This window comes from Pseudomonadales bacterium, assembly GCA_041395665.1.
GTDB lineage: Bacteria > Pseudomonadota > Gammaproteobacteria > Pseudomonadales > UBA7239 > UBA7239.
Genome location: JAWLAB010000005.1, coordinates 1 through 193,282 on the forward strand (window position 1 = coordinate 1; position 193,282 = coordinate 193,282).

At 49.9% G+C, this 193,282-nt stretch carries 162 protein-coding genes, 6 tRNA genes, 2 rRNA genes and 8 pseudogenes; 85 read left to right on the top strand and 93 right to left on the bottom strand.

Features of this window, described 5'->3' with window-relative positions; genetic code table 11:
* From R3E63_07870 to R3E63_07905, 8 genes and pseudogenes are all read right to left on the bottom strand, one after another.
* Nucleotides 1–2,365 (bottom strand): 23S ribosomal RNA (locus R3E63_07870); the annotation flags it as partial.
* Between the two features lie 224 nt (nucleotides 2,366–2,589).
* Nucleotides 2,590–2,665 (bottom strand) — tRNA-Ala (locus tag R3E63_07875).
* Nucleotides 2,666–2,683: 18 nt separating this feature from the next.
* Nucleotides 2,684–2,760, bottom strand: a tRNA-Ile gene (locus tag R3E63_07880).
* Nucleotides 2,761–2,875: 115 nt separating this feature from the next.
* A 16S ribosomal RNA gene (locus tag R3E63_07885) occupies nucleotides 2,876–4,410 on the bottom strand.
* Nucleotides 4,411–4,667: 257 nt separating this feature from the next.
* Nucleotides 4,668–5,489 (bottom strand): CDP-diacylglycerol--serine O-phosphatidyltransferase, encoded by an 822-nt coding sequence (pssA, locus tag R3E63_07890; GenBank protein ID MEZ5539852.1) that lies wholly within the window; start codon nucleotides 5,487–5,489, stop codon nucleotides 4,668–4,670.
* A gap of 85 nt (nucleotides 5,490–5,574) precedes the next feature.
* Nucleotides 5,575–6,585 (bottom strand): ketol-acid reductoisomerase, encoded by a 1,011-nt coding sequence (ilvC, locus tag R3E63_07895; protein MEZ5539853.1) that lies wholly within the window; start codon nucleotides 6,583–6,585, stop codon nucleotides 5,575–5,577.
* A gap of 41 nt (nucleotides 6,586–6,626) precedes the next feature.
* Nucleotides 6,627–7,118, bottom strand: coding sequence for an acetolactate synthase small subunit (ilvN, locus tag R3E63_07900; protein MEZ5539854.1), 492 nt, complete (start codon nucleotides 7,116–7,118; stop codon nucleotides 6,627–6,629).
* A pseudogene (locus R3E63_07905) lies at nucleotides 7,118–8,871 on the bottom strand (acetolactate synthase 3 large subunit). The gene ilvN and the pseudogene R3E63_07905 overlap by 1 nt, the downstream one beginning before the upstream one ends.
* Nucleotides 8,872–9,428: 557 nt before the next feature.
* On the opposite strand from R3E63_07905, the gene R3E63_07910 reads away from it, so the two are divergent.
* From R3E63_07910 to R3E63_07940, 7 genes are all read left to right on the top strand, one after another.
* Nucleotides 9,429–12,272, top strand: coding sequence for a ribonucleoside-diphosphate reductase subunit alpha (locus R3E63_07910; GenBank protein ID MEZ5539855.1), 2,844 nt, complete (start codon nucleotides 9,429–9,431; stop codon nucleotides 12,270–12,272).
* A gap of 163 nt (nucleotides 12,273–12,435) precedes the next feature.
* Nucleotides 12,436–13,713 carry a ribonucleotide-diphosphate reductase subunit beta gene (locus R3E63_07915; protein ID MEZ5539856.1) on the top strand — a complete coding sequence of 426 codons (1,278 nt, stop codon included), beginning with the start codon at nucleotides 12,436–12,438 and terminating at the stop codon, nucleotides 13,711–13,713.
* A gap of 8 nt (nucleotides 13,714–13,721) precedes the next feature.
* Entirely contained in the window at nucleotides 13,722–13,979 is a 258-nt protein-coding gene (locus R3E63_07920) for an accessory factor UbiK family protein (GenBank protein MEZ5539857.1), read from the top strand.
* Nucleotides 13,980–14,032: 53 nt separating this feature from the next.
* Entirely contained in the window at nucleotides 14,033–15,535 is a 1,503-nt protein-coding gene (locus tag R3E63_07925; protein ID MEZ5539858.1) for a YifB family Mg chelatase-like AAA ATPase, read from the top strand.
* A gap of 78 nt (nucleotides 15,536–15,613) precedes the next feature.
* Nucleotides 15,614–17,152 carry a radical SAM protein gene (locus R3E63_07930; protein MEZ5539859.1) on the top strand — a complete coding sequence of 513 codons (1,539 nt, stop codon included), beginning with the start codon at nucleotides 15,614–15,616 and terminating at the stop codon, nucleotides 17,150–17,152.
* A gap of 54 nt (nucleotides 17,153–17,206) precedes the next feature.
* Nucleotides 17,207–18,463, top strand: coding sequence for a glutamate-5-semialdehyde dehydrogenase (locus R3E63_07935; protein ID MEZ5539860.1), 1,257 nt, complete (start codon nucleotides 17,207–17,209; stop codon nucleotides 18,461–18,463).
* 55 nt (nucleotides 18,464–18,518) lie between these two features.
* A complete protein-coding gene (locus tag R3E63_07940; GenBank protein ID MEZ5539861.1) occupies nucleotides 18,519–19,487 on the top strand; it encodes a VOC family protein in 969 nt (322 codons plus the stop codon).
* Nucleotides 19,488–19,576: 89 nt separating this feature from the next.
* Here R3E63_07940 and R3E63_07945 read toward each other — a convergent pair whose 3' ends face one another.
* Nucleotides 19,577–20,200 carry an L-threonylcarbamoyladenylate synthase gene (locus R3E63_07945; protein ID MEZ5539862.1) on the bottom strand — a complete coding sequence of 208 codons (624 nt, stop codon included), beginning with the start codon at nucleotides 20,198–20,200 and terminating at the stop codon, nucleotides 19,577–19,579.
* A gap of 82 nt (nucleotides 20,201–20,282) precedes the next feature.
* On the opposite strand from R3E63_07945, the gene R3E63_07950 reads away from it, so the two are divergent.
* From R3E63_07950 to R3E63_07970, 5 genes are read left to right on the top strand one after another with little or no spacing between them, the layout of a single operon-like run.
* Nucleotides 20,283–20,879, top strand: a complete 597-nt coding sequence (locus R3E63_07950) for an inner membrane-spanning protein YciB (protein MEZ5539863.1) — start codon at nucleotides 20,283–20,285, stop codon at nucleotides 20,877–20,879.
* A complete protein-coding gene (locus R3E63_07955; protein MEZ5539864.1) occupies nucleotides 20,876–21,463 on the top strand; it encodes a TIGR04211 family SH3 domain-containing protein in 588 nt (195 codons plus the stop codon). Before R3E63_07950 ends, R3E63_07955 begins: the two co-directional genes overlap by 4 nt.
* Nucleotides 21,454–22,023 carry a peptidylprolyl isomerase gene (locus R3E63_07960; protein MEZ5539865.1) on the top strand — a complete coding sequence of 190 codons (570 nt, stop codon included), beginning with the start codon at nucleotides 21,454–21,456 and terminating at the stop codon, nucleotides 22,021–22,023. Before R3E63_07955 ends, R3E63_07960 begins: the two co-directional genes overlap by 10 nt.
* A gap of 15 nt (nucleotides 22,024–22,038) precedes the next feature.
* A complete protein-coding gene (locus tag R3E63_07965; protein MEZ5539866.1) occupies nucleotides 22,039–22,806 on the top strand; it encodes a pyridoxine 5'-phosphate synthase in 768 nt (255 codons plus the stop codon).
* A gap of 25 nt (nucleotides 22,807–22,831) precedes the next feature.
* Complete coding sequence (locus R3E63_07970) at nucleotides 22,832–23,317, top strand: peptidylprolyl isomerase (protein MEZ5539867.1); 486 nt, start codon at nucleotides 22,832–22,834, stop codon at nucleotides 23,315–23,317.
* A gap of 33 nt (nucleotides 23,318–23,350) precedes the next feature.
* Here R3E63_07970 and R3E63_07975 read toward each other — a convergent pair whose 3' ends face one another.
* The gene (locus R3E63_07975) at nucleotides 23,351–23,992 is read right to left on the bottom strand and encodes an MBL fold metallo-hydrolase (protein MEZ5539868.1); all 642 of its coding nucleotides are present in this window, start codon (nucleotides 23,990–23,992) and stop codon (nucleotides 23,351–23,353) included.
* A 109-nt stretch (nucleotides 23,993–24,101) separates the two neighbouring features.
* On the opposite strand from R3E63_07975, the gene R3E63_07980 reads away from it, so the two are divergent.
* Together R3E63_07980 and R3E63_07985 are read left to right on the top strand one after the other, a co-directional pair.
* Nucleotides 24,102–24,866: a glycerophosphodiester phosphodiesterase family protein gene (locus tag R3E63_07980; protein ID MEZ5539869.1), complete on the top strand. Its 765-nt coding sequence runs from the start codon at nucleotides 24,102–24,104 to the stop codon at nucleotides 24,864–24,866.
* Nucleotides 24,853–26,037 carry an FAD-dependent oxidoreductase gene (locus R3E63_07985; GenBank protein ID MEZ5539870.1) on the top strand — a complete coding sequence of 395 codons (1,185 nt, stop codon included), beginning with the start codon at nucleotides 24,853–24,855 and terminating at the stop codon, nucleotides 26,035–26,037. Before R3E63_07980 ends, R3E63_07985 begins: the two co-directional genes overlap by 14 nt.
* Here R3E63_07985 and R3E63_07990 read toward each other — a convergent pair.
* The 6 genes from R3E63_07990 to R3E63_08015 all read right to left on the bottom strand — a co-directional run bounded on the left by R3E63_07990 (nucleotide 26,016) and on the right by R3E63_08015 (nucleotide 34,715).
* Nucleotides 26,016–27,455 carry an FGGY family carbohydrate kinase gene (locus tag R3E63_07990; protein ID MEZ5539871.1) on the bottom strand — a complete coding sequence of 480 codons (1,440 nt, stop codon included), beginning with the start codon at nucleotides 27,453–27,455 and terminating at the stop codon, nucleotides 26,016–26,018. The genes R3E63_07985 and R3E63_07990 overlap by 22 nt on opposite strands.
* Nucleotides 27,456–27,464: 9 nt before the next feature.
* Nucleotides 27,465–28,937, bottom strand: coding sequence for a trypsin-like peptidase domain-containing protein (locus R3E63_07995; protein ID MEZ5539872.1), 1,473 nt, complete (start codon nucleotides 28,935–28,937; stop codon nucleotides 27,465–27,467).
* Nucleotides 28,938–28,947: 10 nt separating this feature from the next.
* Entirely contained in the window at nucleotides 28,948–32,451 is a 3,504-nt protein-coding gene (gene smc, locus R3E63_08000) for a chromosome segregation protein SMC (GenBank protein MEZ5539873.1), read from the bottom strand.
* A gap of 171 nt (nucleotides 32,452–32,622) precedes the next feature.
* Entirely contained in the window at nucleotides 32,623–33,792 is a 1,170-nt protein-coding gene (locus R3E63_08005; protein ID MEZ5539874.1) for a phosphoglycerate dehydrogenase, read from the bottom strand.
* Nucleotides 33,793–34,069: 277 nt separating this feature from the next.
* Complete coding sequence (locus R3E63_08010; protein MEZ5539875.1) at nucleotides 34,070–34,537, bottom strand: CreA family protein; 468 nt, start codon at nucleotides 34,535–34,537, stop codon at nucleotides 34,070–34,072.
* A 93-nt stretch (nucleotides 34,538–34,630) separates the two neighbouring features.
* Nucleotides 34,631–34,715, bottom strand: a tRNA-Leu gene (locus R3E63_08015).
* Nucleotides 34,716–34,835: 120 nt separating this feature from the next.
* On the opposite strand from R3E63_08015, the gene rnr reads away from it, so the two are divergent.
* The 3 genes from rnr to R3E63_08030 are packed head-to-tail and all read left to right on the top strand — an operon-like array spanning nucleotide 34,836 to nucleotide 38,951.
* The gene (gene rnr, locus R3E63_08020) at nucleotides 34,836–37,151 is read left to right on the top strand and encodes a ribonuclease R (protein ID MEZ5539876.1); all 2,316 of its coding nucleotides are present in this window, start codon (nucleotides 34,836–34,838) and stop codon (nucleotides 37,149–37,151) included.
* Entirely contained in the window at nucleotides 37,148–37,888 is a 741-nt protein-coding gene (rlmB, locus tag R3E63_08025) for a 23S rRNA (guanosine(2251)-2'-O)-methyltransferase RlmB (GenBank protein MEZ5539877.1), read from the top strand. Before rnr ends, rlmB begins: the two co-directional genes overlap by 4 nt.
* A 1-nt stretch (nucleotide 37,889) precedes the next feature.
* Nucleotides 37,890–38,951 (top strand): hypothetical protein, encoded by a 1,062-nt coding sequence (locus R3E63_08030; GenBank protein MEZ5539878.1) that lies wholly within the window; start codon nucleotides 37,890–37,892, stop codon nucleotides 38,949–38,951.
* Nucleotides 38,952–38,981: 30 nt separating this feature from the next.
* Here the strand turns inward: R3E63_08030 and R3E63_08035 are convergent, their stop codons facing one another.
* Complete coding sequence (locus R3E63_08035; protein MEZ5539879.1) at nucleotides 38,982–39,701, bottom strand: lytic transglycosylase domain-containing protein; 720 nt, start codon at nucleotides 39,699–39,701, stop codon at nucleotides 38,982–38,984.
* A 75-nt stretch (nucleotides 39,702–39,776) separates the two neighbouring features.
* Between R3E63_08035 and aceK the strand changes: the two are divergent.
* Nucleotides 39,777–41,527 (top strand): annotated as a pseudogene (gene aceK / locus R3E63_08040) (bifunctional isocitrate dehydrogenase kinase/phosphatase).
* Complete coding sequence (locus tag R3E63_08045) at nucleotides 41,524–42,120, top strand: Maf family nucleotide pyrophosphatase (GenBank protein MEZ5539880.1); 597 nt, start codon at nucleotides 41,524–41,526, stop codon at nucleotides 42,118–42,120. The pseudogene aceK and the gene R3E63_08045 overlap by 4 nt, the downstream one beginning before the upstream one ends.
* On the opposite strand, the gene R3E63_08050 is transcribed toward R3E63_08045, so the two are convergent.
* Together R3E63_08050 and R3E63_08055 are read right to left on the bottom strand one after the other, a co-directional pair.
* Nucleotides 42,117–42,776, bottom strand: coding sequence for a TIGR00730 family Rossman fold protein (locus tag R3E63_08050; GenBank protein ID MEZ5539881.1), 660 nt, complete (start codon nucleotides 42,774–42,776; stop codon nucleotides 42,117–42,119). The two genes, R3E63_08045 and R3E63_08050, sit on opposite strands and share 4 nt — an antisense overlap.
* A 48-nt stretch (nucleotides 42,777–42,824) precedes the next feature.
* Nucleotides 42,825–44,477 carry a carboxylesterase/lipase family protein gene (locus R3E63_08055; GenBank protein ID MEZ5539882.1) on the bottom strand — a complete coding sequence of 551 codons (1,653 nt, stop codon included), beginning with the start codon at nucleotides 44,475–44,477 and terminating at the stop codon, nucleotides 42,825–42,827.
* A 101-nt stretch (nucleotides 44,478–44,578) separates the two neighbouring features.
* Between R3E63_08055 and lexA the strand changes: the two genes are divergently transcribed.
* Nucleotides 44,579–45,181 (top strand): transcriptional repressor LexA, encoded by a 603-nt coding sequence (gene lexA / locus R3E63_08060; protein MEZ5539883.1) that lies wholly within the window; start codon nucleotides 44,579–44,581, stop codon nucleotides 45,179–45,181.
* Nucleotides 45,182–45,217: 36 nt separating this feature from the next.
* Here the strand turns inward: lexA and R3E63_08065 are convergent, their stop codons facing one another.
* Nucleotides 45,218–46,210, bottom strand: coding sequence for a S49 family peptidase (locus R3E63_08065; protein MEZ5539884.1), 993 nt, complete (start codon nucleotides 46,208–46,210; stop codon nucleotides 45,218–45,220).
* A gap of 175 nt (nucleotides 46,211–46,385) precedes the next feature.
* On the opposite strand from R3E63_08065, the gene R3E63_08070 reads away from it, so the two are divergent.
* Nucleotides 46,386–48,698 (top strand): arylsulfatase, encoded by a 2,313-nt coding sequence (locus R3E63_08070; GenBank protein ID MEZ5539885.1) that lies wholly within the window; start codon nucleotides 46,386–46,388, stop codon nucleotides 48,696–48,698.
* Between the two features lie 70 nt (nucleotides 48,699–48,768).
* Complete coding sequence (locus tag R3E63_08075) at nucleotides 48,769–51,093, top strand: FdhF/YdeP family oxidoreductase (protein ID MEZ5539886.1); 2,325 nt, start codon at nucleotides 48,769–48,771, stop codon at nucleotides 51,091–51,093.
* Between the two features lie 15 nt (nucleotides 51,094–51,108).
* Here R3E63_08075 and R3E63_08080 read toward each other — a convergent pair whose 3' ends face one another.
* The 3 genes from R3E63_08080 to R3E63_08090 form a co-directional block, all read right to left on the bottom strand.
* Entirely contained in the window at nucleotides 51,109–51,501 is a 393-nt protein-coding gene (locus tag R3E63_08080) for a type II toxin-antitoxin system VapC family toxin (GenBank protein MEZ5539887.1), read from the bottom strand.
* Nucleotides 51,501–51,731 carry a hypothetical protein gene (locus tag R3E63_08085; GenBank protein ID MEZ5539888.1) on the bottom strand — a complete coding sequence of 77 codons (231 nt, stop codon included), beginning with the start codon at nucleotides 51,729–51,731 and terminating at the stop codon, nucleotides 51,501–51,503. The genes R3E63_08080 and R3E63_08085 overlap by 1 nt, the downstream gene beginning before the upstream one ends.
* A gap of 72 nt (nucleotides 51,732–51,803) precedes the next feature.
* Complete coding sequence (locus R3E63_08090) at nucleotides 51,804–53,510, bottom strand: hypothetical protein (protein MEZ5539889.1); 1,707 nt, start codon at nucleotides 53,508–53,510, stop codon at nucleotides 51,804–51,806.
* A gap of 374 nt (nucleotides 53,511–53,884) precedes the next feature.
* On the opposite strand from R3E63_08090, the gene R3E63_08095 reads away from it, so the two are divergent.
* From R3E63_08095 to R3E63_08115, 5 genes are all read left to right on the top strand, one after another.
* Entirely contained in the window at nucleotides 53,885–63,694 is a 9,810-nt protein-coding gene (locus tag R3E63_08095; protein MEZ5539890.1) for a DUF4347 domain-containing protein, read from the top strand.
* A 52-nt stretch (nucleotides 63,695–63,746) separates the two neighbouring features.
* On the top strand, nucleotides 63,747–65,273 hold the full coding sequence (locus tag R3E63_08100) for a TolC family protein (GenBank protein MEZ5539891.1): 1,527 nt from the start codon (nucleotides 63,747–63,749) through the stop codon (nucleotides 65,271–65,273).
* A gap of 187 nt (nucleotides 65,274–65,460) precedes the next feature.
* On the top strand, nucleotides 65,461–66,261 hold the full coding sequence (locus R3E63_08105; GenBank protein ID MEZ5539892.1) for an efflux RND transporter periplasmic adaptor subunit: 801 nt from the start codon (nucleotides 65,461–65,463) through the stop codon (nucleotides 66,259–66,261).
* Between the two features lie 35 nt (nucleotides 66,262–66,296).
* Nucleotides 66,297–67,628 carry an HlyD family efflux transporter periplasmic adaptor subunit gene (locus R3E63_08110; protein MEZ5539893.1) on the top strand — a complete coding sequence of 444 codons (1,332 nt, stop codon included), beginning with the start codon at nucleotides 66,297–66,299 and terminating at the stop codon, nucleotides 67,626–67,628.
* Nucleotides 67,629–67,640: 12 nt separating this feature from the next.
* Nucleotides 67,641–69,740, top strand: coding sequence for a site-2 protease family protein (locus tag R3E63_08115; protein MEZ5539894.1), 2,100 nt, complete (start codon nucleotides 67,641–67,643; stop codon nucleotides 69,738–69,740).
* A 189-nt stretch (nucleotides 69,741–69,929) separates the two neighbouring features.
* Here R3E63_08115 and R3E63_08120 read toward each other — a convergent pair whose 3' ends face one another.
* The 10 genes from R3E63_08120 to acnB form a co-directional block, all read right to left on the bottom strand.
* Nucleotides 69,930–70,112, bottom strand: coding sequence for a hypothetical protein (locus R3E63_08120; protein MEZ5539895.1), 183 nt, complete (start codon nucleotides 70,110–70,112; stop codon nucleotides 69,930–69,932).
* A gap of 159 nt (nucleotides 70,113–70,271) precedes the next feature.
* Nucleotides 70,272–70,628, bottom strand: coding sequence for a hypothetical protein (locus R3E63_08125; protein ID MEZ5539896.1), 357 nt, complete (start codon nucleotides 70,626–70,628; stop codon nucleotides 70,272–70,274).
* Between the two features lie 620 nt (nucleotides 70,629–71,248).
* The gene (locus R3E63_08130; protein ID MEZ5539897.1) at nucleotides 71,249–71,566 is read right to left on the bottom strand and encodes a hypothetical protein; all 318 of its coding nucleotides are present in this window, start codon (nucleotides 71,564–71,566) and stop codon (nucleotides 71,249–71,251) included.
* 49 nt (nucleotides 71,567–71,615) lie between these two features.
* Entirely contained in the window at nucleotides 71,616–71,756 is a 141-nt protein-coding gene (locus tag R3E63_08135) for a hypothetical protein (protein ID MEZ5539898.1), read from the bottom strand.
* Nucleotides 71,757–71,777: 21 nt separating this feature from the next.
* Complete coding sequence (locus R3E63_08140; protein MEZ5539899.1) at nucleotides 71,778–72,068, bottom strand: hypothetical protein; 291 nt, start codon at nucleotides 72,066–72,068, stop codon at nucleotides 71,778–71,780.
* 84 nt (nucleotides 72,069–72,152) lie between these two features.
* Nucleotides 72,153–72,275 carry a hypothetical protein gene (locus tag R3E63_08145; GenBank protein MEZ5539900.1) on the bottom strand — a complete coding sequence of 41 codons (123 nt, stop codon included), beginning with the start codon at nucleotides 72,273–72,275 and terminating at the stop codon, nucleotides 72,153–72,155.
* Nucleotides 72,276–72,336: 61 nt separating this feature from the next.
* Nucleotides 72,337–72,657: a lysozyme inhibitor LprI family protein gene (locus tag R3E63_08150; protein MEZ5539901.1), complete on the bottom strand. Its 321-nt coding sequence runs from the start codon at nucleotides 72,655–72,657 to the stop codon at nucleotides 72,337–72,339.
* The gene (locus R3E63_08155; protein MEZ5539902.1) at nucleotides 72,654–73,007 is read right to left on the bottom strand and encodes a hypothetical protein; all 354 of its coding nucleotides are present in this window, start codon (nucleotides 73,005–73,007) and stop codon (nucleotides 72,654–72,656) included. Before R3E63_08155 ends, R3E63_08150 begins: the two co-directional genes overlap by 4 nt.
* 30 nt (nucleotides 73,008–73,037) lie before the next feature.
* Nucleotides 73,038–73,916 carry an ATP-binding protein gene (locus tag R3E63_08160; protein ID MEZ5539903.1) on the bottom strand — a complete coding sequence of 293 codons (879 nt, stop codon included), beginning with the start codon at nucleotides 73,914–73,916 and terminating at the stop codon, nucleotides 73,038–73,040.
* Between the two features lie 84 nt (nucleotides 73,917–74,000).
* On the bottom strand, nucleotides 74,001–76,598 hold the full coding sequence (acnB, locus tag R3E63_08165) for a bifunctional aconitate hydratase 2/2-methylisocitrate dehydratase (GenBank protein ID MEZ5539904.1): 2,598 nt from the start codon (nucleotides 76,596–76,598) through the stop codon (nucleotides 74,001–74,003).
* A gap of 260 nt (nucleotides 76,599–76,858) precedes the next feature.
* Between acnB and R3E63_08170 the strand changes: the two genes are divergently transcribed.
* Nucleotides 76,859–78,490, top strand: a complete 1,632-nt coding sequence (locus R3E63_08170; protein MEZ5539905.1) for an acyl-CoA synthetase — start codon at nucleotides 76,859–76,861, stop codon at nucleotides 78,488–78,490.
* Here the strand turns inward: R3E63_08170 and truA are convergent.
* From truA to R3E63_08225, 11 genes are all read right to left on the bottom strand, one after another.
* Nucleotides 78,487–79,308: a tRNA pseudouridine(38-40) synthase TruA gene (truA, locus tag R3E63_08175; protein ID MEZ5539906.1), complete on the bottom strand. Its 822-nt coding sequence runs from the start codon at nucleotides 79,306–79,308 to the stop codon at nucleotides 78,487–78,489. The two genes, R3E63_08170 and truA, sit on opposite strands and share 4 nt — an antisense overlap.
* A gap of 22 nt (nucleotides 79,309–79,330) precedes the next feature.
* Entirely contained in the window at nucleotides 79,331–79,786 is a 456-nt protein-coding gene (locus R3E63_08180; GenBank protein MEZ5539907.1) for a FimV/HubP family polar landmark protein, read from the bottom strand.
* Complete coding sequence (locus R3E63_08185) at nucleotides 79,765–82,167, bottom strand: FimV/HubP family polar landmark protein (GenBank protein ID MEZ5539908.1); 2,403 nt, start codon at nucleotides 82,165–82,167, stop codon at nucleotides 79,765–79,767. The genes R3E63_08180 and R3E63_08185 overlap by 22 nt, the downstream gene beginning before the upstream one ends.
* Before the next feature lie 249 nt (nucleotides 82,168–82,416).
* Nucleotides 82,417–83,532 carry an aspartate-semialdehyde dehydrogenase gene (gene asd, locus R3E63_08190; protein ID MEZ5539909.1) on the bottom strand — a complete coding sequence of 372 codons (1,116 nt, stop codon included), beginning with the start codon at nucleotides 83,530–83,532 and terminating at the stop codon, nucleotides 82,417–82,419.
* A gap of 44 nt (nucleotides 83,533–83,576) precedes the next feature.
* Nucleotides 83,577–84,653 carry a 3-isopropylmalate dehydrogenase gene (leuB, locus tag R3E63_08195; protein ID MEZ5539910.1) on the bottom strand — a complete coding sequence of 359 codons (1,077 nt, stop codon included), beginning with the start codon at nucleotides 84,651–84,653 and terminating at the stop codon, nucleotides 83,577–83,579.
* 42 nt (nucleotides 84,654–84,695) lie between these two features.
* Nucleotides 84,696–85,340 (bottom strand): 3-isopropylmalate dehydratase small subunit, encoded by a 645-nt coding sequence (leuD, locus tag R3E63_08200; protein MEZ5539911.1) that lies wholly within the window; start codon nucleotides 85,338–85,340, stop codon nucleotides 84,696–84,698.
* Nucleotides 85,337–86,734: a 3-isopropylmalate dehydratase large subunit gene (gene leuC / locus R3E63_08205; GenBank protein ID MEZ5539912.1), complete on the bottom strand. Its 1,398-nt coding sequence runs from the start codon at nucleotides 86,732–86,734 to the stop codon at nucleotides 85,337–85,339. Before leuC ends, leuD begins: the two co-directional genes overlap by 4 nt.
* Before the next feature lie 84 nt (nucleotides 86,735–86,818).
* Complete coding sequence (locus R3E63_08210; GenBank protein MEZ5539913.1) at nucleotides 86,819–88,288, bottom strand: SGNH/GDSL hydrolase family protein; 1,470 nt, start codon at nucleotides 88,286–88,288, stop codon at nucleotides 86,819–86,821.
* 18 nt (nucleotides 88,289–88,306) lie between these two features.
* Nucleotides 88,307–90,349 (bottom strand): excinuclease ABC subunit UvrB, encoded by a 2,043-nt coding sequence (gene uvrB / locus R3E63_08215; protein MEZ5539914.1) that lies wholly within the window; start codon nucleotides 90,347–90,349, stop codon nucleotides 88,307–88,309.
* 31 nt (nucleotides 90,350–90,380) lie between these two features.
* A tRNA-Met gene (locus R3E63_08220) sits at nucleotides 90,381–90,457 on the bottom strand.
* A gap of 79 nt (nucleotides 90,458–90,536) precedes the next feature.
* Nucleotides 90,537–90,611, bottom strand: a tRNA-Asn gene (locus tag R3E63_08225).
* Between the two features lie 142 nt (nucleotides 90,612–90,753).
* Here R3E63_08225 and R3E63_08230 point away from each other — a divergent pair.
* Entirely contained in the window at nucleotides 90,754–92,367 is a 1,614-nt protein-coding gene (locus R3E63_08230) for a hypothetical protein (GenBank protein ID MEZ5539915.1), read from the top strand.
* Nucleotides 92,368–92,372: 5 nt separating this feature from the next.
* Here R3E63_08230 and mtnC read toward each other — a convergent pair whose 3' ends face one another.
* From mtnC to rluD, 7 genes are all read right to left on the bottom strand, one after another.
* Nucleotides 92,373–93,080, bottom strand: coding sequence for an acireductone synthase (gene mtnC / locus R3E63_08235; GenBank protein ID MEZ5539916.1), 708 nt, complete (start codon nucleotides 93,078–93,080; stop codon nucleotides 92,373–92,375).
* Between the two features lie 3 nt (nucleotides 93,081–93,083).
* Nucleotides 93,084–93,623 (bottom strand): acireductone dioxygenase, encoded by a 540-nt coding sequence (locus tag R3E63_08240; GenBank protein MEZ5539917.1) that lies wholly within the window; start codon nucleotides 93,621–93,623, stop codon nucleotides 93,084–93,086.
* Between the two features lie 8 nt (nucleotides 93,624–93,631).
* A complete protein-coding gene (locus R3E63_08245; protein ID MEZ5539918.1) occupies nucleotides 93,632–94,258 on the bottom strand; it encodes a methylthioribulose 1-phosphate dehydratase in 627 nt (208 codons plus the stop codon).
* Nucleotides 94,259–94,315: 57 nt separating this feature from the next.
* The gene (clpB, locus tag R3E63_08250; GenBank protein MEZ5539919.1) at nucleotides 94,316–96,964 is read right to left on the bottom strand and encodes an ATP-dependent chaperone ClpB; all 2,649 of its coding nucleotides are present in this window, start codon (nucleotides 96,962–96,964) and stop codon (nucleotides 94,316–94,318) included.
* A gap of 88 nt (nucleotides 96,965–97,052) precedes the next feature.
* On the bottom strand, nucleotides 97,053–99,023 hold the full coding sequence (locus tag R3E63_08255) for a sensor histidine kinase (GenBank protein ID MEZ5539920.1): 1,971 nt from the start codon (nucleotides 99,021–99,023) through the stop codon (nucleotides 97,053–97,055).
* Between the two features lie 72 nt (nucleotides 99,024–99,095).
* The gene (pgeF, locus tag R3E63_08260) at nucleotides 99,096–99,851 is read right to left on the bottom strand and encodes a peptidoglycan editing factor PgeF (protein ID MEZ5539921.1); all 756 of its coding nucleotides are present in this window, start codon (nucleotides 99,849–99,851) and stop codon (nucleotides 99,096–99,098) included.
* Nucleotides 99,845–100,804, bottom strand: coding sequence for a 23S rRNA pseudouridine(1911/1915/1917) synthase RluD (gene rluD / locus R3E63_08265; GenBank protein MEZ5539922.1), 960 nt, complete (start codon nucleotides 100,802–100,804; stop codon nucleotides 99,845–99,847). The genes pgeF and rluD overlap by 7 nt, the downstream gene beginning before the upstream one ends.
* 72 nt (nucleotides 100,805–100,876) lie before the next feature.
* Here rluD and R3E63_08270 point away from each other — a divergent pair, with 72 nt between their 5' ends.
* Nucleotides 100,877–102,688: a hypothetical protein gene (locus R3E63_08270; GenBank protein ID MEZ5539923.1), complete on the top strand. Its 1,812-nt coding sequence runs from the start codon at nucleotides 100,877–100,879 to the stop codon at nucleotides 102,686–102,688.
* Nucleotides 102,689–102,738: 50 nt separating this feature from the next.
* Nucleotides 102,739–103,635 (top strand): outer membrane protein assembly factor BamD, encoded by an 897-nt coding sequence (locus R3E63_08275; protein ID MEZ5539924.1) that lies wholly within the window; start codon nucleotides 102,739–102,741, stop codon nucleotides 103,633–103,635.
* On the opposite strand, the gene R3E63_08280 is transcribed toward R3E63_08275, so the two are convergent.
* On the bottom strand, nucleotides 103,636–105,273 hold the full coding sequence (locus R3E63_08280; protein MEZ5539925.1) for an NAD+ synthase: 1,638 nt from the start codon (nucleotides 105,271–105,273) through the stop codon (nucleotides 103,636–103,638).
* Nucleotides 105,274–105,362: 89 nt separating this feature from the next.
* On the opposite strand from R3E63_08280, the pseudogene ttcA reads away from it, so the two are divergent.
* Nucleotides 105,363–106,203: pseudogene (gene ttcA / locus R3E63_08285) on the top strand (tRNA 2-thiocytidine(32) synthetase TtcA).
* Nucleotides 106,204–106,241: 38 nt separating this feature from the next.
* Here ttcA and R3E63_08290 read toward each other — a convergent pair.
* Both R3E63_08290 and R3E63_08295 read right to left on the bottom strand, forming a co-directional pair.
* Nucleotides 106,242–107,966 carry a proline--tRNA ligase gene (locus tag R3E63_08290; protein ID MEZ5539926.1) on the bottom strand — a complete coding sequence of 575 codons (1,725 nt, stop codon included), beginning with the start codon at nucleotides 107,964–107,966 and terminating at the stop codon, nucleotides 106,242–106,244.
* 92 nt (nucleotides 107,967–108,058) lie between these two features.
* Nucleotides 108,059–108,553 carry an HU family DNA-binding protein gene (locus R3E63_08295; GenBank protein MEZ5539927.1) on the bottom strand — a complete coding sequence of 165 codons (495 nt, stop codon included), beginning with the start codon at nucleotides 108,551–108,553 and terminating at the stop codon, nucleotides 108,059–108,061.
* Between the two features lie 374 nt (nucleotides 108,554–108,927).
* Between R3E63_08295 and aspS the strand changes: the two genes are divergently transcribed.
* The 18 genes from aspS to R3E63_08385 all read left to right on the top strand — a co-directional run bounded on the left by aspS (nucleotide 108,928) and on the right by R3E63_08385 (nucleotide 124,385).
* Nucleotides 108,928–110,721: an aspartate--tRNA ligase gene (gene aspS / locus R3E63_08300; protein ID MEZ5539928.1), complete on the top strand. Its 1,794-nt coding sequence runs from the start codon at nucleotides 108,928–108,930 to the stop codon at nucleotides 110,719–110,721.
* An 11-nt stretch (nucleotides 110,722–110,732) separates the two neighbouring features.
* Nucleotides 110,733–111,248 (top strand): crossover junction endodeoxyribonuclease RuvC, encoded by a 516-nt coding sequence (gene ruvC, locus R3E63_08305; GenBank protein MEZ5539929.1) that lies wholly within the window; start codon nucleotides 110,733–110,735, stop codon nucleotides 111,246–111,248.
* Between the two features lie 15 nt (nucleotides 111,249–111,263).
* Nucleotides 111,264–111,896: a Holliday junction branch migration protein RuvA gene (ruvA, locus tag R3E63_08310; GenBank protein MEZ5539930.1), complete on the top strand. Its 633-nt coding sequence runs from the start codon at nucleotides 111,264–111,266 to the stop codon at nucleotides 111,894–111,896.
* An 81-nt stretch (nucleotides 111,897–111,977) separates the two neighbouring features.
* Nucleotides 111,978–112,424, top strand: coding sequence for a DUF4124 domain-containing protein (locus tag R3E63_08315; GenBank protein MEZ5539931.1), 447 nt, complete (start codon nucleotides 111,978–111,980; stop codon nucleotides 112,422–112,424).
* Nucleotides 112,425–112,554: 130 nt separating this feature from the next.
* Nucleotides 112,555–113,322, top strand: coding sequence for a molybdate ABC transporter substrate-binding protein (gene modA, locus R3E63_08320; GenBank protein MEZ5539932.1), 768 nt, complete (start codon nucleotides 112,555–112,557; stop codon nucleotides 113,320–113,322).
* A 9-nt stretch (nucleotides 113,323–113,331) separates the two neighbouring features.
* A complete protein-coding gene (gene modB, locus R3E63_08325) occupies nucleotides 113,332–114,015 on the top strand; it encodes a molybdate ABC transporter permease subunit (protein ID MEZ5539933.1) in 684 nt (227 codons plus the stop codon).
* A complete protein-coding gene (gene modC, locus R3E63_08330; protein MEZ5539934.1) occupies nucleotides 114,008–115,087 on the top strand; it encodes a molybdenum ABC transporter ATP-binding protein in 1,080 nt (359 codons plus the stop codon). The genes modB and modC overlap by 8 nt, the downstream gene beginning before the upstream one ends.
* A gap of 34 nt (nucleotides 115,088–115,121) precedes the next feature.
* Nucleotides 115,122–115,412, top strand: a complete 291-nt coding sequence (locus R3E63_08335) for a zf-TFIIB domain-containing protein (GenBank protein ID MEZ5539935.1) — start codon at nucleotides 115,122–115,124, stop codon at nucleotides 115,410–115,412.
* Nucleotides 115,413–115,564: 152 nt separating this feature from the next.
* Nucleotides 115,565–116,167 (top strand): Yip1 family protein, encoded by a 603-nt coding sequence (locus tag R3E63_08340; protein ID MEZ5539936.1) that lies wholly within the window; start codon nucleotides 115,565–115,567, stop codon nucleotides 116,165–116,167.
* Between the two features lie 48 nt (nucleotides 116,168–116,215).
* A complete protein-coding gene (gene ccoN / locus R3E63_08345) occupies nucleotides 116,216–117,640 on the top strand; it encodes a cytochrome-c oxidase, cbb3-type subunit I (protein ID MEZ5539937.1) in 1,425 nt (474 codons plus the stop codon).
* Nucleotides 117,637–118,296 (top strand): cytochrome-c oxidase, cbb3-type subunit II, encoded by a 660-nt coding sequence (ccoO, locus tag R3E63_08350; protein MEZ5539938.1) that lies wholly within the window; start codon nucleotides 117,637–117,639, stop codon nucleotides 118,294–118,296. Before ccoN ends, ccoO begins: the two co-directional genes overlap by 4 nt.
* A gap of 2 nt (nucleotides 118,297–118,298) precedes the next feature.
* The gene (locus R3E63_08355) at nucleotides 118,299–118,505 is read left to right on the top strand and encodes a cbb3-type cytochrome c oxidase subunit 3 (GenBank protein ID MEZ5539939.1); all 207 of its coding nucleotides are present in this window, start codon (nucleotides 118,299–118,301) and stop codon (nucleotides 118,503–118,505) included.
* Entirely contained in the window at nucleotides 118,502–119,407 is a 906-nt protein-coding gene (gene ccoP, locus R3E63_08360) for a cytochrome-c oxidase, cbb3-type subunit III (GenBank protein MEZ5539940.1), read from the top strand. The genes R3E63_08355 and ccoP overlap by 4 nt, the downstream gene beginning before the upstream one ends.
* A gap of 30 nt (nucleotides 119,408–119,437) precedes the next feature.
* Nucleotides 119,438–120,874 carry a cytochrome c oxidase accessory protein CcoG gene (ccoG, locus tag R3E63_08365; protein ID MEZ5539941.1) on the top strand — a complete coding sequence of 479 codons (1,437 nt, stop codon included), beginning with the start codon at nucleotides 119,438–119,440 and terminating at the stop codon, nucleotides 120,872–120,874.
* Nucleotides 120,871–121,086, top strand: a complete 216-nt coding sequence (locus tag R3E63_08370) for a FixH family protein (protein MEZ5539942.1) — start codon at nucleotides 120,871–120,873, stop codon at nucleotides 121,084–121,086. Before ccoG ends, R3E63_08370 begins: the two co-directional genes overlap by 4 nt.
* Before the next feature lie 20 nt (nucleotides 121,087–121,106).
* Complete coding sequence (locus R3E63_08375; protein MEZ5539943.1) at nucleotides 121,107–123,545, top strand: heavy metal translocating P-type ATPase; 2,439 nt, start codon at nucleotides 121,107–121,109, stop codon at nucleotides 123,543–123,545.
* Nucleotides 123,542–123,709, top strand: coding sequence for a cbb3-type cytochrome oxidase assembly protein CcoS (gene ccoS, locus R3E63_08380; GenBank protein ID MEZ5539944.1), 168 nt, complete (start codon nucleotides 123,542–123,544; stop codon nucleotides 123,707–123,709). The genes R3E63_08375 and ccoS overlap by 4 nt, the downstream gene beginning before the upstream one ends.
* Nucleotides 123,678–124,385, top strand: coding sequence for a sulfite exporter TauE/SafE family protein (locus tag R3E63_08385; GenBank protein ID MEZ5539945.1), 708 nt, complete (start codon nucleotides 123,678–123,680; stop codon nucleotides 124,383–124,385). Before ccoS ends, R3E63_08385 begins: the two co-directional genes overlap by 32 nt.
* 17 nt (nucleotides 124,386–124,402) lie before the next feature.
* Here R3E63_08385 and R3E63_08390 read toward each other — a convergent pair whose 3' ends face one another.
* The 4 genes from R3E63_08390 to R3E63_08405 are packed head-to-tail and all read right to left on the bottom strand — an operon-like array spanning nucleotide 124,403 to nucleotide 127,802.
* The gene (locus tag R3E63_08390) at nucleotides 124,403–125,176 is read right to left on the bottom strand and encodes a heme ABC transporter ATP-binding protein (protein MEZ5539946.1); all 774 of its coding nucleotides are present in this window, start codon (nucleotides 125,174–125,176) and stop codon (nucleotides 124,403–124,405) included.
* Nucleotide 125,177: 1 nt separating this feature from the next.
* Nucleotides 125,178–126,209: an iron ABC transporter permease gene (locus R3E63_08395; protein ID MEZ5539947.1), complete on the bottom strand. Its 1,032-nt coding sequence runs from the start codon at nucleotides 126,207–126,209 to the stop codon at nucleotides 125,178–125,180.
* Nucleotides 126,210–126,229: 20 nt separating this feature from the next.
* Nucleotides 126,230–127,111 carry an ABC transporter substrate-binding protein gene (locus R3E63_08400; GenBank protein MEZ5539948.1) on the bottom strand — a complete coding sequence of 294 codons (882 nt, stop codon included), beginning with the start codon at nucleotides 127,109–127,111 and terminating at the stop codon, nucleotides 126,230–126,232.
* Nucleotides 127,112–127,148: 37 nt separating this feature from the next.
* Nucleotides 127,149–127,802, bottom strand: coding sequence for a TonB family protein (locus R3E63_08405; protein MEZ5539949.1), 654 nt, complete (start codon nucleotides 127,800–127,802; stop codon nucleotides 127,149–127,151).
* 154 nt (nucleotides 127,803–127,956) lie between these two features.
* Here R3E63_08405 and R3E63_08410 point away from each other — a divergent pair, with 154 nt between their 5' ends.
* From R3E63_08410 to lnt, 15 genes and pseudogenes are all read left to right on the top strand, one after another.
* Nucleotides 127,957–130,041: a TonB-dependent hemoglobin/transferrin/lactoferrin family receptor gene (locus R3E63_08410; GenBank protein MEZ5539950.1), complete on the top strand. Its 2,085-nt coding sequence runs from the start codon at nucleotides 127,957–127,959 to the stop codon at nucleotides 130,039–130,041.
* A 24-nt stretch (nucleotides 130,042–130,065) separates the two neighbouring features.
* Nucleotides 130,066–130,455 (top strand): heme utilization cystosolic carrier protein HutX, encoded by a 390-nt coding sequence (gene hutX / locus R3E63_08415; GenBank protein ID MEZ5539951.1) that lies wholly within the window; start codon nucleotides 130,066–130,068, stop codon nucleotides 130,453–130,455.
* 29 nt (nucleotides 130,456–130,484) lie between these two features.
* Nucleotides 130,485–131,024: a pyridoxamine 5'-phosphate oxidase family protein gene (locus R3E63_08420; GenBank protein MEZ5539952.1), complete on the top strand. Its 540-nt coding sequence runs from the start codon at nucleotides 130,485–130,487 to the stop codon at nucleotides 131,022–131,024.
* A gap of 141 nt (nucleotides 131,025–131,165) precedes the next feature.
* Nucleotides 131,166–131,615: a PPOX class F420-dependent oxidoreductase gene (locus R3E63_08425; GenBank protein ID MEZ5539953.1), complete on the top strand. Its 450-nt coding sequence runs from the start codon at nucleotides 131,166–131,168 to the stop codon at nucleotides 131,613–131,615.
* A gap of 15 nt (nucleotides 131,616–131,630) precedes the next feature.
* Complete coding sequence (locus R3E63_08430) at nucleotides 131,631–132,740, top strand: efflux RND transporter periplasmic adaptor subunit (GenBank protein MEZ5539954.1); 1,110 nt, start codon at nucleotides 131,631–131,633, stop codon at nucleotides 132,738–132,740.
* Nucleotides 132,737–133,576, top strand: coding sequence for an efflux RND transporter permease subunit (locus tag R3E63_08435; GenBank protein MEZ5539955.1), 840 nt, complete (start codon nucleotides 132,737–132,739; stop codon nucleotides 133,574–133,576). The genes R3E63_08430 and R3E63_08435 overlap by 4 nt, the downstream gene beginning before the upstream one ends.
* A 7-nt stretch (nucleotides 133,577–133,583) precedes the next feature.
* Nucleotides 133,584–134,281 (top strand): annotated as a pseudogene (locus tag R3E63_08440) (efflux RND transporter permease subunit).
* Between the two features lie 43 nt (nucleotides 134,282–134,324).
* Nucleotides 134,325–135,836: pseudogene (locus tag R3E63_08445) on the top strand (efflux RND transporter permease subunit).
* Between the two features lie 45 nt (nucleotides 135,837–135,881).
* Nucleotides 135,882–136,199 carry a Grx4 family monothiol glutaredoxin gene (gene grxD / locus R3E63_08450; GenBank protein MEZ5539956.1) on the top strand — a complete coding sequence of 106 codons (318 nt, stop codon included), beginning with the start codon at nucleotides 135,882–135,884 and terminating at the stop codon, nucleotides 136,197–136,199.
* A gap of 26 nt (nucleotides 136,200–136,225) precedes the next feature.
* Nucleotides 136,226–136,828 carry a peroxiredoxin gene (locus R3E63_08455; GenBank protein ID MEZ5539957.1) on the top strand — a complete coding sequence of 201 codons (603 nt, stop codon included), beginning with the start codon at nucleotides 136,226–136,228 and terminating at the stop codon, nucleotides 136,826–136,828.
* Between the two features lie 68 nt (nucleotides 136,829–136,896).
* Complete coding sequence (locus R3E63_08460) at nucleotides 136,897–137,643, top strand: HAMP domain-containing sensor histidine kinase (GenBank protein MEZ5539958.1); 747 nt, start codon at nucleotides 136,897–136,899, stop codon at nucleotides 137,641–137,643.
* Between the two features lie 72 nt (nucleotides 137,644–137,715).
* Nucleotides 137,716–138,681 (top strand): PhoH family protein, encoded by a 966-nt coding sequence (locus R3E63_08465; GenBank protein ID MEZ5539959.1) that lies wholly within the window; start codon nucleotides 137,716–137,718, stop codon nucleotides 138,679–138,681.
* A gap of 7 nt (nucleotides 138,682–138,688) precedes the next feature.
* A complete protein-coding gene (gene ybeY / locus R3E63_08470; GenBank protein ID MEZ5539960.1) occupies nucleotides 138,689–139,165 on the top strand; it encodes an rRNA maturation RNase YbeY in 477 nt (158 codons plus the stop codon).
* 32 nt (nucleotides 139,166–139,197) lie between these two features.
* The gene (locus R3E63_08475; protein MEZ5539961.1) at nucleotides 139,198–140,052 is read left to right on the top strand and encodes a transporter associated domain-containing protein; all 855 of its coding nucleotides are present in this window, start codon (nucleotides 139,198–139,200) and stop codon (nucleotides 140,050–140,052) included.
* 6 nt (nucleotides 140,053–140,058) lie between these two features.
* A complete protein-coding gene (lnt, locus tag R3E63_08480; GenBank protein ID MEZ5539962.1) occupies nucleotides 140,059–141,561 on the top strand; it encodes an apolipoprotein N-acyltransferase in 1,503 nt (500 codons plus the stop codon).
* Here lnt and pepN read toward each other — a convergent pair.
* From pepN to R3E63_08495, 3 genes and pseudogenes are all read right to left on the bottom strand, one after another.
* On the bottom strand, nucleotides 141,536–144,229 hold the full coding sequence (gene pepN / locus R3E63_08485; GenBank protein MEZ5539963.1) for an aminopeptidase N: 2,694 nt from the start codon (nucleotides 144,227–144,229) through the stop codon (nucleotides 141,536–141,538). The two genes, lnt and pepN, sit on opposite strands and share 26 nt — an antisense overlap.
* A pseudogene (locus R3E63_08490) lies at nucleotides 144,226–145,073 on the bottom strand (DUF2797 domain-containing protein). The gene pepN and the pseudogene R3E63_08490 overlap by 4 nt, the downstream one beginning before the upstream one ends.
* Nucleotide 145,074: 1 nt before the next feature.
* Nucleotides 145,075–145,413: a DUF1315 family protein gene (locus R3E63_08495; protein ID MEZ5539964.1), complete on the bottom strand. Its 339-nt coding sequence runs from the start codon at nucleotides 145,411–145,413 to the stop codon at nucleotides 145,075–145,077.
* Nucleotides 145,414–145,524: 111 nt separating this feature from the next.
* Here R3E63_08495 and R3E63_08500 point away from each other — a divergent pair, with 111 nt between their 5' ends.
* Complete coding sequence (locus tag R3E63_08500) at nucleotides 145,525–145,929, top strand: hypothetical protein (protein MEZ5539965.1); 405 nt, start codon at nucleotides 145,525–145,527, stop codon at nucleotides 145,927–145,929.
* On the opposite strand, the gene R3E63_08505 is transcribed toward R3E63_08500, so the two are convergent.
* On the bottom strand, nucleotides 145,926–146,708 hold the full coding sequence (locus R3E63_08505) for a methyltransferase domain-containing protein (GenBank protein MEZ5539966.1): 783 nt from the start codon (nucleotides 146,706–146,708) through the stop codon (nucleotides 145,926–145,928). The two genes, R3E63_08500 and R3E63_08505, sit on opposite strands and share 4 nt — an antisense overlap.
* Before the next feature lie 113 nt (nucleotides 146,709–146,821).
* Here R3E63_08505 and R3E63_08510 point away from each other — a divergent pair, with 113 nt between their 5' ends.
* On the top strand, nucleotides 146,822–147,784 hold the full coding sequence (locus R3E63_08510) for an NAD(P)-dependent oxidoreductase (GenBank protein MEZ5539967.1): 963 nt from the start codon (nucleotides 146,822–146,824) through the stop codon (nucleotides 147,782–147,784).
* A 3-nt stretch (nucleotides 147,785–147,787) separates the two neighbouring features.
* Here the strand turns inward: R3E63_08510 and R3E63_08515 are convergent, their stop codons facing one another.
* Together R3E63_08515 and cobC are read right to left on the bottom strand one after the other, a co-directional pair.
* Nucleotides 147,788–148,021, bottom strand: coding sequence for a SlyX family protein (locus R3E63_08515; protein ID MEZ5539968.1), 234 nt, complete (start codon nucleotides 148,019–148,021; stop codon nucleotides 147,788–147,790).
* 9 nt (nucleotides 148,022–148,030) lie between these two features.
* Nucleotides 148,031–148,636, bottom strand: a complete 606-nt coding sequence (gene cobC, locus R3E63_08520) for an alpha-ribazole phosphatase family protein (GenBank protein ID MEZ5539969.1) — start codon at nucleotides 148,634–148,636, stop codon at nucleotides 148,031–148,033.
* Between the two features lie 49 nt (nucleotides 148,637–148,685).
* Here cobC and R3E63_08525 point away from each other — a divergent pair, with 49 nt between their 5' ends.
* Nucleotides 148,686–149,249 (top strand): cob(I)yrinic acid a,c-diamide adenosyltransferase, encoded by a 564-nt coding sequence (locus tag R3E63_08525; protein ID MEZ5539970.1) that lies wholly within the window; start codon nucleotides 148,686–148,688, stop codon nucleotides 149,247–149,249.
* Nucleotides 149,250–149,269: 20 nt separating this feature from the next.
* Here the strand turns inward: R3E63_08525 and R3E63_08530 are convergent, their stop codons facing one another.
* Both R3E63_08530 and ampE read right to left on the bottom strand, forming a co-directional pair.
* Complete coding sequence (locus tag R3E63_08530; protein MEZ5539971.1) at nucleotides 149,270–150,184, bottom strand: ROK family protein; 915 nt, start codon at nucleotides 150,182–150,184, stop codon at nucleotides 149,270–149,272.
* Between the two features lie 6 nt (nucleotides 150,185–150,190).
* A complete protein-coding gene (gene ampE, locus R3E63_08535) occupies nucleotides 150,191–150,778 on the bottom strand; it encodes a regulatory signaling modulator protein AmpE (protein ID MEZ5539972.1) in 588 nt (195 codons plus the stop codon).
* Between the two features lie 335 nt (nucleotides 150,779–151,113).
* Here ampE and nhaA point away from each other — a divergent pair, with 335 nt between their 5' ends.
* Nucleotides 151,114–152,499: a Na+/H+ antiporter NhaA gene (nhaA, locus tag R3E63_08540; GenBank protein MEZ5539973.1), complete on the top strand. Its 1,386-nt coding sequence runs from the start codon at nucleotides 151,114–151,116 to the stop codon at nucleotides 152,497–152,499.
* A complete protein-coding gene (hda, locus tag R3E63_08545) occupies nucleotides 152,496–153,218 on the top strand; it encodes a DnaA regulatory inactivator Hda (protein ID MEZ5539974.1) in 723 nt (240 codons plus the stop codon). The genes nhaA and hda overlap by 4 nt, the downstream gene beginning before the upstream one ends.
* Before the next feature lie 12 nt (nucleotides 153,219–153,230).
* On the opposite strand, the gene R3E63_08550 is transcribed toward hda, so the two are convergent.
* The 13 genes and pseudogenes from R3E63_08550 to R3E63_08610 all read right to left on the bottom strand — a co-directional run bounded on the left by R3E63_08550 (nucleotide 153,231) and on the right by R3E63_08610 (nucleotide 167,186).
* A complete protein-coding gene (locus R3E63_08550) occupies nucleotides 153,231–154,133 on the bottom strand; it encodes an NAD(+) kinase (protein MEZ5539975.1) in 903 nt (300 codons plus the stop codon).
* Between the two features lie 5 nt (nucleotides 154,134–154,138).
* Nucleotides 154,139–155,239: a cyclic nucleotide-binding domain-containing protein gene (locus R3E63_08555; protein ID MEZ5539976.1), complete on the bottom strand. Its 1,101-nt coding sequence runs from the start codon at nucleotides 155,237–155,239 to the stop codon at nucleotides 154,139–154,141.
* Nucleotides 155,240–155,358: 119 nt separating this feature from the next.
* Nucleotides 155,359–155,982 carry a hypothetical protein gene (locus R3E63_08560; protein MEZ5539977.1) on the bottom strand — a complete coding sequence of 208 codons (624 nt, stop codon included), beginning with the start codon at nucleotides 155,980–155,982 and terminating at the stop codon, nucleotides 155,359–155,361.
* Nucleotides 155,983–156,048: 66 nt separating this feature from the next.
* Entirely contained in the window at nucleotides 156,049–156,657 is a 609-nt protein-coding gene (locus R3E63_08565; protein ID MEZ5539978.1) for a hypothetical protein, read from the bottom strand.
* 93 nt (nucleotides 156,658–156,750) lie between these two features.
* A complete protein-coding gene (gene pnp / locus R3E63_08570) occupies nucleotides 156,751–158,880 on the bottom strand; it encodes a polyribonucleotide nucleotidyltransferase (protein ID MEZ5539979.1) in 2,130 nt (709 codons plus the stop codon).
* 157 nt (nucleotides 158,881–159,037) lie between these two features.
* Nucleotides 159,038–159,307: a 30S ribosomal protein S15 gene (gene rpsO / locus R3E63_08575; GenBank protein MEZ5539980.1), complete on the bottom strand. Its 270-nt coding sequence runs from the start codon at nucleotides 159,305–159,307 to the stop codon at nucleotides 159,038–159,040.
* 78 nt (nucleotides 159,308–159,385) lie between these two features.
* A complete protein-coding gene (gene truB, locus R3E63_08580; protein ID MEZ5539981.1) occupies nucleotides 159,386–160,333 on the bottom strand; it encodes a tRNA pseudouridine(55) synthase TruB in 948 nt (315 codons plus the stop codon).
* Nucleotides 160,334–160,342: 9 nt separating this feature from the next.
* Entirely contained in the window at nucleotides 160,343–160,729 is a 387-nt protein-coding gene (rbfA, locus tag R3E63_08585; GenBank protein ID MEZ5539982.1) for a 30S ribosome-binding factor RbfA, read from the bottom strand.
* A gap of 27 nt (nucleotides 160,730–160,756) precedes the next feature.
* On the bottom strand, nucleotides 160,757–163,519 hold the full coding sequence (gene infB, locus R3E63_08590) for a translation initiation factor IF-2 (protein MEZ5539983.1): 2,763 nt from the start codon (nucleotides 163,517–163,519) through the stop codon (nucleotides 160,757–160,759).
* A 54-nt stretch (nucleotides 163,520–163,573) separates the two neighbouring features.
* Complete coding sequence (gene nusA / locus R3E63_08595) at nucleotides 163,574–165,055, bottom strand: transcription termination factor NusA (protein ID MEZ5539984.1); 1,482 nt, start codon at nucleotides 165,053–165,055, stop codon at nucleotides 163,574–163,576.
* A gap of 154 nt (nucleotides 165,056–165,209) precedes the next feature.
* Nucleotides 165,210–165,662: pseudogene (gene rimP, locus R3E63_08600) on the bottom strand (ribosome maturation factor RimP).
* A 160-nt stretch (nucleotides 165,663–165,822) separates the two neighbouring features.
* Nucleotides 165,823–165,899 (bottom strand) — tRNA-Met (locus R3E63_08605).
* 102 nt (nucleotides 165,900–166,001) lie between these two features.
* Nucleotides 166,002–167,186, bottom strand: a complete 1,185-nt coding sequence (locus tag R3E63_08610; protein ID MEZ5539985.1) for a cytochrome P450 — start codon at nucleotides 167,184–167,186, stop codon at nucleotides 166,002–166,004.
* Nucleotides 167,187–167,453: 267 nt separating this feature from the next.
* Here R3E63_08610 and R3E63_08615 point away from each other — a divergent pair, with 267 nt between their 5' ends.
* Together R3E63_08615 and R3E63_08620 are read left to right on the top strand one after the other, a co-directional pair.
* A complete protein-coding gene (locus tag R3E63_08615; protein ID MEZ5539986.1) occupies nucleotides 167,454–167,750 on the top strand; it encodes a BrnT family toxin in 297 nt (98 codons plus the stop codon).
* On the top strand, nucleotides 167,737–168,018 hold the full coding sequence (locus R3E63_08620) for a hypothetical protein (protein MEZ5539987.1): 282 nt from the start codon (nucleotides 167,737–167,739) through the stop codon (nucleotides 168,016–168,018). Before R3E63_08615 ends, R3E63_08620 begins: the two co-directional genes overlap by 14 nt.
* 133 nt (nucleotides 168,019–168,151) lie before the next feature.
* On the opposite strand, the gene R3E63_08625 is transcribed toward R3E63_08620, so the two are convergent.
* From R3E63_08625 to R3E63_08655, 7 genes are all read right to left on the bottom strand, one after another.
* Nucleotides 168,152–168,532: a transcriptional regulator gene (locus tag R3E63_08625; GenBank protein MEZ5539988.1), complete on the bottom strand. Its 381-nt coding sequence runs from the start codon at nucleotides 168,530–168,532 to the stop codon at nucleotides 168,152–168,154.
* 8 nt (nucleotides 168,533–168,540) lie between these two features.
* Complete coding sequence (locus R3E63_08630; protein MEZ5539989.1) at nucleotides 168,541–168,843, bottom strand: type II toxin-antitoxin system HigB family toxin; 303 nt, start codon at nucleotides 168,841–168,843, stop codon at nucleotides 168,541–168,543.
* 80 nt (nucleotides 168,844–168,923) lie between these two features.
* Nucleotides 168,924–170,429, bottom strand: a complete 1,506-nt coding sequence (locus tag R3E63_08635) for an RNA polymerase factor sigma-54 (GenBank protein MEZ5539990.1) — start codon at nucleotides 170,427–170,429, stop codon at nucleotides 168,924–168,926.
* Entirely contained in the window at nucleotides 170,426–170,959 is a 534-nt protein-coding gene (yjgA, locus tag R3E63_08640) for a ribosome biogenesis factor YjgA (GenBank protein ID MEZ5539991.1), read from the bottom strand. The genes R3E63_08635 and yjgA overlap by 4 nt, the downstream gene beginning before the upstream one ends.
* Entirely contained in the window at nucleotides 170,956–172,314 is a 1,359-nt protein-coding gene (gene mgtE, locus R3E63_08645; GenBank protein ID MEZ5539992.1) for a magnesium transporter, read from the bottom strand. Before mgtE ends, yjgA begins: the two co-directional genes overlap by 4 nt.
* Before the next feature lie 95 nt (nucleotides 172,315–172,409).
* The gene (gene cysK / locus R3E63_08650; protein ID MEZ5539993.1) at nucleotides 172,410–173,375 is read right to left on the bottom strand and encodes a cysteine synthase A; all 966 of its coding nucleotides are present in this window, start codon (nucleotides 173,373–173,375) and stop codon (nucleotides 172,410–172,412) included.
* 29 nt (nucleotides 173,376–173,404) lie between these two features.
* Nucleotides 173,405–174,463, bottom strand: coding sequence for a DUF2066 domain-containing protein (locus R3E63_08655; protein ID MEZ5539994.1), 1,059 nt, complete (start codon nucleotides 174,461–174,463; stop codon nucleotides 173,405–173,407).
* A 79-nt stretch (nucleotides 174,464–174,542) separates the two neighbouring features.
* Between R3E63_08655 and R3E63_08660 the strand changes: the two genes are divergently transcribed.
* The 3 genes from R3E63_08660 to R3E63_08670 are packed head-to-tail and all read left to right on the top strand — an operon-like array spanning nucleotide 174,543 to nucleotide 177,731.
* On the top strand, nucleotides 174,543–176,369 hold the full coding sequence (locus R3E63_08660) for an adenylate/guanylate cyclase domain-containing protein (GenBank protein ID MEZ5539995.1): 1,827 nt from the start codon (nucleotides 174,543–174,545) through the stop codon (nucleotides 176,367–176,369).
* Nucleotides 176,366–176,851, top strand: a complete 486-nt coding sequence (locus R3E63_08665; GenBank protein MEZ5539996.1) for an SH3 domain-containing protein — start codon at nucleotides 176,366–176,368, stop codon at nucleotides 176,849–176,851. The genes R3E63_08660 and R3E63_08665 overlap by 4 nt, the downstream gene beginning before the upstream one ends.
* A 4-nt stretch (nucleotides 176,852–176,855) precedes the next feature.
* Nucleotides 176,856–177,731, top strand: a complete 876-nt coding sequence (locus R3E63_08670) for a M48 family metalloprotease (GenBank protein ID MEZ5539997.1) — start codon at nucleotides 176,856–176,858, stop codon at nucleotides 177,729–177,731.
* Nucleotides 177,732–177,790: 59 nt separating this feature from the next.
* Here R3E63_08670 and R3E63_08675 read toward each other — a convergent pair whose 3' ends face one another.
* From R3E63_08675 to R3E63_08685, 3 genes are all read right to left on the bottom strand, one after another.
* Nucleotides 177,791–178,798, bottom strand: a complete 1,008-nt coding sequence (locus tag R3E63_08675; GenBank protein MEZ5539998.1) for an aspartate carbamoyltransferase — start codon at nucleotides 178,796–178,798, stop codon at nucleotides 177,791–177,793.
* Nucleotides 178,798–180,228 carry an exodeoxyribonuclease I gene (gene sbcB, locus R3E63_08680; GenBank protein MEZ5539999.1) on the bottom strand — a complete coding sequence of 477 codons (1,431 nt, stop codon included), beginning with the start codon at nucleotides 180,226–180,228 and terminating at the stop codon, nucleotides 178,798–178,800. Before sbcB ends, R3E63_08675 begins: the two co-directional genes overlap by 1 nt.
* A 105-nt stretch (nucleotides 180,229–180,333) precedes the next feature.
* Nucleotides 180,334–181,203: an OmpA family protein gene (locus R3E63_08685; protein MEZ5540000.1), complete on the bottom strand. Its 870-nt coding sequence runs from the start codon at nucleotides 181,201–181,203 to the stop codon at nucleotides 180,334–180,336.
* 204 nt (nucleotides 181,204–181,407) lie between these two features.
* Between R3E63_08685 and R3E63_08690 the strand changes: the two genes are divergently transcribed.
* From R3E63_08690 to greB, 7 genes are read left to right on the top strand one after another with little or no spacing between them, the layout of a single operon-like run.
* Nucleotides 181,408–181,818 (top strand): hypothetical protein, encoded by a 411-nt coding sequence (locus R3E63_08690; protein ID MEZ5540001.1) that lies wholly within the window; start codon nucleotides 181,408–181,410, stop codon nucleotides 181,816–181,818.
* A 3-nt stretch (nucleotides 181,819–181,821) separates the two neighbouring features.
* On the top strand, nucleotides 181,822–182,571 hold the full coding sequence (locus R3E63_08695) for a sulfotransferase domain-containing protein (protein MEZ5540002.1): 750 nt from the start codon (nucleotides 181,822–181,824) through the stop codon (nucleotides 182,569–182,571).
* 28 nt (nucleotides 182,572–182,599) lie between these two features.
* Nucleotides 182,600–183,193 (top strand): LemA family protein, encoded by a 594-nt coding sequence (locus R3E63_08700; GenBank protein MEZ5540003.1) that lies wholly within the window; start codon nucleotides 182,600–182,602, stop codon nucleotides 183,191–183,193.
* Nucleotides 183,194–183,214: 21 nt separating this feature from the next.
* Complete coding sequence (locus R3E63_08705; GenBank protein MEZ5540004.1) at nucleotides 183,215–185,176, top strand: M48 family metallopeptidase; 1,962 nt, start codon at nucleotides 183,215–183,217, stop codon at nucleotides 185,174–185,176.
* Nucleotides 185,173–186,159, top strand: coding sequence for an NAD(P)H-quinone oxidoreductase (locus R3E63_08710; GenBank protein MEZ5540005.1), 987 nt, complete (start codon nucleotides 185,173–185,175; stop codon nucleotides 186,157–186,159). The genes R3E63_08705 and R3E63_08710 overlap by 4 nt, the downstream gene beginning before the upstream one ends.
* The gene (gene yciH / locus R3E63_08715) at nucleotides 186,156–186,485 is read left to right on the top strand and encodes a stress response translation initiation inhibitor YciH (protein MEZ5540006.1); all 330 of its coding nucleotides are present in this window, start codon (nucleotides 186,156–186,158) and stop codon (nucleotides 186,483–186,485) included. Before R3E63_08710 ends, yciH begins: the two co-directional genes overlap by 4 nt.
* A 15-nt stretch (nucleotides 186,486–186,500) precedes the next feature.
* The gene (gene greB, locus R3E63_08720; GenBank protein ID MEZ5540007.1) at nucleotides 186,501–187,007 is read left to right on the top strand and encodes a transcription elongation factor GreB; all 507 of its coding nucleotides are present in this window, start codon (nucleotides 186,501–186,503) and stop codon (nucleotides 187,005–187,007) included.
* Here greB and R3E63_08725 read toward each other — a convergent pair.
* Genes R3E63_08725 through tusA form a run of 3 tightly spaced genes read right to left on the bottom strand, consistent with a single transcriptional unit; the run spans nucleotide 186,976 to nucleotide 188,349 of the window.
* Nucleotides 186,976–187,686: a hypothetical protein gene (locus R3E63_08725; GenBank protein ID MEZ5540008.1), complete on the bottom strand. Its 711-nt coding sequence runs from the start codon at nucleotides 187,684–187,686 to the stop codon at nucleotides 186,976–186,978. The two genes, greB and R3E63_08725, sit on opposite strands and share 32 nt — an antisense overlap.
* A 26-nt stretch (nucleotides 187,687–187,712) precedes the next feature.
* Entirely contained in the window at nucleotides 187,713–188,096 is a 384-nt protein-coding gene (gene gloA / locus R3E63_08730) for a lactoylglutathione lyase (GenBank protein ID MEZ5540009.1), read from the bottom strand.
* 1 nt (nucleotide 188,097) lies between these two features.
* Nucleotides 188,098–188,349, bottom strand: a complete 252-nt coding sequence (gene tusA / locus R3E63_08735) for a sulfurtransferase TusA (GenBank protein ID MEZ5540010.1) — start codon at nucleotides 188,347–188,349, stop codon at nucleotides 188,098–188,100.
* 101 nt (nucleotides 188,350–188,450) lie between these two features.
* Between tusA and glyA the strand changes: the two are divergent.
* Nucleotides 188,451–189,709, top strand: a pseudogene (gene glyA / locus R3E63_08740) (serine hydroxymethyltransferase).
* A 1,733-nt stretch (nucleotides 189,710–191,442) separates the two neighbouring features.
* On the top strand, nucleotides 191,443–192,459 hold the full coding sequence (locus R3E63_08745) for a radical SAM protein (protein ID MEZ5540011.1): 1,017 nt from the start codon (nucleotides 191,443–191,445) through the stop codon (nucleotides 192,457–192,459).
* Here R3E63_08745 and yfbR read toward each other — a convergent pair whose 3' ends face one another.
* Nucleotides 192,460–193,059, bottom strand: coding sequence for a 5'-deoxynucleotidase (gene yfbR, locus R3E63_08750; protein ID MEZ5540012.1), 600 nt, complete (start codon nucleotides 193,057–193,059; stop codon nucleotides 192,460–192,462). It lies immediately after the preceding gene.
* Between the two features lie 54 nt (nucleotides 193,060–193,113).
* Here yfbR and R3E63_08755 point away from each other — a divergent pair.
* Nucleotides 193,114–193,282 (top strand): transcriptional regulator NrdR (locus tag R3E63_08755; protein ID MEZ5540013.1); only part of this gene is annotated, 169 nt, incomplete at its 3' end.

Below are 193,282 nucleotides of genomic sequence, written 5' to 3' on the forward strand. Positions count from 1 at the left end.
ACCTACTTTCGTACCTGCTTGATCCGTCGATCTCGCAGTCAAGCGCGCTTATGCCTTTACACACACTGCACGATGTCCGACCGTGCTGAGCGCACCTTCGTGCTCCTCCGTTACTCTTTGGGAGGAGACCGCCCCAGTCAAACTACCCACCACACACTGTCCCCGATCCGGATTACGGACCTAGGTTAGAACGTCAAGCACATCAGGGTGGTATTTCAAGGTTGGCTCCACCAGAACTGGCGTCCTGGTTTCATAGCCTCCCACCTATCCTACACAGATGAACTCAACGTTCAGTGTGAAGCTGTAGTAAAGGTTCACGGGGTCTTTCCGTCTTGCCGCGGGAACGCTGCATCTTCACAGCGATTTCAATTTCACTGAGTCTCGGGTGGAGACAGTGCCGCCATCGTTACGCCATTCGTGCAGGTCGGAACTTACCCGACAAGGAATTTCGCTACCTTAGGACCGTTATAGTTACGGCCGCCGTTTACCGGGGCTTCGATCAAGAGCTTCGCTTGCGCTAACCCCATCAATTAACCTTCCGGCACCGGGCAGGCGTCACACCCTATACGTCCACTTTCGTGTTTGCAGAGTGCTGTGTTTTTGATAAACAGTCGCAGCGGCCTGGTCACTTCGACTCCCCAGTGCTTACGGAGCAAGTCCTTCACACTAAGGAGCGCACCTTCTCCCGAAGTTACGGTGCTATTTTGCCTAGTTCCTTCACCCGAGTTCTCTCAAGCGCCTTGGTATTCTCTACCTGACCACCTGTGTCGGTTTCGAGTACGGTTCCTTGATACCTGAAGCTTAGAGGCTTTTCCTGGAAGCATGGCATCAACCACTTCGCGTCACATGGACACTCGTCATCAGTTCTCGGCCTTAAGATCCCGGATTTGCCTAAGATCTCAGCCTACCACCTTAAACGCGGACAACCAACGCCGCGCTGGCCTAGCCTTCTCCGTCCCCTCATCGCAGTACCAAAAAGTACAGGAATATTAACCTGTTTCCCATCGACTACGGCTTTCGCCCTCGCCTTAGGGGCCGACTAACCCTGTCCCGATTAGCGTTGGACAGGAACCCTTGGTCTTCCGGCGGGGGAGTTTTTCACTCCCCTTGTCGTTACTTATGTCAGCATTCGCACTTCTGATACCTCCACCCGACTTCTCAATCGAGCTTCACAGGCGTACAGAACGCTCCTCTACCACGCATCATAAGATGCATCCGCAGCTTCGGTTCATGGCTTGAGCCCCGTTGGATCTTCCGCGCAGGCCGACTCGACTAGTGAGCTATTACGCTTTCTTTAAAGGATGGCTGCTTCTAAGCCAACCTCCTAGCTGTCTATGCCTTCCCACATCGTTTCCCACTTAGCCATGATTGGGGACCTTAGCTGGCGGTCTGGGTTGTTTCCCTTTTCACGACGGACGTTAGCACCCGCCGTGTGCCTCCCGGATAGTACTCACTGGTATTCGGAGTTTGCAAAGGGTTGGTAAGTCGCGATGACCCCCTAGCCTTAACAGTGCTCTACCCCCAGTGGTATTCGTCCGAGGCGCTACCTAAATAGCTTTCGAGGAGAACCAGCTATCTCCGAGCTTGATTAGCCTTTCACTCCTATCCACAAGTCATCCGAATCTTTTTCAACAGATCCCGGTTCGGGCCTCCAGTCAGTGTTACCTAACCTTCACCCTGCCCATGGCTAGATCGCCCGGTTTCGGGTCTACTCCCAGCGACTAAAACGCCCTATTAAGACTCGCTTTCGCTACGCCTCCCCTATACGGTTAAGCTTGCCACTGACAGTAAGTCGCTGACCCATTATACAAAAGGTACGCAGTCACCCCGAAGGGCTCCTACTGCTTGTACGCATACGGTTTCAGGATCTATTTCACTCCGCTCACCGCGGTTCTTTTCGCCTTTCCCTCACGGTACTGGTTCACTATCGGTCAACGAGGAGTATTTAGCCTTGGAGGATGGTCCCCCCATATTCAGACAGGATAACACGTGTCCCGTCCTACTCGATTTCACACAATGAGCCCTTTCGTGTACGAGGCTATCACTCTCTATGGCTGCACTTTCCAGAGCATTCCACTAGAACTCACTGTGCTTAAGGGCTGGTCCCCGTTCGCTCGCCGCTACTAAGGGAATCTCGGTTGATTTCTTTTCCTCAGGGTACTTAGATGTTTCAGTTCCCCTGGTTCGCCTCCTTGACCTATGGATTCAGTCAAGGATACCTGCCTTATGACAGGTGGGTTTCCCCATTCAGAGATCTCCGGATCAAAGGTCGGTTGCCACCTCCCCGAAGCTTATCGCAGGCTCCAACGTCTTTCTTCGCCTCTCATTGCCAAGGCATCCACCGTATGCGCTTAGTCGCTTGACCATATAAGACAAACGACTGGACAAAAATGCATCGACTGTCGCATTTCTGTTTATTTCGCCGGATTGCTGTCATTGCGTCTAGGCGACACAACAACATGCGCTTGATTCAGCATACTTATTACTACAGTTTCTATCTTTTTAAAGAACATCTGGCGTAAAAACCAGAAAACAGTGATGACAACCATCACTCCGTTCTGATTTCTCTCAGACAACACAGCCAACAAATGGTGGAGCTAAGCGGGATCGAACCGCTGACCTCCTGCGTGCAAAGCAGGCGCTCTCCCAGCTGAGCTATAGCCCCGTTTCTCCTCACAAAGAGTGGTAGGCCAGGGCAGACTCGAACTGCCGACCTCACCCTTATCAGGGGTGCGCTCTAACCAACTGAGCTACAGGCCTAAAAAATGCCCGCAACCAAGCGGCATATTCTGCCGACTCTTCACCCGCAGGCATGTTCGCTGTGTTTCTTGCTATCAGACAATGTGTGTGGGCACTTGATCGTGCAGCTTTCGTTTAAGGAGGTGATCCAGCCGCAGGTTCCCCTACGGCTACCTTGTTACGACTTCACCCCAGTCATCGACCACACCGTGGACGGCGCCCCCCTTGCGGTTAAGCTACCGGCTTCTGGTGCAGTAAACTCCCATGGTGTGACGGGCGGTGTGTACAAGGCCCGGGAACGTATTCACCGCGACATGCTGATTCGCGATTACTAGCGATTCCGACTTCACGGAGTCGAGTTGCAGACTCCGATCCGGACTACGAAACGTTTTGTGGGATTAGCTCCACCTCGCGGTATTGCAACCCTCTGTGCGTCCCATTGTAGTACGTGTGTAGCCCCGGTCGTAAGGGCCATGATGACTTGACGTCGTCCCCACCTTCCTCCGGTTTGTCACCGGCAGTCTCCTTAGAGTGCCCAACTGAATGCTGGCAACTAAGGACAAGGGTTGCGCTCGTTGCGGGACTTAACCCAACATCTCACGACACGAGCTGACGACAGCCATGCAGCACCTGTCTCTAGGCTCCTTGCGGCACCCCTCTATCTCTAAAGGGTTCCTAGGATGTCAAGACCGGGTAAGGTTTTTCGCGTTGCGTCGAATTAAACCACATACTCCACCGCTTGTGCGGGCCCCCGTCAATTCATTTGAGTTTTAACCTTGCGGCCGTACTCCCCAGGCGGTCTGCTTATCGCGTTAGCTCCGCCACTGAAGGGACAAGCCCCCCAACGGCTAGCAGACATCGTTTACGGCGTGGACTACCAGGGTATCTAATCCTGTTCGCTACCCACGCTTTCGCGCCTCAGTGTCAGTATCGGTCCAGGGTGTCGCCTTCGCCACTGATGTTCCTTCCTATATCTACGCATTTCACCGCTACACAGGAAATTCCACACCCCTCTACCATACTCTAGCCGAGCAGTTCGACCTGCAGTTCCCAGGTTAAGCCCGGGGCTTTCACAGATCGCTTACTCAACCACCTACGCGCGCTTTACGCCCAGTAATTCCGATTAACGCTCGCACCCTTCGTATTACCGCGGCTGCTGGCACGAAGTTTGCCGGTGCTTATTCTGCGGGTAACGTCAATGCTCAAGGATATTAGCCTCAAGCCCTTCCTCCCCGCTTAAAGTGCTTTACAACCCGAAGGCCTTCTTCACACACGCGGCATGGCTGGATCAGGGTTGCCCCCATTGTCCAATATTCCCCACTGCTGCCTCCCGTAGGAGTCTGGACCGTGTCTCAGTTCCAGTGTGACTGATCATCCTCTCAGACCAGTTACCGATCGTCGCCTTGGTAGGCCTTTACCCCACCAACTAGCTAATCGGACGCAAGCTCATCTCATAGCGCAAGGCCCGAAGGTCCCCTGCTTTCTTCCTCAGAACGTATGCGGTATTAGCGCCCCTTTCGAGACGTTATCCCCCACTACGAGGTAGATTCCTGCGCATTACTCACCCGTCCGCCGCTGAATCCAGGAGCAAGCCCCTTTCATCCGCTCGACTTGCATGTGTTAGGCCTGCCGCCAGCGTTCAATCTGAGCCATGATCAAACTCTTCAGTTCAATCTTTTAACTCTGCCCAATGGGCAAGAGCGGATGCTTTAGCAGTAACCCGCCAAACACCCAAAACTCGGCTCAATACACAACTTTCACAAAATGAATTGTCAGGTAATGTATTGATTCTACTGCTATCAATACAAGTACCCACACGCATTGTCTGATATCTTGTTAACCAACCCGCCTGAGGCACTGCTCAGTGCGGACGCGCATTATAGGCAACTAAAAAACCGTTGCAACATTTCTTTTTACTTTTTACATGTTTATTTACTATCGACTTGCACACTGTGACGAGTCTTCCAATGTAAAACAGGTCCAGACAATGCATAAATAACAGCCAGGCTCAACACCATTAATTCGATGTGCCATGCCAACACCATGATGATGAGAGGAACGGCTAACAGATAAGCTAACGGGACGCGACCCTTGAAGTCTAACCCCTTAAAGCTGTAGTAGCGCAAATTGGTGACCATCAACAAACCGGTAACAGCAGTCAACACCGTCAACAAAATAGGCGCCAACCCAGGCTCAATTTGCGTGCCACTTCCCAACCAAACAGCTCCTGCAATGACTGCCGCCGCAGCCGGGCTCGCCAAGCCGGTAAAATAACGCTTATCCGCTGTTTCAACTTGCGTATTAAAACGCGCAAGCCGCAGCGCAGCGCAAGCGCAATACAAGAACGCAGCAGACCAACCAAACTTCCCAACATTCACCAACGCCCAATTGAACATCACCAAGCCTGGCGCAACACCGAATGACACCATGTCAGACAAACTATCGTACTGAACACCAAACGCGCTTTGCGTATTGGTTAATCGCGCAACTCGACCGTCCAAACCGTCAAAAATCATCGCCACAAAAATGGCGATCGCTGCGTTTTCAAAACGGTGCTGCATGCCCGCAATCACCGCGTAGTAGCCACAAAATAAGGCCATTGTTGTAAACAAATTGGGCAGTAAATAGATGCCTTTATGTCGCACTTTTTTGCCATCGGCTTCTGCTACTTCCTCGATATGCTCACCAATAGGAAGAACGCTACTGTCTTCCTTTTCATTCTCTGCTGAACTTTGCTGATCAACTGACATAACAGCCACCTATTCGATTTTTTTCAAAACTCTATTCTACAAAAACAAAACGCGGCCTGAGCCGCGCTTTATCTTACTCGACCAATCAATTTTTGCTCTTATCAACGATCTTGTTAATCCAAGGCATCATGGCGCGCAGCTTAGCGCCTACCACTTCGATGGGATGCGCTGCGTTGTTGCGACGATACGCAGTCATGGACGGATAATTGCTTGCGCCTTCCAAAATAAATTTCTTGGCGTATTCCCCATCCTGAATATCTTTCAAAGCCTGACGCATAGCTTTACGAGATTCTTCGTTAATGACACGAGGACCTGTTACATACTCGCCGTACTCCGCATTGTTTGAAATGGAGTAGTTCATGTTGGCGATGCCACCTTCGTACATCAAATCAACAATCAACTTCAGCTCATGCAGACACTCAAAATAAGCCATTTCTGGCGCGTAACCTGCTTCAGTCAAAGTTTCAAAACCCATTTTGACCAGCTCTACCGCGCCGCCACACAGAACAGCTTGCTCACCGAACAAATCAGTTTCTGTTTCATCTTTGAATGTAGTTTCGATGATGCCTGTACGACCACCGCCAATTGCTGAAGCGTAAGACAGCGCAACATCTTTCGCTTTACCAGAAGCATTTTGGAATACAGCGATGAGATCAGGAATGCCGCCGCCTTTGACGAATTCGTTACGCACAGTGTGACCTGGTGCTTTCGGCGCAACCATGATGACATCCAAATCCGCACGAGGAACAACTTGGTTGTAATGAATCGCAAAGCCGTGTGCAAACGCCAAAGTCGCGCCTTGCTTTAAGTTTGGCTCAATTTCGTTTTTGTACAACTGAGATTGGAACTCATCCGGCGTTAACACCATGATCAAATCAGCCCACTTCACTGCATCAGTTACAGACTTCACCGCCAAGCCAGCTGCTTCGGCTTTTTTAGCAGTAGGCGAATTAGGGCGCAATGCCACCACAACATCAACACCAGAGTCTTTCAAGTTGCCAGCGTGCGCGTGGCCTTGTGAACCAAAGCCAATAATCGCTACTTTCTTACCGCGAATGATAGAAAGATCTGCGTCTTTGTCGTAATAGATTTGCATGGTTTACCTCGTGAGTTTTGGCTGATGCCAGTTAAATAAAATTAAAGACTTAATACTTTTTCACCGCGCGCGATGCCAGACACACCACTGCGCACCACTTCCAAAATTGCCGCGTCACCCACTGCTTCCAGAAACGCATCCAATTTTGCACTCGAACCCACCAATTGAATGGTGTAAATCGCACTGGTGACATCCACAATTTGTCCGCGAAAAATATCAACGCAGCGTTTGATTTCTGCGCGCTGCGCGCCATTAGCACGCACTTTGATCAACATAATTTCGCGCTCGATGTGAGCGCCTTCCGTCAAATCCACCAACTTCACTACATCAACCAATTTATTGAGATGCTTAGTGATTTGCTCGATGACATTTTCCTCACCGATAGTAGTCAGCGTCAGGCGAGACAGCGTTGGATCTTCCGTCGGCGCAACAGTCAGCGTTTCAATGTTGTAACCGCGCTGCGAGAACAAGCCGACAACGCGCGACAAAGAACCGGGCTCATTTTCTAACAATACCGAAATAATGCGTCTCATCAGGTGCGCTCCGTCTTGCTCAACAACATATCGCGCATCGAACCGTTCGGTGCAATTTGCATCGGATAAACATGTTCTGTGCTATCGACATAGATATCCATAAACACTACGCGATCTTTCATTGCGAAGCACTGCTCCATCGCGGCTTCCAAATCTTCATAGCGCGTTACTTTGATACCAACATGGCCGTACGCATCCATTAACTTCATGAAATCCGGCAATGAATCTTCGTACAAACTTTGCGAGTGGCGACCTTCGTATTGCATATCCTGCCACTGCTTCACCATGCCCAACGCTTGGTTGTTCAAGTTGATAATTTTTACCGGCAAGTGATATTGCGTGCAGGTAGACAATTCCTGAATACACATTTGAATACTGCCTTCGCCTGTCACGCACGCAACCGTGGCATCAGGAAATGCCATTTGCACGCCCATCGCTGCAGGCAAGCCAAAACCCATCGTGCCTAAACCACCGGAGTTGACCCAACGACGCGGTTTATCGAACAAATAATATTGCGCTGCAAACATTTGATGCTGACCGACATCTGAAGTGACATAGGCATCACCTTTCGTCACTTTGTGCAGCATTTTAATAACATCTTGCGGCTTGATTAATGTGCCGCCAGACGGCGCATAACGCGGCTGCGTATACAAACCGTATTCTTCGCGCCATTCTTCAATGCGTTTCCACCAATCTTTTAGCGCAACAGCATCCGGTTTTTCTTTGCTGTCTTTGATGATATCGAGCATATCGCGCAAAACAGAATCTGCCATGCCAACGATAGGAATATCCGCGTGCACTGTTTTAGAAATTGCCGCCGGATCAACATCAATATGAATGATTTTTGCATCAGGACAAAACTTTGACGGCGTGTTAGTCACGCGATCATCAAAGCGCGCGCCCACCGCCAAAATCACATCGGCGTGATGCATCGCCATGTTGGCTTCGTAGTTGCCGTGCATGCCAAGCATGCCGAGATACTGCTTGTCGCTGGCCGGATAACCACCCAAACCCATCAGTGTATTCGTAACGGGATAACCGAGTTGCTGCGCCAACTGTGTTAACAACTGCGCGCTATCACCCTGCACAACACCGCCTCCGGCATAAATAACTGGACGGCGCGCTTCCAACAAAACTTGTACCGCTTTTTGATCTGTCCTGCGTGCCCACGACCTGGCGGTTGATACGCACGCAGCTTCACTTTTTCTGGAAATTTGTATTCAAATTTCAGATGCGGATGCGTTTTATCTTTTGGAACATCCACAACCACAGGGCCAGGGCGACCCGTGCTAGCGATATAAAACGCTTTGCGAATAATCTCAGGAATTTCCGCCGGATCTTTCACCATAAAACTGTGTTTTACGATAGGGCGAGAAACGCCGATCATGTCAGTTTCTTGAAACGCATCGCCGCCGATCAAATGACTTTGCACTTGACCGGAAATCACCACCATCGGAATGGAATCCATGTACGCAGTGGCAATACCGGTGATGGCATTCGTTGCGCCAGGGCCAGAAGTTACTAACACCACGCCTACTTTGCCGGTAGCACGCGCGTAGCCATCAGCTGCATGCGTAGCCGCTTGTTCATGGCGCACCAAAACATGTTGCACATCTTTTTGCTTAAAAATGGCATCGTAAATGTGTAGCGCTGCGCCGCCAGGATAACCAAAGACATACTCAACACCTTCATCGCGCAAAGCACGAATCAGCATATCGCCACCAGACAGCAGTTCTGTTTTTTGCTCAGTCATATCATTTCCATCATTGCTTACTACGGCACCCACAGCAGAAATTAGGGCGCACAGAGTGATCACAGGCTTCAATCATGATGCAGAGTACCAAGGCACTCTGCCCCAAGCCCCGTGGCATTCGCTGGATAAGCGCTTACGGATACGGGAAGTCGTGAGCTGGATGGGCGCACAAAGGCCGGGAAACAGACGATTGATCTTGCGGGCAGCCATCAGAATGAGGTCTTCGATGGCCGCTCCCCGGCGCGAGGCTGACGATTTTGCCAGCAAGGACGGCAAAGTCAATCAGAACAAAAAAGATACCTTCATCACAAACCCTCGGCTCTGTTGATGAAACACAACTTATCCACAGATTTCTCTCTCAGATATCCCTTGCCTTACCCAGCAAAGCGCATTATCTTGTAGCTCGCCAGCTCAAAACCCCAATATATAGGGGTTACCCCCTGAGTAGGCCCTCATAACGGAAGCAGGTGCCACAAAGGCACCTTACACATAATAAGAGAGATCACGAGGCTGCCATGCACACTGAAACCGCCCACATACAAGCCCCTACACAGACCATGCCCACCGCACCTACTCAGCAAGATGACCTCAACAGCATCGCCGCCACAGCTCCTGGCCAGCTCCGCGTCATCAAACGCAACGGCACCGTTGTGCCTTACGACAGCAGCAAGATCGCCGTGGCGCTGACCAAAGCCTTTCTGGCCGTTGAAGGCGGCACTGCTGCCGCGTCATCGCGCATCCACGAAACCGTCTCTAACCTGACGCAGCAAATCGACCAAACCTTCCGCCGTCGCATGCCCTCTGGCGGCACGGTGCACATCGAAGACATTCAAGACCAAGCCGAACTGGCTTTGATGCGCAACGGTGAACAAAAAGTCGCGCGCGATTATGTGCTGTATCGCGAAGAACACGCGCGTTTGCGCGCTGCCAAACAACAAACCGAACGCAAATCGCATCCGTCGATCAATGTGACGCTCGCGGATGGCTCAAAGCAACCACTAGATGTTGGTCGTTTAGAAACCGTGGTGCGCGAAGCCTGCGTTGAATTGGAAGGCGTAGAAGCTGACGCGATTATCGAAGAAGCGATGCGCAATCTTTATGACGGTGTATCACAAGATGATGTCAACACATCACTGGTGATCACTGCGCGCGCACTCGTCGAAAAAGAACCCAATTATTCTTACGCCACTGCGCGTTTATTGATGGATCAACTGCGCGCCGAAGCACTGTCTTTTCTCGGTATCGCTAAACAAGCGACGCAAAGCGAAATGGCGGCGTTGTATCCTCGCGCACTCGTTGCTTACATTCACAAAGCGATTGAACTGGAATTGTTAGCACCGGAATTAGCACAGTACGACATGGAAAAATTGGGTCGCGCTTTGAATGCTAAACGCGATATGCAATTTAACTATCTCGGTTTGCAAACGCTGTACGATCGTTATTTTATTCACACAGAAGACGACATTCGTTTTGAATTGCCACAAGTTTTCTTTATGCGTGTTGCGATGGGTTTAGCCGCTGCAGAAGCCAACAAAGAAGCACGCGCGATTGAGTTTTATGAATTGCTGTCGTCGTTTGATTACATGGCATCAACGCCAACATTATTCAACGCTGGCACGCTGCGCCCACAATTATCTTCTTGCTACTTAACAACCGTACCCGATGATTTGCACGGCATTTACGGCGCAATTCGCGACAACGCAATGCTGTCCAAATGGGCTGGCGGTCTCGGCAATGACTGGACACCAGTGCGCGCACTCGGCTCCTACATCAAAGGCACCAACGGTAAATCGCAAGGTGTGGTGCCTTTCTTGAAAGTCGCCAATGACACCGCTGTGGCCGTCAACCAAGGCGGCAAACGCAAAGGCGCTGTCTGCGCTTATTTAGAAACTTGGCACATTGATGTAGAAGAGTTTATCGAACTGCGTAAAAACACCGGCGATGATCGCCGCCGCACGCACGACATGAACACCGCTAACTGGGTGCCCGATTTATTTATGAAGCGCGTGTTTACTGATGGCGATTGGACACTGTTCACGCCCAGCGAGACACCGGATTTGCACGATTTGTTCGGCACCGCTTTCGAACAGCGTTATGAACAATACGAACAGCTCGCACGCGAAGGAAAAATGCGTTTGTACAAACGCGTTCGCGCACAAGATTTGTGGCGCAAAATGCTCGGCATGTTGTTTGAAACGGGTCACCCTTGGATCACTTTCAAAGATGCGTGCAACTTGCGCAGCCCGCAACAACATGTCGGTGTGGTACACAGCTCTAACTTGTGCACTGAAATCACTTTGAACACCAAAGCGGATGAAGAAATCGCCGTATGCAACTTGGGCTCCATCAACTTGTTGCAACACATCGAAAACGGAAAACTCAACACAGAAAAATTGGCGAAGACGATCAAAACTGCGGTGCGTATGCTCGACAATGTCATCGACATCAACTACTACTCCGTACCGGCTGCACGCACTTCCAACTTGCGCCACCGCCCTGTGGGCTTAGGCATCATGGGCTTTCAAGATGCGCTGTACAAAATGCGTATTCCTTACAGCTCGGATGAAGCGGTTGAGTTTGCCGATCGCTCAATGGAAGCGGTCAGCTATTTTGCGATTGAAGCCTCCAGCAATCTCGCATTAGAGCGCGGTCGCTACTCTACTTTTGAAGGTTCACTGTGGTCGCAAGGTATTCTGCCGATCGATTCCATCGAATCACTGGTGCAGGCGCGCGGTGCAGAATTTATTGAAGTGGATCGCAGCCAAACTCTGGATTGGAACGGCTTGCGCAATAAAGTGCGTTCGCAAGGCATGCGCAATTCCAATGTGATGGCGATTGCACCAACTGCAACTATTTCTAATATCTGTGGTGTATCGCAATCCATAGAGCCGACTTATCAAAACTTGTATGTCAAATCGAATTTGTCGGGCGAGTTTACGGTCGTTAATCCATTCTTAGTACATGATCTGAAAGCACGCGGTTTGTGGGACAGCGTGATGGTGAATGATCTGAAATACTACGAAGGCAGCGTACAAAAAATTGATCGCATTCCTACCGATCTCAAAGCGTTGTACTCCACTTCGTTTGAAGTAGAACCGCGCTGGTTAGTGGATGCAGCGAGCCGTCGTCAAAAATGGATTGATCAAGCGCAATCACTCAATCTGTATATCTCTGGCGCGTCCGGCAAAAAACTGGATGTCACCTATCGCATGGCTTGGTATCGCGGTTTGAAAACCACTTACTACTTGCGCGCGTTAGCTGCGACCACGACTGAAAAATCCACCATTAACACTGGCGCACTGAACGCGGTGTCAGCCAACAGCGTACCGGATATGACACAAGCAGCACCGGTGCCAAAAGCGTGTTCTATTGATAATCCCGATTGCGAGGCTTGTCAGTAACCGTTTCTCTCTGGGGGGAGAAATCGTTGGCGGTGCGGTGACTTGTGCACGGCCGCCAACGATATTTTTTACAAACTTAATCGAGCGCAAAGTTTTTCATTACAAGAACGCTTAAGTTGATAAACTGAATAGTTTTTTACAGAACAACACAGGAATGAAGACGATGCTAAGTTGGGATGATTACAGTGAAGAAATGAATAACACTGCACCTGTTGCTGCTGCAAAAATTGCAGAGCCGGTGCCAGCCCCTGTTGTGCAAGCCGCCATTCAAGCTGCTGCCACAGAGCAACCTGCTGCTAAAAATACTGCCCCCGTGCGATTGGAAAATGATCCTGCCAATATGACGGCAGCTATCGCACAAGCACAACACGCGGTAGATACGATGGACTCCGCAACCGGTTTAGAAGAATTGGAAATGGGCGCTGCGCGTATTTCTGTCGATGAAAAGCGCATGATCAACTGTCGCGCCGATCTCAATCAATTAGTGCCGTTCAAATACGATTGGGCATGGCAAAAATATCTCGACGGCTGCGCCAACCACTGGATGCCACAAGAAATCAACATGGCAAAAGATGTTCAGACTTGGAAAACACCAGACGCACTGTCTGATGACGAGCGCCGTATTGTGATGCGCAGCCTCGGTTATTTCTCTACAGCGGATTCTTTGGTTGCCAACAACTTGGTGCTGGGTATTTATCGTCACATCACCAACCCAGAATGCCGCCAGTATTTGTTGCGCCAAGCATTTGAAGAAGCGATTCATACGCACGCCTACCAATACTGCATCGAATCACTGGGCATGGATGAAGGCGAAGTGTTCAATATGTATCGCGAACTGCCTTCTATCGCCAAAAAAGCGACTTGGAGCCTCTCGCATACACAAGGTTTGGCGGATCGCAATTTCCACACCGGCACACCGGAACTGGATCAAAAACTGCTGCGCAATTTGATCGGTTTTTATGTCGTCACGGAAGGCATTTTCTTCTACTGCGGCTTTACACAAATTTTGTCGATGGGTCGCCGCAACAAAATGACCGGCGTTGCCGAACAGTTCCAATACATTTTGCGCGATGAATCCATGCACTTGAATTTTGGCGTGGATGTTATCAACCAGATCAAATTGGAAAACCAGCATTTGTGGACAGCAGAGTTCCAACAAGAAGTTATCCAAATGATTTTGGAAGGCACGCAGCTGGAAGTGGAATACGCGCGCGATTCTATGCCGCGCGGCGTACTCGGCATGAATGCGGCGATGATGGAAGAATATTTGCACTTCATCGCCAACCGCCGTTTAGCACAGCTGGGCTTGCCAGAAGCATTCCCAGGCGTGAAAAACCCCTTCCCTTGGATGAGCGAAATCATGGATTTACGCAAAGAGAAAAACTTCTTTGAAACGCGCGTGATTGAATATCAAACGGGTGGTGCGCTGAGCTGGGAGTAGCTTTACCTATGGCTATCAATATTCCTGCGGATTTGTTGAATAAATTAGCGGCACAACTGAATGAGCAGTTGACGGGCGGCGCATTGCCGCCCATAGAGGAAATGGAAAAAATTCTGCGCGCACTGCTGCAATCCGCTGTTTCACGATTGGATTTAGTCAATCGCAGCGAGTTCGATGCTCAGTGCAAAGTGTTGGCGCGTACGCGTGAACGATTGGAGCAAGCAGAGCAACAACTGGCGACGCTTGGACAAACCCCGCGCCATTAAGGACAATGGTGCACAGGACGCACTACCCACATCACCAAGGAAGGAGATTAGCGATGTCACTCGCTGTTGTTTATTCGCGCGCCCAAATGGGCATCCACGCACCTTTAGTTACTGTCGAAACCCATCTCTCTAACGGAATGCCACAGTTATCGATTGTTGGTTTACCGGAAGCAGCAGTGAAAGAAAGCAAAGATCGCGTGCGCAGTGCGCTGCTCAATGCCGGTTTTGATTTTCCACCGAAACGCATCACCATCAATCTCGCGCCGGCGGATTTGCCGAAAGAAGGTGGTCGCTACGATTTGGCGATTGCGCTCGGCATTCTCGCGGCTTCTGGGCAAGTACCTGCCGAAGCGTTAGAAAAGTTGGAATGCATTGGCGAGTTAGCGTTATCGGGTGAATTGCGCGGCGTGAGCGGTGCGTTAACAGCGGCGATGGCGTGTGCAAAAGACAATCGCGCATTGTTGTTGCCGCAAGTGAATGGCGAAGAAGCTGCGCAATACACAGGGTGCAATGTTCATGCCGCAAAACATTTGTTGGATGTCTGCGCGCATTTGCATGAACAAGAAAAATTGCCGGTGTTATCGCGACAAAAGAAAAATCAAAACACAAAACAAACGCAGTGGGATTTAGCCGATGTGCGCGGGCAGTTAGCAGCAAAACGCGCTTTAGAAATTGCAGCAGCGGGCGGACACAATTTATTGTTTTGTGGACCTCCGGGAACCGGAAAAACCATGTTGGCGCAGCGTTTACCGAGTTTGCTGCCGCCCTTACGCGACGAAGAAATGTTGGAAATTGCAGCAGTTTATTCAGTGGCAGGGCGCGGGCAGGCGGTGATTTGTGAGCGACCCTTCAGGCAACCGCACCACACTGCTTCTGCTGTGGCACTCGTCGGTGGTGGCAGCCAGCCGCGTCCGGGTGAAATTTCTTTGGCGCATCACGGCGTTTTGTTTTTGGATGAGTTGCCAGAGTTTTCGCGCACGGTGTTGGAAGTGTTGCGTGAGCCGTTGGAGTACGGCGAAATTTTGATTGCGCGCGCCAACGCGCAAGTACAGTTTCCGGCGCGTTTTCAGTTGGTGGCGGCGATGAACCCTTGCCCTTGTGGGCATGCGGGTGATACACGCACCGCCTGTCGCTGCAAGCCGGAACAAATTCGCCGTTATCGCGATCGTTTATCGGGGCCATTGCTGGATCGCATCGACATGCATGTCACGGTTCCCGCTCTGCCACAAGGTGAAGTGATGGCGCCTGCTGCGGCAACCGATACCTCACAGCAAGTGCGCGAACGCGTGTGTGCGGCGCGCGAGCGGCAGCTGTCGCGTGCAGGCAAAAGCAATGCGGCCTTAGGTACGCGAGAAATCGAACAGTATTGCGTGCTGGATGATGAACAGCGCGATCTGATGGCGCGTGCGATGGACAAATTGGGGCTGTCTGCCCGCGCCTACCATCGTGTGTTGAAAGTCGCACGCACCATTGCGGATTTGGCAAGCAGTGAGCAAATCACTGCCGCGCATCTGCGTGAGGCGCTGAGCTATCGCAATTTGGATCGCGGCATGTAGCTGGATTCACTTGTTCAGCATGGACTGCTCTGGCATAGTAATTCGACAAAATAAAATTGAAAAAGCCGCTAGAAAATCATGGTTATCACTTCCGATGCAGCCTCTGCGTCGTTGTTTTCTGCAACGAATCCAGCCGAAGATTCTCTGTTGCAAACAGCGACCGCAAACCCGCTGAAAGTTTTGTTACTAAAGCCGTATCAACCGGTAGTCGCTGCAATTCAATCGCCGCCTTTGGGTTTGCTTTATTTGTTGTCGTCTATGCGTCAACGCTTGGGCGCTGCTATTGATGTCAAATTGATTGATATGAAAGTTGCCGCAATGTCTGCAGAAGAACTACTGCCGACTTTGCAGAACTTTCAACCTGATGTGATTGGTTTTTCTGCACTCAATTTTGAAGCGCAAGCCAGCTATCAAGTGGCGCGCTTTGCAAAAAAAATCAATCCTGCCGTTATCACTGTGATGGGCGGACCGTTCGCGCTCAATAATTCGAAAGCCGTGTTAGAAGAATCTGCAATGGATTGGGTTTTTGAAGGGCCTGCCGATCGCGCATTTCCAGAAGTGCTGTATCGCGTTATCACCAATCAAGCATTAGGTGAAGACATCCCTGGATTTTCTCGTCGCTTACCCAATGGGTCGCTGCAACTCAGTAAAAAACAGGACTTCATTGCTGATTTGGATGCGCTGCCTATGCCCGCTTGGGATGTGGTGGACTTTGAGCTTTATGCGGGCAAGCCCAATCATGCCGCAAACTTAAAAGGTAAACGCTACGCGCCGTTGTTTACTTCGCGCGGCTGCCCGTATTTGTGCAATTACTGCCACGATATTTTTAGTAAAAAATTTGTCTATCACAGCGTAGAGCGCGTTATTGCGGATATTGAACACCTGTATACACAATACGGCGTCGATGAATTTCATATCGAAGACGATATTTTTAATTTGCACAAACCGCGTGTGCGTCAGTTGATGCAAGAAGTGCAGCGGCGTTGGCCTGGAAAAATGAAGTTCGCATTTCCTAACGGTTTGCGCGCGGATATTTTGGATAAAGAAACGGTCGATGCTATGTGCGATGGCGGCACTTATGCCGTTTGCATTGCTATTGAAACTGTTACGCCGCGCTTACAAACGCTGATTGAAAAACATCTGGATATTGATAAAGCCAAGCATGCCTTGGAGTTATTTAATGCAAGGGGCATACAAGTCACTTGCTTTTTTATGCTGGGTTTTCCCACAGAAACAGCACAAGAATTGGAAGCGACTATTAATTTTGCGCTGACCACGCCGATGACACTGGCGTATTTCTTTACTGTTATCCCACAACCGAATACCCCCTTATTTCAATTAGCGCTGGAAGCTAATGAAGCTATCACGCTGGATGCGGCGAAAGTGGACAGCGGTAGTTACCGCGATTACACCTCATGGTACGAACGCGTTTATGGTTACCCGCTAGGTAAAGCAATTCGTCGCGCTAATCTACGGTTTTATTTCACCCCACATCGTGTGATTCAGGCTCTAAAGCACTGGAATCTGCGCTCACTGTGGGTCACTTTCCGCGTATTTTTGCAGGTGGTGTTTAACCGCAGCACTGTATCGCAGCCCGCACCGCCAGCTGAAGGCTAAGCATTGCTTTCCGCTACAATACCAAGTCCCTTTTTCTCGGTGAGTCCAGCAATCATGGATATCCAGCAGTACATGAACGATGTAGGTCAACGGGCGCGCGCAGCGGCGCGTGCCGTGGCGCGTGCATCGACGCAAGAAAAAAATGCCGCACTGTTAGCGATTGCCGCAGCCTTGCAAGCCAATCGTGAACAGATTTTGCAAGCAAATGCTGAAGATGTCGTAGCAGGTCGTGCAAACGGTTTAGATGCCGCGTTGTTAGATCGCCTGATCATCAACGAAAAAACTTTTGCCGGCATGATAGAAGGGCTGCAACAAGTTGCTGCACTGCCTGATCCTATCGGCACTATCACGGATATGAGTTATCGCCCCTCCGGTATTCAAGTGGGAAAAATGCGCGCACCTTTGGGTGTGGTGGGCATCATTTATGAATCGCGTCCAAATGTGACGGTCGAAGCGGCGAGCCTGTGTTTGAAAAGTGGCAACGCCTGTATTTTGCGTGGCGGCTCGGAAGCAATCCGCGCCAATCGTGCGATTGCTTTGTGTGTGCGCGAAGGTTTGCAACGAGCGGGTTTGCCCGAAGACATCGTGCAGGTGATCGACACCACCGATCGCGCAGCCGTGGGTTTGTTGGTGGCGATGCCAGCGTTTGTCGATGTCATTATTCCACGCGGCGGCAAGGGTCTAATTGAACGCGTGTCGGCTGAAGCGCGCGTGCCTGTGATCAAACACCTCGACGGTATTTGTCATGTCTATGTTGATGAGGAAGCGGATTTACACAAAGCCTCTGATATTGCTTTCAATGCAAAATGTCATCGCTACGGCGTGTGCAATGCGATGGAAACTTTGCTGGTGCATGAAAAAGTGGCAGCTACTTTTTTGCCACTTGTAAAAAAACGCTATGACGAAAAACAAGTGGAATTGCGCGGCTGTGAAAAAACGCGTCGGATTCTTGCGGACATCAGTGCGGCAACTGCTGAAGATTGGTCGACCGAATATTTGGCACCCATTTTGGCGATAAAAATTGTTGCAAATCTTGATGAAGCCATGACGCATATCAATGACTTCGGTTCGCATCACACCGACAGTATCATCACAGAAAACTACAGCAAGTCGCGCCGCTTTCTCAACGAAGTGGATTCCAGCAGTGTGATGGTGAACGCTTCGACGCGTTTTGCCGATTGCTTTGAATACGGTTTAGGTGCGGAAATTGGCATCTCGACCGACAAATTCCACGCGCGCGGCCCTGTCGGTTTGGAAGGGCTGACATCACAGAAATATGTCGTATTGGGCGATGGTCAAATACGGCAGTAAGGTTGCACGGTTTCAAAAAAATTTACAAGCAAGATCAACAACAGGAGCGTACAGCATGAGCATTAAAAGTTTGGGATATCTAGGTTTTGGCGCACCGGATCCATCGCAGTGGATGAAATACGGCACGGAAATTATCGGTGCCATGCCAGCTCGCGCGCTGCCGGGTGAATCATTTGGTGTGCCGATGGATCCCACTTCTGGCCCCGCCAGTAAAGGTTGCGGAATCGGCCCTGACGGCTCCGTGTATTTGAAATTGGATCATCGCCAATGGCGCATTGCGGTGCATCCGCATCAAACTAATGCAGGTATTTTGTATATCGGTTTGGAAGTTGCCAGCCAAAAAGATTTGGAAGCAGTTGTTGCCAAATTGAAAACAGAAGGCATCGAAGCGCGTATGGGTACAGCCGAAGAAGCGCGTACGCGTTCTGTTTCCGGTATCGCGCATAGCAAAGATCCAGCGGGCAATGCCATCGAGTTTTTCTGGGGTGCAGTGGAAGATTTCAAATTTGTATCACCACAAGGTATGCAATTTAAAACAGGCCAGTTGGGTATGGGACACATGAATTTGTTTGTGTCGGACTTGCAAGCCTCGATTGATTTTTACTCGCGCGTGTTGGAATTCCGCATGAGTGATTACATCGAGTTTGGCCCTGAAATGTCCGCCAATTTTTTCTATTGCAACCCACGCCACCACACGATTGGCTTGACACGCGTTGGCCCTATCAATGGCTTGCATCATTTAATGTTGGAATGCGAAACGATTGACGATGTGTTGAAGTGCTACGACCGTGTTAACGATGCCGGTATTCGTGTCACTTCAACACTCGGTCGTCACACTAACGACAACATGCTGTCGTTCTACATGAGCAGCCCTTTCGGTTTTGAAATTGAAATCGGTTGGGATGGTTTGTGTGTTGGTGATGATTGGTTGCCGCGCCAATTCTGCGAAGGCGATTTCTGGGGTCACCGCGGTTTGGATCCAGAAACCATCACGCAATCCGCTGAGCAGATCAAACAAAAATAATTTTTTTGTTATGTAGAAAAAATAAAAGCCTCTCAAGAGGCTTTTATTTTTTTAACCACACGGCAGTTAAACCGCTGTTTCATGCACACTTACAAACCTAGCGCTGCTGTATTTCCTGCCCCTTCCCGCAAAATCACCGGTGTCCCTTCGCGCAAATCCACCACAGTAGTCGGTTCTAATCCGCAGTAACCACCATCAATTACCAAATCGACATGCTGTTCTAGACGATCACGAATGTCGTAAGGGTCATTTAATGGTTCACTTTCGCCTGCCAAAATCAATGTACTCGTCAATAAAGGCTCGCCGAGTTCTTCCAATAACGCGAGAGCAATTCGGTTATCTGGAATACGCAAGCCGATACTTTTGCGTTTTTCATGCAGCAATCGTTTTGGCACTTCGCTCGTCCCTGGCAACACAAAAGTGTAAGCGCCAGGGGTATTGGCTTTCAGCAACCGAAAAGTCGCGTTATCGACTTTCGCGTAAGTACCCAGTTCGGAAAGGTCGCGACACATCAAGGTGAAGTTGTGATGCTTATCCACTGCGCGCAGCGCCATGATGCGGTCCAGCGCCTGCCTATCCCCCAAATGGCAGCCCAAGGCATAGGCAGAGTCAGTGGGGTACACCACCACAGCGCCATCACGAATCAATTCAGCGGCACGCTTAATCAAGCGCACCTGCGGATTTTCTGGGTGAATCTGGAAAAACTGGCTCATACACACTCCACACAATTGGGCGGTGATTATCAGGAGACTCGGTTAGAATGTCGAACCCCTCCACTCCCACCAAAAAATTTGCATGCTAGCCCTGCTCGAAATATTGCCAGTCATCATTTTCGGTGTTGTGTATTTCTTAAACGGAAAGACACTGGATTTCGCGGGCATACATTACCAATTTAATGGAATTTACAGCGCTACTGCTGCTTTGATGGCTGCAACTGTATTGGTATTTGTAGCCATTTGGTTTTGGAAACGCACACTCACCAAAGGGCAATTGGGCATGCTCGCCATGGTACTTGTATTGGGTGGCGCAACGCTGTTTTGGCACAACCCATTATTTCTCAAATGGAAACCAACTGCGCTAAGTTGGGCGTTTGCACTGGCCTTTGCTTCCACGCAACTATTTTCAAAACAGGGTTTAGTGGAGCGCGCACTCGGCGAGCAAATGGCATTACCAAAAAATATTTATGCGCGATTGAGTTTTATTTGGGCCGGATATTTTTTATTGATGGGCGCATTGAACTTATTCGTTGCTTTTAATTTTCCAGAAGACATATGGGTTCGATATAAATTATGGAGTTTGGCTTCCTCACCGCTTCTGGCTGTTATTTCGGCAATCATTATTTCTCCTCACATGAAAAATTCACACGAATCTTCTTCAGATCAAACATTATGAAAAAAAATTTTTTAGCCGTGTTGGCATTGGCTAGCAGTCAACTTCTGTATGCAGAAGAGCCTGCGCACTACATCACAGATAAAGTTTTTGCCCCCGTGCGTGCAGATAAAAGTGAAAAAAGCAAGCTGATTCACGAAGGCTTGCCCAGCGGTGAATTAGTTACTGTATTAGAAACCAACAATAATGCAGGCTATGTACGCATTCGCACAGCCAATAACATTGAAGGTTGGGTCAGAGCACAGTATCTCAGCACAGAGGCACCGACCAGCATTCAACTAGAGCAAGCCAATGCAATGATTGCTCAATTACAAGCCGAGAAAAAACAAGTGGAAGAGCAACTGATTGCGCTCAAACAAATTTCCACATCGCAGATTGATACGCATCAACGCAACACCGAATTGGTTAATCAAAACAGTTTACTCACCGCTGAAAAAGAGCTGCTCACCACAGACAATGAACGCCTGAAAGATCGCAAGAATCAGACTTGGTTTTTGTATGGTGGATTGCTGGTGGCCTTGAGCTGCGTGGTCAGTATCTTGCTCTCTAAATTACTCACTAAACGCCGCAACGATGGATGGTACTAATGAAAAAGTTACTCCTCACTTTCCTGTTTACCTTGGTTAGCTTCAGCTGTTTGGCCAACACACCGAGTGAGACACAAGTTCTCCTAAAAACCAGCATGGGCGACATCACACTAGCATTAAATGAAAAAGCAGCACCCAAAACTGTCGCCAATTTTTTACGCTATGTTGATAGTGGCTTCTACAACAACACGCTCTTTCACCGCGTCATTCCTGATTTTATGATCCAAGGTGGCGGTTTTGAAAAGGAAATGGCCGAAAAAACCACGCAAGCGCCCATTGCCAATGAATCCATGAATGGCCTGAAAAACCTAAAAGGTACGATAGCCATGGCGCGTACCAGTGACCCAGACAGTGCCACTGCGCAATTTTTTATTAACCTCGTTGATAACACTTTTTTAAATAGCAATGTTGGCAAACCCGGCTACGCTGTTTTTGGCAAAGTGATTAAAGGCATGGAAGTAGTTGAGCGTATCGCACAAGTGAACACCGGCGAGCGAGGCATGCACCAAGATGTGCCTGCACAAGATGTAATTATTCTCAGCGCCAAACGCCTACCATAAGGCCTGCAACTTCCCGTGATCGCCCTCAGCATTAACATCAACAAAATTGCTCTGCTGCGCAATTCGCGCGAGGGCAACTTTCCTGATCTTTTGCAGTACGCTAAACAGTGCATCGCGCTCGGCGCCGATGGCATCACGGTACACCCGCGTCCGGATCAACGCCATATTCGCGCCAGCGACATACCTGCATTAAAAAAATTATTGGCAGATTTTCCCAATCTTGAATTCAATATCGAAGGAAACCCTTTTGCTAATGCGCGTGGCACCTATCCAGGCTTCATAGAACTGGTGCGACAATCTTCGCCACATCAATGCACTTTAGTGCCGGATACCGACAGCCAACTCACTTCCGATCACGGTTTTGATTTACAAAAAGATGGCGAGCGTTTGCAACCACTGATTCAACAACTGCATGCCATCGGTTGTCGCGTCAGTTTGTTTATGGATCCCAACTGCGAACAAATCAGTTTGGCGAAAGCGATAGGCGCTGATCGTATCGAACTTTATACCGGCCCTTATGCCGAAGCGTTTGCCAATCAAACAAACAATCCAACCGCATGGCAGACACTATTACAACAATACGCATCAGCAACAGCACACGCGCACAATATCGGGCTGGGTATAAATGCTGGGCATGATTTAAATTTGCAAAATCTTCCTCCGTTTGTACAAGCACTGCCCGCACTGGATGAAGTATCAATTGGTCATGCACTGACAGTCGATGCACTGTATAACGGCCTTCCCTCCACCGTTGCCGCTTACAAAAAAGCATTGCAACGATAACTCTCAACCTCCACGAGTACACAACATGCAAATTGCACCCAATAGCGTTGTTTCTATGCACTACACACTGACTGGCGATAACGGCGAAGTGATCGACAGCTCTGCCGGTGGTGAGCCGCTTACTTATTTGCAAGGTGCGGGCAATATCATTCCTGGTTTAGAAAATGCATTAGTGGGCAAAAAAACGGGCGATACCGCACAGGTGCGTGTTATTCCATCAGAAGGTTATGGCGAAACCGATTTGGAATTGATTCAACAAATTCCGCGCGAAATGTTTCAAGGCACAGACAGCATTGCGCCAGGCATGACTTTTCAAGCACAAAACCACGACGGTTATGTGCAACGCGTGACGGTGACTGCAGTGAATGACACAACAGTGACTGTCGATGCCAACCATCCGTTAGCGGGTCAACACCTCAATTTTGATGTCACGATTGTTGATGTGCGTGCTGCGACACAAGAAGAACTGGATCACGGTCATGTGCACCGTCCAGGCGGTCATCACCACTAAGTTTTATCAGAAATAAAACAGTGGCGTTTATCACTAACGGTAAACGCCACTCATAAAAGGATTGCTGCGTTTTTCTTCACCGAAAGTAGAAACAGGCCCGTGACCTGGCACAAAAGTCACATCGTCACCCAACGGAAAAAGTTTTTCGCGGATGGATTGAATCAGCGTATCAAAATCGCCGCGCGGAAAATCAGTGCGCCCTATCGACCCGTGAAAAATTACATCACCGACAAACGCTAATTTTTCTTTTGCATTGAAAAAAACCACATGCCCCGGTGTATGTCCTGGCGTATGCAAAACTTGCAGTGTGATGTTGCCAAAAGAAACTGTATCGCCATGTTTCAACCAACGATCTGGTTCAAAAGCATCAGCATGGGGAAAACCGACGCGTTTACAGGTCTCTGGCAACATCTCAATCCAAAAGCAATCTTCTTCATGCGGGCCAATCACTTGCACGCCATGGCGGTCAGCAAAAACGCGCGCCTGTGAACAGTGATCCATGTGTCCGTGGGTCAACAAAACCACATCCAATTTTCCACCCATCGCAGCAATTTGCGCTTCCAACTGATCAAGATCGCCACCGGGGTCTACAGCAGCAATTTTTCCTGTCTCCTCGCAGAGAATCAGCGAACAATTTTGTTGATAGGAAGTAACGGGAACCACAGCAACTTTCATAAGATTTTTTTCTGTCACCAGCGAGTCTTCAGTCTAACAAACCCAGCACACGCTCACAAAACACTATCCCTCTCGCTATACTGGCACAAAGCCAATCGGGTCACGCACCATGCCCACACACACCCAACATTCACTCAATGGCATTCCTGCCGAACAACTCATCGCGCACCGTGGTTATCAGCAGCATTTTCCAGAAAATTCGCCGCGTGCGATCAATGAAGCCATCGCCTGCGGCGCACACTACATCGAAATTGATGTGCAATTTTCTAGCGATGGTATTCCACTGATCTGTCACGATGATGATTTACTGCGTATTGCGGGCATCAACAAAAAACTCAGTGCATACACCTTCAAAGAATTAGCAAGCATTACTGCCAACGAACCCACGCGCTTTGGCACACAATTTCAAGAGATTAAACTTGCACCACTGCAAGCGCTTGTTGACATCATGCAAGCCAATCCAAAAGTACAAGTTTTAGTAGAGCTCAAAGAAGAAGCCACCAGAGATTACGGCGCAGCATTTTGTTTATCAGGCATCTTTGAAGTTTTATCACCCGTGATTGATCGCTGCATACTGATCAGTTTTGATATCGATGCATTGCGCATAGCAAAAAATTATCATTTCAAACGCCTTGGCGCTGTGCTTAGGCAATGGCATCTTCGCCATAGCATTGCACAAGAGTTGAATGCTGAAATGATTATCTGCAACTACAAACGCATCCCAGAGCAAGATTCTCTCCATATGGATGAATGCCTTGTGGCTGTCTATGAAGTGGATCACATCGCTCTTGGCAATCATTTGTTATCACGCGGAGCAAACTTTATAGAAACTTTTTCCATTGGTGAAATGTTAGGCAGTTATGGAAAGCAATAACACACAAACCAGTTATGACATCATCATTATTGGCGGCGGCATCCACGGCGCCGGCATCGCACAAGCTTGCGCTGCGGCCGGCTACCAGTGTTTACTCTTAGAAAAAAACACTTGGGCATCTGCTACTTCCAGTAAATCCAGCAAACTTCTGCACGGTGGCTTGCGCTATTTGCAAACAGGGCAATTCAAATTAGTGCGTGAATGCTTACAGGAACGCGAGTTACTGTTAAAAAATGCACCTCAACTGGCACATATTAGGCCATTCATTCTTCCCGTATACCAGCATTCAAAATTTCCTGCGTGGAAATTATGGATAGGCCTTTCACTGTACCGTCTCTTAACTGGCTTTACTCAAGCACACAGCCGCTTTCAGATGATTCCGCGCGAACAATGGCCAACAACGCTGAATGGCTTATCAACAGAAAACCTTACTACGGTTTTTTGCTACCAAGATGCACAAACAGACGATCGCCTACTGACAATTGCCGTTAAAAATAGCGCAGAATCTTTGGGGTGCGAAGCGTGGGAACAGGCAGAACTGCTCTCTGCTATTAAAGATAAGCACAGCTGGAAAATAGATGTTCATCATCAAAATACCGTATTCACACTACAAAGCTCGCTGGTCATCAACGCTAGCGGCCCTTGGGTAAATGACATCATTGACCGTTGTGGACGCAAAGAAAAACTGAGCATTGATTTAGTACAAGGCGCACACATTGTGCTCGACAAGAAAATCAGTGATACCTGTTTTTATTTAGAAGCGAGTGACAGCCGCGCCGTGTTTGTTTTGCCTTGGTACGACAAAACCTTGGTCGGCACAACAGAAACGCTCCATCAAGACAAACCAGAAAACACCGCACCGACAGAAAAAGAAACACAGTATTTATTGGACACTGTAAAAAATCATTTCCCAACCGCTGATCTCACTATCACCCAGAAATTCAGTGGTTTGCGTGTTTTACCGCAATCCGAACAACGCGCCTTTTTTCGGCAACGCGATACGCGTTTTTTAGATGATGATGGTTTGATCAGTGTGTATGGTGGAAAATTAACGGCGTATCGCGCTACAGCAGAAAAGCTCATGTCTACGATTACAAAACACTTAGGCAAACGCACCCAAAAAGCCGATACGCGCACGCTGCATTTATATCACCCAGAAATAGATAATTGACTCATCAAAGCCGTCCACTGCTGATAGCGCTTCTGTAATGCACTTACAGGCTGCGGCTCAAACTGATCGTAATATTGTTTTCCAATCACACTGGGCAGCAACTGGGCAGCAGCTCCGCGTGCGCAGGCTTCCACATCGTTACTGCGATAAACTCTCACGCCCGATATATCGGCTATACGCTGACAAAAAATAGGTAGGTTTGATAAACCACCGCTCAACACTATTGCGCTGTATGGTTTGACTGTGCGCAAACGATCGATATTTCTCTGCAAAGCAAACACAATAGATTCCAAAACCGCTATCGCTTGCAATGCAAAAGAAGACTCCTCTGAAAAATAAGAGTCTCCTGCAGGCAACCAATCTGGAGATCCTGTTGCCGTTATTCGATTGATAAAAATAGGAGTTTTCTCAGCGAAAAGATTGCTTTCTTTATCTGCCGCCTGCCAATCGTTGCTAGAAAATACCGCACCTTGTTGTTGCCACAACCACTCCAATGCCGTCGCTGCTGCATTGACAGTGCCTTCAGCCACGACAATGGACTGATTTTTCTCTGTAGCAATACACAAAGGTGATACCAATAAATTTCTTGGCACATCCAACGCAGCCATTTTTTGCTGGATAAAAGCACCTGTTCCAGCATTGATAAATATTGTGCTTTCATCAAACTGCAACGCATGAGAGAGCATAAAAAAGCTTTGATCACCGCCCAATAGCGTCAATGGAACAGTGTGTTTTCCCACAGATATAACCCCATAGGGATATAGACTGGGATAAATTTTTGGCAAAAAATTAGAGGAAATCGCAAAAAAATCCAGCAACTCTGGCGACCACTGCGACTCCCCCATCTTTGTCAACAGCGTTCGAGATGCAATTACCGCATCAACCATCACTGTTTCAGCCTGCGTTAACTGCCAACACAAAAAACCCGCTAACGGTGTAATGCACAGCGTATTGTTGCGTTCAGATTCTTTTACAGCTTCATTGCTATCCAGCAACCACCGTATTTTGCTGGCACCGTAATGCGCGTTGGCATACAAACCTGTATTTTTGCGCAACCACTGTGAAGCAGTTTTAATTTTTTGACTCAGCCATTCCGCGTTACGCGTATCCTGCCAACTTAAAACAGACGACAATGTTTTGCGTGAAATAACATCCACAGCAACAAGACTAGAACGCTGAACAATCAATGCAGCTTGCGTTATATTGCTGCATTGCTCTCCTAATTGCTCAGCAACATCCGCAATCACTTGATACAAAGACTGAAGAATTTCTTGGGGACTCTGTTCAACGAAACTCTGTGCAGGATAATTTGTGGTAACAGGAACCCTCGCCTGCGCTACCACTACACCGCTCGCATCAAAAACAATAGCGCGGCTACTTTGACCACCCTGATCCAACACCAAGACATAGGGCGTCATAAAGCAAAGTTATTGCGCGGCGACTGGCGCTAAAACCGGCTCCTCCTTTTGAGGTTTGATGCCATAGCGCTCTGCAATAATTGGCGTCCTTTTAGCCAAATCTTCCCGCGAAAATGACAGCTGATTTTCAATGATTGAAAACTTCAATGTAACAAAATCACCTTGTATATTCTTTAACTGCTCTCGCATTTGTTTTAAGTTTAAAACTTCAACATCATTGATTTTACTGAGAACGCTATACCGCATCGACTCATAACCAAGGTTAATCTCATCAGGCAATACATTGATCACCATCAGCATACGATCATCATTTGCTAATGGCGTTTTACGGTATTGATAACGCTGAATACTGATTTCTGGAGGAACATATTTTGTCCATGTACGAATCAAATCCTCATTCACCTCAATGATGACTAGACCTCCCAGCACTTCATAATCAGGAACAAAATTTGACTGATGCCCAACAATAATGCGCGAATCTTTTAATGTGTATGTCAGCAAATAATTGATATCTACTTTTTTGCCATCGCGAATCACTGTGATAGGAATACTGTCACCTATTTGGCGTCTAGCAATCAATATATTGCTATCAATACGATCCGCTGTTGAAAAACGCACAGTGCCGTCATTACCGATAGATTGGCCGTCCATCGCTACAATAACATCACCCACTTTCAATAATTCTTTTTCTTTTTCCAGACCGGATAAGTTGATAATCAACGCGCCGCCATCTTGCTCTTTCAAACCATAACGCTGACGCAACTGTGGGTTTTCTGTTGGCTGGGTTACAACAGCAATTTCTGGCACGCCATTCACTTTGCCGTCTTCAATATCTTTTAAAAAAGACTCAACCACTGGCGGCGGAATGATGTAACCCACATTGGATGCTGTTGCACTCGGCAATCCTTGAAAGTTCAATCCAGCGAGATGCCCGTTCACAATTGCAGGGCCACCACTAGCACCAGGATTGATTGCAGCATCAATTTGGCACACTAAATTAGGGTAACCCGAATGTGCGTAAATTGCGTAATCAATACGCGAAACCACGCCGCGTGTAATCGCTAATTGTGTCCCGCCGACGGGGAAGCCATAGGTAGTTACTTCATCGCCTAATAATGGCAATGCACCTAAAGGCAATGCCTCCGTACCGTGAAAAAACTCTGCATCTTTTACCGTGACTAATGCCAAATCACGCTCGTCAGAAATAAAAGCCACTTCTGCGGCGTATTTTTTATCAGAACCTACTTTACGCACTTGTAACTGCAAACTGCTATCGACGACATGCGCATTCGTCAAAATACGATTGCCCGCAATGATGACGCCAGTGCCAGAACCGGAATCGATATTGCCGTTTTGCCATGGATACTGAAAATCAACATTGCGACCCTGATTGAAAATCTGCACCACAGAATGACGCACATCGGCAGCCACTGCTGCGCAACTCAACATCAATCCTGACAATAAAATTATTAAGCGACGCATAGATTTCTCCTTAAACAGCGGCTAGTTCCACTGCTTCATTCACATCCACCGATACCAAGCGCGACGCCCCTGGCTCATGCATGGTGACACCCATCAATTGATTGGCGGCTTCCATCGTGACTTTATTGTGCGTGATAAAAATGAACTGCACTTTCTCGCTCATCTCCACCACCATTTTTGAATAACGCCCCACATTCGCATCATCCAAAGGCGCATCCACCTCGTCCAAAATACAGAACGGTGCGGGATTCAAACGGAAGATGGAGAAAACCAATGCAATTGCTGTCATTGCTTTTTCACCGCCCGACAACAAATGGATGGTGCTGTTTCGTTTACCCGGTGGTCGCGCCATGATGGAAACGCCCGTATCGAGTAAATCTTCGCCCGTCATTTCCAAATAAGCATGACCTCCGCCAAACACGCGCGGGAACAACTCTTGGAAACCACTGTTGATGTTGTCAAAAGTTTCTTTGAAGCGTGTTCGCGTTTCGCGATCAATTTTGCGAATCGCGTTTTCCAAAGTCTGCAGGGCTTCTTGCAGATCATCGTTTTGCGTATCGAGATAAGTTTTTCTTTCCGATTGCGCTTTGTATTCATCAATCGCCGCCAAGTTGAGCGGCCCTAAACGCGCAATGCGCACCGAGATCTGTTCTAAATCAGCCACCCAGCGCTCTTCGTTGATGTCTTCTGGCAACTGACTCAGCAGTGTTTCGCGCTCGAACTCGGTTTCACTGAGCTGTTCATCCAGTGTTTTACGGCGAATTTGCGCTTCTTGCGCCGCGATACGCTCTTGCTCCAAACGCGAACGAGCGCCCTGCGTATTGCGATCTGCCACCGAGCGATTTTGTTCTGCTTCACGCAAATCGTGTGACACTTCATCCAACACAATGCGCGCTTGTTTTAATTGATCTTCAATCACTAATCGCTGTTGCAGTTTTTCTTCTAACTGTAATTTCAGTTCTTCGTTCGGATCGTCGTTGTGTTCCAAGCTTTCGCTCAGTTGTGCGCGGCGTTCATTCAAAGCGGTGACTTGCTGACGCAATCGTTCGATAGATTGCATCATGGCATCGGACTGCGTGCGCAAAGATTGCTCGCGCATCGCCAATTCATGCGTGCGGTTGCGTTGATGCTGCGTACGCTGACGCACATCATCCAAAGTTTGACGATTTTTATCGCGTACATCCAACAGCGCTTCGCGGCGCTGCGTATCGCGCTCCATTTTTTCAATCGCCGTTTCAAGAATCGCGCGCGCTTCCGCCTGCGTTTCTTTTTCAACGGCTAACTGCTCGTGCACTTCACCAATTTCTTGCGCCAGAGCATCGCGACGCGACAAAATTTGTTCAACGCGCGCTTCTCGTGCTGATAACTGCGCGCGCGTTTCTCCATGCTTGCGCGTCAAAGAAGCCAAAGCTTGGCGACTTTCTTCCAACTGCATTTCTTTTTCTGCCAAGGAAGCACGAACGGCCTGCAAAGCGCCATCACCTTGATCAACCGTGTCTTGTACTTGCTCTAACTCGGCGAGAATTTTTTCCAATTCTGCTTTGCGCGCCAACACGCCGCTGTGCACATCGGTATCGCGCGCCACGCGCAACCAATTACTGCCCAGCCAAATACCTTCACGCGTGACAACGGACTCACCCGCGCCCAACTGTTTGCGCAGCGCCAGCGCATCCGTCAAAGATTCCGCACAGCGCACACCAAACAGCAGCGCACTCGCCTGCTCTGCGCCGTCGATTTTCTTGATCAGCCAATCACTGCCTGCGGTTGAGCTAGTCGCTGTGCCGTTATCTAACAACACCAACGCGCCTTTTTCCATTGCAGCCGCTTGTGTTGCTAAAGCATCAACGCTATCGACACACACAGCCTGCAAATAATTGCCCAACACGGTTTCAACAGCGATTTCCCAGCCACTGTTAACACGCAAACGCTCAACCAATCGCTGATTTTTTTCAAGCTGCTGCGATGCCAACCACGCGTTGACGCTGTCGTCGGTACTACCCATCGCCGCTTGCTGCAGAGCCTGTAAAGAGGCTTGTTTGCCCGTCAAAGTTTGGAATTGCAAACGCGCCGCATCCAACGCTTGCGCGCGCTGTGTATTTTCATCGCGCAACGCGCCGATCACAGAAACGGCTTGATCCATCGCAGATTGATGCGTCTCAGTCTGCGCATCCAACTCCGCCAACTGCTCACGCAGCATCAAAATTTCTTGCTCTTCCGAATCTTGAATCAAGCTGCGCTTTTCTTGCTCCAAGCGCTCAATGCGTTCACCCATGCGCGCGAGTGATTTTTCAAAATGCAGTAAACGCGATTGCTGCACTTCCACTTCTTGGCGCGGCGCGTTGGCTGCTTGGTTGAATTCATCCCACTCGTGCTGCCACTGCTGCATGGCTTGTTCAGCTTGCAGTAATTGATCGGACAGCGTCAGCTCGGTTTCGCGTCCCATTTCCAATTCTGGCGACAATTCATCCAATTCCTCACTCCACATCGCCATTTTTTCTTCATCTTGTTGCAATAAGCGCTGCGACTCGACGAGGTTGTTATCCGTCTGCGACAAATCATCGCGCAGGCTGCGCTGTCGTTCTTGGTTGAAACGAATCGTCTGTTCGATGCGTTCCACTTCTGAGCCACTGGCGTAATAACTGGCTTGCACTTGATTGAGGCGATCGGTCTGCTCGGTGAAATCGGTGCGCAATTTTTCGATACGCGTGTCGATCGACACCTGCGCCGTCACCAAAGCCTCAACTTGCACTTCCAGTTCACGAATCAAATGATCGCGCTGGCTCACTTCGCCATCCAACTTCTGCCAACGGAAAGCTGCCAACTGCGCTTTCAGCAAACGCTCTTCTTCTTTATAGACACCGTATTTTTCTGCCGCCGCCGCTTGGCGTTGCAAGTGCATCAACTGGCGTTCCAATTCTTCGCGAATATCGGTCAAGCGCTCTAAGTTTTCGCGCGTGCGCTTCATTCGGCTTTCTGTATCTTTACGGCGCTCTTTGTATTTGGAAATCCCCGCCGCCTCTTCAATAAACACGCGCAATTCTTCAGGCTTGGCTTCGATCAAACGCGAAATCATCCCCTGTTCGATGATGGAATAACTGCGCGGTCCTAAACCGGTGCCAAGAAAAATATCAGTGATGTCACGACGGCGGCATTTGGTGCCGTTCAAAAAATATTGCGATTGCCCATCGCGCGTCACCAAACGGCGAATCGAAATCTCGCTGTACGCAGCGTACTCGCCCAACAAGGTGTGGTCCGAGTTATCAAAAATCAGTTCAACGCTGGCTTGCCCTGCCGGTTTGCGATTGTTTGAGCCGTTGAAAATAACATCCGTCATCGCCTCGCCACGCAAGTTACGCGCAGAAGACTCGCCCATCACCCAGCGCACGGCATCAATGATGTTGGATTTGCCGCAACCGTTCGGACCGACGACCGCCGTGAGGTTGCTGGGGAAGGTGGCTGTGGTCGGATCGACGAACGATTTGAATCCAGCCAGCTTGACATGTTTGAGCCGCATAACGAAAAAATCCTTGATGCTATTCCTTAGAAAATCAACGCAATTTATTGATAAATAAAGATTTTTGCGATGAATCTATCGGGTTATTTTCTTAAAGTAATTCATGAGGAATGCAGCATTCTACACGCTAGCCGCCGAGCAGATAACTCCCAGCGGCATACCGTGAAAAACTTAAATCAAACGCACATTGATGATGCCTTCGATGGCGCGAATGCGCGCCAAAGTCGCCTCATCGGGTTGCACAGCAATGTCGATCAAGTTGTAGGCGATGTCGTTGCGGCTCTTGTTGATCATGTCCGCGACATTGTTGTCGGTCTCCGCAATCACTGAGAGCACCTGCCCCAGCATTTTGGGGATGTTGCGATTAGCGATCGCCAAGCGATAGCTCGCAGTGCGCTCCAGCGACACGGTCGGGAAATTGACCGAATTGCGGATGTTGCCGTTCTCCAGAAAATCCATCAGCTGATTGGCGGCCATCACCGCACAGTTTTCCTCAGCCTCCTCGGTGCTGGCGCCGATGTGCGGCATAGGAATGACTTTGGGGTGCTTGAGCAAGGCCAGCGTCGGGAAATCGGTAATAAAGCGACCGAGTTTCCCCTGCTCCAGAGCTTGCAGCACGGCGGCGTTATCGACGATCTCCTCGCGCGCGAAGTTGAGCAGACAGGCTTCGGGGCGCACCACCTTCAGTAGCTCGGCATTGATTAAGCCGCGTGTAGCGTCCAATACCGGTAGATGCAGCGTGATGAAGTCCGAGCGCATCATCAGGCTTTGTAAGTTCTCTGCGCGCTGTACGCGGTGCGATAGGCGCCATGCTGCATCTACCGAGATGGCTGGGTCGTAACCCAGCACCTGCATGTCCAATTCCAGCGCCATATTGGCGACCAGTGAGCCAATCGAGCCCAGCCCCACCACGCCCAGCGTCTTGCCCGCCAGCTCGTTACCCGCAAAGCGCTTCTTCTCGGCTTCCAGCAGGCGAGAGAGCGCTGCGTCGTCCGTCTCCTGCTGCTCCTCACGCACAAACCGCACGCCGCCGAGGATGTCACGGGAAGCCAGCAGCATCGCCGCCAGCACCAGCTCCTTCACGGCATTGGCATTGGCGCCTGGCGTGTTAAACACCACAATGCCGCGCTCCGTCATCTCCGCTACTGGGATGTTATTAACCCCTGCACCGGCGCGAGCAATGGCGCAGACGCTCGCCCCGACATCCGCCGCAGACAGTTTATGGCTGCGCAGCAAGAGCGCGTCTGGGTGACCCAGCTCACTCGCCACTTCATAGCGCTCTCTGGTGAATTGGTTGAGGCCTTTGACGGCAATCTTATTGAAAGTCTGAACCTTAAACATGAGAAAAGACCTATAACCTGTTGATAAATAACAAAATAATAGATTGCCATTTGAGACAGCAACAACAAATTCTACTCTAAATAAAAATAGGGCTTGGCTTTCTGAGCCACTTGGTCGATACTGAACTTGCCCTTTTGACACCCCCCCCCCACAAGTCAGAAGGGTTGGGTAGCGCAAGTTATCCATAGGGTTCAGTTCCTTAAATGTTTCACTCCTTAATGGTCTTTGCCCGATTTCCTCCCCCCAGAGAGTCGGGCTTTTTTTTATCCTTAAAAAATTATTTCAACGGAATTTTTTGACCGCGAATCGCAAATGCGGTGATGGAATTTTCTGGGCTGCCTTCGATCACGCGATCGGAGTAAGTGAGATACACCAGCGTGTTGCGTTTCTCATCCACCATGCGCACCACTTGCACATGTTTGAACACCAAAGATGCGCCTTCCTTAAAAACCGACTGCTTGTTGGGCAACGGCGAGACAAAACTGATATCTCCCACTTGCTGGCAAGTGACAGAAAAATTCGATGGGTCTTCTGCCAAACCAAACGCACCTTTAATACCACCCGTTTTTGCACGCGACACATAACAAGAAATACCGCGCACCAACGGGTCATCAAATGCTTCAACCACAATTTTGTGATCGGGTCCTATCCATTTGAATACGGTATCCACATGACCAATTTCTTCTGCGACGGCACCAAACGAAGTGCAGACCAGCAGGAACAGTAAAGCGATGCGTGATTTCATAAAAGCGCTCCAACACATTTTGTCACTAACAATGGTGGCATCATAAACGACAGGCAACAAAAAACCCGCCGAAGCGGGTTTTCAATTTTTAATTGGTGCCCAGAAGAGGACTTGAACCTCCACGACCATAAGTCACTAACACCTGAAGCTAGCGCGTCTACCATTCCGCCATCTGGGCTCAGGGCGCGAACTGTACTGGCAGGCTTCCACACTGTCAATGTTCTATCGCTATGCACACGGCGGTCTGCAATAATCAAAACCGCGCTCAACCTCTCTCCCTCTTGCGACATATATATAGATGAAAAAAACCAAGAAACCATCGAGTAAGCCTTCGCCTCGCCAACGCACGGTTAGCACCGATCCGCACTTTCGACGCGAAGCAAAAAAATACGACAACCCCATCCCCAGTCGCGAGTTTATTCTTTCTTTATTAGAGAACAGCAAAGGGCCGATGGATCACGCGGCGCTGTGCATTGCGTTGAAGCTACGCGATGAAGAACAAGTTGAAGCACTGCGCCGTCGATTGGGTGCCATGTGTCGCGATGGGCAACTGCTACAAAACCGCCGCAATGGTTTTGTGCCTGCCAAAAAAGCAGATCTCATTAAAGGATTGGTTTTAGCGCACCGCGACGGTTTTGGTTTTTTGCGCCCTGAAGACGGCGGCAAAGACATGTTTCTCAGCGCGCGCGAAATGCAAAAAGTATTTGATGGCGACACCGTGTTGGCCAGCCCGTGTAGCATCGACAAACGCGGTCGTGTTGAAGTGGCAATAGTCGAAATTTTACAACGCGCACATCATCAATTAGCGGGAAAATTAACCGAAGAAAATGGGCTGTTGTTTGTGAAGCCCGACAGCGCTCGCATCGCTATGCAAATTATCATTCCGCCACAACATCGCAACGGTGCAAAAAACGGGCAGATGGTGGTGGTCGAAATTGAAAACTACCCTGACCATCATCACATGGCGACGGGGCGCATTACGGAAATTTTGGGCGATCATCTCGACCCCGGCATGGAAATTCGTATCGCCGTACACAACCACGGTATTCCTTGGCAGTGGCCAGACGATGTAGAACAAGCCGCCGATGCGTTAGCGGATGTTGTATTAGCCAAAGACAAAAAGCATCGTGTGGATTTACGCCATTTGCCGCTCGTTACCATCGACGGCGAAGACGCGCGCGATTTTGATGACGCAGTTTTCTGCGAAAAACGCAAAGGTGGCGGCTGGACGCTGTATGTCGCCATCGCCGATGTCTCGCACTATGTTTTACCCAGCAGCCCGCTCGATCGCGAAGCCATCCATCGCGCTACTTCTGTGTATTTTCCAGGCTCGGTTGTACCGATGCTGCCGGAAAAATTATCCAACGGTTTGTGTTCGCTGAACCCGCATGTTGATCGCCTGTGCATGGTGTGTGAAATGAACATCAGCGCCAGCGGCCGTACCAGCAGCTACCGTTTTTACGAAGGCCTGATGAACTCGCAAGCGCGATTCACTTACACCACGGTTGCTCAAATCATCGACGAAAAAGATAAAAGTCACAGCGCGATACGCGAACAACACGCGGCGCTAGTACCTCACCTTGATCAACTCTATCTTCTTTATAAAGCTTTGCGTGGCGCGCGTGACATTCGCGGTGCGATTGATTTTGAAACACAAGAAACCCGTATTCTTTTTAGCGATGATAAAAAAATCGACAGCATCATCCCTGTTGTGCGCAACGAAGCACACAAGTTAATTGAAGAATGTATGCTGGCAGCAAACACTTGCGCGGCATCATTTTTAGACAAACAAAAAGTCCCTGCACTGTTCCGCGTGCACGAAGGGCCTAGCGAAGAAAAGCTCAAAGGTCTGCGCGCTTTTCTCAGTGGTTTAGGGCTTTCACTCGGTGGTGGCGACAAACCCAAGCCCGCTGATTACCAAGCACTGCTCGGCGCAGTGGCTGAGCGCAACGACGCGCATTTGATTCAAACCATGCTGCTGCGCTCCATGAGCCAAGCGGTGTATCAGCCGGATAATGTTGGGCATTTTGGCTTGGGTTACGACAGCTACACACACTTCACTTCCCCGATTCGTCGCTACCCTGATTTATTGGTGCATCGCGCGATTCGTTATCTCATTCGCAACCGCCGCGAATTAAAAACCGTGCATTGCGTAGAAACTGCGCCCGCGCTGCCACAGAAAAAAATCTATCCGTACGACGATGCCGCTATGGATGCACTCGGCATGCAATGTTCTGCTTATGAACGGCGTGCCGATGAAGCATCGCGTGATGTCGTGGCTTGGCTCAAATGTGAATATCTGCTTGAGCATGTGGGCGATAGTTTTGAAGGTGTTATCAATGCTGTCACTAGCTTTGGCTTATTCGTCGAGCTGAAAGATATTTATATCGAAGGTCTTGTGCATGTCACCATGCTCAAACGCGATTACTACCGCTACGATGCCGACAACCAACGCTTAGTTGGCGAACGCAGTGGCGAAATTTATCGTTTGGGTGATAGCGTCAATGTGCGCGTAGTACGCGTCAATTTAGACGACAGAAAAATCGACCTCGAATTGCTGGACATCATTAGCAGCACCGCAAAAAAACGCAAAAAAGGCAGCAAGAAAGTATGAGTCAGCATGAGTGGATACACGGCATACACAGCGTCGCTGCCGTTCTAAAATCGCAGCCACAGCGTTTGCTGCGCATCTATGTGCAACAAGGTCGGCAAGATGATCGCATTCAAAAGCTGATCGATGCGGCACAGCGCAACGCCATCGAAATTATTCGTGAGTCGCGTAAAGAGTTGGATAAACGCGCTGACGGCAATCATCAAGGCATCATTGCTGAATGCCAGCCAGGGGAGCAGTACGACGAAGATTTTTTGCCGACACTCATCGCACAACACGGCAAACAATTATTGCTGCTGGTGTTGGATGGCGTCACCGACCCCCACAACCTCGGTGCCTGCATTCGTACCGCCGAAGCCGCTGGCGTGCATGCGGTGATTGTGCCGCGCGATAACTCTGCCGGTATGAACAGCACCGTGCGTAAGGTTGCCGCAGGAGCCGCTGATTTGCTGCCACTCGTTGTTGTTACTAACTTGGCGAGAACACTCAAACAACTACAGCAAGACGGGCTGTGGATTATCGGTGCAGCAGGCGAGGCCACTGCATCACTTTATAAAACCAAGCTATCGCTACCACTTGCTTTTGTGATGGGTGCAGAAGGCAACGGTATGCGTCGTTTAACCAAAGAACACTGCGACGAATTGATCGCTATTCCTATGCAAGGCGAAACCAGCAGCTTGAATGTTTCTGTGGCAACTGGCGTGTGTTTGTTTGAAGTGCTGCGACAGAATAAAAAATAATATGCTGCGATTGATTCGATATTTTAGAGCGAAACCTACTCGTATTATCCATGCCACTATTTTATTAGGCATTGTAGTCTTTTTAGCCATCAACGCTAAAAATTTTATTTTTGGCATGGAGATGTTTGCCAAAATTGTTAACGATCCCGATCACAGAATGCAGTTGGGTGACAAACATTTTAACGGGCTAAACAGCGATGCCATTCGCTCTATCCATGAAGCCCGTGATATTAAAGACAGCGACTTCAACATCATTTTTCTTGGCGACTCCTTTATATACGGCTTCTTGCTCAACCGAGAACAATCACCCCCCTCTCAATTAGAAAATATTTTACGCAAGCACTACAACCGTGATGACATCAATGTCATCAACTTTGGCTGGACATCCAGCTCACCCTATTTAGATCTTCGGCTACTGAAAGAAATGGGAGAAAAATACAAGCCTGATTTAGTGCTACTCGCCGTCGATATGAGCGACTACAGAGACGAATGGTTCTATAAATCAATATTAGAGCGGCGCGGGGTTTATCAATTTATTGCGCGCTTTCCAAGAATCAGTTTCTTCATAAAAAAATCACTGGAAACACTAGAGCCATGGATCAACTGGCATGCCAAAATTTTCGGATACTCTGGGCAAGGCGGCTACTTTGTTGCCAAGCAACCCATGGAAGCATCACTCAATTTATTCGATGATATTTTTGATACGCTTTTACAAATTAATGACTACAGCACCAATACTTTGCACGCACCATTGATTGTTTTTATGCCGCCGCGACACTGGCAGTACACAGACAACGAGTCTCCAGATTCTTGGGAAAATGGCAGTTTTGATGCTCTTGGCCCTTACGCACTAGAAAACTATCGCTACTTTGCCATGCGCCAAAAAGAAACACCATACCCGCTGTTTACTTTACTCGATGAGTTCCGCTCCACCACTCAGCGCCCACTCACTTTTCGTGTGGATTCACATTGGAATAAGCACGGCGCTAAGTTTTTTGCTGAAAATGTGAGCGAAAAAATCTATCCAATTTTGGATAAAAGTCTACTGAATCAACAAGAATAAGCGACTGCCACTAAAGAAGCAGGCAGCACCTTAGAAGAAGGTGCGCTTAAAAATATTGTGCGAATGCGCAATTTTTTTCACATAGTCCTGCGTTTCAGGGAATGGCGGGATACCGTTGTACTTCACCACATTGTTTTCGCCTGCGTTATAGGCAGCAACAACAAACGGTAAGTTGCCTGGAAACAGTGTTTTGAGATAAGCCAAGTGGCGCACGCCTGCATCAATATTTCGCTGCGGATTATAAATTTGCTGCATACCTAAAGAGTACTGCCCTGCTGTGCTTGGCATTAACTGCATCAAGCCACGAGCGCCTGCGTGCGACACCGCTTCAGGATCGAAATTAGATTCCACTTGTATAACGGCTTTGACTAACGCGGCTTCAACACCGTATTTTGCTGCCGAAGTACGAATGTAATCATCGTACAGCGATGAATTTACCCATTTTCTTTTATAGCTGGAGCTACTCGCCCACATAGGCCAATCAGCGGCCGTGCGCCCTTTGCGCCCCATAAATTTACTGACGCCTTCTACATTTTTATCCTGACCAATCAGCTTGTAGGCGTAATCGTAACGAGGAACATTCGTCACCAATTTTTCGCCATTAGGCCCGCGATACACATAGTAATTGGCATCAGCCAACGGCGCGGCTAACAAAGTCGTTAGCGCAATTACGGAGCGAAACAACACGCGCTTGGGCTGTGATTTTGGTTGTGAAATAGCAATATTCTGAGTTGTATTTATTGTTTGCATAGCTCGTCTTTTCTACATGGCATTTATTATCTGCGTGATAGGATAATCAGCTCATCCATCACACCAAGTCATCAAATGTCAAACCTTGAACAGGCCACCGGCCTTATTCTTACCGGCTTTAGTCGCTATTTTCAATGCTTTCAGTTGATGACGCAGGGCGCTCGCGGGCTATTTGAGAAGGCTCGCTGGGCCGACGCACAGGATATATCCAAGCAACGCATTGATTTATATAAGGAAATTATTGAAGAAATCTCTCGCGAGCTACAGGAGCTCCTTAAAGAGCAATGTGCGGATATTTCTTTTTGGCAGGCACTAAAACCAGTTTTTCGCCAGCAAATTAGCTCGCTCGACAACCAAGAGCTATTGGAAACCTTTTACAACTCTGTCTGTTGCTACTTGTTTGGGCACGCACATGTCGATGAACACATGATGTTTGTTGCTGGCGACCCCAATCGTTCGCTAGGCCAAACCGATGATAGCTTGCTCAATCGCTATTCCATCGGCAGCAGCATTCGTGCACTGATTTATCGCATCCTGTCCGATTACCAACTCAATATCAGCATGGAAAACACTGAGCGCGATGTGCGCAATATCGTGTTAGCTATCAAAGAACGCGTTTTACCGAACATGAAAACAGAGCGCAGCAACATTACGGTTGAGGTGCTTAAATCCGTGTTTTATCGCAATAAAGGCGCCTATTTAGTCGGGCGTATTTACAGCAGCGACCGCCAGCAAATGCCATTTGTTATTCCTTTGATTAATAACGAACGCGGCGCAATGTTTGTTGATACCGCTATTTTTGATACTGACGATGTCAGCATCATTTTCTCTTTTACGCGCTCTTACTTTATGGTGGACACTCCGATCCCAGGGCAAATTGTCGCTTTCTTAAAACAATTAATGCCTAACAAAGAAATTGCCGAGCTTTACAACGCTATCGGGCAAAACAAACATGGAAAAACAGAATTTTATCGTAGCTTCCTTAAACACTTACAAAGCTCCGATGACCAATTTGTCATTGCCCCTGGCATTAAAGGCATGGTGATGTCTGTATTTACACTGCCTTCTTACGGCATTGTTTTCAAAATCATTAAAGATAAATTTGATCCACCCAAAGAAATGAGCCACGAAACTGTGCGTGAAAAATACCGCTTAGTATCTCGGCACGACCGCGTTGGCCGCATGGCAGACACGCAAGAATTCAGCCACTTTCGTTTCCCACTGAATCGCTTTTCCGATGAGCTGCTCGCAGAACTCAACAAAGTAGTTCCTCGCAAATCACCCTAGAAAACGACGAGATTGTTATCAACCATCTATACACTGAAAGAAAAATGATACCGCTCAATCTGTATTTACACGATGCGACAGATGAGCAAATTGAAGAAGCAATGGATGAATACGGCAATGCCATCAAACAAATCGCCGCTGCCAATATATTTCCGGGCGACATGCTGCTTAAAAACTTTGGCGTTACTCGACACGGCCGCGTTGTGTTTTATGATTACGATGAAATTTGTTTTTTGACGGAATGCGTGTTCCGCGAAATTCCTGAACCGCAAACAGAAGAACAAGAAATGGCTTCAAGCCCTTGGTACCATGTGGGACCTTTTGATGTTTTTCCCGAAGAATTCCGCCTATTTTTTACCGGCAACCCTAAAGCCAAACGCGCTTTCGAGAAATACCACAGCGATCTTTACCATGTGGATTTCTGGCGACAAATGCAAGACCGCATCGCGCATGGCAGCGTAGAAGATATTTTTCCTTATCGCCGTAAAAAACGCTTCACGCGCGAACTGCCACAAATTCGTTTCGACAATATCCAATGAAAACACTGGTACTGGCTTCATCCTCTCCTTATCGCAAAGCGCAGCTGCAAACACTGGGGTTGCCGTTTGTCTGCGCAAGCCCTGATATCGACGAATCCGCTCATCCGCATGAAACAGCCATATCACTGGCAGAACGCTTGGCCGTAGAAAAAGCGCGTGCGATTGCTATGCAATTTCCAAAAGCTTTAATTATCGGCGCCGATCAAACACTCGCCTTTGAAACGCAAATTCTCGGCAAGCCCGGAAATTATGATGCAGCCGTACAACAACTACAGATGCTGAGCGGAAAAACCGTTGTGCTTTACAGTGCACTTGCACTGTTTGATGCAGAAAACAATCAACTACAACAAGCGGTGATACCGACGACTGTTCGCTACCGCCAACTCAGCGCAGCACAAATTGCTTTTTATCTACAAAAAGACACGCCGTTTGATTGCGCAGGCAGCTGCAAAAGCGAATCACTGGGCATTGCTTTGTTGGAATCCGTGCGTAGTGAAGATCACAGCGCGCTGGTGGGATTGCCGTTGATAGCACTCACCACCATGCTCAATCAGGTGGGTTTTTCTCCATTACAGGCACACGAAGAAAACTAAAACCCACCACCAACAAGATCAGGGTACGCGTGGTGACGATCAACAATAATTTTTGCTGCCTCATCTGCAGAATCAACAATTTGAATTAAATCCAAATCTTCTTTAGAGATGCAGCCCGATGCCAACATGGTGTCATGCAACCAATTGAGAAGACCGCACCAAAAATCTCGCCCCACCAATACGATAGGAAATTTATCCACTTTTTTTGTTTGAACGAGAGTCAGCGCTTCAAATAATTCATCCATGGTGCCGAAACCACCGGGGTAAATTGCAAAACCGACCGTGTGCTTTACGAACATCATTTTGCGCACAAAAAAGTAACGAAAATTCATTGAAATGGTTTGATATTCGTTGGCGCCTTGCTCATGCGGCAATTCAATATTCAAACCGATAGAACTACCGCCCTGTTGGTATGCACCACGATTCGCCGCCTCCATAATACCGGGGCCACCACCCGTAATAACGGCCAAGCCTGCTTCCGCCAATAGCTGCCCTAAACGGCAGCTGTCTTGGTAATAAGGATCTGTCTCCGGTAAACGCGCACTGCCAAAAACAGTGACAGCAGGCCCCAAACCGGTGAGGTGTTCAATGCCATCTACTAGCTCCGCTTGGATACGCATCACGCGCCAAGCCTCCATCATTTTTGCACTATCCACCACGACTCTCCCGAACTGACAGGCAACACATTGTGCTGTCAGCTTACTTTATTGCCGCGCCGAAGTGGACGATAACTCAAACTGCTGCAACGCTCGGCGATGCTCTAGCCCTAATGCATTCCAAAATGCGCAAGTGTCGCGTTTGCTGGTATTGGAAATTGATAATTCACGATCAAACATCATCTGTTTTTTATCGTCCGTGCTGTTCACAATGTACAAAGGCCACACCAGCTGCTTGCCATCATTGGGATTGCCTGTGCGCGCAAATTGCGCCCAGTAATCCATCATACTGTTCGCCAAATTCAATTCCTTGCCCGCAAAAGTACCGAGAAACCAATTCATCGGTGAATGAAAAATAAACTGCAATTCAGCGCTGTGAAAAGCACCCAACTTGCGCATTTCCGGCAACACAAAACGCGCATCGGGATAAGTGAAAGTGTAGGCGTACACTGGTGTCCACGCAGCCAAGGTATCTGAGGTGCGATGGATATTGCACGCCATAAAGCTATCACCTAATACCTCTGATATCGCAGCGCCTGGATCGGCATATTTTTCCAGCGGATAACGCGCCTTTACTTTGTCGATAATTTCTTGATTATCACCAACTAAGTAGCGAATGCGTTTTTCATAATCTGTGGCTTTTAATGGCTTAAAACGATATTCATGGGAGAACATCACCATCAAACTGCCTTCATCATCATTATTGCCATTGATAACAGGAACACGATTGAAGTTTCCGGTACGGAAAAGCGTATCCATGTCATCAGGCAAGATTTTTTTATCAATCACTGGCCCCCAAACACCAAAACTGCCTTCGCCAAAAACAAACGCAGGATCATTGGGCAGCGCTTGCAAAATTTCTTCTGGTTTTTTGCTGCGCAAACATTGCAGGAGATCGCCGCGCCCTTCACAACCGGCGCGAATCGCCAACCATTCACCCTGTTTTTCTGCTGCAGACAAACTGGCGTTGTTACCAAAACAAGGGCCACTTTGTATGATCGCTTTCTGAAATAAATTTTTGCTCGCTGGCGAAGCCAAGTGCGCACAAACACTCATACCACCGGCAGATTCACCAAAAATCGTGACATTTTTTGGATCACCACCAAACGCTGCAATATTGTTTTGCACCCAGCGCAATGCCGCTTGTTGATCCATCAAACCATAATTACCTGAAGCGTATAAATTGCCCGATTTTTTTGATTCCGCCGACAGCGATGGATGCGCCATAAAACCCAGTGCGCCAACACGATATTGCATGCTCACCAACACCACATCGCCGCGTGCTGCTAAGCGCTGCATCGGCGTGCCTTGCAAACTGTCGCCGCCAATAAATCCACCGCCGTGAAACCACACCATCACTGGTTTAGGTTTGGCAGGTTTTGTATCTGGAGTTGCAACATTCAAATACAAGCAATCTTCCTGACCGCGCTGCATATACAACATGTATTGAAAACATTGCGGCGGCGCTTTTGTTGCCGCACGCGTACCTTGCCAATTCGCTGGCGGCTGCGGCGCTTGCCAACGCAAATTCCCTACGGGTGGCGCTGCATAGGGAATGCCGTAAAACAAATGCACGCCTTCTTTGATGAAGCCTTGCACTTCGCCCTGTGCCGTTTTCACAACAGGACCTTCTTGTTTACCTGAGCAGCCAGCTACACCACTCGCGCACAACAACACACACAACAACCATCGTTGAAACATTTTTCTTCCTCAAAATGATGGGCAGCACCTTAACGCAGCCCTTGCCGCTGTCGCATTACTGTATATAATCACAAGCTGGATATATAAACAGAGATGCCGTCATGCAGGAATTAACGCCTCGCCAACAGGAAATCCTCGACCTGATTCGCAACCACATTGACGAAACCGGCTACCCACCCACACGCGCGGAAATTGCCGTCAAGTTGGGCTTCAAATCCGCTAACGCTGCGGAGGAACATCTCAAGGCACTGGCACGCAAAGGCGCGATTGAGATGGTGGCAGGCGCATCGCGCGGCATTCGTCTACCAGAGCAACATCAGCAAGGCATTCCTGTGATTGGGCGCGTCGCAGCGGGTAACCCCATCCTCGCCGAACAACACATTGAAGATTACTGCCAAATTCCCGCCAATTTTTTTCATCCTGCCGTCGATTATTTCTTGCAAGTGCGCGGCGATAGCATGAAAGACATCGGCATCATGGATGGCGATTTACTCGCCGTACACAGCACCACGCAAGTGCGCAACGGACAAATTGTGGTGGCGCGCATTGAAGATGAAGTAACAGTGAAACGCTATCAAAAAGGCAAAAGCGCACATCAATTAACACTGCTGCCGGAAAACAGCGACTACGCGCCCATCGAAGTCGATTTACGCGAGCAAGCCTGCAATATCGAAGGTATCAGCGTCGGCGTGATTCGACGCTGAGTACGCTATTAAATCGCGCTGTATTTGTTATTACAGTTATTGCAATTGCAGCTCGCTAGAAACGCCCATTTTTTCAGCAAATGCAGCACCCGCGCTGGCGCCTAATTTCCCTGCCAAAGCATCAAAGGGATTTTTCTTAGGCGTGTAATCGACGATATCTTCTGCTTTCACGACATCGCGTGCGATTTGCCCCGGACTGCCCAAACCGTCAATTAAACCCAATTTCAGTGCCTGTTCACCGTTCCAAATCAAACCGGTAAACATTTCTGGTGTTTCTTTCAGGCGATTACCGCGACCATCACGCACGCGCTTAATAAATTGTTGATGCGTTTGATCCAATACTTGTTGCCAAAAGGCTGTTTCATCAGGCTTTGCCGGTGAAAACGGATCGAGAAAACTTTTGTGCGCGCCCGAAGTGTAATTCCGCCGCTCCACACCCAATTTATTCATCGCGTCGACAAAACCAAAACCGGCAGCGGTAACGCCAATAGAACCCACCAAGGAACTTTCACTGGCGTAAATTTTGTCAGCAGCGGAAGCGATGTAATACGCGCCCGACGCGCCAATATCACCAATCACTGCGTACAAAGGAATGGCAGGATATTTTGCGCGCAAGCGTTTAATTTCGTCGTACACATAATTGGATTGCACGGGGCTGCCGCCTGGGCTGTTCAACACCAGCAACACCGCTTTGGTTTTTTTGCTTTCAAACGCGGCACGCAAACCGGTGACGATGACATTGGCGCTGGCTTCGCTGTCTTCAGCGATGACACCGCGCACACGCACGACTGCTGTGTGATCTTTGGCGGCAGAAAATAGCTCGCTGCTACTGCCGCCTTGCTGAGTAATCGGTGAAAACAACAACATTGCACCAATCAAATAAACAAAAGTCAGGCATTTGAAAAACACACCCCAACGGCGCGCGCGACGCTGTTCGGTTTGCGATTCGCTGACTAACTTTTCCAACATATACCAAGAGCGATCTTGCTCATTTTGTGGCAGCGTTGTTTTCTTACCAAAACCAAACATAGCAATACCTTTAGTATTCAAAACATCAAATGATGCGGCGCGTCAGAATAACCGATGCACTCCTTTGAGACATCTACCGCTTCTACCGCCGAAATTGCCGTCATATACTCACACGGCTAAATGGATGAGACACAACGATGAATGCATTCAAAACCCATCTTGCGATAACTGCGCTATGCTTTTTAGCTCAGTAGGTTGCGGCAAAACGCCGATCACTCACACCTCCACGGCTGACGGCAAAGAAACAGTTTTCACGGGCGATGCAGAAAACAGTATTCGCAGCTCGACACCCGATTTTCGTTTAGACCCTAAAGCACCCGCCAATGCACCCAATGTGGTGATTGTGCTGGTGGATGATCTCGGCTACTCCGACACTTCGCCTTACGGCAGTGAAATTCGCACCCCCAATATTCAGCAGCTCGCCAACAATGGCTTGCGCTACAACCGCTTTACTGCCACGGCGATGTGTTCACCCACACGCGCCGCCTTGCTCACTGGCCTCAACCATCACTCCGCTGGCGTGGGCTGGGTAGCCGAATGGGATTTTGGCTACCCCGGTTATCGCGGCGAACTCACACCCAACGCCGTCACACTGCCGCAAATTTTGCAGCAAAACGGTTACGCCACTTACGCCGCCGGCAAATGGCATCTCACCAATGGTGAACACCGCTCACGCATCGGGCCTTTCGATTCTTGGCCAACACAAAAAGGTTTTGATCGCTATTGGGGATTTTTGGAAGGCGAAACCGATCAATTTGAACCCGCTGAAATTGTTAGCGGTAACGAAGTGCAAGAAACACCAAAAACACCCAACTATTATTTTCCTGATGATTTAAGCAATCACGCCATTCAAATGATTAAAGATTTGCGCGCCGTGAATCGCGAAAAACCATTCTTTCTTTATTACACCCCTGGCGCTGTACACGCACCGCATCACACCAAACCGGAAGATCGCGAACGCTATCGCGGGCAATACGCACAGGGTTGGGACAAAATTCGCGAGCAGCGATTAGATAAACAAAAACAACTCGGCATCGCGCCGCCTAACACCGTACTGACACAACACAACCCTCTGGTGAATGATTGGAACACGCTGTCGCCGGATCAAAAAAATATGTACGCGCGTTTTCAAGAAAACTACGCTGGCTTTGTTGATAACCTCGATCAACAAATTGGAAAACTGCGCGATTATTTACAACAAACAGGGCAGTTGGATAACACCATTTTTATTTTTATGTCGGATAACGGTGCCAGCCCCGAAGGTGACGCCGAAGGCCAATGGAATAGCCTCGCTTATTTTCACTACAACAAAACCACCACCGCTGAAAACCTGCCACACATTGCAGATTTAGGCGGCCCCACCACACACCCGCACTATCCTTTAGGTTGGGCGCAAGCCAGCAATACGCCATTCAAATACAACAAACGCAATGTCTTTGGCGGCGGCGTGAATGTGCCTTTTATTATCAGTTGGCCAAAAGGTATTGCAGCGAAAGGTGAAATTCGTCAGCAGTTTCATCATGTAAACGACATCACGCCCACACTGCTGGAGATGTTGGGCATCGAACAGCCGAAACAATACCAAGGCCACGATGTGAAACCGATGGAAGGCATCAGCTTTGCGTACAGCTTCACCAAACCGCAAGAACCTACGCATAAAAAAGAACAGTATTACGAATTGGAAGCTAATCGCGGTTACATCGCTGACGGTTGGAAAATTGCCAGCTACCGCGCAGGCAGCGACAAATACGATACCAATCAATGGGAGTTGTTTGATCTCAACAATGACTTTTCAGAATCTAAAAACCTTGCTGAAGAATATCCAAAAAAAGTGAAAGAGCTGGAACAAAAATGGTGGGATGCCGCCAAACAAAACCAAGTGTTACCGCTCGTGGATGTCGGTTTAATAGAACGCGCACTGTATTCAAAATTTGTACTACTGCCGCAACCTGCTCAAATGGTGTTCCCTGTCGGCGGTGGTTCTGTGCCGCACAACTTAGCACCGATTTTGCCCGGCAAGTCTTACACCATCACCGCCAACATTCAGCGCGATAGCGAGCAACAAAACGGCGTCATTGTTGCGCAAGGCGATCGCTTCTCAGGTTATTCGCTGTATTTGAAAAATAATCACTTGGTGTACGAGCGCAATACCGGTATTGATGTGATCCGCTTGGTATCCAATGATCCTGTACCGGCTGGCAATAGCAATATTCAATTTCGCTACGACAAAGTGTCCACCAGTTTTGCCGTTGCCAAAGGATTATTTTCTGAAGGTTTAGGTTTTAATTTACTGAGCGTACTCAAAGGCACTGGCACGCTGCTGATCAATGGCAAAGAAAGCGGCAGCGTGGTGATTGAGCAACCGTTTATGATCGGCTGGGAAGGTTTGGATATCGGCAGAGACACCGGTTCACCCGTTTCACCACAATACGAAGCACCCTTTCCTTTTGCTGGGCAGATGACCCATGTCACTTTTGACACATGGTGAGGCGTAACGGCATTTACAATATGCACCTCACCGCAAAATTCGCACACTCGCAGCGTTGGAGTTAGTCGCCATGCCTGAAGCCGTCAACACACAAGACATTCGCATCGACCACACAGATAAACCAGCGGGCGGGCGCGGCGCGGTCAAAAGCACCTTCCACGCCTACAGCGAACAGGGCATGTCACCGCTGAAAACGGTGTCGATGTTGCTGCAAGCCAACAAGCTCGCCAAGTTTGACTGCCCCGGCTGCGCCTTCCCCGACAAACCGGGCAAGCCCGCAGTTGATAGCTGCGAGCAAGGGCACAAAGCCATCGCGTGGGAGATGACGCGCAAAGCCACGACGCCAGAATTTTTTGCTAATCAAACATTGGAGCAACTGCGCGCGCGCAGCGATTACGGCTTGGAGTTCCAAGGCCGCCTGACCACGCCCATGCTCTACACCCGCGAAACGGGTATCTATTCGCCGATTTCTTGGGAGCGCGCCTTTGAAGTTGCCGCTGCCGAATTGGGCGCCATTGCACCTGAAGAAGCGGCGTTTTATGCCTCGGGGCGCAGCAGCAATGAAGCCGCCTTTTTGTGGCAGTTAGTCGCGCGCGCTTACGGCTGCGCCAACCTGCCCGACTCCTCCAATTTCTGTCACGAGCCTTCGGGCTTTGCGATGAAAGAATCCATCGGTGTCGGCAAAGGCACTTGTTCGCTGGATGATTTTGAACACGCCGATTTGATCATGGTGATCGGGCAAAACCCCGCCACCAACCACCCGCGCATGATGGGCGCACTGCACGAAGCCGCCGCACGCGGCACCAAAATCATCGCCATTAACCCGCTGCGCGAACGCGGTTTCACCAATTTCTCTGACCCCAAAGCCATGGGCGAAATGATCGCCAATACGGGCATGGCGGTAGCGCATCGTATCTACCAAGTGCGCATCGGCGGTGATCTCGCGCTGTTCAAAGGCGTGATGAAGCACTTGTTGGTGATGGACGCAGCAGCCAAAGCCAACGGCACGGCGCGCGTGTTGGACGAAGCATTTATTGCCGAACACACTCAAGGTTTTGAGGCGCTGTGCGCGGATTTGGCAGCCGCTTCGTGGGAGTCACTGACTGAGCAATCAGGCATCCCGCAAGCCGATATCTGTGAGCTGGCCGAGCTGTATGCCGCTGCACCCGCTGCAATGGCCACTTGGTGCATGGGGCTGACGCACCATGAAAACGGCGTACACACCATCCAGACACTACTGAATTTACTGCTGCTGCGCGGCAATATCGGCCGAAAAGGCGCAGGCGCAGTACCCGTGCGCGGACACAGCAATGTGCAAGGCGACCGCACCATGGGCGCAACTTCCGTGGTCTCTGAGCGCTGGCTGGACAACATGGCCACCACCTTCCCACTGGCTCGCTTTTCACGCGCTGCGGGTCTTGATGCAGGGCAAATGATGCCGCGCCTGTTCAAGGGCGAAATGCGCGCCTTCCTCACGCTGGGTGGCAACTTCGGCATCGCCGCACCTGATTCTATTCGCGTACTCGAAGGCCTCAGCCGCTGCCGCTTCACCCTGCACATCGCCACCAAACTCAACCGTACGCACTGCTATCCAGGTGAAGTTGGGCTGCTACTGCCCACACTCGGCCGCACCGACATCGACTTGCGCGGCGGCACCGCACAAACCGTTTCAGTGGAAGATTCCATGGGCAATGTGCGCACATCACAGGGCGTACAAGCGCCGCTCTCCGATCAAATGATGAGCGAACCAGCCATCGTCGCCCTGCTCGGCGATGCCTTGGCACCTCAAAGCGGCATCCCTTGGAAAATCATGGCCGACGACTACAGCGTGATTCGTGACAGCATCGAACGCTGCCAGCGCGGCCTCGTTGATGACTTCAGCGATTACAACCACAAGCTCGCCGAACAAGGCCGCTTCACACTCACCAACACTGCGCGTTTGCGCCAGTGGAAAACGCAGAGCGGCAAAGCCGAATTTCGTGTACACCCACTGCGCACATGCGGCCCCGTAGAGCGCGCGCGCGTCAAACACGGCAATGAAGTGTTAACGCTGATGACTGTGCGCTCCCACGACCAATTCAACACCACCGTTTACGGGCAGGATGATCGTTATCGCGGCGTGTTTGGTGGACGCAATGTGATATTTATGAACGACGGCGATATACAAACACGCGGTTTGCGCGATGGCGATTTAGTCGATTTACACAGTTGCGGCGATGAAGACGACACACGCACCGTGAAAAATTTCAAAGTCGTGCGCTACAACATTCCCGCTGGCTGCGCCGCTGCCTACTTCCCTGAGGCGACACCGCTGCTACAAGCGTCATCGCTCTCTGTTTGCACGCGCACACCGCCCTACAAAGAAATTCCGGTGTTGGTGAGTGCGGTGAAATAAATTCATCAATAAAAACTAAAACCAATCCTCTAATTCCAACGACTTAATCCGCCCAAACTCTTTTGTGTTGTGCGTGACCAAAGTGGCTTTTTGCGCGAGCGCAGTGGCAGCAATTAACACATCGTGAGCGCCAATCGGCTGACCACTTTTTTCAAGGCTGGCGCGAATCTGCGCTGCTGCCTGCGCTTCTTTTACACCAAACGCCAAAACTTGCGTGGCGGCGACAAACGCTTGTAATTGCTGGCGGCGCTTTGTTGGGGAGCTGGATTTAGCGATCCCCACTTCCAACTCGTACAGCACAATCGCAGGGACGGCGATATCGCTAGGAGTATGGCTCAGCAGTGTTTCCGATACGCGCCCCACGCCCTTAAAAAAATAGATGAGGGTATTGGTATCCAGCACCCACATTACAAGATTTCCCGCTGGCTATCGGGCTGTTCTTCACCGCGTATTTCCTCCAACGAGGGAAAGCTCTGCCAACTGCCCGCTGTTTCGCGCACCGCGTGCGGCCATTCTTCATTGAGTTTTTCACGGATGACCGCCGCAATCCATTTACTTTTGGAGAGCTTGCGCGCCTTGGCATCGGCCACCATTTTGGCTTCCAACCCGTCTTCAAGGTAGATTGTTACTTGTCCCACAAGCACCTCACCGTGTACACAAAAATATATGTGGGATTATATGTTTTTAAAATACAGCTGCAAGCCCGATGACTATGGAATCAACCCCAGCTTCTCAAACAGTATTTTTTCAATATCCGTTCCCCACACTTTGTAAGTGTGGATTTTAAAATCACGTTTGCGCTCAATCTCTTCCCGGTAATCTTCCAGCAAATAGTCGTATTGCCCTGTATTTAACCGATAGATCGCTTTAAATCTTTCCAGAGTGAATAATTCTTTGCTCGTGGTAATAAATTTAATGTGACGGTAGTACTCATCAAGCTTTTTATCTTTCAGTGTATTTTTTTCATCCAGAAAACTTTCAAAATACCCTTCTGGCAGTTCTTTTTCAAAATGGGATGTAAAGTTCATCCTCACCGAAGGGAGCATTACTATAAATGGATCAGTTAATCCAAAGTAGTCTAGGAGCAGTATCTCCGTTCCTGCGTAATACCCTGTGGCGCCTGTCGCACCAATAACGGCAACTTTATCGCCTGATTTTTTTAAATCGACACCAAACCTTACATCACTATCTTGATTCGCCGTTGCTGTACGCGCTTCATTATTGAACCACGCGATAGAAGAAGTTGAATAATAAGCTTTACGCATATCCACAACACCCATGGTTTGGATATCCGCATCTTGCGTCTCAGACCAAGGCAAATTTCTACCGTATGCCCACGGCCTCGTTACGGGGTTTTCAGTCGTCGTTAAGCCCAACACCACAAAAATAGGGATAAGAACCTTTAACTTATTCTTTATTCTGCTTTCAGATAAGGAAAATTTTTTAAAGATTTCAGCGAGTAGTAACGCAGCAACAAGGAACGGGTAACTCAAAAATCTTCCCAGCATATATTCCCCACCAATTGAAATGACATAGCAAAAATACACCACCATTCCAACAGCAAAAGCTTTCTTCCACGGCTCCAAGAAAAGCAAGCTCCCGATAAAACCAAAGCCTATCGCAGCCAGCATATAAGGATCAAAAACCATGTGCTGAAGTAGGTAGTTTATACCGCTTGCCAGCACAACATCTTCTGGAATTCCGTTAAAAATTTTTAGGTATGCCGTATTGGGCAGCGGCTTTCCGTAATACACAATACTAAATAGCAACCATGCAACTACAGGAAGCGCCGCAAGCGTTCCCGCTTTAAACAACAAGGAAATTTTTGGCAAATACTTGTACACCATATAAAGGAAAGGCGGCACAGAAAATAGAATAAGGTCTGGCCTTGCAAAGACAATTATCGCGGTAAGAAAGGTGATTACATAAAACTCTTTCTGTGGCAGCGTTTCTTTTGTAAAACCAAGCTGGGCCTTATATCTGTAATACAGGTACAAAATAAAAGCGAACCCTAGAATATTATCTAACCCCGAACTGGTGTAATCATAAAAGCTGCTCGACATTAATAAAATCAATATAAACAAACAGAATTCCACTGTTACGCCAAAAATTTTTTTTGCTGTAACCAAGAAAAAAGCAAATACTGCTGTATTTACTATAACCAGTGTTATAAAGATATTGTGTGTAAAAAAACCCACAACTACAAAGAGATAGAACCATCCAATACAGCTAAAAATTTGTGTTCGAATACCCGCATTCCACACTGGTCCATTTCCTATTCTGACTTGATCCAGAATGCGGTACCCAATAAAAGCATCTTCAGTTACCCAGAAGCTTTTAAAAAAAATAATCACAGCCAAAGCTATGCAAGCGTAGGTGAGCAGCTGGATGCCTCTACTTGTTATTACTCTCGCCATCAAGAGATCCATTAATTATGTGTAGTTAGGTCAGTGTTTTAGTTTACGGAGGGCGGAAGTTTAGAGAACACATCCCGCCAATAGCCATCATTATTTAGTATTTAGTATTTAGTATTTAGTATTTAGTATTTATAATGTTGTCTTCTGCTGGCCTTTTTCAGCAAAGGCAGCCACCTTAACCAGCTTTCTAGAGATGCTTCAACCATGGCAAAAACAACGACCTGCTCCAGCAGCCGCGCCTTGCCTTAGAACAGCGCCTCTTATTTGACGGTGCAGGCGCTGTAGCCGCCGACCAGTTTGGCGCGTCGGATCACCACTTTGAAGCACCCAAAACCGAAGCTGCCTCCTTTACCGATACCCGCTCCAGCGAAACCATGGAAGCCCCTGCCGGTAGCGGCAATGTGCTGGTGGTGATTGATGCACGCGTGGCTGACGCGCAGGGTCTGATTGGCAGTTTACCGAGCAATGCCTCCGTGCGCGTTGTGGATACCAATGAGTCTGGCATTGCCGCGATCGGCGCTGAGCTGGCCAAAGGGCAATTTGATACCGTGCATATCATCAGCCACGGTACCCCAGGCGAATTCGAGCTGGGCAGTGACAAAATCAATAACACCACACTGAATGATCAGTCGTCGTCTGTTGCCAACTGGTCCGAACATCTCACTGCGGATGCCGATATCTTGCTTTACGGCTGTGATGTCGCCCAAGGGGAATCCGGGCAGGCTTTCATCAACCAACTCGCACAGATCACGGATGCCGATGTCGCCGCGTCTGTTGACCCTACGGGTGCAGAGTCGAGAGGTGGCAACTGGGTACTAGAAGCCGCCACCGGTGCGATTGAAGCCAAGGCCTTAGATATCGGCAGCTACGATGCGCTGCTGGCTGCTACCAACATCACAGATGCCAACGCTGCCACACCTAGAACCACACCGGAAGACACATCCATTGCCATCTCTGGCATTTCTATTACGGATGCCGATAACCCTGCCAACATGACCGTGCGCGTGCAAACTACTGGCGGCGTGAGCGATATCGTTTTAAGCGGTACCACCATTTCCTTAGGCACGAACCATTCGTCCGATTTCACCATCACAGGCTCTTTAGCCAACATCAATGCAACACTCGCCTCACTGACTTTCACTAACGAGCTCAATAAAAATAGCTCAACCAGTGGCTACACAGCAAAAATCGACTTAACGGCCACCGATGTATCCAACGGCGGCTCCAATACCTTGAGCATCAACAATTTGGTGGTGACAGCCGTCAACGACGCGCCTGATCTTTCTACCAAAGCGCCACTCGTGCTCAGTGAAGGCGGCAATGCGTCATTCACGCTGCAACAACTGGCAATCGACGGCAACGCCCTAGACGCGGATATCGCCACAGGTCAGCAGGTGATCGGCCAGCAGATGGTGGTGATTACCAGCTTGCCTACGCAAGGCACACTGACCTATTTGGGCGGCGCGGCTGCCATCGGCCAAGTCATTCCCGTCAGCAGCTTAGGCAGCCTCAAATATACGCATAACGGTACTGACCTCACTGCCAACAGTTCAGACAGCTTCAATGTCATCGTGAGCGATGGCGGCGGCGGGCAGACTGCAGGCAGCATTGACATCACCATCACACCGGCCAACAAAGCACCCACTATTACGGGTGATGCAAGCATCATTGAAGGCCAAGTAAAAGCGGTCGCTCCCACCATCACGCTCGGCGACACTTTCGATACTTTGGGTAACTCCACCATCGTTATCGATAATGTAGTGACCGGCGGCCAAGGCACGCTGTTTTTTGATACCAATGGCAACAACCAAGTAGACGCAGGCGAAGCCATTTCGAGTAGCCGCACTTTAACGGCCGCTGAAGCCGTCAACATTGGCACTTTATTGAAGTTCACACAAAACGGCGCCGAGCCCAACGCGCCAGCAGCGATCACGCCTAGCTACCGTATTTCTGTACAAGATGCGGGCGGTGGTGCCGGTATCGGTTCCGCACTCACCACTGTCAAAACTGTTTCTATTTTTGTTGATCCCAACAACGATGATCCGCTATTAAGCAACACGCACAGCTCTTCAGGCTCCGCGCTTGGCGTTACTGAAGGTACGGCACCGGTGATCACCACCGGTATGCTGAATATCACGGATTCTGACCGCAATCCGATTGATGTCAGCCAACTCACACCGAGCGAGCAGCTGGTCTACACACTCGAAAGCACCCCGCAATACGGTGAAGTGCAATTGTTTATCGGCGGCACTGCCGGTTGGGGTACGACAGACGGCACAGGCTCCGGCCCTTATGCAGGCGCAGACGGCTGGATCACTTTGGGTGTTGGCGGTCGGTTTACGCAGGCGGATATCGATGCCGGCAGAATTCGTTTCGTGCAAACCAACAACATCGCTAGCGGCGTGACGCAAGCGGATTCCTTTCAATTTACCGTGCGCGATTCCGCGTTTGGCTACGATGTTTGGAATGATCCCGCAGGCAATCCACCTACCGCTGGCCGTGAAGGCGGTGTTCGCAACAACCCAACCGATGCCGCACCTAGCCTACAGACCTTCCATCTCAGTATTTTAGGCAACAACGATCCACACAGCGTTTATGAAGGCGGCCCTCGCCCTGAGTGGCCCGGCTACGGCGGTTCATCGCTAGAGTATGACTTTAACGCCATCGTGCCATTGCCAGGCAACATCAGCGGCGGCTCGGCAGGCGCATGGCAGGAAGCCAATGTGGTATTGCCTTCGCCAGATGGCAATGTCATCACTCAAAACATGCTGCACTACGAAATTACACGCAACGCGAAAGACAGCGGCGGCAATATTATTGCTTCGATTGTGCTGCCAGCCTCTGAAACCGTTTACACCCTGACAGGGCAGCCGCCGAATGGCACTGTCGAGCGGCAACTGAGTGATGGCTCATGGGAAACCATCTCCACCAACAGCCAGTTCACTCAGCAAGAAATTAATGATGGCAGCATTCGTTTCGTCCATGACGGCGGTGAAGATCACCTCGCCACCTTTACCTATCGTGTTAGCGACGGTACAAACAACCACTTTGATGGCTCTTTCAGTATTGATATTGCGCCGACCAACGATCGCCCAACAGCCAACAGCAGCGCGCCTGCACAAGTGCTGGAAGGCAACGGCAACACGGTACGCTTAGGTACTTCACAACTGGGGATGGCCGATGTCGATTTAAGCCAAGATCCCACCAAGCAAACCGGTGAAGGTGCTGCAGACTTCTTATGGTTCCAAGTGACCGCTCAACCCGTTGATGGCGGCAGCGCAGCGCACGGTACATTGGAGCGCTGGAATGGCACGGCGTGGGTTGCAGTCACGCCGGGTGAATGGCTCCCTAGCTCACTGCTAACTGCCACAGCAGACGGCGGTACCTCTGGCCTTCGTTATGTGCATGATGGCAGCGAGCCGTTGACTTATACCGGCAGCCCGCAAGTCACTTTTAGCTACACCGTACGCGATGATTTAGCCAACCCTGGCAACGCATTCAGCACTGACAGCAGCGCACCGGCTCTCGCCGATGGCAGCGCACAATCGAATGTGAGCGCACCCGCTACTGTGACGATCAACATCACGCCAGTGAACGAGGCGCCTATCGTCGCTAACAAACCGTCTGATGCCGATCCAACCATCAGCGGCACCGTTACTGGCGGCGGTGCATTGACGGGCGCGAATGTCGTGCTAGCCAATATTCCTGAAGGCAGCAGCAGCGTTATCACCAGCGCGTACCTAACAGCTGTTGACCGCGACAACACCACACTGCAACGCCAATACCGCGTTACCGAAGCGCCCGCTCACGGTAAGTTGCTGCTCAACGGCACCGCGCTAGGGGTTGGCTCGACCTTCACACAAAAAGACATTGACGACGGCAAGCTGAGCTATCAACACAGCGGCACCGAACTGCCGACGACCACCGTCGATAGTTTGGGCACATACAACGATAAATTTAACTTTGTCGTTAACGACGGCGTACTGGAAGACAGCGGAGACGCAACGCACCACAACGCCTTCTTGATCACGCTGGTTCCCACCAATGACAAACCGACCGTCACTGGCCCAACCGGCCCCATCAACATAGACAGCGCCACAGGTGCCAACAATCCGGTTCCTGGCTTCAGCGTCGATGACCCAGACTTAGCCGCCCCTGGCGCTACCGACTTTGTGCAAGTGACAGTGCGTTTACAAGACAGCAGCGGCACGCCACTTACCAACTACACCGGTATCGATTTTGGCTACGACACCAGCTCCGGCGTTGTCGTCACCATGGATGGCAACGACAAAATTTTGCAATTCCAAGGCACCAAAGCGCAGGTGAATACTGCACTGGCTGGCCTCACTGCCACCTTCGCCAGCGACCAAGACAACACCTACAAACTGGAAGTGATTGTCGATGACCGTATGCGCGATGGCAGCGGCGCTCTCAACACAACAGGTGATGACGCCAACGGCGGCGAGCTCAACCAAAGCACCACGCCAGGCGGCGCGCCTACAGCGGTCGATGCAACAGCTTACGACTGGTCCACTAACACCATCGTGCCGGCTGTTTCAGGCAATATCAGTGCCACTACGGTGGATATTCGCGCCTCCAGCGTTAACGATGCGCCTATTTTCACCGCCCCTGGCAGCTTCACCGTCAATGAAGATGTGCGCAGCCGTATCGGCGATGGCACCGTCAATAAATTTACCGTGGAAGACGCGGAATCTACCGCATTTAACACGCCTGTTACCGTAACAATTACCGTGCCTTCTGGCCGTTTGTATATCGGTGCCTCTGGCACGCCAACCAGCGTAACACCGACGGGTGGACAAGCCGTTACGGTGGGAGGCCAAGGCACAGGCACACTGACACTGACCGGCCGCGCCGACGATATTGAAGCGGTACTGAACGCCAGAAACTACGCCGATACCGCCAACCATACGGCCACTGGCTTGCACTATCTCACGGCTTCCAATGTCAACCACGATACCAACGGGGCCGCAGCGGGTGATGTCACACTCACTCTGCGTATCAACGAAGGTGCGTCGGCCATTGGTGGTGATGTCGGCAGCGGCAGCGTCGCCAATCCAGATATTGTCGTCAATACAGCACTCACGATTACTGCCATCAATGACGCTCCAGCTGTCAGCGCTACGGCACCGACAGTTGCTATTGCCGACAACACCGCTACCGCAGTCACTGGCTTTGCCGTTAGTGATGTCGATAGCACCAATGGTTATGCCACAGGCGAAACTGACGGCGTTATCCAAGTCACCGTGCGATTACTGAATGGCAACTTAGCAGGCAGCCCTCCGCTGGGAGCAGCACAGTACGCCTCTGTCGGGGGCCTCGGTATTAAATTTGATTCCAGCGTATCAAGCAGTGGCGTCACGGTCGATACTACGCTTAACGGTCAGTATGGCGCGTTAGAACTGCGCGGCACTCGTGATCAAATTAACGCTTATCTCTCTGGTTTAACGGTACAGTTTGAAAACATCAATGACGCGAATGTCGATGCTAACTACAGAGTTGAGGTCATCGCTGATGATCGCTTGCGCGCAGCAGCAACGGGTGATTTCACCAACCCTGTTACACCGGAGGCCAATGGCGGTGCCAACAACCAACAAGCAGGCTTGCCCGCTGTTCCCAACACCGATTCCTTTGATGCCTACAGCACAAGGGTATCTACCTACAATGTATTCAATGTAACCACCAACTCGCGCCTCCTTTTTGTCTCCACGGTCAATGATCCAGGCGACATCACCGCCAGCGATGTCACGGTGAACGAAGGTTCAGCCACGCTCACGCTAGATGCCAGCAACGCCAACATCAGTATTGCTGATCCTGATGACAACGGCTCGACCACCATGTCGACCACCGTGACCATCAGCAAAGGCACCATCACTGGCGTAGGCGGCGCGGGCGGTGCCGTCACCGGCACTGGCACCAACACCATCACGATTACAGGTGCAACCGAAGCGCAAATCAACTCGCGCTTACAAGCTCTCACCGTGACCTATCCGGACCCAGCAGGTGCAGCAACCGCCGCTGATTGGAACGGCTCGTTTACCGTCACCGTGACCTACAACGATACCGGCAGCACCGGTACACGCCCTGGCGCGTTGGCGGGTGATACCAACGACACCGCTGCCAACCCCGGCGACTACAGCTACTTCGACGGCGTGAGCAACGCGCTGGTCACAACGCGTACCTTCACTGTCACGGTCGATGGCGTCAACGATGCGCCGATTCGCACAGCGGCAACCACCACACTGCCTGCTGGCACAGAAGACACGAACGGCGGTGCGGGCGATACCGTTTCCACACTGTTCGGCGGCAACTTCTCTGACCCACTGGACAATGTGGGCGGCGACGGCACCACCGCTAACGGCATGGCGGGCATTGCCATCACCACCAACAATGCCATTCCTGCACAAGGTAAATGGCAGTACTCCACCGACAACGGCACCACTTGGATTGATGTACCGGCTGTATCCGCCAACAACGCACTGCTGTTGGATACAAACGATCGACTGCGCTTTGCACCAGCCGCTGACTTCCACGGCACCCCTGGCAGCTTGGTCGCTCGACTCGTGGATGACAGCAACGGCGCCGTGACAAGCGGCAGCACCGCCAATGTCTCCGGTGGCAACTCGGGTGGCAGCACGCCTTACAGTGATGCCAGCAACGCGGTTACGCTCAGCACCACCGTGGCCAATGTCAACGACCGCCCAACAGCGGTAGACACCACGCTCACCAACACCAATGAAGACAACAGCAACCCAACCGGCGCCACGATCTCATCTTTGGGCTTTGGCTATGGCGATACCGTCGATAACCAAAGCGGCATCACCGGAGGCGGCAATGCAACCACATCCTTTGGCGGCCTCGCCATCGTGGGCAACACCGCAGACAGCACCACCGAAGGGGTTTGGCAGTACAACACCGGCGGTGGCTGGGTCACGATCGGCAGCAATGGATCAGCCCCTACTGACAGCACAGCACTGATCCTCCCCACTTCTGCACAGTTGCGCTTTGTGCCTGTCGCTGACTACAACGGCTCACCCGGCAGCCTCGCTGTGCGCGTGGCAGACACGGCACAGGGCTTCGCCAGCGGCAGCGATATCAGCGCCACCCTCGGCGACCAATCCAGCACTTGGTCCGTGGTTCGCAACTTGGATACCACCGTTGATCCACGCAATGACGCGCCGAGCTTTAGCCATACCGCCACCAACCCAACCGTTACTGAGAACGGCACCACCGGTGGCCCAATCTCTATCCCAGCCACCAAACTGCTCAGCAGCGGCACGGTAGCGGATATTGATCTCAGCACTACACCAGCGCTCAACAGCACCACCTTCGGCAGCGGCACCATCACCGTATCGTTGTCGGATGGTTTAGCAGGCGATGTGTTGCAGTTAGACAGCACCGTGACGGCAGGCGTTGCCAGCACCAGCTACAACGCAAGCACACACACGCTGACCATCACGCTGAACAGTACTGCAACGGTCTCCGAAGTCAGCAACATCTTGGCGGGTATCGAGTACCTCAGCACCAGCGATGACCCAACCAACTTGCTGTCGGGCACCGCGCAAACGGATCGCCATTACACCGTCACCTTGTCCGACGGCAATAACACGCAAGCCGGTGGCAACGCGGGTGGGCCACTGCCGTTGACTGACACAACCAGCGGCACCATCACCCTCGTGGCGGCCAATGATCCACCGGTCGCGCAAAACAACGTCAATCAAGTCACGGAGAACGATGTACCCAACACCACCAGCGGCAATGTCATCACGGACAACGACGCTGTCGATGGTTTGGACAGCGACCCTGACACCGTAATCGCCGACCTAAAACTGACGCAAATCGTCGGTAACACCACCGAAACCATCGCCGCAGGCAGCACCAGCAGCAGCGGTGGCACAACGGTACAAGGCAAGTACGGCACACTGACCATCGGTGCCGACGGCAGCTACGAGTATGCGTTGGACAACAGCAACCCCGCTGTGAACGCACTCGCTACCGGCGATACGCTGACGGACGAGGTGTTCACCTACACCTTATCGGACGGCGGCTCAACCGACACAGCCACTCTCACCATCACCATCAACGGCTTCACCGATGGTACGCCACAGATCATACCTGTTGACGGCAATGCGGCCGCTACCGGTGACGCCACGGTCTATGAGAAAGGCTTAACTTCAGTACCGGATAGCTCCGAAACAACAGCGGGACAGATTACTGTCTCGGCACCGGATGGTATCGATACCATCACAATCGGTGGCACGACTTTCACCATCGCTGATTTGACTGGATTTAGCACAACAACGCCATCAGCAGCTATTGATACCGGTGAAGGTAATCTGTACATCACCGGCATCACTGGCGTAGTTGGCGATCCAAGTGCACCGACAGCGCTCAAAGTCGAGTACAGCTACACGCTGAAAACAGCACAAAACCAGCCGGGTGCTGTGGATTCAACCGATTCCATCGCCTTGGGTATACACGATAAGAAAGGCGTAGATGCCACTGGCACACTGCGCGTTCAGATTGTTGACGATGTTCCTGTCGCGACGGGAGATGCCGGCGGCGTCAAAGCCAGCGAAACAGTCACGGTCAACGCCGGCAATGGCGTACTGACGAACGACGCCTCAGGCGCCGATGGCTGGCTGATGAGTGGCGGCAGCACGGCAGCGGTTGTTGGTGTTGAAGCCGGCACTGGCGGCACGCCCGTTGTTGGCGTTGGTACGCCGATCACGGGTACTTACGGCACATTGACTTTGGCAGCAGATGGCAGCTACACCTATGTAGCCGACCCCGCTGCGCCCGGTGCGCCACCAACCACCACAGATACCTTCACTTACACCGTTAGCGACGCCGATGGCGATACCACCACCACGACGCTGACCATTACGATCCAGAACAACCAGCCTCCGGTTGCTAACGACGATACACGCACCACGCCAGAAGATACGCCGATCAATGGCAATATCGTCAACGGCCATAGCGGTGACATTGCCGACAGCGATCCAGACTTCGATCCTCTGAGCGTCACGCAAGTGGTGATCAACGGCGTCACTACGCCCATCCCAACCGATGGCAGCTCCGTATCGATCACCATTCCTGGCAATGGCGTGTTGGTCATTGATAAAACTGGCGCTTACACCTTTACACCGGAACCTGACTGGCACGGCACTGTGCCGGATATCACCTACACCATCGACGATGGCAAGGGCGCATCCAACAGTACCGATACGGCCATCTTAAGAATCACGGTGACGCCGGTTGTTGATATCGCTGATAACACCACCAGCACACCGGCTGGCACGCCCGTCACAACGCCAGTGCTCAATAACGACAGTTTTGAAGGCACAAACCCTGTTGTCACGGTTGCGCCCGGCGATGGTCCCGCTCACGGTACGGTGGTAGTCAACCCTAACGGCACGATCACTTACATCCCTGCACCTGGCTACTCCGGCCAAGACAGCTACACCTATACCGTCACCAGCGGTGGTGTCACTGAAACGGCTACGGTGACGATCACGATACACCCTGAGTTGATACCGCCACCTGCGCCACCAGCAGTGAACCCACCGCCATCCATGGGTATGCCGAATATCGATCCACGCTTTAACAGTGGCAGTGCTTTTGAAGCACACCGTATGCCTCTGCCGTTTGAGCCGATTGTGTATGTCAACCCCGCTGTCGTTGCCTCTCAGGAGTTGCGCGCACTCAATGATCCGCGCAACTTCAGCGACCCATCCGCTGTGCAGGCTTACGGCTTAAAACGCTTAGGACTCAACTCTGATTTAGGCAGAGACCCCAGCCTGTTTGTCACACTGGCTGTGCGTGATTCACAAAAAACAGCAGATCAGCTGGCTAGTGCCGTTGCAGGCCGCCACAGCCGACTCGGCTTGGGCAGTGATGGTTATTTAACGCAGCCCGGCTTGTTTAGAAATAGAGATGTTGAGCAATCAACCTTGAAGGAACAAGCCAACAAGGTGAAGCCATCGGCAGAAAAAGCAGAGCGTGCGACTGACAAACAACCAGCCGACAACGCACCTGCCAATCCTGCAGAAAAACCGGTGGAGAAGCCAGCCAATCAACAAGCGGCGGCAAGCCAGCCATCTTCTTTTGGTCATCAGTTGCGCGCAGGTGCTGCTCGATTGCCTACGATGCTGCGTCACACATAATTTCAACACTCTGCATTTTGACTAAATAACGATTACACACTGAGGAAAAACAATGGAACATCAAAAAACACAACTTCGCCCTACTCGTCTGTGGTTTGCAACGGCTTGCTTCAGTGTGGCTCTCACCGGTTGTGGCGCACTTTCACCACAACCTTTTGCTGAGAAAGATATTGCCGATCGCGTCAATCAAGATCGCGCACAAATGTACGCCGATCAAGAAGCCGTAGCAGCGCCGATTACTTTTTATGATGCCGCTGCGCGCGCACTGAAATACAACTTGGATTACAAACTCAAATTAATGGAGAGTGCGCTCTCCAAAAGTCTGCACGATGTATCCACTTACGAAATGCTGCCACATTTAATTGCAGGCGCAGGTTATGAATGGCGTAGCAACGATTCTGGCGGCACTTCTGTCGGCATCGAAGATAATTTGGTTTCTCTGCGTCCATCCACCTCGCAAGAACGCGAGCGCACACTGGGTAATTTAACTTTCTCGTGGAGCGCGTTGGATTTCGGCGTTTCTTACTATCGAGCGCAGCAAAAAGCAGATCAAGTATTGATGGCAGAAGAGCGTCGCCGCAAAGTGGCGCAGAATGTATTGCAAGATGTACGCAACAGTTATTGGCGCGCATTGGGCGCACAAAAACTGGTTAACCGTGTTGATGCACTGTTGGTGCGCGTCAATAAAGCGTTAGAACATTCCAAGCAAATTGAAAAAGCAGGGCTCATGCCACAGGCAGAACTGTTGGCGTATCAGCGCGCGTTGTTAGACGCCGTAAATTTGCTCACCCTGCGTCGCCAAGATTTGGAATTAGCGCGCACAGAACTCGATGCACTGATGTCTATTCCTGCCGGTACTAAATACACTTTGGCGGATGAAAAAGAAGTGGCGCTGCCTGCTATTCCATCCAATATCGAAGAACTGGAACAGTTGGCGTTAGAAAAGCGTCCAGAAATTATGGAAGAGTGGTATCGCAAACGCGTGACTGAAAACGATATCAAAGCAGCCAAACTGTTGTTGTGGCCAAACTTGGGTCTGAATGCTGGTTGGGAATACGACACCAACAAATACAACTACAACAGCGATTGGAGCAATATCGGCTTAAAACTGTCGTGGGATATTTTGAAATTGGCGCAGTGGCCTTCATTAAAATCTGCGCATGAATATCAAAATAAAACCGATGATATGCGCCGTATGTCTTTGTCCATGGCAGTTTTAACGCAAGTTCGCGTTGGCGTACAAAGCTACGGATTGGCTTTATCGGATCTGAAATTTGCCGAAGAAAGTGCACGCGTTGATCAACGCTTGTACGGCCTCGCCAAAGCCAGCGTCAGCAGCCAAGCCGCCTCTGAATTGGAACTGATTCGCACCGAAGCACGCGCACTGCTGTCTGAATATCAGCGCTATGTCTCTTATGGCAATGCACAAGCTGCTTGGGGGCGTGTTTACAATTCCGTCGGCTTAGATGTCACCCCACAAACTATCGAGAAAAATGATGTAAAAACACTGGCCGGCGCTATACAAAGCACCATGCAACAGTGGAGAGGAAAAGTGTTTAAAACAGCTTCTGCTGAATAAAACACACTCTGCATAACCAAGCAGCCGCGCAGGTAAAATAAATTTACCGGCAAGGCTGCTTTTTTGTGTAAGCTAAAATTGGTTTCATTTTTTTACCATCCCTGAAGTTGGAAGTGATAAAAATATGCTTTTCTCGCGCGCGCTCCGTTTTTCTGTATTCATTTTTATATTCGGCCAAGCCGCTGCTGTGTTGGCACAAACCTCTGTCCCTCCCTTCGGCACAGCTCAACCCACGACCAACACCCCTCCACCATTACCACCCGCTGCAGCAACAGCAACATCATCAACGAGCAGTGGTGATGTCATCCGCGTTTTGTTGACGCCAGAATTAGAAACTTCACTGGTCGCACAGATGACGGGGCAAGTATCAAAATTAAACGCGCAATTGGGCAAGCAATTTCAGCAGGGGGAAACGGTAGCCAGTTTTGACTGTCGCGAGCCAGAAGCCAAATTGCGTATGGCGCAGGCAGAATTTAAAGCAGCCAAAGAGACACAAACGGTCAAAGAGCGACTGCGCAAACTGGAAGCCGCCAGCGACATGGAAGTGACACTCGCCGCAGCCGGCACAGATAAAGCAGCCGCAGCCATTGCACTAAGCCGAGCGCAACTCGCGCAGTGCACCGTCACCGCCCCCTTTACCGGACGCATCGTTAAAACGCATATCAAACAATACCAAGGCGTGAATATCGGTGCTCCTCTTGTGGATATGATCAGCGACGGCCCACTTAAGCTGCGACTGAATATTCCGTCTCGATGGCTGCGCGAAGTCAATGTGGGTACAAAATTTGAAGTCAGCATCAACGAAACCGGTCGCACCTACCCAGCCAAAGTGTCGCTCATCAACGCGCGTGTGGATGCCGTTGCTCAAACCATTGAGTTAGAGGCGCACATGGAAAATGTTGAACCCGACCTTCTCGCCGGCATGAGCGGTATCGCCCACTTCAAACTCACGCAACAGCCAGCCACCCAAGAGGGTGCTGGGCAGTAATCGCCTCCGATGACATAAAGGTTCACAGCAAAGCTATGGCTCAACCCAATTTACTGGACTTTGTTATTCACCTCGAAACGCGGGCGCGCGCTGCAGAAAATTTAGCCGAGTTAGCTTTCTCCATCGCCAATGACACTCACGCCGCCCTGCATTTCCACCAAGCCTTGGTGCTCAACGATAAACACCAAGTTATCTGTATCTCCGGCCTTATAAAAATCTCTGAAGACAGCCCTTACACTGTATGGCTCAAGCGTGCATGGCCTTGGGTAGCCAGTATGCTTTCTGAGCATGGCGGGTGGTTTGCTCCCACGCAAAGTCAACTGGCAGCGGCGCCGGGTGATATCGCAAACGGCTGGGCCGAGTGGTGGACTACCGGCGTTTTAGCGATGCCACTACGCAGCCGAGACGGAAAAATACTCGGCTGGATCGCCTACCTGCTGAACGCACCGCCCACCGAAGCGTCCATCCACCTGATTGACCGCCTCGGCCCCACATGGGCTTACTGCTGGGAAATGCTGGTCGGCAAACCGCGAAAAGGCTTAAAAACACGCTGGAAAGCACTCAGCCGTCTACAAAAATACGCCACTGTTGCTGTGCTGTGTGCCTTCTTCTTGCTACCTGTGCGGCAAACGGCGCTCGCCCCAGCCGAAATTGTGGCGGAGGATGCCATGGTGATGACGGCGACACTGGATGGCGTGGTCAAAACCATTCATGTTCGCCCCAACCAATCTGTCAAAGCAGGCGATTTACTGTTTTCCTTGGATGACACCACACTGCGCAACCGTGAATCCGTGGCACAAAAATCACTCGCCGTTGCCGATGCCGAACTGCAATCGGCCACCCAAATATCGTTTGACGATAGCCGCAGTAAAACCGAGCTCACGACTCTCGCCGGCTCAGTACAAGAAAAGCGCGCGGAACTGGCCGCTGTGCAAATGCAATTAGCGCGCACCAATATTCGCGCTCCCTATGATGGCATCGCTGTGTTTACGGATCCTGACGATTGGCAAGGCCGCCCTGTTGTGACGGGTGAGCGGATCATGCTGCTGGCAAACCCATCAAAACCGGCCCTGCTGATTCATTTACCCGTTGCTGATGCCATTGCGATTGATGTGGGAGCCCCCGTCAAATTTTTCCTCACGGTGCGCCCACTGTCCCCGCTGTCGGGCAAAGTCAGCGAAACCAGCTACGAAGCCTCTGTCGGCACCGATGGCATCGCCAACTACCAGTTGCGCGCCACCTTGAATGAGCGCGATGCACGCATCGGCTTGAGGGGTACCGCCAAACTGTACGGTGATTGGGTTGTGCTCGGGTACTACCTCGTTCGCCGTCCTCTCGCCAAAATGCGCGAATGGAGCGGACTGTGACGAGCACGCGCTGTGAGTGAGGCCGCGCCCAACCAGCTCCCGTTAACACCGGCATTGCGCGAAGACTTGCGTTTGTACGAGCTGGGCTCAAGTATCGACGGTGAACCTATTTGGGCGATTCAGGATCCGGCGGCTAACCGTTTTTTTCGTATCGGCTGGCTGGAGTACGAGTGTTTATTGCGTTGGCCGGGCAAGCCGGAAGACATTGCCACCGACATTGAAGCAACCACGCCGCTGACGATCGACCCTGAGCAAGTCTCCGAATTCGCCCGCTTCCTCGATGCCCATCAGCTATCACTCCCCTCAGCGGCAACGCAGCAGCGCATACAACAAGCCGCTCGCGAGCCAGGCTGGCGCCACTGGAAATGGTGGCTACACCACTATTTGTTCATCCGTATTCCTGTCGTGCGCCCGCAGCGGTTTTTGCAGAAGCTCACGCTCTGGCTAGAGCCGCTATTTTCTAAAGGCGCGGTGATTCTGCTATTACTGGCGTGCCTGCTCGGCCTCGTACTTGTTGCACACCAATGGGAGCACTTTACGCACAGTGCGCTCGATAGCCTGACCCCTTCAGGGCTGCTGGGGTTTGCAATTGCACTGATTGTTTCTAAAAGCCTGCACGAATTGGGTCACGCTGTTGTCGCCACCCGTATGGGCGTGCGGGTTGCGCACATGGGGATCGCTTTCTTAGTGATGTGGCCCATGTTGTATACCGACACAGGGGAATCATGGCGCTTGCGTTCACCGCGCCAAAGGCTAGCCATTTCGTCGGCAGGTGTTGCGACAGAACTCGCGTTGGCAGGATTGGCCACTTTGGCTTGGGCTTTGCTGGATGACGGCGCCATGCGGCAAGCTGCGCTGTACCTTGCCACCACGGGCTGGGTGCTGTCATTGGTATTAAACATTAGCCCTTTTATGCGTTTTGACGGCTACTTCATCCTCTCGGATCTCATTAACTTTCCCAACTTGCACGAGCGCAGTGGCGCGTTGACACGCGTATGGCTGCGACGGTCTTTGCTCGGCCTTAACGATGCGTGGCCAGAAACATTTTCTCAGAAAGCGCGTCGTTCGCTGATTGCTTTTGCTCTGACAACTTGGACTTATCGCTTCATCGTTTTTTTAGGTATTGCCGTTACTGTGTATTTTCTTTTTTTCAAACTACTCGGCATCTGCCTCATGATGGTGGAAATTATTTGGTTTGTTATTCGCCCTATTTGGACAGAATTTGCCGTGTGGAAAAAGCGTTGGCCCGAAGTAAAAAACCGTCGCAAACATATTTTGTACGGTAGTTTTTTTGCGCTATTAATTTTGCTGCTTGTGCCATGGCGCTTTGATATCACAGCACAAGGTGTTGCGCATGCCGAACGCCAACAATTAGTTTTTGCGCCTTTTCCTTCGCAGCTGAGTGAAATACACGCCACAGGCAAAGTGTCAGAGGGAGAAATACTCAGCGCGTTTGCTGCACCCGATTTGGCAGCGCGCGCGGCGCAACTAATTGCCAGCAGAAATGCTTTCGAGCATCGTTTATCCGGTTTGTTGGATACGGACAATCAAGGCTTGAATAAACGACTCGCACTCACACAGCGTTTAGCCGAGCAACAAACAGAATTACTCGGTATCCAAGAAGAAAATGATCGTTTGGTGATTCGCGCCGAGTTTTCAGGGCAGTGGCGCGACATATCACCCCTCATTCGGCAAGGCACTTGGGTGGGTGTACGCGACAAACTGGGCGTACTGTTTGATCCGAGCAGCTGGGTAGTTGAGGCCTATGTTGAACAGCGCGCCATTGACCGCATTGCGCTTGGTGCTGCTGCCAGCTTTTTACCGCAGGGCTCGTTGAAGGCACTGTCGGGACAAGTAGTAGAAATCGATACAACGCGCAGTCAGCGCCTCTCACACCCGATGCTCAGCAGTACCTACGGTGGCAAACTCAGCACGGTGCCCAACAACAAAACGCAGGAAGCTGTACCTAGCGACGCGCTATACCGCGTGCGTATCCGCCTACACCAAGTACCCCAGAGATGCCACGAGAAATGCACGCGGCACTATTCGCCTACAAGGCCAGCCCAGCAGCCTCGCTTAGGACGCACTCCGAGGGAACACTCTCGATACTGATTCGGGAAAGCAGTTTTAACCACATCAATGACCGCGCACCATCCGGTACTAAAGTCAAAGCAGCACCGTGGTAATAAGAACAGGGGCCAGCAACTTCGGATCTGAGCGCGCCTTTATCCAGCGAAACCAAAGCCACACGGCAAATTGGCGCAGTTGCATCGTCGAGGGTCGCCGCCCTCCCCAACAATTTCACTCACTGGGTACACCATGCAGCGTTACGGCACCGGTGCAACCTTCTACGCCAACGGTGAGATCGATAGCAGCTTGTTGGATTGTGGTGATGCGCGATGAACCGAAGCCATCCAGTGCATTGCCTTCACTCGCCCTCGCCTTCCACGAGCTAGCAGGTATCGCATCAACCGCTGGCGGCAAGCCGACCGGGGAACTTTGCCGGACGCTGTCTTGCTCTGTATCCGGGATCAACCCTCGGTCGCCGCATCGTTCGTGCAGGAACCTGAGGACCAGTAAGCCAGCACTTCACCATCCTGCGATAGCATATTAGCTGTACCTCCAACGATGTACGTGTGCCTTTCAGCCGACAGTGATACCGGTTGTAGGGTCCGTCACCATCAAGCCATCTTCACCGTTACAAAACAGCCGCGTGCCGGTTGGATCCAATACAAAATGCTCCAACTCCCAGTTGCCTTCCGCCACCAAACGAGAGGCTTTATCTCCCACTCGTGCGGCCAGCAACGCTAAAGAGCCGTGCCCTCTGTTTTGCAGCCATACCGTCAAACCGCCACCCGTTTGTGGGTCGCGGCTGTAATCATCAAAATCCGGCAGCGGGGATGGTATTTTCATTGCCTCCGCCTCCGCGTTTGCGGCCAACTCACTCGCTGGCACAGTCGCCGGTTGTTCGGTGTAGCCATTCATATCCGCATTGAACACCGTGTCCTCGCCCGGTCGCGCGCACGCACTTGGAAATGGCCATCCTCACTCCATGACCAATGATTAAATTCTGAAATATCTTGCGCCTGCTCAATCCGTCCTTGGTGTACGCGCGGTGTAGCTAGAACCAACTGCCCACTGGCAAGCTGATGAAGCCAGATTTGCACGACATAACCACCGTCCTCAACACCCAAGGCCATCAAAGGTTTTACTATCGGGGAGAAAACAGTGCTTGGTAATTCATCTGCTGCCAGTGATCAGGGTAAGCCGCCTGTAGCGGCGCAGTAGGGATTACTTTCACCGATTGCGGTGTCAACGGCGGCGCGGCCATGTCCGTGTGGGCAATACGCGCTGGGTAGATCGCCTGCAAGCAGAGCAATTGACCGTACTCTTTGGGCTCAGCTCCTCTTCGCTGCCCTCACGCGGCTTTACCTGATCCAGCCCGCAGCGCTTGTCTCTCTCGGCGAGCCACTTTCTGGCTCGTCTTTGACTGCGGCGATAGCAGCTTCTCCCCTGCTGCGCAGCCAGTACCGCTGTAGCGGGTAGCCATTTTTCCATCCAGTGAGCCGACGGTATCCCGCACAAATCGCTTTGTCGATCTGGCGTGTGTAACTATGCAATCAAAAGCTGGCGCCATCGGCATACGGTGATACGCTGCACAACACACAAAAATTGAAAGCGTGCCGCCAGTCACCGCTGCATAAAAGCTCGATCAAGCTTTGTACAAAACATCGCATTACTGGTTGTCCTCTGGTTTGCGTAGTGAAGCAAAGCAAGGCAGTATTCCCTCCTTCCTCTTTCGCCTCCATAAATTCATCACGCAGGCGCGCGCCCGTCGACCAGACCAAGCGACTAAAATCCTCTACCGCGGCATAGGAGTCGCCTACCGAAGTTTTGGCAATGACGCTCGCGGCGTGTCGGTGGTCAAAAATCATCATGCCAGCTCGCTGAGGTAAATAAGCTGTGAAGCGCTGTTTGTCGAACAGATCAGCGCATCAACTCCCCAACTCCCCCAAGCCGCGATACGACGGCAGCAGTGCAGCGCGAGAACCACGCTTTTAACTCAATCGTGCCGTGACCGAGATCATCCGCGCCCACATCAAAAGACCGGCTACTTTCTACAACCATCGGGCTCTCTGCCCTCTTTGGCTATTTCATCCGGCACCACATCAGAAGGTTCATCCATTGCATCAGGCAAAGCGCCTTATCTACCAGCACAGCGGTGAGCTGGCGACTACCTTTTCTGGCTTCATAGACTGCACTGGGACCAGGCTCACTATCGCCCTTGCCTTGTAAAGCAACGCGCGTATAAAGCGTATTGCCCTGCCAAACAGCTGCCATCACAGCCAAAGGCGAGTCCGGCGGCGCGTGTGGCGTGAGCTGGTCAGGCGCTGGCGTTGCCGGCATGAGCTGGCGATCAGCAAAACGGTAGAGCCACATGGTCAGCACCATCTACTTCAAAGAAACTGGCTAGCCAGATGACGTATCCACCATTCGGGTGACGTATTTATCGCGCGAATATCTTCATCGGGGAGCGAACTCAGGGCGCGCTAAACGAATAGATGACAAATCCATTTCCATGATGTTCTGTGAAATGGGTGCAACCGCTGTGTCTTGCAAAATACGACGACGATCTAAATAAATCATTCTAAACAATTGTAAGCTTGCTTGCCCACCCCCGCAGAAGTATCCGTAGCGCTTGTAGTGTTCATTCAGCAACACAGCGTCTGTCGCGTTCACGCATCCAATCGCGCTGCTCAAACACCAAATGCTCACGCGCAGATTTTTTTGCTGCAGCGTAAACAGCGCGGTAGCTGCGCGCCAAAGCCCAATCATTCCAGCGCAGCACCGCTTGAGAACAAATAAATTTTTCCACTGTTTTGCTGGCTTTCTTGCAATCAAAACTGGCTGGTACTGTTTCAGCAACAGCAACCGTTGACCACGCCACACCCAGCAACACGCCCCACACTGCGATAAAAAATATGCATGCAAGCCGCAACCGTGCTTTGCATGAGTTCAACGCAATCATGAACGCACGCCTGATGATTGAGATTGAGATGGGGAACAAGCATCTAACAATGCGGCGACAGGCTTGGCAGAACCTTCCATGTCATAGCGTTGAGTATGCCCATCGACGATGATTTCCAACTGCCCTTTTGCGGTCAGGATTTTTTTCAGCACAGCATTAAGTGGCAGACGCCCTTCAACATCTTTTCCACCCGAATCTTCATTCGCCAATGCTTTTTCTGAAAATGCAATACGCTCTCCATCAGCAGTGAGGCTTACTTTTAACAAGTCTCCTTCTTGCGCTTGGCTTTGCTCATCTTGCACATACACTTTAATGATCGGCTCACCCACAGTGCATGAAAAAGTCAGCACGCACATCTACCCATCCGTGTATGAATCCAATTATCGCTCGCCCAACTGTAACCGCCCTGCTGTATCACGCGCAAACTGCGCCGCCACACGCCCAGAGCGCGAGCCGCGCTGTGTTGCAAACGCACAGGCATCTATATTGATGGCGTCTGTCACCGCTACGCCGTATTGATTCAACCAATGCGCGACAGCGGCTAAATATTCATCTTGCGTAAATGGATAAAACGCCAACCACAAACCAAAGCGCTCCGACAAAGAAATTTTTTCTTCAATCGCTTCACTAGGATGCAATTCACCCTCCACCATTTGCGAGGAAACATTGTCTTGCATGTATTCCGGCAATAAATGGCGACGATTAGAAGTCGCGTAAATCAACACATTGTTATCTGGCGATGCAAGCGAGCCATCCAGCGCGGTTTTCAAGGCTTTGTAGGCCGGTTCTTCATCGGCAAAAGTTAAATCATCACAAAAAATAATAAACCGCAGCGCCGCATAGCGCGTATCGCTACGGATAGCGTCGAGAATATCGGGCAAATCCACCAAATGATCGCGCTGCACTTCAATAATACGCAAACCATCAGCAGCATAGCGATTCAACAACGCACGCATTAAGGAAGATTTTCCTGTGCCGCGCGCACCCGTCATCAATACATTGTTCGCGGGAAGCCCTTGTAAAAACTGCTGCGTATTGCGCAACACTTCATTTTTCTGACGATCAATACTCAGCAAATCATCCAATGATAAAGACGCTAGTTGAGTGACTGGCTCCAAGCGCCCTGCACCACGCCGCACTAACCAGCGAAACGCCGGCGCAGCGTATAAATCCGGCACACTCGCGCGCACAGGAAAATGCTCTTGCAAGGATGCGGCAATTTTTTGCAATACAACAAGTGTTTCTTTATCCGTGGACATACAACACCTTATTTTTCATCAAAGCACATAAGAAAAGACCCGCCGAAGCGGGTCCTGTTATTGGTAGCAAAAACCAGCAACACCCTAAAGCACAACTTCTTGCACATGCGTCACTTTGATGGTTTTCACTTTGTCCGCAGCGTGCTGGAACGATTCAATTTCGTTGAAGTTCAGGTAGCGATAAATTTCCGCGCCCATCGTACTCAATTTGCCCGCGTACTCTAAATACTCTGCTGGTGTTGGTAATTTACCCAATACAGCAGCAACCGCCGCCAATTCTGCAGACGCCAAAAACACATTGGCGTTATCGCCTAAACGGTTGGGGAAATTACGCGTCGAAGTGGAAACCACGGTAGAGCCGGGGCGCACGCGCGCTTGGTTGCCCATGCACAGTGAACAGCCAGGCATTTCAGTGCGCGCACCGCTGGCACCAAAAATACCGTAATAACCTTCTTCTTTGAGTTGGAATTCATCCATACGCGTTGGCGGCGCAATCCACAAAGTCGTGGGCAGCGAACCGTCTTTCACATTCGACAACAACTTACCCGCCGCGCGATAGTGACCGATGTTCGTCATGCAAGAACCGATAAACACTTCGTCGATTTTTGTGTTCTGCACATCGCTCAATTTTTTTACATCGTCTGGATCGTTCGGACAAGCCAGCAACGGTTCTTTGATCTCATTCAAATTGATGTCGATAATTTCTGCGTACTCGGCATCTTTATCCGCTTCCATCAATTGTGGATTCGCCAACCACGCTTCCATGGATTTAGCGCGATGTTCGAGTGTGCGAGCATCGCCGTAACCTTCTTTAATCATCCAGCGCAGCATGGTGATGTTAGACGTTAAGTATTCGATGATCGGTTCTTTATCCAATTTAATCGTACAACCAGCAGCCGAACGCTCGGCAGACGCATCAGAAATTTCAAACGCCTGCTCCACTTTCAATTTTGGCAAGCCTTCGATTTCCAAAATGCGGCCAGAGAAAATATTTTTCTTGCCTTTTTTCTCAACAGTCAACAAACCTTTTTGAATCGCCGCGTAAGGAATCGCATTCACCAAATCACGCAGTGTGATGCCAGGCTGCATTTCACCTTTGAAGCGCACCAATACCGATTCCGGCATATCCAAAGGCATTACGCCCGTTGCTGCGGCAAACGCCACCAAACCGGAACCCGCAGGAAATGAAATACCAATCGGGAAACGCGTGTGCGAATCACCGCCAGTGCCGACGGTGTCTGGCAGCAACATACGGTTGAGCCAAGAGTGGATGATGCCGTCACCTGGGCGCAGCGCCACACCGCCGCGCGTCATGATGAAATCTGGCAGTGTGTGATGCGTTTCCACATCAACCGGTTTTGGATATGCCGCTGTGTGGCAGAACGATTGCATCACCAGATCAGCAGAGAAACCCAAGCACGCTAAATCTTTCAATTCATCGCGCGTCATCGGGCCTGTAGTGTCTTGTGAACCCACCGTTGTCATTTTGGGTTCGCAGTAAGTGCCGGGGCGAATACCGCTCACGCCACAGGCTTTGCCCACCATTTTTTGCGCCAGCGTGAAGCCTTTTGTGCTGTCTGCTGGTGGATGTGGGCGACGGAAAGTCGCCGAAGGCTCTAAGCCCAACTCTGCGCGCGCTTTGTCGGTCAAACCGCGACCGATAATTAAATTGATACGGCCACCCGCGCGCACTTCATCCAACAACACATCGGTTTTCAAACTGAAATCAGCGAGCATTTCGCCGTTTTGATTGGTGATTTTTCCTTCGTACGGCTTGATGGTAATCACATCACCCATATTCATTTTTGATACATCGCACTCAAACGGCAACGCGCCAGCATCTTCCATGGTGTTGAAGAAAATCGGTGCAATTTTTCCGCCGATGCAAATACCGCCGTAGCGCTTGTTCGGTACAAAAGGAATGTCGTCACCGGTGTACCAAATCACGGAGTTGGTAGCAGATTTACGCGAAGAACCGGTGCCGACTACATCACCCACGAACGCAACGGGATGACCTTTTTTCTTCAATTCAGCAATTTGCTCGCCAGCATTAGTAATGCCTTCGCGCGGATTTTTGAACATCGCTTTTGCGTGCAATGGAATATCAGGGCGGCTCCACGCATCCGGTGCAGGCGATAAATCATCGGTATTGGTTTCGCCCGTTACTTTGAACACAGTGGCAGTAATTTGTTGCGGCACATCAGGGCGCGAAGTAAACCACTCGGCATCCGCCCAGCTTTGCATCACGGCTTTCGCTTGTGCGTTGCCTGATTTTGCTTTTTCTGCCACATCGCGGAAAGCATCGAACATCAACAGTGTGTGTTTTAACTCGGCTGCGGCAGCATCTGCCAGTTCGGCGTTATCCAACAGATGCACTAGCGTGGTGATGTTGTAGCCGCCCAGCATCGTACCGAGCAAATGCACGGCATGTTTTTTATCGATAAGCGGAGAAGCGGCTTCGCCTTTCACAATTGCCGTCAAAAAGCTGGCTTTGACATACGCGGCAGGGTCTACACCCGCAGGCACGCGATGCGTAATCAGTTCCATCAAAAACGCTTCTTCACCTTTGGGTGGATTTTTCAGCAACTCCACCAAGCCAGACACCTGCTCGGCCGACAAAGGCTTAGGCACAACGCCTTCAGCAGCGCGTTCTTCAACATGTTTACGATAGGCTTCTAACACGGCGGATACCTCAAAAGACAAAAGGTGAAAGCAGGTAAAACTGCAAGGGAGACTGGGATTTGCAAGGGTGGCTATTGTAGGCAAAGGGTTAGGCAAGTTCAAAGAATGCGGCGTCTTGCTGAGATGACGACCGACATAAGTCGTATCCATCAAGGGCTAATCCTCGCCTGCAACCTGCTAGAATCACCGATTCTCGTCGACCAGCGTCGACGCTCACGGATCACAAAAACATTCGCACAAATAAAAAGAGGACACGAGTAATGAGCACGCCGACATTCAACATCGCCGACCTGTATGAAATGGTGACCGACACGGTGCCGGATCGTGAAGCACTGGTCTGCGGCAACTCACGCGTTACTTTCGCGCAACTGGATGAACGCGCCAATCGTTTTGCTCACTTCTTGAAAGGTCAAGGCATCAAAGCGGGCGACCATGTCGGCCTCTACATGTACAACTGCGCGGAATACATGGAAAGCATGTTGGCCTGCTTCAAAATTCGCGCTGTGCCTGTGAATGTGAACTACCGTTATGTCAAAGATGAATTGCTTTACATTTTTGATAACTCTGACATGGTGGCGTGCATTCACCACCGCGAATTTATTCCTGCGATTGCTGAAGTACGCCAAGCAGCGCCTGGCTTGAAATTGTTTGTCTCGGTAGAAGATGGCACACATCACGATTTGGGCAGCATCGGTTCTTTTGAATACGAAGCCGCAGTGAATCAAGGTTCTGCTGCGCGCGATTTTGGTCAACGCGCTGGCGACGATTTATTCATTCTCTACACCGGCGGCACCACCGGTATGCCCAAAGGCGTAATGTGGCCGCACGAAAATGTATTTTTTGCAGCGATGGGCGGTGGCGGTCACTTCAGCCCGCACGGCAAATGCGAAAAACCTGAAGACATCAAAACACGCGTCACTGAATTTCCGTTATGCGGTATTGCACTTGCACCACTCATGCACGGCGCTTCATGGTGGTATGCCTGCATTCAATTACTGGCAGGCAATAAATTGGTATTGAATCACCACCGTTCTTTCAACGGCGCGCAAGTGTGGGATATTGTTGAACGCGAAAAATGTAACGCCGTACAAATTGTTGGCGATGCGATGGCCATTCCTCTTTTAGATTCCTTAGAAGAAAACCCGGGTAAATGGGATCTCTCTAGCGTATTCAATGTTGGTTCAGGCGGCGCTGTTTTTTCTGAAGCCAAACAAAATGATTTCAAAAGACATTTCCCCAACTGTTTCATCACCAATGCGTTTGGTTCTTCTGAATCGGGCCAGATGGGCATGGACGGCGGCAATAAAAAATCCGAAGGCGGTTTGGGTAATGTCGCAAAAAGTGATTTCATGGATGTCATCATCGAAGACGAAACACCGATGCGCCACGCCAAGCCGGGCGAAACCGGTATTTTTGCACGCGCTGGCCACATCCCTGTTGGCTACTACAACGATCCGATAAAAACGGATAAAACTTTCGTGATGATCAACGGCAAGCGTTGGTTGTTGACAGGCGATGCAGCAAAACTGGAAGACGACAATTCCATTTCTGTGTTTGGTCGCGGTAGCAATTGCATCAACTCTGGCGGCGAAAAAATCTTCCCAGAAGAAGTTGAACAAGCTTTGAAAGCGCATCCCGATATTTTTGACGCTTTGGTTGTCGCCACACCGGATCCGCGTTTTGGCAGCAAAGTCACTGCCGTGGTTTCTGTGCGCGATGGCAAAAAATTATCGCTGGCTGATGTGCAAGAAAAAGCGCGTCAACATGTCGCCGGCTACAAAGTGCCACGCGAATTGCATATTGCTAACGAAGTAGTGCGTTCGCCATCTGGCAAGCCTGATTACAAATGGGCGAAAGAATATGCGATGGCGGGTAAAGGCTTAGCGTCTTAATCCAACAACATAAACGGACCTTTACGCACGGCAGGGAAGCCGTAGTCTTTGTCGTAATCCACTTTCACTAAATACAAAGCACCGGGCGCTTCTGTTTTGCCCGCTTGTTTGCGATCGCGCAACGCGAGCACATCACGCACCCACTCCGGTTTTTTATTCTGCAATCCCACCGGCAACATCAAACCCATCAAATTGCGCACCATGTGATGTAAAAACGCATTGCCGCACAATTCAGCAATAACCCATTCATTTGTCACTGTGAATTCAAAACGGTGCAGTGTGCGCACAGGGCTTTTTGCTTGGCAGCTGGAGCCACGCACAGAAGAAAAATCGTGCTCACCCAAACAGAAATTAGCCGCTGTTTGCATGGCAGCAATATCCAAAGGTTTTCTCACCCACAAACACTGCCCCGCAGCAATCGCCGGTTGCGATGCTGTGTTGGCAATCAGGTAACGATAAGTACGGGCGCGCGCTGAAAAACGTGCGTGAAAATCAGCGGGAACCGGCCGCACCCAACGCACACGAATATCACTCGGCAACTGCGAATTCACGCCCATCACCCACGCTTTTTCATCGCGCTGCGCGACGGTATCGAAATGTACGATTTGCTGGGTGGCGTGAACGCCAGCATCGGTTCGTCCAGCACAAACCACGGTGATGGGTTCGTTGGCGACAAAACTCAATGCCTGCTCTAAAGCCGCTTGTACTGTTGGCTCTGTGCGCCCTGCCAGCCGCTGCCAGCCGTGATAGCGATCACCGCGATACTCTATCGCCAGCGCAAAACGAGAAATGCCCGGGGGAAGACTCCCTCCGGGCATGATTTCTGCGTTACGACGATACTCAGCTGATGCTATCAAGCAATGCCTGAGCTTCGCGTTTCTGGTCGTCGCGACCTTCGTCGAGAACTTCAGCGAGAATGTCGCGCGCACCGTCTTTATCACCCATGTCGATGTAAGCACGCGCCAAATCCAGCTTGGTGGCGGCTTCGTCGGCATCTGACAAGAAATCCAGTTCTTCGTCGATATCGCCCGCGTCAGCAGTCACAGCACCCAACACCGCCGCACTTTCTGTGTCTAACTGCTGTGCAGGTGCGGACTCATCCAAGCCAACATCCGTTAAATCAAATTCAGGTTCAGCCGTTGATGTACCCAGATCAAGATCAAAGTCGAGATCAAAGCCACCATCAGCAGCAGAAATAGCTTCGTCTTCCGCTTCTTCAATCGCGGCTGATTGTTCCAAAGCTGTAGATGGCTGTTCAATGACATCTTCCATATTCAAGCTAAGGCCGGTATCCAACAGGCAGCTTCTGGCTGAACAGTGAGATCCAACTCGCTCAAATCGAGCGCACTATCATCCAGCATCGGGGTTTCTGCGCTGTGCAAATCCGTTTCAAGCACGGTTTCTTGCGCATCAAGATCAAAGTCAAGACCAAACTCTGGCTCATCACTGATACCTGCCGCTTCTGCAGCGGAAGTCACACCAAACGCAAACGGTGTGGCTGCAGCACTCGGAATGGCGGCACGCAGTGTCCCCGCTTTTGCAATAGCTGCGTCGTCATCCAACTCGATAAGCGCTTTGTAGGCTTCATCAAATGCAGCCAACTTACCGGTTTCTTTGTACAGCTCCAGCAGTTTTAAGCGGTAGTCGCTGCGTGTAGGCTCTGCGGTGATGGCCGTATTCAACAGAGCCTCACCCTTCTCAAAGTTGCCAAAAGAAATGTAGATATCTGCTTCGCCCAGCACATCACCTGACTCAGCCTTTACTTCGGGTGCGGCCTCGGTATCGAGTGTTTGCTCTGCTGCAGTTTGCTCATCAACAGCCACAGGCGACGCTTCTTCCACCTCAGATTCTTGCCATTCGGCCGCTTCTTCCTGTTCCTCTTCGGCGGACATACTGTCTGGCACGAACGCTTCTTCAAGTGGCTCCACTTCTTCTTGGCGCGTTGCCCGTCTGCGATAACCAATCAATCCCAGCAACATAACGATAAACGCTATGCCGCCGAGGACCGCTGGGCTATTCATCACTTGATCAATAAGCGATGGCTCAACCGCAGCCGGCGCTTTCTGCTCTTTAGCAACTGGCTCCGGTTCAGCTGGCTTAGGCTGCTCTACAACAGCAGGAGCTGGGGCTGGCTCAGCCGCCACCGGTTGTTGCTGTGGCTCGGCAGGTGTCGCTTCTGGTGCTGGCTGCTGTGCGTCAGCAGCAGGCTGTGCTTCGGGTTGAGCTACTGCTGCTTGCTGCTGGGCTGCGGCTTGAGCCTCTGCCTCGGCTTTTGCCTGTTGCTCAGCGGCAAGAGCATCTGCTTGTGCTTTGGCTTGTTGTTCAGCGGCAAGAGCATCTGCTTGTGCTTTGGCTTGTTGTTCAGCGGCGAGAGCATCTGCTTGCGCTTTAGCCTGTTGCTCTGCGGCTAGTTTCGCTTGTAGCGCAGCCAGCTCACCACTTTGCAACTCTAAAAGCTTATCGGCATTGGCTTTTTGCGCATCAACATCTTTGATACGCGAAGTGACATCTTGGTTTTCACGCTGCACACGGTTTAACTCTTCCATGCCAACAGCCAGATCGTTCTGTAGCGTTTGGAGTTCTGAGGCATTCTGCTGGTCACCTGCCCCTTGCGTTGCTTGGGTGCTATCACTCGCCGGTGTAGGCGTTGCCAGCTTCAACTGTCCTTCATCTTGGGCTGGAGCAGCGGGCTCTTGTTGTGTGCGCCCTGTGGCATCAACTTGTGCGCCAGCTGGTGGTGGCAAGCTAACGCCGGAGCGCCATGCATCTTCTTGCTCCTTCATTTTTGCGAAAGCTTCGGCACGACCCAAGCTGGCAACTTCTTCTTGGCTAGGCAGGCGAAGCACCTTGCCCACTTTCAACAAGTTGACATTGTTTTTGTTGAAAGCTTCTGGGTTCAGTCGCTGAATAGCCAGCAATTTCTGATGAATGCTGCCCTTGCCGTGTACGCTGCGCGCAATACGCCATAAGGTGTCATTGGTTTTGGTTGGGCCGTACGAACCAGCAGAGGACTCAGCTGCCGCTGGCTTTTCTGCCACAGGCTCAGGTTTAGGCTGCTCGACTGGCTTAGGCTGCTCAGCAGGTTTCGCTTCTGGTTCTTTGGCCGCTGGCGGCGCTTCTTGTTTTTTGGCCTTGGGAGTAGGCGCTGCAGCCACAGTCGGTTCAAAAGCCATAACCGGCTGAGGTTTTGGTTCAACCGCTTGTTGTGGCTCTGGCGGCAGCTCATCAAAGCTTTCGCTCACCGGCGCTTCATAACTAAAATCTGTAGGGCTTTGTGAATAAGTCGGCAAATCCATCAGCAAAGTGTATTCGCGTAACAAGCGACCACTTGGCCAGTTAATTTCCACCAAGAAATTTAAGAAAGGTTCACGAATAGGCTGCCGCGTGGTGACAACCACTTTAGGATTCGATGGGTCTGCCAGATCTAAATGAAAACGCAGCGTATTGAGAAATTGATCCATTTCTACGCGGGCATTGGCAAAATCTTCTGCTGGCGCCAGATTCACCATGATTTGGTTTTCTGACAAGTCATTGACTTGAACCAGTTTGATTTCTGCTCGCAGCGGCTCATTCAGAGCACTTTGCAACTTGATATCACCCAAACCGATGGCATAGGCATTACCTAAAACAGTGCTACCAAGGAAGGATGAAAGTGCAATGGCCAGTTTACGATCCATAAAAGTGCCCTTTTTTTATTCGTTTAATTGAGACTTGAACCGCCCTCAGCCTACGCTGGGGCAACATCGAGATATACCGCAAGTACACCAAGCGTGGTCGACTTTACAGGATAGGAGAGGAAAAAACTAGAATAAGGATTCAGTTAACTCTGTAACCCACTGGCAGTTATGGACTTTTATCCAAAATCTGCCGAGTGAGTCACAGAATAAAACATCGAGCTTTCAGCAATACTTGGCTTTTAACAACATTTAGCTTTCAACAAGAATGCGCAACATACGACGCACAGGCTCGGCGGCACCCCACAGCAGCTGGTCACCCACGGTAAAGGCTGACAGGTACTCCTTACCCATGCTCATGCTGCGAATTCTGCCCACAGGAACTGACAAAGTGCCGGTAACAGCCGTCGGCGTGAGCTCTTGCACGGTCAGCGGCTTCTCGTTAGGCACGACTTTCACCCAATCGTTAGCACCGGCGAGAATCGCTTCCACCTCCACCGGCGAGACATGCTTTTTCAGCTTGATGGTCAGCGCTTGGCTGTGACAGCGCATGGCGCCGATGCGCACGCACAGACCGTCAATCGGCACGATGTCTTTGCCGTCCAAACCGAGGATCTTGTTAGTCTCAGCCTGCCCTTTCCACTCTTCACGGCTCTGACCGTTCTCAAGCTGGGTGTCGATCCAAGGAATCAAACTACCCGCCAGCGGCACACCAAATTGCTGCGTAGGAAAACTGCTGGAGCGCATCGCAGCAATCGCTTTGCGATCAATATCCAGAATAGCCGTTGCAGGATTAGCGATATCGTCAGCCACGGCATTACCCAGCACTTGCATCTGTTTCAGCAACTCGCGCATGTTTTGTGCGCCAGCGCCGGAAGCCGCTTGATAAGTCATGGATGAAACCCACTCAATCAAGCCTTCACGGAACAGACCGTTCAGCGCCATCAACATCAAGCTGACTGTGCAGTTGCCACCGATAAATTTGCGCTGACCGTGATCCAGTGCTCGCTCGATCACATGCTTGTTGACAGGATCCAACACCACCACGGCATCAGGGTCCATACGCAGCGCGGAGGCGGCATCAATCCAATAGCCTTTCCAACCAGCCGCTTCCAGTTTCGGGAAAACAGCCTTGGTGTAATCGCCGCCTTGGCATGTGAGGATGACATCCATCTCCCTCAGCGCATCAATATTGTTTGCATCCAACAGCGGGCTAGTGGATTGCCCAACCGCAGGGCTCGCTTGACCCACCTGTGAGGTGGTAAAGAAATACGGATGGATATCAGCAAAATCGCCTTCTTCTTGCATGCGCTGCATCAGCACCGAGCCAACCATACCGCGCCAACCAACAAATCCTACTTTGTTCATCACATCACCCTTACTGTTGTGTTCTTTCTGTCAAAAATTGTAGCTCAAGCCAGCGCAGCCACGACGGCTTCGCCCATCGTTTTTGTGCCAACTTTTTGCATGCCATCGCTCATGATATCGGCGGTGCGCAAGCCCTGATCCAGCACTTTGCCTACAGCTTGCTCAATGGCATCGGCGGCGGCGGGTGCAGCCAAGGAATAACGCAACATCATCGCCACCGACAAAATAGTCGCCAGCGGATTGGCAACGCCCTGCCCTGCAATATCCGGCGCAGAACCGTGGCAGGGCTCGTACAGGCCTTTGCCATTCACATCCAAAGACGCTGAAGGCAACATACCGATAGAGCCAGTCAACATTGCCGCTTCGTCCGACAAAATATCGCCGAACATATTGCCCGTTACCATCACATCAAATTGTTTTGGTGCGCGCACTAATTGCATGGCTGCGTTATCGACATACATGTGCGACAACTGCACATCGGGATAATTTTTGCCGATGCGCTCCATCACTTCGCGCCACAACACCGTCACTTCCAACACATTGGCTTTATCGATCGAGCACAATTTTTTACCGCGTTTGCGCGCCAATTCAAAAGCGAGTTTGCCGATGCGTTCGATTTCACTCTCGCGGTACACCGCCGAGTTGTAGCCTTCGCGCTCACCGTTTTCCAACACGCGCACACCGCGCGGCGCACCGAAATACAAACCGCCGGTTAATTCGCGCACGATCAAAATATCCAAACCGGCAACAATTTCCGGCTTGAGCGACGAAGCTTCCGCCAATTGCGGATACAAAATCGCCGGACGCAAATTGCCAAACAATCCTAATTTAGAGCGAATCGCCAGCAGGCCTTTCTCTGGGCGAATAGCAGTATCCAGCTGATCCCATTTCGGACCGCCAACTGCGCCCAACAAAATTGCATCCGCTTTAATGGCTTGCTCGTGCGTTACTTCAGGATAGGGAACGCCGTGCGCATCAATCGCTGCACCACCCAACAAGCCCTGCTCCCACTGCAAACCCAAGGAAAACTTTTTGTTGGCGACATCTAAAACTGCAACAGCTTGTTCAACAATTTCTGGGCCAATACCATCACCGGGCAACACTAAAACTTTTTTACTCATCACAACCTCGAAACTTTTTAATTTTCATCAATTCCGCAATGACTACCAACGACCAAACAACCACGGCGATGATTGTTTGTGCTTCGTCTCAAATGCGCGAATCGCATCGGCCGCTTGCAGCGTCAAACCAATATCATCCAACCCATTCAGCAAACAATGTTTGCGGAAAGCGTCTACTTCAAAAGCAAAAGATTGTCCTGAGGGCGTGATCACTTTTTGCGCTGGCAAATCAATCGTCAGTTGATAGCTTTCTTGCGCATACATTTCATCAAACAACTGACCGACTACTTCATGCGACAGCACGATAGGCAGCATGCCATTTTTGAAACAGTTGTTGAAAAAGATATCGGCAAAACTCGGCGCGATCACCGAGCGGAAACCAAAATCTTCCAACGCCCACGGCGCGTGTTCGCGCGAAGAGCCACAACCAAAGTTTTCGCGCGCCAATAAAACCGACGCCCCCTGATAACGCGCTTGATTCAAAGGGAAATCTGTATTCAGCGGACGCTTGCTGTTATCCATGCCGGGCTGACCGACATCCAAATAACGCAGTTCATCAAACAAGTTGGGGCCAAAACCGGTGCGATGAATTGATTTCAAAAATTGTTTAGGAATGATCATGTCTGTATCGACATTGGCGCGATCCATCGGCGCAGCCAAACCGATATGTTTTGTAAACGGCTTCATGATGCTTCTCCCAACAATTCGCGCACATCGACAAAATGTCCGGCAACAGCAGCAGCAGCAGCCATTGCTGGGCTCACCAAATGCGTGCGACCACCAAAACCCTGTCGCCCTTCAAAATTGCGATTCGAAGTAGACGCGCAGTGCTCACCATTGCCCAAACGATCAGCGTTCATTGCCAAACACATCGAGCATCCAGGCTCGCGCCACTCCATACCAGCGGCGATAAAAATTTTATCCAAGCCTTCCGCTTCCGCTTGTTTTTTTACTTGCTGCGACCCAGGCACCACCAACACTTGCTTCACATTGGCTGCCACTTTGCGACCATCTGCCACACGCGCCGCTTCGCGCAAATCTTCAATGCGTGAATTGGTGCATGAGCCGATAAACACGCGATCCAATTTGATCGAAGTAATCGCCTGATTCGCACGCAAGCCCATGTACTGCAATGCGCGTTCGTAGCCTTCGCGTTTCACTGCATCAGTTTCACGCGCAGGATCGGGCACCGCAGCATCAATCGGCAACACCATTTCTGGCGAAGTCCCCCAGCTCACTTGCGGCTTGATGTCTTCGCCGCGCAATTCAACAACGGCATCAAAATGCGCGCTGTCATCGCTGTGCAAATCGCGCCACGCAGCAACGGCGGCATCCCAGTGTTCTGCTTTCGGCGCATAAGTGCGGCCGCGCACATATTCGATGGTGATGTCATCCACCGCCACCATGCCCGCGCGCGCACCCGCTTCTATCGCCATATTGCACACGGTCATGCGGCCTTCCATCGACATCGCGCGCATGACATCGCCGCCAAATTCGATTGCGTAACCTGTGCCGCCTGCCGTGCCGATTTTTCCAATCACCGCGAGCACCACATCTTTTGCTGTGACACCGGCGCGCAATTTGCCGTCAATTTTTACCAGCATGTTTTTCATTTTTTTCTGAATCAAACATTGCGTGGCAAGCACATGCTCCACTTCAGAAGTGCCGATGCCGTGTGCCAGCGCGCCGAGCGCGCCGTGCGTGGATGTGTGCGAATCACCGCAAACAATCGTCATACCTGGAAGCGTTGCGCCTGTTTCTGGGCCGACCACATGCACGATGCCTTGGCGTGCATCGTTGATTTTGAATTCAGTGATACCAAAACTATCGCAGTTGCTATCCAGTGTTTGCACTTGGATGCGCGATGTTTCGTCTTCGATGCCCGCCACCCCCGCAGCGCGTTCTTTGGTGGTAGTCGGTACATTGTGGTCGGGCGTTGCGATGCTGCCATCCAAACGCCAAGGCTTACGCCCAGCCATACGCAGACCATCAAACGCCTGCGGCGAAGTCACTTCATGCAGCAATTGGCAATCGATATAGATCAGTGCGGTGCCATCATCGCGCTGCTGCACGAGGTGCATATCCCACAATTTGTCATACAGTGTTTTGGCCACGGCGCCACCTCGACTCAACCCAACAAGGGGGCTGGTATTTTACACCAGTGGCTAAAACAACTCTCTGGGGAAAGCCCGCAAATAATCCTCAATGACCTGTGCAGTAACCGCATTACCTTGCGGTGTCCAATGTTGATCGTAGCTGTAATACACCTGCTGCTTTGCCGCTGCCTGCTGCAATGCCTTGGTGGTGCTGATGCACTCGATCGACTGCGCTGCACACCACTGTTTCCAAGTGTTTTCATTGGCATCAAGACGCGCAAATACTTGCTGTTTATAAGTATTTGCATCCACCTCCACTGGTTTTTTTCTACCGATGTTGACGAAATTTAACAGCTGTTGCGCAGGAATGTTTTTTTCTACCAGTGGGAAAATCACATGCGGCGTGCTGGGCGCATACACAAAAATCAAACGAAAACCGTCTTTCTTCGATAACAGCACAAAGCGATCCAACACATCGCGCACATTGCTCCAGTCACTGGACGCAGCAAATTCCTGTTCACTCGCATCGACCAAATAGCGCAATCGTTTAGGCTCAAAACTGTATGCGTGTTTTGTGCCATTGGCTTCCACCATCACAGGCATAAAACCCACTTGTTCGGCATAGCCCGATACCGGCGAATCAGCGCCCACTGCCGCTAAAGTTTCTGTCGCTAAACGACGCAAACCTTTCGTTACCGGCGAGGCTTTGGCATAAAAACCAAGACTTTGCGAACGATTTTCTGTAGCAGGCACTGATGCTGTATTTGCTGCTGTCGGCACAGGCGGTGCATCGCGAAAATCATTGCCTTCGTACAACATTACTAACACCGTTTTTGGTTTAAACGCGCGACCGACAGTGATGAAATTATTCAAATAAGTCAGCGGATCCGAACCGGAAACACCTAAGTTGTAAATTGTTTTTCCTGTGCGCTGACGCAGTAAATCCACCCACGCTTGATTGTCTGACACATGCGAGCCGGCGACGAAAGAATCACCTACCGCCACCACATCATATTTTTGCAGTGCATCGTGATTGCGATAGCCGCGTGCATCGCTGGTCAAAACCAAAGGAAATTCGGGATAACCCGCTGGCGCATTCGGGTAAGAACGCATTTGTTCCGGCACATCTTTTTGCAATAAATCAAAACGCTCATTCGGTGGACGATGGCGCACGATGCCACTCAACACAATGCCGGTATCGGGATCTACACCACTGATCGGCTGCTCGACGAAACGCGGTTTATTGATCATGCCTGAGCCAACCACCAACACAAAACTGCTGAGCCCTGCTGATAAATACACCATCACCAACGCAAAAATTGTTTCACCTACCGATTTTTTTCGCGTTGAAAATAAAACCGCCGCCGCAATCCACAAAACAATGGTCAGCAATAACAAGGCACCGAAATGACCGACGGAATAACGCCCTAACACCACTGGATCGTTTTCGATGATGAGTTTGATGATGGAGCTAGAGGGAAGCCAAGCCAGCAAACTTGCCAGAAATACCGTCCATGCCGCTACTACTCTCTTATTCATAACAACCTCGTGAAAACCTTATTTGAAAGCACGCTCACGCACTCTCGCCATCTCATCGCGCACGGCAGCCGCCTCTTCAAACTCTAAATTCTTGGCATGCTGCAACATTTTCTTTTCTAACTGCTGAATGGTTTTTGTCATTTGATCCAATGACATTTCTTCCAGATTGACGCTGTACTTACCGCGACTCTCCGCCACTTTCTGCTCGCGTTTTTTGCTCTTGCTGCGCGCACCAGGCACTGCGCCTTCCATGATATCAACCACCGACTTTTTAACACCCTGCGGCACGATGCCGTGATCGGCGTTGAACTGTATTTGCTTAGTGCGACGACGATCCGTTTCATCCATCGCGCGCTGCATAGAGCCGGTAATTTTATCCGCGTACAAAATGGCTTTACCTTTGAGATTGCGCGCTGCACGACCGATGGTTTGAATCAGCGAGCGTTCTGAACGCAAAAAACCTTCTTTGTCTGCATCGAGTATCGCCACCAGCGACACTTCTGGCATATCCAAGCCTTCTCGCAGCAAGTTGATACCCACCAAGACATCAAACTCACCGAGGCGCAAATCGCGGATGATTTCGACGCGCTCCACCGTATCAATATCCGAATGTAAATAGCGCACTTTCACGCCGTGATCCATCAAATAATCGGTTAAATCTTCCGACATGCGTTTAGTGAGCGTGGTGACTAACACGCGATCTTTTTCTGTCACGCGCAAACGAATTTCCGACAACAAATCATCTACTTGCGTCGTGGCTGGGCGCACTTCAATTTCAGGATCGACCAAACCGGTAGGCCGCACAACCTGCTCTGCCACCTGCCCGCTGTTTGCTGCTTCATAAGTGCCAGGTGTGGCCGACACATAAATCATCTGCGGTGCGATTTTTTCCCACTCATCAAAACGCATAGGGCGATTATCGAGTGCGGAAGGCAAACGAAAACCGTATTCCACCAGTGTTTCTTTGCGTGAGCGATCGCCTTTATACATCGCGCCGAGTTGCGGAATGGTGACATGCGATTCATCGATCACCAACAGCGCGTTATTCGGCAAATAATCAAATAAAGTCGGCGGCGGCTCACCCGGTGCACGCCCCGATAAATAGCGCGAATAATTTTCGATGCCGTTGCAATAACCCAGCTCGACAATCATTTCGATATCGTAGTTAACGCGCTGTTCTAAACGCTGCAATTCCACATGTTTTTCCATGCTGCGAAACTGCGCCAAACGATCACGCAATTCTTCTTTGATATCGTCAATGCGCGACAACACCGTATCGCGCGGTGTGACATAGTGACTCTTAGGAAAAATCGTCACGCGTGGCATTTTGCGCAGCATTTGTCCCGTCAAAGGATCAAACGCAGAAATGCTTTCCACTTCCTCATCGAACAAAGTAATGCGCACCGCTTCCATATCGGAATCCGCCGGATAAATATCAATCACATCGCCACGACAGCGATAAGTGGCGCGTTGAAAATCAATGTCATTGCGGCGGTATTGCAACTCTGCCAATTTGCGCAACAATTCGCGCTGATCAATGCGATCGCCACGACTTAAATGCAACACCATGCTGAAATATTGTTCAGGATCACCCAAACCGTAAATCGAAGAAACGGTAGCGACAACGATGACATCCGAGCGTTCTAGCAAAGCCTTTGTCGCCGACAAACGCATCTGCTCGATATGCTCGTTTACCGAGGCATCTTTCTCGATAAAAGTATCGGAAGAAGGCACATAGGCTTCTGGCTGATAGTAGTCGTAATACGAAACGAAATATTCCACCGCGTTGTGCGGAAAAAATTCGCGGAATTCGCCGTACAGTTGCGCGGCCAGCGTGCGATTGGGTGCGAGTACGATTGTCGGGCGCTGCAGGCGCTCAATCACATTGGCGATGGTGAAAGTTTTGCCGGAACCCGTTACACCGAGCAGGGTTTGTGACATCAAGCCCGATTCAATGCCTGTTACCAAAGTATTGATCGCCGACGGCTGATCGCCAGCCGGCGCAAAGCGCGACTCGACGACAAAGGGCTTGTGATCTGGCTTGGGTAATTCTGATGTCATCTGCGCAACGCCATCAGCCTAGGGAGGAATATGGTAGCAAGGCCCAGAATCGAACTGGGGACCCCAACATTATGAGTGTTGTGCTCTAACCTGCTGAGCTACCTTGCCATGTAACTGTTGTAGAACTATACGGTTAAAAAAAAGGGCACCCATTTTCCCCTAAGGGAGATCAAGTGCCCCATCAATATGGCTCCGGCTGGTGGGATCGAACCACCGACCAATTGATTAACAGTCAACTGCTCTACCGCTGAGCTAAGCCGGAACGGTCTCTTGCGAGGCCGCGTATGTTATAAAGCTGCCCCACACGGGTCAAGGACAATTCTGTGCTTTTTTTACGAAATCCCCGCCTATTTTTCTTTATTGGCTGCGCGCTCTACGGATTTGTGTTTTTTAAGAACGCATGGGTGAGCGATGACGCCTACATCATATTCCGCAGTCTCGATCAATTACTCAGCGGCAACGGCCCTCGTTGGAACCTCTTCGAGCGCGTACAAGTATTCACTTGTCCGTTGTGGTACTGGCTGCTCGCCGGCATGGGATGGCTGCACCGCGATCACTACTTGAACAGCATTATTCTCAGCACAATCTGTAATGTTTTATTGCTGTTAAATTTACGCAAAATTTTGCCCGATATACGCCTGTGGCTATTCGCTGTATTGATGTTGGTTTGCTCACAAGCTTATTTTGATTTCACCACATCTGGCTTAGAAAACCCTCTTGTTTACTGTCTGTTAACTTTTGTTGTTCGTTTTTATTTGGATGATGTACTGACCCCGGAAAAACGCACGCTCTACATCGGTATCGCTATTGGTTTATTGCTAATCACTCGACACGATGCATTATTGTTTACTCTCCCGCTGCTCGCACATTGCGCCTGGCAACACGGCACGCGCAGCAAATCCCTACTGCTCGCTGCACTACTACCTTTAACGGCGTGGACAGCCTTTGCCCTGATTTATTACGGATTTCCTTTTCCCAACACAGCTTATGCCAAGCTCAGCGGCGTTATTCCGCGTGAATTACTGCTACAACGCGGCATCACTTATTTTTCTACCTCCGTTTTACGCGACTTCATCAGCATCGCAGTTTTGTGCGCAGGTGTATTGACGGGTATTTTTAATCGCGACTCACGCCTGCGCTTAATCACTGCAGGTGTAGTGCTGCATTTAGCCTATGTTGTGTGGATAGGCGGCGACTTTATGCGTGGGCGTTTTTTTGGCTGGGATTATTTGCTGTGCATGATTGTGCTGCTGCGCGCTATACAAAACACCATCAATCATCATGTAAACGATAAGTGGCGTTTTAGCCTTCTTACAACGAGCTTTGTTGTTATTGCGGGCATCAGCAGTTATCTCTGGAAACCGCCCATTGCCACACCTTTTTATTGGGGCGCAGAGCCGTTTCGCATGGGCGATAGCGCTGACGGCATCACACAAGAGCGCTATTTCTTTTTTTGGTTCACGCGCTTTACGCGCTACTGGCAACATCGCGTTATCAACGACAGGGAAGATCCAATTTTAGATTTTGGTTGGTGCCAAGATGGCCTTGAGCAAAACAAACAGAATATTTCTGTTGCCGCGAGCAATACAGTCGGTATGCACGGTTACTGCGTAGGCACAGAAAAAACCGTGGTGGATTTACTCGGCATCACCAACCCACTACTGGCGCGCATGCCGCACAACCCATCTCAAAAAAATTGGCGCGCCGGGCATTTTTTACGATTGGTTCCAGAAGGTTATTGCGACAGTGTGTTGCACAATGACAATCGCATCAGTGACCCTGTGATTGCGCGTTACTACGATACGCTGCGTTTAATCACGCAGAGCGAACCACTTTTTAGCACCGCACGCCTGCTCGCCATTTGGCGCATCAATACTGGAGGATTCGATAAAGAACTCGCTGATGTGCACCGGCGTTTACTTGATCACACCGCACAAGCGTCTGGCAATCAAAGTAGCTGTCCTTTGGTTGTTCTGCCTGAATCGGTTATTGAACGGCTGCGCAATCCACAACCCTAAACAAGCTATCGCTCAAAAATAATTTCAGAAAAATCGCGCACTGCTTTATGCGTGGAGGCTTTGATTGCTGCAGCATCAGCGGCATTATCTTGTGGGCGCACCAGCCACGCAGTTTGCATGCCCGCCGCTTTGGCAGCATCTAACTCAGCAGCAATATCAGAGAGAAACAAAATATTTTCCGGTGGCAAAGCAATAGCTTGTGCAATGCGCTGATACGAGGCCTGTTCCTGCTTTGCACCACTCGTTGTATCAAAGTAATCCGTGAACAGTGGTGTCATATCACCAAATTCGCTATAGCCAAAAAATAACTTCTGCGCCTGAATAGAACCACTGGAATACACATACAGCGGCATTCCCGCTGCATGCCACGCATTTAATTGCTTGAAAGCATCTTCATACACATGCGCGCTGTAATCTCGATTTTTATAGCCATGCTCCCACAACATTCCCTGCAAAGCTTTTAAAGGTGTCGCCTTGCGATCTTCCGCAATCCATTGCAATAACGCAGCAATAATAGCTTCGTAGTTTGTTTCTGCTACGCCAATGTCTTTGGCGACAGCATTCATCTGCTCCAGCACTGCTGGATTTTTCGCATTCGCGCGTACAAACATAGACAGGTGTTGCGCCGCATAAGGAAACAGCACATCGCGCACAAAACTGATGGAACTGGTTGTGCCTTCAATATCCGTCAAAATAGCTTTTACAGCGGTCATGTATCAATCATCCAACTTGGGAAATTGTTTAGCGATTTCATCACCGCTGTAATGTGCCACCCAACCTTCTACATTATTAAAAAAGCGAATAGCCGCCAGCTCAGGCTCTGCGCCTAAATCAAACCAATGCTTGGTGTTGGCAGGCACACTGAGAAAATCACCCTTCTCACACAGCACGCTGTAAACCTGATTACCAATGTGTAGATAAAAAAGTCCGCAGCCATCGACAAAAAAACGCACCTCATCTTCCGTGTGGATATGTTCACTCAAAAACTTTTCGCGCAAGGCTTGTTTATTGGGATTACGGCTATCGATACTGATGACATCTACCGTCACAAAACCGCATTCCGCAACGATGTTTTCTACATCTTTTTGATAAGCCTGCAAAATCGCTTCTTGGCTATCGCCGGCCTTCACGGGTTCACTAGGCTGCCACTGTTCAAAACGAATACCAGCAGCATGCAAATTTTCTGCGATTAAAGATGGATCGCGCGTTTGCAATTTTCGTTCGCCGGTTTCGCTATAAACAATCAATTCACTCATTACTGCACCTATCGCGCACGCGCCTGAAGGCGCTTCCATTCACAATCTAACAAAAATTCTAGCGCTTCCAAATGGCGCATACATGCGGTTAAATTTTCAGCCCAAGTGTAAAGCCCGTGGCCGCGAATTAAATACGCAACACCTGTGCCTTCTCGTTGCATACGCTTTTCCACACGACGAGAAAGCTCCACCATGTCCTGCGTGTTTTCAAAAACAGGAATATGCATTTCTGTGTTGTGTGTTTTCACGCCTTCAAAGGCTTTTAATAATTCGTAACCGCGCAGCACTAAGGTATCCATACTCGGCTGTTCCATCGTCAACACCGTGGCATTCACCGAATGCGTATGCAACACCGCGCCAATATCTGCATCGCGTTGATACAACTGTGTGTGCAATAGCGTTTCAGCGGAAGGTTTTTTATCGACCAGAGGGCGGCCTTCCATATCGACCACCATCACATCGTCGGCGGTCAACTCGCCTTTATGTTTGCCTGACACCGTGACGGCGCAGCTATTTGTATCTAAACGCACGGAATAATTGCTGGATGTCGCAGGCGACCAACCGCGCTGATAAATCACGCGGCTGGCTGCGGCAATCGCTTCTGCACTTTGTGCAAATAAATTCTGATCAAACATTGCTGACATAAAGACCACACCACCGAAAAACAGGCGCCAACAGTACGCGCTCGCCGACTATGCCGCAACGCCTTTGACAAACACCGCGCGCCCCTCTGCCGACAAATCAGCCACGATGGTGTCGCCTGCTGCAAAATGCCCTGCAAGAATTTCATTCGCCAGCGGATTTTCAATCAACTGTTGGATAGCGCGTTTCAATGGACGCGCACCGTACACAGGATCAAAGCCCACTTCGACCAATTCCTGCATCACACCATCGCTGAACGAAATCGCCATTTCGCGTTCATGCAAACGCTTGCGCAACAACGCCAATTGAATATCAGCGATATTGCGAATTTGTTCTTTGCCCAGCGGATGAAACACCACCACTTCATCAATACGGTTGATGAACTCTGGACGAAAATGCCCACCGACCACTTCCATCACCGCTGCTTTCATTGCTTCGTAGCGATTTTCATTGCGTGTGGAATCGTCTTGCAATTCCAAACCATCAAAACTCACTGAATCAAACGAGCGATCGTGCGCCAAATCTTGAATGCGATCAGAACCTAAGTTGGAGGTCATCACTACCACGGTATTGCGAAAATCCACCGTGCGGCCTTGGCTATCGGTCAAGCGACCATCATCCAACACTTGCAACAAAATATTGAACACATCGGGATGCGCTTTTTCCACTTCGTCCAGCAACAAAACCGAATACGGTTTGCGGCGCACTGCTTCGGTTAAATAGCCACCCTCTTCGTGACCGACATAGCCAGGAGGCGCACCGATTAAACGCGCGACAGAATGTTTTTCCATAAACTCCGACATATCGAGGCGCACCATCGCGTCTTCCGTGTCGAATAAAAACATCGCCAAGGCTTTGCACAATTCTGTTTTACCAACGCCCGTTGGCCCTAAAAATAAAAAGGAACCGTTAGGACGATTAGGATCAGAAAGCCCTGCACGCGAGCGGCGCACAGCATTGGACACAGCAACTACCGCTTCTTTTTGCCCGACCACGCGTTTATGTAGCGCCTCTTCCATACGCAACAATTTATCGCGCTCGCCTTCTAGCATTTTTGAAACAGGAATACCGGTCCACTTGGACACCACTTCCGCAATTTCTTCATCGGTTACGCGATTGCGCAACAACTGCGTTTCTACCGGCTGTGTTTGATCGGCTGATGCAAGCTGTTTTTCCAGCGCAGGAATCACGCCGTATTGCAGCTCAGACATACGCGTGAGATCACCGGCGCGGCGTGCGGCATCCATATCAATGCGCGCCTTTTCCAAATCTGCCTTGATTTGCTGCGAGCCCATCAACGAGGCTTTTTCTGCTTTCCAGATTTCTTCTAAATCTGCGTATTCTTTTTCAACTTTTGTGATTTGCTCGTTGAGAATTTCCAGCGATTTTTTAGCGGATTCGTCATCGTCTTTTTTCACCGCTTCACGCTGAATTTTTAATTGAATTAAGCGGCGCTCTAATTTATCCATCTCCTCTGGTTTGGAATCAATTTCCATACGGATGCGCGATGCCGCTTCATCAATCAAGTCGATAGCTTTATCCGGCAACTGGCGATCCGTGATGTAACGCTGCGACAATTTGGCAGCAGCTATAATGGCGCTGTCGGTGATATCCACACCGTGATGCACTTCGTAACGCTCTTTTAAGCCGCGCAAAATGGCGATGGTGTCTTCTTCCGACGGTTGATCGACGATGACTTTTTGGAAACGGCGCTCCAGCGCTGCGTCTTTTTCAATAAATTGACGATATTCGTCCAGCGTAGTCGCACCCACGCAGTGCAGCTCGCCGCGCGCCAGCGCAGGCTTCAACATATTGCCCGCGTCCATCGCGCCTTCGGCTTTGCCTGCGCCGACCATGGTGTGCAATTCGTCGATAAACAAAATGACATTGCCTTCTTGCTTCGCCAATTCATTCAAAACAGCTTTTAAGCGTTCTTCAAAATCGCCGCGAAACTTTGCGCCCGCGAGCAGCGCGCCCAAATCCAGTGACAACAAGCGTTTATTTTTCAAACCTTCCGGCACTTCACCATTCACAATGCGCTGCGCTAAACCTTCCACGATGGCGGTTTTGCCCACGCCCGGCTCACCAATTAATACGGGATTATTTTTGGTGCGGCGCTGCAACACTTGAATGGTGCGACGAATTTCATCATCGCGACCAATCACGGGGTCGAGCTTGCCGCTTTCCGCGCGCTCGGTCATGTCGATGGTGTATTTGTCGAGCGCTTGGCGCGCACTTTCCGCATTCGGGTCATCCACCGATTGCCCTGCGCGCAACTCAGCAACAGCCTGCTGCAACTGTGCAACTTGTCCAAACTTTTTCAGCAGCACACCCAACGCGCCGCTGTCTTGCGCGGCAGCCAGCAATACCGCTTCGCTGGCGATGTATTGATCACCCTGCTGCTGCGCGTATTTGTCCGCCAAATTGAGCAGTTTCACCAACTCCTGCGACATTGCGACATCGCCCGTTGGACTGCTGACAGTCGCTTGTTTTTGTAACTCATCGTCTACCGCACGGCGCAATCCCGCTAAATCAAACCGCGCTTTGCGCAGCAGAGGCGCTACGCTGCCACCCTGCTGATCCAACAGGGCTTGCAACAAGTGCAAAGGTGTTATTTGCGTATGATCGCGCCCCACTGCCAATGATTGTGCATCGGACAGGGCGTTTTGTAGTTGGCTGGTTAATTTATCAATTCTCATGCGAACAACCTCAAAAACGGTTTATCAATGAACACATGATGGGGATGCACGCCAGCACTTCAAGCCAGCGGCATTCAAGGTCTTGCGTTTAGTGCGGTAAATCAAAAGACAGCGTCACGATAAAACAACTGCCCTCACCCAATTGGCTGCTTACTTCAATAGTGCCGTGCATCAGCTCAACAATTTGCTTGCAAATCGGCAAACCCAACCCAAAACCGGGGCGGTAACCGGCATGCGCTTCCTCGCGTGCATACGGCTCAAAAACTTTTTCCAAAAATTCAGGCGACATCCCAATTCCTGTATCCCGCACAACAAAACGCAAGGACACATGGTGTAATTCTTTGGCGGCAACGCTGATATCTAAGCTCACACGCCCGTGATCCGTAAATTTGAAGGCATTGGTGAGCAAATTATTGAGTAATTGATACAGACGACCTTTATCTGCGATCACTTGCGGCGAGACATCACCCGCTACGGTGACGATAAAATCTAACTGTTTTTGGCGGTGCGCAATCCGTAGTGCATTTTCTATTTCACTCACCAATGCACGAATGCTCATTGGCTGTAGTTGCAAACTCATGTGCCCCGACTTTAGTCGTGAATAGCTCAAAATACTGTCCACAATACCAATAACCGCATTGCAGGAATGCTGTATTACATTCAAATAACTTTCTTTCTTTTCCGGTGCACTCGTTTCACGCAGCAATTGCACCGCACCCACCACAGCCGAGAGCGGCGATTTAATATCGTGCGTTACGCGGTCGACAAATTCACTGCGCGCATCCATGTCTGCGTTGAGTTTTAGCATTTTAGCTACAGAAGCGGATCGCTCGCGCTCAAAATCGACGATACGCATAATCACCGCAATCACAAGAAAAGAGACTTCCAAACTCAAGCCCAGTTCATAGCTATAACGGCCCAACACATGTGGCATCGGTACGCCCAGTACCGCGAGGGTGGACATCATCGACATCAACACAAAAGCAATTAAGCCAACGCTGAATAATTTCTTTTCTTGCCGTCTAAAAATGAGCGTCCAAATTGCAAAGCCAAAACTAATACACATCAATAGCGTATTGGATGTCAGCAATAACTGCGCGATAAAACTCACTGAAAGCCATGGCAAAGCAGCCAAACAGAGTACATTGACCGACCCAAAGGCAATGCAGGCGCGGAACATTTTTGGATATTTTTGGCGCGCTTGATAATAGCCGCACAACAACATTGCAAAAGCCATACCTTGCAGCGCGTGTATCCAAAAAAACGCCATATCGCGCCACACACTGTGTGCGTCTGGAATGTAGCGCTGCACCATACCCGCCATATTCATGGCAGATAGCATACTTGTTGCAGCAAACAGCCACATCAAAAATTCCAAGCCAAACTTACGAACATATAAAATATAAATCAGTAGAAAAAATTCCATCGCATATAACATACCCATGATGGCACCGGTAAAACGGCCATCAAAAGTGACTTGTTTGGCAAATTGATCCGCGCTAACGAGCGATGGAATAAATAGTGCGGCAAACGGTGTGTCAATCGACAAATTGACTACCATGGTTTTACCCGCTGGCACATCCAAACGAAATGCAAAAAAATCGTAATCAATATCACGACTGCCATAAGGATAGTTTTGTCCCGTCAACACATGCTTCACAGCAACACCATTGATACTGGCTTGCAGTTCTACTTCGCTCAACATGGATTGTTCTAAATTAAGAACAAACGAACGCTGCACGAGTGATGTATTTTGAATAGAAAAGCGAAACCACTGTTTTTTAGCAGCCAGATAGGGCGTGGAGTGGCCTAGTGGTTTAAAGTCGGTATCGGGCAACTGCGCCGCTTGCGCAATAGCAGTGGGCGCTGAAGTGCCGATAAAAGTACTGGTGTAAGGAAGCAGTGATAAACGATCCGCAACGCCTGTGCGACTATCCACAGCAGCAGGTTCTACTACCGGCGCTTGTGCATAAACTGACAGTGAAAAAAAACAAAAAAGTGGCGCTGCTAACAACCAGCAAAAAATATATTTTTTTAACGCGCGGCAGACTCCTGTCATGGTGTCCCTATCCCACTCAATGCGATTCCTACGCGAAGTATGGCTATTTCCGCGCGATCTGTAAAACGCTCGCTATGCGCTGCGCCAGATTAACGATGCCATGCGCCCAGTATTCCTATCACGGCGGTAGGAATAAAAACGCCCCTCATCGCGATAAGTGTCTTCGCCGCCACCGTAAATGGCTGTAATTCCCAATGTGTGCAACTGCAATCGCGCTAATGCATACAAGTCACACAGCCAGCGATTATTCCCCTGCGACACAAAACACTGCTGAATCATTGCCTTATCACAATTCGGCCAGTGCGCAAAAAAACTTTGCCGCACTTCGTCGCCCACCTCAAAACTTTGTGGACCGATGGCGGGCCCCAACCACGCATAAATGTTTGATGGCGAGCACGCAAACTGCGCCACGGTTGCCGCCAGCACACCATTCGCCAATCCGCGCCAACCGGCGTGCGCAGCGGCGATTTCTTTTCCATCACGACTGCAAAACAAAACCGGCAGGCAATCCGCCGTCAGCACCGCGCAAACGGTGTTGGCACGATTGCTGTAGCACGCGTCATAAGGTTTTGATAAATCAACAGATTCACCTGTGCGCCGCAACACCTCCACACCGTGCACTTGCGTCAGCCACACGGGCTGTTCTGGCAGGGATAAATGTTGTGCGAGCAATGCGCGATTCGTGGATACCGCAGCAACATCATCATCGACATGCGTCGCCAAATTAAAACAGTCGTAAGGCGCGCGTGAAACTCCGCCTGTGCGCGTTGTTACTGCGGCGCGAACATTGGCGGGCGCAGGCCAATCGGGCGTGATGATATTCAGCATGCTGCACTCGCCTCATCGCGCAAAACTTGCAGTAGATGTTGCATATCCGCCGGCAGTGGACATTGCCACTGCATGTATTCGCCGCTTTCTGGATGTATCAATCCCAACTGCGCCGCATGCAACGCTTGGCGAGGAAATTGTTGCAACAAGATGCGCGTGGCTTCGTCGGCTTGCTTGGGCAAACGCAAACGCGCGCCGTACAGCGCATCGCCCAACAGCGGATGACCGCTATGCGCCATGTGTACGCGAATTTGATGCGTGCGCCCCGTTTCCAACTGGCAGCGCATATGGGTCAGCGTTTCAAAGCGTTGCAACACGCGGTAGTGCGTCACCGCTGGTTTGCCCTGCGCCACCACCGCCATTTTGATGCGGTCGCGCGGATGGCGACCAATCGGTGCATCCACTTTGCCGCCCGCCGTCAACACGCCGCACACCACCGCTTCGTACTCGCGCTTCATGGTGCGCGCCTGCAACTGACGCACCAACTCCGTGTGCGCTTGCAGCGTGCGCGCCACCACCAACAAGCCCGTGGTGTCTTTATCCAAGCGATGCACAATGCCTGCGCGCGGCACCGCAGCCAGCTCTGGATCGTGAAACAACAGCGCGTTGAGCATCGTGCCATCCGGCGAGCCAGCCCCTGGATGCACGACTAAACCCGCGGGTTTGTTGATCACCAACAGTGCGTCATCTTGGTAGACGATATCCAGCGCAATTGCTTGTGCGGACCAGTTTTCACTCAGCGGCACAGCGGCATCCAAAGTCATCACGCTGCCGTACTGCACTTTGTCTTTAGCGCGCACACTCGCGCCATCCACCAACAACTCGCCCGATTTAATCCACGCCTGCAAACGCGCGCGTGAAAACTCGGCAAACAATTCCGCCGCCACCTGATCCACACGCAAGCCCGAATGTGCGCTAGCGACAATTGCCTTTTGTTGGATGCGTTCACTCATGTTTGATGATGTAGGGTCGTCGGTGATTAAATGCAGCGTTTACGCGCCTAGTCTACCAAGCTCCGGTTTTTAATGATTCCATTTTCTGTGCAAGACAAACGCATTCAACAAGCCCTGTATGTGCTGATCGGCACCTGCTCTGCTTTGCTGTTCTTAAAAAATGCGTGGGTAGCAGAAGATGCTTTCATTATTTTACGCAGTGTTGATCAATTTCTTGCTGGCCATGGGTTTCGTTGGAACCCACACGAACGCGTACAGGTTTACACCAGCCCGCTGTGGTATTTATTGATTATCGCCAGCACGATTTTTTGCAAAACTCTGTATCTCAACCTCATCGGCCTTTCATTTATTTTTCATATCGCGCTGCTAGTAGTCGCAGCAAAAGGATTGCGAAACCGTCAGCAATGGGTGCTGTTTGTTTTTCTATTATCGTTTTCACAAGGCTTTTTTGATTTCACGGCCTCCGGTCTTGAATATCCGCTGGTTTATTTTTTACTCGCCACTTTCACACTGTTGTATTTACGCAATCAACATCAGCAAGATAAATACACGCTCGCATTAAGCGCAGGACTGCTGCTTATCACGCGCCACGACACACTGCCGCTCATCGCGCCCATGCTGCTGCACTTGTCATGGCAACTCCATCAGCAACTCAACACGCGCCAAAAAATAATTACCATCACTCTGTTAGCTGCACCCTTAACACTGTGGACGCTGTTTTCTCTGCTGTATTACGGCATGCCGCTGCCCAACACAGCCTACGGCAAGCTCAATATTGATGGTGTAAGCCAGATGGAACGCTTGGAGCGCGGCTGGATATACCTGTCAAAAAGCCTACAGCTAGACCCCATCACGCCCATGTTGATTTTTCTTGCAGCTGTCAAAGGCTTCTGCTCTGGCAACCATGTACAACGCATGATCAGCATCAGTTTATGTGTCGCGATGGCTTATATTTTTTGGGCTGGCGGCGACTACATGCTAGGGCGTTTTTATGCGCCATTATATTTAGTGGCTGCAATACTGTTTGTGCAGCAAGTATGGCTAAAAGAAAAACAATCACTCGGTGTGCGCGTAGCCATCGGTTTATGTCTCGCGTATTTTGTGTATTACTTGTTGTTACTGTATCTGCAAGAAATTGGTGAATTACTTAAAGCATGGCAGTGGACTGTTTCATCACCAAAAGTGTTTTATATTTTTATCGCCACACTGGGCTCTCTGCTATTTATTCTCAGCATTGCTTCGCAAGCACTCACGCAAAAAATCAGTCGCTTACTGTTGATGGGTATGCTGTTGCTATCAAGCCAACAATTCGATAGCCCTTGGCAAACCAGCTACAAAAATTGGGGCAAGAATTCCGATTTTGATATGTGGTGGAATTTGAACAATGTATCGCGTGAACGCTATTTCATTTATCACTGGACATCACTGTACGCATGGCTGAACCACGATCAGCAAAAACTATTCCCCGATCATCCGTGGTGCTACGAAGGTGCAGCACAACCCGCCGTCACCATCATTGGGCTGGACGGCATCATCGGTTACTGCATGGGCATCCATAAAATTGCTATCGACAGCAAAGCGTTGACCGATCCTTTATTGGCGCGTATGCCTAAAAATCCCAACGGCATTTGGTCATCGGGTGGTGTGAATCGTGTAATACCGGATGGCTACATCGATTCAGTTGCCAGTGGCGAAAACAAAATCACCGACCCCGATTTGGCGCGCTACTACGACAAACTCAAGTTAATTACTGCCTCTGAGCCACTGTTGTCGCATGAACGACTACAAGCCATCGCAGCGTTCCATCTCGGTTTCTATAACCACTGGCTGCAGGCCTACCTCTCTCGCCTGCTGCTCGCGCAAGAGAACCGTACTCCCCCATAGCGCTGTGTGGTTAAATAGCCGCTTCCTGAAAAGACACCCCTGACGACCCTATGTATAAGATCGCCACTACCTTATTGCTCGCCCTGCTATTGTCCGCCTGCTCCGGCAACAAGGCCGAAATTGATCCCAACATGACCGAAGCAGAGCTGTATCAAAAAGCCAGCAGCAATATGGACGACGGCCGCTATGACAAATCCGTCGAGTACTACCAAGCACTCGAAGCGCGCTATCCCTTCGGTTCTTACTCCGAACAAGCGCAGCTGAACATCATCTATGCCTACTACGAAAGTGGCGAGCACGAAGCAGCAGGCGCTGCGGCAGATCGCTTCATTCGTTTGCACCCACAACATCCTAAAGTGGATTACGCCTACTACTTGCGCGGCTTGTCTTCGTTTGTTGAAAACCAAGGCGTGTTAGAGCGTTTTATGCCCACCGACATGACTAGTCGCGACCCAGGTGCAGCACGCAAATCTTTCTCCGAATTTTCTGATTTGCTGACACGATTCCCCAACAGCCAATACGCACCAGATGCGCGCAAGCGTATGGTGTTTTTACGCAATTTATTAGCGCGTTATGAAATTCATGTGGCAAATTATTTATTCAAACGCGGCGCGTGGTTGGCAGCAGCAAACCGTGGTCGTTATGTTGTTGAGAATTTCCAAGGTGCGCCAGCAATGCCCGATGCACTGGCTGTCATGGTGCAAGCTTATTACTTGATGGAATTGGATGATTTGTCAGACAAAGCCTTGGCTGTATTAAAAGCCAACTACCCTGATTACCCTCACCTCAACAGCGACGGTACATTCCAATATCAAACTAATATGGAAAATGAGCGCCGCTCATGGTTAAACATAGCTACTGCCGGCTTGCTCGGTTACCAAGCGCCAATTGGTTTTGATACACGCAAACATTACGGTAACGAAGCACTCAGCTATCGCGGTGATTGATTAAGTCACCACTTTCCACGCATTCGTGATCGGGTAGCGCCGATCACGACCAAAACCGCGCTCGGTGATGCGCGGCCCTATCGCCGCCTGCCTGCGTTTGTATTCGTTGAGATCCACCAAACGAATCACGCGATGCACATCGTGTTCCGAAAATCCTGCTGCAATAATTTTTTCCGCGCTTTCATCCTGCTCAACATAACGCTGCAAAATGGCATCCAACACATCGTAAGCGGGCAGATTGTCTTGATCGGTTTGATCGGGCGCTAATTCTGCCGATGGCGGGCGATCAATCACACGCTGCGGAATGACTGGCGCGATGCTATTGCGATAACGACACAGCGCATAAACACGCGTTTTCAGCACATCTTTCAACACATCAAAACCGCCCGCCATATCGCCATACAGCGTGCAATAACCGACTGCCACTTCGCTTTTATTGCCGGTGGTGAGTACCAAACTGCCTTTGCGATTCGACAGCGCCATCAGCGTTACGCCGCGACAACGCGCCTGCAAATTTTGCTCGGTTGTATCGTGTGCAATCGCAGGCAAATGAGAAAAACTAGGCGACAACATATCAGCAAACGCATTCACCGCTTTTTCAATCGGAATGACTGAATAGCTCACGCCAAGTGCGCGCGCTTCTGCTTCGGCATCTTCCATACTCATAGAAGCGGTGTAGTGATACGGCATCATCACCGCTTCCACGCGCTCTGCACCGAGTGCGTCCACCGCTATCGCCAACACCAAAGCGGAATCAATACCGCCAGACAAACCGAGCAGCACGCTGCGAAAACCATTTTTATTGACATAGTCGCGCACGCCGCACACTAACGCGCTGTAAATAGCCGCATCGGTTTCTGGAATTTCGGCTAAAGGTGTCGATGCAGACAATTGCGGCGCACGGTTATTTTTTTCTAACAAAACAGACAACATCGCTTCAGAAAACAAAGCAGCGCGCGCGATGATTTTTCCATCCGCAGAAAACGCACAAGAGCCGCCGTCGAATACCAACTCGTCCTGTCCGCCTACAGCATTGCAGTACAACAAAGGCATTTGTACGGCCTGCGCGCGCGCCGCCAACATCGTTTCGCGCAAATGCTGTTTATCGACATGAAACGGCGAGGCATTCAACACCAGCAACAATTCTGCGCCAGCTGCACACGCTTGCTGCACAGGTTTTTCTTGCCAAATGTCTTCACAAATCAACAGCGCCGTCGGCACGCCATCCAAATCAAACACGCAAGTTTTATCACCCGCGACGAAATAGCGTTTTTCATCAAACACGCGGTAATTCGGCAAACATTGTTTGCAATATTCAGCGATTTTTTTGCCCGCAAAAAACACACCGGCTGCGTTGTATAACTGCTCACCGAGCATCAACGGATAACCGACGATGACATAAATATCTATTGCCGCTTGCGCGACTTCCGCCAATGCTTTTTCGATACGCGGCTGCAAGCTGGGGCGCAACATCAAGTCTTCTGGCGGGTAGCCCGTCAGCACCAGCTCAGGAAACACGATGGCGCGCGCACCGGCCGCTTGCGCCTTGGCAATACATTCGAGCACGAAGCGTGTGTTGCCAGGGATATCGCCAACCACGGGGTTGATTTGCGCTAAAACAAGGGAAATATCGGTCATACAGAGCGGCAGGGAGCAGAAAACGAGCGTGAATTGTAATGGAAATGCGCTGGCCAGCCCGTAAAATAGCCGCCCCTGTGGAGGTAGCCATGTCAGCGGACCCACGCACTAATCGCGTCGAATTCAATAAATTGCAAAAACGCCTGCGCCGACAAGTGGGGCAAGCCATTGCTGACTACAGCATGATCGAAGACGGCGACCGCATCATGGTCTGCCTCTCTGGCGGCAAAGACTCCTACACCCTGCTCGATATTTTGCTCAACTTGCAAAAAACTGCACCCGTGCAATTTGAAGTCATCGCCGTCAATCTCGATCAAAAGCAGCCTGGATTTCCAGAGGATGTGCTGCCAACTTATCTCTCTGCCATCGGCGTGCCTTTTCATATTTTAGAAAAAGACACTTACAGCATCGTCACTGATATCGTGCCGGAAGGAAAACCTATTGCGTCTGTGTTCGCGTTTGCGCCGAGGTTCGCTGTACGGTTTCGCCGAAGAAATCGGTGCGACAAAAATTGCCTTAGGGCATCACCGCGACGACATCATCGAAACGCTGTTTCTCAATTTGTTCTACGGCGGCAAATTAAAAGCCATGCCGCCAAAACTATTGTCAGATGACAAACGCAATATCGTGATTCGCCCGCTCGCTTATTGCAGCGAAGAAGACATCGAAGAATTCGCCACCATCAAAGAGTTCCCTATCATTCCTTGCAACTTGTGCGGCTCGCAAGAAAACATGCAACGCCAAGCAATCAAAGAAATGTTGCGCGGCTGGGATAAAAAACATCCAGGGCGCGTGGAATCCATTTTTTCAGCGATCTGCAATGTCGCCCCTTCGCAGCTGGGCGACACTGCACTGTTTAATTTCACCGATTTATTGCTCGACCGCAGCGCAGAGCGCCCACAATTTATCAATGCGGTGGATATTTCTTAACGCATTATCAGCAGCGTTTTTATATTTTTCACATTGTTTTATTTACGGCGCTGCTTTAATTCATCCACCAAAGTATTCAGCGACAACATTTCGTTATCGCTGGCGCGGCGATGACGATACTCCACTTGCCCGTCTTGCAAGCCGCGATCACCCACAACAATGCGGTGTGGAATACCGATCAACTCCACATCAGCAAGCATCACGCCTAAACGCGCTTTGTCTTCATCCATGTACAGCACATCAAAGCCTGCGGCTTGTAAATCAGCGTAGATTTTTTCACACGCTTCAGCCACCGCTTCAGATTTGTGTTTATTGATAGGAATCAGAGCCACTTGAAACGGCGCAATTGCATCCGGCCAAATAATGCCGCGCTCATCGTTGTTTTGTTCAATCGCTGCCGCAACAACACGCGATACACCGATGCCGTAGCACCCCATGATCATCACTTGTTCTTTGCCTTGATCATCCAAATAAGTTGCTTTTAATGCTTCGGAATATTTGGTGCCCAGCTGAAAAATATGCCCGACTTCAATGCCGCGTTTAATTACCAAGGAGCCTTTGCCATCAGGACTAGCATCACCGGCGACGACATTGCGAATATCTTCCACGCGCACTAGCGGTAAATCACGCTCCCAATTCACACCCGTCAAATGAAAGCCGTCCTCGTTTGCGCCGCACACAAAATCTGCCAGTTGCGCAGCACTGCGATCCACAATCACGGGAATGGATAAATTCACGGGACCGATGGAGCCAGGCTTGCAACTCAAAGCCGCGACAATTTGCGCCTCGCTCGCCATAGTCAGTGGCGCTTTTACGCCCGCTAATTTTTCTGCTTTGATTTCATTTAATTCGTGATCACCGCGCAACACCAACGCAATCAACTGCGCAGGTTTGCCTTCTTCAGTATCCGCCAACACCACCAGTGTTTTAACAGTTTGCTCAGCTTCCACTTTCAAAAACGCACTGACTTCGGCGATGGAATGCTGATTCGGCGTCGCCACTTTTTGCAGGCTTTGCGTCGCCGCAGCGCGCTGAGCTGTTGGCGCTAAAGCTTCCGCTTTTTCGATATTGGCGGCGTAGTCACTACCATCACTAAAAGCAATCGCATCTTCACCGGATGAAGCCAACACATGAAACTCGTGCGAGCTATTGCCGCCGATGGAGCCGGTATCTGCCAACACGGGGCGAAAATCCAAACCGAGGCGCGTAAAAATTGCCGTGTAAGTTCCGTGCATCACATCGTAAGTGTCTTGCAAAGATTGCTGCGAGCTGTGAAAGGAATACGCATCCTTCATCAAAAACTCACGCGCACGCATCAAACCAAAACGCGGACGAATTTCATCGCGGAATTTGGTTTGGATCTGATAAAAATTGGCCGGCAATTGTTTGTAGCTGCTGATCTCGCCGCGAATCAAATCGGTGATAACTTCTTCGTGTGTAGGCCCTAAGCAAAAAGCGTTGTCATGGCGATCGCGAATGCGCAGCAGCTCCGGCCCGTACTGCTCCCAGCGCTTCGATTCCTGCCACAACTCCGCAGGTTGCACCACCGGCATCAACACTTCTTGTGCGCCGCTGCGATCCATCTCCTCACGCACAATGCGCTCCACTTTGCGCAACACCCGCAAACCCAGCGGCAGCCAGGTGTAAAGACCAGAAGCCAGCTTGCGAATCATGCCTGCGCGCAGCATCAACTGATGGCTGACGACGGAGGCATCGGCAGGCGTTTCTTTCAAAGTAGGAATCAAATACTGGCTGGTGCGCATAACAACAATCCGATGGGCAGAGGGCTAAATAGAGAGACAATAAAAAAGCCGAGACAGCTTAGCTATCTCGGCTTTCTTTTTGAAGAGCAGGCTTATTTAGCAGCCATTTCTTTCAGTTTTTTCAGCGGACGCACTTTAACGGCAGTGCTGGCTGGCTTGGCTTTGAACATCACTTCTTCGCCAGTGAATGGGTTGACGCCTTTGCGTGCTTTTTTAGCAGGCTTTTTGATGGCATTGATTTTCAGGATACCTGGCAATACGAACTCACCTGGGCCTTTTGGCGAAATATGACGCGCAATAATGTCTTCCAGATGCTCCAACACTTTGCCCACTTCTTTACGAGCTACAGTAGTGAAATCAGCAATTTCTTGCACGATCTGGCTCTTGTTGTAGCGTGACTTCACTGGACCTGCTGGCTTCGCAGCCACTTTCGGTGCAGCAACTTTCTTCGCTACGGCTTTTTTCGGAGCGGCTTTCTTAGCTACCACTTTTTTCGCGGCTGGTTTAACAGCGGCTTTTTTAGCGGGAGCTTTTTTTGCGGCTGGCTTAGCAGCGGCTTTCTTTGCAGGGGCTTTTTTAGCGGCCATGTTCAGTTCCTCTCAACTTTCGTTGATGAATGGTTGGATGTTGTTTCACTCTTTTGATTTTTTATACTTCTCACTGCTCTTATCGAAAACACCTTAAAAACAGCAGCGGTATTCGCGATGGCTCGTATATATATAAGATTACCCATAGCCTAGCAAGATTTTTTATCCGTATTCCTCAAAAAACCCTGTAAATATCGACCTAAACGAGCATCTCCATAGCAAACAGCCTGTTTTGCAGTCTTTTTTCACCCTCTTATTGATAGTCCCGCCAGTAGATTTACTTGAACGCAATCTTAGGCTGTGCGCTTTCTCAGGTATAATTTTCGGCCTTGTCTATTGTTAACTTCAGGCACCACCACCGGAGATTTTGCACCATGCGTAGCCACTACTGCGGCGACATCAATAAAGCTCATGTCGATCAAACCATTACGCTGTGCGGCTGGGCAGATCGCCGCCGCGATCACGGCGGTGTAATTTTTGTCGATTTACGCGACCGCGCCGGCATTGTGCAAATTGTGTTTGATCCCGATGCGGGCGAATACTTTCAACTGGCCGACCGCGTGCGCGGCGAGTTTGTGTTGAAAGTCACTGGCAAAGTGCGCGAACGATCAGCTGGCACTGTGAATCCCAATATGCCCACCGGTGAGATTGAGGTGTACGCCACTGCACTGGAAATTTTGAACAGCGCCGAAACGCCGCCCTTCCAACTCGATAGCTATACGCAAGTCGGCGAAGATGTGCGTTTACATTATCGCTATTTGGATTTACGCCGCCCCGAGATGGCACGCAACTTACAGTTCCGCGCACAAGTCACTTCTATCGTGCGTCAAAGCTTGGAAAAACAGGGCTTTCTCGACATCGAAACTCCGATCCTCACCCGCGCCACACCGGAAGGCGCGCGCGACTATCTCGTACCTAGCCGCACACACGAAGGCAAATTCTTCGCGCTGCCGCAATCGCCACAGTTGTTCAAGCAGTTGTTGATGGTGGCGGGCATGGATCGCTATTACCAAATCGCCAAATGTTTCCGCGATGAAGATTTGCGCGCAGATCGCCAACCTGAATTCACGCAAATTGATATCGAAGCTTCGTTCGTTGATGAAAAAGACATCATGCACATCGCGGAAACCATGATTCGCGATTTGTTCCGCGAAGTGCTGTTGGTGGAGCTGGGCGACTTCCCTTCCATGCCTTACAGCGTAGCGATGAACAAGTACGGCAGCGACAAACCGGATATGCGTATCCCGCTGGAAATTGTCGATGTCGCGGATTTGATGAAAGATGTCGGCTTCAAAGTTTTCTCTGGCCCTGCCAATGATGCGGGCAGTCGCGTTGCCGCATTAAAAGTGCCGGGTGGCGGCGAAAAATTGTCGCGTAAACAAATTGATGAATACGGCAATTTTGTTGGTATTTACGGCGCCAAAGGTTTGGCGTGGATTAAAGTCAACGACATCAACAACATTCACAACGGCGAAGGCAGCGGTTTGCAATCGCCTATCGTCAAAAATCTTTCCAATGAAGCATTGCAAGGTTTAATCACTCGCCTCGATGCAAAAAATGGCGATGTGATTTTCTTCGGTGCAGACAAAACTAAAATTGTGTGCGATGCACTCGGCGCACTGCGCTGCAAACTCGGCGCGGATTTGGATTTGTACACCTGCCAGTGGGCGCCTCTGTGGGTGGTGGATTTCCCGATGTTCGAAGAAGACGACAACCGTCTCGCCGCGCTGCATCATCCGTTCACACAGCCTTCATGCAGCACAGCAGAGTTGGTAGCAAAACCTGCTACTGCGTTGTCGCGCGCTTACGACATGGTGTTGAACGGCACAGAATTGGGCGGCGGCTCGATTCGTATTCACGATCAAGACATGCAGCAAGCGGTGTTCCGCACACTGGGCATTGGCGAAGAAGAACAGCGCCAAAAATTTGGCTTCTTGCTCGACGCATTGAAATACGGCTGTCCTCCACACGGCGGTTTGGCTTTCGGTCTCGACCGTTTGATTATGTTGATGCTCGGCGCACAATCGATTCGAGAAGTGATTGCTTTCCCGAAAACACAAACAGCGGCTTGCGTGATGACCGATGCACCAGGTGCAGTTGAAAAACAACAGCTGCGTGAATTGCATATTCGTCTGCACAAAAAACCCAAAACAGACGGCGCGGCCTAATACATAGCTGCATGACTATCATCCTCGGTATTGATCCCGGTTCACGCAAAACAGGCTTCGGGATCATTCGCCTTGATGGCTCGCGCAACACTTACATCGGCAGCGGCGTGATTCGTATTCCTGGTACCGCACTACCCGAAAGACTCAAAACTATTTTTGAATCGCTCAACAAAATCATTGCGCACTATCAACCGCAAGAAGTGGCGATAGAAAATGTTTTCATGGCGAAAAGTGCAGGCTCCGCGCTGAAATTGGGGCAAGCACGCGGCGCAGCCATCGTTGCAGCCGTCAGTCATCATTTACCCGTATCCGAATACGAAGCGCGCAAAGTAAAACAATCGGTTGTTGGCACGGGCGCGGCGACAAAACTGCAAGTACAGCACATGGTTAAAGCACTGCTCGCGCTGCCCGGTGATCCACAAGAAGACGCGGCAGATGCCTTAGCGGTTGCGCTGTGTCACGCGCACACACAGAAAACATTGATCAGCGCAGACGCGAGTAAATTTCGTCGCGGCCGTATGCGCTAAAAAAAGAGAGTATTTATGATTGGTTCTCTGCGCGGCACACTTATCGAAAAACATCCACCTCTGTTGTTAGTGGATGTGCAAGGTGTGGGCTATGAAGTGCACGCGCCGATGACTTCGTTTTATCAACTGCCGGCACTCGGCAGCGAAGTGTTGCTGCACACGCATTTCGTGGTGCGTGAAGATGCGCAACTACTGTATGGTTTTATCGACAAACCCACGCGCGAATTATTTCGCGAGCTGATACGCATCAACGGGCTCGGCCCGAAAATGGCACTCGCGATTTTGTCGGCGCTGGATTTGCAGGAACTGGTGATCTGCGTGCAGCGCAATCATCTGGACACGCTGGTCAAAGTACCGGGGATTGGCCGCAAAACTGCAGAGCGCTTGTTGGTGGAATTGCGCGATCGCGTTAAACATTGGCACAGTGAAGAAACGGACGATTTGCCGCTCACTGAGACGCGTGCCGCAGCAAAAGCACAGCACAACGATGCCGCTTCTTATAAGCAAGATGCCGAAGACGCACTGTTGGCACTGGGTTATAAAGCGCCAGAGGCAGAAAAGATGATCAAAGCTGTGCTGAAAGAGCACAGTGTTCACAGCAGCGAGGAGCTGATTCGCTTGGCGCTGAAAGGCATGCTCGCTCGCTGAGTTGCCTGCTTTAACTTTCTTTGCTTGCAGCGTATTATCCGTGCAAATCAATGCCTTACCCTTACAGGAGTCAGATCTGACATGAAACGCTCTCTCATCATTGCCGGTATCGCCGCAGCCCTCGTGGCCAGCTCTGCATTCGCCAAAGACTATTACAAGTGGACAGACGACAACGGCATCACCCAGTACGCAGAACAACCACCTGTCGGTGTGAAGGCAGAAAAAGTTACCACACACGGTGGCAGCAGCACGGTTTATGACCCCAACGCTGAATACGCCAAATCAGAAGAAGGCAAGAAAGAACAAGCGCATAAAAAAGAGCTAGAAAATCAAGCGCAAGATTTGGAAAAACAAGAACAAGAAAAATGTGACAAAGTAGAAGCGCAAGTAAAAACCATGAAGGAGCGTGGACGCGTTCGCATGGTAGATAAAGACGGCAAAGAACGCGTACTCACACCAGAAGAGCAAGCAGCAAAAATCATGGAATTGGAAAAATATCTCAAGGAAACTTGTGAGAAGAAGAAATAATTTTTAACCACCACTCAGATTAAAACACCCCAGCTAGCTGGGGTGTTTTTGTTTAGGAAGCCTAATAATTTCTCTTTCAGAGTAAAACAAGATTACCTCTCATCACCACAAAAGAATAGGCGTTCATCACATGAAAAAAATCTTGCATTACTCGCTCTTTTTAACTGCAGCTCTTAGCTTATTGTTCAACGCCTCACTCGCTATTGCCGATAAAATTTCCGTCGCCGTTGCGGCAAACTTCTCTGAACCTATGCAAAAAATCGCAGTAGAGTTTGAACAAAAAACTGGGCACAAAATATTGTTATCACCCGGATCAACAGGGAAGCTGTACGCGCAAATTAAAAATGGGGCACCGTTTGAGATTTTTCTCAGTGCTGACGACACAACACCGAGCAAGCTAGAGAAAGAAGGTTATGCCATCGCAGGTAGCCAATTTACTTATGCTACAGGAAAATTGGTACTGTGGTCTGCAAAAACCAATTTCGTGGATAACAAAGGCGAAGTGCTGAAGAATGGGCAATTTGCACACCTTGCTATCGCCAACCCAACGACAGCGCCTTATGGCGCAGCCGCTATCGAAACACTGAAAAAAATAAATCTACTGACTGCAATACAACCAAAGTTTGTGCAAGGCGAAAACATTACGCAGACCTTTCAGTTTGTGAGCAGTGGCAACGCAGAGCTGGGTTTTGTCGCGTTATCCCAAGTGTATAAAAATGGGAAAATTACCAGCGGCTCTGCGTGGATTGTGCCTGCATCACTGCACGCGCCTTTGAAACAGGATGCAGTGCTACTCAAACCCAGCCAACAAAAACCCGCAGCACAGCAGTTGTTTGATTACTTGAAAAACGACGACGCAGCCAAGCAAATTATTCATAGCTACGGCTACGAAATCTAAACAAAAAGCATGAATGATTTCAGTGCAAATGACATAGCAGCTATTTGGCTGACGCTGAAATTAGCTGCCGTAGTGACGCTACTGTTACTGCTGCTCTGCACACCGTTGGCATGGTGGTTGGCGCGCACAAAATCGCGTATCGCTGCTGTAATCGGCACGATTGTCGCGATGCCCTTGGTGTTGCCACCAACGGTGATCGGTTTTTATTTATTGCTGTTGATGGGGCCGAACGGTGCCGTCGGTCAGCTCACACAAGCACTTGGTATTGGGCTGTTGCCTTTTACTTTCAGCGGCTTGGTGATGGCATCACTGATTTATTCTTTGCCGTTTGTTGTGCAACCGCTGCAAAACGCTTTTGAATCTGTGGGCGAGCCCCTGTTAGAAACCGCAGCCACGCTGCGCGCAAATACTTTTGATACTTTTCGCAGCGTTGTGCTGCCGCTTTCCGTTTCCGGCTATATCACCGCTGCTACGCTAGGCTTTGCACACACCGTGGGTGAATTTGGTGTGGTATTGATGTTGGGCGGTAATATTCCGAAAGAAACACAAGTGTTGTCTGTGCAGGTTTACAACCATGTTGAAGCCATGCAGTACAGCAATGCGCATTGGTTATCGGCGGGTATGTTGCTGTTCTGTTTCATCGTGCTCTTGTTGCTGCAAGGTGTGCGCAAAGCAGGATGGTTGCGTGTCTAAATCACCATCACTGCATATTCATTTACAACAACAGTACGGCAATTTTTCGCTGCACTGCGATATTGATTTACCCATGCAAGGTGTGACAGTTATTTTCGGTCGCTCCGGCTGCGGAAAAACCACACTACTGCGCTGTATTGCAGGGCTGACACAAGCGCACGGCACACTACAATTTGACGAAAAAATTTGGCAAAACGCTACGCAGTTTGTGCCGACACACCGCCGCCCACTCGCCTATGTGTTTCAAGAACCGCGTTTGTTTCCGCACTTGGATGTGCGCGGCAATTTGCAGTTTGCTTTGAAGCGTGTACCGCTCAATCAACGCCGCATCCAGTTTGATGACGCTGTAGCTTGGTTATCGCTAGAAAACTTGCTGGCGCACAAACCCGCACAGCTTTCCGGTGGTCAGCAACAACGCGTTGCCATTGCGCGCGCGCTGCTCGCCAGCCCGCAGTTGTTGTTGATGGATGAACCGCTCGCCAGTCTCGATATCGATAGTAAAACCGAAATCCTGCCCTACCTCGAACGGCTGCACACGCAACTCGACATCCCCATCCTGTATGTCACACACGCGCTGGACGAAGTGGCGCGGCTGGCTGATCGCGTTTTATTGCTGGATAACGGACGCGTGCAAGCAATGGGCGCGCTCAATGATTTACTGACGCAACCGCAGTTGCCACTCTCGCATTTTGACGAAGCCTCTGCCGTGCTGGATGCCACCATCACCGCGCACGACACGCACTATCACCTGAGCCAAGTGGCAATTAACGGCGGCTCGCTCACGGTAGCGTTGTCGCCGCTGCCCATCGGCAGTCACACGCGGGTGCGCATACTGGCGCGCGATGTCAGTATCGCCCTACAACCGCCTTCACAGAGCAGCATCCAAAACAGCTTGGCGGTGCAGATTGTCGATATCAGCTCCGATCGCGATCCTGCACGCGTATTGGTGAGATTGGCGCTGGGCGACACACACTTACTGGCACGCATCACGCGCCGCGCCGCCGATCAACTCGCGCTGCAAACGCAACAAACGGTGTACGCGCAGATCAAAGCCGTTGCGTTAATGCGGTAATATTCGCTGGAATATCAATCCGTTGGAGAAACACATGCAATGCCCTATTTGTACTGGCACAAACTTGGTGATGTCTGAGCGACAAGGCATTGAGATCGACTACTGTCCACAGTGTCGCGGCGTATGGCTGGATCGTGGAGAGCTGGACAAAATCATCGAACGCTCGGCTCCAGCGCCGGCAGCGCAAACAGCACCACAACCCGCGCCACAAGCCATCCCACAACAACCGATTCCGCAGCCGTACAGCACTTATGGCAAACACCACAGCGGTCACTATAAAAAACACAAACGCGAAAGTTTTTTATCGGATTTATTCGACTTCTGATTCATGTCACGAGACGGTGTAAGCACTTCTCACACCGACAAACGCGTTTATTCCCCGTAAAATACAGGGAATTAGATTTGACCCGTATCAACAAACCCGCACTCGAAAGCGACTAGAATGCCGCCGCGAGAGCACAGACAGCGGTTTATTCCATGCTAAATAATCCTTTCAATTTTTTGTTGTCTCCTAAAAAGCAGTGGCAAACAGTGGCCAATGCCTCGTTGAATGCGCTGCGCACCTCCGCCCTCTACACTTTTATTCTTGCCGCACTGGCCTGCTACGCGTGGTATTACGGCACCACAACCGCAGGCTGGCAGCTACCTGGTGGTAGCGAGCTGATACGCCTAGCACCCGATAGCGCACTGCGCATTGTTATCGCGTTCTACTGCGCCATCATCTTGGCGCTGTGGGGTATCGGTTATGCCATTCACTGGATGGCCGGCACCTACGGCTCCATCACTACTTTCACTAAGGGCTATGCCGTGGCGGCCTATGGCGCGACCCCTCTCTTTCTCGCTGGTTTGGCTGGTTTTTTCCCCAACCTAGGCCTCGACCTCATTATCGGCATGGTTGCAGTGAGCTGGGCGGTCTACTTGTTGTACACCGGGCTGCCCATCGTGATGAATATCCCCGAAGAGCGCGGCTTCCTGTATGCCAGCGCTGTGCTCGGCGTGTGCTTGGTTTTCTTGGTGGCGATGATGGGTGCCACGGTTGTTCTATGGAATTTCGGCTTAATGCCTGTATTCGTAGACTGACACGCGGAATCTGTATCCCCTTTCTAACCCTGAAGTTAAAGGCGTCCTATGCAAGCTGATCATCAAAATACGACCCCCGTGGTGTACAACTATCGGGTAGTGCGGCAATTTACCGTCATGACCGTGGTGTGGGGCATTGTCGGTATGCTCGTCGGCGTGTTGATCGCCGCACAGCTGGTCTGGCCCGACCTCAACTTCGGTCAAGCATGGCTGTCGTTTGGCCGACTGCGCCCTCTGCACACCAACGCCGTTATTTTCGCCTTCGGTGGTAGTGCATTGATTGGTACATCGCTCTATATCGTGCAACGCACTTGCCAAGCGCGCTTGATTTCAGACGGCCTCGCCGCCTTTGTTTTCTGGGGCTGGCAATTGGTGATTGTGCTTGCCGCGATTACGCTCCCCATGGGCATAACTACCAGCAAGGAATACGCCGAACTGGAATGGCCGATTGATATCCTGATCGCTATTGTCTGGATTGCTTACGGCATTGTTTTCTTTGGCACCATCACCAAGCGCCGCACCTCCCACATTTATGTCGCCAACTGGTTTTACGCTGCATTTATTATCGCTATCGCCGCGTTGCACATTCTGAACAGCGCAGAAATGCCCGCGACTTTAACGAAGTCTTACTCCGCCTACGCCGGCGCAGTGGATGCCATGGTGCAGTGGTGGTATGGCCACAATGCTGTAGGTTTTCTGCTCACTGCCGGCTTCCTCGGCATGATGTACTACTTCGTCCCTAAGCAAGCGGAACGCCCTGTTTATTCCTATCGTCTTTCTATCGTGCATTTCTGGGCTTTGATCGCCACCTATATCTGGGCCGGCCCTCACCATCTGCACTACACCGCGTTACCACCGTGGGTGCAAAGCTTGGGCATGATTATGTCCGTGATTTTGCTAGCTCCCTCATGGGGCGGCATGATCAACGGCGTGATGACGCTTTCAGGCGCGTGGGACAAATTGCGCACCGACCCCATTCTGCGCTTCTTGGTGGTGTCACTGTCTTTCTACGGCATGTCCACTTTTGAAGGCTCGATGATGTCGATTAAAAGTGTCAACGCGATGTCGCATTACACCGACTGGACGATCGGCCATGTGCACTCCGGTGCGCTCGGCTGGGTGGCGATGATCACCATCGGCTCCTCTTACCACTTAATCCCGATTCTGTTCGGCAAACAGAGCTTGTACAGCATCAAATTGGTGAGTGTGCATTTCTGGCTCTCCACAGTCGGCACCGTGTTGTATATCGCCTCCATGTGGGTCAACGGCATTATCCAAGCACTGATGTGGCACGCCTACAACGCGGACGGCACACTCACTTACAGCTTTGCTGAATCCGTTTCTGCCAGCTACCCCGGTTATATCGTGCGTTTTGCGGGCGGCGCCATGTTCCTTTCTGGCATGTTAATCATGGCGTACAACATGTGGAAAACTTCGCAGATGCCAGCTGCCACAGCGGAGCAATCATCATGAGTGGACAAGAAAATCTACACAGCAAAATTGAAAAAAACATTGCATTGATGATGGTATTAATTCTTATCGTCATTAGCTTTAGTGTTTTGGTAGAAATTGTTCCACTCGCTTTTCAAAAAGATGTCACGGAACCCATCAAAGGTTTGAAACCGTTCTCCGCGTTGCAACTGGAAGGGCGAGATATTTATATCCGCGAAGGCTGCGTAGGATGTCACTCACAAATGATTCGCCCATTCCGCGCAGAAACAGAGCGCTACGGCTTTTATTCTGTTGCCGGCGAATCGGTTTATGAGCGTCCGTTTTTATGGGGATCCAAACGCACAGGGCCAGACTTGGCGCGTGTTGGCGGCCGTTACAGTGATGAATGGCACAGCGCGCACTTGTACAACCCGCGCGATGTAGTACCGGAATCCGTGATGCCTGCATACACTTGGTTGTTTGACAATGTACTGGATGGCAAAGACACCGCTGCAAAAATGCGTGCGTTACGCAAATTGGGCGTGCCTTATTCCGATGCAGATATTGAAGGAGCACAAGCGGCTGTTGCTGGCAAATTAGAAGTGGATGCCGTGATTGCTTACTTGCAACAACTCGGCACTGTGATCCCTGCCAACCCTGCGATTCAACAGCGCATCCAAGCGCAGGAGAAGCAGTAAACATGGATCTCAACACGGTGCGTGGATTAATCACGCTGGCATTATTGATTCTATTTATTTGGTTGATTGCGTGGGCTTATAGCAAAAAACGCAAACAAACTTTTACTGATGCTGCCAATTTACCGTTTGCTGATGAAGCCATTGCTGATCGCTCAAAACAGCAAGCAGCACAAACGACAACCAACACCAGAACGGGAGATGTTGAATGAGCAGTTTCTGGAGCACTTGGGTCATTGCTCTCACCACGATTGTCCTCGTCGGTATCGTGTGGGTTTTATTTGGCAACCGTACGCGTTCAGGTGATCCCGATGCCACCACCGGCCATGTTTACGATGGTATTGAAGAATATGACAACCCTATGCCCGCATGGTGGTTTTACATGTTTGTTTTAACCATCATTTTCAGTATCGGTTACTTAGTTTTGTATCCAGGCATGGGTAACTACAAAGGTGCGCTCGGCTGGACACCCGAAGGCCAATGGCATATTGAAAACGAAAAAGTCGACGCCAAAGTGAACGAAGCCTTGGCGCCTTACGCCAATATGTCGATAGAAGAATTGGCAAAAGATGAAAAAGCACATCGTATCGGCCAACGCTTGTTTGCTTCCAACTGCGCAGTGTGCCACGGCGCTGACGCAGGTGGCGTCAAAGGCTTTCCTAATTTACGCGACAGTGATTGGTTGTACGGTGGCTCACCCGATCAAATTTTAGAAACGATTGGTAAAGGTAGAAAAGGCAGTATGCCACCGTGGAAAGGTGTGCTCACCGAACAACAAATGGATGATGTTGCCACTTGGATTACCACCAAAGACGCCAACCAAAAACCTGAAGCAGGCGCGAAAGTTTTTGCCACTTATTGCGCGGTCTGTCACGGCCCCGATGCCAAAGGTTTACAAGCAGTGGGAGCGCCCAACTTAACCGACGATATTTGGTTGTACGGCGGTGATATCGGCGAAATCAAAATCACCATCCACAACGGGCGCAATGGTCAAATGCCTGCACACGAACATTTACTGATTCCAGAAAAAATTCGTCTGCTGGCAGCCTTTGTATACGGATTAAGCCACGACACGAGCAATACCGCAGGGAAGCGCGAACAAGCAATACAGTAGCACTTCAATCACTGCACAATGGTATGAGAGATGTCATCGAGTGATCCAGATAGAATTCCCTTAGTTAATGAATATGTGCCAGACCAACTGGCACCCAAGGAAGTCGCGGAACTCGATCTCTACCAAAAGCGTGAGAAAATTTACACGCGCAGCATTGAAGGTTTTTTTCAACGCATTCGTTTATTTACCGGCTGGCCACTGCTCGTTGGTTATTTTTTTCTACCGTGGACACAGTGGCACGGCCACCAAACCATTCTATTTGATCTCCCCGCGCGCAAATTTTATATTTTTGATTTAGTTTTCTGGCCGCAAGATTTAGTGCTACTGGCATGGACACTGATCATCGCCGCCTTCGCATTATTCTTTTTCACTTCATTATTTGGTCGTATTTGGTGCGGTTATTCCTGCCCGCAAACCGTATGGACCAGTATTTTTATGTGGATGGAACAAAAAGCGGAAGGTAGCCGAAACCAGCGCATCAAATTAGACCAAGCACCGTGGTCTATAGAAAAAGTTTTACGAAAAACTGCCAAACACACCATGTGGATAAGCTTCGCTTTTTTAACCGGTTTTACTTTTGTCGGTTATTTCACTTCCATTACTGAGCTCAGCTTTACTTTCTTTTCAGGGAGTGCAGATTTAGCCGTTTACGCATGGATAGGCCTGTTTGCCTTCATGACTTACCTCAACGCCGGTTGGCTGCGTGAGCAAGTGTGTTTGTACATGTGCCCGTATGCGCGCTTTCAAGCAGCGATGTTTGATAGCGACACTTTGACTGTCACTTACGACAATGTGCGCGGCGAACCACGCGGTGCACGACGCGTGAATGACGGCGAAAAACCTTCCGCTCTCGGCGACTGCATCGACTGTATGTTGTGCGTACAAGTGTGCCCTACCGGCATCGATATACGCGATGGCTTGCAATACGAATGTATCAACTGCGCCTTATGTGTTGATGCCTGTAACGCCGTGATGGAAAAAGTGGGTTACGCGCCTAACTTGATTGCTTACAGTTCAGAAAACCGCGTAGAGGGAAAGAAATTTCACTGGCTGCGTTTACGCACCGTTGGCTACGGCGGTGTGTTATTGATTATGTGTGGCTTATTTATTGGCGCATTGATACTGCGCGAAACTACGGATGTAAAAATCTTGCGCGAACGCAATGCCATGTATCAAGTGCGCAATGGAAACATAGAAAATGTTTATACACTAAAAATTGGCAATCGCGATCGCAATAGCCATCGTTACACTATCAGCGTCAACCACGAAAATATTTCCATTGTTGGCGAAACCTCGTTACAAGTCGGCTCTGGCGAAGAGCTGAGTGTTCCGCTGCGTTTATCCATGCCGGTTTCCGCATGGAAAAGACGCAGTTTTGATATACAGTTTCATGCCTGCCTTGCAGATAACGCAGAGCAAAACCACTGCATCAAGCAGAAAAACCGCTTTACGGGGCCATTGCAATGAGCTCACCGCGTCGCACGGATACAAAACCTTGGCATCAACAATTTTGGCCGTGGTTTATCATTGGCTTGCTCGCTTTTGCGATCAGCTTTTGTTCTGTATTCATTTATTTAGCTGTGAAACACGCCGATCCAGTCATTGACAAAAATTACTATCAAAAAGGTTTGGATATCAACAAGACGCTTGAGCAAAAGGATGAACACTCGCCTCAATAATTGGTTGGGTAGCAACGCTCATGCGTAACAGCGCGGCGCATTGCTTTCACTGTCAGGCGTTGTTGCCACACAACAATCCACTGCAATTTTCAGCAATTATCAACCAAGAAACACGCTACTTTTGCTGCCCTGCCTGCCTTGCAGTGGCCAGCACCATCCACAACCTCGGTTTAGAACAATACTATCGCCAACGCGATAACAAACCGCAGCAACCCTCCAATACAGATGTACTCATCATTGATGCCGCAGCTTTTGATACCGTTGTGCGTGTTATCGATAAAACGCTGTGCGAAGTACAGCTGTTTATACCGGATATTCACTGCACTTCCTGTTGCTGGCTGATTGAAAAGCGCCTGCAACAATTAACAGGCATCACCAAAGTACAGGCTCAATTTCATTCACACAAACTCACATTACACTGGCACCAAGACCAACTGCCATTAGACGAAATTCTTCGCATTCTGCAGGACATAGGCTATCGCGCAACACCTTGGCAACCTACGCGCCAACAAAGCACAACAAACTTGCAGCAAAAGAAATTGTTGCAGCGTTTAGGTGTAGCAGGATTACTCGCACTACAAATTCACATGGTTGCTATGGGCGGTTACTTCGGCGCAGACAGTAATATGCAGCAGTGGCTCAATGTCGTTGCGCTACTGCTCTCCATTCCTGTGTGGTTTTATTGCGCCGATATTTTCTTTCACAACGCCAACAGAAGCATACGCAACTTATTACAACGCAATAGAGATACCTTTGTTATCAACATGGATGTACCCATTGCTGTGGCCATTATTGCCGCCGCAATTGCCAGCATTATCGCCGTCATACAGCGCACCGACGATGTGTATTTTGACTCCATCGCCATGTTTGTGTTTCTTCTGCTCGGCGCGCGGTTTCTTGAAGCACGCGCAAGAAATCGACTCGCAGAATACGCACAAGAACCGCTATTACCGCAAACCTGTATTCGTTTACACAACAAACAGAGAGAAAACATTAGCATTCACTCTTTGCAAATTAATGACTGCATAGTGGTTGAAACCGGCATTATCCCTATCGATGGAGACATTATTTCTGGCAGCGCCGCCATTGAACAAGCCGTGATTACCGGCGAGTTTTTACCCGTGCAAAAACAAGCAGGCGACACCGTACTCGCTGGCACCACGCTGCTCAATGGACAAATCATTGTGCAAGCGAAACACTGGGGAGCAGACAGCCACATTGCGCACTTGCATCAGCGCATGGAGCAAGCGTTTTTCCAAAAACAGCAACGGCATTTCACCGCGCGCACTATGTACGATCGCGTGGCACAAATTTTTACGCCCACTGTATTGTTACTCGCCACACTCAGCGCACTGTATTGGTGGTGGGCAGACGCCAGCAAAGCATTACCCAGTTTTCTCGCTGTGCTAGTTGCTAGCTGCCCTTGTGCATTAACACTCGCCGCACCCACAGCACTCACTGCTGCAACATTGCGTTTACGCCAATACGGCATTCTCATCACAAGCAGTCATGTATTAAAGATACTTCCCGCGATTACGCAATATGTTTTTGATAAAACAGGCACGCTGACACAAGGCCGTATGCACATTTCGCACATTCAATTATTTGGCACACACAGTGAAGAAGAATGCGTTGCCATTGCTGCCGCCATGGAACGCAATTCCACTCACCCCATCGCCAGTGCTTTTCACACAGCGCAACGAGATAACACTTTTTTTACCGTTGATAAAACGCAATCCGTATTACACTGCGGAATAGAGGCAAAAAAAGATCATGTTATTTATCGACTCGGCAAACAAGATTGGGCTTGCGCAGAGGAGAATATCGTACTCAAAGACAATATGCATGACACCATTCCCTTATTTTTATCAGAAAACAGCAAGTTATTAGCTATTTTTTATTTGGGTGATCCACTGCGCACTACAGCCACTCAATGTATAAATGCTCTACAAAAAGATGGCATTCAATGCACGATTGCATCAGGCGATAATTCCAATGCTGTCGATGCAGTTGCTCGCACTCTCAATATCAACACCGTGCATCGCCATTGCTCACCCAATCAAAAAGTGCAAATCATTGAAACATTGCGGCAACAACAAAAAGTGTTGATGGTGGGCGATGGCATCAACGATGGCCCTGTTTTAGCACACGCCGATGTCTCCGTTGCTTTAGCAGATGCCAGCAAAACAGCACAGCTCGCTGCCGATGTTATTTTGTTAAACAATCAATTGGATGATTTATTGCAGTTGCGTACTATTGCTCTGCACACGCGCACTATTGTGCGACAAAATCTTTCATGGGCACTGGTCTACAATGTAGGCATCCTGCCTTTGGCAGCAACAGGCTGGCTCACGCCAGTCAATGCAGCCATCGGTATGGCTATCAGCTCTCTGCTGGTAACAATCAATGCGCTGCGCTTACTACCACGCACACGCCGGCTTCAAGTAGAAACCTTATGACCAGTTTTTATCTCATCATTCCTGTCGCTGTTATTTTTTGCGTCATCGCCATCAGCGCTTGGCTGTGGGCGAACCGCAGCGGTCAATACGATGATCTCGATCGTGAAGCGCGGCGCATCCTCGAGGAGGAAGATGCAATCATCACGAATAAAAACCATGAATGATTTTTTGCCTGCACTATTTTCTGCATTTGCGCTTGGTTTTATGAGTAGTGGGCACTGTTTAGGTATGTGTGGTGGCATCGCCTGCGCACTCGGCTTGCAACAACACCCCAAAAAAAAATTGGCGCTACTGATTTACCACGCCGGCCGCATCACAACTTATGCATTGCTCGCATTACTGTTCGGCGCTGCGCTGCAACATCTCACCCATCGTATCCCACTACTTGCGCCAACACTGCGCACTGCTGCGGGATTGTTGTTATTGGCGATGGCACTGCATATCGCACAACTGTGGAGCGGCATCACCAAACTGGAACAAATCGGTACACGCTGGTGGCAACCGATACAGACGCTGGCCAAACCACTGCTGCCCGCCAACACACTGCCAAAAATATTTTTTTTAGGATTGCTGTGGGGATGGCTGCCCTGTGCCTTGGTTTACAGCACACTAGCATGGAGCGCGAGCCGCGCCGATGCAAACACATCTGCATTGTTAATGCTTTTTTTTGGTTTAGGCACAACGCCAGCACTGTTTGCCAGCGGCGTGTTATCACAACAATTACAAAAGTTTTTTCAGCAGAAACAATGGCGCTACGCTGCGGCGAGTTTTTTATCGTTATACGCGGTGTGGACGATTGCTGCCAGTTGGCAACATATAGCTCACGGCATGCAACACTAGCTCAACAGATAACATGACTAAAAATAAAACACTTTACCGTTTTCGCCCGCCACGGAAGTGGGGCGATAGCGCCACACCGCTTCGATCACATCAGGGCGCAAACAATCATCGGGCGCGCCTTCGGTGACGATTTTTCCTTCACGCAAAATACACAGTTGATCACAGTAGCGCGCGGCAAAATTAATATCGTGCAGCACTGCCAATACGCCCCATCCTTGCTGATGCGCCAGTTTGTGTGCGAGATGCATAATTGCGTGCTGCTGCATCATGTCTTGCGCAGAAATGGGCTCATCCAATAACAGCAACGGCGGCTGTTCTGCTTGTGTTAATTGCACCAAAACGCGCGCCAGCTGCACGCGTTGCTGTTCACCACCAGACAGTTCGATAAATAATTTATCCGCCAATGGTGTTGCGTGTGTACGCGCCATCGCTTCTTCCACCAATACAGCCAACTGTTTGCGCTGAATTGTTAAAGGAATACCGCCCAACTCCACTACCTCACGCGCGGTAAACGGCAAACTCAAACGACTGGATTGCGGTAATACCGCCAAGTGGCACGCCAGTTCACGGCGATTCCACTGCCGCAACGGTTTGCCATGAAAAATAATTTCACCAGAGCCATGCCATTCACCGGCAATTAATTTCAAAAAAGTGGATTTTCCTGCACCATTTGGCCCCAACACACCGACCAACTGCGCCGCCGGCAAATGCCATTCTGATATTTCCAGCACCGTTTTTTCTTTGCGAGAAAAATGCACATCGCGCAGTGTGAGCAAACTATTGACTGTCATGTCACACACCATCCGGTTTGCTGCGTTGACGCAACAGCAGTGAGAGAAAAAATGGTGCGCCGAGCAAAGTCGTCACCAAACCAACCGGCAATTCAGCCGGTGCCACTTGGGTGCGTGCAAATAAATCCGCCAAGGCCAATAACAACGCGCCGGCTAGTGCCGACAAAGGTAACAAGCTGCGATGATCGGGGCCTGTCAACAAACGCATCGCGTGCGGCATCACCAAACCGACAAAACCAATAATGCCTGCTGCCGCAACGGCCACGCCCACGCCGATGGCGGATAAAACAATCAACACCCATTTCAAGCGTTCCACATCAATGCCTAAATAGCGCGCTTCCGCTTCACCTAAAGCTAAAGCGTTGAGTGATGCAGCATGGCGTTGAAAAAAAATCGATAACAAAAAAACAGTGATTGCACCTAAAACAATATGCGTGACATTAGCACCAGCGACTGAACCCATTTGCCACAGCGCGATATCACGCAGCACTTGGTCATTGGCGGAATAATTTAAAAAACCAATTGCAGCGCCGCCAAAAGCTGACAGCGCTACACCGGACAACAACAGCACAGAAATGGATGTGCCTTCCGGTGTACGCGCAAAACGATACACCACTAGAGTTGCCAATAAACCACCCAAAAAAGCAGCAATAGGCGTGAGCCAAGCAGCCATGGCGGAAGGCAGCAAAGCGATACACAACACCGCGCCCAAAGCCGCGCCGGTTGAAACACCTGTGATGCCAGGGTCAGCGAGTGGATTGCGAAATAAACCTTGCATCACCACGCCACATTGCGAAAGCAGTGCGCCCACGAACACTGCCAGCAAAAATCGTGGTAAGCGCAGTTGTAGCACCACTGTTTGCTCGTACGCAGCCAATGCAGCACTCTCCTGCCCCGTTGCCGCACTCCATACGGTCTGCAAACTGGCCAGCACTGACAATGGCATAGGACCCGTCACAATAGACAGCCCCGCCACTAACAACAAAGCGGCAACCAGTAGTACCGCCACCCAAAAAGCAGAAAATCGTTTCACCTTATTTTAGATTCCGCTTTTTACTCAGGCTTTGCTGTTTTCTGTTGCAAAAGAGCCTGCAAGCGCAGCGCCTCATCGACGGTCAATACACTCAAGCCAGCCACCAAAGTCTCACTGCGCACCGCAAGTATTTTTCCATTTTTAGCGACTGGCATTGCTGCCAGCGTGGGGTAATCACGCAACAAATGATCCGTAGTATTTTCACCGCCGTCAGCAGCCAACAAAATGAGATCAGGATTGGTGGCCATGATGGCTTCCGCTGAAATAGGCTGGTAACTGTTGTGGCTCATTACATTATTCGCGCCCAACAAACGAATCAACGCATCACCACCTGTACCAACACCTGCCGCGCGCAAACCGCGACTCCCTGCTGACAGTAAAAACAAAGCGCGACTACTCTTAGGTAGCGCATTTTTTTGTAAATCAGCAATTTTTTTCTCCACCTGTTGTACAACGGTTTGTGCTTGCGCTGGTTCATTCATGGTTTTTGCTAACAAACGAATATTCGACAACAAACCAGCACCATCGCTGACAGCAGGCAAACGCACAACCTTAACGCCTGCTGCTTCTACAGCAGTCAGCGTGCTGGCAGGCCCCATGTGTTCACTGCCAATTAATACTGTGGGGCGCAATGCCAATAAGCCTTCTGCGGCTAACTGACGGTGATACCCCACTACAGGTAATTTTTCTTTTTCTGATTGCGGGCTAGTGACATCAATTCCCACCAACTGTTGTGCCACACCAAAATCACGCAACAGCGCAGTAGCGCCCGCATCCGCACTAATAATGCGATCTGTTTTTTGTGCAGTCGCTTCCATTGCCTGTGCAGCAACCGACAGCAGCAAAGCACTTGCTGCAACGAAAAAAGAGCGACAAGGCTTTAGCCATTTTTGATGACGCATTCGATATTTCTCCAAAAATAAATACTTCAAAAAATAATTATTGAATAACAAACTCAACCGGCACTTGTACGCGCGAGCTCACCGCCACACCATTCATACGATACGGTGCGAGCTTCCAATTAGCGACGGCAATTTTCGCTGCATCATCCAGCGACTGGAACCCCGAACTGCGCACAATCGACAATTTTATTTGCTTTCCTGTTTCTGATAACAGGATTTCTAACCACACCGTACCCTGCTGCCCACGCCGTTTTGCCACCGGTGGATACACCGGGCGCGAGGGCGGCGTGAGAAATTGAGGTTTTTTTACTAACACTGGCTGAGCCGTAGCAGCTTGCGAATTCGCTGCTGGCTTAGACGGCGCCGAGTTTGCCACCGCAGCAGGCTTTGTTACTTCAGCAGATGCTTCTTTTTTTGTTTGTACCGCCCGCTCAATTTTCGCAGGGCGTGGTGCTATTTCCGTGCGCACAGGCCGGTGCGGGCGAACAACCGGCTTAACAGGTGGAGGCTCTGTCTGCGGCACTACTTTTGTTACAGGAATGGGTGCAGCGGGCGCGGGTGAAGGAGCAACGGCTGGCGCCACAATAAAAGCTTCCATAACAGGCGCTGGTTTTAGCGTTCCGATGGGAGACACCGCTGACCAACCTCTAAACAACATGAGGTGCAGCAATAACGCTATTGCCGCACTCATGACCCATCCAAAGTTATCCGCCAATCTTTTTTGCATTTTTTCTGTAAACGATAACGATTCCTGTTTACAAATGTTATCGAGATTGATTACCATTTGCAACCTAGATACAGCAACCCCATTCACCACCAACCTAGGCCGCAGGAGCCACTTATCTATGTCTACCTCTGTTCGCTCTCCTTTCTTTCGATTAGCACCGCTTGCGCTGGCAATCACTGCCTCTTGCCATGCGATCGCAGAAGAACAAGCTACTGCCGCCGTACCAAGTACCGATTTGGAAACCGTTATCGTCACAGCAACGCGTAGCGAAGCCGACGAAAAGCAAGTGGCGCGCCCACTGGCAGTCGTTACCAAGGAAAAAATCCAGCATAGACAGCCCACTTCTACGGCAGAAATCGTCAAAGGGGAAACCAATATCGAAGCCACGGGCGGCCCACGCGCTGATAGCCAGCTGGTCAATATTCGTGGCTTAGAAGGCTCACAAGTGCTGCAAACCGTTGATGGCGTGCGTCAGAACTTTGGCTCTGGTCACCGTCCCAGCTTCTTTATTGACCCCGTATTGCTGCGCAGTGTTGAAGTGCTGAAAGGTCCTGCTAGTAGCCTCTGGGGTTCAGGTGCTATTGGCGGGGTGGTCGCGCAGAACACCGTCAACGCCAGCGATATCCTGAAACCAGACCAAGATGTCGGCGGCTTGATCAAATATGGCTATAACGATAACGGCGAGGCGAGCGATACAACTGTCGCCGTCGGCGCGCGTACAGAAACACTCGACTTGCTCGCGTCCGGCTACTATCGCGACAGCAATGATATCGAACTCGGTCATAAAGGCTATCGCCTCGATGACACCCTGCAAGAATCAGGCAACCGCAACCAAGGCACCCTGTTCAAAGCCAGCTGGCAAATCACAGACAGCCAAAGTCTTGCATTGAATGTGCGCAAATCGGAAGCACAGGGCAGCGTGCCCTCCAATAGTTCTGCGCCGGTTTCGCCAACTAGCAACTACCTGATTGATCGCGATGTCGAGAATGAAAATGTGTCTTTGGATTACCGTTTAGACACAGAATCGCCACTGGTGAATGCACAGGCGATGATTTTCCATAACAAGACAGAAATGAATGAATCCCGTTTGAGCGATGGTCGCAGCGACAGCACCGAATTAAAAACACGCGGCTTCGCTTTGAACAACCGCTCTGATTTTGCCGGTGTCAGTTTGTTGTACGGCTTTGATGGTTATCACGACGATTTTTCTACCAAACGCGGCGGTACCAATCGCCCTATACCACCGGAAGCAACGGTCGATGTACTCGGCAAATTTGTGCAAGCGACGATTCCTTTGGTGAGTGATGTATTGCGAACAGAAATTGGCGTTCGTCACGATAAATTCGAAACAGAAGCCAAAAATTTGAATGTGTCACGAGAAGACAGCGCCATTTCGCCATCCGCAGCGCTGGTGTTACAAGCAACCGATTGGATGGAAATTGCTGCGCGTTATGACGAAGCTTTCCGCGCGCCTAGCACCGAAGAAATGTATACCACCGGCTCACACTTCTGCATGGGTCCTCCCTTTGGTTGTAACAAGTTTGTTTCCAATCCTGATCTCGAAGCCGAAGAAGCCGCCAACAAAGAATTGATGACACGCATGAATTGGGACAATGTGTTCACTAGCGACGATCATTTAGCGTTCAAAGCATCCGTGTTTCGCAACGATGTTGATAACTTTATTGAACAAATCGTCACTTCCCCCACCGTTACAGTTATTCCTGCGCCTCCTGGTCCACCCACTGTTATTTTTGATCCAGGCCATACCACTTGGGTGAATGTCGATAAAGCACGCATTAAAGGCGTTGAATTAGAAGCGCGTTACCAGTGGGAAAATCTCTCCACGCGCATCAGCTACGGAAAAATGCGCGGCGAAGATCGCGAAACGGGCGAACACCTAACCAATATTCCTGCAAGCAAATGGGTATTGGATACCAGCTATACTTTCATCCCAGAACAAAAACTCTTAGCCGGTGTGCGTTTTACACAAGCTTCCGCACAAGACCGCACACCTGCTACTACAGCGAACGACTACGATGGCTATCGCACCGTTGATCTTTACAGTAGCTGGCAGCCTGTGGGTGAAAACCTAACGCTTGATCTCAGCATCAACAATGTTACCGATGAATACTATCGCGTTGCATTCCAAGAGCTGTATCAACCAGGCCGTGAAGTGCGCGCTGCTGTTACTTATCGTTTTTAATCATTGATTGTCGAGGAACTACAAATGAGTGAAGCAACGGTACAACTGGCCGGTTCACAAGCGCTCGATTTGTTACAGCAAATCAGCACTTGGGGCAACACCACTACCATCATTTTGCATGGTGGCAGCGTATTTGAATTTAAAGGGGATTTCCCAACAGGTACCATGGCCGAAGGTTTTTACAACCTGAAAGGCAATGGCGGTTTTGAAGGACACCTAAATTTGGAGAGTGTGCAAAGTATTCAATTTCAAAGCAAAAATCATCGCGGTAGAGAAAGTCATGCGCTGGTTTTTGTCGATAAAAATAACGACACCATCTTCAAAATTTTTCTAGGTCGTGATGCTGAAGGCAATTTACTTCAGCATCAACTAGAGAAGTTTGAACAACTGCGTCAACAAGCAGTCTCGCACTAAATCACCCACTGCCACACGAGGTAAAAACCATGGCCGAATCCAATCTCAAACAATCGACGCAAGATAATTTGCAAAATGAAATTTCTGATTTTATCGCCACACAGAAGACTTTAATCCTGTCGTCAATCGACCCACAAGGTCAGCCTTATGCGTCTTATGCGCCATTCGGTATTGGCGATGAGTGTCTGTATGTTTTGTTGTCCGACATCGCACTGCATGCTGTGAATTTGAAATTAAACCCAACGCCATCCGTGATGGTGATTCAAGATGAAAGCGCTTCAGGGGAATTATTTGCACGCCTGCGCGTTACCTATCGCGTTGAAGCAACAGAAATCGCACACACTGCCGGCGAAGCCTATGAAACCGGCATCAACGCCTTGGTGGCACGACACGGCCAGCGCATCAACGAGCTGAAACAGCTCACAGACTTCCACTTATTCTGCTTGCAGCCTATCAGCGGGCGTTATGTGAAAGGTTTTGGCCGCGCCTATGATTTCACTGGCAAATCACTCAACGGCAATGTGATCTCTCACTTGCGTGACGGACATGTCAAACGCCCAGCAGCATGAAGCACGCCCACTAGGCTGTTACGCCGCAACCCGATGTTGTACACAACATCGGGTTTTTTTATACCCGTATATGTTCAAAACGCGGCCATCATAATCAATCGCATACAATAACGACTCGGTTTAACGCACACGGAGTCACACATGAGTTCGACAACAACCATTCCCGAATCGCACCACGATATCCTCAAAGGCAACAACTACGCGCAAGTGGCGATGGTGATGCCCAATGGCTCGCTGGCCAACAATGTGGTGGCTTTTGTATGGGATGGCGAGTTCGTGCGTTTCAGCACCATAAAATCACGACAAAAATATAAAAACCTTTCCGGCGACCAGCGCGTAGCTCTGTGTATCGTTGATCCTAAAAATCCGTGGCGCTATATAGAAATTCGCGGCAGTGTTGAAATCCAAGAAGACACTGATCGCAGCTTTATCAACAGTATTGCTAAAAAATACATGAACCAAGATCACTACCCGTTTGATCAACCTGGCGATGTGCGCATTATTTTCACCGTTAAACCCACACGCATTCGCGCTGAATATGTGCATGCAGCGGATGGCACTCCTGAAAACATCGGCATACAGCGCGGCTAAAAAGGAAGTAAAAAAATGGCAGTTCAACACTCATCCGCAAAACGCTGGTTGATTGTTTTTATCGCGTGTTTGGCGCTGTTGCTGGCTTTGGCGGGCTACAAATTTTTGCAAATCCGTCATTTGATGGCGGTGGCGGCTTCGTATCCAGAACCCTCAGAAACGGTAGAAGCCACCACAGCACAAAAGCAAAACTGGCAATCCACTGTCACCACAGTGGGCGAAGTGCTCGCGCCACAATCCATTGAATTGCGCAATGAATTGGAAGGCCGCGTTGTCGCTGTTGAATTGCAAGCAGGTGGAGCCATCAAAAAAGATCAAATGCTACTGAAGTTGGATGCCAGCGAAGACATTGCCCAGCTGCGCGCCGCACAAGCAGATGCAGAATTAGCAAAAGCATCATTAGCGCGTTACAACAAATTGGTCGCACAAAAATTAACCAGCCGTGAACAATACGATCAAGCGCGCGCGCAGTACGCAGTGGCTGTTGCTCGCGCACAAGAATTACAGGCTGTCATTGATAAAAAAATTATCACCGCACCTTTTGATGGCTATGCGGGGTTGCACCATTTACAAGTTGGGCAATATCTCACGGCCAATACGCTCATCACACAATTGGTCGGCTCACTCACTACTGTGTGGGTAGATTTTTATTTGCCGCAACAACAAGGCAATATCGCGCTCGGTACCGATGTTCACATTCATGCCAACGGCCTACCAACAACAGTATTCTCAGGCAAAATAACAGCCATTGACCCCACCATTTCATCCAGCTCACGCAATTTTAAAGTGCGCGCCGCCGTCAACAATACTGAAGAAAAATTAAAACCGGGTACGCTGGTGGATGTCCAACTACCAACCACCACAGCACAATCAATCATTACCGTGCCATCCACTGCCGTGCAATTCAGCGACGCAGGACATTTTGTTTATCTCATTGAGCCAGATAAAGAAGGCGTGCTGCGCGCAAAAATTCGCAATGTGGATGTAGGTGAAGAGAATAACCTGCGCATGGTGATAAAAAATGGCTTGCAAACCGGTGAGCGTATAGCCGCTGACGGCTCATTCAAATTACACGATGGTATGCGCGTTAACATCAAGGAGCACAGTCAGGAATCAATCAAATGATTCACGACATCCATCAAAAATCGCCCACCGATATTTTTATCAAGCGGCCGATTATCGCGATTGTTATTTCGCTGGCATTAATCGTTGTCGGTTTATACGCCGCGCATAAATTACCGGTGTTGCAGTTTCCACGCATTGAAAGTTCTTCATTAGTCGTCACTACACCCTTTGTCGGTGCATCCGCAGAACGCGTGCAGGGTTTTATTACGGATCCGATTGAGCGCGTTGCCGCTACTGTCCCCGGTGTGGATTATGTGGATTCCACGACGCTCGCTGGCATGAGCACGGTAACGGTTTGGCTGAAACTCAATGAAAACAGCACCGCAGCGCTCGCCGAATTAACTGCACGCTTGCAGCAAATTCGCTATGAATTACCTGCCGGTGCAGAAGACCCTTCTATTCAAGTCAATCGCGCCGATAAACAAGGCGCTGGTTTTTATCTCGATGTACCCATTACCGGCACGCACACGCGCGCTTCCATCACCGATTATTTAACGCGCAATGTGAATCCTCGACTCGCCGCCATTCCTGGTGTGCAGCGCATCGGTTTGGAAGGTGGGCGCGCACCCGCGATGCGTATTTGGCTCGACCCTTCGCGTTTACAAGCATTCAATCTCAGTGCCAGCGATATTGATGCAGCACTGCGCGCCAACAATTTAATCGCCACGATTGGTCGCAGTGAAAATAATGCACAGCGCATTGATTTGCTCGCCAACACCACACTAAAAACGCCAGAAGATTTTGAGCAACTCATCATCAAGGATGTTAACGGCGCACAAATTCGTTTACGCGATGTCGCCAACATTAAATTGGGTGAAGACGAAGGTGGAAAATAACGCGCGCATGGATAATCGCGATGCAGTTTATATCTCCGTGTGGCCGCTCCCTGGCGCCAATGAAATTGAAATTGCTGACGCACTCTACAAAGACCTCGCCGCTATTAACCCCACACTGCCCAAAGGCATGCATATCGGCATCGGTTACGACATCACGCTGTATATGCGCTCTGCATTGCGCGAAATTTTTCACACACTCGCCGAAACTGTTTTATTGGTTGGCATTGTTGTACTGGCATTGATGGGTTCTGCTCGCACGGCACTGGTTCCGTTGGTGACGATTCCTATTTCACTGCTCGGCGCGATGGCCGCCATGTTGGCGATGGGATTTTCCTCAACTTACTGACCGTATTAGCGATTGTTTTATCCGTTGGCTTGGTGGTGGATGATGCGATAGTCGTGGTTGAAAATGTTGCGCGACATATGCGTGAAGGCAAAAGCCGCATCGAAGCAGCATTAGCCAGCTCGCATCAATTATTTGCGCCCATTATCGGCATGACTATTACACTTTGCAGCCGTGTACGCACCGATTGGTTTTTTATCCGGTTTAACGGGCGTGCTGTTCAAAGAATTTGCTTTTACTTTAGCCACCGCTGTTTTAATTTTGGCTTCGTGGCGCCGACTTTATCGCCCATCATGAGTGCTTATGTCTGCCCACCTCACGGACAAGAAGGGCGCATGACAAACTGTCAATCACTGGTTTGAGCAATTACAAGAGTGCTACAGCCGCGCCTTACTAAAATGTTTATCGTGGCGACCGCAAGTGCTCACAGTGGCTCTTTTCTTCGCATTCTTAGTGATTCCTTTTTATTTATTTTCACAACAAGAATTGGCACCCGTTGAAGATCAAAGCAGTATCAATGTGGTGATAGAAGCACCTCCGCAATCCTCTCTGGCTTACACCACGCGCTATATGCACGATGTGGTCAATATCTTAAATGCTCTGCCCGGTACGCGTTTTATGTGGCAAGTAGTGACACCACAAGGCGGTTTTGGTGGGCAAACTTTTGTCGATTTCAAAAAACGCGAACACAGCGTGCAGGAATTATTACCGCGTGCTTACGGTGAGTTAGGCAAAGTGAGTGGTTTGAAAGCCTTTCCAATTTTGTATCCCGCATTGCCTACTGCCGGTAATTTCGATATTGAGATGGTGGTGCTATCCACTGACACACCAGCACAGATGAAAGTGTATGCCGACAAAATGGTGGACTACGCCAAAAACAGCCAAAAATTTCTTTATGCAGATACCGATCTCAAAATTGATTTGCCACAAGCGGAGTTTCAACTCAACCGACAACGCATCGCTGATTTAGGCATGGATTTAGCCAGCGTCAGCAATCAATTAGGTATTTTGCTCTCGGCAAATTATGTCAATCGTTTTGATTTGAATGGCAAAGCGTACGAAGTGATACCGATGATTGCCAACAGCGATCGTCCCGATCCACAAACTTTAATGAATTTGCAAATTCGCACGCCGCGTGGCGATCTTGTTCCACTGTCAGCTATTGCCACGCTGCAACAGCACACCGCACCGCGCGTACTCGGAAAGTTTCAGCAAAATAATGCTTTTCGCATTTACGGCGGCGTGATGCCTGGTACTACCAAAGAACAGGCGTTATCGGCATTAGAGTCTGCGGCAAAAGATATTCTGCCACTCAGCTATAGCGTGGATTACGCGGGTGAATCACGCCAGTTGCGTCACGAAGGTAACACTTTATTTGGTGTGTTATTGATTGCACTACTGTTTGTCTTTTTTGTGTTGGCGGTGCAATTCAACAGCTTTCGTGATCCGTTGGTGGTGCTGCTCGGTTCCGTGCCATTGGCCTTGTCTGGCGCCATGCTCATCACTTTTCTCGACTGGACCACCATCAACATTTATTCTCAAGTAGGCTTTATTACGCTGGTGGGATTGATTTCCAAAAACGGTATTTTGATTGTCGAATTTGCCAATCACTTACAGCGCGAAGGCTGTAATAAAATCAAGGCTATTACGCAAGCGGCAACCACGCGACTGCGCCCCGTGCTGATGACCACCAGCGCAACCGTGCTCGGTCACTTCCCTTTGGTATTAGTAACGGGAGCAGGCGCAGAAGCGCGAAACAGTATTGGTATTATTTTGGTCGCCGGCATGATGATAGGCACACTCTTTACGCTGTTTGTGCTGCCTGCTGTATATATGTTGATCGCTTCTGAACACCACGAAGCCATTGAACATGACCCAATATCTATTGGCGATGCAATTTCTAACGCTGACAGCTAAAATAGCTGCCTGTTTAATCCCGATACCTACTGCGAGGCTGTCACCATGGATGTCATGGATCAAATCAAAGATCAGATCGAAAAAAACCCCGTCATCCTCTACATGAAAGGCAGCCCTAACGCACCACAGTGCGGCTTTTCTGCGCGTACAGCGGAAGCCTTGATGAACTGCGGCGCACGCTTTGCGTTTGTCGATATCTTGGCGAACCCAGAAATCCGCGCCAACTTGCCGCGCTACGGCAACTGGCCCACCTTCCCGCAGTTGTGGGTCAAAGGGGAATTGATTGGCGGCTGCGATATCGTCACAGAAATGTACGCCAAAGGCGAATTGCAGCCATTGGTTAAAGAAGCTGCTGCCGAATAATTCACTTCAGATTCAAGGAGGAAATAATGGCTGTGCTTGTTGGCAAACCCGCGCCTGATTTTCGCTGTGCAGCGGTATTGGGCAATGGTGAGATTATGGAGGATTTTCATCTCGCCTCCGTTATCCAAAACAAGTACGCGCTGTTGTTCTTTTATCCTCTGGACTTCACTTTTGTCTGCCCATCTGAATTGATTGCACTCAACCACCGCATGGATGAATTTATTGCGCGCGGCGTTGAAGTCATCAGCGTTTCCATCGATTCACACTTCACGCACAACGCGTGGCGCAATACCGCCATTAACGACGGCGGCATCGGCGCTGTGCGTTACACCATGGCAGCGGACCTCACGCAGCAAATTGCGCGCGATTACGATGTGCAAACTGATGGCGGCGTTGCCTATCGCGGTGCATTTTTGATTGATCCGCGCGGTATTGTGCGCAGCCAAATCGTCAATGACTTACCACTCGGTCGCAATATTGATGAATTGCTGCGTTTAGTTGATGCGCTGCAATTTCATGCCGAACACGGCGAGGTTTGCCCAGCAGGCTGGCAGAAAGGCGACACGGGTATGAAAGCCAATCCCGCTGGTGTTGCGGAATATTTAAAACAACACAGCCAAAAACTGTAAAACAGCTCGAGAAAAAATAAAGCCACGGCAATGAAGCCGACTCTGCTTTGCAAAGGATCGCTCGCTCTATGCAAATTACCCTCGCCACTCTCAGCCATGAAATTCGCAACCCATTAGCTGGGCTACTATCTGTATTGCATGTCTTGCGTCGTACTACGCTGGATGAACAACAACAAAATTTATTAGATACCGCCAGCAATGCCAGCCACACCCTACTCTCTCTGTTAGACGATGTACTGCTGCGCGCAGATTTCCAAGAAAATATTTTTCTACCACACCCACAAGTCGTTTTATTACACGAAACCGTACAAACTTTGCTGCAACTTTTCAGCTGTCAGGCACAAGATAAAGGCATCCTACTGATCGCACATATTTGCCCCACGCTACCCACTTCGTTTGTCAGTGATGCAGGAAAAATCCAACAAATTCTCAGCAATTTTTTGTCCAATGCTCTGCGCTTTACCGATGGCGGTATTATCAAACTGCAAGTCAGTGCTGAAAAACGACCCACCGGCAATACAGCGCTCTGCTTTCGCGTCATTGACTCTGGCGTAGGCATCTCCAGCCATGATTTACAGCGCATCATGGAATCGAGCGTGACCACCCACAGACCACCACCGCGCCGTGGTGGAACAGGGTTAGGCTTGGCGATCAGTCATCAATTAGCACAAACCCTAGGCGGCTCACTGCACATACACAGCGAGGAAGGACGCGGTAGCATTTTTACGCTGTCACTACCTTGGCAGGAAGCGCGTGAACCGACGAGCGTTGACCTTCCCCTGCGCCATGCCGCTCGTATATCCTATGAGCCATGAATCACAGCGCGAGTGCGCTAACCCAAGGATGCCTTGAACACACACACTGGCTCTGTAAATGAAGCCCACACCTTGGTGTTGGAACCTGCCGACAACCACCGCCTGACGCGCTTGTGCGGACAACTGCACGAGCATCTCAAACAAGTTGAACAGCGCTTGCATGTGCAAATTAATGTGCGCGGTAATGTGTTTACCGTACACAGCAACGATGCCGCAGCCGTCACACGCGCCACAGCTGCTCTGCAACAACTTTATTTAGAAACCGAGAACGATCAGGATCTCACCCCAGAGAAAGTGCACCTGATTCTGCAAACGGCCAATGTTTCTGGCTTGCAGAACAACAGCGCAAAAAATATTTACGAACAATCCAGTATTCGCACACGCAAAGGCAACATCAAACCGCGCGGCGCTGCGCAGAATCACTATGTGCAATCCATCCGCAAATACGATATCAATTTTGGCATCGGCCCCGCCGGCACAGGCAAAACTTATCTCGCTGTTGCCTGCGCTGTTGAAGCCCTGCAAAGTGAAAAAGTAGAGCGCCTCTTGCTTGTGCGCCCAGCGGTAGAGGCTGGAGAAAAGCTGGGATTTCTCCCCGGCGATCTCGCGCAAAAAATTGATCCGTATCTACGCCCACTGTACGACGCACTCTATGAAATGATCGGCTTTGAAACGGTCGGCAAATTATTAGAACGGCAAATTATTGAAATCGCGCCATTGGCCTATATGCGCGGTCGCACACTGAACAACGCTTTTATTATTTTGGATGAAAGTCAGAACACCACTGAATCACAAATGAAAATGTTTTTAACGCGCATTGGCTTTGGCTCAACTGCCATCATCACCGGCGATGCCACACAGATTGATTTGCCGCGCGGCACAAAATCAGGCCTGTTGCATGCCAATGAAATTTTGCGCGATGTAGAAGGCATCAGTTTTACTCGTTTCACTTCACAGGATGTTGTGCGCCACCCACTCGTACAACGAATCGTCGATGCCTACGACCGCTACGAAAGCGTCCAGCGCCCTATTGTTTGATACCGCCATGAGTTCTGTCGACACCACCATACAAGTGTTGATTGATAACACTTGTGATACAGCATCTATCCCCAGCGAGGAGCAGTTCTCACAGTGGATTCATGCCGCGTTGCAAGGTTTGCGCACGCGCGCCGAAGTGTCTATTGGCATCGTCGATGAACAAGAAAGTGCCGTACTGAATAATCAATATCGCGGCAAAGATTACGCCACCAATGTGCTGTCTTTCCCCAGTGATCTACCAGAAGATTTTGAGCCGCCGCTGCTGGGTGATTTAGCGATTTGCGCAGCAGTGGTTGAACGCGAGGCACAAACGCAAAAAAAACCGTTACAAGCGCACTGGGCACACATGGTGATACACGGCTGCTTGCATTTACTGGGTTTTGACCACATAGACGATGAAGAAGCTGAACAAATGGAAGCGCGAGAAATTGCCATCTTGCATAGCTTAGGTTTTGCAAACCCGTACGAAACTGATCTTGATTAAAAACACGGAACACAGGAAAGAGCACCGCATCCATGAGTGATGAAAATAACGAACCCACGGAAAAATCTTGGCTTGATCGTTTCATGAAAGCAATAGGCCTTTCATTGCGCGACAGCAATGACTTGCTAGAAATTCTCGATGACGCCCACAAGCAAAAGCTGCTGGATGACGAAATGTTTTCCATCATGGAAAACGCGTTAAAAATTCGAGGAAAAACTGTCGGCGATATCATGGTACCGCGCCGACAAATGGTGACGCTAAAAGCAGATAGCTCACTGGAAACACTGCTCACAGCCATCATTGAATCAGAGCACTCGCGCTTCCCTGTGTTGGGAGAAACACCCGATCATATCGTCGGCATTCTATTAGCCAAAAAACTGCTACCTCTGCTACTGAAAGACAAAGAATCTTTCAATATTCACGATCATTTACACAATGCTAATGTTGTCCCAGAAACCAAACGCATCAGTGAATTGCTGCGAGACTTTCGCCAGAATCGCTATCACATGGGTATCGTGGTCGATGAATACGGCAATGTTGCTGGATTAGTCACCATTGAAGATGTATTGGAAGAAATTGTTGGCAACATAGAGGACGAAACAGATACAGAAGAAGACGAGCGTTTCATTCGCCCGCTGTCAGGGCAAGATTATTTAGTCAAAGCGCTAACACCTATCGAAGATTTCAACGCAGCTTTTGGCTCCACCTTATCTGATGCAGAGTTTGACACCATGGGTGGTCTAATTATGCATGCCTTTGGTCATTTGCCGCGACGCAATGAAAGCACCACTATTCAAGGCTTTAATTTTCGCGTGCTCAATGCCGACAAGCGCCAAATACATATGCTGCGCGTCACTTTACCCACCAACAATACCGACGCAGAATAGTTTTTGATGAGCCAATTTTTTGCAAAAAAATGGGGCGACTTCGCCGCGCTCCTCGCAGGTGCATTACTGCCTTTAGCGTTAGCGCCCTTTGATTGGCGGTGGTTTGCACCGCTACCGCTGCTCGCTTATCTGATGCTAACTTCAAATATCTCAAGCAAGCGCCGCTACTGGCGCAGTTTTTTGTTTGGGCTGGGGATGTACGGCACTGGCGCATCGTGGATTTATGTCAGCGTACACGATTACGGTCCAGCACCCGCACCATTAGCCGCCAGTTTAATTTTTCTTTTTTCTTGTGGCATGGCGCTGCTTTTTCTTATTCCCATGTGGAGCTGGCATCGTTTTTTTCAAGATAAAAAATGGGGTATTACACTGGGTTTCCCCGCCATCTGGATGCTCAATGAGTGGTTTCGCACATGGATTTTTACCGGGTTTCCTTGGCTTTTTATTGGCTACAGCCAAACTGAAACTTTTATCGGCAACTGGGCGCCTGTAACCGGCGTTTACGGCATCAGCTTTTTGTTAGCGTTCTTTGCTGCAACAATTTTTGAGAGCTTGCAGCAACATCGTTGCAGTAAGTCATTGCTCGCTGCGATTACACTACTCTGCGCAGGCAGTGCGCTACTGGGAATAAAACAATGGACGCATCCTACCAACACAACGCAATCTTTTGCTTTGATACAGGGCAATGTGCCGCAACAACTGAAATGGAAACCGGAGCAGCGCGAAGCGATACGCACACTGTATTGGGATGCCAGCGTGCCGCTGTGGCAGAAAAACTCTCTAGTGATTTGGCCGGAAGCCGCAATTCCTGAACTGTACACAGCTGATCACCCATTTTTTCTACGCGTTGAAAAACAACTCGCGCAAAATGGCGGCGCATTAATCACTGGTGTACCGACATTGCATTACGATGCGGATGACACACCGTATTTTCACAACAGTATGATTGGCTTAGGCGAAGCAAGCGGCATCTACAACAAACAGCGTTTAGTGCCTTTTGGTGAATATGTGCCGCTAGAACGCTGGTTAAAAAAATTGCTCGATTTTTTCAAAATGCCGATATCCGATTTTCGCGTCGGTAGTGACGAGCAATTCAATATCAATAGCGGCTTGCTGACAGTCGCTTCCAGCATTTGCTATGAAGTGGCCTACCCCAAATTAGTCGCATCGCAAGCAAAAGACGCCGACTTTTTACTGACGGTCAGCAATGACACTTGGTTCGGCAACTCCATCGGCCCACACCAACATTTACAAATGGCACAGATGCGGGCGCGTGAAAATGCACGAGAAATGTTGCGCGCTACCAGCAACGGCATCTCTGCGCACATCAATGAACAAGGAAAGTTATTGGCGCGTTCACCACAATTTGAGCGCTTCGTTATGCAAGGCACAGTACAAGCACGACAAGGACACACGCCCTACCAACTGCTAGGCAACTGGCCAATGCTGCTGATTTGTTGGGCGCTGTTGCTGCTGGTGTGGTTTAAGCCATCACAGCCGCGCCATTAGCATCGCTGCCCGATACCGATTTACTCACCACTTCGTAAACATCTGGCGACAACTGACCACTGCGTAAAATGCGCTGCAATTCACCGCGCATTTTTTCTTGATTTGCGGCAGGCAATTTTTGCCAACGCGTCAGCGGCGACAGTAAACGCGCAGCAATTTGTGGATTGATTGCATCCAGCTCAATCACTTTATCCGCTAAAAATTGATAACCTGAACCATCTTCCGCATGAAAATGCACAAGATTTTGGCTGCAAAACACACCGATAACTGCGCGCACTTTGTTGGGATTGCGAATATCAAATGCTTCGTGCTGCAACAGCGCTTTAACACGCTCCAAAGCACCGGCTAACGAACAAGTTGCTTGCCACTGCAACCACAAATTGACAGCCAAAGGCTCATGCTGCCAACGGCGATAAAAAATACGCAACGCTTTTTCGCGCACGGCAGTGACAAAATCCGCTTCACAATTTAACAAGGCTTGCAGTGATGCGCTGGCGTCCGTCATATTTGCAGCATTGTTGTACTGATCCAGCGCCAGTTGCGCAGTCGCTTTTTCATTCAGCAGCGTCAAGTAAGACAGTGCTGTATTCTTCAAGCTGCGATGTGCAATGGCCTCTGCAATAGGTTGATAAGTTGCTGGTGGTTGATGGCGGTGATAAACCGTTTCCAATGCATGGCGCAATTCATGCGCTAATGCAGTGCGCGCAAATTGTCGTGCTTGATGAATGGCCACCGGATTCGCTACGACTGCCACTTCTGCTAAATAATTTTCTGATGGCAGCTCCAACATCAAAGCTACCATCGCCGGATCCAAAGTTTCATCCAACAACAACACACGGAATGCAGCAACCAATTTGCTGTCGAGTGTCAAAGTTTGTTTTTGTAGCACTTTTTCCACTAATTTCTGCAGCACTTGTACGCCCAATTGCTGCGCTGCTTCCCAGCGATTAAACCCATCGCTATCGTGGCTCATTAAAAATGCTAATTCATCGGCCGTGTAGGGATAATCCAACTTCACCGGCGCAGAAAAACCACGCAACAAAGACAGCACAGGTTTTTCTGTCACGCCTTCAAACACAAACTGCTGCATGCGATCGCGCACTTCCAACAAATGTTCTTTATGCTGCGCGTTATCGACGCTATCTCGCAAACACACAGACAACTCACCGCCTGTTGCGCCCAACAAACTCACTGCCAAAGGAATGTGAAAAGGCTCTTTGTGTGATGATTCTGGTGTAGCTGGGCAACTCTGCTCTACCGATAACCGCAGTGTTTTTTCAGTGGCGTTGTATTCACTGCGCACGCGCAATAACGGTGTGCCCGCTTGCGTATACCAATAGCGGAATTGACTGAGGTTGCGCCCAGAAACACTCGCCATTGCCGACAAAAATTCATCAATCGTTACCGCCTGACCATCGTGGCGCGAAAAATACAAATCAGTGCCTTGACGAAATTTTTCCGCACCCAATAAGCGGTGCAGCATACGCACCACTTCCGCACCTTTTTCATACACGGTGGCGGTATAAAAGTTGGAAATTTCCATATAGGAGGCAGGCTGCACAGGATGCGCCATCGGACCTGCGTCTTCAGCAAACTGCGCGGTGCGCAACATATTGACATCTTCGATGCGTTTTACCGTGCGCGAACCCATATCCGCTGAAAATTCCGCATCGCGAAATACAGTAAAACCTTCTTTCAAACTCAACTGAAACCAATCGCGACAAGTGACACGGTTGCCGGACCAGTTGTGGAAATACTCGTGCGCCACCACCGCTTCCACACGCTGAAAGCCTCGATCCGTGGTGATTTCTGCTCGCGCCAATACGCAAGAGGTATTAAAAATATTGAGCCCTTTGTTTTCCATCGCGCCCATATTGAAATCATCGACCGCGACGATCATGTAAATATCGAGATCGTATTCGCGACCATAGACTTTTTCATCCCACGCCATCGCGCGCTTGAGCGAAGACATCGCGTGATTACATTTTGCTAAATCTTTACCTTCCACATAAATGCGCAGCGTAATGCGCCTTCCAGAACGCGTGACAAAATAATCTTCAACATATTTCAAATCGCCTGCCACTAACGCAAACAAATAGCTCGGCTTCTTGAATGGATCTTTCCATGTCGCCCAATGCACACCATTGTTGAGCTTGCCGCTTTCCACCAAATTGCCGTTCGACAACAACACGGGGTAGCGCTGTTGGTCCGCCAGCAGCGTCACGGTAAACAGCGACATCACATCCGGTCTATCCAAATACCAAGTGATGCGGCGAAAACCTTCTGCCTCACACTGCGTGCAAAACATATTGCGCGATTTATACAGGCCTTCCAACGCTGTATTTAATTGCGGGCGAATAGTAACAATGGATTCCAACTCGAACTGTTCTGGCAGCGATACCAAGATACGCAAAGTATTGCCTTGAATTTCATACTCACTGGCTTTGAGCGGTTTTCCATTGAGCGAAACACTGCGTGTATTCAGTTCATTACCGTCTAACACCAGCGCTGCATCAGGGTTTCCCAACGGGTTTCTGCGCATTTTTAAGCGCGCATTTACCGTGGTAGCCACTTCCGTCAACTGAAAATTGAGTAGTGTTTCGTCGATCAAAAAATCAGACGGTTGATAATCCTGCAACTGGATAGCTTTAGCGACGACTTCGTTCATAGCACTGAAAATTCCACTTCATACGCGGTGAACTTGCGAATATTCAGTGCACCTGTTGATAACATTAAATACTGCCCTTTATCCCCAACAGCTCGCCTTCAACCGTAGGCGTTTTATCAAAATTATGCGTACTCACTTTTTCTGCATAACGCTGAATGGGATAGGAAAAACATTGCTCCACTTCATCTGGCAATACTGTGACGGCAGTGACACCCAAACGCTGTTGTAACAATGCAATATCGCCCTTCACTGCGCGCAACAATTTTTCTCGCTCGCTGTACAAATCTATTGGCTGCGTATTGCTGCGCAACAGCCCACGCCAATCCGTTTTGTCGGCGACAAACTGTTTGCAAATCACTTCAAATAAACCAGAAGCATAGCGATTCGCTACGCGCGCAATCGGCAACGCTTGAACAGCACCTTGATCTAACCAGCGCGTCGGCATTTGGCTGGCGCGGGTAATGCCCACTTTGATGCCAGTCGAGTTAGCGAGATAAACAATATGGTCGGTTTGGCAGTGCGTGGCTGCCCAATCCGGTTCGCGACAAGTGCCTAAATGCAGATGACATTTCTCAGGGCTGACAATGCAACTGTCGCACTGCGCCAGTGATTGAAAACACGGATAACAGTAGCCTTGATTAAAACTTTTTTTGGTTTTTCGCCCGCAATGCGTACAGAGAATCACACCAGTATGACGCAAACGAATGGTCTGACCGATGTGCTCGTTCAGCGGCAGCAATTTTTCATTCAATGGCAATGCGTACTGCGCAGGCGCAGCGGGCGTTATCTGCATTTTATCCAGACAACCCTGACCCAAAATCGTATGCGCTTCTGCTGCTAACATGTCAATGCCGAGTGGAATGGGTTTCAGACATTTGGCGAAACACTAACAACTGTTCTTCGTCCCAGCGATTGCCTGCGTGATCGTGTTTTTTATCGCCTTCACTGCCGCAGTGTTCATGCTCTTGCGGCTGGATATAACCGATGCGCTCACCTTCAGGTTTGTGACGACCATCGTAATAAATCACCGCTTGCAAGCAGGTCTCTCGCTGCGCGGCAGTTAGACGCGCGCCGTTTGCCCATCTACCCAATTCCACCGCGCGTTTTAACGCCTCATACACTTCAGGCGTGATGTTATTGAGTAGGGTTTGCATATCGGGAAAATCGTCTGCGTCGATCATCATTTCACACGCGTCGTGCTGCACTCGAGGGGAGGTTTATTCTAGCAGAGCGATCAAGACACCATGGGGTCTTTGCACTATTATCGCGCGACGCAATGCTCTGGAGAGACACCGGTGAAGTTTGTTCACACAGCGCTCATACTCGTTATCACGATTGGATTCCTTGGTGGCTGTAGCATGGGCAGCAAAGCCTCACAACAACAGAAAAAAGCTGACCGACTGGCCGATGAATACCTCGATTGCATTGGCTCGCTCATCAAGAAAACTGCCCGCGAGAAATACGCCGATCACATCACGCGCCGCAATGTCATTCTGGATAGCTGCCAATCGTCCATCACGCCGTTCACGATTGTGCAGGAAGAAGCCTTTAGCAATGTCTGTGTCAACAGCAGTAAAAATAGCGGCAAAAGTAATCAAACTTGCGATAACGAAGCCGTTGCTCAAGCCAAGCTGGAGACCAAGAAATTGGAGCAAGAAGCTCGCCGACGCATCGACACATCTCCACGGGTTTACTACTAACCACGCGGCGTGTTCTGAGCCATCACATGGATGTAGCGCCCCAGCCACTTGTAGGGCTCTTGTCGGCTCAACTCCTGCTCCAAACGCAGCAGTGTCTCCGCCTCAATTTTTACGCCAGGGAACAGGTAATCGTGCAAGCAGCGCACGCCCGTCACCTGCGCCACCGACAAATTGCGCTCTGCCAACCACGTCAATACTTGCGGCGCAGATTGTGGACTGATCGGCGTTAAGCTGCCCGCTTCACCGGCTTTATCCGCCGCGCGTGCGCGATCAATATTACCCTTGAGCAAGTTCTTCCAGACGATGGATTCGCGGTTGTAAAACGCTAACGACAGCCAGCCGTCGCTCGCCAACCACTGCAACAGCGACGACAGCGTTTGGAGCGGATCAATCAGCCACTCCAACACCGCATGGCACACCACCAAATCAAACCGCTGCTCTGGCAGCAATACTTCGGGCAGTGTTTGAATCGACGCCTGCAAAAACTGCACGCGTGTCATATCGATGCCCTGCTCCGTAAATTGCCGCTTGGCTTTATCTAGCATCGCAGCCGATGGCTCTGCCAACACAACGCTATGCCCCAATGCAGCAAGACGCAGACTCATCTGCCCCAAACCACCGCCCGCATCCAGAATGCGCAGCGATTTGCCCGCCGTGATCGCTGGCAACGCGGTGAGCAAGTCATCCCACAATAATTGCAGACGCAAATCGCCCTTTTTCGAGCCGTAAATCTTGCGCTCGAAACGGTCTGCTAATTGATCGAAGTAAATATCACCCACGCTTATCACCCAAATATGGCCATAGCTGTGTAAACCACCTAGCCGAAACATCGTAGCGGTGATTGTAAAGGTAGCCGTTATGATGGAGACCAGACATTGAACGGCAATCGCACATGAACATACTACTCACAGGCCCTTTTGGCACAATTGGCACGCGCGTTTTGAACGAATTATTGGCGCGCAAACATCGCGTCACTTGTTTTGATCTCGACAACAAAACCAATCGCAAAATTGCCAACAGTTACGGTGACCGCATCAACATGGTGTGGGGTGACATCACTCACGCAGCCAGCGTTCAAAAAGCAGTGAACCAGCAAGGTGCAGTAATTCACCTCGCCGCGATAATTCCGCCACTGTCAGAATCTAATCCTGCGCTGGCAGAAAAAGTGAATGTGCAGGGCACGCGTTTAGTGATAGACGCGATTGCCGCACAAGCCAAAATGCCGCTGCTAATTTTTCCTTCATCCATTTCTGTGCACGGCTTTAGCCATAAGCGCCAACCTCCCTGCCGTATTGATGTGCCGCTCGATGCGAAAGATCACTACGCCGGCCATAAAATTGCCTGTGAAAAACTTCTGCGTGAAAGTCACATCCCTTGGGTGATTTTGCGCATTGGTGCGTGTGTGGATGCCGCAAATGACAAAGTCGGCGATCGTGCTGCCATGATGCGCCACATGTTTTCGTTACACCCAGACACGCGTATTGAATACTTACACCCGCACGATGCCGCTGTTGCCATGGCCAATGCGCTAGAAAAAACAGATGCCGTTGGCAAAACGCTGTTTTTAGGTAGCGGAAGAAACAGTCAAACCTCGTGGCTAGAATTCGTCAATATCGCACCGCGCGCTATGGGCTTGCGCGATTTATCCCCTGACGACTTTGGTGTCGATCCTTATTACACCGACTGGATGGACACTCAAGAAAGCCAGAAATTACTGCAATTTCAAAACTTAGGATTAGAAGCGTACAAACGCGAACTCGCTTTTGAATGGCGCTATAAACGCTTTTTGATTCTGCCATTCCGCTGGCTGATTCGACGCTACATGGTTAGTTTTTCACCAATTCACAGAAAATAAACATCAATAATGCGGTGGTTTTTCTTGTGCAGCAGCCACCGCACCCATCTCGGTAGATTCTTGCATCTCTCGCCACTGTCGATACAGCACTTGTAACATTTGCTGTTGTTTTTCAGTTTCCTGTTGCAAATGTGTAATTTGTTCGTGCAAAGTTTGTATCACATCTTCTTGAAACGCCAAACGCATTTCTAATTCATCAACGCGCTGCTGCAAAACTTCTTCTGACACTGGATTCATTTTTTAATCTCAAAATCGGCTGTTGTGAAAAACCAGTGTAGAAAAATCAGGATGGTCTGTGCTGTGATGAACACGAATACGACTCGCCGATGCATAGGGCACATCCAAACTGGCAATACGCTGCAGTGGCATCGCCAACACATGCGCTAACAACACACGAATCGTGCCGCCGTGCGCCACCAGCAATACATGCTCACCGCGCAATGTTTGTAACAACTGCTGCCAAGCAGCCAAAACACGCTGCTCAAACATCAACATCGGCTCACCATTGGGTGGCGCAGCATTCACAGGATCCGCAAAAAAGCGTCGGGCATCACTGCCCTGCTCGCGCCATACATCCGCAATTAAACGCCCTTCCCAATCGCCAAAATCTACTTCACGAAACCCATCCATAATGGAAACCGGTTTGTCACAACGCTCTGCTACTTCCTGTGCAAACAATGCACAGCGCTGCAAGGGTGAAGAAACGATCTGCGTCCACACGCCCACATTCTGTGTTTTGTCACGCAATTGCTGCCAGCCAACCGCATTCAGAGGAAAGTCCAAACGACCGCGATAAACCTGCCCACCCTCGCATTCGCCGTGACGCAACAAATCAATCGTTGTTGTCTGCATTTATAATGTCCACCAATTTCGCAAAACCAATGCATGAGAGGATCGCAGAATGGGCAATCGTCTGTCAAAAATCTACACCCGCACCGGCGATGACGGTACTACCGGCCTCGGTGACGGCAAGCGCACGCGCAAAGACAGCCCGCGCATGGAAGCCATCGGCACTATCGACGAATTAAATAGCGTGATCGGCGTGATGCTAGCCCATACGATGCCTGATGATTTGCGTACTGTTTTCACCACCATTCAACATCGCTTATTTGATTTAGGTGGCGAGTTAGCGATGCCCGGCTACACATTTATTGATGATGCTGATGTGCAGTGGGTGGAAGAAACACTCGATCACTACAATGAAAATCTGCCACCACTCAAAGATTTTATTTTGCCTGGTGGCACCATCACCGCAGCCAACTGCCATTTAGCGCGCAGTATTTGTCGCCGCGCTGAGCGAATTTTGGTGCACATGCACGAAAGCGATCCCGTCAACAAACCCGTGCGGCAATACATCAACCGCTTATCAGATTGGCTGTTTGTCTGCGCGCGCGTGTTGAATCGTTTGGATGGCATAGATTCAGAAGTGTTGTGGAAACCCAAACCGGTGACAGCGGGAAAATAATTCCCGCTGCAATCCATTTTTTAAGGCCACAACCAAGCCGCGCCGATCACACCACTGGAATCGCCGTGCTCGGCTTTTAACAAACGCGTGCGCACCACATCCGAAAAAATCCACTGCTCCCACGCCGCGGGCACTTCGCGATACAACTCATCGACATTCGAAACACCGCCACCCAGTACAACGACATCTGGATCAACTACATTGATCACCACAGCCAAAGCACGCGCTAACAATTGCACATAATCATTCCAAACGCGCACAGCCACGGCATCGCCTTGACGCATCAAATCAATACCTTGTTGCGTTTTTTCAATGGCAAGACCTGCTGCACGAAAACTGTTGCCGAGGCTTCGACCACTTAACCAATTCTCAACGCAATTTTCACGCCCACAAAAACAGAAACGCACTTTGCGCCCTTCTACGCTGTTGCCAGGCATAGCGTTGTGCCCCCACTCACCAGCATTATTGTTGGGGCCTTTGAGCAATTGTTGGCGGATCACCACGCCACCGCCCACGCCGGTACCGAGAATTACGCCAAACACGCTATCTGCGCCGCGCCCCACACCTGCACAGGCTTCTGACAGCACAAAACAGTCGGCATCGTTAGCTAAACGCACAGGACGCGCTAATGTTTCGCACAAATCATGCAGCAGTGGTTTTTCATTCAAAGCGGTTGAATTGCAACCGCGCATCAAACCGGTTCTGGGTGATTGTGAGCCGGGTGTACCAATACCAATCGGTATATTTTCTTCTAAATGGTTTTCCGCAATTGCACGCTCAACCAAAGCTTTAATGGCTTGCAAGGTACCCTGATAATCTTCGTGTGGCGTTGGTACACGCTCACGCCACACAACTTTACTATCACCCTCTAAAACAGCAGCCTCAATTTTAGTACCACCAAGATCCACACCAATACGCTTTTGTCTCGCATCCATTTACTACTACCTCAAAATAAGAATCGCTAATGCAAGGCTAACAATGCCTAAAATTTCAGTACGCTTCATCAACATTTCTAATGCAGCACTGCGCTGTAGCGTCAAACGTAAGCTGTATTCCACATCTTCTGGCAGTAAAGAAACCTCAACATCCAGAATCAATGCTTCATCTAAACATTGCGCTAAAAAATCTGCTGAAGTTATCTGTGTATCCAGAATATTTTTCTGCCATATACGCATCCCAGTTGTAAAATTTCCTGCCAGACAAGCGCATCCGCCCATAAAACGCACAGGCAACCACTCCAAAAAATGCTGAAGTTTTTTTGCTGACGGCAAATCACCACTATGAGTTTTTTCATGATTGTTATACATCACCGCCCAGCGATAAAGCACTGCTCCTGCAGGCCCTAAAATAAAAAACCAGAAAAAAACAGCAAAAACCCGATCAAGACACCAGCAACCAGCATAGCGCCGCCAAGCCAGCCACAAAGCTTGACCTGTATCCTGATCACTAGGCATTACGCCTGATTCTTCAAGATGCAGTAATACAGACTCAGGATTCTCCTCTCGCAATTGCAGCGCCAAATTACGCATGCCTTTGCACCAATCACCTCGCCCAACGCTGTACAGCAGCAAAAATACACCAAGAAAAAATGACAGCCAGAAATCCAACTGCCACCAAACAACCGCTAAAAGGACGACAGCTCCAAACAACGCTACAAATATCAGCCAGCTATGTGGCTTCCGTAGCGCGAATTGATTCAAAGTAGAAGCAAACCATGTGTCGCGATGTAAGTAGTGCACAAGCCCCGTGTAGCGCGCCAATAAAAAAACGAACACAATACTCAGCAGAGCCATAACATTTCTCTCCTTCTAAAAACACTTACCGAGGTTATCATAAACCTCGTGACCACCAATTACCGACATCAATGACAATGCATCCTGATCACACCAAAAGTCAGTCTGAGTACATACGCACAGCTCCTTGGGAGCCAGTCTTCACACGCGTTCTCTTGCCGCTAGAACGCTTCACGCACCAGCAATCGAGCAGCAGTTTATTGTTGCTACTTTGTACCGTCGTCGCTCTGATACTGGCCAACTCTCGTTTTAGTGAAATCTATCTACACACGCTACACACGCCCATTGCCATCTCTGTCAGCACGCTGCGTTTTGAATTAAGCCTACAACACTGGATCAACGAAGCACTAATGAGCTTTTTCTTCTTATTAGTTGGATTGGAATTAAAACGCGAGTTATTGGTAGGTGAGCTGGCAGACAAACAACGCGCAGCATTACCTGCAATCGCCGCTATCGGCGGGATACTTGTACCAGCAGCAATTTATTGGCTGTGGAACCCATCGGGTATTGAAAAAAGTGGTTGGGGCATCCCCATGGCAACCGATATTGCTTTTGCCGTCGGCGCACTCTGTGCATTGGGAAAACGCATCCCCTCTGCACTAGCAACATTTTTAATCGCATTGGCAATCGTCGATGACATTGGCGCTGTTTTAGTGATTGCAATTTTCTACACGGAACAGTTGCACGCTGCGGCTCTATTGACCAGCCTTTCACTTACAGCGCTGCTAATTGTTTTGAATTTAGGTGGCGTTCGCCATCTCGCACCGTATTTACTGCTGGGCATTTTGCTTTGGTGCGCCATGCTCAACAGCGGCATACACGCTACGCTCGCCGGCATTATTTTGGCATTCACCATCCCAGTGCGTGCAAAATACACGCATCCTTATTGGATTCGCCAAGTCACAGAAATTGCACAAAAGATGGAATCCCATGCTCGGACAGATATCGACACACTCACGCAAATGGATCTTGATGCTCAAGTATCCGCTTTGGAAAAAAACCTAGAACTAGCACAAGCCCCTGCGCAGCGCTTAGAACATTCTTTGCATTTTTTGGTGGCGTTTATCATTGTGCCGTTGTTTGCATTAGCGAATGCCGGCATCCCTATTCGCTGGGACGATCTTTTACATATCACGGCACATCCTGTAGCACTCGGTGTTACTAGCGGACTAGTTCTTGGCAAGTGGATGGGCATAACTGCCTCTTGTTGGTTAGCCATTAAGATTGGCATTGCCGCTCTTCCCAACTCCATGCAAATGCGCCACATACACGGCATAGGTCTACTTGCTGGCATTGGATTTACGATGTCTATTTTTATTGCAGATTTGGCATTTACTGCCGCACCAGAGTTTTTGCTACTAGCAAAAACAGGCATTTTGCTGGCATCTCTACTAGCTGCTACATTGGGCTACTGTTGGTTGCGCTTCGCTTGCCACAACAACAAGGTTGCCACATGAATCTACCAACACCCAAACAGCTCTCACTCAATGTGCAGTTGAATGACGACGCAACATTTGAAAATTTTTTTGCACCAGAAAATAGTACACATGCGCTGGCTTTGAATGCTGTGCGCTCGCTCGCTTCCAACAACAACGCAGAACGGTTTATTTATTTATGGGGAGCAGAAGGCACAGGCACCAGCCATTTATTACAAGCAGCCTGCGCTAGCGCGAGCAAACAAAACCAAATTTGCCTTTATTTACCGCTGGAGGAATTAGCAGGTTATGCCGCCGATGCCTTATTGGAAAATCTCGATCAAGTAAATTTGGTTTGCTTAGATGGGCTGCAGCATGTTGTAGGGCAAATAGGTTGGGCTCACGCGTTATTTCATTTTTATAACCGCTTACGAGAAAACAAACACTGTCGCTTATTGGTCTCTGCAAATTGCGCCCCACGCGATCTAATGACTTCACTAGAAGATTTAGTGTCGCGTATGGGTTGGGGAACAACGTTCCACCTCACAGCATTAAGTGACGAGGAAAAAACGCAGGCATTTAAAATACGGGCTCACGCACGCGGCATTGAATTATCAGATGAAGTATTAAACTTTATTATTCAGCGAGCAGACCGAGACATGCTGACACTTTTTGAATGTTTGCACCAACTGGATACGCTATCACTAGAAGAAAAGCGGCGCGTTACTATTCCATTTATAAAAACAGCTCTCGGCTGGTAATTAAAATTACAACTATGCTAAGCGGCTGCCCCACCCTAATTTTGTGCGGCAAGTTTCGTAATAATCATGATCAAGTGGATGCACAAGCTTAAGCACTTCTTTTTTCTTTTTTATGTATACCTCATCGCCGGCACGCAATGAAATGTGCATCTGACCATCACAAGATAACTCTGGCTTTCCATCCAGCTCAGCATTTGCGCTAGGCTTACTCAGCACAACACGCAAGTGGCTGTTTCCTGTCACAACAATAGGACGGCTAGTCAATGTATGGGGAAACATGGGCACTAAAGCCATGGCGTCCAACGCAGGATGCAAAATAGGACCACCGCCAGATAGTGCATACGCTGTTGAGCCTGTTGGTGTGGAAACGATCAAACCATCAGAGTGCTGGCTGTAAACAAAATGATCATCCAAATACAGCGCAAACTCGATCATGCGCAGTGAAGCGCCGCGATGTAAAACAATTTCGTTCAGAGCATCGCCATCTGCGATGAGTTTCTTATCGCGAAAAACTTTTGTCTCTAACAAAAACCGCTCTTCCAATCGATAGTGACCAGACAAAACATTGCCTACGCGCTGTTCAATTTCATCCGGCGCAATATCCGTTAAAAAACCAAGGCTGCCACGATTAATACCTAACACCGGTACAGATTGACGACACAATGCACGCGCAACCCCGAGCATGCTGCCGTCACCACCTACAACAATCACTAGATCACAATTGTTTCCCAGCTGCTCCCGATCACACACTTGCTGATTAGCGATCCTTCTATCAAGCAACGCGTGTGTTTCACTTTCAATTACTAATTCTGCTCCACGCGCTTGCAGGAAACTCGCCAACATCGTCAAAGTATCTACAACCTGACGACTTCCTTTGCGACTGACAAGGCCAACCCGTTTAAAATGATCTGCCATTTTATTCAACCTGTACTACTTTCATAGGCAATAGGTGACAACGGCGGCACCACATCTAAAAAATCACTGCGTACACGCGCATCAAGCCCATCAATACCATGCAGCAAGTATTGTGCAGAAAAACCTTTCGATTGCATTAAAAAAACCGCAGCACGCGAACGCATACCTGTGTCACAGCAAACAATAAATTGCTTGTTACTATCCAACGCTGATGCCAGATACAGGGGCAAACATGCCAATGGCGTGTTAACTGCCTTAGGCAAGCGGGCAATATCAAACTCTTCTGGCAAACGAACATCTAACACAACGACATCCGTTGCCAATGCTTGCTCCAAATCAGAAGATTTCAAATATTCGACGGCAGGCTCACGCAATAGCAACATGAAATCTGCCTTATCAAGGCGCATCAGTAGTCCATCGCTAATCATCGTCACCGTTGCGTTACGCACAGTGTTATAAATTAATGCATCTTCACCAAAGCAGCGCCCATAACCAATATCGACCAAATGATGCTCTGAATGATCGTCAAGCCGTCTTGTTACTGCCGCTCTACCTTGCCGAATAAAATAACAGCCATCGCCAGCGTCACCTTGACGCAAAATAATATCGCCCGCATTCACACGCACAGGCTTTAATCGCGAGAAAATCTGACTCACATTCAACGGCGGAACTTTAAGGAATAAATTTGAGCGCAATAGCGTCAATCGCCAGCTGGCCTCATCATCTCTCTCTGCTCGATAGGAGAGATCCAGCTCTATAGCTGAGGCTACATGATCCCAACACAATTGCTTATCAAGCATAGAGCGCTCAATACGCAAACAAATACAGTACGTAAGAGCTACTACTGATTGAAGGCCGATCTCTTCGTAGCCTATAGGAAAACGCTGTTCTGCGGTGTGCGTCACACTACCTACGGAATAGCAAACTTCAGCCTCTCCCGATAATAAATAAAAATAATATCGAGTGCTGTCCGCAATAGAAAATAATAGTTGCCCAGCGCCAACCAAGAAAGAGTCATTATGATCAAGCAGCAACTGCAAAGAATTTTCATTGAGACCGTTTAACGGAATCAAGCGACGAATTAGGGCAGAAGGCAAATTGCGCATCACAAATTTCTATCAATTATTTTGTACGATTAGACAAAAAAGTTTTGCGTATGTAAACAAAAAAGCCCGTATGTACGACACATACGGGCTTTCAGACTCTGAAAGAGGATATAGATCAGTTAAGGAGTCACTGTACCGCTCACTGCCAATTTCACAGCCAAAACTCCCATCCTTTGAACGCCGGCCAATTGGTTGCTCTGCACAGCAGTCGCATCAAAAGTCAGCACACCATACTGTCCGCCGCCTCTTCTGGTGGCAACATTCAATTGGCTGCGCTTAACTAAAGTTGTTGGCTGAAGGACTGTAATTGCCTGTACACCGCCATTTCTTAAAGTGCAGGCCATACCGGCTGGATAAGGTGTCTGCGCTGTCACTTCGAGCTGATTCAAGAAATCATCTAAAGTACCTGCTGGTGCTCCGGGAGGATCTAGTGGACCCGGTGCGTAAACATCAGGAGCCATGTAGATAACATACGGGCTCGCAGGAGTTCTACCGTCAACTTTATACCAAGTGCCGTTCAATACTGGCACCAATCCACTATCAGTAATAGTGTAAGTACCATCATCCAAGAAAGTTACATTGACTGTATCTGTCGTCTTGATTGAGCGACATCCCGACACAGCAAGACTCTGCACAGCAGCAGCGCCAGTCATATTCAAGACTGGCAGAGCAGCAAAGCTTGCCGAAGCTGTTAGCAACGATGCTGAAGCCATTACAGCTGTCAAAATTGATTTCATTTTCATGTTATACCTCTGTTTTTGTAAGTTATCGGATAACAAAATCACAATAACACTGCGCTAATAAGCATGTTAAAGTCCAGTCCAAGCACCACTTGTGAGCTTAACTTGCAATTTAAATGCGCCCAAACCAGTAGCATTATTTTGCTGTAAACCTACCATTTGTAAATCACCAGCCACGACTGTCGCACCGCGAACAACACGAGTAACAATCTGGTTTTTTATAACTCGAGTAGTAGCCGGTAGAAGATTAAGGGCGCTCATACCAGTGAATCGTGTTTGGCAGTTGGCCAGCCCAGCCGTCTGTAACTCGCCAAACAAGTTAAGCAATGACGCAGAGTTAATCGACAAATAATATGTTGCCCCTCTGCTCGTGGCTACTTTAGTCCATTCACCTGTCATAGTAGCGACAGGTGCGCCGCCACCTGTTGGATAACGAAACTGTACATAACTACCGTTATCGTATAACGCGATATCATTACGAGTAGGAGAAACACCCCTTGGCGTCCAAATTCTCAAAGGATTGCAGCGGCCAACAGCTAGAGCTTGTGTAACCTCAGCCCCCGTCCATGTGTATTGAACATTGGGATAGGCTGCATTTAACGGCTGTTTCCAATCAGGCAGAACTAACGCAAAAGCGCCGCACACAGCAGCCAAGGTAAAGACGGTAGTCTTCTTCATAGTGTTTCTCCGTTGTAATACTTGTTATGGCGCAACTTTACTGAATCTAAGGGAGGCAGACAACCCCCCTCCCGAACTTTTTACACAAAAAACTCAACCTTCTGTCGATTCGCTAGCAGAAACTGCTTCAACAATCGCTTCCGGCAGTGTCTCTTTAATAGACAGCTTAATTCTGCCGCGATTATCGATATCCAACACCTTAACCTGCACTTCTTGACCTTCTTGTAGGCGATCAGACACAGAGGCGATACGCTCGTGGCAGATTTGCGAGATATGCACCAAGCCATCTTTGCCTGGCATAAACTCAACGAAAGCACCAAAGTCTACGATACGCACCACTTTGCCGGTGTAGATAGCGCCAACCTCTGCTTCTGCGGTAATCGCTTCGATACGGCGCAGCGTTTCCTGTTGCGCATCTGCATTGGCAGCATAAACACGCACCACACCCGTATCTTCGATATCGATTTGCGAGCCAGTCGCTTCTGTGATGCCGCGAATCGTCGCACCACCTTTACCGATCAAATCGCGAATTTTTTCTGGATCAATTTTGATCTGTGTAAAGCGTGGCGCTGTTTCAGCAATTGCTGTACGCGGCGTGCTAATCACTTTATTCATTTCAGCGAGAATTTGCAGACGCGCAGCCAAAGCTTGCTCCAACGCGCGGTCCATAATTTCTTCGTTGATGCCTTCAATTTTAATATCCATTTGCAGCGCAGTAATACCGTTAGCAGTACCCGCTACTTTGAAATCCATATCACCGAGATGATCCTCGTCGCCCAAAATGTCGGTCAACACTGCGAAACGATTACCGTCTTTCACCAAGCCCATTGCGATACCCGCAACAGGCGCTTTCAAAGGTACGCCTGCATCCATCAATGCCAAGCTGCTACCACAGACAGAAGCCATTGAGCTTGAACCGTTAGATTCGGTAATTTCTGACACCACACGCATGGCATACGGAAAAACTTCTTGTGCTGGCAACATAGCAGCAACCCCACGGCGCGCCAAACGACCGTGACCAATTTCACGACGACCAGTGCCACCCATGCGACCACACTCGCCCACGGAATACGGAGGGAAGTTGTAGTGCAACATAAAAGGATCTTTGCGCTCACCTTCCAGCGCATCAATCACTTGCGCATCACGCAATGAACCCAAAGTTGCAACAACAATGGCTTGCGTTTCGCCGCGCGTGAACAAAGCAGAACCGTGCACAGACGGTAATACACCGACTTCAATTGCTAATGGACGCACTGTGCGGTTATCGCGACCATCAATACGCGGCTCACCATTCAACACACGATTGCGAACCACTTTTTTCTCTAATTTGCCAAACATATCGGCAATATCTTTATCACCAAAATCACCTTCGCCAGCAGACACTTTTTCAATAGCGTCTTTGCGCAATTCATTGAGACGCGCATAGCGTTGTTGTTTTTCTATGATGCGATACGCTTCACCAATTTGTGGGCCCACCGCTGCAACTACGCGATCTTGCAATGCGCGATTTTCAGCAGGCGGCTGCCAATCCCAACGCGGTTTACCCGCTTCGGCTGCCAGCGCATTGATCGCAGCGACAACCACTTGCATTTCACTGTGCGCAAACAACACTGCGCCCAACATGATGTCTTCTGGCAATTCTTTAGCTTCAGACTCCACCATCAACACAGCATCTTTCGTGCCCGCCACCACCATATCCAACTCAGATTCGCTGAGTTTTTTATAGCCAGGATTCAAAATATAACCAGTAGTATCGGTATAACCCACGCGCGCCGCGCCGATTGGGCCGTTAAATGGAATACCAGAAATGGCTAAGGCAGCCGATGTGCCGATCATGGCGATGATATCGGGATCGGTATCTTTTTCTGCGGATACGACAGTACAAACTACTTGTACTTCATTATTAAAATCATTGGGAAACAGCGGGCGAATTGGGCGATCAATCAAACGCGAAGTCAGTGTTTCTTTTTCACTAGGACGACCTTCGCGCTTAAAAAATCCACCAGGAATTTTTCCGGCTGCGTACGCTTTTTCTTGGTAGTGAACAGACAGCGGGAAAAAATCTTGCCCTTCTTTTGCTGTTTTTGCACCAACTACCGTACACAACACAGTAGTGCTACCCATAGAAGCCAACACTGCGCCAGTTGCTTGACGCGCAATGCGTCCTGTTTCCAGAGTGACGGTCTGGTCGCCGTATTGAAATTTCTTAATAATTGCTTTCACGATATTTTCCTTCTCTCTCTTTTCTCTTAAACCAACAAAACCAACTTGTTTTTACTTACACTTCAACTTCAACTTCAACTTCAACTTCAACTTCAACTGACAATTTTTTCAAACCAATAAAAAATGCCGCGCTTTGTGTGGCGCGGCATTTTCTTTCTTAGCGACGCAAACCTAATTTAGCAATCAACTGCGCGTAGCGATTGATGTCTTTGCGTTTGAGATAATCCAGCATTTTACGACGCTGGTTAACCATGCGAATCAAGCCGCGACGAGAGTGGTGATCTTGTTTGTGCGCACCAAAATGGCCTTGCAACTTATTGATATTGGCTGTCAGTAGTGCAACTTGCACTTCTGTCGAGCCTGTATCTTTTTCGCCTTGACCGTGTTCTTTAACAATTGCAATTTTTTCTTCAACTGACAGAGCCATGTTCTACCTCATAACAATATGCGCTAATGAATTCACTAACGACCGCGCATATTTACAGTCGCCGTGATTTTGCTGCGTTTATTGCAGCAACCGTTTTGGAGCGATTCTGCCATCCGACTGGATTTCAGCCACCCCAAGGAACTCGCTATTATCCTGCATTACTCGGATGATTTCACCCACCGCAGCCACTCGCAGCGCGTCAAGCGCCAATACCGCCTGCCCTTGGCGCAAATAAGCACCCATCGACGCCGGCACAGTGACCACTGGCAAATGCGCAAGCGCAGACTCCATCGGTAGCAAAAACTGATCGAGCTGTGCCGCCGCTTGCTCTCTATCCTCACCACAAATCTCAACAAGGCGCTCCAGAGAAACACAAGCCGCTTCCTTGAACTGTCCCGCCTGTATGCGCCGCAAAGCCGACACATGCGCACCGTATGCCAGCTTCTCACCAATATCTTCCGCTAGCGTGCGTATGTAAGTGCCTTTGCTGACGACCACCTCAATATCCGCTTCGGGATAACCACCCGTACGGAAATCGAGAAGCGTCAGTTGATGGATAGTGACGCGGCGTGACGCGCGCTCAATCTCGACACCTTCACGCGCCAATTTATACAGCGGCGTCCCTTGATGCTTTAGCGCGGAAAACATGGGCGGTACTTGTTCGATCTGCCCCACGAAGCCCGCCATCGCGGCCTGCACTTGTTCTTGCGTCAACGCCGGTGCTGGTTTATCCGACAACACTTCGCCTTCTGCATCCGCCGTACTGGTGCGAATACCAAAACGAATCGTGCAGCGGTACGCTTTATCGGCATCCAACAAATGCTGTGAAAACTTGGTGGCTTCGCCAAAGCACAGCGGCAATACACCAGTCGCCATCGGATCCAAACTGCCGGTATGCCCCGCTTTTGCTGCAGAAAACAGCCACTTCACGCGCTGTAATGCAGCGTTTGAACTCATGCCCAGTGGTTTATCCAACAACAAAATACCATCGACACGCCGACCGCGCGCCTTGCGTGGTTTGCTCATCTTGAAGCCCTAGTCTTTAGGCGCTGAATGCAGCTCGCTATCCGCAGCGAGTGCTTGATCGATCAACGCTGACAAACGCGCACCGCGCTGCACACTCACATCCAGCACAAAACTCAAACGCGGCGTGGTGCGCATGTGATTATTTGACGCGATGCGACTGCGCAAAAAACCTTGCGCCGCATTCAAAACTTTCAATGCCTGCGCGTTGATTTCATCGCTGCGATCACCAACAAAAGTGACAAACACTTTGGCGTGCGCCAAATCGCGACTCACTTCCACTTCGTTGATATTCACCATGCCGACACGCGGGTCGCGCAGCTCTTGCTGAATCAGCAGAGCCAACTCGCGCTTGAGATAATCTCCCACGCGCTGTGTGCGGCTGTATTCCTGTGCCATGCTTTTGCGTACCTATCGTTCGTCGTATTACAGCGTGCGCGCAATGGTGCTGACTTGGTAGACCTCAATTTGGTCACCCACTTTGACATCGTTGTAATCTTTCACGCCGATACCGCACTCCATACCCGCACGCACTTCGGATGCGTCGTCTTTGAAGCGGCGCAATGATTCCAATTGCCCTTGGTAAATCACCACATTGTCGCGCAACACGCGAATCGGTTTATTGCGATACACAGTGCCTTCTATCACCATACAGCCAGCGATTTGACCAAACTTCGGTGAATTAAAGACATCGCGCACTTGTGCAATACCGACAATCTCTTCGCGCGTTTCTGGCGCCAACATACCTGCCAACGCCAGTTTCATTTCATCCAACAAATTGTAGATGATGCTGTAGTAACGAATTTCTACGCCTTCTTGTTCTGCGCGTTTACGCGCGGCACCTTCGGCTCGCACATTGAAGCCCAGAATAATCGCGCTAGTTGTTACGGCGAGGTTGACATCGGTTTCTGCGATACCGCCTACACCCCCACTCACCACGCGCACTTCCACTTCGTCGTTACCCAATCCAGCCAACGACGTTTGAATGGCTTCCAAAGAACCGCGTACATCGGCTTTCAATACGATGTTGAGAATTTTTTTCTCATCAACGCCGATATTGTCAAAAATATTTTCCAAATTGACTGACTGCTGACGACCGTGACGCGATTGACGCAATTTCTGTTCACGGAATTGCGCCACTTCGCGCGCGCGGCGCTCATCTGGCACCACCATGAAGCTATCGCCAGCATTCGGCACACCATCCAAGCCCAATAATTCAACAGGCACGGAAGGCCCCGCTTCATCAATCGCTTTCCCAGTATGATCAAACATGGCGCGCACGCGGCCGTAATTCACGCCCGCCAACACAATGTCTCCGCGACGCAGTGTGCCGCGCTGCACCAACAAACTGGCTACCGCACCGCGGCCTTTATCCAAGCGCGATTCGATAACAACACCTTGCGCAGCGATATCGGCTGGCGCACGCAGCTCCAGCATTTCTGCTTGCAGCAAAACGGCTTCCAGCAAATTATCGATACCTTCGCCCGTGTGTGCAGAAACAGGGATGAACTGCGTATCACCACCCCATTCTTCTGGAATCACTTCGCGTTGCACTAATTCATTTTTTACACGCTCAGGATCGGCAGCGGGTTTATCAATTTTGTTGATCGCAACAACAATAGGCACGCCAGCAGCTTTTGCGTGTTGAATCGCTTCCACTGTCTGCGGCATCACACCGTCATCCGCTGCAACAACAAGAATAACGACATCCGTTGATTGCGCGCCGCGAGAACGCATCGCAGTAAAGGCTGCGTGACCTGGTGTATCCAAGAAAGTGATTAAACCGCGCGCTGTTTCTACACGATAGGCGCCAATGTGCTGTGTAATACCACCCGCTTCGCCTGATGCTACTTTGGCTTTACGAATGTAATCGAGCAATGAAGTTTTACCGTGATCGACATGACCCATTACCGTTACAACAGGCGCACGCGGCAATGCTGTACCTTCATCACCTGCCAACAAGGCTTCTAAATTTTCTTCCAGTGCGTTTTCAGAAACAGAAACAGCCGTGTGACCAAACTCTTCGACAATCAGTGTTGCCGTATCGCGATCAATCGTCTGACTGATATTCGCCATCACACCCAATTTCATTAGCGCTTTCACGACTTCCACGCCTTTGACATTCATTTTCTGCGCCAAATCACCTACTGGAATTTCTTCTGGCAGTGCAACTTGCAATACCTGTTTTTCCGTTGGGCGCTGGAATGTGTGTTTGTTACTGACTTTTACTTTGTGTTTGCCTTTGCCCTGAGCAAAGGGGCGGAAGTCCATGTCTTCGCTGTGACGCTCAACATCTTCTTCATCCAGAATTTCAAACACATCATTACGATTCGGTTTTGCTCTGCCCGCTTTTTCACGCGTTTTGGCAGCGCCACCTTTTTTCTTCTTATCGTCTTCTTCATCCTGTTTGGTGCGTTTTTTCAGCACATCAGGGCGCGTATCTGTCGCCGCTGCCGCTGCAGCAGGTTTTTCGCCAGCGCTGGCAGCTGCCTGCGCTTTGCTTTGCTTCTCCGCTTCCAAGATTTTTTTCTTGCGTGCCAACTCCAGCTGCTCAATTTCTTCTGCTGCACGGCGAGCGAGAATAGCGGCTTGACGGCGTTGCTCCGCATCATCCAACGCGGAACGACCTAAAATTTTACCTGCCAATTTTGAAGGTACGCGCACTTCTGGCTCCGGCGCTGCTTCAACCGCTTCCTCAACAGCTGCAACAACGGGTTCTGGCTCCGGCTCTACAACTTCGGGCGCAGCAGGTCCTTGTTCTACTTCTTCAATAACGGGAACTTCTTCGATAACGGGTGTCTCGACAACAGTTTCAACCACCGCTGCGCTAGTTTCCAATTCCGTTTCAATTTCAGCTTGCTGCGCAGCAGAATCATCAGCCGCCGCATCTTCGCGTTTGACATAAGTGCGTTTCTTGCGCACTTCAACACTCACGGATTTGCGCGCAGCACCCGTGCCTGTTTTCAGCGTGCTAACAGTTTTGCGTTTCAAAGTGATTTTTTTTGGGCCACTGTCCACTTCACCGCCGTGTGCTTCACGCAAGAAGTTCAATAAAACTTCTTTCTGTTCATCTGAAACAGAATCGCTCGCTTTGCGTTGAGGCAAACCTGCGTCTTCCATTTGTTTCAGCAAACGCTCAACGGGGGTGCCAATATTTTCTGCCAACTGACTAACTACAACATCGCTCATGCAACACTCCTCTACCCAATCTACTTGATGCGTTCTTTATCTCAGCTCAAGTAATCAGGCAAACCACGGCGCACGCGCCGTCATAATCAGACTCGCTATTTTTTCTTCGCCCAATTCAGGGGCAATTTCCAAAACATCATCAACCGCTTGTTCCGCTAAATCTTCCATGGTGCAAATACCGTTCGCTGCCAACTTGTAAGCTAGCGCTTCATCCATACCATCCATGCTCAACAAATCTGCAGCAGGCTGTCCGCCGGCGCGTTCTTCTTTTGCCAGCGCACGCGTCAACAGTGCGTCTTTTGCACGATTACGCAATTCGGTAGCAACCTCTTCGTCAAAACCTTCGATGTTCATCATTTCATCGAGCGGTACATAAGCCACTTCTTCTAACGAAGTAAAACCTTCTTCCACCAACACCGATGCAACATCTTCATCCACATCCAATGCCGCCATAAACAACTCCAAAATAGAACCTGCTTCTTGCTGCTGTTTAGCTTCGGCTTCTTCAGTGCTCATGACATTGATTGCCCAGCCCGTCAGTTGTGAAGCCAACTTCACATTTTGACCGCCGCGACCAATCGCCATTGCCAAATTTTCTTCTGCCACCGCAACATCCATCGTGCGTGTGTCTTCGTCCATCACGATAGATTCCACTTCCGCCGGCGCCATCGCACTGATGACTAATTGCGCAGGGTTGTCATTCCACAACACGATATCAATGCGCTCGTTATCCAATTCACCGGATACCGCTTGCACACGCGAACCGCGCATACCCACGCAAGCACCGACAGGATCGATACGACCGTCATTGGTTTTTACTGCGATTTTTGCACGCGAACCTGGATCACGAGCAGCTGCGCGAATTTCGATTACTTGCTCAGCAATTTCTGGCACTTCAATTTTGAACAATTCGATCAGCATTTCTGGACAGCTGCGCGACAAAATTAATTGCGGGCCGCGTTGATCTTGACGAATTTCGATCAACACTGCGCGCACACGATCATTCATACGGAACAATTCACGACCAACCAAGTTTTCACGCGGCAAAATCGCTTCGGCGTTGCTACCTAAATCGACAATGATGTTGTCGCGTGTGACTTTTTTAACCGAACCATTGATCAATTCGCCGAGGCGATGACGATACATATCCACCATCTGCGCGCGTTCGGCTTCACGCACTTTTTGCACAATCACTTGTTTAGCGGTTTGTGCAGCGATACGTCCAAACTCGATGTTTTCTACCGTTTCTTCGTAGATATCGCCCGCTTTGAGGCTGGTGTCTTGTTCATGCGCTTCTTCCAGCGTGAATTGCGTGCCGAGCTCCGCCAACACATCATCTGGCATCACTTCCCAGCGTCTAACAGTGGTGTAACTGCCTGTTTGCCTGTCAATCGTTACCACGATATCTGCATTTTCGTCGTAGCGTTTTTTGGTCGCTGACGCGAGCGCCTGCTCCAAGGCTTGAAAAATCATTTCCTTGTCTACTCCCCGCTCGTGGGAGACAGCATCCGCCACCAAAAGAATTTCTTTGCTCATCGTGAAACTCCTAGACTCCAATTGATTGATTTATTGGTTGATTGGATTACTTGTTTTCCGCATCGTTTGAAAACGCGTCACCGACGACAGCGCCTTCACGCAATGCACCTGTAGCAGTCGTTACTGCCGATTCTGTTGTTGCATCATCTTTTTCGTCAAAGACAGGAACGACATTGGCTTTATCAATACCATCCAGCGGCAATAAAAATTCTGTGTCTTCCACTTGCAATACCAAATCGCCGTCTTCTAAACCATTCAATCGCCCCTGAAAACGGCGACGCCCTTCGTAAGGCATACGCAGTTTTACTGCCACGATTGCGCCGATGTAGCGTTCAAAATGTTCTGGTTTGTGCAACTGGCGATCTAAACCAGGCGACGATACTTCCAAGGTATAGGCGCTGGTGATGGGATCTTCTACATCCAACACCGCGCTCACTTGTCGGCTCACACGCTCGCAATCTTCCAACGAAATACCCGCAGCCGAATCAATAAAAATACGCAGCAGACTGCGGCGACCTTGCATAGAAAACTCAAGGCTCCACAGTTCACAACCTTGTGCAGCCACCACGGGCGCTAACAAGGTTTCTAAGTCGTCTGCTCTACTCATTGATCTCCGCGTTTTCGCAACACTGTATTTTTTTCACCACAAAAAAATGGGCACTAGGCCCATCTCCGTTGACGACTGCAGCAACGCAATCGCCAGATAACAAAAAGCCCCATAAAGGGGCCCCGTCAGAAACAGTGAGCCTGCCACTGTTTCGATGATTTGGTAGCGGGGGCTGGATTTGAACCAACGACCTTCGGGTTATGAGCCCGACGAGCTACCAAGCTGCTCCACCCCGCAATCACACAACCTTTACAACAGTACCACTGGCTTTACGCCAACCTGCTGCTGCAAGGGACGCGAAGTATAGGGACAGCGCACGCTTCGGTCAATGAAAAAGCATCAAAATGTCACGGGTACATGAGTGTAGCCGCGCACATTCGCTGAGTGCATGCGCTGCAAGCCATTCCAATCCACGCTGTAGTTCGGCATCACTTTCAAAATTTCTTCAAAAGCCACTCGCCCTTCCATACGCGCCAGCGCAGCACCGACGCAGGAATGAATACCGAAACCAAAGCCCATGTGGTCGCGATTGCTGCGCGTTAAATCAAACACTTCTGGATTTTGATAGTGACGCTCATCGTGATTCGCCGACACCAATAGCATGCCCACACGCTTGCCCGCAGGAATTTTCACGCCATGCAGCTCGACTTCTTCCGTGGTGACACGACCAATCAACTGCGTAGAACCTTCCATACGCATGGTTTCTTCAACCGCTTTAGCAATTAACGCAGGATCTGCTACACATTGCGCGCGCGCATCGGTATTGCGCGCCAGCGTCACGGTCATGTTGCCGATTAACTTGGTGGTGGTTTCGTTACCGGCGATGCCCAAAATCATCAAAAAGCCAATCACTTCTTCGTGCGTGATTTCGCCGGCTTGCTTCGCCTGTAGGATAAGACTCAGCAAGTCACCTTCGCTCATGTGCTGCTCGCGATCCTTCACGAAATCCTCAAAATACTGCGCCATATTGAGATAGCTCTCTGCCACGATAGGCGGCATCGCCATCACGCCGTCTTCACGCTCCAGCAAGTTGTCGGTCCACACGCGAATTTGATCGTGGTCGCTTTCAGGGATTTTCAACATGGTGCCGATCACATACATCGGCAAATACGCGCCGAAATCTGCAACGGTGTCGATGCGTCCCGTGTCACGAAACGGCTCCAGCAATTTGACAGCCTTGACGTGCGTCATCGGCTCCAACGCCGCGACATTATCCGGCGTTAAAACACGGCTAATCACTTTGCGTGTGCGCGTGTGCTTGGGCGGCACCATGGTGATCACCATCGGGTAGCCTTTGGCGGCATCCGCTTCTAAAGCCACACCTTCTTCGCTGGAGAAGCGTTTGAAATCGCGCATTGCCATCTGCACATCATCGAAACGGCTGAGGATGTAGAAATCGCCATTGGCGTCGTAATGTACGGGGCTGTTATCACGCAGCGCTTTGTAATACGGATACGGGTCATCGTGAACATCATGTGAATACGGGCTGTACAGACCGACATAATCTTTCTGCAATACATTCATGGGTGCACCTCAGCGTAGCAAGAATCACTGAGCAGGATGGTAAGAAGCACCACTCAATTAGTCAAGCATGCTTGACCATATCTGGCCGATTAGCCTCCCCTATGTCATAGGGGAGGTGTCACGCAGTGACGGAGGGGTTAATTACAAACTTGATCTGACCACACACTTTCGCGCTGCGTGCAGGCTTACTCACTGAACGCGACTAGCGTTTGACAGCTCTCAAAAATGTATTAACAATGTAAATACATATGGATATGGCAGTAAATTATGGATACGGAATTCCTGTTGAACGGGATTGCGTTTGTGGCTAATCGCGACAAGGCAGCCACAAACGAGAAAAAACACGGCATCAGCTTAGAGCAAGCGGCAGAAGCCTTTTTTGATCCCTTTTTGAAAGTGGTTGATGCCAGCAGAGAGGATGAAGCGCGCGATGCCATCATCGGTATGGACGCCAAAAGCAGGCTGCTCTTTGTTGTGCATCTGATCCAAGAAAACGATTACATACGGCTGATTTCAGCCCGCAAGGCAACCAAACAGGAGCGGGATAGCTATGAAAATGACTGATATGAAAGCGCGCTTACAGCGCAATCGCCCCATGAGCACGGTAACGCTGCGCATGCCTGACGATGTGCTGGCAGATTTGAAACGCATAGCGCCACTGCTGGGCTACACCGGCTACCAGCCGTTGATGCGCGCCTACATCGGTCAGGCGTTGCGGATTGATTTAGAAAAATTGGAAGACACTGCAATCAACCGTTTTGTAGAGGCACTGCGGCACCAAGGTGTGCCAGACGAAGCCATCCGCAAAGCGATTGCGGAAATGGCGGCGTAGTTGACCCCCTCGGCGCCACGCGCCACTCCCCCTGCTTCGCAGAGGGAGATTACTAGCCTCCCCAATGACACATAGGGGAGGTGTCACGCAGTGACGGAGGGGCCTGGAACTCGCTGGCAGAAAGCGCATGGCATTACGCCATTCGCCGATTTTCATGACAAGAGTGCTTTAACAAGCTTTCAGCGGGAATTGCGAATGTTTCGTGCAGCCCTTCAATCATCCGCAGGGTCAAGGGGCGTTTGCGGGCTAATACTTCGTAGACGCGATTCTTACGGCCGATCACCGGCACGAGGTCTTCAACCGTTAGCCCTTGTTGCTCCATTCGAAATTTGATGGCTTCCACAGGATCGGGGAAATCCATGGGGTAGTGCTCTCTTTCGTATGCCTCTACCAGCGTGACCAGTACATCCAAGCGATCACCCTCTGGCGTATTGGCTTTAGCTAGCATCAGCAGATCGATTTCTTGCAAGGTTGCTTGGTAATCTGCCGCTGTTTTGATGGGACGAATCTCCATAAATCACCTCAAATGGTCTGTGCGTCGATGGCATCGTACTGCTGGTGGGTTCCGATAAAGCGCACATACACCACGCGGTAGGGGTAGTTGATCCAAGCCACTAACCGGTACTTGTTACCGGCAATGTTGAACACGACGCGACCATCTCGGAGAACACTGGCATGGGCAAATTGCGTTTTCACCGCATTGGGGGTATCCCAGTCAGCCTTCAGTGTTTCTCGATACCAAGCCATGGTTGGTTCGATAGCGTCCGCATAAGCGGGTGAACCCGACCAAAAGGCTTTCAGCGTAGATAGAGCGATGATACGCATGGGAGTCATTCTAGTCCCGTTTTGGGACTTGCTGCAAGCCATCCGCAAAGCGATTGCAGAAATGGCTGCGGGGAGATTACTCAACCCAACCGCTTGCGCTCGCTGGACGGCGGGATATTGAGGGATTCGCGGTATTTGGCGACGGTGCGCCGCGCCACTTGCACACCCTGTTTTTCCAGCAGGGCGACAATGGCGCTATCCGACAACGGTTTGCTGGCACCCTCCTCGCCAATCAATTTTTTGATCATGGTGCGCACTGCGGTAGACGAACATTCACCGCCACCTGCGGTGCTGACATGACTAGAGAAGAAATATTTGAGTTCAAATACGCCGCCTGGTGTGTGCATGTATTTTTGATTCACCACGCGCGAAATAGTGGATTCATGCAGCCCCACCGATTCCGCAATATTCGCCAACACCATCGGCTTCATCGCCTCGGCACCGTATTCCAAAAAACCGCGTTGATGTTCGACGATTGCTGTCGCGACTTTCATCAGCGTTTCATTGCGACTGGTCAAACTTTTCAGAAACCAACGCGCCTCTTGCAAACAATCGCGCAAAAAAGCGTTATCGGCGGATGAATCTGCGCGGCGCACCAAAGCCGCGTAATCAGCATTGATGCGCAGACGCGGGGCAATGTCTGGATTCAATTCCACCACCCAGCGCGTGCGCTTGCGGCGCACATACACATCCGGCACCACATATTCAGTTTTTTCTTCTTCAATTGCCGCCCCTGGTTGCGGCTTCAAACTACGAATCAATTCAATCGCTTTTTTAAGTGTGTTTTCGCGAATTTCAGATTTACGCATCAATAATTTGTAATCACGCGAGCCCAATAAATCCAAATACTCCGACACCACTAATTTGGCATCCAACAACCACGGCGTATCTTCGTGCAATTGGTTGAGTTGAATGAGCAAACACTCGCGCAAATCATGTGCTGCAACACCTGGCGGATCAAACTGCTGTATGCGGTGCAATACAGCCAGCACTTCATCCAATTCTAAATCGTCTTCATCTTGCCACTGTGCTAGCAGACCTTGATGAATATCTTCCGCTGACATTTCCAAAAAACCACTAGAGGCAACTGCATCAATAATCGCAAGTGCCACGATGCGATCACGATCGGACATCGGCGTGAGATTGAGTTGCCACAACAAATGCTCTTGCAGCGTTTCTGTGGCGGTATTGCGGCTATCGAAATCAAAATCTTCATCGCTGTGTGATGCAGTGCCACTGCTGACTTCAAACACATCATCCCACTGACTATCAACCGGCAATTCATCAGGAATGTGTTCGTCGCTCCACTCTTCCGATGCGGCACTGCTCTGCTCCGGCGCACTGAAATCGACCACTTCATTCGAGGTTTGGCGCAGCCGTGCGAGATCTTCTTCGCTGATCACCGGCAAATTATCTTCCGAGGATTCGCCTTCCTCCAGCATCTCCAACATCGGGTTAGATTCCAGCGTCTGCTGAATTTCGAGCTGCAACTCCAAAGTTGATAATTGCAGCAATTTGATTGCCTGCTGCAACTGCGGCGTCATCGCCAGCGATTGCCCTTGCCGAAGTTGCAGGGTCGGTTTCATTGCGCTTGATACCGTTTCAAATATTGAAACAATTTTCGCGCTGCCGCCGGTGGTTTTGCCAGCGATATTTCACGCTTTGCTTCGCGTATCAATTGCCGCAACTGCTGCACATCCATCTCAGGAAAAACAGTCAGCGCTTCTGTGATCGCCGCATCACCTTCTTGCAATAAACGCGCGCGCCAATGTTCCAACTCATGCAGAGCGCGTGTCGCCGCAGCACTGCCGGATTGCGTCTCCAGAAAAGCCTCTTGAATGGCATCGACATCGGCATCACGCATCAACTTGCCAATCAACTGCAAATGACGGCGGCGCGCTTCGTGTTGCGTCATTTTTTGTGCTTGCAAAAGCGTTTCCAGCAAGCGTTCGCCCAAGGGCATTTTTTGCAAAACATCAACTTTGAGTTGCAATAATTGCTCACCCAATTCCTGCGCTGCTGTCATATCGCGCTTGCGCTGCGATTTGCTGGGCTTTTCGTCCAGTTCGCTATCCGTCATAGCAGATTCTGATAATGTGCGATTCCTGCGCGTCATAAATAAAACAGCGTCGCCAAACCTAAGAAGGCAAAGAAACCCATGCAATCGGTGAAAGTAGTGAGAATCACACTACCTGCCAAAGCGGGATCAATTTTCATGCGTTTCATCATCAACGGCAGCAGTACGCCAGAGAGTGCCGCAACGATCATGTTAATCACCATCGCAGCACCAATAACAAGCCCCAGCTTTGTATCAGAGAACCAATAGGCCGCAACAACACCAACCACCACGCCCCAAATTAATCCGTTGAGTAATCCAACAATAATTTCGCGATTAAACAACCAGCCAACATTGTGGCGTGACAATTGCCCTAACGCTAAACCGCGAATCACCACCGTCAAAGTTTGCGTACCGGAAACGCCGCCCTGCCCAGCAACAATCGGCATCAACACGGCAAGCGCGACAACTTTTTCAATCGTACCTTCAAATAAACCCACGACCCACGATGCCATAAACGCTGTGACTAAATTGATGCCCAGCCACATCGAACGCAGGTGCACAATTTTTTGTGCCGGTGCAAAAATATCTTCTTCGTCGGTAATACCCGCCATACTCAACAGCGAGTGGTCCGCTTCGTCGATGATGACATCAATCACATCATCAACCGTGATACGACCGAGCAATTTTCCGTCGTCATCCACAACCGGTGCGGTAATCCAGTCATAGCGTTCAAACAATTGCGCCACTTCACTGGCTTTCATGGTGGCGGGAATCGGTTGCAAATGCGTCACCATCACTTCACGCACAGAAACCGCTGGATCGGTAGTCAAAATTTTGGCTATCGGCAACAAACCCACCAATTGATCGTCGTTGTTGACGACAAAAACGCAGTCGGTAGTCGGCGGCAATTCTTTGTGCATACGCAGATAGCGCAACACCACATCCAGCGTCACACGCGGGCGAATCGTGATGGCATCCGTGTTCATCAAACGACCGGCAGCATCTTCATCATAAGATAAAATATGCTCAACGCGCTGACGATCTTGCTCCGTCATCGACGACAACACTTCTTCGATTACCGTTTCTGGTACATCTTCCAAAATATCAGCGATATCGTCGTCATCCAGCTCATCAATCATGTCGACCAAACGATCGGGATCGATATCTTTTAATAAATGACTTTGGATTTCGTCGTTCAACCACAAAATAATTTCAGCTTGCCGATCTTGATCGACTAACTGCCATAACACGGCACGGTTTTTGGGGGCGCTGGATTCTAAAAGGGTTGCAATATTGGGTGGCGACAAGCTGTTCAGCATATGTCGCACTTGAAGAAATGTTCCGCTAGATAGCGCTTCGTTCAGCTGCTCCAGCTTCAGCTGGGTCTGCTGTTTGTCGAGAATTTGCGACATGTGTGCAGTCCATAAGGCAGTGGGTGGCGGAATTGGGGGCGGCAATTCTAACCGGCAGAGAACAAAGAAGCATTACCGCCAACTATGCTCTGTGATTACTGCTTTTTTTCCTGCTCACTAAAAACACTGTCAAACAATGGCGATGACAAATAACGCTCGGCAGAATCTGGCAGCACCACCACAACCGTTTTACCGGCATGTTCAGGACGCAATGCTACGCGCTCAGCGGCAGCCATCGCTGCACCACTGGAAATACCAGCGAGAATACCTTCTTCGCGCATCAAACGATGTGCCCACTGCATGGCCTCGTCATCGCTGATGGCTTCCACTTCATCCACCATCGCCATATCCAAAGTGCCAGGGATAAATCCTGCACCGAGTCCTTGGATTTTGTGCGGCGCGTGTTTCAAATCTTTTCCTTCTTTCACCGCGCGCATCACGAAAGATGATTCCGGCTCTACCGCAACAGAAAGAATATTTTTGCCTTTTTGCTGTTTGATATAACGCGACACACCGGTGATCGTGCCGCCGGTGCCAACACCGCTGATCAAAATATCAATCGCGCCATTGGTGTCGTTCCAAATTTCTGGACCTGTGGTGTTTTCATGCGCCTGTGGATTGGCAGGATTTTCAAATTGTTGCAGCATCAAATAATGCGATGGATTGCTCGCCACAATGTCTTTGGCTTTTGCGATCGCACCGTTCATGCCTAAAGCAGGATCTGTCAGCACAACATTGGCGCCTAGTGCTTTCAATACTTGGCGGCGTTCTAAACTCATGCTGGACGGCATGGTAAGTGTGACTTTGTAGCCTTTTGCTGCGCCGACAAACGCCAGCGCGATACCTGTGTTGCCGCTGGTTGGCTCCACTAATTCCATGCCTGTTTTTAATACACCGCGCTGTTCTGCGTCTTCTACCATGCCAGCGCCGATACGGCACTTCACCGAACCTGCTGGATTGCGACTTTCTACTTTGGCAAAAATTTTATGCTTTGAAATGCGACTGAGTTGGATCAGTGGTGTGCCGCCTATGCTCAGGCTGTTATTTTGAAAAAGACTCATAAGTCACCTCTACTGTTTGTGCATTTATATCAATCTACCCAGCGATAACGCCACACTGGCGCTGCGGCTGTTTCACCGTTCTGTATCGATGATGGCACTTCTTCCTGCCATTGCACCGATTTAAATAATCCAAATAAATTGCGAAAACTTTCGCGCCCTTTGACGCTGAGATCAACAATCACCGTTGTGCCATTAATCTGCATATTACCTATATTTTCTACCGCTTCTAACTTTTCCAGATACTGTCGCAACTGCATAAAAGCCGCGTAACTGCGCACATCGTCTACTTGCAAACGCAGTGGCGCAGAGCCGACATCGATTGCCGTGTTATTGCGATAATGTGTCGACAACATTTCTGCTGTGTGACGCAGTACTGCATCCATCAGCGCAGCAAAAGTTGCGGCTTTTTCTGTAAATGGCTGCTCCTGCTCACCGATACGCAACGCCCACTGCCCTGCCCAACCTTTTTCATCACTGCCGCTGATATTGCCGAGCAACAACGCATTTGCGCCCTGTTGAATGGCTTGCGCCATCAACGCAGCCGTATCCAAACTTTGCACACTGGCGGTAGTAGCAATGTCATTCATCTCTGTTTTTGGCAACAACACAGGCACACCGCGTGTGTTGCCGATGCGCGTCACCGCAGCGATTTGATTGGTGTCATCAACAGCAGGTAGTAGACGATTTTGGTTATCCATTACCAGCAACATTACTTGCGGGCGATCCAAGGGCCATACAGGAATTCCTGCATCGTGCAACAAACGATCAACAGCCGCCTGCTCAAACACTAAATGCAAAAACCAACTAGGCGCTGTGTTCTCTACTGGTGGATTTTGTTGATAGGAAAACTGCGCGACAAAAGCATCCGCTTTGTTCTGTGCAGCCGTAATTTGTGCGTTGCCATCGAGACGCTGACCACTCAACTTTTCCAACACCAACAGAAAACCTTGGCGTACAGCAATCGCACGATCAGCCGACGATTGGCTCGCCACCACCACATCCACGGCATACGGCTGTTGTAAGCGCACAGCGTGCGCGAAATTGCAAAACAGCAGCGAGGAGATAGCAATGGCAAACAGTTTTTTCATCGTCGGGAACAGGGTATCGAGTGGCAAGAAAGCAGCGGTCAGACTGCTACAATACGGCGGCCATTACAAGGATTGACACATGTTGGCACGCCGTTTGCCTCTCGCTTTGATCGCCGCATTTTTGCTGTCTGTCGGCATTCTGTGCCTGCCTGCTATTTGGCCTGCCAGCGCGCGTTTGGATTTTCTGTGGCTAGACAAACTCACCGCGCAACAAGCACAGCGCGACCCTGCCGACCCAGACATCGTGTTGGTGGATATCGATGATTACAGCCTGCGCGCGATGGCCGATACGGTAGGTCGCTGGCCGTGGCCGCGCGCCACACACGCCGAGTTGGTGGAGTGGCTGCTGGCACAGGGCGCACGCGCGGTGGTGTTCGATATTTGGTTTAGCGAACCCGACATCCAACGCCCTGAATTCGATCAATATTTTGGCGATGTATTGAATCAACACGGCAATATTTTTCTGCCCACGCTGCTGATGAACAGCGCCAATCCCGAACAGAGCAAACGCTTCGACAGCTATCCCAGTAACCTCCCCCTGCAGCGCACGCCCACCGCACAAGTGGAAGCACGCGGCGATTTGCTGTTACCCATCTTGGGCGCACCCGAACATTGGCGACTAGGGCTGATCAATTACATCGCTGACGCCGATGGCATTGCGCGCCACTACCAAACGCAACAGCTACAACAAGGTTGGTTGTTGCTGTCGCTGCCACAAGTCGTTGCCAATTATTTGCAGCTGGATACGCAGCAAACACCCTCACCGCTACGACTGGCGTGGCGTGGCGACGGTGTCGATTCTCCGTACACGCGCTACAGCTACGCGGATGTGTGGACAAAAGTGCAAGCGGGCGAAAAACAAAATCTGCAAAACAAAATTGTTTTTATCGGTGCCACCGCAGCGGGTTTACACGATTTGCGCCCCACACCCATCAACGCGCAATACCCCGGCCTCTACCTGCTGGCCAACACACTCGACAACCTGAAAAACCGCCAATGGCTACGCTACAACGCGTGGCTGGGGCTGGCTGTTGGGCTGCCGTGGTTGCTGCTGTTGCTCTGGCGTTTGCAACAAAAAAAACCACTACTCATCACCGCTGCTTTCTCAACAACTATCGCGCTGTTTCTCACAGCAATTAGCATGATAGCTATTCGCCAGCACTGGCTAGTGCCATTGATTTCACCTTTCATCGCCAGCCTCGTTTTACTCGGCACTGGCACCGCATTGCGCTATTGGCAGGAGCACGCCGCACGACAAGCCGCTATCGAAATGTTTGGTCGTTTTCTTGATCCTGTGGTGGTGCAACAACTTGCCGAGCAAGGTTTGAGTGAAGAAACTCAAGCCAGCAAGCAGTGCGAAATCAGTATTTTATTTTCGGATATTCGCGGCTTTACCACGATGTCGGAGAAAGCCAGCGCGGCGGAAATCATGTCGCTGTTGAATGCTTATTTCACCAAGCAAGTGGGTGTGATTTTCAAAAACCACGGCACGCTGGATAAGTTCATCGGCGATGCCATCATGGCGTTTTGGGGCGCACCGCTGCCCGACGAGCAGCACGCTGTTAACGCAGTGAATGCCGCCTTGGACATGGTGGATGCACTGGAAGATTTTCGTACCGCACACGGCCTTGCAGACTTTGATGTTGGCATTGGCATACACTCTGGCCCTGCGGTCGTTGGCATGTTGGGTTGTGATCAACGATTGGAATACACCGCCATTGGCGATACTGTGAATCTGGGCAGTCGTTTGGAAGGCGTGACCAAAGGGATTGCGCGAATTTTGGTTTCACAAAGTACGCGCGATTTATGCGGCGAGCAATTTGAGTTTCTACCGCACGGCTCTTGCAAAGTGAAAGGCCGTGAGGAGCCCGTTAATATCTACGAACCTAGGAGGAAAGTATCGTGACTCTACGCACTCGCATCCTGTCACCCCTGTTGGGCGGCACGCTGTTGCTGGCTGCACTCGCCGCACAAGCTGACGCTGGTCAAACCACGGTTGCTACGGAACTGAAAAGCGCGCCCAACGCCAGCAGCGCGACTATTCAGCAACTATCGGCTGGGCAATCTCTGCAAATCGGCACACGCCAAGGTGCGTGGTATCAAGTCAAAACTGCACAAGGCGAAGGCTGGGTGCGCATGCTCAATGTGCGTTTACAAGGCGGCGCAACGCGCGGCGGCGAATCGACGATGAGCGGTTTAGCGAGCCTCGCACAAGCTTCACGCAGTAACACCACGGTGGCGACTGGTGTGCGCGGGCTGTCACGCGAGCAACTGCAAAACGCGCAGGAAGACACCGCTGAAGTAGCTCGCTTGAGCCAATACCAAGTGAGCGCAGAAGAAGCGCGTCAATTTGCTCAGGCCGCTGGCCTGCCTGCGCCAAGGAGATAAGACGATGACTTATTCAAAAATACTCTCACGTCTGACACTCTTGCTCGCTTCGACTTTGCTGATGAGTTGTGCCGAAATGCGCGGTATGAATGTCGGTGGTTATGATTTAACACCGCTTGCCGATGCCGGTGAAAAATTATCAAAAAGTACAGCGGGCACTTCTGAACAAGAAGAAGACAATATCGGCTATCACATGGCAGGCACACTGTTAGGCGCATCGAAATTGAGTCGCCAGCAACAGCAGCAACGCTATGTGAATCGTGTCGGTCGCTTACTCACACTGCACAGCACACGCCCTCATTTGAACTGGCGCTTTGGTGTGCTGAACGATAGCGATGTCAACGCGTTCGCAGCACCCGGTGGCTATGTTTTTGTCACCAGCGGCTTGCTCAATATGCTGGATAGCGAAGCGCAACTCGCTGGCGTGTTAGCGCACGAAATCGCGCATGTCACACACAAAGATTATCTCAACGCTATGCGCAGCAATAATTTACTCGGTGCGGCTGTGGATGTCGGTTCATTTGTAGGGTCAGCTGCAACGCAAGGGAAAATGTCATCCACCGAAAGAGAGTTTGCCCAAAGCGTAGTGAATGCATCAAAGCAAGTGTACGCACGCGGTTTAGATAAAAGCGATGAATACGCTGCCGATCAAGAAGCATTACGCACCATGGTAAAAGCGGGATACGATCCTTACGCTTTTGTCGCGGTGATGCAAAAACTGGAAGCGCGTACTGCGCGTGACAGCGGCATGGCTCTGCTATTACAGACACACCCTGCGCCGGCGGATCGCTTGGCGGCTATGAGCGATACGCTGGATACACTTTCTGTACCGAGCAGCGTACAAACACTGGAAAAACGCTTCCAACAATCAGTTCGTTGATGGTGTAAAACACGAGAGGTGTGTGACTGCAACTACCGCACACCTCTCATCCTTTTTTATTACCGTGCACGAAACCAACGCACATCCAGCGCGTGTTTATCCACCAAGTCCACCACATCCAATACCAGCGCAAACAAGGCCATACGAATCACCACGCCGTTATCGGCTTGGCGAAAAATCGCAAGGTTTGGATTTTCATTCAGGTCGTTATCTAACTCATTCGCTTCTGCACGAGAATCGCGCGGCAGCGGGTGCATAATCACCGTGTTGGGTTCACAATATTGCGTGTAAACCTGCTGATTGAGACGAAACTTGCCGCGATACAAATCTGCTTCTGCCTTGCTGGTAAATCGCTCTTCTTGAATACGCGTGGAATACGCAATATCCACTTTTCCAATACTCGCTTCCAGCTGATCAGTTTCTGTGACGCGTATTCCAGCGCTGCGCATCATGTCCACCAACTCTGGCGGCATCGCCAATTCGCGTGGCGACACCAATGTCACTTGTACGGTTGGATACAAGCAAAGTAATTTGCACAATGAATGCACGGTACGACCATATTTCAAATCGCCAATCATGGCGATGCGCAACTCTGACAAACTGCGTCCACGCGAAGTAATTTCTTTGCGAATCGTGTACAAATCGAGCAGTGCTTGGCTGGGATGTTCATTGGCACCATCGCCACCGTTGACCACAGGGACGCGGCTCGTTTCTGCAAACTCAGCCACCGAACCCGCTTGTGGATGGCGCATACAAATAACATCGCTATAGCCGGACAGCACACGCGCAGTGTCATGCAGCGATTCACCTTTAGCGAGTGCAGACGAATCAAAGCCCGTGGTTTCGCGCACTTCACCGCCCAGTAAATTAAATGCGCAACCAAAACTCACTCGCGTTCGCGTGCTCGGTTCAAAAAACATATTGCCGAGAATTGCGCCTTCTAATACGCGCGTGACACGCTTGCGCTGCGCATACGGCTCCATGCAGTCTGCCACTGAAAAAATATGCTCAATGTCGCTGCGATCAAACGGCGTAATAGAAAGGATATGTGCCCCAGGAAAATGCATTAATTAACCTCCGATTCCCATGCCATCAGCGCAGAAATAACCGCCATTTTTTGAACATCCTGCTGATAGTCATTTTTCAATTTTTCGAGCTGAGTGCGAAACGCTTCTCGTGTCAGCCAATCTTCACTCACCTTGTTGTGCAAGCGAAAATGCCGCCACTCCTGCCATTGCGCCTGCTCATCCGCCGATAAACTCTGAGGAAAATTGCGCGCACGATAGCGAAACAATAATTCTGACAGGCGCTGATCAGAAAACACAAAGCTATTTTCACTCAACTCTTTTTGATTTGCTTTACGCACAGCATCTGCCACGCGTTTATCCTGCGCACCCAAAAACCCACCATAAATAAGAAACTCCGCATCGCGCACGACAGGTTCATATTCCTGTTCAAACACGGTTTTGAGTTTCGCCTGCACCTCAGGCAGACGCGCATACAAAGTCTGCCAATGTTTCTCACAAAGCGCGCGATCCAAACCCAAGCGCGTTTCGACAGCGCCATCGAACAGCGACAAAGGCGCGACCATCGGCGACTTATTTCTGTGTACTGTTTTTACCGCTAATCGCTCCACACCTGCTTCCAAATCAGTATTCGCAGTGAACAAGCGGCGGCGAATTTCTTCAGTGGGGAGATCAATCAACGCAGCTGGATCTTGCATCAAATCAAACACAATCACGCCGTTCGTATTGCTCGGATGCTGCATCACAGGCATCACCAAGGTGGTGAATAATCGCTCTCTACCCAACTTGCTAGAAGTGTGTAAAACCGGATGATGTGTTTCTAAATCCAAATATTTTTTGACGACATTTTTATCGCGCAATTGAAACGCAAAATCGTAAAGGCGCGGCTGTGCTTGCTTGAGCTTTCGCGCCATCGCAATCGTCGCACGCACATCCACCAAGGCATCATGTGCGCCCGCGTGTTCGATATGATTCGCTGCGGTCAGTGCTTCTAGCTTCATCACTGGATTGCCCTGCTCATCAAATGGCCATTCAATGCCTTCTGGGCGCAATGCGCGCGCCATGCGCAGCACATCCAACAAATCCCAACGCGAATTGCCATTTTTCCATTCGCGCTCGTAAGGGTCATAGAAATTGCGATACAGCAGTTGGCGCGTAAATTCATCATCGAAACGAATATTGTTGAAGCCGACACCACAAGTGCCAGGTCGCGCTAATTCGTGTAACACTTTTTTAGCAAACTGCACATCCGCCACGCCGCGTTCACGACACAATTGCGGCGTGATGCCGGTGATCAAACACGCCTCTGGTTCAGGCCAACTATCTTGCGGCGGCTGGCAATAAAGCATCAAAGGCTCGCCAATTTCCTTGAGGTTTTCGTCCGTGCGAATACCGGCAAACTGCGCAATACCGCACCAACGCGGATTGCGACCAAAAGTTTCATAGTCATGCCAATAGAGCGTCGTGCTCATTATTGATTTCTCTCTCCCACGCGGTGCGCGCAGTCTAACGCAGCCATAAATTACAGACACAAAAAAGCCCGGCGAACCGGGCTTCTTTTATCTCTCAAGGAGCAATTACTGTGGCAAACCAGTAACAACCGCTTCGATACGACGGTTAGCTTGACGGCCAGCAGAAGTGTCATTGCTGTCAACTGGCTCCAGCTCACCGCGACCAGAAGTTTCGATAGCGTCAGGGTTTACACCTTCTTCTACCATCACCGCTTTGACGGCATCCGCACGGCGCTCAGACAAACGCTGGTTGTACGCTTCAGAAGCTGTGCTGTCAGTGTGACCAACGATAGTTGCGGTGCTGCCTGGATTCGCTTTCATCGCCTGTGCAACAGGGATGATTTCAGCGCGGTCAGCTGCGCGTACACGGCTCTTATCGGTATCGAAGTGAGCGTGCATGGTTTTTGTCATAACAACAGCAGGAGCAACTTTCTCTGGCTCTGGCTCAGCAACGGCATCTTGGTGCGTGCCGAAGTGGTAGTTCAGAGACAGTGTGCTAGTCATATATTCTTTGTCTTCAACACCACCCAACACAGTCAAGCGGGCTTCTACGTTGTCAGTGAAGTAGTGAGAAAGTGCTACACCCAACACAGGCTCAACTTCGCTGTTGGTGTAACGCAGATTTTGAATACCACCAACCGCTAAAATTTGAGTTTGCTCGCCCCACAAACGGTAAGCAGCAGTCAAAGAAACGACTTCTTGGTCGTCTGAATCAAAACCAGACAATTGACCCAGCTCGATAGACCAGTCTGGGTTGAAGTGGTAGCCCACTTGTACGCCAGCAACGCCTTCATTAACAGATTTTTCGAGATCAGCGTGGCTGTCAAAGTAGCCAGCGCTAAAACCAGCGTAGAAGTGGTCATCAGCTTGAGCAGCTGTGCTAACACCCAAAGCCAGAGCAGAGGCAGCAAATGCGGCAATCAGTTTATTTTTCATACGGTAAATCTCCTTACCCATGGTCAAATGTGAAAAAATTGTCAATTGAGTCAAACAACGCGCGCAGGGTAATACAAAGAAGCTCAAAAAACCACTAACGATGCCACTTTTTTTCACCGCTCTATCAGCTGTCGAAGCCCCTTCTGACTTCGTTACAATGCGCCCACATCTATATCTTCATACAAACATAAAGGCAGTATCTCCATGACACTTGGCAGCTGGAACCCCGCAGACGGCAGTGAAACCACCGCCACTTACTCCATTGATGCGCAATTACTAGCCAAGTGCGCAGGCTTTGCTGCCGTAGGTGACTGGCAAGCATTGGCTGCATGGGAAAAGCAACTCCCCAGCAATAGCAACCAAATGATGCGACTCACGGCTCACGACTGGCAGCCCGTATTGGCCGCCATGGATGAATCAACTTTAGTACAGCTGGTGCAATTCTTTACTCAAGTAGAACAGCAGCTTTCACACTGGCACGGCGGCGATAAATCCCCCGTGATTTGGATTGCTCGCCTGCTCAAACAGCGCGGTACACCTCTGTCACGCGACATGGTGCTGTGGATTAAGAGCAATAGTGACAATCGCTTTCTTCCCAATGGCCCCGCACTGTAAACCATGCCTGCGCCGCACTTTCTGATTATCGGCACACAAAAAGGTGGCACTTCCAGCCTCTACAGCGCACTGACCCAGCACCCACAAATTCTCCGCGCCACGCGCAAAGAAGTGCATTTTTTTGATCAGCATTACGCGCGCGGTGCAGCTTGGTATCAACGCCAATTTCCTGTTTGCCAATCCGGTCAAATCACCGGCGAAGCATCGCCTTTTTATATGGCACACCCTTTGGTTGCGCAGCGCATCGCACAACACTGCCCCACTGCAAAATTACTGCTGTTGCTGCGCAACCCCGCTGATCGCGCCATATCTCATTATCACCAAGAGTTTCGCCGCCACCACGACCTACTCAGCTTAGAGGATGCTTTAGCGGCTGAAGGCAAACGCACGCGCGATGACTGGGATGCACTCGCCACTGGCAAGCTGCTCACCCACAGCGCTGCACAACGCTTTAGCTACCGTGAGCGCGGTCATTACGCTAAACAACTGCAAGCTTTTTTTCAGCATTTTCCACGCGAACAAATCGCTATCTTCAGCAGTGAACAGTTCTTTCAAAAGCCTTATGCTGTACTGGCGCAGTTCTACGCTTTTTTAGGTGTCGATGCCTCCTTTCACCCTACCGATTTACTACCGCGCAAGCCCGGCAATTATGGCGAAGCCGATCGCGCTGTACGGCAATCGCTAGTGCAGTACTATGAACCACACAACGAAGCACTGTTCTCACTGATCGGTCAGCGTTTTGATTGGCAATGAGCTTTTATCACTCACACGGAGATACACCATGGGCAGCGGATTAATTACTCTGATTATTTTGGCAGTGATAGCAATTTATTTGATTTCACTGTTCAACAAACTCGTCAATTTAAAAAATCGTTATCAAAACGCTTTTGCGCAAATTGATGTGCAACTCAAACGCCGCTATGACTTAATTCCCAATCTCGTCGAAACCGCCAAAGCCTACATGGCGCATGAAAGCAAAACGCTGGAAGCAGTGATTGAGGCGCGCAACACTGCCAGCAAACAATTGCAAACTGCTTCGAGTAATCCAGCAGACGGCAACGCCATCACCAACTTAGGTCACGCTGAAACACAATTAGGCGGTGCGCTCGGTCGCTTCAATGTCACCATGGAAGCCTATCCTGATCTCAAAGCGAATCAAAATATGATGCAGCTTTCTGAGGAACTGACCAGCACAGAAAATAAAGTGTCTTTCGCACGCCAAGCGATGAATGACTCTGCCACCGAATACAACACAGCGCGCCAATCTTTTCCCGCCAATTTTCTTTCTGGCCTTTTTGGCCACAATACAGATATGGCTCTGCTTGAATTTGAAGATCATCAAGCCATACAAGCAGCGCCTAAAGTTAGCTTCTAAAAATTAACGCTAGGCAGCTTGATGAATTTTTTTCAATCGCAAGCCAATGCGCGCCGCCGTACTGGATGGCTGGTGGCGCTGTTTGCATTGGCTGTTATTTGCTTAATAGGACTAACGCAACTGATCGTGTTATTGGCTATAGGTTTTAGTCAGAGCACATCAACGGTACAAGGCAATTTACCACTCTCAATGGATGGCGCAGTGATGGCAGAAATTGCCGTTGCTATCACCATCGTTATTGGCTTGGCATCACGGTACAAAATGCAACAATTGCGCGCTGGCGGCTCAGCTGTTGCCACACTGTTAGGCGGTCATCTACTGGATCGTGCCAGCAACGACCTCAATGAACGAAAAATTCTCAATATCGTTGAAGAAATGGCAATTGCTGCAGGCGTCGCCGTGCCGCCGGTTTACATTTTGGAAGAAGAATCTATCAACGCCTTTGCTGCCGGACACGATCATCGCGATGAGGCTATCGGTATTACGCGCGGTGCGATTCAATTACTCTCGCGCGATGAATTACAAGGTGTAATTGCCCACGAGTTCAGCCATATTTTTAATGGCGATATGCGCATCAATTTACAATTAATGGGCTGGCTATTTGGTATTTTATTTATCGGTTTAATTGGTCGTTTTCTTTTGCAAAGCGGCAGCCGACGCTCAGGCTCTCGAAACAGCAAGAATGCTTCTAGCTTGGCACTGATCGGTCTAGGGCTGGTTATTGTCGGTTACAGCGGCACTTTTTTTGGAAAATTGATCAAAGCCGCCATCAGCCGCCAGCGTGAATTTCTTGCTGACGCTTCCGCCGTGCAATACACGCGCAACCCAGAAGGCATTGCTGGTGCATTAAAAAAAATTGGTGGCTACACCGCAGGTTCTATCATTACTCACCCTAACGCATCACAAGCCAGTCATTTATTTTTTGGCAATGGTGTCAGCAGTTTTTCTTCTTGGTTTGCCACACACCCACCTTTGGCGGAACGCATTAAAGCGATTGACACGCATTGGGATGGCAAGTTTCCTGCTGTCGACGCCTCGAAAATTGATGTCGATAGACCAACGATAGATCCATCGCGCATCAACATTGTGAATGGTGAGATTCAATACACACCGCCCTCAATGATGGCTACAGAGATGACTGCGGGCATTGCCGCTGCTACCAGCGTCGTTACAGCAATCGACAATATCGGCACACCGCAGCCTGAACATCTTACCGAAGCCAAGCAACGATTAACCCGCATTCCCAATGACTTAAAAAATATGGCGCGCGAAACATGGGGCGCGAGTGCTATTACCCATTGCTTATTGATGGAGCGCACAGCGGCAGACAACACCGCCTCGCTCACTTTGCTAAAAAACTATACGCCCGGCAGCGTTTCCAGCTTGTGTGAAAAAATTGCAGCCAGCGTTACACAATTACCTTATGCATTGCGCTTGCCTCTGCTAGACCTCTGTTTGCCTAGCCTTTTATTACTAAGTACAGCGCAACGCGATTTATTTTTGAAAGCGGTGATGGCACAAATCAATGCTGATCAAAAAATTTCGCTGTTTGAGTGGTCTTTGTATCGCATCTTGCGCCACTCATTGAATGCAACAAAAATTTCTGGTGGCAGCGCACTAACATTAACTGTCACAACCAATAGCTGCCGCACCGTGCTCTCAGCACTGGCTTTATCCACACACGCCACAGAAGCATTAGCGATACAGAAATTTTCTAGCGCATGGCAACAACTGGGTTTACCCGAGACAATATTGGATGCAGAGGCATTGAATGATATCAACGCACTGGATCAAGCTGTACGGCAACTGCGCTGCTTACAAGCATTGGTAAAGCCACGCTTATTAAAAGCGTGCTGCACTGCTATTGCTGATACGCAGCAACAATACAGCGCAGAAGCACTTGAATTATTGCGCGCGGTTGCCGACACAATCGACACTCCTATTCCACCGATTGCCACTACGCAACAAAAACCTGCAACATGAAACAGCGTTTTATCCAACATCTGCCCGACCAAACACTGGCAATCGCAGAGCAAACTTTGCGTGAAATAAACGACGACGAAGTGTTAATTGCTGTCGCCACTTTTGGCATCAATCGCCCTGATTTGTTGCAGCGCGCTGGGCTCTACCCCGCACCACCCGATGCCTCACCCATCCTCGGTTTAGAAGTCGCAGGAACGGTTATCGCTTGCGGGAAAAATGTTACGCAATGGCAAGAAGGTGATCGCGTTTGCGCTTTGGTCAACGGCGGCGGCTATAGCGATTACTGCTTTGCGCCCACCACACAATGCCTGCCTTGGCCAGAAAAATACAGCGCAGCAGAAGCTGCGTGTTTGCCGGAATCGTTTATCACGGTTTGGCACAATTTATTTCAGCGCGGCAAATTGCAAGCGGGCGAAACTGTGTTGATACAAGCGGGCAGCAGCGGCATCGGCACCACCGCCATCCAGCTAGCACATTTAGCAGGCGCACGCGTTTTTACCACCGCCGGTAACGCCGAAAAATGTGCGCGTTGTATCGCACTTGGCGCAGAACTCGCTTTTGATTATCACCAAGGTGATTTCACTGACACACTGCACGCAGCAACCCAACAACACGGCGTGGATGTCACACTCGATATTCTCGGCGGCGAAGCCTTAGCGCAGCACATCAAGCTTGCCGCTGTAGATGGGCGCATCATCAATATTGCCGTGTTAAATGGCAGCAAAGCGGAAATCAATCTCGCTACAGTGATGATGAAACGCTTAACCATCACTGGCTCGACATTGCGCGCGCAATCCAACCAACAAAAAACTGCGATGGTGAGTGATATTCGTCAACGCGCTTGGCACTGGATAGACAGCGGACAATTTCGCCCTGTGATTGATCGCTATTTTGATTTTCACGATGTAGATGCGGCGCATCAGCATATGAAAAATCGCGCACATTTTGGAAAAATCGCTATTACTCTCGGAAATCATCCATGAGCAAAAAAGACAGCAAACTGGTTTACTCCACTGAAAGCGGTCGTATCAAATCCATCGACCCACTACCCTCACTACCACCCAAAGGTGATGGCTTTATTCGTATTCGCCGCGAAACCGCAGGGCGCAACGGCAAAGGCGTCACTACGCTCACCGGTTTTGAATTATCCGCAGACGAATTGCAAACATTGGCGAAACAATTGAAACAACTGTGCGGTACTGGTGGCACAGTGAAAGATTGGGTGGTAGAAATTCAAGGCGACCAGCGCGACAAATTAAAAGCCGAATTAGAAAAACGCGGCTTTAAAATCAAGCTCGCTGGCGGCTAAGTAACGGAACCTCTTATGGGACGCTATCGCCCACCCGCACCCAAACGCTCGGCCTACATCACCACAGAAGGCGCAGAAGCATTACGCGCAGAACTGCATCAGCTGTGGGAAATTGAAAGGCCGCAAGTGACCTCTGCCGTACACGAAGCTGCAAAAAATGGGGATCGATCGGAAAATGGCGATTACATTTATGGCAAACGCCGCCTGCGTGAAATTGATAGCCGCGTGCGCTACTTAAGCAAGCGCTTAGAAGTCTTGACAGTGGTTGACCGCATCCCCGACCAACAAAGCAAAGTGTTTTTTGGTGCGTGGATTACAGTAGAAGATGAAGACGGTAGCGAAAACCGCTACCGCATTGTTGGCCCTGATGAAATTGATCCCGCAAAAAGTTGGATCAGCATGGATTCACCGCTGGCGCGTGCCGCATTAGGAAAGCAACTCGACGACGAAATTGTTTTCCAAACCCAACAAGGGCTGCGACAGCTCTACATTACATATATTGCGTACTTTGATGCTCAATAGCATTCATTTGTTCACCGATACCAAACATCCTGCGATACATCACGCCAATCACTGTCACCATCATAGGTACAGTCCAAATTAAACCAATGCCCAATGGCAAAATAGACAGAAATAAAATAATCCCCATCACAAGAAGAACACCAAAAATCTTGAACCAATGATGCGTTACTGCTTTGCGCGACGCTTCAAATGCATCAATGATGGAAAGATTTTTTTCTAGCATCAAAGGGATGGCGAACATCAGTGCAATCATCAAATAAACACCAGGGATGATAAGTAAGACCAAACCCAAAACCACAGCTAAACCAATCAATATTTGCAATCCAATCAACAAAAATAATTTATCGTAGTATGAAAACAATTGCTTCACAGTAATTGGCTGTGCTGTCGCCATACTCAAGCCCATCATGGTCAACGCTGCACTCATGGGAATCAGAGTCACTCCTACCAATTGCATCGCCGCCTCCATCTGAGTAGGCTTCTCGTAAAACAACAAACCTATAGCAATAGCTGCGGCAAAATAAATCACAAAATAAACCGAAGCAATCACGGCATATTGCCATTTGTAGCCATCAATCCTTTCCCATGCTTCAGACAAAACCTCACTGATGGTGAAATCGTATTGGCCAGTAATTGCAGTTTCCAAAGAACCATGGTCATTATTCAGCGATGGATTCATTACGCACTCCGCTTAATTATTTTTGTTTAGTGTTTTGCCAATAGTTCGATGCGATAACCGTCTGGATCCTCTAAAAAAGCCAATACGGTTGTGCCTGCTTTCATCGGCCCAGGCTCACGCAGAATATTGGCACCTTTGGCGCGCATCGCATCAACAGCCGCCTGCACATCATCTACAGCAATTGCGATATGCCCGTAAGCATTCCCCATTTCATAACTGTGCACACCCCAGTTGTAAGTAAGTTCAATCACGGTGGTTTCTGATTCAGCTCCGTAACCGAGAAACGCCAAAGTGAATTGACCGTCGGGATAATCCTGCTGCCGCAATAAACGCATGCCCAACACATCGGTGTAAAACGCAATCGAGCGCGGTAAATCGGTAACGCGCAACATGGTGTGCAATAAACGCATCTCAAACCTCTTTCACAATTTTGCGAATGACATAGCGATACTGATCGCCCTCTTGCGTTTGCACCAACAATTCGTGCCCCAAAAAATGACAAAACTTCGGCACATCGCGACAGGTAGATGGATCGGTTGCCCACATTTCAATGAGCTGCCCCTCCAACACTTCGCGCACCGCTTTGTGCAACAACATTACCGGCTCTGGGCAGTACAAACCACACGCGTTAATTAAGTGGTCAGAAGGGGAAAGTTCAGACATAAGCATCCGTCAGCAAGATTTGTCTGCATTCTGCCCAATGCACCCCTCGTGTACAATGCAGCCTGTTTTTTTGATTCAGCAAAAGCCTTCTGGAGTTCAGCATGTTCAGCAAAGATGTCACGATTGCCTCGTTTGATCCCGCTCTGTGGAATGCCATTCAAAGCGAGCAAAAACGACAGGAAGATCACATCGAGCTGATCGCCTCTGAAAACTACGCCAGCCCCGCAGTGATGGCAGCACAAGGCTCAGAGCTGACCAACAAATACGCCGAAGGCTACCCGACCAAACGCTACTACGGCGGCTGTGAATTTGTGGATGTGGTGGAGCAGCTCGCCATCGACCGCGCCAAGCAATTGTTCGGCGCCGATTACGCCAATGTGCAGCCGCACTCCGGCAGCCAAGCCAACGCAGCGGTTTACATGGCGCTGTGCAAACCGGGCGATACAGTGCTCGGCATGTCACTCGCTCACGGTGGTCACTTGACCCACGGCGCAGGCGTGAACTTCTCCGGCAAGATTTATCAATCTGTGCAATACGGTTTGGATCCCGCCACTGGCTTGATCGACTACGCCGAACTCGAACGCCTCGCTATCGAACACAAACCCAAAATGATCGTCGCCGGTTTTTCTGCCTACTCCGGCATTCTGGACTTCCCACGCTTCCGCGAAATCGCCGACAAAGTGGGTGCGTATTTGTTTGTCGATATGGCGCATGTCGCCGGTTTGATCGCCGCTGGCATTTATCCCAACCCAGTGCCGTTTGCCGATGTGGTCACAACGACTACGCACAAAACCCTGCGCGGCCCTCGCGGTGGTTTGATTCTCGCGCGCAAAAATGAAGAGTTGGAAAAAAAATTGAATTCTGCCGTGTTCCCTGGCCAGCAGGGTGGCCCGTTGATGCATGTGATTGCCGCCAAAGCAGTGTGCTTCCAAGAAGCGCTGCAACCCGCGTTCAAAACCTATCAACAACAAGTGTTAGCCAACGCCAAAGCCATGGCATCCACCGTCATTGCACGCGGCTACCAAGTGGTGTCTGGCGGCACGGAAAACCATTTATTTTTGCTGTCGCTGACCGACAAAAACATCACCGGCAAAGAAGTTGACGCTGCACTCGGTCAGGCAATATCACTGTCAACAAAAATGCCAAAGCCGAACGACCCGCGCCCACCGATGGTCACTTCGGGCACCCGTATCGCATCACCTGCACCACACGCGGCTTTGCGAAGCGGAACGCCGCTAAACCCGCCAACTGGATTTGCGATATTTTCGACGCGATGGAAAAAGGCAATGCCGAAGCAACGATTGACGCCAGCGCGAAGTATCTGCCAAAGCAGCATCCATGTATCGCCATAATTTGTTAGTGGAAGAATTGGGAGAAACCCGCCATCTCAGCTGCAAAAGGTGGAACAAAGCGTAATGCAGGTTTATGAGGTGGCAGACTTAATCCACACCACTAAACGTAAAAACCGCCCGATAGAAACCCTGCAAATGAAGTGGATTATATTCGCCTCCAAACGATCTGAACAGGTATAAAGCAATGGCGCGTGTACTTGATCAACCCATCGCATGTACCCAGCCATAGTGGCAGCAAGGGAGCAATCACCAATCCGGTATTTCCACGCTCGGCCTAGCCACCACAGCCGCCAGTGCTATGCAGCACGGTCATCAGGTTAAAATCTTTGACTTATCATATGTCGTATAACTTCTGAACACAAAGACAAGATCTTCAATTACAAGCCAGATGTGATCGGCATCACCGCTACAACAACACCTTCTATGGAACCAGGTTACGCGATATCAGTCATTGGGCCAGCGAAATTCTTCCGTTCAGCGTGCTAACATATGGCGTCACGTAAGCTTGACCACCGCCAGTGAGTCGCTATGGAGTCCCACTTGATGCTGCATTTGTTTGCTGTAGCTTTGATATCTCCTTCGTGCAGGAATATTGTGACGGTGTGCCCCCAAAAGATATTAAAGGCCTGTACTACAGAAACGGCGAAGAAATTCTATTTACAGGGATGCGCACACCTATTGCGAATCTAGATGACTTACCACTACCCGCCTGGGAACTGTATGATAAAGAAATCTATCGGAAACACGGTTCACGACTATACGGTCTGCCATCAACCAGTAGCCATGCTGAATTTTCACGCGGCTGTGTTTACAAATGTGACTACTGCGCCAGCAAGATGACCAGATGGAAGCGTTAGGTTATCGAAAAAATCTCCGGAACGCCAGCCGTGAAACTGAAAACCAGACTTCGGTCAAAGCGGTTCCGGTCGATGACATTTTCACTAGACCAAGAACGTCGTCATGTTTGTGATGCACTTATTGCTGCCGGCGTGAATATCGCCTGACTTGTACAAACGGCATCCACGTTGAGCGCTGACGACCTTTAAAAATTACAGCGCCGGCTGTTACCGGGTGCCTCTTGGCTTCGAGTCAGGTAATGACGAAACACTTCGCTCGTCGGCAAAGAGGAAAAATACAGAGTTGGGCAACAGGCTGCGGCAATTGCCATAAAAATGCAAGCTAGAAACCAGTGGTTTTTTCATGCTTGGTCTACGCAGACATCTTCTGAAGAAACCGTATGGAGGATACTGAAGAACCATTTAAGAAGAATGCACTCTTGGAATGATTAAATTTGGTAGAACCGTAGCATTTCCAGGAAATTAGAAATGTTCAATCGTTATCATGCACAAGGCATTATCCAATCCTATACAACTGATGGATTATTACACTACTTCGAATGATCTGTTTACACACAATACCCTTGTCGAGAGACCGTGGCTCAATACACTCAAATAGCTTATAAAAGAGCCGTTTTATTCAATGCCAATCATTTGGCGGCGGCTTGACACATCGATTGAGGACAGGCGCTATTTTCTGGGATTTTTACTATGTCCTTAAATTTCTTTTCATGCCGTTCATCAACCAAGATTTCTTCACGCTATTACGCTCGTGACCGCTGGCCTCAATATGAATTCCGCGGACAAACTCCATCACGCACCAACTACCAAGTAGTCAGGAAAAGCAAGACTGCTGAACATGAATTGATTGCCAGTACACAAGCTGTGTAGTTGCGGGAAAATTTATGTTCAGAAGCCTGCACCGGAAGTTTCGCAAGCTTGTTCTCTATACAAGCATGATTCGCTACAAGCCAGCTCTGCTCGCACCAATGCCGGATCATGTCGAGATCGAAGCGACTACACGCTGCAATGCAACTTGCGGCACCTGTTCACGCAGCAGTCTACATCCTAACGACCTAAAAAATGATCTATTACCAGCGACTCTCGACAAGATACTGACGACACTGCCAGACCTGAAAACCATCCGCCTCGCGGGGCTCGGTGAAATATTTCTTCACCCTGACATCGAATTTATTTTGAAAAAACTCAAGGAGCGCTCGATCAAGGTATGGATTATCACCAACGGCAGCTTGTTGCTCAATGAAAAAATCCGCCGCCTAATACACGAATATGTCTATGAAGTCGGTATCAGCATCGATTCGACAGAGCCCGAAGAATTCGCGCAAATTCGACCTATGGGAAAAGTCGGCCTAGATGAAGTACTGACAGGTATGCGAGTGTTATTGGAAGAAAGGAATCGTGGTGACTCCAGCGTCATCATAGGAATACACAACACCACCACTGAGATGAACTACAAAAATCTTTCATCGCTGGGTTCGTTGTGTATTGATCTGGGCGTCGATTATCTGGCCATAGGCTTTGTCGAAAACTGGCTGGTGCGCGGAGATCCTGATTACCAAACAACGGCCGACAGGATACATAAGTCTCTCTTGAAATTACCGGAAATCCATAAGGCCATCATAAAACAGCAATGGCGTTTGGCATTTCGCGGCATCATGGTTGGCTATAAATTACCAAAGCGGCGCATCGGTAAATGCGCATGGCCTTATCGCTCCGTACATATCACCGCCGAAGGACATGTAACACCCTGCTGTGCACGCACCCAACCAAACCATGGGACATTTAATATTAATACAGGAAATTTTAGTGAGTATTGGAACGGAAACGAATATCAAGCACTTCGACTAGCACATATGCAAAAAGACACACTCAATCCCATTTGCGGCAACTGCCCTCTTTAATCAAGCCTGCGGCTTAATCAACTCATCCAGCGTCAAACTAAAGCTCGGCAAAAACATTTCACAGAACTGGCGCACTTCTGGCAAAGCAATGTGCGACAGTTTCTCCTCCATATCTTTCATGGCTTTGCTGAATTCCGGGTTGCCCGCCACCATTTCCGCTTTGCATTTGGTGTACGCCACGATGATATCAGCGGCTTTAATCAATTGTTTAACAATAGGATCTACACGCTCTGACAACAAAAACGGTGCATAAGTAGCCTGTAAAGGCTTGGGCAGCATCGCCAACATTTCGCGTTCCGCTGCATGCTCTACTTCTTTGTACGCATCGCGAATTTTTTCATTGTGGTACTTGATCGGCGATGGCAAATCGCCGGTCAACACTTCTGAAGCATCGTGATACAAAGCGGTCAACACCAGCACGCCTAAATCCAATTTCTCTGTATGATTTTGGTTGTACAACTCACCCAGAGCGTGCGCCACGACAGCCACTTCAAAACTGTGCTCCATAACATTTTCACGGATGGCGTTACGCTTCATACCCCAGCGTTCTATCCAGCGCAATTTGCTGAGATAGGCAAAAAAGTGGCTTGTCTCTGTCATAGCTGATTTTCACCGTTACAATCGTCGCCATTGTAGAACAAGGACCCCTAGATCATGCACTGCCCTTTTTGCGCTGAAACAGACACCAAGGTCATTGACTCGCGCCTCGTTGCTGAGGGCGATCAAGTGCGTCGCCGTCGCGAGTGCCTCACTTGTCATGAGCGCTTTACCACCTACGAAGTCGCTGAATTATTGATGCCGCGCATCATTAAGAGCGATGGCT

What these genes read in the sequence shown, in the direction of transcription:
- R3E63_08705 (MEZ5540004.1), top strand. Translation starts at nt 183,215, where the DNA reads ATGAATTTTTTTCAATCGCAAGCCAATGCGCGCCGCCGTACTGGATGG.
- cysK (MEZ5539993.1), bottom strand. Translation starts at nt 173,375, where the DNA reads ATGAGTCTTTTTCAAAATAACAGCCTGAGCATAGGCGGCACACCACTG.
- mgtE (MEZ5539992.1), bottom strand. Translation starts at nt 172,314, where the DNA reads ATGTCGCAAATTCTCGACAAACAGCAGACCCAGCTGAAGCTGGAGCAG.
- sbcB (MEZ5539999.1), bottom strand. Translation starts at nt 180,228, where the DNA reads ATGAGCACGACGCTCTATTGGCATGACTATGAAACTTTTGGTCGCAAT.
- R3E63_08495 (MEZ5539964.1), bottom strand. Translation starts at nt 145,413, where the DNA reads ATGATGATCGACGCAGACGATTTTCCCGATATGCAAACCCTACTCAAT.
- R3E63_08425 (MEZ5539953.1), top strand. Translation starts at nt 131,166, where the DNA reads ATGAGTTCGACAACAACCATTCCCGAATCGCACCACGATATCCTCAAA.
- R3E63_08370 (MEZ5539942.1), top strand. Translation starts at nt 120,871, where the DNA reads ATGAGCTCACCGCGTCGCACGGATACAAAACCTTGGCATCAACAATTT.
- R3E63_08385 (MEZ5539945.1), top strand. Translation starts at nt 123,678, where the DNA reads ATGCAATCATCACGAATAAAAACCATGAATGATTTTTTGCCTGCACTA.
- R3E63_08530 (MEZ5539971.1), bottom strand. Translation starts at nt 150,184, where the DNA reads ATGGATGCGAGACAAAAGCGTATTGGTGTGGATCTTGGTGGTACTAAA.
- R3E63_08685 (MEZ5540000.1), bottom strand. Translation starts at nt 181,203, where the DNA reads ATGAAAAATAAACTGATTGCCGCATTTGCTGCCTCTGCTCTGGCTTTG.
- R3E63_08150 (MEZ5539901.1), bottom strand. Translation starts at nt 72,657, where the DNA reads ATGATTGCGTTGAACTCATGCAAAGCACGGTTGCGGCTTGCATGCATA.
- R3E63_08615 (MEZ5539986.1), top strand. Translation starts at nt 167,454, where the DNA reads ATGGATACGGAATTCCTGTTGAACGGGATTGCGTTTGTGGCTAATCGC.
- R3E63_08245 (MEZ5539918.1), bottom strand. Translation starts at nt 94,258, where the DNA reads ATGTTTGATCAGAATTTATTTGCACAAAGTGCAGAAGCGATTGCCGCA.
- R3E63_07925 (MEZ5539858.1), top strand. Translation starts at nt 14,033, where the DNA reads ATGTCACTCGCTGTTGTTTATTCGCGCGCCCAAATGGGCATCCACGCA.
- rpsO (MEZ5539980.1), bottom strand. Translation starts at nt 159,307, where the DNA reads ATGGCTCTGTCAGTTGAAGAAAAAATTGCAATTGTTAAAGAACACGGT.
- R3E63_07945 (MEZ5539862.1), bottom strand. Translation starts at nt 20,200, where the DNA reads ATGAGCCAGTTTTTCCAGATTCACCCAGAAAATCCGCAGGTGCGCTTG.
- R3E63_08660 (MEZ5539995.1), top strand. Translation starts at nt 174,543, where the DNA reads ATGTTGGCACGCCGTTTGCCTCTCGCTTTGATCGCCGCATTTTTGCTG.
- infB (MEZ5539983.1), bottom strand. Translation starts at nt 163,519, where the DNA reads ATGAGCGATGTTGTAGTTAGTCAGTTGGCAGAAAATATTGGCACCCCC.
- R3E63_08455 (MEZ5539957.1), top strand. Translation starts at nt 136,226, where the DNA reads ATGGCTGTGCTTGTTGGCAAACCCGCGCCTGATTTTCGCTGTGCAGCG.
- R3E63_07990 (MEZ5539871.1), bottom strand. Translation starts at nt 27,455, where the DNA reads ATGACGCCCTATGTCTTGGTGTTGGATCAGGGTGGTCAAAGTAGCCGC.
- hda (MEZ5539974.1), top strand. Translation starts at nt 152,496, where the DNA reads ATGAATCTACCAACACCCAAACAGCTCTCACTCAATGTGCAGTTGAAT.
- R3E63_08525 (MEZ5539970.1), top strand. Translation starts at nt 148,686, where the DNA reads ATGGGCAATCGTCTGTCAAAAATCTACACCCGCACCGGCGATGACGGT.
- R3E63_08630 (MEZ5539989.1), bottom strand. Translation starts at nt 168,843, where the DNA reads ATGCGTATCATCGCTCTATCTACGCTGAAAGCCTTTTGGTCGGGTTCA.
- R3E63_08065 (MEZ5539884.1), bottom strand. Translation starts at nt 46,210, where the DNA reads ATGTTTGGTTTTGGTAAGAAAACAACGCTGCCACAAAATGAGCAAGAT.
- rbfA (MEZ5539982.1), bottom strand. Translation starts at nt 160,729, where the DNA reads ATGGCACAGGAATACAGCCGCACACAGCGCGTGGGAGATTATCTCAAG.
- yciH (MEZ5540006.1), top strand. Translation starts at nt 186,156, where the DNA reads ATGAGCAAAAAAGACAGCAAACTGGTTTACTCCACTGAAAGCGGTCGT.
- R3E63_08670 (MEZ5539997.1), top strand. Translation starts at nt 176,856, where the DNA reads ATGACTTATTCAAAAATACTCTCACGTCTGACACTCTTGCTCGCTTCG.
- R3E63_08555 (MEZ5539976.1), bottom strand. Translation starts at nt 155,239, where the DNA reads ATGCGCAATTTGCCTTCTGCCCTAATTCGTCGCTTGATTCCGTTAAAC.
- R3E63_08700 (MEZ5540003.1), top strand. Translation starts at nt 182,600, where the DNA reads ATGGGCAGCGGATTAATTACTCTGATTATTTTGGCAGTGATAGCAATT.
- R3E63_08280 (MEZ5539925.1), bottom strand. Translation starts at nt 105,273, where the DNA reads ATGACCGATATTTCCCTTGTTTTAGCGCAAATCAACCCCGTGGTTGGC.
- rlmB (MEZ5539877.1), top strand. Translation starts at nt 37,148, where the DNA reads ATGAGTCAGCATGAGTGGATACACGGCATACACAGCGTCGCTGCCGTT.
- R3E63_08410 (MEZ5539950.1), top strand. Translation starts at nt 127,957, where the DNA reads ATGTCTACCTCTGTTCGCTCTCCTTTCTTTCGATTAGCACCGCTTGCG.
- R3E63_08420 (MEZ5539952.1), top strand. Translation starts at nt 130,485, where the DNA reads ATGGCCGAATCCAATCTCAAACAATCGACGCAAGATAATTTGCAAAAT.
- mtnC (MEZ5539916.1), bottom strand. Translation starts at nt 93,080, where the DNA reads ATGACCGCTGTAAAAGCTATTTTGACGGATATTGAAGGCACAACCAGT.
- lnt (MEZ5539962.1), top strand. Translation starts at nt 140,059, where the DNA reads ATGAGCCAATTTTTTGCAAAAAAATGGGGCGACTTCGCCGCGCTCCTC.
- R3E63_08400 (MEZ5539948.1), bottom strand. Translation starts at nt 127,111, where the DNA reads ATGCGTCATCAAAAATGGCTAAAGCCTTGTCGCTCTTTTTTCGTTGCA.
- grxD (MEZ5539956.1), top strand. Translation starts at nt 135,882, where the DNA reads ATGGATGTCATGGATCAAATCAAAGATCAGATCGAAAAAAACCCCGTC.
- R3E63_08510 (MEZ5539967.1), top strand. Translation starts at nt 146,822, where the DNA reads ATGAACATACTACTCACAGGCCCTTTTGGCACAATTGGCACGCGCGTT.
- aspS (MEZ5539928.1), top strand. Translation starts at nt 108,928, where the DNA reads ATGCGTAGCCACTACTGCGGCGACATCAATAAAGCTCATGTCGATCAA.
- asd (MEZ5539909.1), bottom strand. Translation starts at nt 83,532, where the DNA reads ATGAACAAAGTAGGATTTGTTGGTTGGCGCGGTATGGTTGGCTCGGTG.
- R3E63_08390 (MEZ5539946.1), bottom strand. Translation starts at nt 125,176, where the DNA reads ATGACAGTCAATAGTTTGCTCACACTGCGCGATGTGCATTTTTCTCGC.
- leuC (MEZ5539912.1), bottom strand. Translation starts at nt 86,734, where the DNA reads ATGCACCTCGTGCAGCAGCGCGATGATGGCACCGCACTGATCTATATC.
- truA (MEZ5539906.1), bottom strand. Translation starts at nt 79,308, where the DNA reads ATGCCCGGAGGGAGTCTTCCCCCGGGCATTTCTCGTTTTGCGCTGGCG.
- tusA (MEZ5540010.1), bottom strand. Translation starts at nt 188,349, where the DNA reads ATGTCTGAACTTTCCCCTTCTGACCACTTAATTAACGCGTGTGGTTTG.
- R3E63_08610 (MEZ5539985.1), bottom strand. Translation starts at nt 167,186, where the DNA reads ATGAATGTATTGCAGAAAGATTATGTCGGTCTGTACAGCCCGTATTCA.
- R3E63_08620 (MEZ5539987.1), top strand. Translation starts at nt 167,737, where the DNA reads ATGAAAATGACTGATATGAAAGCGCGCTTACAGCGCAATCGCCCCATG.
- R3E63_08255 (MEZ5539920.1), bottom strand. Translation starts at nt 99,023, where the DNA reads ATGACAGGAGTCTGCCGCGCGTTAAAAAAATATATTTTTTGCTGGTTG.
- R3E63_08675 (MEZ5539998.1), bottom strand. Translation starts at nt 178,798, where the DNA reads ATGCATTTTCCTGGGGCACATATCCTTTCTATTACGCCGTTTGATCGC.
- R3E63_08145 (MEZ5539900.1), bottom strand. Translation starts at nt 72,275, where the DNA reads ATGATTTATTTAGATCGTCGTCGTATTTTGCAAGACACAGCGGTTGCA.
- R3E63_08005 (MEZ5539874.1), bottom strand. Translation starts at nt 33,792, where the DNA reads ATGTTTAAGGTTCAGACTTTCAATAAGATTGCCGTCAAAGGCCTCAAC.
- ruvC (MEZ5539929.1), top strand. Translation starts at nt 110,733, where the DNA reads ATGACTATCATCCTCGGTATTGATCCCGGTTCACGCAAAACAGGCTTC.
- ilvN (MEZ5539854.1), bottom strand. Translation starts at nt 7,118, where the DNA reads ATGAGACGCATTATTTCGGTATTGTTAGAAAATGAGCCCGGTTCTTTG.
- R3E63_08690 (MEZ5540001.1), top strand. Translation starts at nt 181,408, where the DNA reads ATGACACTTGGCAGCTGGAACCCCGCAGACGGCAGTGAAACCACCGCC.
- truB (MEZ5539981.1), bottom strand. Translation starts at nt 160,333, where the DNA reads ATGAGCAAACCACGCAAGGCGCGCGGTCGGCGTGTCGATGGTATTTTG.
- leuD (MEZ5539911.1), bottom strand. Translation starts at nt 85,340, where the DNA reads ATGAAGCCGTTTACAAAACATATCGGTTTGGCTGCGCCGATGGATCGC.
- R3E63_08090 (MEZ5539889.1), bottom strand. Translation starts at nt 53,510, where the DNA reads ATGGCGAGAGTAATAACAAGTAGAGGCATCCAGCTGCTCACCTACGCT.
- gloA (MEZ5540009.1), bottom strand. Translation starts at nt 188,096, where the DNA reads ATGCGTTTATTGCACACCATGTTGCGCGTTACCGATTTACCGCGCTCG.
- cobC (MEZ5539969.1), bottom strand. Translation starts at nt 148,636, where the DNA reads ATGCAGACAACAACGATTGATTTGTTGCGTCACGGCGAATGCGAGGGT.
- R3E63_08745 (MEZ5540011.1), top strand. Translation starts at nt 191,443, where the DNA reads ATGTTCAGAAGCCTGCACCGGAAGTTTCGCAAGCTTGTTCTCTATACA.
- nhaA (MEZ5539973.1), top strand. Translation starts at nt 151,114, where the DNA reads ATGACAATGCATCCTGATCACACCAAAAGTCAGTCTGAGTACATACGC.
- R3E63_08375 (MEZ5539943.1), top strand. Translation starts at nt 121,107, where the DNA reads ATGCGTAACAGCGCGGCGCATTGCTTTCACTGTCAGGCGTTGTTGCCA.
- R3E63_08210 (MEZ5539913.1), bottom strand. Translation starts at nt 88,288, where the DNA reads ATGAATAAGAGAGTAGTAGCGGCATGGACGGTATTTCTGGCAAGTTTG.
- R3E63_08435 (MEZ5539955.1), top strand. Translation starts at nt 132,737, where the DNA reads ATGATTCACGACATCCATCAAAAATCGCCCACCGATATTTTTATCAAG.
- R3E63_07980 (MEZ5539869.1), top strand. Translation starts at nt 24,102, where the DNA reads ATGCCCACACACACCCAACATTCACTCAATGGCATTCCTGCCGAACAA.
- R3E63_07935 (MEZ5539860.1), top strand. Translation starts at nt 17,207, where the DNA reads ATGGATATCCAGCAGTACATGAACGATGTAGGTCAACGGGCGCGCGCA.
- pssA (MEZ5539852.1), bottom strand. Translation starts at nt 5,489, where the DNA reads ATGTCAGTTGATCAGCAAAGTTCAGCAGAGAATGAAAAGGAAGACAGT.
- R3E63_08515 (MEZ5539968.1), bottom strand. Translation starts at nt 148,021, where the DNA reads ATGAATCCAGTGTCAGAAGAAGTTTTGCAGCAGCGCGTTGATGAATTA.
- R3E63_08045 (MEZ5539880.1), top strand. Translation starts at nt 41,524, where the DNA reads ATGAAAACACTGGTACTGGCTTCATCCTCTCCTTATCGCAAAGCGCAG.
- R3E63_08295 (MEZ5539927.1), bottom strand. Translation starts at nt 108,553, where the DNA reads ATGGCCGCTAAAAAAGCCCCTGCAAAGAAAGCCGCTGCTAAGCCAGCC.
- ccoP (MEZ5539940.1), top strand. Translation starts at nt 118,502, where the DNA reads ATGAGCAGTTTCTGGAGCACTTGGGTCATTGCTCTCACCACGATTGTC.
- R3E63_07950 (MEZ5539863.1), top strand. Translation starts at nt 20,283, where the DNA reads ATGCTAGCCCTGCTCGAAATATTGCCAGTCATCATTTTCGGTGTTGTG.
- R3E63_08315 (MEZ5539931.1), top strand. Translation starts at nt 111,978, where the DNA reads ATGAAACGCTCTCTCATCATTGCCGGTATCGCCGCAGCCCTCGTGGCC.
- yfbR (MEZ5540012.1), bottom strand. Translation starts at nt 193,059, where the DNA reads ATGACAGAGACAAGCCACTTTTTTGCCTATCTCAGCAAATTGCGCTGG.
- R3E63_08460 (MEZ5539958.1), top strand. Translation starts at nt 136,897, where the DNA reads ATGCAAATTACCCTCGCCACTCTCAGCCATGAAATTCGCAACCCATTA.
- R3E63_08405 (MEZ5539949.1), bottom strand. Translation starts at nt 127,802, where the DNA reads ATGAGTGCGGCAATAGCGTTATTGCTGCACCTCATGTTGTTTAGAGGT.
- R3E63_08635 (MEZ5539990.1), bottom strand. Translation starts at nt 170,429, where the DNA reads ATGAAACCGACCCTGCAACTTCGGCAAGGGCAATCGCTGGCGATGACG.
- ccoG (MEZ5539941.1), top strand. Translation starts at nt 119,438, where the DNA reads ATGTCATCGAGTGATCCAGATAGAATTCCCTTAGTTAATGAATATGTG.
- R3E63_07985 (MEZ5539870.1), top strand. Translation starts at nt 24,853, where the DNA reads ATGGAAAGCAATAACACACAAACCAGTTATGACATCATCATTATTGGC.
- R3E63_07920 (MEZ5539857.1), top strand. Translation starts at nt 13,722, where the DNA reads ATGGCTATCAATATTCCTGCGGATTTGTTGAATAAATTAGCGGCACAA.
- ampE (MEZ5539972.1), bottom strand. Translation starts at nt 150,778, where the DNA reads ATGCGTAATTTGGCGCTGCAATTGCGAGAGGAGAATCCTGAGTCTGTA.
- R3E63_08100 (MEZ5539891.1), top strand. Translation starts at nt 63,747, where the DNA reads ATGGAACATCAAAAAACACAACTTCGCCCTACTCGTCTGTGGTTTGCA.
- nusA (MEZ5539984.1), bottom strand. Translation starts at nt 165,055, where the DNA reads ATGAGCAAAGAAATTCTTTTGGTGGCGGATGCTGTCTCCCACGAGCGG.
- R3E63_08270 (MEZ5539923.1), top strand. Translation starts at nt 100,877, where the DNA reads ATGATTCCATTTTCTGTGCAAGACAAACGCATTCAACAAGCCCTGTAT.
- R3E63_08240 (MEZ5539917.1), bottom strand. Translation starts at nt 93,623, where the DNA reads ATGAGTGAATTGATTGTTTATAGCGAAACCGGCGAACGAAAATTGCAA.
- R3E63_08030 (MEZ5539878.1), top strand. Translation starts at nt 37,890, where the DNA reads ATGCTGCGATTGATTCGATATTTTAGAGCGAAACCTACTCGTATTATC.
- ruvA (MEZ5539930.1), top strand. Translation starts at nt 111,264, where the DNA reads ATGATTGGTTCTCTGCGCGGCACACTTATCGAAAAACATCCACCTCTG.
- R3E63_08725 (MEZ5540008.1), bottom strand. Translation starts at nt 187,686, where the DNA reads ATGAATCCATCGCTGAATAATGACCATGGTTCTTTGGAAACTGCAATT.
- R3E63_08560 (MEZ5539977.1), bottom strand. Translation starts at nt 155,982, where the DNA reads ATGAAAATGAAATCAATTTTGACAGCTGTAATGGCTTCAGCATCGTTG.
- R3E63_08080 (MEZ5539887.1), bottom strand. Translation starts at nt 51,501, where the DNA reads ATGTGGGTGCTGGATACCAATACCCTCATCTATTTTTTTAAGGGCGTG.
- R3E63_08095 (MEZ5539890.1), top strand. Translation starts at nt 53,885, where the DNA reads ATGGAAGCCCCTGCCGGTAGCGGCAATGTGCTGGTGGTGATTGATGCA.
- leuB (MEZ5539910.1), bottom strand. Translation starts at nt 84,653, where the DNA reads ATGAGTAAAAAAGTTTTAGTGTTGCCCGGTGATGGTATTGGCCCAGAA.
- pgeF (MEZ5539921.1), bottom strand. Translation starts at nt 99,851, where the DNA reads ATGCTGAATATCATCACGCCCGATTGGCCTGCGCCCGCCAATGTTCGC.
- ilvC (MEZ5539853.1), bottom strand. Translation starts at nt 6,585, where the DNA reads ATGCAAATCTATTACGACAAAGACGCAGATCTTTCTATCATTCGCGGT.
- R3E63_08170 (MEZ5539905.1), top strand. Translation starts at nt 76,859, where the DNA reads ATGAGCACGCCGACATTCAACATCGCCGACCTGTATGAAATGGTGACC.
- ccoN (MEZ5539937.1), top strand. Translation starts at nt 116,216, where the DNA reads ATGCAAGCTGATCATCAAAATACGACCCCCGTGGTGTACAACTATCGG.
- R3E63_08135 (MEZ5539898.1), bottom strand. Translation starts at nt 71,756, where the DNA reads ATGGTTGTAGAAAGTAGCCGGTCTTTTGATGTGGGCGCGGATGATCTC.
- R3E63_08355 (MEZ5539939.1), top strand. Translation starts at nt 118,299, where the DNA reads ATGGATCTCAACACGGTGCGTGGATTAATCACGCTGGCATTATTGATT.
- R3E63_08340 (MEZ5539936.1), top strand. Translation starts at nt 115,565, where the DNA reads ATGCTAAATAATCCTTTCAATTTTTTGTTGTCTCCTAAAAAGCAGTGG.
- R3E63_08275 (MEZ5539924.1), top strand. Translation starts at nt 102,739, where the DNA reads ATGTATAAGATCGCCACTACCTTATTGCTCGCCCTGCTATTGTCCGCC.
- R3E63_08140 (MEZ5539899.1), bottom strand. Translation starts at nt 72,068, where the DNA reads ATGTGGCTCTACCGTTTTGCTGATCGCCAGCTCATGCCGGCAACGCCA.
- R3E63_07930 (MEZ5539859.1), top strand. Translation starts at nt 15,614, where the DNA reads ATGGTTATCACTTCCGATGCAGCCTCTGCGTCGTTGTTTTCTGCAACG.
- R3E63_07915 (MEZ5539856.1), top strand. Translation starts at nt 12,436, where the DNA reads ATGCTAAGTTGGGATGATTACAGTGAAGAAATGAATAACACTGCACCT.
- R3E63_07995 (MEZ5539872.1), bottom strand. Translation starts at nt 28,937, where the DNA reads ATGCGTCGCTTAATAATTTTATTGTCAGGATTGATGTTGAGTTGCGCA.
- R3E63_08035 (MEZ5539879.1), bottom strand. Translation starts at nt 39,701, where the DNA reads ATGCAAACAATAAATACAACTCAGAATATTGCTATTTCACAACCAAAA.
- R3E63_08335 (MEZ5539935.1), top strand. Translation starts at nt 115,122, where the DNA reads ATGCAATGCCCTATTTGTACTGGCACAAACTTGGTGATGTCTGAGCGA.
- greB (MEZ5540007.1), top strand. Translation starts at nt 186,501, where the DNA reads ATGGGACGCTATCGCCCACCCGCACCCAAACGCTCGGCCTACATCACC.
- rnr (MEZ5539876.1), top strand. Translation starts at nt 34,836, where the DNA reads ATGAAAAAAACCAAGAAACCATCGAGTAAGCCTTCGCCTCGCCAACGC.
- R3E63_08185 (MEZ5539908.1), bottom strand. Translation starts at nt 82,167, where the DNA reads ATGGATCGTAAACTGGCCATTGCACTTTCATCCTTCCTTGGTAGCACT.
- R3E63_08055 (MEZ5539882.1), bottom strand. Translation starts at nt 44,477, where the DNA reads ATGTTTCAACGATGGTTGTTGTGTGTGTTGTTGTGCGCGAGTGGTGTA.
- ccoO (MEZ5539938.1), top strand. Translation starts at nt 117,637, where the DNA reads ATGAGTGGACAAGAAAATCTACACAGCAAAATTGAAAAAAACATTGCA.
- R3E63_08110 (MEZ5539893.1), top strand. Translation starts at nt 66,297, where the DNA reads ATGGCTCAACCCAATTTACTGGACTTTGTTATTCACCTCGAAACGCGG.
- R3E63_07970 (MEZ5539867.1), top strand. Translation starts at nt 22,832, where the DNA reads ATGCAAATTGCACCCAATAGCGTTGTTTCTATGCACTACACACTGACT.
- R3E63_08625 (MEZ5539988.1), bottom strand. Translation starts at nt 168,532, where the DNA reads ATGGAGATTCGTCCCATCAAAACAGCGGCAGATTACCAAGCAACCTTG.
- pepN (MEZ5539963.1), bottom strand. Translation starts at nt 144,229, where the DNA reads ATGAACGAAGTCGTCGCTAAAGCTATCCAGTTGCAGGATTATCAACCG.
- rluD (MEZ5539922.1), bottom strand. Translation starts at nt 100,804, where the DNA reads ATGAGTGAACGCATCCAACAAAAGGCAATTGTCGCTAGCGCACATTCG.
- R3E63_08010 (MEZ5539875.1), bottom strand. Translation starts at nt 34,537, where the DNA reads ATGAAATCACGCATCGCTTTACTGTTCCTGCTGGTCTGCACTTCGTTT.
- R3E63_08710 (MEZ5540005.1), top strand. Translation starts at nt 185,173, where the DNA reads ATGAAACAGCGTTTTATCCAACATCTGCCCGACCAAACACTGGCAATC.
- hutX (MEZ5539951.1), top strand. Translation starts at nt 130,066, where the DNA reads ATGAGTGAAGCAACGGTACAACTGGCCGGTTCACAAGCGCTCGATTTG.
- modB (MEZ5539933.1), top strand. Translation starts at nt 113,332, where the DNA reads ATGAATGATTTCAGTGCAAATGACATAGCAGCTATTTGGCTGACGCTG.
- R3E63_08160 (MEZ5539903.1), bottom strand. Translation starts at nt 73,916, where the DNA reads ATGTCCACGGATAAAGAAACACTTGTTGTATTGCAAAAAATTGCCGCA.
- R3E63_08290 (MEZ5539926.1), bottom strand. Translation starts at nt 107,966, where the DNA reads ATGCGCACCAGCCAGTATTTGATTCCTACTTTGAAAGAAACGCCTGCC.
- smc (MEZ5539873.1), bottom strand. Translation starts at nt 32,451, where the DNA reads ATGCGGCTCAAACATGTCAAGCTGGCTGGATTCAAATCGTTCGTCGAT.
- lexA (MEZ5539883.1), top strand. Translation starts at nt 44,579, where the DNA reads ATGCAGGAATTAACGCCTCGCCAACAGGAAATCCTCGACCTGATTCGC.
- clpB (MEZ5539919.1), bottom strand. Translation starts at nt 96,964, where the DNA reads ATGAGAATTGATAAATTAACCAGCCAACTACAAAACGCCCTGTCCGAT.
- R3E63_08695 (MEZ5540002.1), top strand. Translation starts at nt 181,822, where the DNA reads ATGCCTGCGCCGCACTTTCTGATTATCGGCACACAAAAAGGTGGCACT.
- modA (MEZ5539932.1), top strand. Translation starts at nt 112,555, where the DNA reads ATGAAAAAAATCTTGCATTACTCGCTCTTTTTAACTGCAGCTCTTAGC.
- uvrB (MEZ5539914.1), bottom strand. Translation starts at nt 90,349, where the DNA reads ATGACATCAGAATTACCCAAGCCAGATCACAAGCCCTTTGTCGTCGAG.
- R3E63_08130 (MEZ5539897.1), bottom strand. Translation starts at nt 71,566, where the DNA reads ATGATGATTTTTGACCACCGACACGCCGCGAGCGTCATTGCCAAAACT.
- R3E63_07940 (MEZ5539861.1), top strand. Translation starts at nt 18,519, where the DNA reads ATGAGCATTAAAAGTTTGGGATATCTAGGTTTTGGCGCACCGGATCCA.
- R3E63_07960 (MEZ5539865.1), top strand. Translation starts at nt 21,454, where the DNA reads ATGGTACTAATGAAAAAGTTACTCCTCACTTTCCTGTTTACCTTGGTT.
- R3E63_08565 (MEZ5539978.1), bottom strand. Translation starts at nt 156,657, where the DNA reads ATGAAGAAGACTACCGTCTTTACCTTGGCTGCTGTGTGCGGCGCTTTT.
- R3E63_07910 (MEZ5539855.1), top strand. Translation starts at nt 9,429, where the DNA reads ATGCCCACCGCACCTACTCAGCAAGATGACCTCAACAGCATCGCCGCC.
- R3E63_08655 (MEZ5539994.1), bottom strand. Translation starts at nt 174,463, where the DNA reads ATGAAAAAACTGTTTGCCATTGCTATCTCCTCGCTGCTGTTTTGCAAT.
- R3E63_08430 (MEZ5539954.1), top strand. Translation starts at nt 131,631, where the DNA reads ATGGCAGTTCAACACTCATCCGCAAAACGCTGGTTGATTGTTTTTATC.
- yjgA (MEZ5539991.1), bottom strand. Translation starts at nt 170,959, where the DNA reads ATGACGCGCAGGAATCGCACATTATCAGAATCTGCTATGACGGATAGC.
- R3E63_08075 (MEZ5539886.1), top strand. Translation starts at nt 48,769, where the DNA reads ATGCCTGAAGCCGTCAACACACAAGACATTCGCATCGACCACACAGAT.
- ybeY (MEZ5539960.1), top strand. Translation starts at nt 138,689, where the DNA reads ATGAGTTCTGTCGACACCACCATACAAGTGTTGATTGATAACACTTGT.
- R3E63_08475 (MEZ5539961.1), top strand. Translation starts at nt 139,198, where the DNA reads ATGAGTGATGAAAATAACGAACCCACGGAAAAATCTTGGCTTGATCGT.
- ccoS (MEZ5539944.1), top strand. Translation starts at nt 123,542, where the DNA reads ATGACCAGTTTTTATCTCATCATTCCTGTCGCTGTTATTTTTTGCGTC.
- R3E63_08070 (MEZ5539885.1), top strand. Translation starts at nt 46,386, where the DNA reads ATGCTTTTTAGCTCAGTAGGTTGCGGCAAAACGCCGATCACTCACACC.
- R3E63_07975 (MEZ5539868.1), bottom strand. Translation starts at nt 23,992, where the DNA reads ATGAAAGTTGCTGTGGTTCCCGTTACTTCCTATCAACAAAATTGTTCG.
- R3E63_08550 (MEZ5539975.1), bottom strand. Translation starts at nt 154,133, where the DNA reads ATGGCAGATCATTTTAAACGGGTTGGCCTTGTCAGTCGCAAAGGAAGT.
- R3E63_07955 (MEZ5539864.1), top strand. Translation starts at nt 20,876, where the DNA reads ATGAAAAAAAATTTTTTAGCCGTGTTGGCATTGGCTAGCAGTCAACTT.